Source organism: Enterobacter genomosp. O (genome assembly GCF_001022965.1).
Taxonomy (GTDB): domain Bacteria; phylum Pseudomonadota; class Gammaproteobacteria; order Enterobacterales; family Enterobacteriaceae; genus Enterobacter; species Enterobacter cloacae_L.
On sequence record NZ_LECZ01000023.1, the window covers coordinates 1 to 227,607 of the forward strand.

The following is a 227,607-nucleotide window of genomic DNA, read 5'->3' on the forward strand; positions in this document are numbered from 1 at the left end:
CTCAGAAGTGAAACGCCGTAGCGCCGATGGTAGTGTGGGGTCTCCCCATGTGAGAGTAGGGAACTGCCAGGCATCAATTAGAAGAACCCCGTACCGTAAGGTGCGGGGTTTTTTGCTTTGCACGCCAGAAAACATGCCGGATGACGGCTTCGCCTTATCCGGCCTACAAAACCTGTAGGCCCGGTAAGCGCAGCGCCACCGGGCATGGCAGACCACACGATCCCGCGGTAAAGAGAAACAAGAATACTAAAGAAGGGATTTATAAATGCGGAAAAGCAAAAACCCAGCCATAGGCTGGGTTCTTTAAATAGTGGTGCCCGGACTCGGAATCGAACCAAGGACACGGGGATTTTCAATCCCCTGCTCTACCGACTGAGCTATCCGGGCAACGGAGCGCATTAAACCGCAATCACGCCCGATCGTCAACATTATTTCGGGAAAAGCTGTTCAACTGCTTAAGTTTGCGGCAATCTGTCCGCTTTCGCCGCGAAAATGCACAAATCTTCCAGACAGTACCTGTGTGATACGGCAATGCTGAGAGTAAGAGGAGGGCAGTATGAAGAATGACTGGCTTGAGCTGCGTCAGCATGCAGATACGGGTATTGAGACGATTAAAGCGCATTTCGAAGGGCATGCCTATGATCCACACTGGCACGATAGCTATCTGGTAGGGATAACCCTCTCCGGCACGCAGCAGTTTCACTGCCGTCGTGAGCGTCATCGTAGCCAGCCGGGTGATGCGTTTTTGCTTGAGCCCGGAGAGATCCACGACGGCGATGCGCCTGTAGAGGGCGGCTTTACCTATCTGACCTTCTATCTGGATGAGCACTGGCTCACCCGTGCGCTACAGGGGCTGTACGAATCTACTCCCGGGCATTATTCACTCCACTTTGCCCAAACGCTGACGCGTGAGCCGCAGCTGGTGCGCGCTATCGGTGAGACATTCTCTACTTTGCATAATGATGAGATGAAAATCCTTCAGCAGAGCACAATGGACAATCTGCTCTCCCGCATCACCGCCCATTGCCACTGGCATAAGAAGCTCCCGACTCAGTTACAAAGCGCTGCTGTGGCACATCGTGCACGCGACTACCTTTATGCCCATATCGGCGAGAATGTGGGGCTGTCAGACCTTGCGCGCGAGACGGGCACGGATCGCTTTACCCTGACGCGCTGTTTTAAGCGCGAGTTCAACCTGGCGCCACATGCATGGCTTATTCAGCTGCGTCTGGCAAAGGCCCGACAACTGCTGGCGCGCGGCGAGCTGCCCGTTGATGTGGCTGCGGCAGTGGGTTTTGCCGATCAAAGCCACCTGGGGCGTTGGTTTCAGCGGGCGTACCGTATCTCTCCGGCACACTACCGACGGTTGTGCACAAACCTTCCAGACGTTTCCAAAAAATAACGGCACATTCATGGCTCTAATAAAAAGGAGCCACCTGTGAGTTTGATACCCTTTCTGTTGTTCGCTTTTGTCGCCTCCATTACGCCGGGACCAACCAATATTCTGGTGCTGACGAACAGCCAGTACTTTGGCGTAAAAAATACCGTACCTGCTATTCTGGGCGGGTGTATCGCGGCCAGTGCGATCGTGCTGGTATCAGGTGCGGGCGCAGGGGAAGTGCTGCGTCAGTATCCTTTGATACGCCAGATAATGAGCTGGGCGGGCGTGCTGTGGCTAAGCTGGATGAGCTGGCAGCTGTTTAGCGCCCCGGCCGCCACTCTTTCCTCTCAAAGTCCTGTCCGGTTCACCGCTCTGGCGGCGGCGCTACTGCAGATCGTGAATCCGAAAACCTGGATGATGGCGCTGGCGGTCGTCAGCCTGTTTGCCCCGGCGGGCGACCATGCCTTGCGGGATATTGCGCTAATGGCGCTATGGTTTCTGCTGATCTCAATAGCCTGTTTGATGTGCTGGGCGTGGCTGGGTAAAGCGGTGAATCGAATTTTTCGCACCACCGTGGCGATGGTGCGATTTCAGCGTCTGATGGCGCTGTGTCTGCTCGTCTCCGCCTGGGCGGGCATGCTGGCCTAGGTCAGTGCTCCGCCCATACGGCACTGGGCAAAGCGCAGAATATCTTCCGCCAGGCGGTGCGCCGTATCCACATCGGCCTGGCTACGGTTCACCAGCATGCGGCTCAGGCAGCCCTCCAGCACCAGCTCCATCTGTTTAGCTACCATTGCCGGGTCATCCACTTCAAGCCGCGTCAGCAGCTCGTGGGTGAAGTCATGCGCCGCACGTTTTTGCTGATCCGCCAACTGGTGGATTGGATGTCCTGGATCCGGGAAGTATGTGCAGGCGGCGATGAACAGACAGCCCGGGTAGCGGTTGTTGCTGACGCATTCCGTCAGGGCGGTATAGCGCGCCAGCAGCTTTTGTTCCACGGTCAGTTCTTCATTCAGCATCAGCTGCCTGCGCCAGACGTCAACCTGCTGGCTGAGGTAGCGCAGGGCATCATAAAGCAGCGCCTCTTTATCTGGCCAGAAGCGCTTAAGTTCATCCAGGGGGTAATCGATACGGTCGGCTACCATCTCAAGCGTGGTGCTGGCTATCCCTTGAATCTCAAGTAATTGCAGGGCTTGTCCCAGTACGTCTTCGCGTTGCACGGTTATCTCCTCCGCTATTCCCAACGGTTTGTCCCGTCTAAAGTGTTGTTTACGGTTGGCGATTGCGCAAATGCGCGCTGAATGCCGCTGCATCCATAAACCCGGTTACACGCTGTTCTGGCTGCTCTTCACCCCGTTCATTAAAGAACAAAATGGTGGGCAGACCGAGAACGTTAAGCTGTTTCAGCAGGGCCTTATCCTGCGCATTGTTGGCGGTGACGTTCGCCTGAAGAAGCACCGTCTCTTTGAGTGCACGTTGCACCTGCGGATCGCTAAAGGTGTATTTTTCAAACTCTTTGCAGGCGACACACCAGTCGGCATAGAGATCTAGCATCACCGGTTTGCCTTTCGCCTCCGCCAGGGCACTGTTGAGTTCTTCCACGTTCTTTATCTGAGTGAAGTTCAGATGCGCCTGCGTCTGACCCACGGGTGAACCAAACGCCCAGTCCTGCAGCGGGCGTACGCTCACCAGCGCGGCGGCGAGCATGATCATTTGCACCAGACGCATCCACGGCCGTTTCGCTCCCAGACTGGTGATAAATGCCCAGCTGAAGAACGCTACACCGAGCATGGCCCACAGGCGCATACCCCAGACGTCCCCGAGGATACGCTCAAGGAGGAAGACCGGCAGCGCGAGGATGACAAAGCCAAACGCGGTTTTTACCGTCTCCATCCACGGGCCGCTCTTCGGCAGCAGGCGGTTGCCAAATACCGTCACCAGAATCAGCGGCAGACCCATGCCCAGCGCATAGAGATAAAGCGTGCCGCCCCCAAGCCACATGTTGCCGCTCTGGGCGATATAGAGCAGGATGGCGCTCAGCGGGGCGGTGGTGCAAGGGGAGCAAATTAATCCGGCGATGGCCCCCATCACAAATACGCCGCCTGCCGAACCACCCTGCTGGCGGTTACTCATCAGCGTTAAGCGAGTTTGCAGCGCAGACGATAGCTGCAGGGTAAACAGGCCAAACATCGACAGCGCCAGCAGGATGAAGACAATCGACAAGCCAATAAGCACGTAAGGATGCTGAAGCGCAGCCTGGAACTGTAGCCCGGCTGCGGCAACCACAAGGCCTAGGGCAGTGTAGGTCAACGCCATACCCTGCACGTAAATAAAGGCTAACAGCAGGGCGCGTGCGGTGGAAAGCCGTTGCTTACCTCCCAGCACGATACCAGAGATGAGCGGATACATCGGCAGCACGCACGGGGTAAAGGCAATGCCAATGCCAATCAGTAAGGCCCAGAGCGCTGAGAATGGCAGGTCTGACCCGGCTTCGCCTTCTCCCCTCACCCTGGCCCTCTCTCCAGAGGGGAGAGGGGAAACGGCAGCCGCTGCTTTCACTTCGCTGAGCGGAACAACCTTCGTTTCCGGCGGATAGCAGAATCCCGCGTCCGCGCATCCCTGATAGGTCACCGTCAGCGTCGCGCCTTTATTCGCCTGATTCACCGTGACGGGCACGCTTAAGCGCTGGCGGTAGATTTCACTCTTGCCGTAGAACTCGTCCTTATGCCACTCGCCTGCGGGCAGCTGTAATGCCCCCACGTTTGCCTGGGCAGGGGTAATGCTCACCTGCTTGCGATAAAGGTAGTAGCCCTCTTTCACCTGCCAGGTGAGGGTAAGGTCGTGCTGGTTTTGCTGAAAATCGAAAACAAACGCCTGGTCGGCAGGGATGAAGTTCGAACGGCCGGGCGCGTCAAACAACCCGGCAAATACCGATGTGCTGCACAGCAGCAGGATCAGCGTAAGGAAGCGTTGAGCCATGAGAGATAATCGTTATCGCCATGAACCACTGGCAGAACCAGCAGCTCCGGGGTTTGGTAAGGATGATGAGATTTGAGGCAGTCGAGGAGTGCCTGCTGATTCGCCAGATTGGTTTTGAGCAACATTTGCACTTCGTACTCTTGCTCCAGCTTGCCTTCCCAGTAATAAAGAGAGGTGGCACCGGGGAGGAGCGTCACGCAGGCGGCCAGTTTTTCAGCCAGCACTTTGGCGGCGAGATCCTGGGCAGAGGCTTCATCAGGGGCGGTACACAGTACGACAACAGCATCAGGCGTGTTCACAAGTCGACCTCCTCATCACGAAAGGCTTCACTATATCACGCAAGACAACAGGTCATTAATGAAACGGGCCGCAGAGCGGCCCGATTTTAACTATTTTTACAACCCTTAACGGTTTACAGCACCACGCCGCCAATGATAAAGCCGAGGATCACGCACAGTGAAATGGCGACCACGCCCGGGATCAGGAACGCATGGTTAAACACGTATTTACCGATGCGGGTTGAGCCGGTGTCATCCATCTCTACCGCTGCCAGCAGGGTTGGATAGGTAGGCAGCACGAACAGGGCAGAGACGGCAGCAAACGAGGCGATGGCGGTTAACGGCGTTACGCCCAGCATCAGTGCCGCAGGCATCAGCGCTTTGGTGGTCGCCGCCTGGGAGTAAAGCAGGGTCGCAGCGAAGAATAGCACGACCGCCAGCAGCCACGGGTAGTTGTGCAGCAGGTCGCCGGCGACGGTCTGGATGTCGCTAATGTGCGCTTTTACGAAGGTATCACCAAGCCACGCCACGCCGAGTACGCACACGCAGGCGCTCATGCCGGATTTGAAGGTGCTGGCGTTCAGCACTTCACTGGTGTCAATTTTACAGGTGATGCTAATCAGCGTCGCGATAGTCAGCATAAACACGACAATCGCTTCGTTACGCGGCAGTACCGGGTTCTGGATCAGACCGACGGTATCGCTGATCGCGGTCGCGTAGAACATGACGGCGACGATACCAATCAGGAACAGCAGCACGGAGCGTTTCGCGTGTGGCTTCAGTTCGAAGACCTGGCTACCGCGCAGGCTCACTTCACCCTTGGCAAGGCGTTCCTGATAGACCGGATCGTCTTTCAGCTCGGCACCGAGGAAGTTACACAGCACGGCGGTAATCATCACCGCAATCAGCGTGACCGGAATACAGATCGCCAGCAGCGTCAGGTAGCTCACGCCCATTGGCTCAAGGATACCGGCGAAGAACACCACTGCTGCGGAAATCGGCGAGGCGGTAATCGCAATCTGAGACGCCACCACCGCGATAGAGAGCGGACGAGACGGACGAATACCCTGTTCTTTCGCCACTTCCGTAATCACCGGCAGCGTGGAGAACGCGGTGTGACCCGTACCGGCGAGAATGGTCATAAACCAGGTGACCAGCGGGGCAAGGAAGGTAATGTATTTTGGATGGCGGCGCAGCATACGCTCCGCCAGGCTTACCAGATAGTCCATACCGCCTGCCACCTGCATGGCGGCGATAGCGGCAATAACTGCCATGATGATTTCAATAACGTCAAACGGGATTGCGCCGGGTTTAATCTGAAAGATAAGGGTAAGAACGAGCACCCCGAGACCGCCGGCAAAACCGATGCCGATACCCCCGAGTCTTGCTCCCAAATAAATCGCCAACAAGACGATGACGAGTTCTGCTCCAAACATAAGGACCTGCCTTGCTTATTAACAAGTTGATATTGAATTGTTGTATTTCGGTAACACCTAAAAAGAAAAAAGGCACGTCACAAGTGACGTGCCTTAAGAAGCCTAGCCTGAACGGTTACTGTTCGCTTTCATCGGTATATCGTTTCGCTTTATATGCCGGGTGCATCAGGTTCTGGGCCGAGAAGATATCGTCCAGCTCGGCTTCGGTCAACAGCCCGCGCTCCAGCACCACTTCACGTACGCTCTTACCGGTTTCGGCACAAATCTTACCGACGATGTCACCGTTGTGGTGACCGATGAACGGGTTGAGGTAGGTGACGATCCCGATGGAGTTATAGACATAACCCTCACAGACTTCTTTGTTTGCTGTGATGCCGTTAATGCATTTTTCCAGCAGGTTGTAGCAGGCGTTAGTCAGGATGTGGATGGATTCAAACATGGCCTGGCCAATCACTGGCTCCATCACGTTCAGCTGCAGCTGACCCGCTTCAGAGGCCATGGTCACGGTCGTATCGTTACCGATGACTTTGAAACAAACCTGATTCACCACTTCTGGCACCACCGGGTTCACTTTAGCCGGCATGATGGATGAACCGGCCTGCAGCTCTGGCAGGTTGATTTCATTCAGGCCAGCGCGCGGGCCGGAAGAGAGCAGGCGCAGGTCGTTACAGATTTTGGACAGTTTCACCGCCAGACGTTTCAGGGCGCTGTGTACCATGACGTAGGCACCGCAGTCTGAGGTGGCTTCAATCAGGTCTTCTGCAGGCACAACCGGCAGGTTAGAGACTTCAGCCAGCTTCTGTACCGCCAGCTGCTGATAGCCGTCCGGGGTGTTCAGGCGTGTACCGATGGCGGTTGCGCCCAGGTTCACTTCCAGCAGCAGCTCGGAGGTGCGCAGCAGGTTTTTGGTTTCTTCGTTCAGCAGCACGTTAAACGCGTGGAATTCCTGGCCGAGGGTCATTGGCACCGCGTCCTGCAACTGGGTACGGCCCATTTTCAGGATATCCTGGAACTCAACCGCTTTACGCTGGAAGCCATCGCCCAGCTGGTTGATCGCGTCCACCAGCTTCACCACAGAGGCGTACACCGCGATACGGAAGCCGGTAGGGTAGGCGTCGTTGGTGGACTGGCATTTGTTCACGTGGTCGTTCGGGTTCAGGTACTGGTATTCACCTTTCTGGTGACCCATCAGCTCCAGGCCGATGTTTGCCAGTACTTCGTTGGTATTCATGTTGACGGAGGTACCCGCGCCGCCCTGATAGACGTCAACCGGGAACTGATCCATGCATTTGCCGTTGTTCAGCACTTCATCGCAGGCTGCGATAATCGCATTTGCCGCGCTTTTAGGAATGGTTTGCAGCTCTTTGTTGGCCAGTGCTGCGGCTTTCTTCACCATCACCATGCCACGGACAAACTCAGGGATGTCGCTGATTTTGCTGTTGCTGATGTAGAAGTTTTCAATCGCTCTCAGAGTGTGGACACCGTAGTAGGCATCCGCTGGAACTTCCCTGGTACCCAACAAGTCTTCTTCGATACGAATGTTGTTTAACATGTGAACCTTCTTTTCAAGCTGCCGATGGATTGTACTAAACACACAGTATTTATGTGGTTTTGAATATTTTCTGGCCGACGATTATTCCCTCAATCAGCCAGATGCCCGAGATCATATGCTGATGATAGCGAATTGCCGTAAGCTGGATCACTTATTATCGACCCGATTCCATGATAATTATTAATCTGTGAAATGAGTCACCGCTTTAATATTTCCAAAAAAAATATCCGTGCAAACTGATTGAATTTTCGCTAACCGTCACCATCTCATACAAACGCGCGTCGCGAACACATTCAGACAGGGGCCCGAGGGCACCTGCCACACAGGAGATGCCAGTGCGCTGGATACCGTTTATTGCTTTCTTTCTCTATGTTTACATCGAGATTTCCATTTTCATTCAGGTTGCCCACGTGCTGGGCGTCCTGCTGACGCTGATTCTGGTGATTTTCACCTCCGTCATCGGCATGTCGCTGGTGCGTAATCAGGGTTTCAAAAATTTCCTGATAATGCAGCAGAAGATGGCTGCAGGCGAAAGTCCGGCAGCAGAGATGATCAAAAGCGTCTCGCTGATTATCGCAGGGCTGCTGCTGATTTTGCCGGGCTTTTTCACCGACTTCCTCGGCCTTCTGCTTCTTCTGCCGCCGGTGCAAAAACACCTGACCATGAAGCTGCTGCCGCATCTGCGCTTTAGCCGTATGCCGGGCGGTGGTTTTAGTACCGGGCCAGGCGATACGTTTGAAGGGGAGTATCAGCGTAAGGATGAACAGCACGACCGGTTAGATCATAAAGACGATCGGTGATGTTATTGCCCGGTGGCGCTTCGCTTACCGGGCCTACGGATTCTGCTGTTTCGGTAAAAACAGCCACAGCCCTGCCAGCATGACAATAGCGTACAGACTCTTCCCTCCCACCATCGCCAGCAGCAGCAGGCAAAGCACGCCCCCAACGACCGCCAGGGCTTTATAGCGACCTTTCAGCAGACGGCAGCCCGCGAGCATACACAGCAGATAGATCATGATGAAAATGCCGTTGGCGTAGACGATCAGCGCATCCAGATTGATCTTCAGCGCGTGAATACACAGCGTACTCAGCACGCAGCAGCCCAGTACGGCATTCAGGGCGTTCAAGGGGAGCTGACGTTTAGACAGGCGCGCAAGGCGGCTCTCGGGCCTATAGCGCGCCTGAGACCACACCAGACGGGCAAAGCTCTGGATATAAATATTCAGACTGGCAAAGCAGGCCAGATAGCCGATGACGCAGGCAACCCATAGCGCTTTCACTCCAAACAGCTGCACCACAATGCCGGGGAGCGAAGCGGCGGCCGCTTTATCCGCGGCGAAGGCGTTGAAGTGTAACACCAGCACGGTACATGCCCAGTAAACCGTACCTGCCAGCAGCAGGCCAATCATCAGCGCGCGCGGGAAATCGCGTTCAGGCTGCTTAAATTCCGAGGCCAGATGAGCAAAGGCTTCCAGGCCCACAAAACACCAGAACATGACGGAGAGCGCGGCGAAAAGCTGTGAATGGTCGACGTCTGTTACCGCCGGGAAGGGAATGTCTTTCAGCGTGATATCACCCGCCCACCAGATGACGGCAATCAGGGCAATAATCAATACCGCAACCAGCGTTTGCAGATTCGCGCTCGAGCTGGCGCCGCGAGAGCCTACCCACCAGACGATAGCCAGCGTACCCAGTTCGGCCAGCAGCAACTGCTCGTCATGCCAGCCAAACAGTGCCTGACCAAAGCCGGTCGCAATATGCAGCGCCGCAGGGAGGCCAACCGGAATAACGGAGAGAAACAGCCAGCCGGTCACACGCTCCAGCCGCGGGCCAAAGGCCAGCCCGACAAAATGCGCCACGCCGCCCGCGCTGGGGAAATGCCGTCCCAGGATGGCAAACACAATGGCTATCGGGAAAACCAGCACAATCAGCACCGGCCACGCCCACAGGCTGTTATTTCCTGCCACCAGTGCCGCCAGTGCGGGTACGGCAAACACGCCCGTCCCTAACAAGGAGGTTGAGAGCAGGCCAACGCCTTGCGCCAGCCCCAACTCCTGCTTGAGTCCACTCATTGACATCGCCCTGCCACTACCAAAAGAGAGGCGATGGTAACACTTTCGCAAATTTTTTTTTCAACTCCCCCTTGAAGGGGTAAAAAGCTATCCCCATCTCTCAGGGCACTAGTCGGAAAACCGCTTGCGGGCCGGCGTCATCCATAACTGATAATGACTTTCTCAAAGGAGAGCTATCAATGAGTATTCGTCCGTTACATGATCGTGTGATCGTCAAACGTAAAGAAGTTGAAACCAAGTCTGCTGGCGGCATCGTTCTGACCGGTTCTGCAGCAGCCAAATCAACGCGTGGCGAAATCATCGCTGTCGGTAAGGGCCGCATCCTGGAAAACGGAACTGTGCAGCCACTGGACGTTAAAGTTGGTGACATCGTAATTTTCAACGATGGCTACGGCGTGAAATCCGAGAAGATCGACAATGAAGAAGTGTTGATCATGTCCGAGAGCGACATTCTGGCAATTGTTGAAGCGTAATTTACGCACGAGAATTTGAGGAAATAAGAACATGGCAGCTAAAGACGTAAAATTCGGTAACGACGCTCGTGTAAAAATGCTCCGCGGCGTAAACGTACTGGCAGATGCAGTTAAAGTGACCCTGGGCCCGAAAGGCCGTAACGTAGTGCTGGATAAATCCTTCGGCGCGCCAACCATCACCAAAGATGGTGTTTCTGTAGCACGTGAAATCGAGCTGGAAGACAAGTTCGAAAACATGGGTGCGCAGATGGTGAAAGAAGTTGCCTCTAAAGCGAACGACGCTGCAGGCGACGGTACCACCACCGCGACCGTACTGGCGCAGGCGATCATCACCGAAGGTCTGAAAGCCGTTGCTGCGGGCATGAACCCAATGGATCTGAAACGTGGTATCGACAAAGCTGTCACTGCCGCTGTTGAAGAACTGAAAGCGCTGTCCGTACCGTGCTCTGACTCTAAAGCGATTGCTCAGGTTGGTACTATCTCCGCTAACTCCGACGAAACCGTAGGTAAACTGATCGCGGAAGCGATGGACAAAGTCGGTAAAGAAGGCGTGATCACCGTTGAAGACGGTACCGGTCTGGAAGACGAACTCGACGTGGTTGAAGGTATGCAGTTCGACCGCGGTTACCTGTCCCCATACTTCATCAACAAGCCAGAAACTGGCGCTGTTGAGCTGGAAAGCCCGTTCATTCTGCTGGCTGACAAGAAAATCTCCAACATCCGCGAAATGCTGCCAGTTCTGGAAGCCGTTGCAAAAGCAGGCAAACCGCTGGTTATCATCGCTGAAGACGTTGAAGGCGAAGCGCTGGCAACGCTGGTGGTTAACACCATGCGCGGCATTGTGAAAGTGGCTGCGGTTAAAGCACCTGGCTTCGGCGATCGCCGTAAAGCGATGCTGCAGGATATCGCTACCCTGACTGGCGGTACCGTGATCTCTGAAGAGATCGGTATGGAGCTGGAAAAAGCGACCCTGGAAGACCTGGGCCAGGCGAAACGCGTTGTGATCAACAAAGACACCACCACCATCATCGATGGCGTGGGTGAAGAAGCTGCTATTCAGGGCCGCGTTGGTCAGATCCGTAAGCAGATCGAAGAAGCAACTTCTGATTACGACCGTGAAAAACTGCAGGAGCGCGTAGCGAAACTGGCAGGCGGCGTTGCGGTAATCAAAGTTGGTGCTGCGACTGAAGTTGAAATGAAAGAGAAAAAAGCACGCGTTGACGATGCGCTGCACGCGACCCGTGCTGCGGTAGAAGAAGGCGTGGTTGCTGGTGGTGGTGTTGCGCTGGTGCGTGTTGCCGCTAAACTGGCTGGCCTGACCGCGCAGAACGAAGATCAGAACGTGGGTATCAAAGTTGCGCTGCGCGCAATGGAAGCACCTCTGCGTCAGATCGTATCCAACGCCGGTGAAGAGCCATCTGTTGTGACCAACAACGTGAAAGCGGGCGAAGGTAACTACGGTTACAACGCGGCAACGGAAGAATACGGCAACATGATCGACTTCGGTATCCTGGACCCAACTAAAGTGACCCGTTCTGCTCTGCAGTACGCGGCATCTGTAGCTGGCCTGATGATCACTACCGAGTGCATGGTAACCGACCTGCCTAAAGGCGATGCTCCTGACTTAGGTGCTGCTGGCATGGGCGGCATGGGTGGTATGGGCGGCATGATGTAATCGTGCGCTTTACCGCTTAGAATGTGAAAAACCCCCGGGCAGAAATGCTCGGGGGTTTTTCTTTTGGTCATCTTTTAGGTATAAGATTTACACACGGACAACTACTGTCCAGCTTATTGAAAACGAGGAATAACATGCGCGTAAAAGTCTGTGCAGGGATCGTAGGAGCAGCATTGCTGCTGGCGGGTTGTAGCTCCAGCAATGAGCTGTCGGCAGCGGGCCAGGGTGTTCGCTTTGTGGAAGATAAGCCGGGCAGCGAATGCCAGCTGTTAGGCACGGCCTCCGGTGAGCAAAGTAACTGGATGTCGGGTCAGCATGGCGAAGAAGGTGGCTCTATGCGCGGTGCGGCGAATGCCCTGCGTAACCAGGCTGCGGCAATGGGCGGTAACGTAATTTACGGCGTGAGCAGCCCAACGCAGGGAATGCTGTCCAGCTTCGTGCCGACCGCCAGCCAGATGAACGGCCAGGTCTATAAGTGCCCGAACTGAGTTAATTTGCTGATGGCGCTGCGCCCGGACCCCGTAGGGCAGGTAAGCGTAGCGCCACCTGCCTTCTAGCACTGCCGCAGCTGCAAATCCAGCGGCGTCTTGCTCGGCTCACCGCCAATCTCACGTGCCAGCTTCGGCACCATATAGCCTGAAACCAGCGTTAACAGTTCGCGCACGATCTGCCGGGCTTCTTCATCCGTCACCATGAAATGGGCCGCGCCCTGAACGCGATCCAGCACGTGCAGGTAATAGGGCATCACGCCCGCATCAAACAGCGCATTGCTCAGGTCAGCCAGCACGCGGGCGCTATCGTTTACGCCACGCAGCAGCACGCTCTGGTTCAGCAGCGTCACGCCCGCGTTACGCAAACGCGCCATCGCCGCGCGAAAATCATCGCCAATTTCGTTCGCGTGGTTAATGTGGTTCACCAGCAGCACCTGCAGTCGAGACTGCTCCAGGCGCGATACCAGGCCGTCAGTGATACGCGCCGGAATGACAATCGGTAAACGGCTGTGAATGCGCAGACGCTTAATGTGCGGGATGGCTTCAAGCTGAGTCAGCAGCCAGTCCAGCTCGTGATCTTTCGCCATCAGCGGGTCGCCGCCGGAAAAAATGATCTCATCCAGCTCCGGATGGGCGACGATATAGTCCAGCGCGACCTGCCAGTTGCGTTTATTGCCCTGGTTTTCGGCATACGGGAAGTGCCGACGGAAGCAATAACGACAATTTACCGCACAACCGCCTTTTACCAGCAGCAGGGCACGGTTGAGATACTTGTGCAGTAAACCCGGCACCACGCTGTTCTGCTCTTCAAGAGGATCGGTGCTATATCCCGGCGCAGTAATGAACTCATCCTGCGAAGTAAGCATTTGTTTTAATAAAGGATCGTCAGGATTTCCTTTCTCCATTCTGGCAACAAACGCGCGGGGAACACGCAGGGCAAAGAGGCGCTTCGCCTCCCGGCCTGCAAGCAACTCTGGGTGCTGATCGAGGTCTAAAAGACGCAGCAATTCATCAGGACTGGTGATTACATCGGCAAGTTGCGATAACCAATCTTCTCTGGACGGGGTGTTTAGGGTTACAATATGCGCCATTTTGTGGCTTAGCTACCAGTTAACAAATTTAGAGGGCCTTATGGCAACGTACTATAGCAACGATTTTCGTGCTGGTCTTAAAATCATGATGGACGGCGAACCGTACGCGGTTGAAGCCAGCGAATTCGTTAAACCAGGTAAAGGCCAGGCATTCGCACGCGTTAAGCTGCGCCGCCTGCTGACCGGTACCCGTGTTGAGAAAACCTTCAAGTCTACTGACTCCGCTGAAGGCGCTGATGTTGTTGATATGAACCTGACCTATCTGTACAACGACGGCGAGTTCTATCATTTCATGAACAACTCCACTTTCGAACAGCTGTCTGCTGATGAGAAAGCGGTAGGTGACAGCGCTAAATGGCTGCTGGATCAGGCCGAGTGCATCGTGACCCTGTGGAACGGCCAGCCTATCGCTGTGACCCCACCAAACTTCGTAGAGCTGGAAATCGTGGAAACCGACCCAGGTCTGAAAGGTGACACCGCAGGTACTGGCGGTAAGCCAGCCAAACTGTCCACCGGTGCAGTGGTTAAAGTTCCGCTGTTCGTACAGACTGGCGAAGTGATCAAAGTGGATACCCGCTCCGGCGAATACGTATCACGCGTGAAGTAATAGTCAGGGCGCAGCGCCCGCTGCGCCTGATTTTTGCAGGCAGGGATGATGAAACGTACCGTTAAAATTCTGCTTCTGTTAGCGCTCTCCAGCGCAATGCTTTCCGGGTGTAACACCGCGCGCGGCGTAGGTGAAGATATCCAGGATCTCGGCCATATCATTTCTCACGCTGCCAGCTAACACCGTCTAATTTTCCTAAAAATGCTTCCTTTTCCGTCAAACGACGGGATCTTGTCTATTCTTAAGTTGCTATACACAAAACAACTTTGGCTATAAAAGGAAGATATTATGGTTAAGAAAACAATTGCAGCGATCTTTTCTGTTCTCGTACTTTCCACAGTGTTGACTGCATGTAATACCACCCGCGGCGTAGGGGAAGATATCTCCGACGGTGGTAATGCTATTTCTGGTGCAGCAACGAAAGCCCAGAACTAAAAGTATGGACGGTACGGCACGACACTTTCACCGTACCGTCAATTCTCGACTTCCTGCAGGGATAAAAACGGGGAGAAACGCGTATCCATATGCAGTTTCATGCGGATATTGCGCTTATAGGTATAGACCGTTTTTCCGTTGATACTCAGGTAAGCGGCAATCTTCTGATTGCTCGCGCCATCCATCCACAATGTCAGCACTTTCTCTTCCTGTCGGGTCAGCAACGGGGCGGCCACCGTTGGCCTGTCAGCGCCTGTGCGCGAGAGCAACGCGTCGTTGATCGCCGTGGCCACTTCTTCAAGAGTGGCGTTTTTCAGTAACGACGACCAAACCGGGAACTGCCCGAGCCAGTCTGTCAGGCCGCTGTCCTCTCCCGACTGCAATAAAATAAACGGCAATCGTTCACTGGCGTTAAGCAAGGAAGAGAGCTGCTGAAAATGGTGGATATCCTGCCTGAAGCCGTACAGGTCAGCGATAACCAGCGTGGGTTTCCATTGCAGAATATGCTCTCTGGCAAGGAACAGATTATTCAGCCCGGTCACAACGTAGTGTCCCGGGAACAAACCGGAATGATTGAGCCATGCTTCAAACCCCGTTCGGGTGAAGTGACAACGGTCAATCAAAAGAATTTTGAACATATTTTATTCGCAGTCGGCTAGTGGTTTGGCTTCCTGCCATCAGAAAGCACATCATCATAGAGAAGTCGGATGAGTGCTAAATGCCGGAACTACGCGCCTTACTGCGGCTATTTCTTGCCTTAACGTGTTCAGCAGAAAGGGATTGAAAAAAAATCGCACGTTAACCACAATATAGGGCGTAATCTCTGCCTTACGGGACGACCCGTAAGCGTTTCTTTCACCGGGGACGGCCCCAACTTGTATTAAGTTAAGGAGCCTGAAATGTCCTGGATCGTTCTTTTTATTGCCGGCCTGCTCGAAGTAGTTTGGGCGATTGGTCTCAAATACACCCACGGCTTTACCCGCCTGACCCCCAGCGTCATTACCGTCACCGCGATGATAGTGAGTATTGTTCTGTTGTCATGGGCGATGCGATCTCTGCCTGTCGGAACGGCTTATGCCGTCTGGACGGGCATTGGTGCGGTGGGGGCTGCCATCACGGGCATTCTGCTGCTGGGAGAGTCCGCGAGTCTGGCGCGTATCGCCAGCCTCGCGCTGATTGTGGCCGGAATCATTGGGCTGAAGCTCAGCACCCACTAATGGGGTTGTTCTATCCAGATGAGTTTTGACACATCAAACCCTTGCCGGGTCGCGACGTCCAGCATCTGCTGTTTCATCTCTGACGAAATAGTTGGCGTGCGGGAGAGTATCCACAGGTAGTCGCGATCCGGCCCGCAGACCAGCGCGTGACGGTACTCTCTGTCGAGTGCGATCACGTTATAGCCGCCATAAAACGGGCCAAAGAAAGAGACTTTGAGCGCGGCCCGTCGCGGGTCGCCGGTGAAGTAGGCCTTCCCAACCGACTGTTGCCACATCTCCCTGTCGGGATTATATCCCCGGTTGATCACCTGAATACCACCATCATCCATCGGGCTGTAATGTGCAGTGACCTTCTCTAAGCCCTGCTCAAACCGGTGGTCGAGGCGCGCGATTTCATACCATGTTCCGAGGAAGCGTTGTGCATCGAAAGGCGTGACGACGGTAACGCCAGGTGGTGGGGTAGGGGAACTGCAGGCAACCACTAAAAACGCGGCTGTCACCGCGGCGATAACAGGCAGAATGCGCATAGGAGTTTCCTTACTGTTTTTTGTTAAGTGTAGATGACGGCAAGGAAAATGTGGGGAACGTGCGGTGTGTTTCGCCGGGTGGTCACACGGTGGATTTTGTAGGCCGGGTAAGGCGAAGCCGCCACCCGGCAATGTTTACTACAGAGCGCTCAAAATACGGTATGCCGCCTCAACTCGCGCCGGGTTCGGATAGCTTTTATTCGCGAGCATCACAATACCGATCTGCTTTTCAGGAATAAATGCTACGTAGCTGCCAAACCCGCCAGTAGAGCCTGTTTTGTGGACCCAGGACGATTTGACCGGGGGAACCGGTGGATTCACCTCTGCCACGGGCAACGGCGCCAGCGCCACCTTATTGTCGCTGCCCCCGACTACCGTTTTGGCATCGACCGGCCAGTTAAGCATTTCCCAGCCTAACCCTTGATACATGGCACCTACGCGCCAGTAGCGAGACTGCGCCAGGGCAATGCCTTGCTTGAGGGAGGTATCCTGAAGGGAGTCGGGGGCCATGTTGACCAGCACCCAGCTTGCCATATCCTTCACGTTGGTTTTTACGCCATAGGCTTCAGCGTCCAGCATCCCCGGCGACACGCGTACCGCGTTACCGTCACGGTATCCCCAGGCGTAATACGCCTCTTCCGCTTTCGGAACGTTAATCCACGTATGGTCCAGTTTGAGCGGCTTGAAGACCCGCTTCGTCATGGCCTCTTCAAAGCTCATGCCAGAGGGTTTCACCGCGAGGGCGCCAAAAAGACCGATGCTGGCGTTCGCATAAAGACGCGTAGTGCCCGGCTTCCACTGCGGCTGCCAGTGTTGATAAAAGCGCAGCAGAGAGGCGTTATCAGTGACCTCATCCGGTACCTGCAGCGGCAGACCGCCTGCGGTATAGGTTGCCAGGTCCAGCATGCGAATTCCCTGCCACTGCTTACCCGTCAGCTCAGGCCAGTACTTTGTCACCGGATCGCCAAGCGATATCTCACCGCGAGCAATAGCATCGCCACCCAGCACGCCGGTGAAGGTTTTACTTATAGAGCCCAGCTCGAACAAGGTTTGCGGGGTGACGGGTTTGTTTGCCGCGACATCAGCCTTACCGAAGGTAAAGTAGTGCGGCTGACCCTGATAAATCACCGCCACCGCCATACCCGGTATGGCCTGCGCTTTCATCAGAGGCGTAACGGTACGTTCAACCACCTCAGCCAGCTCTTTTTCTGACATTGACGCAGCAAATACTGAGCAGGAGGCGCTGAGCAGCAGGGCGCAGCTAAGGGATTTTTTCATCATCAGTTATCTTCCGTAATAGCGGTTCAAGGGAGCGTCCGGGCCCGTCAGACAGCAGTAGTCTGTGGGATTTGACTGTGGCTGACAAACGGTTAAATTTAGCATTAGCTGTTAATTTTTCTAACGGATGAGACCATGACGCGAAGCTATCTCCCGCTTAATTCGCTTCGAGCCTTTGAAGCCGCCGCAAGGCATCTCAGCTTTACGCATGCGGCCATTGAGCTGAACGTGACCCACTCTGCCATTAGCCAGCATGTTAAAACGCTGGAGCAGCACCTTAACTGTCAGCTCTTCGTACGCGTTTCGCGCGGGTTAATGTTGACCACCGAGGGTGAAAATTTACTGCCGGTGCTGAACGACTCGTTCGACCGTATTGCCGGAATGCTGGATCGCTTTGCCAGCCATCGCGCTCAGGAGAAGCTAAAAATAGGTGTGGTGGGCACTTTCGCAACGGGGATATTATTTTCGCAGCTGGATGATTTTCGCCGCTGCTATCCGCATATTGATCTTCAGCTTTCCACCCATAACAATCGCGTCGACCCGGCTGCCGAAGGGCTCGATTACACCATTCGCTACGGCGGCGGCGCGTGGCATGGAACCGATGCTGAATTTCTTTGCCCTGCGCCGCTGGCTCCGCTCTGTAGACCCGACATTGCCTCCAGTCTAAAAAGCCCGGCAGATATCCTGAAGTTTACCCTGCTGCGCTCCTATCGACGCGACGAGTGGACCGCGTGGATGCAGGCCGCGGGTGAACATCCACCCTCACCGACGCACCGGGTGATGGTATTTGATTCGTCCGTAACCATGCTGGAAGCCGCCCAGGCGGGAGTGGGGATTGCCATCGCTCCTGTGGATATGTTTACCCACCTGCTTAGCAGCGAGCGCATCGTGCAGCCGTTTGCAACGCAGATTGACCTCGGCAGCTACTGGCTGACAAGACTGCAGTCACGAGCAGAAACGCCCGCAATGCGCGAGTTTGCTCAATGGCTGGTGGGGAAGATGCAAAAATAAAAGGCCCGCCGGATGGCGGGCCAGAGGCGTCAGATGGTGACCACGGCAATCAGCGTGACCACGGTCAGGATGGTCGCCAGACCGTAGAATACCCATTTACCGCTCGGTACATGGATTTTCAGGTCATGCATCGCATGGTGGATACGGTGCAGGCCACACCACAGCGGCAGGACGATCATCAGGAAGATGAACACGCGACCAATAAAGCTGCTCGCGAATGCCAGTACGCGTTCATAGCTCAGCGCATCGCCCGGGAATAGCCCCAGCGGCAGCATAATGCCGACCAGCAGGATGATGACGGGAGCGATGATGGCGCTCCACATGCCGCCAGCGCCAAACAGACCCCAGAAGACCGGCTCGTCAGAACGTTTTGGATTTGGATTGATCACAGGTGTCTCCTTACCAGAACAGTGCGACAAACAGAATGACCACGGTGACGAGAATGGTTACGGCCCAGAGCCCTTTAATGACCGGCTCAGGTCCCATTTTCTCGCCTTTTACAATGATGTTCGCCGCTTTTGGCGCCAGTTCAAACCAGGTTTTGGTATGTAGCAGCGCCGCCGCGAGCACGATCAGGTTCAGCACAACAATAATCGGGTTTTGCAGGAAGCCAACAAAGCTCGCCCAGGTTTCCGGACCGTGCTTGAGGGCAAAGACACCGTACATCAGCTCAAGGCTGAACCAGACCGCCGGTACCGCCGTGCCTTCACGCAGCATGTAGAAGCGATAAAACGGCAGGTTTTTCCACCAGGTGGACGGCACTGGCCGCACATAGGCTTTGCGTTTAGTCGTCATCATGCACTCCTTAGCGTGGTTTCAGGGTAGCGATAAGAAAGTCTTTCGAACTTTCCACTTTACCCTGCTGAATGGCGGCGGCCGGGTCGACATGCTTCGGACAGACTTCGGAGCAGTAACCCACAAATGTACAGCTCCAGACACCGTTCTGGCTGTTAAGCTGCGCCATACGTTCTTTTTTACCGTGGTCGCGGCTGTCTTCGTTATAGCGGTGCGCCAGGGTAATGGCGGCCGGGCCGATGAACTCCGGGTTCAGGCCAAACTGTGGACAGGCGGCGTAGCAAAGACCGCAGTTGATGCAGCCTGAGAACTGATGGTATTTCGCCATCTGGGCCGGGGTCTGGGTGTTAGGCCCCTGATCCGGCGTGCGCGGGTTGCCGATGATGTAGGGCTTAATGGCTTCCAGGCTTTCGATAAAGTGGGTCATATCGACCACCAGATCGCGTTCAATCGGGAAGTTGCCGAGTGCTTCAACCTTGATGCCTTTGGTGTACTCGCGCAGGAAGGTCTTACAGGCCAGCTTCGGCACTTTGTTAACCATCATGCCGCAGGAGCCGCAGATCGCCATGCGGCAGGACCAGCGGTAGCTCAGGTCCGGCGCCAGGTTGTCTTTAATATAGCCGAGCGCATCCAGCAGGGAGGTTTGCTCGTCATAAGGCACTTCATAGAAAGCGCTATGCGGTGCGGCGTCCACCTCCGGGTTGTAGCGCACCACTTCAACTTTCAGTTTTTGCATCTCAGCCATTCGCCTTCTCCTTCTTCTCGGCGGCTTCTGCTTCTGCACCGTACACGCGTTTAGCCGGTGGCAGCGTGGTGATTTTCACGTCGCTGTAGTCCAGACGCGTGGTGCCATCCGCATCGCGCCAGGCGAGAGTGTGTTTCAGGAAATTGACGTCGTCACGTTCGGTACAGCCTTCGTCAAGACGCTGGTGGGCCCCGCGCGACTCTTTACGCGCCAGCGCGGAGTGCGCCATACATTCCGCCACGTTCAGGCCGTGACCCAGCTCGATGGTATAGAGCAGGTCGGTATTGAAGACGCTGGAGGTATCGGTGATGCGTACGCGCTTGAAGCGCTCCTGCAGCTCCGCCAGCTTATCGACGGTTTTCTGCATCAGCTCAGGAGTACGATAGATACCGCAGCCTTCTTCCATCGACAGGCCCATCTCGTCGCGGATCTTAGACCAGTTCTCGTTACCTTCCTGGTTCACCAGATCTTTCAGGCGTTTTTCAACGTCTGCGACCTGCGCATCCAGCGCGGCACCGTTGGCTTCGCCTGCTGTAGCCGCACGCTCCATCGCGCGCTCGCCCGCCATGCGGCCAAAGACGACCAGCTCAGCCAGCGAGTTAGACCCGAGACGGTTGGCGCCGTGCAGACCCACGGAGGAACACTCGCCCACGGCAAACAGACCTTTGATGCGGGTTTCACACTGCTGGTCGGTTTCGATCCCGCCCATGGTGTAGTGGGCCGTTGGGCGTACCGGAATCGGCTCTTTCACCGGATCGACGCCGACGTAAGCTTTTGCCAGCTCGCAGATGAACGGTAGGCGTTCCAGCAGTTTCTTCTCGCCGAGGTGGCGCAGGTCAAGATAGACCACGTCGCCGCGCGGCGTGGAGATGGTGTTGCCTTTGCGCCACTCGTGCCAGAAGGCCTGGGACACTTTGTCGCGCGGGCCGAGTTCCATGTATTTGTTTTTCGGCTCGCCGAGCGGCGTTTCCGGACCCATACCGTAATCCTGCAGATAGCGGTAGCCGTTTTTGTTGACCAGAATACCGCCTTCACCGCGGCAGCCTTCCGTCATCAGAATGCCGGAACCCGGCAGGCCGGTTGGGTGATACTGCACAAACTCCATATCGCGCAGCGGTACGCCGTGGCTGAGCGCCATGCCCATGCCGTCACCGGTGACGATGCCGCCGTTGGTGTTATAACGATAAACGCGACCCGCACCGCCCGTTGCCATGACCACCGCATTGGCGCGGATCTGGACGAGCGTACCTTCCATCATGTTCATCGCCACCAGGCCGCGCGCATGCCCGTCATCAACCAGAATGTCGAGGACGAAATGCTCATCAAAGCGCTGAATTTGTGGGAACTGAAGGGAGGTCTGGAAGAGGGTGTGCAGCATGTGGAAGCCGGTCTTATCGGCGGCGAACCAGGTACGTTCGATCTTCATTCCGCCGAAGCGGCGAACGTTGACGCTGCCGTCCGGACGGCGGCTCCACGGACAACCCCACTGCTCAAGCTGGGTCATCTCCGTTGGACAATGGTGCACAAAGTAGTCAACGACATCCTGTTCGCAAAGCCAGTCGCCCCCTGCAACCGTGTCGTGGAAATGGTATTCAAAGCTGTCATGATCCTGCGCAACGGCGGCGGACCCTCCTTCTGCTGCCACCGTGTGGCTGCGCATTGGGTAGACTTTTGAAATCAATGCGATTTTAGCGTTGGGATTAGCCTGCGCTGCAGCAATCGCAGCACGTAATCCAGCCCCGCCAGCGCCTATTACGGCAAGATCGGCCTGAAAAGTTTGCACGACATTCCTCCAGATTTTTGTTATTTCGCAACGCGACAAACTAAAGGTAGTTCACCCGTCCAAAAGGACGATTGCGAAAGCGTTTCCACTGCTCCTTTATGGGTAAAACAGTATAACCGTGTAGATGACAGGGAAATTTGACGTGTTCGATTTTTTTGCTGTTCTGTCCGGCGATTTATCATGGAGATTGATGAATTACGTCACGTCATTGCTCACTTAAATGAAATGCGCTTTTTTACTGCGCAAAATTTGTCTCCGTCACTGCTAACGAGTAGACTTCGTGCCCTTGTATGAAATCGGAGAACAACTCATGAGCGAAACGGCCACCTGGCAGCCGAGCGCATCCATCCCAAATCTGTTAAAACGCGCAGCAATTATGGCGGAGATCCGCCGTTTCTTTGCCGACCGCGGAGTCCTGGAGGTGGAAACGCCGTGCATGAGTCAGGCAACGGTAACGGATATTCATCTGGTCCCGTTTGAAACCCGTTTTGTTGGCCCTGGCCACTCTCAGGGTATGAATTTGTATCTGATGACCAGCCCGGAATATCACATGAAACGCCTGCTGGCGGCGGGATGTGGTCCGGTGTATCAGCTGTGCCGCAGCTTCCGCAATGAAGAGATGGGCCGTCACCACAATCCGGAATTCACCATGCTGGAGTGGTACCGCCCGCATTATGATATGTACCGCCTGATGAATGAGGTGGACGATTTACTGCAGCAGGTCCTCGAGTGCCCGGAAGCGGAAACGCTCTCCTATCAGCAGGTTTTCCAGCGCTATCTGGAAATCGATCCGTTATCTGCGGACAAGCCTCAGCTGCGCGAAGTGGCGGCAAAGCTGGATCTGAGCAACGTGGCAGATACCGAAGAAGATCGCGACACGCTGCTGCAGCTGCTGTTCACCTTTGGCGTTGAACCGCAGATTGGCAAAGACCGTCCGACGTTTGTCTATCACTTCCCGGCAAGCCAGGCCTCACTGGCGCAGATCAGCACTGAAGACCACCGCGTGGCAGAGCGTTTTGAGGTCTATTACAAAGGCATTGAGCTGGCGAATGGGTTCCACGAACTGACTGACGCCCGCGAGCAGCAGCAGCGGTTCGAGCAGGATAACCGTAAGCGCGCCGCGCGCGGCCTTCCGCAGCAGCCTATTGATACCAACCTGCTTGAAGCCTTAAAAGCGGGTCTGCCGGATTGCTCCGGCGTAGCGCTGGGTGTGGATCGTCTGGTGATGCTGGCCCTGGGCGCAGAACAGCTGGGCGATGTGATTGCGTTTACCGTAGATCGCGCCTGACGGCAGTTAACCCTCTCCCGTGGGAGAGGGTTGCCCCGCTTATCTTACAAACTCCCCGCCGGGCGCGTACGCGCCGCTGACGTCAACGTTCTTCCCGTTTTACGCCCGTCCAGGCTTTCCAGACGCATCTGGAACGGTGGGAACGGCATATCAATACCGTGCTCGCGGAAGCCCGCCAGAATCAGCTGGTGGATCTCATGACGCAGCGGCATACGGTGCCCCATTTCGGCGGCGTAAATACGCAGTTCGAAAATCTGGATCCCCTGCTGCAAATCGACCAGGAACACTTCCGGTGCCGGGTTATCGATCACCAGCGAGCAGCGCTCTGCGGCGGTGTAGAGGATCTGGGTAACCTCTTCGCTGCTGGCGTCCGACGGCGCCGGTACCGTCAGCACCACGCGGGTAACGGAGTCGGACAGCGACCAGTTGATGAACTGCTCGGTAATAAACGCCTTGTTCGGCACGATGATCTCTTTGCGATCCCAGTCGCTGATCGTTGTCGCGCGGGTGTTGATCTTCGTGATGCTGCCGGTCAGATCGCGGATCGTTACGGTATCGCCAATACGGATCGGTTTTTCGAACAGAATGATCAGGCCCGAGATGAAGTTGGCGAAAATCTCCTGTAAGCCAAAACCTAACCCGACACCAAGTGCCGCCACCAGCCACTGCAGTTTCGACCACTCAATACCGATCATCGAGAAGCCAACCAGCCCGCCGAACAGCATGATCAGGTATTTGGTAATGGTCGTAATCGCATATCCTGTCCCCGGGGTTAAATCCAGATGCTGCAGCAGCGCCAGCTCCAGCAGCGCCGGGAAGTTGCGCACCAGCTGCGTGGTGATGATCAACACCAGAATGGCAATCAGCACCGCCCCTAAGGTAATCGGCTCCAGGCTTTCAACCCCCTGCACCGTGGACGTCACGTCCCACAGTGAGATGTTCTCCAGGAAGCCAAATGCGGAATGGATCTCCGACCACAGGAAGATGACCGACAGGAGGGCAATCAGCATCAGGATGGAGCGAACCAGACGCAGTGACTGGGTACTGATGGCATCCAGATCCAGTTCGACCTCGTCCGCTTCCGTCGTGCCTTCCGTACTGTTGACATGGTTTGGCTCCTCCTCACCCCGCGCACGCTGGGCGAGGATCTCTGCCCGGCGATGCTTGGCACGGTCAAACGCCAGTCGGCGCCGCTGAATCAACATCCAGCGGCGGATCACGTGGTACACCACCAGAAGCAGGAACCAGATTGCCACTGAGGTTTCCAGTCGCGCCAGCAGCGCCTGCGCGGTTGCCAGGTAACCCACCGCGGCTGCCAGCATCGCAATCAACGGCGCGCTAAGCAGCAGGTTCCAGAGCAGCCGGTTGAACATGTTGTCGCCGCTACCGGATTTATCAAGATAAAGAGGTATACCGGCGCGCTTGAGGCTGAGCGTGACGATGGCCAGCGCCCCGCAAATCAGCATAAAGCAGAGGCGGCCCAGCGAGCCTGAGAACTCCCGGTCGTTGAGATTATCGAACATGATCAGCGCCATAATCAGCGGCACAATCAGTCCGATGCTCATCAGGTAGTAACGCATGGCGCGCGCAACGCGGTTACGCGGCCAGCCAAAGTGGGCGATAAACAGGCCATTGGGCCGCGCGAACGTGGCGCAGATCATCACCACCCACAGCAGAGGAACGGTGGCGGTAACGCCATCGCCAATCGCTACCGCAAGCGGATAGGGCCAGGCTTCCCGCAGGCCATAGCCCAGCGTCATCCACAGCACGGGCAGCGGGGAGGCAACAAGAATCGACCAGAATACGGTACGCAACGTCAGCCAGAAGTGATCCTGAGTGACTTTCCCTACTCGGGAGCTGGAGCGTTCCAGGAAACGGGTGAAATGTCTGCGCGAGTAAATGCTACAGCCCACCAGAATCAATGCTCCCAGCAGTGGGAAAATGGTCTCTTTGCTGGTGAGCATCATCACGCTGGCCTGTCCCAGCTGGCTGACGGTGTCCAGCGAAATCAGGCGGCGCAGGTCCTGGACAATATCAATCGGCCACGAGAAGGTCATCGGACGCACGTCGGACGTCCAGAAGAGATAACGGTGCGTTGCCTCGTTCACCTCTTTCAGCGCATCTTCCAGCTGGCTGTTAGAGACCTTCAGCTTGGTCAGCTCCAGAATCAACGTATCTCCGCCCTGCAGCAGAGAGTTCAGCAGTTCACGCTGGGTGCGCAGCTGGGCTTCCAGAATGCGGTTTTGCTCACTGGTCAGGGGCTGTCCGTCAGCCTGACGGATCTGGCGGATTTGCGGCTGTTTGTTGAGAAGATCTTCAAAGTGCAGGCGCTGAACGCGCAGCTGGGCCATCTCGGTATCGAGCTGTTGCGGCTTCGGCATTTCCGGCAGACGGGCGACCTGCGCGCGTAACGCCTCACCCAGCAGGTTTGATGACCCAAGCCACTGGGACTGTTCGCGCAGGGTATTGAGCGCCTGACGAACCTGAAGGGTTTGATTGGTGGCCTGACGCTGCTGCGAGGCAACCAGGTCCATACGCTGCGCCTGCTGATTCAGGGCGGCAGAAAGCTCGCGGTTGACCTTAAACTGTTGAACGATGCCGGCAGGCAGATTATCGCTGTTTTCCGCCAGCAGTTCGGTACTTTCCAGGGCACGCTCCGCTTCACGCTGGCGCTGGCTGTTGAGCTGGTTGCGCAGGGCCTGAAGATACGCGTCCAGCTGCTCGCTCTGCTTCTGAGCGAGTTCAGAGCGCATCCGCGACAGCTCCTGACGGTTATTGGCGGAGAGCTGCGCCAGCTCAAGCTCATCGACGAGGGCCTTCAGGCGAGCAGATTCTGCCTGCAGGCCCAGATTTTGTGCCTGAGCCTGTGGCGTATTGCCGCTTTGCGTGCCAACGCGACGCTCAACTTCATTAAGCTGGCGGCGAGCGTCGGTTTGCTGTTGCGGAAGCTGGCTGAGGGAGTCGGCAATTTCACGCGCTCGCTCCTGCTCCTGCTGGGCAAGACGGCTCTTTTCCAGAAGCTGGCTGCTGACCTGCAGGATCTCCTGGTTTAGGGCGTCGGAGGTCATGCCCGCGGGCACGTCGCGCGGTTCATCTCGCAAATTATTGAGCTGCGCGCGCAGCGTCTGTGAGAGTTTGGGGAAGTTGTCGATAACCTGCTGATATTGCTGAGCGCGCTCAAGAGAGCCTTTGCGCTCTTCAAGCGCGTTCAGCGCGGACTGGAGTGACTCAACGGTCTCTGGCTGAGCGGGTTTTGCCGCTTTTGCCTGCTCCAGTTCCTGGGTTATCTGTTTGGCGTCGGGGGCTGTCGCTGCGTACGCCCCCATGCTGAGGCACCAGGCCATCAGTAGAACGATAATCGGGCGCACGTCAGCGATCCTTCTGTTGTTAGCCTTCGTCTTTCTTGTCGTCAACCAGCGGGCTGGCGTCGTGCTCGGCGATAATCTCTTCCTGCGGCAGCGGCGCCGGTTCTGCATCCGGCGTCACGAAGGTTTCGGTAGAGATTGCCAGAGGCTGGCCCAGCTTAGTGACTGACAGACTTTCGAGCTGTTCAGCCAGCTTCACTTTGCCCGGAGCAAACAGGTTGATCACGGTTGAGCCCAGCTTAAAGCGACCCATTTCCTGACCTTTCAGCAGGGCGACAGAGCCTTCCGCTTCACCGGCAGGCCAAGTCCAGCGCTTGATCACACCTTCGCGAGGCGGGGTGATGGTGCCAGCCCAGACGGTTTCGATGCTACCTACAATGGTCGCACCCACCAGAATCTGCACCATTGGGCCAAATTCAGTATCAAACAGGCAAATAACACGCTCGTTACGGGCAAACAGGTTCGGAACGTTCTGCGCGGTCAGGTGGTTGACGGAGAACAGGTCGCCCGGGACGTAGATCATCTCGCGCAGGATACCGTTACACGGCATGTGCACGCGGTGGTAGTCGCGCGGTGACAGATAGGTGGTGGCAAACGTACCGTTACGGAACAGATCCGCCATCAGGTAGTTACCCGCCAGCAGCGCTTCCAGGCTGTAGTTATGGCCTTTCGCCTGCAGGATTTTGTCGTCTTCGATATCACCCAGTTGGCTAATTACGCCGTCTGCTGGCATCACCAGGACGTTAGGGTCGGTGTTTACCGGGCGCACTTCGTCACGCAGTGGGCGCACGAAAAATTCGTTAAAGGTGCGGTAGCTGGCGGTATCCGGCTTCTGCGCCTCTTTCATATCGACCTTGTAATATTTTACGAAAAGGTCGATGACCAGTTTGGTCAGCCAGCCTGCTCGTTTGCTCGCGCCCCAGCCCGCCAGGCGAGTGAGCCACAGTTTTGGCAGAATGTATTGAAGCGAAAGTTTAAATGCGTTTAACAAGGTAGCCTCCAGGCCATTGTTTTGTCGTTCCTGATCCGGCGTGAAGCCGCCGGAACCTGAAAAAAGGGGACGATTTTAGCGATGCTTAGCTTAGTTGTCAGTTATCAGAATCAGAAAAGTTTTTACGCGTTTTTACGTCTTCCATGCTCTCAAGAATACGGTGGTAGTTCTCAAAGCGAGTTTCCGCAATTTCACCGTTCTCAACCGCTTCACGGATAGCGCAGCCCGGGTCGTTATCGTGTTTACAGTCGCGGTATTTGCAAGCGCCTAAATAGTCATGGAATTCGACAAACCCGTTGAAGATTTGTTCCGGCTCGAGATGCCACAAGCCGAACTCACGCACGCCAGGGGAGTCGATCACGTCGCCGCCGTGTGGGAAGTGATACAGACGCGAGGCGGTGGTGGTGTGCTGGCCAAGGCCCGAGACATTGGACACATCGTTAGTCAGGATCTCTTGCTGGAGGCCGAGCAGATTATTCAGCAGGCTTGATTTACCCACGCCGGACTGGCCCGCAAAGATACTGATACGGTCGGTCAGTGCCTCTTCTAACGGCTTAAGGCCATCTTTAGTGTGGCTGGAGACCATCAGCACGCGATAACCAATCTTGCGGTAGATGTCCATCTGCTCATTCACGAAGGCCATGCCATCGTCATCCAGCAGATCGATTTTATTCAGCACGATGATCGGTTCAACCTGCAGCGTTTCACACGCGACGAGATAACGGTCGATAATATTGAGCGAGAGCTCGGGCAAAATCGCCGAAACGATAACGATCTGGTTAATATTGGCGGCAATAGGCTTAACCCCGTCGTAGAAATCTGGACGGGTGAGCACCGACGTGCGTTCATGCACGGCTTCAACGATACCCTTTACCGTTACGCCTTCGGCGGCTTCTTTACCCGGACGCCAGACCACGCGATCGCCGGTAACAAGTGAACGGATGGTGCGGCGGATATTACAACGGTGAATATCCCCGTCGGCGGATTCGACATCGGCATGCATACCAAAGCGGCTAATTACGACGCCTTCCGTCGCTTCGCCAAACAGGTTGTCGTCATAATCCGGCTTCTCCGAAGTGGTTTTAAGACGGCGCTGGTGATTGGCGTTTACGCGGCGCTGCTGCCCTTTGGAGAGTTTATTTTTACTCAATCGCGCTGGCTCCTGGTCGCCCATGATGGGCAAAACCTCTATGATACACTCTAATTAATACTAGTTAACCTGCTACTGCTGGTTATGCGAGAAGGGTGGAAAATAACATGAGCGCGGATGAAAACAACCTGATTTGGATCGATCTTGAAATGACCGGGCTGGATCCCGAGCGCGATCGCATTATTGAAATTGCAACGCTGGTCACCGATGCCAACCTGAATATCCTGGCGGAAGGACCAACAATTGCGGTGCATCAGTCAGACGATCAGCTTGCGCTGATGGATGAGTGGAACGTGCGTACCCACACCGGCAGTGGCCTGGTGGAGCGCGTGAAGGCAAGCACCATGGGTGACCGCGAGGCGGAACTGGCGACGCTTGAGTTCCTGAAACAGTGGGTTCCGGCAGGCAAATCCCCTATCTGCGGCAATAGCATCGGCCAGGATCGCCGTTTCCTGTTTAAGTATATGCCGGAGCTGGAGTCTTACTTCCATTATCGTTATCTGGATGTCAGCACCCTGAAAGAGCTGGCGCGCCGCTGGAAACCTGAAATCCTGGACGGCTTTAAAAAACAGGGGACGCACCAGGCAATGGACGATATCCGTGAGTCCGTGGCGGAGCTTTCGTACTACCGCGAAAACTTTATTAAGCTGTGATTTTGCGACCAGGTGCCTTGCGTGAGCGTAAGTTTGACGCTAAATTGTGCAGCTTGCCGATTAAATAAGCACTTGAACTGAATTTCGAAAAAATCGCTTTAAGGGGGGTTGCAGCTAAACGGATTTCTCGTATAATGCGCCTCCCGTAACGACAGAGAATTACACGTTACGACAGCAACAAAAGCAGTGCAGATTTGCGGGAATAGCTCAGTTGGTAGAGCACGACCTTGCCAAGGTCGGGGTCGCGAGTTCGAGTCTCGTTTCCCGCTCCAAATTCTTCTTCATCTCTAAAATATCCACAGCGAAATGAGTCGTTGGGGACGTTTTCTATTGCATCTGAAATACTCTTGTAAACAGAGTTATCCACAGAAACTGCGCTTTAGCGGAACCGGACCAAAACTTAGCAGGGTGAATAGTATCTTTGTATTTCCTTGTATTTTAAGTATAAATTTTCATTTCAAAATGTTATCGAGATCACTTGATCTCTTCTCAAGCCCAGATAGCGCTTGAGTTTGTAATTTTATTCACAGGCTGTGAATAGTTCAGGCATCCCGCGTAAGCCCTTTCTCTATCACTCTCACCAAACGCTGTTTCTTCGGTAGCTGCACCTCGACCACGCAGGCATTACGCTTCTCGATTTGCTGCGCAATCGCCCATTCTATATGTTCGTCAAGAAGTGGGTGCTCACCTCTGCGGCTTTCAAGCGCCCGGATATTTGCTTCATCCCACGGAGCATTCCCCAGCGCGACGGCAACATTACGTAGCCAGCGCAGATGACCGATGCGGCGAATGGCCGAACCTTCCGTCACTTTCAGGAACCAGGCTTCGGTCCAGGCGAACAGTTCAATGAGCTGCGGCGCATGCAGCGCCTTACGCGGGCTGAAATCCTCTTCATCCGTGAGCTGCGAATAGCGGTTCCACGGGCAAATGAGCTGGCAATCGTCACAGCCGTAGATCCGGTTTCCGATAAGCGGTCGAAATTCTTCAGGGATCGCCCCTTCCAGTTCGATGGTGAGGTAAGAGATACAGCGCCGCGCATCGACGGTATAAGGCTCGACGATGGCACCCGTCGGACAGATGGTCATGCAGGCCACGCAGCGCCCACAGCCTTCCTCTACCGGGCCGTCTACCGGCAGCGGTAAATCAATCAGCAGTTCACCCAGGAAGAAGAACGATCCGGCGTCGCGGCTAAGGATAAGTGAGTGCTTACCTGTCCAGCCAAGCCCGGCTTTTTCAGCGATCGGGCGCTCAAGAATGGGCGCAGAGTCGACAAAGGGTCTAAAATTCAGCGAAACACAGTGCTGCTGAATAGTTTCCCCGAGTTTTTTTAAGCGGTTACGCAAGAGCTTATGGTAATCACGCCCCAGGGCGTACCGGCTGACGTAACCCAGAGAGGGGTTTTTTAGCGTGCGCGCAAAGGCCGCGTTGGTGGGCAGGTAGTTCATGCGCACGCTGATGACGCGTAACGTGCCCGGCAAAAGCTCGTGTGGACGGGCGCGCATCATGCCATGACGCGCCATCCATTCCATTTCGCCGTGGTATTGTTTATCCAGCCAGTCCTGCAGTTTCGGCTCGCTGGCGGAGAGGTCGGTATCAGTGATGCCCACTTTCTGGAAGCCGAGTTCAGCACCCCACTGTTTAATTTTTAGCGCTAACTGATTGAGATCGAGGGGCTGTGACATGACGGACCATACGGTGAAGAAAAACCCCGCAAGTATACCACATTCCATCTGGCATGCGGACGCGCTCCGGCATGCCGAAAAAGAGGCTGCGGACAGTCTCGGCATCACCCTTTATGAACTGATGCAGCGTGCAGGAGAGGCGGCGTTTAACGTTGCCCGCGGCGCGTACCCGCAGGCCGCTCACTGGCTGGTTTTATGCGGGCACGGCAATAACGGCGGAGACGGCTACGTCGTTGCCCGTCTTGCGGTTGCAGCAGGTCTGCGCGTTACGTTGCTGGCTCTTGAGAGTGATAAGCCGCTGCCGGAGGAGGCCAGCGCGGCGCGAGACGCATGGCTGAATGCAGGCGGTGTGATTCACGCGGCTGATATTGTCTGGCCAGAGGATGTTGATCTGATTGTTGATGGCCTGCTCGGCACCGGCCTGCGCAGCGCGCCTCGCGAGAACATTGCCGCGCTCATTGCACGCGCTAACAGGCATTCCGCGCCGGTGGTCGCGCTGGATATTCCGTCGGGCCTGGTAGCACAAACGGGGGCGACGCCGGGGGCGGTGATTCAGGCTGCGCATACGGTGACCTTCATCGCCCTGAAGCCGGGTTTACTGACCGGCAAAGCGCGGGATGTGGTCGGCGCGTTGCACCACGCTGCGCTGGGGCTGGAGAGCTGGCTGGCCGGGCAGGAAACGCACCTCGCGCGGTTTGATGCGTCTCAGCTTGCCGAATGGCTTCCGCCCCGACGTCCGACGTCCCATAAAGGCGATCACGGCAAGCTGGTGATTGTTGGCGGAGACCACGGCACGGCGGGCGCTATTCGCATGGCCGGCGAAGCGGCATTGCGAAGCGGGGCCGGTTTAGTGCGAGTACTCACTCGCACTGAGAATATTGCGCCCATAATCACAGCCCGACCGGAACTGATGGTCCATGAGCTTACGCTCCAGTCCCTTGAGGAAAGCCTTGAATGGGCGGATGTGGTCGTCATTGGACCTGGACTAGGGCAGCAGGCGTGGGGTAAACAGGCCCTGCAAAAGGTCGAGAATTTTCGTAAACCGATGCTGTGGGATGCCGACGCGCTGAACCTTCTGGCAATCAATCCGGATAAGCGTCACAATCGCATTCTGACGCCACACCCCGGCGAAGCCGCGCGGCTGCTTAACTGCAGCGTGGCAGAAATTGAAAGCGATCGCTTACTTTCTGCTCAGCGTCTGGTAAAACGTTACGGAGGTGTTGCTGTTTTGAAAGGGGCAGGAACCGTTGTCGCCAGCGATGAGGCACAGGGCATTATTGATGCCGGAAATGCGGGCATGGCGAGTGGCGGAATGGGCGACGTGCTTTCCGGTATCATTGGCGCGTTGCTTGGACAGAAACTTCCCCTTTATGATGCAGCCTGTGCGGGCTGCGTGGCCCACGGCGCCGCGGCAGATACATTGGCTGCGCGTTACGGTACACGCGGTATGCTGGCCACCGATCTCTTTTGCACGCTGCGGCGTGTTGTTAACCCGGATGTGATTGACGTAGAAAATGACTAATCGAGCGATTCTTTTACCTGATGAACAAGCCACTTTAGAACTCGGCAAGCGCGTGGCGCAGGCCTGTCAGGGGGCAACCGTCATTTATCTGTATGGTGATTTAGGTGCGGGTAAAACCACCTTCAGCCGGGGTTTTTTGCAGGCGTTAGGGCATAACGGGAATGTGAAAAGCCCAACCTACACGCTGGTAGAACCGTACACCCTTGAAAATCTTATGGTGTACCACTTCGATTTATACCGCCTTGCGGATCCTGAGGAGCTGGAATTTATGGGGATCCGTGATTATTTTGCCAATGATGCCATCTGCCTGGTGGAGTGGCCGCAACAAGGTGCGGGTGTGTTGCCTGACCCGGATGTCGAAATTCACTTAGATTACCAGGCACAAGGGCGTGAGGCACGCATCAGTGCAGTTTCCTCATCAGGCAGTTCCTTACTGGCCCGTCTGGCCGGTTAAGCGTAGGGATGACGGGATGATAAATCGCGTTAAAGGTTGGTTATTGGCTGCCACGGTGCTGCTGTGCGCGCAGGCCGGGGCCGCAAACCTCTCAGATATTCAGGTATCAAACGGCGAAAGCCAGGCCCGGATCACGTTCAGCTTTATGGGCGATCCTGAATATTCATTCTCACAGCCAGACAGCCACAGCGTGGCCCTGGATATCAAACAGACAGGCGTGATCCAGGGGTTGCCGCTGCGCTTCAGCGGCAACAACCTGGTGAAAAGTATTCGTTCGGGCACGCCGCAGGATAGCCAGTCGTTACGCCTGGTGGTCGATCTGACCGAAAAGGGCAAAACGAAGGCGGTGAAGCAGCAAAACGGGGCGAACTATACGGTGGTCTTTACGATTAATGCCGACGCGCCGCCACCGTCTCCACCGCCGCCGGTCGTCGCGAAGCGCGTGGAAGAACCGGTGTATACGCCGCGTCCTTCTGAACCTGCGCGTAATCCGTTTAAATCGCAGAACGATCGCATTACGGCGGCAACCAGCAGCAATACGGTGACGCGTCCGGCGGCCAGTGCGCGACGCGCGACGGTGAGCGGTGACAAGGTGATTATCGCTATTGATGCGGGTCACGGCGGGGAAGACCCGGGGGCGATTGGTCCGGGCGGCACGCGGGAGAAAAACGTCACAATCGCGGTGGCCCGCAAGCTCAGGGCGCTGTTAAACGACGATCCGATGTTTAAAGGCGTGTTAACCCGCGACGGGGATTACTTTATCTCCGTAATGGGACGCTCTGACGTGGCGCGTAAGCAAAACGCAAACTTCCTGGTCTCCATTCATGCGGATGCCGCACCGAATCGTAGTGCGACCGGCGCCTCGGTTTGGGTGCTGTCGAACCGTCGCGCCAACAGCGAAATGGCAAACTGGCTTGAAGAGCATGAGAAACAGTCTGAACTGCTGGGCGGTGCGGGTGATGTGCTGGCTAATAGCCAGTCTGACCCGTATCTCAGCCAGGCGGTGCTGGATTTACAGTTCGGTCATTCCCAGCGCGTCGGGTATGATGTCGCCACTAACGTACTGAATCAGCTGCAGGGCATTGGGGCATTGCACAAGCGCCGTCCGGAGCATGCGAGCCTGGGAGTTCTGCGTTCGCCGGATATTCCATCGATCCTCGTGGAAACGGGCTTTATCAGCAATAACAATGAAGAGCGTTTGTTGGGCAGCGACAGCTATCAGCAACAAATTGCCGAAGCGATTTATAACGGCTTGCGTAAATATTTTGAGGCGCATCCTCTGCAGTCTGCGCCTCAGGGCGGAGCAGCCCAGACGGCCAGTGCCGCGCTGCCGGGCGAGATGACAGCGACAAACTAAGGAGAATTCATGCCGATTCAGGTTCTACCGCCGCAGCTTGCGAACCAAATCGCCGCCGGCGAGGTGGTGGAACGCCCTGCGTCGGTGGTGAAGGAGCTGGTGGAAAACAGCCTTGATGCGGGCGCGACCCGCATCGATATTGATATCGAACGCGGCGGCGCGAAGCTTATTCGCATTCGCGACAACGGGTGCGGTATTAAAAAAGACGAGCTGGCGCTGGCGCTGGCCCGCCACGCCACCAGCAAAATTGCCTCTCTGGATGACCTGGAAGCGATCCTTAGCCTCGGTTTTCGCGGTGAAGCGCTGGCCAGTATCAGCTCGGTTTCGCGCTTAACGCTGACCTCCCGTACCGCTGAACAGCAGGAAGCCTGGCAGGCTTACGCCGAAGGGCGCGATATGGATGTGACGGTCAAACCCGCCGCGCATCCTGTCGGTACGACGCTGGAAGTTCTGGATTTGTTCTACAACACTCCCGCCCGACGCAAGTTTATGCGTACCGAAAAAACCGAATTCGGCCATATCGACGAGATCATACGTCGCATCGCGCTGGCGCGTTTCGATGTCACCATTAACCTCAGCCACAACGGTAAGGTGATGCGCCAGTATCGCGCGGTGGCAGAAGGCGGGCAGAAAGAACGCCGTTTGGGGGCCATCTGCGGTACGCCGTTCCTGGAACAGGCGCTGGCCATTGAGTGGCAGCATGGCGATCTGGCGCTGCGCGGGTGGGTAGCAGACCCGAACGCCAGCAGCGCGGCGTTCGCGGAGATTCAGTATTGCTACGTGAACGGACGCATGATGCGCGACCGTCTTATTAACCACGCCATTCGCCAGGCCTGCGAAGACAAGCTCGGGGCCGATCAGCAACCCGCTTTCGTGCTGTATCTGGAGATCGACCCGCATCAGGTGGATGTGAACGTTCATCCCGCCAAGCACGAAGTGCGGTTCCACCAGTCGCGGCTGGTGCATGATTTTATCTATCAGGGCGTGCTGAGCGTGCTGCAACAGCGGGTTGAACCCACGTTGCCGCTGGAAAACGCAGAGCCTGCGCCGCGCCCGTTCCCGGAAAACCGCGTCGCTGCGGGCCGTAACCATTTTGCTGAGCCTGCTGCCGCGCGTGAGCCGGAAGCCCCGCGTTTCTCCTCGGCAGGGGCCGCACCGCGCCCGACGGGAGCGAACTACCCGAATGCTCAGCCTGGCTATCAAAAGCAGCAGGGGACGTTGTATCGCAAACTGCTGGAAACGCCGGCAGTGGAACGTAAAGAGCCCATCCCTGTATCGCCGCCGTCGCTGGAAGGTCACAGCCAGAGTTTTGGCCGGGTACTGACGATTATCGCACCGGATATGGCATTGCTTGAACGTGACGGCAAATTGATGCTTCTGGCACTGCCGGTCGCTGAACGCTGGCTCAAACAGGTGCAGCTTACGCCGGGTGCAAATGCGGCCTGTGCGCAGCCGCTGCTGATCCCGGTTCGTCTGAAGGTATCCCCTGAAGAAACAAGGGTATTGCAGCGCGCCGAGCCGCAGCTGGCGCAAATGGGTATAGAAATGGTGCTTGAACCACAACATGTGACAATTCGTGCAGTGCCTTTACCCTTACGCCAACAAAATTTACAAAACTTGATTCCTGAACTGATAGGCTACTTGGCGCAGCAAACGTCGTTTGATGCAGCTAACACCGCGCAGTGGATCGCCCGCCACCTGGCAAGCGAACACGCGCCGTGGAGTATGGCACAGGCTATTAGCGTGCTGGCGGAGGTGGAACGCCTCTGCCCGCATCTGGTGAAGACGCCGCCGGGTGGTTTATTACAACCTGTTGATTTACAAACGGCGATGAACGCCCTGAAACATGATTGACGTAAGTAAGGCGAGCCTGCCTAAGGCAATTTTTTTAATGGGCCCAACGGCCTCCGGCAAAACGGCGCTAGCCATTGAGTTGCGTAAAGTTTTGCCTGTAGAGTTGATTAGCGTCGACTCCGCCCTCATCTACCGAGGGATGGACATCGGCACGGCGAAGCCTGACGCAGAAGAGCTGCGCGCGGCACCGCACCGTTTGCTGGATATTCTCGACCCGGCTCAGGCCTACTCCGCAGCGGATTTCCGCCGGGATGCCTTAGCCGAGATGGCCGAGATAACGGCGGCGGGACGTATACCGCTGTTGGTTGGCGGAACCATGCTCTATTTCAAGGCGTTGCTGGAGGGGCTTTCTCCTCTGCCATCAGCGGACCCGGAAGTAAGAGCAAAAATTGAGCAGCAGGCGGCAGAGCAGGGTTGGGACGTTTTGCATAAGCAACTGGCGGAGATTGACCCGGTTGCGGCAGCGCGAATCCATCCAAATGATCCGCAAAGGCTTTCCCGGGCACTGGAAGTTTTTTTCATTTCGGGTAAAACTTTAACGGAACTGACGCAAACGTCAGGAGACGCTCTGCCGTATCAGGTGCATCAGTTCGCCATCGCCCCGGCGAGCCGTGAACTGCTCCATCAGCGAATTGAGCAGCGTTTTCATCAGATGTTAGCTTCAGATTTTGAAGCAGAAGTGCGGGCGCTATTTGCCCGTGGAGATTTGCATACGGACATGCCTTCCATTCGTTGTGTGGGATATCGCCAGATGTGGTCGTATCTTGAAGGTGAGATTTCATACGATGAAATGGTTTATCGAGGTGTTTGCGCCACGAGACAGTTAGCGAAGCGCCAGATCACCTGGTTGCGCGGTTGGGAGGGGGTTCACTGGTTAGACAGTGAAAAACCACAACAGGCGTTAAACGAAGTGATTGAGGTTATTGGTGATATCGCTCACTGAATGTGTACAATTGAGTCGTATCGTGCGCAATTTTTCAGAATCGCAAGGTTCTAAGTACAAAACAAGCATATAAGGAAAAGATAGAATGGCTAAGGGGCAATCTTTACAAGATCCGTTCCTGAACGCATTGCGTCGGGAACGTGTTCCAGTTTCTATTTATTTGGTGAATGGTATTAAGCTGCAAGGTCAGATTGAGTCTTTCGATCAGTTTGTGATCCTGTTGAAAAACACGGTCAGCCAGATGGTTTACAAGCACGCTATTTCTACTGTTGTTCCGTCTCGTCCGGTCTCTCATCACAGCAATAACGCTGGCGGCGGCACTGGTAGTAACTACCATCATGGCAGCAACGCGCAGGGCTCTTCAACGCCAGCGCAGGACAGCGAAGACACCGAGTAAGGTTTCGCGCTGTTATCCACACGGGGAGCCAGCGATCCTGCGTTCCCCGCTGATCTTTTTTGAGGATTTTACGCTTGTTTGACCGTTATGATGCCGGTGAGCAGGCGGTGCTGGTACACATCTATTTTTCGCAAGACAAAGATATGGAAGACCTCCAGGAGTTTGAATCTCTGGTCTCTTCCGCCGGTGTCGAAGCAATGCAGGTGATTACCGGTAGCCGTAAAGCGCCGCACCCAAAGTATTTTGTTGGTGAAGGTAAAGCAGTTGAAATTGCGGATGCCGTAAAAGCAACCGGCGCGTCAGTCGTGCTGTTTGACCATGCGCTGTCTCCGGCTCAGGAACGTAACCTGGAACGTCTTTGCGAATGCCGTGTTATCGATCGCACGGGTTTGATTTTAGATATTTTTGCTCAGCGTGCACGTACCCACGAAGGTAAGCTGCAGGTTGAGCTGGCGCAGTTGCGCCATCTGGCGACGCGGCTTGTGCGTGGCTGGACCCACCTTGAAAGACAGAAAGGCGGGATTGGTTTGCGCGGTCCGGGTGAGACCCAGCTCGAAACCGACCGTCGTTTGCTGCGTGGCCGTATTACCCAGATCCTCTCACGTCTGGAACGCGTTGAGAAACAGCGTGAGCAAGGGCGCCGTGCGCGCTCAAAAGCCGACATCCCGACGGTGTCGCTGGTGGGGTATACCAACGCCGGTAAGTCCACCCTGTTTAACCAGATTACTGAGGCCCAGGTGTATGCCGCAGACCAGCTGTTTGCGACCCTGGACCCAACGCTGCGTCGTATCGACGTTGCCGACGTCGGCGAGACGGTGCTGGCGGATACCGTAGGGTTTATCCGCCATCTGCCGCACGACCTGGTCGCGGCGTTTAAAGCGACCCTGCAGGAGACGCGACAGGCGACCCTGCTGGTACACGTGATTGACGCTGCAGACGTCCGCGTGCAGGAGAACATCGACGCGGTAAACGTGGTGCTCGAAGAGATCGACGCCCACGAGATCCCAACTCTGTTGGTGATGAACAAGATCGATATGCTGGAAGATTTCGAGCCGCGTATCGACCGAGATGAAGAGAACAAACCGATTCGGGTCTGGCTTTCTGCCCAGTCCGGTATTGGTGTGCCACTGCTTTTCCAGGCTTTGACAGAACGTCTTTCCGGTGAGGTAGCTCAGCACACGCTGCGATTGCCGCCACAGGAAGGCAGGCTGCGCAGCCGGTTTTATCAGCTTCAGGCGATAGAAAAAGAGTGGATGGAGGATGACGGCAGCGTGGGGATGCAGGTGCGTATGCCGATCGTTGACTGGCGTCGCCTCTGTAAACAAGAACCTGCGCTGGTCGACTATATCGTCTGATCAGAAAGGGGATGCCTGAATAATTCGCCCTTGCATAACAAATATGGAGCATATACATGGCGTGGAATCAGCCCGGTAATAACGGACAGGACCGCGACCCGTGGGGAAGCAGCAATAATCAAGGCGGCAACTCTGGGGGAAATGGCAACAAAGGTGGTCGCGAGCAGGGGCCGCCGGATCTGGATGATATCTTCCGCAAGCTAAGCAAGAAGCTTGGTGGTCTTGGCGGAGGTAAAGGCTCTGGCTCAGGTGGAAATTCCACCCAGGGGCCGCGCCCGCAAATGGGTGGCCGCGTGGTGGGCATTGTTGCCGCTGCTGTGGTAATCATCTGGGCTGCTACCGGGTTCTACACCATTAAAGAAGCGGAACGCGGCGTCGTTACGCGTTTTGGTAAGTTCAGCCATCTGGTTGAGCCGGGTCTGAACTGGAAGCCGACCTTCATTGACGACGTGACTGCGGTAAACGTGGAATCTGTCCGTGAACTGGCGGCATCGGGTGTGATGCTGACGTCTGATGAGAACGTCGTGCGCGTTGAGATGAACGTGCAGTACCGCGTTACCGATCCTGAACGTTATCTGTTTAGCGTGACCAGCGCCGATGACAGTCTGCGCCAGGCGACCGATAGCGCCCTGCGCGGGGTGATCGGTAAATACACCATGGACCGTATTCTGACCGAGGGTCGTACCGTTATTCGTAGCGATACCCAGCGTGAGCTGGAAGAGACCATTCGTCCGTACAACATGGGTATCACTCTGCTGGACGTTAACTTCCAGGCCGCTCGTCCGCCGGAAGAGGTGAAGGCCGCGTTTGATGACGCGATTGCTGCCCGTGAAAACGAACAGCAGTACATCCGTGAAGCGGAAGCGTACACCAACGAAGTTCAGCCGCGTGCTAACGGTCAGGCGCAGCGTATTCTTGAAGAAGCGCGCGCGTACAAGACCCAGACCATCCTGGAAGCCCAGGGTGAAGTGGCGCGTTTCGCGAAAATCCTGCCGGAATATAAAGCGGCTCCGGAAATTACCCGCGAGCGTCTCTATATCGAGACCATGGAAAAAGTGCTGAGCCACACCCGCAAAGTGTTGGTTAACGACAGCAAAGGCGGAAACCTGATGGTCCTGCCGCTGGATCAGATGCTGAAGGGCGGTTCTGCACCAGCTGCGAAAGACACCAGCGGTGCGAATAACCTGCTTCGTCTGCCACCAGCCTCTTCAGGCAGCGCCAGCGCGAACACAACGCCTTCTTCGAACGATGGTGACATAATGGACCAACGCCGTGCTAACGCGCAGCGTAACGACTACCAGCGTCAGGGGGAATAAGGATGCGTAAGTCAGTTATTGCGATCATCATCATCGTATTGGTCGTGCTTTACACCTCTATCTTCGTTGTGAAAGAGGGTGAACGTGGGATTAAGTTCCAGTTCAGCAGCGTCGTGCGTGATGGTGACAAACGCCCGGTGATTTACGAACCGGGTCTGCACTTCAAGGTGCCGTTCATTCAGTCGGTGAAAACGCTTGATGCGCGTATCCAGACGATGGATAACCAGGCCGACCGTTTCGTGACCAAAGAGAAGAAAGACCTGATCGTTGATTCCTATATCAAATGGCGCATCAGTGATTTCAGCCGTTACTTCCTGGCGACAGGCGGCGGCGACGTTTCTCAGGCGGAAGTGCTGTTGAAACGTAAGTTCTCTGACCGTCTGCGCTCTGAGATTGGTCGTCTGGATGTGAAAGACATCGTGACCGACTCCCGCGGTCGTCTGACGCTGGAAGTGCGTGATGCGCTGAACTCCGGTACAGCGGGCACCGAAGACGAAGTCTCAACCCCGGCTGCAGATGATGCGATTGCCAAAGCGGCAGAACGCGTTCAGGCTGAAACCAACGGCAAAGTGCCGGTGATCAACCCGAACAGTATGGCTGCGCTGGGTATCGAAGTGGTTGACGTGCGTATCAAGCAGATCAACCTGCCGGTGGAAGTGTCCGAGGCGATTTACAACCGTATGCGCGCCGAGCGTGAAGCGGTTGCCCGTCGTCACCGTTCACAGGGTCAGGAAGAGGCTGAGAAGCTGCGTGCCGCAGCGGACTACGAAGTCACCAAGACGCTGGCAGAATCTGAGCGTCAGGGCCGTATTCTGCGCGGTGAGGGTGATGCGGAAGCCGCGAAGCTGTTCGCTGATGCCTTCAGCCAGGATCCCGACTTCTACGCCTTTATCCGTAGCCTGCGCGCCTATGAGAATAGCTTCCAGAGCAACCAGGATGTGATGGTGCTCAGCCCGGACAGCGATTTCTTCCGTTATATGAAGACGCCGACTAACGCAACGCGATAAACTCAGGCTCGTTTGAGTATTCAAACCACCGCTCCCAACGGAGCGGTGGTTTTCTTTTATAAGGATTAAGAATGAATTCAACGATCTGGCTGGCACTGGCGCTCGTTTTAGTCCTGGAAGGACTGGGGCCGATGCTTTATCCGCGCGCGTGGCGTCGTATGATCGCGACGATGAGCCAACTTCCGGATAATATTTTGCGTCGTTTTGGCGGCGGTCTTGTGGTTGCTGGCATCGTTATCTACTACATGTTGAGGAAAACGATTGGCTGATCAAAAAGTGGTCGGATTTGGCGTGCTTTAAGGTCAAAAAGTGCTGTATATCTGAAAAAGCGATGGTAGAATCCATTTTTAAGCAAACGGTGATTTTGAAAAAAATGGGTAACAACGTCGTCGTACTGGGCACCCAATGGGGTGACGAAGGTAAAGGGAAGATTGTTGATCTTCTGACTGAACGGGCTAAATATGTTGTACGCTACCAGGGCGGTCACAACGCAGGCCATACTCTCGTAATCAACGGTGAAAAAACCGTCCTCCATCTGATTCCATCAGGCATTCTTCGCGAAAACGTCACCAGCATCATCGGTAACGGCGTTGTGCTGTCTCCAGCTGCGCTGATGAAAGAGATGAAAGGTCTGGAAGACCGTGGTATCCCTGTTCGTGAGCGTCTGCTGCTCTCTGAAGCCTGCCCGCTGATCCTGGATTATCACGTGGCGCTGGACGTTGCGCGTGAAAAAGCACGCGGCGCGAAAGCGATCGGTACCACCGGTCGTGGTATCGGCCCGGCTTATGAAGATAAAGTTGCACGTCGCGGTCTGCGCGTGGGTGACCTCTTCGACAAAGCAACTTTTGCTGAAAAACTGAAAGAAGTGATGGAATATCACAACTTCCAGCTGGTGAATTTCTACAAAGCTGACGCTGTTGACTACCAGAAAGTGCTGGATGACGTCATGGCGATTGCAGACATTCTGACCGGTATGGTTGTTGATGTATCCGATCTGCTGGACCAGGCGCGCAAGCGTGGCGATTTCGTCATGTTTGAAGGTGCGCAGGGTACGCTGCTGGACATCGACCACGGTACCTATCCGTACGTAACCTCTTCTAACACCACCGCAGGTGGCGTGGCGACCGGCTCTGGCCTGGGTCCACGTTATGTGAACTACGTTCTGGGCATCATCAAAGCGTACTCCACTCGCGTGGGTGCGGGTCCATTCCCGACCGAGCTGTTTGATGAAACCGGCGAGTTCCTGTGCAAGCAGGGTAACGAGTTTGGCGCGACCACCGGTCGTCGTCGTCGTACCGGCTGGCTGGATGCGGTTGCCGTGCGTCGTGCAGTGCAGATCAACTCCCTGTCTGGCTTCTGCCTGACCAAGCTGGACGTACTGGACGGCCTGAAAGAAGTGAAAATCTGCGTAGGCTACCGTATGCCAGATGGCCGCGAAGTGACCACCACTCCGCTGGCAGCTGACGACTGGGAAGGCATCGAGCCAATCTACGAAACCATGCCGGGCTGGTCTGAGACCACCTTCGGTGTGAAAGAGCGTAGCGGCCTGCCTCAGGCGGCGCTGGATTACATCAAGCGCATTGAAGAATTGACCGAAGTGCCGATCGACATTATCTCAACCGGCCCGGATCGTACTGAAACGATGATCCTGCGCGACCCGTTCGACGCATAATCTTCGTGAATGCTGGCCTGCGGGGTGACCCGCAGGCCGGATAAGCGTAGCGCCATCCGGCGACCGCTCCTGGATCTCCGCTTTTTCGCCCCGTCTGTCAAATAAATTAGCCGCCAACTATCTGGCTGGTTTATCATCATTAATGAATATCTCTGCGGTTTGTCCGCGATTTCCCTTTTTCCTGAGGTTGATGTGCAGTTAACAAGTTTCACCGATTACGGCTTACGTGCGCTGATCTACATGGCGTCGTTACCCGATGGGAAAATGACCAGTATCTCTGAAGTGACAGAGGTCTACGGCGTATCCCGTAATCATATGGTCAAAATAATCAATCAACTTAGCCGTGCCGGATACGTTGCTGCCGTCCGCGGGAAGAATGGTGGGATCCGTCTCGGTAAACCGGCACAGAGTATTCGTGTTGGCGATGTGGTACGTGAACTGGAGCCATTATCTCTGGTGAACTGCAGCAGCGAGTTCTGCCACATTACGCCCGCTTGTCGCCTGAAACAGGCGCTTTCTAAGGCCGTGCAAAGTTTTCTCATGGAGCTGGATAACTACACGCTGGCCGATTTGGTTGAAGAGAATCAACCGCTTTATAAATTATTGCTGGTGGAATGAAGAAAATTTCCACCGGAGCTGACAACGGAGGAACCGACATGTCACACGATCCTTTCCAGGAACGCGAAGCCGAAAAATACGCGAATCCTATCCCCAGCCGCGAGTTCATCATTGAACACTTAACAAAACGCGAAAAACCCGCCAATCGTGAAGAACTTGCCGTTGAATTAAACATTGAAGGTGAAGAGCAAATTGAAGCCCTTCGCCGCCGCCTGCGCGCGATGGAGCGCGACGGGCAGCTGGTCTTTACCCGCCGCCAGTGCTACGCGCTGCCAGAACGCCTCGATCTGCTGAAAGGGACCGTTATTGGTCACCGCGATGGGTTCGGCTTCCTGCGCGTTGAAGGGCGTAAAGACGATCTGTATCTCTCATCTGAACAGATGAAAATGTGCATCCACGGTGACCAGATCCTGGCACAGCCGCTGGGCGCCGACCGTAAAGGTCGCCGCGAAGCGCGCGTCGTGCGCGTTCTGGTGCCAAAAACCAGCCAGATTGTTGGCCGCTACTTTACCGACGCGGGCGTAGGCTTCGTGGTCCCGGACGACAGCCGTCTGAGCTTCGACATCCTGATCCCACCTGAAGAGGTAATGGGTGCCCGCATGGGCTTTGTGGTGGTGGTGGAACTCACCCAGCGCCCAACCCGTCGCACCAAAGCGGTAGGTAAAATCGTCGAAGTACTGGGCGATAATATGGGCACCACGATGGCCGTTGATATGGCGCTGCGTACCCATGAAATTCCGTACGTCTGGCCGAAAGCGGTTGAAGAGCAGATCGAAAGCCTGCGTGAAGAAGTCCCGGAAGAGTCCAAAGTGGGCCGCGTGGATCTCCGCTCCCTGCCGCTGGTCACTATCGATGGTGAAGACGCCCGCGACTTCGATGACGCCGTCTACTGCGAGAAAAAACGCGGCGGCGGCTGGCGTCTGTGGGTGGCTATTGCGGACGTAAGCTACTATGTCCGTCCGCATACCCCGCTGGATAACGAAGCGCGCAGCCGTGGCACCTCAGTCTACTTCCCGTCGCAGGTTGTCCCGATGCTGCCGGAAGTGCTGTCTAACGGCCTGTGCTCCCTGAACCCGCAGGTTGACCGTCTCTGCATGGTTTGTGAGATGACCATCTCCACCAAAGGGCGCTTAACGGGCTACAAGTTCTACGAAGCGGTAATGAGCTCGCATGCGCGTCTGACCTATACCAAGGTCTGGCATATGCTGCAGGGCGACCAGGAGCTTCGCGAGCAGTATGCACCGCTGGTTAAACATATTGAAGAGCTGCATAACCTCTACAAAACGCTGGACCAGGCGCGCGAAGAGCGCGGCGGGATCTCGTTTGAGAGTGAAGAGGCGAAATTTATCTTCAACGCTGAGCGCCGCATTGAGCGTATCGAACAGACCCAGCGTAACGATGCGCACAAGCTGATCGAAGAGTGTATGATCCTGGCGAATATCTCGGCGGCACGCTTCGTCGAAAAAGCCAAAGAACCGGCGCTGTTCCGTATTCACGATAAGCCGACCACGGAAGCCATTACGTCGTTCCGCTCCGTGCTGGCCGAACTCGGTCTGGAGCTGCCGGGCGGCAACAAGCCAGAGCCGCGCGATTACGCCGAGCTGCTGGAGTCCATTAGCGATCGTCCGGATGCAGAAATGCTGCAGACGATGCTGCTGCGCTCTATGAAGCAGGCGATTTACGATCCGGAAAACCGTGGTCACTTCGGCCTGGCGCTGCAGTCTTATGCCCACTTCACGTCGCCGATCCGTCGTTACCCTGACCTCTCTTTGCACCGCGCGATCAAGTATCTGCTGGCGCAGGAGCAGGGCCATAAAGGGAATACCACCGAAACCGGTGGCTACCACTATTCGATGGAAGAGATGCTGCAGCTGGGTCAGCACTGCTCCATGGCCGAGCGTCGTGCCGATGAAGCCACTCGTGACGTTGCGGACTGGCTGAAGTGTGACTTTATGCTGGATCAGGTAGGCAACGTTTTCAAAGGCGTGATTGCCAGCGTGACCGGCTTTGGTTTCTTCGTACGGCTGGACGAGCTGTTTATCGACGGTCTGGTGCACGTCTCCAGCCTGGATAACGACTATTATCGCTTCGACCAGGTCGGCCAGCGCCTGATTGGCGAGTCTGGCGGTCAGACCTATCGTCTGGGCGACCGTGTGGAAGTGAAGGTTGAGGCCGTGAATATGGACGACCGTAAAATCGACTTCAGCCTGATCTCCAGCGAGCGCGCGCCGCGTAACGTCGGCAAAACCGAGCGTGAGAAAGCGAAAAAAGGCGGTAACGGTAAACCGGGCGGCGGTAAACGTCGTCAGGCGGGGAAGAAGGTAAACTTCGAACCGGACAGCGCGTTCCGCGGCGAGAAGAAACAGAAGCCGAAGGCGGCGAAGAAAGAAGCTCGCTCAGCGAAAAAGCCTTCCGCTAAGACCCAGAAAATCGCTGCCGCCACCAAAGCGAAGCGCGCGGCCAAGAAAAAGCAGGCGAAGTAATTTTCCCCTCACCCTGACCCTCTCCCCAGTGGGGAGAGGGGTAATATTTATTACGAGAACCATCAATGAGTGAAATGATTTACGGCATCCACGCGGTGCAGGCCCTGCTGGAGCGCGCACCGGAGCGTTTTCAGGAAGTGTTTATTCTGAAAGGGCGTGAAGACAAACGTCTGATGCCGCTGATCCACGCGCTGGAAGCGCAGGGCGTGGTGATCCAGCTGGCAAACCGCCAGTTCCTGGATGAGAAAAGTGAAGGCGCGGTTCACCAGGGGATTATCGCCCGCGTGAAGCCGGGCCGTCAGTATCAGGAAAACGATCTGCCGGATCTGATTGCCGAGCTGGAGAATCCGTTCTTCCTGATCCTCGATGGCGTTACCGATCCGCACAACCTCGGTGCCTGCCTGCGCAGCGCGGATGCGGCGGGCGTGCATGCGGTGATCGTGCCGAAAGATCGTTCTGCACAGCTGAATGCGACGGCGAAGAAAGTGGCCTGCGGCGCGGCGGAAAACGTTCCGCTGATCCGCGTGACCAACCTGGCGCGCACCATGCGTCTGCTGCAGGAAGAGAACATCTGGATCGTCGGTACCGCCGGTGAAGCGGATCATACCCTGTATCAGAGCAAAATGACCGGCCGCCTGGCGCTGGTAATGGGTGCGGAAGGTGAAGGTATGCGTCGCCTGACGCGCGAGCACTGCGATGAGCTGATCAGCATTCCGATGGCGGGCAGCGTGTCGTCCCTGAACGTTTCCGTTGCGACAGGTATCTGCCTGTTTGAAGCGGTGCGTCAGCGCGGAGAATAAACAGCAAGGCCGTCCGGTGGACGGCCTTTTGTGTTTTCGCCCTCTCCCGGTGGGAGAGGGCCGGGGTGAGGGCACCAGACGGTGACAACCTCACTCCTCTAACGACCGCAGATGGTCATCCTTCCTCAGCGTCAACAGCGCGGCAATACTCACTACCGCCGTCGCCATCACGTAATACCCCGGAATATCCAGGTTTCCCGTTTCTTTAATCAGACCGGTGATAATCAGCCCCGCACACCCCGAGAAAATCGCGTTCGACAGGGAATAGGCCAGCCCAAGGCCGGTATAGCGCACGCGCGTCGGGAACATCTCCGAAAGCATCGCGGGCCCCGGACCTGCCAGCATTCCCACCAGACCGCCTGCAATCAATACCACGACCGCTTTCACCGCCAGCGTGCTGGACTCCGCCTGCAAAATTTTCAGCAGCGGCAGGGCGAGGAGCAGCAGCAGTACGGTGGCGATAATCATCACCGTACGGCGGCCAATCCTGTCGCTCAGGATCCCTGACGGGATAATCGTCAGCGCAAAACCGATATTCGATATCACCGCTATCAGCAGCGCCTGGTTAAACCCGGTGTGCAGCGCCGACTGCAGATAGGTCGGCATAATGACCAGATAGGTATACCCCGCCGCGGACCAGACCATTACGCGGCCAATCCCCATCATGATGGCTTTGACCGTGGCGACGGTATCCGCCTGAGCGACGAGCGGTTTTTCCTGCTGCTGCACAAAGCTTGGCGTCTCTTCCATGCTGACACGCAGCCACAGCGCAACGACGCCCATAGGCAGCGCCAGGAAGAACGGAATGCGCCAGCCCCAGTCATGCAATACCTCAGGCGTGAGGAGGGCGGAGAGTAGCGCCACGATGCCTGCGCCCGCTAACAAGCCCAGCGCCACGGTAAAGGACTGCCACGCGCCGTAGAGCCCGCGCTTGCCGCGTGGGGCAAACTCCGTCATCAGCGAGACCGCACCGCCGTACTCGCCGCCCGCGAACAACCCCTGCAGGATGCGTAGCAGCGTGATAATCAGCGGCGCTGCGATACCGATGCTGGCGTAGACCGGCACAAGACCAATGGCGGCAGTAGCGAGCGTCATCAGCACCAGCACAATAATCAGCGTCGGTTTTCGGCCGATTCGGTCACCGATGCGGCCAAACACCACCGCACCCAGCGGACGGAAGAAGAAAGCGATGGCAAATGAGGCGTAGGTAAGGATCAGGCTGGTGAGCCCCGCTTCCCCTTCAAGCTGGAAGAAATTCTTCGCAATGACGGTCGCCAGAAAACCGTAGACCGCAAACTCATACCACTCAATAAAGTTACCAATGGAGCCTGCAATTAATGCTCGTTTGTGCGCATCCGGTTGCATAACTTTCCTCACTGAAAGGGGGAGAGAATAAATTATTCAATAAAGCAGAAGGGATGAAATAGTTTATTCTTATGTTCTGTGAGCCATTTCACGAATGATATCAGCGGGATCGCCACGGTGTGACGTCACTCCCATGCAGCGTTAACGGGGTCTGTCCATACTTACCTTCATTGCCACTGAAGGAGGGAGACAGCATGCACTGGCAAACACATACCGTTTTCAATCAACCCGCACCGCTCTCTAACAGTAACCTTTTTCTCTCGGATTGCGCCCTGCGCGACGCGGTGACGCGTGAAGGAGCTGAGTGGGATATCGAACTTCTCGCCAGCATTGGCCAGCAGCTTGGTACGGCAGAATCACTGGAGCTGGGCCGGCTGGCTAACGTTAATCCGCCGGAGCTACTACGCTATGACGCCACCGGAGAGCGGCTGGATGACGTCCGCTTTCACCCGGCCTGGCACTTGCTGATGCAGGGTCTGTGTGCCAACCGCGTACATAACCTGGCATGGGAAGAGGAGGCGCGGAAAGGCGCGTTTGTCGCCCGGGCCGCGCGCTTTGTCCTGCATGCTCAGGTTGAGGCGGGCACGCTTTGTCCCGTCACCATGACGTTCGCCGCGACGCCGCTGCTGCAGCAGGCGCTCCCAAAAACCTTTCACGACTGGCTGACGCCGCTACTTAGCGATCGCTACGATCCTCATCTCGCCCCCGGCGCGCAAAAGCGCGGCCTGCTGATCGGCATGGGGATGACGGAGAAGCAGGGCGGCTCGGATGTACTCAGCAACACCACCAAAGCGGAGAAATGCAGCGACGGCAGCTACCGGCTGGTGGGGCACAAATGGTTTTTCTCCGTCCCGCAAAGCGATGCGCACCTGGTGCTGGCCCAGGCGAAAGGCGGGTTGTCCTGCTTTTTTGTGCCGCGCTTTTTGCCCGACGGACAGCGTAACGCCGTGCGGCTGGAGCGCCTTAAGGACAAGCTCGGGAACCGCTCCAACGCCAGCAGCGAGGCGGAGTTTCTTGATGCCTCCGGCTGGCTACTGGGGGAAGAGGGCGAAGGGGTTCGGCAGATACTCAAAATGGGCGGGCTGACGCGCTTCGACTGCGCGCTGGGCAGCCACGGGCTGATGCGACGGGCGCTCTCGGTGGCGCTGTACCATGCCCATCAGCGTCAAACCTTCGGCAAAAACCTCATCGATCAGCCGTTAATGCGCGAGGTATTAAGCCGGATGGCGCTGGTGCTGGAGGGACACACGGCGCTGCTGTTCCGCCTGGCTCGCGCCTGGGATAAACGCACCGATCCGCAAGAGGCTGCCTGGGCGCGGCTGTTTACCCCGGCCGCGAAATTTTGCGTGTGTAAAGCGGGTATTCCGTTTGTGGCTGAAGCGATGGAGGTGCTGGGAGGAATCGGGTACTGCGAGGAGAGTGAACTTCCCCGCCTGTACCGCGAGATGCCGGTGAACAGCATCTGGGAAGGATCGGGCAATATCATGTGCCTGGACGTGCTGCGCGTGCTGGCGAAGCAGCCAGGTATTCACGACCTGCTTGCCGATGAGTTTGCGCAGGTAAAAGGGCAGGACAGACACTTCGACCGCAGCTGGCGGCAGCTTCAGCAAAAGCTGCGTAAGCCGCAGGAGGCGCAGGGCAGGGAAATTGCTCAACAGCTCTTTTTACTGGGCGCCGGCAGCCAAATGCTGCGGCACGCATCGCCCCCGGTGGCGCAGGCGTGGTGCCGCATGATGCTGGACACCCGGGGCGGTACGCTGATGAGCGAGCAGGTACAAAGTGACCTGCTGCTGCGCGCCACGGGCAGGGTTGGCTAGCTTTTAAGCTGGAACAGACTCACCAGCTGGGTCAGGTGTGAACCCTTCTCGCGCAGCGTTTGTGCGGTTTGCTCGCTGCGTGAGATGCGATCGGCATTGATATGCGACGCTTCGCCAATATGGGTCATGGCGAGATTCACCTGGCCTATGCCTGCGGATTGCTCGCGTGACGCATGGTTAATCTCGGTGACCAGCTGGCTGATGTTATCGATATGAATGATGATGTCATCCATCGCCAGGCGCGTCTGTTCAGACAGCGCATGGCCCTCACTCACTTTCCTGAGCGTATCGCCAATCAGCTGTTCAATCTCCTTCACCGCGTTAGCGCTGCGCCCCGCCAGGGCACGAACTTCCTGCGCGACAACGGCAAACCCTTTTCCATGCTCGCCCGCGCGGGCCGCTTCCACTGCCGCATTCAGCGCCAGAATATTCGTCTGGAAAGCGATGGACTCGATCACGCGAGTGATGTCTTCGATGCGTTTTGACGCTTCGCGAATGTCGTCCATGGTCGACACCGCGTGGGTGACCGTTTCACCGCCCTGATGGACCGCGAGCGAGGTTTCACCCACCAGCTGCTGGGTTTGCTCCATGTTGGCGGCATTTTGCTGCACGGTCGCGGCCAGTTGCTCCATGCTGGCGGAGGTCTCTTCCACGCTGCTGGCCTGCTTGTTGATCTGCTCTGAAATCTCGCCTGTATCGGAGGCCAGCGCGTTAGTGCCCAAATGGATCTCGCCCGCGGCTTCGCGAACCTGCAGCACAATTTTTTGCAGGCCGCCGCCGATGCCGTTGATGGCATCGATCAGCTGGCCGACCTCGTCCTGGCGCGTCACGGGCAGGCTGGAACGGAGATCGCCTGCGGCGTATTGCCGGGCAAGATGGATAACATTACGCAGCGGTCGGGTCAGCACGCGGCGAATAAGGACCACGAACAGGCCAGCAAAGAGGATGGATAAGACCACGCCGGCCAGCAGGAAACGATCGCGCATGGCGGTGACGCTTGAGAGCAGCACCGATTTATCCACTTCACCCACGATAGTCCAGTTCCAGCCAGGAAGCGGGGTATAAGCCATCTTCAGCGTGCGACCGTCGTCGCTTGTGCGTTCGAGCGTGCCGGGCTTATCATCCAGAAGCTGCTGCTGCGTCGCGCCGTCCCACTTCGGCAGTTGTCCTTCTTCAGTGGCGTGGAACAGGTATTGCCCGCGCGTTTTACCGCTGCTGCGATCCAGCACAAAGAAGTGACCGCTTTCGCCCAAGCGGCGGTTGAGGATTTTTTCGCGCATCACGTTCCAGGAGTGAGTAATGTCCACCCCGACAAAGACAATCGCAATGACCTGTCCTTCGGCGTTTTTCACGGGCTGGTACTGGGTGATGTAGCGTTTGCCAAACAGCAGCGCCAGGCCACGGTAGACTTCACCTTTGTTGACGGCGGCAAAGGCCGGGCTGGAGGTATCCAGAACGGTGCCCATTGCCCGTTCGCCATTCTCTTTGCGAAGAGACGTGGCCACGCGAACAAAGTCGTTACCGCTGCGTACAAACAGCGTCGAAATGGCTCCCGTGCGGTTCAGAAAATCGTCAGACAGGGTGTTGTTTTCATGCAGCCCGGTTTCGCCACCTTTCAGAAGTGGAACGCTGAGCCCGTTAATCGTCTGGGGTTGGGAATTATCAATATTCAGCGGCTGCGGTAAAAAGGTGGTAAATAGCCGGGTATAACTCTCAACCTCTTCACTCAGGCTGGTGTTAAACATCTGCACCATGTCGACCATGCCGGTGGACTGATTATGCAGGTCTTCTACCGCAAGGGCCTCCAGTTGCTGGCTGGCTTTTTGGCTGAGCAGAAAAGTGAAAAGCAGAAATAGCGTGGCGACACTGACGCCCGTCAGCAGCGATAGCTTCGTCCCCAGTCCTGCACGGCGAAAAACGTTGATCATAAATTGCTCATCATTGAAAAGGTATGGTTCTTCAACGGCAGAGCGGAGATTACGTTTACTTAATTAATGTAACAAAATGTTATTTTATTGTTCTTGTTTGGTTTTCTATAAGATAAAAAATTTGCAAAAACGAAAAGCCACTAAAAATAAGTGGCTTTTATCAGGAGGGATATTACACGTAGAGAATGGCCTGTACCCGCCAGTGGTCGATATGGTTATCTTCCTGCATCTGGATGATGCGATACCATGAAGCACCCTGCTCATCGGCCTTTAATGCCACGACACGTTCAACGTCCTGCGGGCTCCCCGAGATATTATTCACGGAGATCTGGCCAATTTCATTCAGGCCAGTCACACAGTCAGCACTGGCGAATTCTGCTGACTGAGCGGTGGTGCTCACAAGGCCTGCAGAGAGCAACAGTGAGGTCAAAGCAAGAGTTCGTTTCATCGTCAGCTCCATTTCACATATCTCCGGTATCCGCCGGGCAATCCTTCGCGAATAAACTCCTTTCCATTGACGCGGGCATGGAGTTTATTGTGGACAGGAAAATGTCTATGGACGCAAAGCAGTGTAAATGTCGTTCAAATGAAAACCATTATTTACGGTACAAAATAGCCTGCGAGTACCACTGTCCCGTTATGATGGTTTCATCGATCATAATGATGACGTAATAATCTGCTTTGGCGGCGACGGCCTGTGCTTTTATTGCCGCTTCTGCGTCATCCGGAGAACCGCGAACCAGCGCGGAGACGGTGCCCATTCGTTGTAATCCTTCCGTCTGATTACGACGAATCTCCTGTGGATGATCGGCGACCGGTGGAGCGGGTTGCGGCGTTCCCTGCAGTGCGCTACAGCCACTAAGCAGAAACACCAGCAATAAAGCAGCAAACCTGCGCATAACCATATCTCGTTTCCTGATAGCCATAGTGTAGTTGTCTGTGAATTTAGTTTTGGGGGAATGTTCCCGAAGTGTTATCTGGGACGTATATTTCGAATGAAAATGGCGTGAAAGCGTAACCCAGTTCTCAACATTATGAATCATACATTCGCACAGGGTCGACAATGATTGAAATTGAAATACGCCACCTCGGCGACCATGAAATTTTACACGCGATGCCCGCGGGCAAACGTGATAAACCGCTGCCTGTTGTCGTTTTTTATCATGGGTTTACGTCATCTAAGCTGGTCTACAGTTATTTTGCAGTGGCGCTGGCGCAGGCGGGTTTTCGGGTAGTGATGCCGGATGCTCCCGACCACGGCGCACGCTTTACGGGCAATGAACAGGCGCGGCTTGGGCGGTTCTGGCACATTCTGTACGGTAGTCTGACCGAGTTTGCCGGGTTGCGCGATGCGCTTTATGAGGCCGGGCTAGTGGCCGATAACCGGCTGGCCGTCGCCGGGGCGTCGATGGGCGGTATGACCGCGCTGGGGATTATGACGCATCATCCTGAAGTGAGGTCCGTCGCCTGTCTGATGGGCTCGGGCTATTTTACGTCGCTGGCGAAGACGCTTTTTCCTCCTCAGGATTTAACGGAAATGACGGCGTTGCTGGCAGAGTGGGAAGTGGCCCGGGCATTGCCGCGCCTGGCCGATCGCCCGCTGCTGCTGTGGCACGGTGATGCAGATGATGTGGTCCCGCCCGACGGAACTTTCCGCCTTCAGCAGGCGCTGCAGCACGAGGGGCTGGATGGCAACCTGACCTGCCTGTGGGAAGCGGGCGTCCGCCACCGCATCACCCCAACGGCGCTGGACGCCACGGTGGCGTTTTTTCGCAAGCACCTCTAAACGCGCAGGATTTTCATGCCCTGATCTTCCAGCTTCTGGAGGATTTCAGGGTTGGCACCTTTGCCGGTGATCACCATATCGATCTGTTCGGCACGGCTGAATAACATCCCTGCGCGCTCGCCCACTTTGCTGCTGTCGACCAGTACAACGAGCTTGCCCACGACGTTGAGCATGTTTTGTTCCGCCATCGCGGTGAGCATATCGGTTTTATAGAGGCCATCTGCGGTAAGGCCTTTGCCGCTGGTAAACATCCAGTGCCCGGCATAGAGGCTGTTTTCACTGTCCTGCGGGCTGAGCGTAATGGACTGGCTTTTGTTGTACTGGCCGCCCATGATCACGACGCTCTCATGCTCCTGATCGATAAGATAGTTGGCGAGCGGTAGGTAGTTGGTGATGATTTGCACCGGCTTGCCGCACATTTCGCGGCCCAGTAGAAACGCCGTGGAGCCGCAGTTGATGACGACGCTCTCACCGGGATTCACCAGCTGGGAGGCCGCTCGGGCAATGCGCACCTTTTCATCGTGATTTTGCGCCTGATGAATATTCATCGGTGTCCAGCGGGGGCGCTGCTGGCTGATTGCTTCCGCCCCGTTGCGAACCTTTTTCAGTTTGCCGCTTTCATCCAGCTTGTTGATATCCCGCCGCGCTGTTGCCGGGGAGATCCCTAAACGTTCGATCACTTTCTCGACGGTGATAAACCCTGTTTGCGCCAGGAGTTCCAGGAGAATTTGATGCCGTTGCGCTTCCGTCATGAGCTATTCCGATAAGAATTGATTTGAAAAGATGATATTTGAAATAGCGTGAAATTACTAAAAGAAATATGACATCGCCAGACATCCGTCTGGCGATGTGGTTGCACAATCAGAGGAAGGACTTGAACGGCAGATCTGGCTCAATGGTGAAGCAATCATCGAAACCACGTGGATAGTGATATTCGAAATTGTCTTTATCCAGCGGCCAGGTGAACTTGCCGCCGACCTGCCAGATAAACGGCTTGAAGCCGTACTTCAGGCGATCTTTTTTCATCTCCCACAGCACGCGGATTTCCTGCGGGTCGGCCTGGAAGTTTGACCAGATATCGTGGTGGAACGGGATCACCACTTTGGTGTTCAATGCTTCCGCCATGCGCAGCATATCGGCGCTGGTCATCTTGTCAGTAATGCCGCGCGGGTTCTCGCCGTAGGAGCCCAACGCTACGTCAATCTGATGCTCGTTGCCGTGCTTCGCGTAGTAGTTGGAGTAGTGAGAGTCACCGCTGTGGTACAGGGAACCGCCAGGGGTTTTAAACAGGTAGTTCACCGCACGCTCATCCATACCGTCCGGCAATACGCCAGCGGCTTTCTGGTCGGCTGGCAGGGTGATTAATGCCGTACGGTCAAAGGCATCCAGCGCGTGAATTTCAATATCCTTGATTTTCACCACGTCGCCAGGCTTCATCACGATGCAGCGCTCTTTCGGCACACCCCAGCCAATCCAGAGATCCACGCAGGTCTGTGGCCCGATAAACGGCACATCCTCAGCGCAGTTTTGCATGACCGCTGCCGCCACGTTCACGTCGATATGATCGTTGTGATCGTGAGTGGAGAGAACGGCATCGATCTGACGAATAGCAAATGGATCAAGCACAAAAGGCGTCGTTCGCAGGTTTGGCTGCAGTTTTTCTACGCCTGCCATGCGCTGCATCTGATGGCCTTTTTTCATCAGCGGGTTGCCGTGGCTCTGTTTGCCCGTGCCGCACCAGAAATCGACGCAGATATTCGCGCCACCCTCAGATTTCAGCCAGATGCCGGTGCAGCCCAGCCACCACATGGCAAAGGTACCAGGAGCAACCTTTTCTTGCTCGATCTCTTCATTCAGCCAGCTACCCCATTCCGGGAAGGTGCTCAGAATCCATGATTCACGGGTGATGGTGTTTACTTTACTCATCGTTTTGGCTCCTGGTTTAATCAAAAGTAATCATTTGGTGATTTGCTGTGATTAATGCTGGCACCATTTGATGCGCTTTGCAATGGCTAAAATGCGGAATTTTATCTGTTCGACTTCACGGATTATCCGCTATCCCCTTGTTAGATCATTGTGTATTAAAGATTAATTGTATGAATAATAAGGAGTAATTCATTTTTATCATGCGGTAGTGAAAATCATTACTAACACCATGGAAATAAATTGCGTGATACGTCACAAATAATCAAATCCAATCTTGTGGTGATTATTTGTGATTAATAGAGTGGTGGCACCAACCACACAGGGATTGCCCCTCGTGTTCTCATTTCTGGAGAGAGTTATGGAGATCCTCTACAACGTCTTTACCGTGTTCTTCAATCAGGTAATGACTAACGCCCCGCTGTTGCTGGGGATTGTGACGTGCCTGGGCTATATCCTGCTGCGCAAAAGCGTGAGCGTGATTATCAAAGGCACGATTAAGACCATCATCGGTTTCATGCTATTACAGGCGGGGTCAGGCATCCTGACCAGCACGTTCAAGCCGGTCGTGGCCAAAATGTCGGAAGTGTATGGCATCAACGGTGCCATCTCTGACACCTACGCCTCAATGATGGCCACCATCGATCGCATGGGAGATGCCTATAGCTGGGTGGGTTACGCGGTTCTGCTCGCCCTGGCGCTGAACATCATCTACGTTCTACTGCGCCGCATTACCGGTATTCGCACCATCATGCTGACGGGACACATCATGTTCCAGCAGGCGGGGCTTATCGCGGTTTCTCTCTATATCTTCGGCTACCCCATGTGGACCACGATTATCTGCACCGCGGTGCTGGTATCGCTCTACTGGGGAATCACCTCCAACATGATGTACAAGCCAACGCAGGAAGTGACCGACGGCTGCGGCTTCTCCATCGGCCACCAGCAGCAGTTCGCCTCCTGGATTGCCTACAAAGTCGCACCGTATCTGGGTAAAAAAGAAGAGAGCGTTGAAGACCTTAAGCTGCCCGGCTGGCTGAATATCTTCCACGACAACATCGTTTCAACCGCCATTGTGATGACCATTTTCTTCGGTGCCATCCTGCTCTCCTTCGGTATTGACGTGGTGCAGGCGATGGCGGGGAAAACCCACTGGACGGTTTATATCCTGCAGACCGGTTTCTCCTTCGCGGTGGCGATTTTCATTATTACTCAGGGCGTGCGCATGTTCGTTGCCGAGCTGTCAGAAGCTTTCAACGGCATCTCCCAGCGCCTGATTCCCGGCGCGGTTCTGGCCATCGACTGTGCCGCAATCTACAGCTTCGCGCCAAACGCGGTGGTCTGGGGCTTTATGTGGGGCACCATCGGCCAACTGATTGCAGTGGGCATTCTGGTGGGCTGCGGCTCGTCCATTCTGATCATTCCTGGCTTTATCCCGATGTTCTTCTCCAACGCCACCATCGGCGTCTTCGCGAACCATTTTGGCGGTTGGCGCGCGGCGCTCAAGATTTGCCTGGTGATGGGCATGGTTGAAATCTTCGGGTGTGTGTGGGCGGTCAAGCTCACCGGTATGAGCGCCTGGATGGGCATGGCGGACTGGTCAATTCTGGCACCACCGATGATGCAGGGCTTCGCCTCCGTCGGACTGATCTTTATGGCCGTCATCATCCTGATTGCTCTGGCTTATATGTTCTTCGCGGGCCGCACGCTGCGCGCTGAAGAAGATGCGGAAAAACAAACAGCAGAAGTTTCTGCTCATTAAGGAGTTTCGATTATGACCGTACGTATCCTGGCTGTCTGTGGCAATGGGCAAGGTAGCTCCATGATCATGAAGATGAAAGTGGACCAGTTTTTAACCCAGTCAAACATCGATCACACGGTGAACAGCTGCGCAGTGGGTGAATATAAAAGCGAGCTGAACGGCGCGGACATCATCATTGCCTCTACCCATATCGCCGGTGAAATCACCGTGACGGGCAATAAATATGTCGTGGGGGTACGCAACATGCTGTCGCCTGCGGATTTCGGTCCCAAGCTGCTGGAAGTGATCAAAGAACACTTCCCACAAGACGTGAAGTAAGGACGCCATATGAAACTACGTGATTCGCTGGCAGAGAATAACTCCATCCTTTTACAGGCTGAGGCCAGCACCTGGCAGGAAGCGGTAAAGCTGAGCGTGGATTTACTGGTCAAGGCTGACGTGGTCGAGCCGCGTTACTACCAGGCCATTCTTGATGGCGTCGCGCAGCACGGTCCTTACTTTGTCATTGCTCCGGGCTTGGCCATGCCGCATGGCCGCCCGGAAGAGGGCGTGAAGAAAACCGGCTTTGCGCTGGTGACGCTGAAAACGCCGCTGGTGTTTAACCACGAAGATAACGACCCGGTCGATATCCTGATCACCATGGCGGCCGTTGATGCCAACACCCACCAGGAGGTGGGCATCATGCAGATCGTCAATCTGTTTGATGATGAAGCCAATTTTGACCGTTTACGCGCCTGCCGCACCGAGCAGGAAGTGCTGGATTTAATTGATACCGCTACTGCGGCGGCAGTCTAAGAGGAATTGAAAATGTCATTACCTATGTTGCAGGTTGCGCTCGATAATCAGACGTTGTCTCACGCCTACGAAACGACTCGCCTGATTGCGGAAGAAGTCGACATCATCGAAGTGGGCACCATTCTGTGCGTCGGCGAGGGCGTTCGCGCCGTTCGTGACCTGAAGGCCCTCTACCCACATAAAATCGTGCTGGCGGATGCTAAAATTGCTGACGCAGGCAAAATTCTCTCTCGCATGTGCTTCGAAGCCAACGCCGACTGGGTCACCGTGATCTGCTGTGCAGATATCAACACCGCGAAAGGCGCACTGGACGTGGCGAAAGAGTTCAACGGCGACGTGCAAATTGAGCTGACCGGCTTCTGGACCTGGGAGCAGGCGCAGGAGTGGCGTGACGCAGGTATCCAGCAGGTGGTTTATCACCGCAGCCGTGATGCGCAGGCGGCTGGCGTGGCATGGGGTGACGCGGATATCAGCGCGATTAAGCGTCTGGCGGATATGGGCTTTAAGGTAACCGTCACCGGCGGCCTGGCGCTGGAAGATCTGCCACTGTTTAAAGGCATTCCAATCCATGTCTTTATTGCCGGTCGTAGCATTCGTGATGCGGCGTCTCCGGTGGAAGCGGCGCGTCAGTTCAAACGCTCTATCGCTCAGCTTTGGGGCTAAGGGGCGGGTATGTTGTCAAAACAGGTCCCGCTTGGCATCTATGAAAAGGCACTCCCTGCGGGGGAGTGCTGGCTGGAGCGGCTGCAGCTGGCAAAAGAACTGGGTTTCGATTTTGTCGAAATGTCAGTGGATGAGACGGACGAGCGCCTCTCTCGCCTCGACTGGAGCCGGGAGCAACGTCTGGCGCTGGTGAGCGCTATCGCTGAAACGGGCGTGCGAGTGCCCTCCATGTGCCTCAGCGCCCATCGCCGTTTTCCTCTTGGGAGTGAAGATGATGCCGTGCGTGCGCAGGGGCTGGAGATTATGCGTAAAGCCATTCGCTTTGCCCAGGATGTCGGTATCCGCGTGATTCAGCTGGCGGGTTATGACGTCTACTATCAGGAAGCCAATGATGAAACGCGTCGGCGCTTCCGTGACGGCCTGAAAGAGAGCGTTGAGATGGCAAGCCGCGCGCAGGTGACGCTGGCGATGGAGATCATGGACTACCCGTTGATGAACTCCATCAGTAAGGCGCTGGGCTACGCGCACTATCTCAATAATCCATGGTTCCAGCTTTATCCCGATATCGGCAACCTTTCCGCATGGGATAACGACGTGCAGATGGAACTGCAGGCGGGCGTCGGGCATATCGTGGCGGTTCACGTCAAAGACACCCGCCCTGGCGTTTTCAAAAATGTTCCGTTCGGCACCGGGGTGGTGGATTTCGAACGGTGCTTCCAGACGCTCAAGCAGACAGGGTATTGCGGACCTTACCTGATTGAGATGTGGAGTGAAACGTCGGACGACCCGGCCGCGGAAGTGGCAAACGCGCGGGACTGGGTGCGTGAGCGCATGGCACGGGCGGGGTTGCTGGAGGCTGAACATGCTTAAGCTCAAGCAGCAGGTCTTTGAGGCCAACATGGATCTTCCTCGTTATGGCCTGGTGACATTTACCTGGGGTAACGTCAGCGCTATCGATCGCGAGCAGGGCCTCATCGTCATTAAGCCCAGCGGTGTGGCGTATGACACCATGAAAGCAGACGATATGGTGGTGGTGGATCTGGAAGGTAACGTTGTCGAGGGTAAATGGCGGCCTTCGTCGGATACCGCGACTCACCTGGCGATGTATCGGCGTTATCCGTCGCTTGGTGGGGTCGTGCATACCCACTCAACCCATGCTACGGCCTGGGCGCAGGCTGGGCTGGCTATTCCGGCGCTGGGTACGACCCATGCGGACTACTTCTTCGGCGACATCCCCTGCACGCGCGCGTTAACGCAGGATGAAGTGGAAGGTGAATACGAGCTCAACACCGGGAAGGTGATTATCGAAACGCTGGGAGAGAAGGAGCCGCTGCATACGCCGGGTATTGTGGTCTATCAGCACGGTCCGTTCTGCTGGGGAAAAGATGCCCACGACGCCGTCCATAATGCGGTCGTCATGGAGGAAGTGGCGCGAATGGCGTGGATTGCTCGCGGCATCAACCCACAGCTTCAGGGTATTGACGATTACCTGATGAACAAGCATTTCATGCGCAAGCACGGCCCGAATGCCTACTACGGGCAGAAGTGAGTAAGTGCTCTGGAATACCGAAAAACAGTTGTAACCGGTGGTATTCCGGAGCCATTCATAAAAAAAAGCCCCCGGGCAGGGGGCAACGTAAACTATGGCTATGTTCTCGTTGTTGGCTTTCCTGGTGCTAGCGTTAAAGCGTTATCGGTAAATATCTGCACTGGCGTGCATGTTGCCGTTGCTGCCGGGCTCACGGGTTAACATCACGTGGTAATAGGTTGCGCCCTGCGCATCGGTTTCTTCGTTTAGTGCCTGATCTGCTTCACTTTCCGTGGCGAAATTATGATTGATGTAAATGACGCCCAAGCTTTGCACATCATCCATGTTTCTGGCCTGCCGGCCGTCTATTTTGATGGCTGCCATCGCGTTTGCACTGAGCAAAAGCGCCGCCATTACGGCTAATGCGATTTTTTTCATGATATGCGCTCCACGACTGCGTGCTGTGAGAGGGGGATGCTCCTTCTTGAATTCAGGTGGTCTCTGATTAAAGTGTAACCACTCCTCCGGCGAGGATGCGTGACCATTTCTGATGCAGTTGTTCAAAAAAACAACGCTTCCTGATGCGATTAATTTTAAATCACCCACTTAGACCCGCTTCGCGCTTTGTGCGAATTATTTGCGCAATCAGCTTGAGTTTCCTGGGGCGCGCAAGTATTATGACGCGTCAATTTTTCAGCCGACCTTTAACACGTTCCTTGCCTCCCCGGGCCTCGGCTGACCCAGACAGGAGGCTGAATAATCCGTAAGGAGCAATTCGATGCGTCATTACGAAATCGTTTTTATGGTCCATCCTGACCAGAGCGAACAGGTTCCGGGTATGATCGAGCGTTACTCTGCTGCCATCACTGGTGCAGAAGGTACGATCCACCGTCTGGAAGACTGGGGCCGCCGTCAGCTGGCTTACCCGATCAACAAACTGCACAAAGCACACTACGTTCTGATGAACGTTGAAGCTCCGCAGGAAGTGATCGATGAGCTGGAAACTACCTTCCGCTTCAACGATGCCGTTATCCGCAGCATGGTTATGCGTACCAAAAACGCAGTTACCGAAGCATCTCCGATGGTTAAAGCGAAAGACGAGCGCCGTGAGCGTCGCGATGATTTCGCAAACGAAACCGCAGATGATTCTGATGCTGGGGATTCTGAAGAGTAATTTCTGATGACCAACCGTCTGGCGTTGTCCGGCATCGTATGCAGGGCTCCCCTTCGAAAGGTCAGTCCATCAGGAATTCCGCATTGCCAGTTCGTGCTTGAGCATCGTTCTGTGCAAGAGGAAGCCGGTTTTCACCGGCAGGCGTGGTGCCAAATGCCCGTTATTATTAGCGGACACGAAAACCAGGCCATTACTCACAGTTTAACGGTCGGTAGCGCAGTAATCGTTCAGGGGTTCATTTCTTGCCACAAGGCAAAGAACGGCCTGAGCAAAATGGTTCTGCATGCCGAGCAGATTGATTTGATAGATTCTGGAGACTAGCCATATGGCACGTTATTTCCGTCGTCGCAAGTTCTGCCGTTTCACCGCGGAAGGCGTTCAAGAGATCGACTATAAAGATATCGCAACGCTGAAAAACTACATCACCGAAAGCGGTAAGATTGTCCCAAGCCGTATCACCGGTACTCGTGCAAAATACCAGCGTCAGCTGGCTCGCGCTATCAAACGCGCTCGCTACCTGTCCCTGCTGCCGTACACTGATCGTCATCAGTAATCGGGCACGGTCCATTAATACGACTTTAAGAGGATAAGGTAATGCAAGTTATTCTGCTTGATAAAGTAGCAAACCTGGGCAGCCTGGGTGATCAGGTAAACGTTAAAGCGGGCTACGCTCGTAACTTCCTGGTTCCACAGGGTAAAGCTGTTCCAGCTACCAAGAAAAACGTAGAGTTTTTCGAAGCACGTCGCGCTGAACTGGAAGCCAAACTGGCTGACGTTCTGGCGGCTGCTAATGCTCGCGCTGAGTCAATCAACGCACTGGGCACTGTTACCATCGCTTCCAAAGCTGGCGACGAAGGTAAACTGTTCGGTTCCATCGGTACCCGCGATATCGCTGATGCAGTTTCTGCAGCAGGCGTTAAAGTGGCTAAGAGCGAAGTTCGTCTGCCGAACGGCGTTCTGCGTACCACTGGTGAGCACGAAGTTGACTTCCAGGTTCACAGCGAAGTGTTCGCTAAACTGGTTGTTAACGTAGTAGCTGAGTAATTTTTTACTCTGCTCACGTCGAAGCGCCGGCCTTGTGCCGGCGTTTTGCTTTTCTGGGGGGCCACAATTCATCATTTCTTCTTGTATGGTAGCTATTCCTGTCGCATTCTCTGATAATAAATTGAAACGCAATTTTATTTATGAGATTTGTCATGGATACCGCTCTGCCCACGCCTGTCTTTGCTCGCCGAAATGTGGCCTATGCCTGCGCCACGCTCTGCTGTCTGCTCTGGGGTAGCTCCTACCCGGCCATTAAAAGTGGTTATGAGCTTTTCCAGATCGCAACCGATGATATTCCATCGAAAGTGGTGTTTGCCGGATACCGTTTCCTGTTTGCCGGTGTGTTGCTGCTGCTGTTTGCATTGGCCCAGCGAAAACCGATTGGCAGGCTTACGCCCACGCAGTTTGGCCAGCTCACCATCCTCGGCCTGACCCAGACGACTATTCAGTACACTTTCTTCTATATAGGCCTGGCCTACACGACGGGAGTGAATGGTTCAATCATGAACGCCACTGGAACCTTCTTCAGCGTGCTGTTGGCGCACTTTATCTACCACAACGACAAACTCAGCTATAACAAAACGCTGGGCTGTATTCTCGGGTTTTCCGGGGTGATGTTGGTGAACTTCCACAGCGGGTTAAGCGATTTCCAGTTTGTCTGGAATGGTGACGGGTTTGTGGTGCTGGCTGCTTTTATTCTCTCCGCTGCCACGCTTTACGGAAAACGCATCTCCCAGACCGTCGACCCCACGGTTATGACGGGCTGGCAGCTGGCTATCGGTGGACTGGTGTTGGTGGGGGGCGGATATGCGACAGGCGGAACGTTGGAAGTGCACAGTATGAAGGCCATCGCCGTGCTGGGGTATCTGACGCTGCTCTCATCCGTAGCCTTTGCGCTGTGGAGCGTGCTGCTGAAAGTAAACCGCGTCAGTATGATTGCGCCGTTTAACTTCGTTGTGCCGGTGGCAGGCACAGTATTATCCGCCATTTTCCTCGGGGAAAATATTCTGGATATCAAATATGCGATTGCGCTGGTATTGGTCTGTTCGGGGATCTGGTGGGTGAATAAGCGGAGTGCCTGAGAAAAGTGTGCCGGGTGGCGGCTACGCTACCCGGCCTACAGAACTAGCGTGCGCGAATAAAACTGCCGTCGGTCTGACGGGTAAACAGCACCTGTTGACCATTGCCTGTATCAATCGTTAAGCCGGTCACCACACCGCTGGCATTCTGGCGAATCTGCACCATCTGACCATTCTGCAAGTTACTGAGCGGCTTACCCGCGCCTTCCACTTTCGCCATAGCATATACGTCGGTCGGCGGCAGGTTATGGTCGCGGAACAGCTGTGCCAGGGTTTTGCCCGGCTCTACGCGATAGGAACGCCACTGTTGCTCAATGCCGGTGGGCTGCTGCGTCTGTGGCTCAGCGGTGGCCTGCTCCTGCGGCTGTTCTTCCTGAACGGGCTCTGGCTCAACAGGCGCGACCTGACCCGGATCGTTAGACGGGGCGACGAGCTGCGTCTGCATCGGCTGTGCGTCAGGCTGCGGCCGCGTTTGCGACTGAATGTCCAGCTGAGCGTTGCGGGTGACGGGCGCGGTATCAACATCATCGCCCCCGGAAGGAAGCAGGAAGCCCACGATCACCATCAGCGCGCCAATGATGATCCCTCTGCGATGCAAAGGAGGCAGCGGATCCATGATGCGAAAATTGTCCGGCGCCTGCCAGATTTTCGCCAGGGTAGGTTTCAGTTCAAATCGCCCGGGCATGGCACTCCTCCTGCTCCGCGTATTTTTTATCCTGTGCTCCGAAGTATAGTTTGCTAACTGCCTGAACGGCGTAGTAAACCCGACATCCGTGACATCAGTTCGGGATTAATCCTGGTTATCTCTATTGTTTCTGTTTCGTCGCGGTTTGTCACCTTAACTTCAGACAAAGTTTTACCCATAAGGGCATGGCTGATATGCTGCCCGCTACTTTAAATGTGATGGAAGGAAAACCCATGACCACCCCGACTTTTGACACTATCGAAGCGCAGGCAAGTTACGGTATCGGCTTGCAGGTAGGACAGCAGCTGAGCGAATCCGGCCTGGAAGGTCTGTTACCAGAAGCGCTGGTGGCGGGTATCGCTGACGCGCTGGAAGGCAAACAGCCTGCCGTTCCGGTCGACGTTGTGCACCGCGCGCTGCGTGAAATCCACGAACGTGCTGACGCCGTGCGTCGTGCGCGCTTTGAAGAGATGGCAGCCGAAGGCGTGAAATATCTGGAAGAGAACCGTGAGCGTGAAGGCGTGAACAGCACCGAGTCCGGCCTGCAGTTCCGCGTGATCAACCAGGGCGACGGCGCAATCCCGGCGCGTACCGATCACGTTCGCGTACACTATACCGGCAAGCTTATCGACGGTACCGTCTTCGACAGCTCCGTGGCACGCGGCGAGCCGGCTGAATTCCCGGTGAATGGCGTTATCGCGGGTTGGATCGAAGCGCTGACCCTGATGCCAGTGGGTTCCAAATGGGAACTGACTATCCCACATAACCTGGCATACGGCGAACGTGGCGCTGGCGCGTCCATCCCGCCATTCAGCACCCTGGTGTTTGAAGTCGAACTGCTGGAAATTCTGTAATCGACTTTTCTTATTTCCTCTTCCCGGTTGGGGAGAGGAAAATAGTGTTAAAACCTATAGTTACGATGTAATCAACATTTTATCTTGCAAACGAAACCGTTGCGTGTATTTTTGTGAGCTGTTTCGCGCTGTATGAGTGATATGACACTCACTTTCAACATATTGTTAACATAATATCTAAATCATAGTATTCATCCCGCCGATTCTTACCTAATATCGATTAGCCCTTACAAGGGAACGTCATCCTTTGACGTATTTAAAGGCCAGAAGAGCCTTAACAACACAGACAGGCATAAACAGGAAAATATCACATGGTAGATCAGGTCAAAGTCGTCGCCGACGAAGAGGCGTCGTCTGAACAGTCGCTACGGCGCAATCTCACAAACCGCCATATTCAGCTCATCGCCATTGGGGGTGCCATCGGTACCGGGCTGTTTATGGGGTCAGGCAAAACCATTAGTCTGGCCGGGCCGTCAATCATATTCGTTTATATGATTATCGGCTTTATGCTGTTCTTCGTGATGCGTGCAATGGGTGAATTGCTGCTCTCGAATCTCGAATACAAATCCTTCAGCGACTTTGCTTCAGACCTGCTCGGGCCATGGGCGGGCTATTTTACCGGCTGGACCTACTGGTTCTGCTGGGTCGTGACCGGTATGGCGGATGTCGTGGCGATTACGGCTTACGCGCAGTTCTGGTTCCCGGGGCTGTCGGACTGGGTGGCTTCGCTGGCGGTCATTGTTCTGCTGCTGAGCCTGAACCTTGCCACCGTTAAAATGTTCGGTGAGATGGAGTTCTGGTTCGCGATGATTAAAATCGTGGCGATTGTCGGGCTCATCGTTGTGGGTCTGGTGATGGTTCTTACTCACTTCCAGTCGCCAACGGGCGTTCAGGCCTCGTTTACTCATCTGTGGAATGACGGTGGCTGGTTCCCGAAAGGCATCAGCGGCTTCTTTGCCGGCTTCCAGATTGCGGTGTTTGCTTTCGTGGGGATTGAGCTGGTGGGAACCACGGCAGCAGAGACCAAAGATCCCGAGAAGTCTCTCCCGCGCGCTATTAACTCCATTCCGGTTCGTATCATCATGTTCTACGTCTTCGCACTGGTCATCATTATGTCCGTGACGCCGTGGAGTTCCGTGGTGCCAACCAAGAGCCCGTTCGTTGAACTGTTCGTGCTGGTAGGCCTGCCTGCCGCCGCGAGCCTGATTAACTTCGTGGTGCTGACCTCTGCGGCTTCATCTGCCAACAGCGGTGTGTTCTCAACCAGCCGTATGCTGTTTGGTCTGGCGCAGGAAGGCGTGGCGCCGAGCGCGTTCGCGAAGCTGTCTAAGCGTGCCGTACCGGCGAAAGGTTTGACCTTCTCCTGCATGTGCCTGCTGGGCGGCGTGGTAATGCTCTACGTGAACCCAAGCGTGATTGGCGCGTTTACCATGATTACCACGGTCTCTGCGATCCTGTTTATGTTCGTCTGGACCATCATCCTGTGTTCATATCTGGTGTATCGCAAGCAGCGCCCACACCTGCATGAAAAATCGATCTACAAGATGCCGCTGGGTAAGCTTATGTGCTGGGTGTGCATGGCGTTCTTCGTATTCGTGCTGGTTCTGCTGACGCTGGAAGATGATACCCGTCAGGCATTGATCGTCACGCCGCTGTGGTTTATCGCGCTGGGGCTGGGCTGGGTGTTTATCGGTAAGAAACGTATGGCAGGCGTAAGGTAAAAGCAAAACGGCAACTTCGGTTGCCGTTTTTAGTTTTTGCACCCTCTCCCCGTGGGAGAGGGCCGGGGTGAGGGCATCAGGCTATTCCCCGGCTAATGCCCGCGGGAACAGAACGTTGTTCTCAAGACTGATGTGTTCCATCAGGTCGTCAATCGTTTCGTTAATGCCGTTGTACATCGCTTTCCACGTTGTGCACGCTTCTGGCGGCGGCGTGACGTTGTTGGTGGTGTGTTTGATCACTTCCAGCAGCTCGCCGGCGTCATCATGTTCGCTTTCCATCACGCTGATTGGCCCCATTGCCTGGCTACCCATTCCCTGTTTGATCATCGGGAAGAGGATCTGCTCTTCTTTCATCATGTGGCTGGAAAGCTCTTCGTGCAGCATCGTCAGGTATTTCGCCAGACCGCGCGGTACGGAAGGTTTGTCGGCGTGCACGCGCTCCACTTTGGTTGCCTGCAGGATCAGCTCCGGCAGCTGTTCACGGTGGCGGTCATGGTAACGCACGATGATATGGTCAATGATTTCCGCGAGCGGGGCGGTTCGCCAGTCTTTATCGACAGGTTGTTGGGCCAGCTCCGCCAGCTCTGCTTCAATCACCTCAACGTCCAGCTCCTTGCGGGAAGCCGCACGTGCCAGAGTTTGCTTACCGCCGCAGCAGTAATCCATATCGTATTTACGGAACAGCGCAGAAGCGCGAGGAATGGAGAGCGCCAGCTCGCCGAGGGGTTGGTCGCGAAAGGCCATATCAGTTACCTCGTCATCAATAATATAAGTTGCATATTAAATGCATCTTTAAGGCGACGCTATACCCCTTTAGAGGGAAGGGTAAAAATGAGATGCAGATCACAAAAAAATAGCCTTTTTAACTCCCTGAATGGGCTCAGGAAAATGGTTTAGAAACTTTTTAAAGGTGTAGAAACAGTAAACAACCCGCCGCGCCTGCCGATATATCCACGTCAGACAAACCTGCATATAACAAAGGCTACGCATGTTTAAACGTATAAAAGTCATTACCCTTCTTATTTCGGTGCTGCTTGTGCTCGGCATCATGCAAGTGATTTCCGCCGGTATCTTTATCAACGCGCTGAATAACGATAAAGACAACTTCACCGTGTCGCAGCTCTCCAGCAAGAACGTGGCGGAGTTTACCGATGCGTGGATCAGTCTGAACCAGGCGCGCGTCACCCTGAACCGCGGGATGCTGCGTCTGCAAAGCAGCATGGCCTCTCAAATTAACGGCGGCCAGCTGAACGAGCTGGTGACCACGGCGAAAAACCTGCTGGCTGAAGCCCAGGTTCATTACGATAAATATTATGCGTTGCCAAATACCCCAGGGCTGGATGAGAACCTGGCTAACCGGCTCGAAGAGCAGTACCGCATATACTCTTCCACGCTGACGCAAATGAACGTTCTGCTGGGCCAGGGCAATCTGGAAGATATGTTCAAGCAGAATGCCGAACAAAAGCAAAACGCGATGCAGACGGTTTATCGTGAATGGCGTGAAGCCCAGGCCGCGCTCACGGATAAAGGCATTCAGGATAATGAAAGTGATTACAAGCACATCCTGTGGATCCTCTCTGCGGTCATGCTGCTGGTGGTTGTGGTGATTATCTCCAGCTGGATTGCCATGCGCCGCGTGCTGCTGCTGCCTCTGGAAGAGGTGATTAACCATATCCGCGCCATTGCGGCAGGGGATTTAACCCAGCCGATTCAGGCAGACGGTAAAAATGAAATGGCGATCCTGGCGCGCAACGTGCAGGAAATGCAAACCTCGCTGGCGAACACCGTGGGCGTGGTGCGGGAAGGTGCAGATACCATTTATACCGGTGCAGGTGAAATTTCTGCCGGCAGTAACGATCTCTCTTCCCGTACCGAGCAGCAGGCCGCTTCTCTGGAAGAGACGGCTGCCAGCATGGAACAGCTGACGGCAACGGTGAAGCAGAACGCCGATAACGCGCGTCAGGCTTCGCGTCTGGCGCTGGATGCCTCCTCAACCGCGAAGAAGGGCGGAAATGTGGTCGAAGGCGTAGTGCGCACGATGGATGAAATCGCCACCAGTTCCAGCAAAATCGCGCAAATTACTAACGTGATCGACGGGATTGCCTTCCAGACTAACATCCTGGCGCTGAACGCGGCGGTGGAAGCGGCGCGTGCAGGCGAACAGGGCCGTGGCTTTGCGGTCGTGGCCGGTGAAGTGCGTACCCTTGCCCAGCGCAGCGCCCAGGCGGCGAAAGAGATCAAAGCGCTGATCGATGACTCCGGCGAGCGCGTAAACGCGGGTTCGCAGCTGGTTAACGAAGCCGGCGCCACGATGGCAGAGATCGTGAATGCGGTTACCCGCGTTACCGACATCATGGGTGAGATTGCCTCGGCCTCTGACGAGCAGAGCCGCGGTATCGATCAGGTAGGTCAGGCGGTGGCCGAGATGGACCGCGTGACCCAGCAGAACGCCTCGCTGGTTGAAGAGTCTGCGGCCGCGGCGGCGGCGCTGGAAGATCAGGCTGCACGCCTGAACGAAGCGGTGGCGGTGTTTAAAATCACCCGCAACCAGGCGGTGAAGGCGGCTCCGGTGAAAACCTATGTGCCTAAAGCGCAGCCCGTAGCGGCTGCGTCTGAAGCGAACTGGGAAACGTTTTAACATCATGCCGGGTGGCGCTGACGCTTACCCGGCCTACAATACCGCTCCTCGTAGGCCGGGTAAGGCGTAGCCGCCACCCGGCAAAAATCACAGCTCCGACGCCGGAATGACCCTCGGTTTTTCCGGCTTCGCCCTTACCGCCATCACCACCCCTACCACCAGCAACGCAATCCCGCAGGCCGTTAACAGCGGCGGCACGCTCTGGCGCATCAGGAAGGTATAAAGCAGCCCGGCCAGGGTTTCGAAGACAATCAGCGGCCCTAAGATCACCGTTGGCAGCTTCTGGCTGGCAATGTTCCAGCACAGCGCGCCCACCCATGAACACAGCACCGCAATCGCCACCATCAGGCCAATAAACACCCACGGTCTTGGCCCGAAGGGCTGGGCGAAGTCGGGCTGTTGATGGCCTAACCAGATGCACGCCCCGACATACCCCACCAGTGAGACGGGTAGCGTGACCAGCGCCTGCGCCGTCGCCCACATCATCGGATGCTTGTCCGGGTTCTCCCGCAGCCAGCGCGCATTGCGCAGGGCATACCAGGCCCAACAGGCCACGGAAATGAACGCCAGCAAAATGCCAGAACCGTAACGCCACAGGTCAAAATCCACCAGCCCATGACGCAGCTCGGCGATATTGACGCATACCAGACCCACGGCGGTGCAGATCAGCGCTGGCGTCATTTTTGACCACGCCAGTTTGCCGTCGCGGTGGCTGTAGAGCAGGTTCGCAAAGACGGGGATAACGACCGGCAGCGTGCCGATAATCATGGTGGATACCGGCGCGCCGGTGCGCTGAATGGCGCTGGCGAGGCAAACGTAGTAGATAAGATTGCCCATCATGGTCAGCGCCAGCGCGGTGCTCCAGTCCCGACGGCTGAGCTGGCGCAGGCGCGCGCGTCCCAGCCACGCCAGGGGCAGGGCAATCAGCCCCAGCGCCAGGTAACGTCCGGTCGACTGCAGTATTGCCGGATACTCGGGCACGATCAGCGGGCCGACAAAAATCAGTCCCCACATCATCCCGGCCAGCAGGGCATACAACACACCACTAATCATTTTTCCATCCACATTGATTCACGTTGCGCTCAGTCTAAGCGGGGGAAAGGGGCGCGTATTGTATGAGATTGCGCATTAGCGCCGGGTGACCTGCTTCTGGTAGCGCACGGGCGTAATGCCGTAGCGGCGGGTAAACGCGCGGGTTAAATGCGACTGGTCGGTCAGCCCGGTCGCGGCAGCGACCTCGGCTGCGGGCATGCCGTGCGTGAGAAACGCTTTGGCGCGCCACAGGCGGATGGCCATTAGCATCTGATGCGGCGTCACGTGAAAATGGGCTTTGAACTGGCGCTGGAAATGGTACGGGCTCAGCGAGACGACGCTTGCCAGCTCGTCCAGCGTCAGGGCGTGCATATAGTTATCGTGCAGATACTCGCGTACCCGTTCGAACCGATGCGCACCTTCGTTAACGACCGGCGCGTGGCGGGCTAACGGCTGGAAGGTCTCAATCAGATCCAGCAGCAGCCCTTTTTGCGCCAGCGGATCGTCCGTGTGCCACAAACCATAAATGAGCCTGCCGATTTGCTGCGAGCGCAGCGGGTCATAACGGGTTACATCGCTAAACCACCAGTGCCGGAGGCCGGTGACCTCTTCCAGCAGGTCGGGCTCGATATAAACCATCCGGTAGCGCCAGCCGTCTTCGGTGGCGGACTCGCCGGTATGGATCTCGTCCGGGTTCATGGTCACGACGGATTTTTCAGGCGCGAGATGCTGGGTGCCGCGATAGTGAAAGCGTTCGGCACCGGTTTCAATGGTGCCGATACCGAACGCTTCGTGAGTGTGAGGCTCAAAGGCATAGCGGGAAATATGCGCGTGATAGAGCTCGATGCCCGGCACCTGCGCCAGATGGCGAAAGCGCGCGCTGTCTCTCTCATCAATGAACTGTTCCGGTACGCCTTGCACGGTGAGCCTCCTCGTGGGTCATCTCTTCATTATCAAAGATGACCCGAGGGGATGCCACAAAAAATAACCAATCCGTAACAATTACAGGATGGCTTTGACGCTCTCCGCCAGCGTTGTGGTCGGGCGGCCGATCAGCTTGCTCAGGGTGCGGCTGTCATCGAACAGGCCGCCTTTCGAGGCGCCCACGTCGGAGTCCGCCAGCATATCCGCCAGCCCGGCAGGCAGGCCAACGCCCTTCAGCGCGGCGGCAAAATCGGCTTCGCTCAGGTTCTGATACGCCACCGGCTTACCGCTCTGCTTGCTCAGTTCAGCCGCCAGTTCGCTCAGCGTCCACGCGCTGTCGCCCGCCAGCTCATACACCTTACCTGCGTGACCTTCCTCAGATACGACTTTGGCTGCAGCCGCTGCGTAATCTGCACGGGTCGCAGAAGCAATTTTGCCTTCGCCAGCTGCACCAATAAAGACGCCATGCTCCAGCGCAGGCGGCGCGCTCGCCAGATAGTTTTCGGTGTACCAGCCGTTGCGCAGCAGGGCATATGGCACGCCTGACTCTGCCAGCGCTTTTTCGGTCTGGACGTGTTCAACGTGAAGACCGAGCGGCGATTTGTCCGCATGCAGCAGGCTGGTGTAGGCGATAAATTTCACGCCAGCGGCTTTGGCGGCGTTAATGACGTTCTGGTGCTGGATCGCGCGCTGGCCGACTTCGCTGGACGAGATCAGCAGCAGTTTATCCACGCCGTTCAGCGCGGCGGTGAAGGCGGCTTCGTCCGTATAGTCAGCCTGACGAACCACAATACCCTGCTGGCTTAAGGCTTGAGCTTTCGCCGGGTTACGTACGATGGCTACAATCTGGCTGGCCGGTACGGTTTTCAACAGCTGTTCGATAACGAGATGGCCAAGCTGGCCGGTAGCGCCGGTAATTGCGATCATGATGAATCTCCTTCGTGTTTGTCTGGTGTTGTGGCACACTAGCACCATAGCTAACTTTTAGTAAGTACGTACAAAAAGGTAAGTATGAAAACAACGATTCCGACGCTCAGCGAACAAATGCGCGATGGCAATCTCTTCGCGGAACAATGTCCTTCGCGGGAGGTGCTTAAACACGTGACCAGCCGCTGGGGAGTACTGATTCTGCTGGCCCTGCGCGAGGGAACGCACCGCTTTAGCGATCTGCGCCGTAAAATGGGCGGAGTAAGCGAAAAGATGCTGTCCCAGTCACTCCAGGCGCTGGAGCTCGACGGGTTTGTCGATCGCGTGTCGTATCCAGTTGTGCCGCCGCACGTAGAGTATAGCCTGACGCCGTTGGGTATTGAGGTCAGCGAGAAAGTCGCCGCGCTGGCGGACTGGATTGAGGTAAATACGCCGAAGGTGATGGCGAATCGGGACGATCGTGCGGCGTAAAAGCCGGGAATGTGCGGTCTGATGCCCTCACCCTGACCCTCTCCCACAGGGAGAGGGAATAAACACTAAAAACGGCAACGTGCGTTGCCGTTTTGCTTTTACCTGCTCAAATCCACCTGATAAATCGCGAACCCGATATCATCCGTCGCCACCTTTTTCATCGGATACTGCGCCTTGTCCTTAATGAACGCGGCAGCTTTATCGGACGGCGAGGTTTCAAAGCGGATATCCAGTTTCGTATCGCTGTGGATCGGTGCCAGACGCCAGTTGTTATCCACTGCCGGGTGAATTTCCCCCGCCTTTTTCGATTCGGCGCTGATCCATGCCGCCAGCACCGAGCGGTTTTCGTCCGGTGAGGCGAAGGCGATGTGGCTATCTCCCGTACCGGCAAACTTACCGCCGTAGGCGCGATAGTTATTGGTCACGACCAGGAAGGTGGCGCTCGGGTCGATCGCCTTGCCGTTGAAGGTCAGGTTTTTGATGCGCTCCGCCTGCGGGTTAACTGCCTGACACTCGCCGTCATATTTCGCCGGCTGGGTGACGTCAATCTGGTAATTCACGCCGTCGATCACGTCGAAGTTGTAGGTACGGAAACCGTCCCAGTTAATCAGCGACTGCGGCTTACTGCTGTGCGGGTCAATCTGGTTAAACTGCCCGGCGGAGCACTCCAGCCACTCTTTCACCTCCTGGCCGGTCGCTTTTACCACCACCAGCGTGTTCGGGTAGAGGTAGAGATCGGCGGCGTTACGGAAGGTCAGCTGGCCCTTTTCGACTTCCACATAGCTTGCCGGGTCATTCTTACGCCCGCCCACTTTGAATGGTGCAGCGGCGGAGAGCACCGGCAATTTTGCCAGATCCGGATCGCCCTGAACAAAGTGTTCGGCATAGGCTTTCTGCGCCATGTTGACCACCTGGACGGTCGGATCGTCCTGAACCAGCGCCAGGAAGCTGTACATGTTGTCGGCGGATTTGCCGATCGGTTTGCTGACGAAGTCGCGCGTGGCGTCGTGATCGTGCTTCAGCACCTCGACCAGTTTTTTATCTTCCGCCGCCAGTGATTTTTTAGCCGCAGCGTCGTAAATCGGGCGCGCTTCGGCTTTTGACTGCGTGACCTTCCAGCTGCCGCCGTCGTTATTCAGCACCAGATCCACCACGCCAAGATGGTCGCCCCACATGCCTGGCATCACCGACGGCACGCCGTTGAGCGTCCCTTTATCGATATCCGCCCCTTTGATGCCGGCAAAATCTTTGCCCGGGAAGACCGCGTGAGCATGGCCGAAGAGGATCGCGTCAACGCCCGGAACTTCACTCAGGTAGTAAACGGAGTTTTCGGCCATGGCCTGATACGGATCGGCAGAGAGGCCGGAATGGGCGACGACGACCACCAGATCCGCCCCTTTCTCACGCATTTCCGGCACGTATTTACGCGCCGTCTCGGTAATGTCGTTAACGGTGACTTTGCCGCTGAGGTTCGCCTTATCCCACGTCATAATTTGCGGCGGCACAAAACCGATGTAGCCGATTTTCAGCGTCTGCTTTTTACCGTCCTGGTCGACTACCTCTGTTTCTTTAATCAGGTAAGGCGTAAACAGCGGCTTTTGGGTCTTAACGTCGATGATATTGGCGTTAACGTACGGGAATTTGGCCCCTGCCAGCGCGTCATGCAGGTATTTCAGGCCGTAGTTGAATTCGTGGTTGCCGAGGTTGCCGACGGCATAGTCCAGCGTGTTCATCGCTTTATAGACAGGATGGATCTCGCCTTTTTTCAGCCCCTTCGCCGCCATGTAATCGCCGAGCGGGCTGCCCTGAATGAGATCGCCGTTATCGACCAGCACGCTATTTTTCACCTCACCGCGCGCGGCGTTAATCAAACTTGCCGTGCGTACCAGTCCGAATTTTTCCGTCGGGGTATCTTTGTAGTAATCGAAGTCCATCATGTTGCTGTGAAGATCGGTCGTTTCCAGAATACGCAGATCGACCGTCGCCGCCTGTACGCTCGCTGCAATCAGCGTCGCCAGGAGCGTTGCGCTAAACTTAATCATCAGAGGAGTCCTTTTTTCGATCCATGCCACAAAAGAGTATGTATCTATAGCGTGTTGCTTACAGAAATGTGAATCCTGACAGAAAAAAGTGACCTGAAACCGGAATTGCTTCACAGATAGCGGAATTGTTCACATTACGATATAACTAAAACAAAGAGTTAACCTCACTGCGTTAACAAAGAGGTGGAAAATGCTAGATAAAATTTGTCAGCTCGCACGGGATGCGGGAGATGCCATCATGCAGGTGTATGACGGTAATAAACCGATGGAGGTTGTCAGCAAAGCCGACGACTCTCCGGTCACGGCGGCAGATATCGCGGCGCATAAGGTGATCCTGCAAGGGTTACAGGCCTTAACGCCGGACATTCCCGTTTTGTCTGAAGAAGCGCCGCAAAGCTGGGACGAGCGCCAGCACTGGCAGCGCTACTGGCTGGTCGACCCGCTGGACGGGACAAAAGAGTTCATCAAGCGCAACGGTGAGTTCACCGTCAACATTGCCCTGATTGAGAAAGGCAAAGCGGTGCTGGGCGTGGTATACGCGCCGGTAATGAAGGTGATGTACAGCGCCGCAGAAGGGAAGGCCTGGAAGGAAGAGTGCGGCGTGCGCAAGCAGATCCAGGTGCGCGATGCGCGTCCACCGCTGGTGGTGATTAGCCGCTCGCACAGCGACAGCGAGCTGCAGGAGTATCTGCAACAGCTGGGTGAACACCAGACCACCTCGATTGGCTCATCGCTGAAGTTCTGCCTGGTGGCGGAAGGACAGGCGCAGCTGTACCCCCGCTTTGGGCCAACCAACGTCTGGGATACCGCGGCAGGTCATGCGGTTGCCGCGGCCGCCGGAGCGCACGTTCATGACTGGCAGGGCAAGCCGCTGGACTATACCCCGCGCGAATCGTTCCTCAACCCCGGCTTCCGCGTCTCTATTTATTGAGCCAACAGCTTATGCAGCAGGTCGACAACCTGCTGCACCTCTTCCTGAGTCAATGACCCGTCTTTGACCCACTGCACGCGGCCCTCTTTATCGAGCACAACAATCGCAGAACTCTCTTCCTCCAGCTGCCAGGCCTTACGGGTTACGCCGTTGCTGTCGACGATAAACTGCGACCACGGGTAGAGCTTTTTATTGCTCTCAAGGCTTGAGCGCACAAACATCCCGGAGCCTGGAATGGCATCGTCAGTGTTAACAATGGTGGTCGTCTGGTAGCGGTCATGGGGGAATTTTGCGGACTTGATCGCTTCCACCAGGTTGGCATTTTTCTCTTTTGCGGATGTACGACCGGCAATATGTTGTACAACTCTCACTTTGCCTGCGAGCTGCGCGCTATTCCAGGGTTTGTAGCTAAACTTATCATTGTCGAGAATCAATTCTCCCCGGTCAGCAATGCCGACTGGCGGTACACGTTGTCCTTTTTCAATGTTGTGAGCGGAAGCCCACAGAGGCAGCAGCAGGCAAGCTGCTGCAAGGATATTACGTAGGGTCATGGCGTTTCCTTATTGTTTGCAGGTGATCCGACCACTTGGTCATACGCTTTAATGATAAGTGCGATCAATGTGGTTTTCCCGCAATCCGGATGCCAGTTTGCGGGCGAACGCACATATCCATGAAAAAACGACGGCTTATACTGCCCTCAGTGACGGTTTGCAAAGATTATTCTGAATAATTGTAATCAAACGGTAAATAAACTTATGCATACTGGGTAACAACGTAGTTCTGGTCTATAGTCATTGGGCATTAAAATTTGCGCTCAGGACAGTCGGGCCGATTGTGGCACCGCAAGAGCGTATGATTCGCAGGAGATACAAGAATGAAAATTTTCCAACGCTACAACCCGCTTCAGGTGGCGAAGTACGTGAAGATCCTGTTCCGTGGACGGTTGTATATCAAGGATGTTGGCGCTTTTGAGTTTGATAAGGGCAAGATCCTTGTCCCAAAAGTGAAGGACAAACAGCATCTGTCTGTGATGTCCGAAGTCAACCGTCAGGTTATGCGTCTGCAAACTGAGATGGCTTAACCAACGTGCTATGCAGTAGAAGTAGATAAAAAGACGGCTCCCAATGGGAGCCGTTGATGTTTGTGGGGGGCAGGAACCTTACGCCGACACCTTCTCTTCCGCATCCGGCAGCTTCGGCACCAGTACGGTCGGTTTGTTGTCGATTCGCGTCACCAGCAGCTGGTCGATGCGGTAGTTATCAATATCCACCACCTCAAACTTGTAGCCGGAGAACTTCACCGAGTCGGTACGTTTCGGGATTTTACGCAGCATAAACATCATAAAGCCGCCGATGGTCTCGTAATTACCGGACTGCGGGAACTCGTCGATATCCAGCACGCGCATCACGTCTTCAATCGGTGTACCGCCGTCGATCAGCCATGAGTTTTCGTCACGCTGAACAATCTGTTCTTCCAGCCCCTGGCCAACGAGGTCGCCCATCAGCGTGGTCATTACGTCGTTGAGGGTGATAATACCCACCACCAGCGCGTATTCGTTCATGATAACCGCGAAGTCTTCCCCGGCGGTTTTGAAACTTTCCAGCGCTTCTGAGAGCGTCAGGGTGTCCGGCACGATCAGGGTGTTGCGGATCTGTACGCCGCTGTTGAGCGCCAGGCTCTGGTTCGCCAGCACGCGGTTCAGCAGGTCTTTGGAGTCGACGTAACCGATGATGTGGTCGATATCCTCATTACAGACCAGGAACTTAGAGTGCGGATGCTCCGCCACTTTAGTCTTCAGGCTCTGCTCGTCTTCGTGTAAATCGAACCAGATAATGTTTTCACGGCCCGTCATTGAAGAGGGCACGGTACGGGATTCCAGTTCGAATACGTTCTCAATCAGCTCGTGCTCCTGCTTACGCAGCACCCCGGCCAGCGCGCCGGCTTCCACGACCGCATAAATGTCGTCAGAGGTGATGTCATCTTTACGCACCATCGGCAGCTTAAAGATGCGGAAAATGACGTTCGCCAGGCCGTTGAAGAACCACACCAGCGGACGGAACACGTACAGACAGAAGCGCATCGGGTTGATGATACGCAAAGCCACGGCTTCTGGCGCAATCATACCGATGCGTTTCGGGGTCAGGTCAGCAAAGAGGATGAACAGCCCGGTTACCAGCGAGAAGGAGAGGATAAAGCTCAGCTGTTCGGCCAGTTCAACGGACATGTACTTTACAAAGAGGCTATAAAACGCCGGAGAAAACGCCGCATCGCCCACGATACCGCCGAGAATGGCGACCGCGTTGAGGCCGATCTGCACCACGGTGAAGAACATACCGGGGTTTTCCTGCATTTTCAGGATGCGGGTGGCATTGATGTTGCCTTCGTCTGCAAGCAGCTTCAGTTTGATTTTACGGGATGCGGCCAGCGAGATCTCAGATATCGAGAAAAATGCACTGACGGCAATAAGACAAAGTATTACTAAAATACTGTTTAACATAGTTTATCCGGCTTATCGCCAGATCCTCAGAAGGGGAGTTGATACCATTTGTGTGAAGACACATTGAACGTCAGCTCGTAGCGTTGAGCCGATTATTTCAGCGGTAGTATAGCGTAAAGAGATGTAAATCTGCCAGAGGTCACATTTTTGGCATAAAACAGACCGGACAGCGCGATGCTGTCCGGTAAGAGGGGTTATTTCGCGGCGGATAAACGGGCGTTTCCTTCTGCCCGTCGGGTTGCATCGCCTCCCCATACCTGGTCGTACTCATAGCCTGTGAGCTGTTTGATCACCACGCGGGTCCTGGCGTCGCAGTCACGATAGTCTCCGCCCAGCTTGCGGCGCGCGATCTCCTTAAGGAGCAGCTTATGCGTCTCGCGGGTGAGCCTGAACTTGTAGGTCGTGAAGAAGCTTACCGCCAGCAGGGCGGCCGTCGCGAAAATCATCAGGCCTATAATCGCCCCCAGCGCGCTTTCAGGCTGCGCGCCGCTGCCCTTCACGAAGCCGGACTCCTGCAGCACCAGGCCAATAATCATGATGGCAATCGCCACGGTGCTTTTGCGGGTCAGGACCATCACGCCGGCAAAAATGCCTTCGCGGCGCTGCTGGGTCACCATCTCGTCAATATCCGGAATGAAGCTGTAGATGTTCCACGGTATGTAATAAAGGCCAGAGCGGGCGGCGCCGAGCAGGATAAAGACCGCCGAGAACAGCAGCGTCGGTACCTGCGTTTTGGTCAGGTAAACCGTAAACAGGAAGGCCAGTACCAGGAAAATACAGCCGTAGGAGAGACGCAGGGCGGCAGACGGCGTCATGTTCAGACGGTTCAACTGCAGCATAAATCCATACGTGCCGGGCACCGAGGCAAAAGCCGCAATGCTCAGCCAGCCCGACACCGCTGCCGCATCCTGGCTCAGGCAATAAACGACATAATAGGTAAAGACCGACCCGAATACGTCCATCGCCGTAAACGAAAAGATATAAATAATAATGTGCAGGCGGAACGCGCGAATACGGAAGGAGGAGAAGAGATCCAGCACCAGATATTTCAGGTGATTGAGGATCCCGCTGCTGCGGTGATTCTCTACTTTAAACGTGGACTCCTGCTGTACATCCTTCGCTTCCCAGGTGGTGTACCAGGTAATAAATACCGCAATGCAGAAGATGCAGGAAAAGATCAGCCCGGTGAAGGTGTAGGTAAAGGGATTATCTTTACCGGTGAACTGCATAATGACGCCGGGAACGGAAACCGCAAGAAAACCGCCCAGCTGGGAGCAGATCATGCGCACGCCGGAGAGGCGGCTACGCTCTTCGTAGCGGTTGGTCATCTCAGCCGCCAGGGTCTCCCAGGGCACCAGCACCATCGCCGACAGCAATTCAATGGAGAGGTAAGTGCCCAGGTAATACCAGTACCCCATATCGGTCATCCACAGCAGGGCATATAAAAACATTAACGGGGAACTGAGTAATAAAAAGAAGCGGCGACGGCCAAATTTACGCCCGAGCCAGGTATCGCCGAAATTATCGGTGATATACCCCATAATCGGGCTTAACAGCGCATCGATAACGCGGGCAATGGCAAATATAGATCCCGCTTCAATAACCGAGAGCCCGCAGTAGGTGGTATAAAAAAATAACAGCCAGGTGCCGATAATGGCGAAAGCGCCTCCGCCAAAAAGATCGGTTATGCCGTAGCCAAGCGCCACGCCATAACCCACTCTACGTTCAGTTGGTTTGACCATAATAATATCCAGTGTAGGGTAGCTATAAACCCATATTTGGGTCGTTTTTTTATTTACTGCTGGAATACAAATTACGTTCTAATTATTGATATCTATCCATTGTCTTAATTGAGATGAGCGGTAAATAGCCTCCACAAGGGTGAGTGATTTTCCGGCTTCACGGATGTCGGTGTAACCCGCGTTTCCCGGGTGGGTGATAGCGTGATAAAAACGGCGGATCGCCTGCTCGTGTCCCAGGCCCCAGTAGCTTTTGACCGAGCCGTCAGGGGAGTCGTCGGTCGCTAGCCTTACGCGCTCGCCCGGCGTCACGCGCCAGAGCACGTTGTCATTCAGCAGCAGCGAGCCCCGCTCGCAGTGGATCTCTATCAGGAGCGGGGAGTCGGTGGTGTTGCAGTTGCTGGCGTAAAACAGACCGCGCGCGCCGTTGGCAAAATGCAGCGTCGCCATCGCGCTGTCTTCTCCTTCGGTCACGTCCGCCAGCTCACCGCTATCGACCACGCCTTTCACGAGCGTTGCGCCGCCGGCGAACCACTGCATCAGGTCGAGGGTATGAATGGCCTGGTTGATCAGCAGGCTGCCGCCTTCCGTTGCCAGCCGCCCGCGCCACGGGCTTTCGGTGTAGTACGCGCCCGCGCGCGACCACGTCAGCACTGCCTTGATGCTGAGCATTTTTCCCAGTTCACCATCGTCCAGCGTCTGGCGAATGCGCAGGCTGGTGGGGTTGAGCCGGTTCTGATAGCACACGCCGAGCAGACCCGGCGCCCGTTCAGCGGCGCGGGTGATATCCACGAGTTCGCTGCTGTTCATGCCCACCGGTTTTTCGCAGAAAACATGCTTCCCGGCGGCGAGAGCCGCCAGGATCATGCTTTTATGCTCGAAATGCGGCGTGCAGATATGGACCACATCGATGGCGTCATCCAGCAGCATTTCCCGGTAATCCTGATAAAAGCGGCACTGGTAGCCCATTGCCAGCTTCAGCCCTTTGACGCTGTCGATATCTACCAGCGCGCGCAGGGCAACGTTGGGGAGCTGGCGCAGCGCGTTCACATGACAACCGTGAATCGCCCCTGCGCCAATTAACGCCGTGTTCAGGATCGTCATCGTCGCCTCCCGTTATTCCGTCGCGTTGGCCAGCATCTGAGCCTTCACGCAGAGCTCCGCCGCCCTGAAGGCGTGGGCCTGGGTCATGGCGTTTTCAGTACGATGCAAACAGTCGAGGATCAGTTCGCCAAAGAACGGGAACCCCACCTGTCCGGCGACCGGATAGCGGAACTCTCCCTCTTTATTGACGAGATACACCACGTCCTGCTCGCCGCGGGTGAGATCGACATATTTGCGGATCTCGATATAGCCTTCGGTGCCGAGCAGCGTCAGGCGGCCATCGCCCCAGGTAGAGAGTCCGTCAGGGGTAAACCAGTCGCAGCGGAAATAGCCGCTGGCGCCGTTTTCCCCTTTCAGCGTGGCATCGCCAAAATCTTCAAAGGCGGGGTACTGCGGGTGTTTAACGTTGCGCACCTGGCTTGCCACCACGGTGGCGTCGCTGTTGCCGGTGTAAAAAAGGAACTGCTCAATCTGGTGGCTGCCGATATCGCACAGAATGCCACCGAAATAGCGTCGATCGTAGAACCAGTCCGGGCGGCCGGTCCCTTCCCGGTGCGGGCCAGTCCCCAGCGTTTGTACGACGCGCCCAATGGCCCCTTGCTGCACCAGCTGTCCGGCAAAGACCGCGCTCTCAACGTGCAGGCGCTCGCTGTAGTACACGGCGTATTTCCGGCCCGTTTTTTCCACCATGGCTTTGGCATCTTCCAGCTGCTCAAGGGTGGTGAGCGGCGCTTTATCCGTGAAGTAGTCCTTGCTGGCGGCCATCGCCTTCAGCCCCAGCGCGCAGCGCTCGGAGGGAATGGCGGCGCCAGCCACCAGCCGCACCTCGTCGTCGGCGAGTATCACGTCCAGGGATTCTGCAACCCTGGCCTGCGGATACTGCTGGATGAATTTGTCCACTTTTGCCGGGTCAGGGTCGTACACCCATTTGAGCGTGGCGCCAGCTTCAATCAGGCCGTTACTCATGCCGTAGATATGGCCGTGGTCTAGCGCGGCCGCGGCAAAGACAAATTCGCCTTCCTTCACGACCGGCTGTGGCTTACCGACCGGCGCGTAGTTCATACCGTCATTTTTGTTCATTGTGTCACTCCTTCATCCAGATCTTTGCCAAGGGGAATCGCACCGACTTCGCTGAAGTTGGCAACGCTTGCGGATTTTTCATAAAAACGGGGGGCGAGTGCGTTCGTCCCGCCGGTGCGGTAAAACGGGTCATCGCGCTGAATCGGCAGCGAGACCACGCTGCGGGTAATGGCGGATTTATAAATCGCGGTAATCAGCTCCAGGGAGCGTTTGCCCTGCAGGCCGTCCACTAACGGCGCCGCGTCGTGCTCGATGGCATACAGCAGGTCGTTAATCTGCCCGGTGTGCAGCGTCCACTCGAGCTTCGGCGTCTCCTGAAAAACGGCGTTGAGCTGCGCTTCCCGCTGCAGATCCCGATCCTCCTGCGGGAAGCCGTTATCGGCGCTGACGCTGGCAACGGCCTGCCACGGGGCGGAGATGCGCGCCTTGTCACCCTGGATAATGATTTTCTGATCTTCCCCGTGGTGTACGACCGAGGCAGTCAGTTGGGTGAGCGCGCCGCTGGGGTATTTAAATATCGCGGCGCTGAGATCTTCGACTTCAGCGTTGTCGTGCGCCACGTTAGTCATCATGGCCACCACCTCGGACGGGAAGCCCAGCATCCACTGAATGGCGTCGATGTGATGAACCGCGTGGTTAAGCGTGCAGCCGCCGCCCTCTTTTTCCCAGGTACCGCGCCACCACAGGTCGTAGTAGCAGTGTCCGCGCCACCAGAACGAATCCACCTGGGCATGGCAGACCTTGCCAGCCAGACCCGAATCCAGCGCCGCTTTTAAGCGCCAGAAGGCGTCGGTAAAGCGGTTTTGGGCAATGATGGCGAGCGTTTTGCCGCTGGCTTTCTGTGCGGCGAGCATGGCGTCGCACTCCTCCAGCGAGGCGGCCATCGGCTTTTCGCACAGCACATGGCGGCCGGCATTGAGGGCATCAATGCTTATCTCTGCATGGACGTAAGGCGGCGTGCAGACGTCGACGATGTCGATATCCGGCTCTGACGCCAGCATCTGCTGGTGGCTTTCATACACTCGCGCGTCCGTCAGGCCGTAGCGCGTTTTTTTCTCGTGAGCTTTTTCCGGGTAGATATCCACCAGCGCGACGATCCGGCAGCGCTGGCCAAACTGCAAATAGCCCTGAATATGGTTATGCGAGATATTCCCTGTTCCCACGATAGCGACATTTAACATCGTTTCTTCTCCGGAGTTACCAGGTGCCGGAGGCATCCAGCGTGACGCTGGCTGTCTCTTTAGCCACTGAGGTGCTGATGCGCTGCTGAAGCAGGCGCAGATACTGTTTCTCGTTGAGCGGGAGTTCGACCCAGTCGTCGGTCCAGGTGGAGAGGTGCATGGCGTTGGAGAGCGTCAGCCCGTTGATCCCTTCCAGGCCCGGTGCAATGAGCGGCTCGCCGCGCAGGATGGCGGCACAGAAATTGGCGGTAATGACGTGGTGTTCGCTGCACTCCGGGGCGACGGGAAGCGTGACCTCCCAGCATTCGGGTTCACCAAAACCGTTTTGCCAGCGGGCGTTAAAATCGGTTTCGGACTCACGCAGCCGCCAGTAGCGCAGTTTCCCCTCTTCGACGACCACCTTGCCGCGATCGCCGACGATTTCCAGCCGGTTGGTGCCCGGCGTTTCCGCCACGGTCGTGATAAACACGCCCGTCGCGCCGCTGGCGTACTCGGCATAGGCGGTGACCTCGTCCTCCACTTCGATATCGCGATGTTTGCCGAACTGGCAAAACGCGCGCAGGCGAACCGGCATGCCGACCAGCCACTGCCAGAGATCGAGCTGATGCGGATCCTGGTTGAGCAGTACGCCGCCGCCTTCTCCTTTCCAGGTGGCGCGCCAGCCGCCGGAGTTGTAGTAGCTCTGCGAGCGATACCAGTTGGTGATGATCCAGTTGGAGCGGCGGATCTCGCCCAGCTCGCCGCTGTCGATCAGATCTTTCACCTTCTGGTAGAGCGGGTTCGGGCGCTGGTTGTACATGATGCCGAACACCACGTCGCACGCCTGGGCGCAGGCGTTCATCTCCTGAACCTGGGCGGTATACACGCCCGCCGGTTTTTCACACAGAGTGTGGATGCCGTGGCGCATTGCCAGCATCGACAGGCGCGGGTGGTCGTAGTGGGGAGTCGCGACAATCACCGCGTCGATAAGCCCGCTCTGGAGCATCTCCTGCGCGTCGCTGAAAAGGGGGAGGGTGCCGACCAGCTGGCGAATGGCCGGGTGTTTTTCCAGTGCATTATCGCAAACCGCCGCCAGGCAGGCGTCACTGACCGTACCCGCCAGTAAATAACGCGCGTGGACCGTACCGATATTACCTATTCCAATAATGCCAAAACGTACCTTCTCCATGTCACACCTTAATTTCAGTTGAAATGAGTGATGACCGGAAAATAGGAAAGGGGAGCGGCAGCGACAATGTGTTTTTGTGAGAATACTCGCAGGGTGGTTAAGTAATCTCCAGGCTTCTTGAAATTTGGTTTTAAAATCAATGTGCTGTTTCTGCAAATATTTGCAAAAACTGATTGAGAGCGAGGTCACACTATGTCGGGAAGGTTAAAAATGGAGGAGATCGCGGCGCTCACGGGCTATTCCGTCAGCACCGTTTCGCGGGTCCTGAGCGGCAAGTCGTACACCAGCGAGAAAGCCCGAGAAGCGATTGTGCGTACCGCGAGGAAGCTGGGCGTGCTTGAGTCGATGGCAAGCGGGCGGCTGCTGATTAACGGCATCGCGGTCTTTGCCCCGGAAAGAACCTTTCAGGGACGTGGGGACATTTTTTATCTGGAAGTGACCAAAGGTATTGCTGAAGCCTGCGCGCCGCACAACGTGTGGGTCAGCTGCTGTGGATTAGAAGAACAGCACGCCGATGTGAAATTATTTATGGAAAAGGCCAGTCATAAGAATATCAACGCGATAATCATTATTGGAACTGATGATTCCACCATATTTAAACTGGCGAGCACGCTGAATAAGCCCTGCGTGTTGATTAACTCCGTTGACCGGGATCGGGTGCTGGATTCCGTGTCGCCCGACCACCGGGCGATTGGTTTCACCGCCATGCAGTACCTTTTTGAGCAGGGGCATCGCCGGGTCCTCACGCTCACCTGCCTGCGCCGGGATACGCTCTACGCGCGTCTGGACGGCATCAAGGAGGCATACCGCCATTTTCACGTTGCCTTTGATCCCCAGCGCGATCTATTAGTGACAGAGTGGTTTACGGCAGACGAGGCCGAGCGGGCGCTGGACGCGTGGCTGATGAGTCATGACAGATCCCAGTGGCCGGAGGTGATTTTCCCGAACAGCACCAGCATGACGGAAGGCGTGGTCAGGGCGTTAACGCGCCACGGGCTGCGCATTCCGGAAGACATTTCGCTCATCACGACCGATTTTGCCTGGAATTTAGCGCACCGTCTGGAAAGACCGATCACGGGCGTTACGGTGCCCTGCCGCGAGCTGGGGATTGAGGCCGTTCACCTGCTGCAAACGCGGCTCAACCGACCGCAGGCACCGGTCTTTAACCTGCTGCTGCAGGGCAAAGTGATGGACTACGGCTCGGTCAGTAACGCCACGCGCCACGCGGCTCGCGTGGCGCTGGATCAGTAATTACGCCAGCTGCGGCGGCAGGCAAACGCCGATGCCCCCGATACCGCAGTAGCCATAGGGGTTTTTATGCAGATACTGCTGGTGATCGTCCTCGGCATAGTAGAACGGTTTCGCCGTCGCAATTTCCGTGGTCACCTCGCGCGTATCGCCAGCTTCACGCATGGCCTGCTGGAAACGCTCAAGGCTGGCGCGCGCGGCGGCGTCCTGCTCCGGCGTGAGCGGATAAATAGCCGAGCGGTACTGGGTGCCGTGGTCGTTGCCCTGACGCATGCCCTGCGCCGGGTCATGATTTTCCCAGAAGACCTGCAGGAGCTGCTCGTAGCTAATCACCGCAGGGTCATAAACCACGCGAACCGCTTCCGCATGGCCGGTTTCCCCGGAGCAGACTTCGCGGTAGGTTGGATTAGGCGTGTAACCGCCCGTGTAGCCGGCCGCCGTGCTGTAAACGCCGGGCAGCTGCCAGAAGAGGCGTTCAACGCCCCAGAAGCAGCCCATCGCGAACAGGGCGATTTCCATTCCTTCTGGAACGTTGGTCATTGAATGGTTATTGACGGCGTGTAAGGTCGCCACAGGCATAGGGGTGTTGCGTCCCGGTAATGCATCGGCTTGTGAAACCAGATGCTTTTTGTCGAATAAACTCACGATGGGGCCTCCCGGGGTGCGATGTTTCAGTTAAGGTTGTCACGAAGCGTTTAATTGAACACAATAAATGCGCTGAATGAGTCTAGATTTAATCATAAGAAATATTTGGGTGTTACACCCATTTTCAACCCGTGATTTGGGTTTTGGCCAACAGGCCGTATTTTGCCGCGGAGCGGCACTTCATTTGCTTCCAGGGTGGAAACAGGGATATTCAGGAGAAAACGTGACAAAAATCCGCCAGTTATGTTTAGTCAGTGTATTGCTGACAAGCGGGATTGCCAGCGCGGCGAATGTCCGTTTGCAGGTTGAGGGGTTATCCGGGGCGCTACAAAAAAACGTGCGTGCGCAGCTATCGACCATCCAGAGCGATGAGGTGACGCCGGACCGGCGTTTTCGCGCGCGCGTGGATGACGCCATCCGGGAAGGGCTGAAAGCGCTGGGTTATTACGAACCCACCATTGATTTTGACCTCCGTCCGCCGCCAAAGAAGGGGCGCCAGGTGCTTATTGCTCGCGTCTCGCCGGGCGAGCCGGTATTGATTGGCGGCACCAACGTGGTGCTGCGCGGCGGTGCGCGCACGGACAGGGATTACCTCGATCTGCTGAGTACGCGTCCAAAAATTGGCACCGTGCTGAATCACGGCGATTACGATCATTTTAAAAAATCCTTAACCAGCGTCGCGCTGCGTAAAGGCTACTTCGACAGCCAGTTCAACAAAAGCCAGCTTGGGGTGTCGCTGGAACGACGTCAGGCCTTCTGGGACATCGACTACGACAGCGGGGAGCGCTACCGCTTTGGTGACGTGACGTTCGAAGGGTCGCAAATTCGTGAAGAGTACCTGCAAAACCTCGTTCCCTTCAAAAAAGGGGATTACTACCAGTCGAGCGACCTGGGAGAACTGAACCGCCGCCTCTCCGCCACCGGCTGGTTTAACTCCGTGATTGTCGCACCGGAATTTGATAAGTCTCGCAAAACCAAGGTGTTGCCGCTGCATGGCGTTGTCTCGCCGCGCACCGAGAACACCATTGAGACCGGTGTGGGCTATTCGACGGACGTTGGCCCACGCGTGAAAACCTCGTGGAAAAAGCCGTGGATGAACTCCTACGGCCACAGCCTGACCACCAGCCTGAGCCTCTCAGCGCCCGAGCAGCAGCTGGATTTCAGCTACAAAATGCCGCTGCTGAAAAATCCGCTTGAGCAGTATTACCTTCTGCAGGGCGGCTTTAAGCGCACCGATTTGAACGATACCGAGCAGGACACGACGACGTTGGCAGTCTCCCGCTACTGGGAGCTCTCCAGCGGCTGGCAGCGTGCTATTAACCTGCGCTGGAGCCTCGACCACTTTACCCAGGCCAACGTCACCAACACCACCATGCTGCTTTATCCGGGCGTGATGATCAGCCGCACCCGCTCGCGCGGGGGCCTGATGCCGACCTGGGGCGACTCACAGCGCTACTCAATCGATTATTCCAACACCGCCTGGGGCTCCGACGTGGACTTCTCCGTCTTTCAGGCGCAAAACGTCTGGATCCGCACGCTGTACGACAAACACCGCTTTGTGATGCGCGGTAATCTCGGCTGGATTGAGACGGGAGACTTCGAGCGCGTTCCGCCGGATCTGCGCTTCTTCGCCGGGGGCGACCGCAGCATTCGCGGGTATAAGTACAAATCGATCTCACCGGAAAACGAAAAAGGCCAGCTGACCGGGGCGTCAAAACTGGCGACCGGCTCGCTGGAGTACCAGTACAACGTCAGCGGCAAGTGGTGGGGCGCCATGTTTGTTGACGGCGGTGAAGCGGTGAACGATATCCGCCGCAGCGATTTCAAAACCGGCGCGGGCGTAGGCGTGCGCTGGCAGTCACCCGTTGGGCCCATCAAGCTCGATTTCGCCGTTCCGGTGGGCGACAAAGAAGAACACGGATTACAGTTTTACATCGGTCTGGGGCCTGAATTATGAGTTTATGGAAGAAGATAAGCCTCGGGGTGCTGATTTTTATCGTGCTGCTGCTCGGTACGGTGGCGTTTCTGGTGGGAACGACGACCGGGCTGCATCTGCTGTTTAACGCCGCGAACCGCTGGGTGCCCGGGCTGGAAATCGGCCAGGTGACGGGCGGCTGGCGCGACCTGCGCCTGAAAAACATCCGCTATGAGCAGCCGGGCGTGGCGGTGAACGCCGGGGAATTCCACCTGGCGGTGAAGCTGGACTGCCTGCGCGACAGCAAGCTCTGCGTTAACGATCTGTCGCTAAAAGATGTCAACGTGGCGATAGATTCGAAAAAAATGCCGAAGTCTGCGCCGGTGGAGGAAGAGGACAGCGGCCCGCTGAATCTCTCCACCCCGTACCCGATCGCGCTTTATCGGGTAGCGCTGGATAACGTCAATATCAAAATCGACGACACCACCGTGTCGGTGATGGATTTCACCTCCGGCCTGCGCTGGCAGGAGAAAAACCTGACCCTGACGCCTACGTCGCTACAGGGTTTACTGATTGCGCTGCCGAAAGTGGCGGACGTGGCGCAGGAAGAGATCGTCGAACCGAAGATCCAGAACCCGCAGCCGGAAGAAAAGCCGCTGGGCGAAACGCTGAAAGATCTCTTCTCGAAGCCTGTCCTGCCGGAGATGACCGACGTTCACCTGCCGCTGAACCTCAACATTGAGGAATTCAAAGGCGAGCAGCTGCGCCTGACCGGCGATACCGACCTGACCGTCTACACCATGCTGCTGAAGGTCAGCAGCATCGACGGCAATATGAAGCTCGACGCGCTGGATATCGACACCAACCAGGGCTCGGTTAACGCGTCAGGGAATGCCCTGCTGCGCGACAGCTGGCCGGTTGATATCACGCTGAACAGCGCGCTCAACATCGATCCGCTGAAAGGCGAAAAGGTGAAGGTCAAAGTGGGCGGGGCGCTGCGCGATAAGCTGGACGTCGGCGTGAATCTCTCCGGCCCGGTGGACATGGTGCTGCGTGCGCAAACCCAGCTGGCGGAAGCCGGGCTGCCGCTTAATCTTGAGGTTGTCAGCAAGCAGCTTTACTGGCCGTTCACCGGCGAAAAGCAGTTCCAGGCCGATGACCTGAAGCTGAAGCTGAGCGGCAAGATGACCGACTACACGCTCTCGTTCCGCACCGCGGTGAAGGGGCAGGGCGTGCCGCCTGCAACCATCACGCTGGATGCGAAGGGCAACGAACAGCAGGTAAACCTCGACAAGCTGACCGTCGCGGCGCTGGAAGGTAAAACCGAGCTGACCGCGCTGCTCGACTGGCAGCAGGCGATCAGCTGGCGCGGCGAGCTTAAGCTGACGGGCATTAACACCGCCAAAGAGGTGCCGGACTGGCCGTCAAAACTGGATGGCCTGATCAAAACCCGCGGCAGCCTGTACGGCGGCACGTGGCAAATGGACGTGCCGGAAATCAAGCTCACCGGTAACGTGAAGCAGAACAAGGTTAACGTTGAAGGCTCGGTCAAAGGCAACAGCTACCTGCAGTGGGTAATTCCGGGACTGCACGTGGCGCTGGGTCGCAACACGGCGGATATCAAAGGCGAGCTGGGGGTGAAAGATCTCAATCTGGATGCCACCATCGACGCGCCGAGCCTGGATAACGCCCTGCCGGGCCTTGGCGGCACGGCGAAAGGGTTAGTGAAAGTGCGCGGCACGGTCGACGCGCCGCAGCTGCTGGCGGATATCACCGCCAATAACCTGCGCTGGCAGGAGCTGAGCGTTGCCCGCGTCCGCGTGGAAGGGGATGTGAAATCCACCGATCAGATCGGCGGTAACCTGAACCTGCGCGTGGAGCGCATTTCTCAGCCGGACGTCAACATTAACCTGCTCACCCTGGACGCCAAAGGGAACGAGAAGCAGCACGACCTCCAGCTGCGCGTGCAGGGCGAGCCGGTCTCCGGCCAGCTTCACCTGACCGGCAGCTTCGACCGCAAGGAAGAGCGCTGGAAGGGGACGCTGGACAACACCCGCTTCAACACGCCGGTTGGGCCGCTGGCGCTGTCACGCTCCATCGCGCTGGACTACCGCAACGCCGAGCAGAAGATCAGCATTGGACCACACTGCTGGACCAACCCGAATGCGGAACTGTGCGTGCCGCAGACCATCGATGCGGGAGCGGAAGGGCGCGCGCAGATCAACCTCAATCGCTTCGATCTGGCGATGCTGAAGCCGTTTATGCCGGATACCACGCAGGCCAGCGGCGTCTTCAGCGGGAAGGCCGATGTCGCCTGGGATACCACGAAAGAGGGGCTGCCGCAGGGCAGCGTTACGCTTTCCGGGCGTAACGTGAAGGTGACGCAGGAGGTCAACGATGCGCCGCTGCCGGTGGCATTCGACACCCTGAACCTGAGCGCGGACCTGCATAACAACCGCGCGGAGCTGGGGTGGCTTATCCGTCTGACCAACAACGGTCAGTTGGACGGGCAGGTACAGATTACCGACCCGCAGGGACGGCGTAATCTGGGCGGCAACGTCAACATCCGCAACTTCAACCTGGCGATGGTGAACCCGATTTTCGCCCGCGGAGAAAAAGCAGAGGGCATGCTCAACGCCAACCTGCGCCTGGCCGGCAACGCGCAAAGCCCGCAGCTTTTCGGTCAGTTGCGGCTCAGCGGCGTAGATATTGACGGCAACTTTATGCCGTTTGATATGCAGCCCAGCCAGATCGCGATGAACTTCAACGGCATGAGCTCGACGCTGAGCGGCTCGGTATTAACGCAACAGGGACAAATCAACCTGAGCGGCGACGCGGACTGGAGCCAGCTCGATAACTGGCGTGCCCGTATTGCCGCGAAAGGCAGTAGGGTGCGCATCACCGTACCGCCAATGGTGCGCCTGGACGTCTCGCCAGATGTGGTCTTTGAAGCCACGCCAAGCCTCTTTACGCTTGACGGACGCGTTGACGTGCCGTGGGCGCGCATCGTGGTCCACGACGTGCCGGAAAGTGCGGTTGGCGTCTCAAGCGATGAAGTTATGCTCAATGAAAATCTGAAACCTGTCGAACAGAAGAGCGCAGGCATACCGATTAATAGTAACCTTATCGTGCACGTGGGGAATAACGTGCGGCTGGATGCGTTTGGGCTGAAGGCGCGGCTCACGGGCGACCTGAAAGTGGCACAGGATAAACAAGGGCTTGGCCTGAACGGGCAAATCAATATTCCTGAAGGGCGTTTCCACGCCTATGGTCAGGATCTGATTGTCCGCAAAGGCGAGCTGCTGTTCTCTGGTCCACCGGATCAGCCTCTGCTGAACATCGAAGCGATTCGTAACCCGGAAGCGACGGAAAACGACGTTATCGCGGGCGTCCGCGTCACCGGCTCCGCCGACGAACCGAAGGCGGAGATCTTCTCTGACCCGGCGATGTCGCAGCAGGAAGCCCTCTCTTATCTGCTGCGAGGACAAGGTCTGGACAGCGGTCAGAGCGACAGTGCGGCGATGACCTCGATGTTAGTGGGTCTGGGGGTTGCACAAAGTGGGCAGGTTGTGGGTAAAATCGGCGAGACGTTCGGCGTAAGCAATCTGGCGCTGGACACCCAGGGCGTGGGTGACTCCTCGCAGGTGGTGGTCAGCGGCTATGTACTGCCGGGTCTGCAGGTAAAATATGGTGTGGGGATCTTTGACTCACTGGCAACACTCACGTTACGCTATCGCCTGATGCCTAAGCTATATCTGGAAGCAGTGTCCGGCATAGACCAGGCACTTGATCTGCTCTATCAGTTTGAGTTTTAGCAATGCGAATATTTGTCTACGGCAGTTTAAGAACCAGGCAAGGCAACAGTCACTGGATGACCAATGCCCTGCTGCTGGGGAATTACAATATCGAGAACTACCAGTTGTACAGCCTGGGCCACTATCCAGGCGCGGTTCCCGGGGAGGGAACGGTACAGGGTGAGGTTTATCGTATTGATAACGCGACGCTTGCCGAACTTGATGCCTTGCGCACCAGGGGCGGTGAATACGCGCGCCAGTTGATCCAGACGCCGTACGGAAGTGCGTGGATGTACGTCTACCAGCGTCCGGTCGAAGGGTTAACGCGGATTGTAAGCGGTAACTGGTTAGACAGAGACCAGTACTGAAAAAAACAACGCCACCGTGAGGTGGCGTTGTTTTTTTTGTTCCTTCAACTCTCTTCTGTATCCCGGCGCCGGGTTAAAAACAGAGGAATGAACAGCATGATGTAGGGGGCAATAAGCCATAACAAACACAGGGCGCGTGAACGGCCATAGTAGTTTATGCACCGCGTATTGCTTGAAATGACGGGCAGGAAAAACAGTAAAAACAGCAGGATCGCATAATCGCTTCGATAAGGGATCCATAAGTAAAACAAAAACCAGGCAAGCTGGAATGTCATGATGCAGAGATACTGCCATTTGCTGTCTTTGCCGTAACAGTCAAACGCCTTTATGTAGCCCATTTTTATGCTTTGAAGAAAGAAACTTAGCATGTATAACGCTCACGATCGCGACGGTCAGGAGTGTGCTCGTCAGCAACGCCCCTAAAAAATAGCTGTGGGTGATATCAGTAGCACCCGAGCTTAAAGTATGTAATTTACTATATCCTCTATCTACTGCAACAAAAAGCGTATATAGCCCGATGTTAATACAGAACTGAAGCAGACAAGAAGTGACAATATTCCCCGGGATTCTTTTTAATAGAGTGAGTAACGCATAAATAATACTTGCTGATAGAGCGAAGTAAAGCCCGTTAAATAAACTAGATAGTAAGGAGCTGCTTATTTCGCTGAATATTAAATTATCGCTTCCATAGTACCATGAAAGATATTCAACATACGTACTTCTGCCAAAGATAAAGGAGGCAATAATAAGGACGAATAGGCTCGTGATATGGTTTTTCTTACTCATAACTTTGCTCCCTTAGACAGCAGCTCCTTCATCGTTTTACTGGCTTCTAGCTGATCTTTGATTATGGCAAGGTCACGAGTATTGTGGTTATATTTTGCAATAGCGGTTGGCGTACCTTTACCACCATTGTCCATAAAGAAGACAATATCCTTACGACCATAAAGAAGAACTTGTGGGATGGGATCTCGCCCATAACTCACCGCCTGCGGCAGGGAGTGGATAGACTCTGTCGTGAGGAACCGAGGAATATTTTCATGCTCAATATTACCTAAAGGTGTTGTGGCAACAAGAGAGCCAATAAAATCGGTCGTATACACTAACGCATCTGTATCTTTGGTCGTTACTTTTGAACCCGTAATATATTTTATCTGTTGCCAAAGAGTAATATCTTTAGGGATAACCTTAACGCCATCCATAAACATATCTTGCTTGCGTTTTAACTGAATGACAGTACGGTGCACCTGTGTCAAAGAGGGGCTGATTTCCCCAATAGAAGGCATAAGACCATCGCGAGAGTAAAGCCGTTCAATGATAAAATAAATCCCTGTTGGGCGGGCAACATCAATGTTAATGGATGACATAAGAATCCTATAATGAATGGGGATTAATGTTCATCATGACAGTATGTTGTGAACAGCCAGCCTATTCAACCACTCCCACCATAAATGATAGGGTGTCTTTTCGGTTTTTAATGTCCAAATCAAAAAGAATGGGATTTTTCTTAAATAACCCGTTTGTGCCGATTTTAACCAAAGAAATAAAAAAGCCCCGACCTGCGGGGCTTTATCGATCGGCAGTAAGAATTACTTCTTAGCAGCGCGTTCAAAAGAGGCGATGATTTCTGCTTTCGCCGCTTCTGCGTTGTCCCAGCCGTCAACTTTAACCCACTTGCCTTTTTCGAGGTCTTTGTAGTGCTCGAAGAAGTGAGTGATCTGCGCTTTCAGCAGCTCTGGCAGGTCGTTCACATCTTTGATGTGATCGTATTCTTTGCTCAGCTTGGTGTGCGGTACCGCAACCAGCTTCGCATCTTCACCGGATTCGTCGGTCATTTTCAGCACGCCAACTGGACGGCAGCGAATGACGGAGCCTGGCTCCAGTGGGTATGGCGTTGGGACCAGCACGTCAACCGGGTCACCGTCCAGAGACAGGGTGTGGTTGATGTAACCGTAGTTGCACGGATAGAACATCGCGGTAGACATGAAACGGTCTACGAACAGGGCGCCGCTCTCTTTGTCCACTTCGTATTTGATCGGATCTGCGTTAGCCGGGATTTCGATAACTACGTAGATGTCTTCTGGCAGTTCTTTACCCGCTGGGACGTTGAGTAAGCTCATGTCGGTGTCCTTTAAAATGGATGGTAAACAAGTGGCAGGTATTATAGCCAACTCGCGCTGAATGTCTCCGCCTGTTTTCGCCTTCTCTCCACGTTGTTACCACTTTTCAGACCGATTCCATGACAGGAAAATCCATAAACTCAGCCGCATTTTTCATGAAGAAATGAAAGCGATTACAAACTTGTGATTAACGTTTTATTCACTTTTCTGAAGTGTGATGTAACGCAATTCGTTACATATTTCATCGGCTATAGTCATTCCGCAGAACATCTTTTAACCAACAATAACTCACCCTACGAGGACGTTCATATGTGGAAGCGCTTACTCCTGGTCACAGCAGTTTCGGCAGCCATGTCGTCTATGGCGATGGCCGCCCCCTTAACCGTAGGTTTTTCGCAAGTCGGCTCTGAATCTGGCTGGCGAGCGGCGGAAACCAACGTGGCGAAAAGCGAGGCCCAGAAACGCGGCATCACCCTGAAAATCGCCGATGGTCAGCAAAAACAAGAGAACCAGATCAAAGCCGTACGCTCCTTTATCGCTCAGGGCGTGGATGCCATCTTTATTGCGCCCGTCGTGGCGACCGGCTGGGAGCCTGTCCTGAAGGAAGCGAAAGACGCCGAAATCCCGGTCTTCCTGCTCGATCGTTCCATTGATGTCAAAGACAAATCTCTCTATATGACCACCGTGACGGCCAACAACGTGCTTGAAGGACAGTTGATTGGTGACTGGCTGGTGAAACAGGTCGACGGCAAGCCGTGTAACGTGGTTGAGCTGCAGGGAACCGTCGGGGCGAGCGTGGCCATCGACCGTAAGAAGGGGTTTGCTGAGGCCATTGCGAAAGCGCCAAACATCAAGATTATCCGCTCTCAGTCCGGCGACTTTACCCGCAGCAAAGGTAAAGAGGTCATGGAGAGCTTCATCAAGGCTGAAAACAACGGCAAAAACATCTGCATGGTTTACGCCCATAACGATGACATGGTGATCGGTGCGATACAGGCGATTAAAGAAGCGGGCCTGAAGCCGGGCAAAGATATCCTTACCGGCTCTATCGACGGCGTGCCGGACATCTACAAAGCGATGATCGACGGCGAAGCCAACGCCAGCGTGGAGCTCACGCCAAACATGGCCGGCCCGGCATTCGATGCGCTGGAAAAATTCAAGAAAGACGGCACGATGCCTGAGAAGGTGACGGTCACCAAGTCCACGCTCTACCTGCCGGATACGGCGAAAGAAGAGTTAGAGAAGAAGAAAAATATGGGCTACTGATCCAGTGAAATTGCCGGGTGGCGCTGCGCTTACCCGGCCTACGATACGCTCTTTTGTAGGCCGGATAAGCGTAGCGCCATCCGGCTTGATGCAGGGGGAAAACCATGACCACTGAACAACACCAGGAAATCCTCCGCACAGAGGGCTTGAGTAAATTCTTCCCCGGCGTAAAAGCGCTGGATAACGTTGATTTCAGCCTGCGGCGCGGTGAGATTATGGCGCTGTTGGGCGAGAACGGTGCGGGCAAATCGACGCTGATTAAATCCCTGACCGGCGTTTATCACGCCGATCGCGGCACCATCTGGCTGGAAGGCAACGCCATTTCGCCAAAAAATACCGCCCATGCTCAGGAGCTGGGGATCGGGACTGTGTACCAGGAAGTGAACCTGCTGCCCAATATGTCGGTGGCGGATAACCTGTTTATTGGCCGCGAGCCACGGCGTTTTGGCCTGCTGCGCCGCAAAGAGATGGAGGCGCGGGCGACAGCGCTGATGGAATCTTACGGCTTCTCTCTTGACGTTCGCGAGCCGCTGAACCGCTTTTCCGTCGCCATGCAGCAGATTGTCGCGATTTGCCGCGCGATCGATCTCTCCGCAAAGGTGCTGATCCTCGACGAGCCCACCGCCAGCCTCGATACCCAGGAAGTGGAGATGCTCTTTACCCTGATGCGCCAGCTGCGCGATCGGGGCGTTAGCCTGATTTTCGTCACCCACTTCCTCGATCAGGTGTATGAGGTGAGCGATCGCATTACGGTGCTGCGCAACGGCAGCTTTGTCGGCTGCCGCGAAACCCGCGAGCTGCCGCAGATCGAGCTGGTGAAAATGATGCTGGGCCGTGAACTCGACACCAACGCCCTTCAGCGCGCAGGCCGCACGCTGCTGAGCGATAAACCGGTCGCGGCCTTCAGCGATTATGGCAAAAAAGGGGTGATCTCGCCGTTTAACCTGGAAGTCCGCCCGGGCGAAATTGTCGGTCTGGCGGGCCTGTTAGGATCGGGACGCACCGAAACCGCCGAGGTGATCTTCGGGATCAAACCTGCGGACAGCGGCAGCGCGCTGATCAAGGGCAAACCGCAAACTCTGCGATCGCCGCATCAGGCCTCCTGCCTGGGCGTCGGCTTCTGCCCGGAAGACCGGAAAACGGATGGCATCATTGCCGCGGCCTCGGTGCGGGAAAACATTATTCTCGCCCTGCAGGCCCAGCGCGGCTGGCTGCGGCCGATCCCACGCAAAGAGCAAAACGCCATTGCCGAGCGCTTTATCCGCCAGCTCGGCATCCGCACCCCGAGCGCGGAACAGCCCATTGAATTTCTCTCCGGCGGTAACCAGCAGAAAGTGCTGCTGTCACGCTGGCTGCTGACCAAACCCCAGTTCCTGATCCTCGACGAACCGACGCGCGGCATTGATGTAGGCGCGCACGCCGAAATTATCCGCCTTATCGAAACGCTGTGTGCGGACGGGCTGGCGCTGCTGGTCATTTCGTCCGAGCTGGAAGAGCTGGTGGGGTATGCCGATCGCGTCATTATCATGCGCGATCGCAAACAGGTGGCAGAGATCCCGCTGGATAAGCTGTCCGTTCCGGCGATCATGAATGCCATCGCGGCATAAGGAGTGAATCGTGATGCCCCGTTCGCTTTCGCAAACCGGTGAGACAAAGCGCCGCTTCAGCTGGCCAACCGGCACGCCGCAAATCGCGGCGCTGCTGGTGGTACTGCTGATTGATAGCCTGGTCGCGCCGCATTTCTTCCAGATTATTGTTCAGGATGGCCGCCTGTTTGGCAGCCCGATAGACATTTTAAACCGTGCCGCACCCGTGGCGCTGCTGGCCATCGGGATGACGCTGGTCATTGCCACCGGCGGAATTGACCTCTCCGTCGGTGCGGTGATGGCCATCGCCGGGGCCACGGCAGCCTCAATGACCGTGGCCGGGCATAGCCTGGCGGTCGTTCTGCTGGCGGCGTTAGGCACCGGCGTGCTGGCAGGATTATGGAACGGCATTCTGGTGGCGGTGCTGAAAATTCAGCCCTTTGTCGCCACCCTGATTTTAATGGTGGCCGGACGCGGCGTGGCGCAGCTTATTACCTCCGGTCAGATCGTCACCTTTAATTCCCCGAGCCTCGCGTGGCTCGGTAGCGGCAACCTTCTGTTCTTCCCGACGCCGGTCATTATTGCCCTGGTGACGTTAGTGGTGTTCTGGCTCTTCACCCGCAAAACGGCGCTGGGGATGTTCATTGAAGCCGTCGGGATCAATATTCGTGCGGCACGCAACGCCGGGGTCAACACGCGTCTGATGGTCATGCTGACCTACGTGCTGAGCGGCGTGTGCGCCGCCATCGCCGGGGTCATCGTCGCGGCGGATATCCGCGGGGCCGACGCCAACAACGCGGGACTCTGGCTGGAGCTGGATGCGATCCTCGCGGTGGTGATCGGCGGCGGGTCGCTGATGGGCGGGCGCTTTAACCTGCTGCTCTCGGTGATTGGCGCGCTGATCATTCAGGGAATGAACACCGGGATCCTGCTCTCCGGTTTTCAGCCGGAACTCAATCAGGTGGTGAAAGCCGTGGTCGTGCTCTGCGTGCTGATCGTCCAGTCACCGCGCTTTGTCAGCATCATTAAGGGGATCCGTGGCCATGATAAAACGTAATTTACCGTTAATGATCACCCTGGGCGTGTTTGTGCTGGGGTATCTCTACTGCCTGACCCAGTTCCCGGGGTTTGCCTCGACGCGCGTGATTTGCAATATCCTGACCGATAACGCCTTTTTAGGCATTATTGCCGTCGGCATGACCTTCGTGATCCTCTCCGGCGGGATCGATCTCTCCGTCGGCTCTGTGATCGCGTTTACGGGCGTGTTCCTCGCGAAAGCGATCGGCTTCTGGGGGCTCTCTCCGCTGGTGGCGTTTCCGCTGGTGCTGGCGATGGGCTGCGCGTTTGGCGCCTTTATGGGGTTGCTGATTGACGCGATGAAAATCCCGGCGTTTATCATTACCCTCGCGGGCATGTTCTTCCTGCGCGGGGTGAGCTATCTGGTGTCGGAGGAGTCGATTCCGATTAACCACCCCATCTACGATACGCTCTCCAGCCTGGCGTGGAAAATCCCCGGCGGCGGCCGCCTGAGCGCGATGGGGCTGCTGATGCTGGGCGTGGTGGTCATTGGCATCTTCCTTGCCCACCGTACCCGGTTTGGCAACCAGGTTTACGCCATTGGCGGCAACGCCACGTCGGCCAACCTGATGGGGATCTCCACCCGCAGCACCACCATCCGCATCTATATGCTTTCGACCGGGCTGGCGACGCTGGCGGGTATCGTCTTCTCGGTGTATACCCAGGCCGGTTACGCGCTGGCGGGCGTTGGCGTTGAACTGGATGCCATTGCTTCTGTGGTCATCGGCGGCACGCTGCTCAGCGGCGGGGTGGGTACGGTGCTGGGGACGCTGTTCGGCGTGGCGATCCAGGGGCTGATACAGACCTATATCAACTTTGACGGCACGCTCAGCTCGTGGTGGACGAAGATCGCCATCGGCATTTTGCTGTTTATTTTTATCGCCCTGCAGCGCGGCCTGACGGTGCTCTGGGAGAACCGCCAGAGCTCGCCTGTTACCCGCGTAAACACATCAGTAACAGAGCCATAACACGCTGAAATTGCTTAAAGTCTAAACATTTTCCGGTAGCGGCCGATACTCTTCTTTTACGCCAAGAAATATCTCGCTACCGGAAATAACATCATGCTGAAAACGCTATCGATTCGTACCGGCTTGCTCTCTTTACTGGCCGTTATGACCCTTCTGCTGCTGATTGTCAGCGGCATTGGTATTTATGCTCTCACACAGAGTTCTTCTTCACTCCAGCGCATCAACCACCTTCAGGGTGAGCAGATGGTGCAGCTTAATTCGGGCTATACGCTGATCCTGCGCGCGCGCAACGAGGCGGGTCAGGCCGTCCGGATGATGGAAATCGGCATGCTGGACGATGCAGCCAAATCGGTAAAAAACATCAATCAGGAAGTGGCCCAGGCCCAGAAAACGCTCAAAGGCGTGATCGACGGCGGCGTGGCCGACAGGCAGGGGCAGCAGCTTCTCGATAAAGTCGCGGCCAGCCTGGCGACGTATAACCAGCAGGGGATCAACCCGATGCTGAAAACCCTGAATGAACAGAGCGCGGACAGTTATTACGATCTGCTGGAGAACGCGCTGATCCCGGTGGCGAAGCAGTTTGATAACGATATGCAGGCGTTTCAGAAATGGAGCGAAGCGCGGGGTCAGGCGGAAGTGAGTGCCGTGCAGGCGAGTAAAACCCGCGTGCTGATCCTGATTATCGTTGCGGCGCTGCTGACGGCAGGCATTATCGTGTTGGCCTGGCTGGTGCTGCGCCACATGCTGCTCAAGCCGCTCTCGGCGTCGATCGCTCAACTGGAGAACGTGGCGGCGGGCGATTTAACCCATTCCCTGAATGCGCCAGCGAGCCAGGAATTTAACCGTCTCAACGCGGCGATAGAGGAGATGCGCCAGTCGCTGATGAACTCGGTTCTGCGGGTGCGTGATGCCAGCTCGCAAATTGACACCGGCAGCCGCGAGCTGACGGCGGGGAACCGGGATCTCGCCGAGCGTACGGAATCCACCGCCACCTCGCTGGAGCAGACGGCGGCCAGCATGGAACAGATCACCGCTACGGTGAAACTCAACGCCGATAACGCCGAGCAGGCGCACCAGCTGGCGAAGTCAGTGTCCGACACGGCCGATCACGGCAGCGAAATGGTCTGCTACGTGATTGAAAAAATGCGTGACATCTCCGGCAGCTCGGCGCGCATCGCCGACATCCTGAGCGTGATTGACGGCATTGCCTTCCAGACCAATATTCTGGCGCTGAACGCCTCCGTGGAAGCGGCGCGCGCGGGAGAGCAGGGGCGCGGGTTTGCCGTCGTCGCCGGCGAAGTGCGAAATCTTGCCAGCCGCAGCGCCGACGCGGCGAAAGAGATCCGATCGCTTATCAGCGATTCGCAGACCCACGTTAACGAGGGCAGCGAGCTGGCCCAGCAGGCTGGCGAAACGATGGATGAGATCGCCACAGAAGTGCTGCGCATGACCAAACTGATGCGCGAGATTGCGACCGCGTCCCAGGAGCAGAGCCGCGGTATTGAGCAGGTGAATATTGCGGTGAACCAGATGGACGAAACCGCGCAGCAGAATGCGGCGCTGGTGCAGCAATCCTCCGCCGCGACCCGCTCCCTTGAAGAGCAGTCGCGTCAGCTGATAGAAGCCATGTCATCATTCAAAGTGACGTCTCAGACCGCGGCATAATATTTCCCAGCCCCGGAACGTTCTGTGCCGGGGCTTTATTCCTCGCGGAATTAACTGCCGCAATATTATCGTGAATATCGCCCATTAATATTTCCAGTGAGCTGGTTAAGGCTAACGCTTTTTCAGTCGGCTCAAGATATAAACCCTTGCGGAAAAATAACGGCTCATCAAACAGCTGATTAAAGCGCTTCAGGGCCAGACTCACCGCCGGGCGAGACATATCGAGGCGCACAGAGGCTTTTGCCATGCTGCCGCAGCGGACGATTTCAATAAATACAGGGATAAGATTTAAATCAATACCGGTAGTAGCACGAGAATAATTTTTCATTGCGGTTCTGCTCCAGGAAATATCTGTCAAACTGTTATGGAAATAATGCAGGAGCAGTGGTGAATATTAAAGCGTGTTTTTTATAAACACTTATACGGTAAAATATATAAATGACCAGGGGAGCCAGAACGGCTCCCCTGAAGAAAGGTACTACGCGTCCGGGTACTCACGGATAAAACGTTCTACGTCTTCAACCATATGGTTGTTGCCGACGAAGAATGAACGACGCTGGTGAAGGCTTTCCGGCACGATATCCAGAATACGCTCTTTACCGTCGCTCGCCTTGCCGCCCGCCTGCTCGGCGAGGAACGCCATCGGGTTGCATTCGTACAGCAGGCGCAGCTTTCCGTCCGGGTGGCTTGCGGTGCTTGGATAGAGGTAGATACCGCCTTTCAGCAGGTTACGGTGGAAATCCGCGACCAGAGAGCCAATATAGCGGGACGTGTAAGGGCGCTGCGTCGCTTTATCTTCTTCCTGGCAGAATTTGATGTACTTCTTCACGCCGTTCGGGAAGCGGATGTAGTTGCCTTCGTTGATGGAGTAGGTGTTGCCCTTCTCCGGGAAGCGCATGCGTTCCTGGCTCAGACAGAAAACGCCCAGTGAAGGATCGTACGTAAAGGCGTGAACCCCGCACCCGGTGGTGTACACCAGCATGGTGGAGGAGCCATATACGACGTAACCAGCAGCCACCTGATTAATGCCCGGCTGCAGGAAATCTTCTTCTGTCACCGGCGTGCCAACAGGCGTGACGCGGCGGTAGATGGAGAAAATGGTACCGACAGAAACGTTAACGTCGATGTTTGAGGAGCCGTCGAGCGGATCCATCAGCACAACGTATTTCGCGTGTTCACACCCTTCGAAAACAACAATTTCATCTTCTTCTTCGGAGGCGATACCCGCAACGATGTCGCGCGCGCGCAGTGCAGCTTTCAGTTTTTCATTTGCGAACAGATCGAGTTTCTGCTGAACCTCGCCCTGAACGTTCTCGGCACCGCTGGCACCCAGGATATCGACCAGACCGGCCTTGTTGATATCACGGTGGATGATCTTAGCGCCCAGCTTTATTGCCGACAGCAAAGCAGTGAGTTCACCGGTAGCATGAGAGAACTCGTGCTGCTTTTCGACAATAAATTCACCTAACGTTTTCATAACACTTTCCCTGCATCTTTGTGAGTAGAGCGATTTATGTTCACTAAAACGACTAAAGCCCAACAATCTTAACAAACATTCAAATAGTAGCGCAGAGGTGAATCGCGCCAGCAGGATACGGATTTTCCTGAAATGCGTTTCACACCCGCTGACATGTGAGTAAAATGTGCGCCACATTGAAGAAGGATAGTGACGTATGCGCATTCATATATTGGGGATTTGTGGCACTTTCATGGGCGGACTGGCAATGCTGGCGCGCTCGCTGGGCCACGAAGTGACAGGTTCGGACGCCAATGTGTATCCGCCAATGAGCACGCTTCTGGAAAAGCAGGGCATCTCTTTAATTCAGGGCTACGATGCCAGCCAGCTGGATCCCGAGCCGGATCTGGTGATCATTGGCAACGCCATGACCCGCGGCAATCCGTGCGTCGAGGCGGTACTGGAACGCAATATTCCGTTCATGTCCGGCCCGCAGTGGCTGCATGATTTCGTGCTGCGCGACCGCTGGGTGATTGCCGTAGCCGGCACGCACGGCAAAACGACCACCGCCGGGATGGCCACCTGGATCCTCGAAGCCTGCGGCTACAAGCCGGGCTTTGTGATCGGCGGCGTACCGGGCAACTTTGACGTTTCTGCCCGCCTGGGAGACAGCCCGTTCTTCGTGATCGAAGCCGACGAGTATGACTGCGCGTTCTTCGACAAACGCTCCAAATTCGTCCATTACTGCCCGCGGACGCTGATCCTCAACAACCTTGAGTTCGACCATGCGGATATCTTTGACGATCTGAAAGCCATTCAGAAGCAGTTCCACCACCTGGTGCGCATTGTGCCGGGCCAGGGACGCATCATCCTGCCGGAAAACGACATCAACCTGAAACAGACCCTGGCAATGGGCTGCTGGAGCGAGCAGGAGCTGGTGGGCGAGCAGGGCCACTGGCAGGCGAAGAAGCTCAACGCCGATGCCTCCGAGTGGGAAGTGCTGCTCGACGGTGAAAAAGTGGGTGAGGTGAAGTGGGGCCTGGTGGGCGAACACAACATGCACAACGGGCTGATGGCCATTGCTGCCGCACGCCACGTGGGCGTTCTGCCTGCGGATGCAGCGAATGCGCTGGGCTCGTTTATCAATGCCCGTCGCCGCCTGGAGCTGCGCGGTGAAGCCCACGGCGTCACGGTGTACGACGATTTCGCGCACCACCCAACGGCGATTCTGGCGACGCTTGCGGCTCTGCGCGGCAAAGTCGGCGGTACCGCGCGCATTCTGGCGGTGCTGGAACCGCGCTCGAACACCATGAAGATGGGCATCTGCAAAGACGATCTCGCGCCGTCATTAGGACGCGCCGACGAGGTCTTCCTGCTGCAGCCGCAGCATATTCCGTGGCAGGTGGCGGAAGTGGCCGATGCCTGCATTCAGCCTGCGCACTGGAGTGCGGATGTGGATGTGCTCGCGGATATGGTCGTGAAAGCGGCCCAGCCCGGTGACCATATTCTGGTCATGAGCAACGGCGGTTTCGGTGGGATCCATCAGAAGCTGCTGGACGGTCTGGCGAAGAAAGCGGAAGCGGCCGCCGACGCGTAAAAAAAAGCCCGGTGGCGCTGACGCTTACCGGGCTTACTTTCCCGTGTTTTCTCCCTCGCCCCTCCGGGGAGAGGGCCGGGGTGAGGGGAACAGATTACTCTTCGTTCTCAGACAGCTCGCGCAGATACTGGAAAATCAGGCGCGCAGACTTCGGCGGCTTATTCCCTTCTTTCTCTTTCTTCGCGTTGCGGATCAAGGAACGCAGCTGCTGGCGGTCGGCATCCGGCCACAGGTTCAGCACTTCCGGTACGGCATCATCACCCTGTTCAATCAGGCGATCGCGGATCTGCTCAAGCTTATGGAAAAACGCCACCTGCTGGTTGTGACGGTTTTTCAGCTTGTCCAGCGCCTGGCGGATCGGATCGACGTCGCGCTGACGCAGCATTTTCCCGATAAGCTGAAGCTGGCGACGACGGCCTTCTTTTTTGATTTTCTGTGCCAGTTCAATGGCATCACGCAGATCCTGGTCGAGCGGGATCTTATCCAGCGCGTTTTTACCCAGTTCTACCATTTCCGCGCCAAGCTGTTTTAACTCTTCGGCGTCACGTTTAATTTCACTTTTACTGACCCAGATGATCTCATCATCTTCGTCTTCGATGTCATCACCGGGAACGTCGTCGAGCCAGTCTTCGGGCTGCTTAGTCATGTCAGGCTCCTTAAAAAAAGAGGCTAATGTTACCAGTTAAGACGCGCACTGAAAAACGGTTCTCTGTTAGACTTCAGATAACTCTCTCTTACAGTATGGCATTTGCGATGAAAGTAACCTCACAAGTTGAAGCGCAGCGTAAGATTCTGGAAGAAGCCGTCTCCACCGCGCTGATGCTTGCTTCAGAAAAATCAGATGGCGCCGAAGTGGCGGTCAGCAAAACCACCGGCATTAGCGTGAGTACCCGCTATGGCGAAGTGGAGAATGTTGAATTCAACAGCGATGGCGCGCTGGGGATCACGGTCTATCACCAGAATCGCAAAGGCAGTGCGTCATCCACCGATCTCAGTCCAGATGCCATCGCCCGTACGGTGCAGGCGGCGCTGGATATTGCCCGTTACACCTCGCCGGATCCTTACGCAGGCGTGGCGGATAAAGATCTGCTGGCGTTTGACGCGCCGGATCTCGATCTGTTCCACCCGGCGGAGGTCACGCCGGATGAAGCCATTGAGCTGGCCGCGCGTGCCGAGCAGGCGTCTTTGCAGGCTGACAAGCGCATCACCAATACCGAAGGCGGCAGCTTTAACAGCCACTACGGCATCAAAGTGTTCGGCAACAGCCACGGCATGCTGCAGGGCTACTGCTCCACCCGCCACTCGCTCTCCAGCTGCGTCATCGCTGAAGAGAACGGCGACATGGAGCGTGACTACGCCTACACCATTGGCCGCGCGCTGGGGGATTTACAGTCTCCGGAGTGGGTGGGTAAAGAGTGCGCCGAGCGCACGCTGTCTCGCCTGTCGCCGCGTAAACTCTCCACCATGAAAGCCCCGGTCATTTTTGCTAATGAAGTGGCAACCGGCCTGTTTGGTCATCTGGTGGGCGCTATCGCGGGCGGCTCGGTGTACCGTAAATCGACCTTCCTGCTCGACTCGCTGGGCAAGCAGATCCTGCCGGAATGGCTGACCATCGAAGAGCATCCGCATCTGCTGAAAGGGCTGGCCTCCACGCCGTTCGACAGCGAAGGCGTGCGCACCGAGCGTCGCGATATCATCAAAGACGGCGTGCTGACCCAGTGGCTGTTGACCAACTACTCCGCGCGCAAGCTGGGGCTGAAAAGCACCGGTCACGCGGGCGGAATCCATAACTGGCGGATTGCCGGCCAGGGCCTCAACTTTGAGCAGATGCTGAAAGAGATGGGTACCGGTCTGGTGGTGACCGAGCTGATGGGGCAGGGCGTAAGCGGCATTACCGGCGACTACTCTCGCGGTGCGGCGGGCTTCTGGGTGGAAAACGGCGAAATCCAGTATCCGGTGAGCGAAATTACGATTGCGGGTAACCTGAAGGACATGTGGCGCAACATCGTTACGGTCGGTAACGATATTGAAACACGTAGCAATATACAGTGTGGTTCAGTTCTTCTGCCCGAAATGAAAATTGCGGGTCAATAAAGATAGCGTTTTGTTAATAATAAAAAAGGAAGTGAGCAATGCGTAAACACCTGTTAGCGATCGTCGCAGCTTCAACGCTGGTTCTTGGCTCTTCTGCGTTTGCTGCCGATCTTGAAGACGACATGGGCATCCTCGGTCAAAACCTGAAGGTGGTGCAGAAAACGGACAATGCGGCTGAAATGAAAGACGCACTGACCAAAATGCGTGAAGCGGCGCTGGACGCGCAAAAAGCGACGCCGCCAAAGCTGGAAAGCAAAGCGGCAGACAGTGCAGAGATGAAAGACTACCGCCACGGCTTTGACGTGCTGGTCGGCCAGATCGACGGCGCGCTGAAGCTTGCCAACGAAGGTAAAGTGAAAGAAGCCCAGGCGGCGGCCGAGCAGTTTGTGACTACGCGCAACACGTATCATAAAAAGTATCGTTAATTGGGTGCCTGAGCTGTACGTCCTTTCTCCGTATGCGGGGGCGCGCATTACGCGCCCCCGCATCTTTGCTCCCTACCGGTCGGAGCGACACTCCATTCGCGCTGTCACTTCAAGCGAGCCGTTTCGAAAACGGATCTCGCACAGTGTTTTCCTCGTCACCAGCGTTAAGATGATTATCGTCAAAGAAATAATCATCAAAACCCCGATACTTGGGTTTCTGCGTTTCATGGATGCCTCCTTGCTTTAAAGCGGGCGAGGTAGCAAACATCACGTGGCTAGACGTGTCGTTTACAGCCCCGTCCTGATTTACATTCAGGTAGGGGCTTTCCACTTTCCGTCCCATGCCTGAGACGGTCAGTCTCAAGCACCCGTCGCCACTCTAGCGAATCCCCATAAGAAAACCTTATCCACATCACATTTCTACGAGCCCGCTCGGAAACTTTTCCACTCTGCTTGCCTGTTTATTGCCGCTTAATAGCGTGACATTCATCACGCAAATACAGCGATTTATCCAGATTCAGCGCATTTATGTGGCACAGATCACTGCTGCGGCTCGCCTTTCCACTTCGAAGTGGAAAACAACTCGCTACAAACAATTCCCCCCCAACGTTAGTTTTATTCCAGAGCCATTAACGGGGTAAGACCAGTGATTAACGGAGCGGTAATGAACGACGTTGGGGAACAGGCAGTGCAAACAGAGCAGCTCGCGAACACTATGCTGCAGCAGGTTTATGCCCTGCTGGCCCGGCACGACATCATCCCCAATGCAGTACAGGAACAGATGCTGACCTCCCACGTTCGCGCAATGGCGCACCGGTCCGTGACCGGCGAGCCGCTGCCGGAGGTTGAAGCGGAACTGTTCGACGAAATTTCACCGGATTCAATGCGGCTGGCACGTGAAGTGGTAGCGCAGTTTGGCAACCTTCCTGATGAAGAGGCCTGGCTGCTCTCCGTTCACTTTGAAGTCGCGAAAGACAACCTTTAAGGAGCAACACATGGAACAGATTACAGTCGTGATTGGCGATCGCCTGGGTAAAGGTCAGAAAGTGGCTGCGGGTGTGGAAAAAGCAGGTGGACGCGCGGTTGTCGTACCGGGTATGGCAGCCGATATGAAGCTCGGCGACATGATGAAAGCGGAAAACGCCACCTTTGGCATCTCCTTCTGCGGCAGCGGCGGCGCGGGTGCTATCACCGCGCAAACCAAATATGGCTACAAAGCCAAATACGGCATGCGTTCCGTGGAAGAGGGCGTGACCGCCATCAACGAAGGCTGCAACGTGCTGGGCTTTGGCTTTATGGATAAAGAAGAGCTGGGCGAGCGTCTGGTACAGGCGTGGCAGAAGAAATACGGCGCATAAGCATGAAAGAACAGTTCACAACCACGGTGAGAGTGAAGGGCAAAGGCGACGCCAAAGCGCGCGCTTTTGCCGACGCGCTCAACCACGTTCAGGCCGCGGTGATGAAAGCCTCACCGCATATCTTACTGCGTATTGAGCCACAGGATGTGCAGGTCGTTCAGGCGCAAGAAGCGGTGCGAAAAGAAGCCTTTCTGTTCTTCTTTTTGCGCCGGGAAAGACGCACCTACAGCGTGGAGCTGGATGTGACCGTCAACGTGACCGCTATCAATCTTGACCAGGTGGATTTCGTCACGCAACGCTGATTATTCATAAAAGGGCAGACTGATGTTCTTAATTATATTAATAAAATCGCTCATCATCGGCGGCCTGGTAGGCGTCGGTGTCGGGGCCGGGGCTGCACGCATGTTTCATGCGCCTACCACTCAGGGTATGGGCGCGTTTCGTACGTTGGGGGAACTGAACTCCTGCGAAGGGGACCCGGCGTCTCACTTCTCCTTTGGGTTAGGTTTCTTCTTTAACGCCTGGGCCTCTTCCGTGGCCGCAGGGGCTTTCACACAGGACGTTGACCACCGCATCATCCCGAACTGGGGTGCTGCTGCACTGATGATCAAAAACCGTAACGTCGGCGAAACGCTGCACGACCCGCGCAAAATGGCGATTGCCTGCGGCCTGATCGGCATGATTGTCGTGACCTTCCTTAACCTTACCGCCTCCTCCGTACCGGCTGCGCTTCAGGTCACCGCCGTGAAGGTGCTGGTGCCGGCGGCAAACCTGCTGGTCAACACCGTGATGCCAGTTATCTTCTGGCTGGCGGCCATCGACGCGGGTAAAAAATCGGGCTTCTGGGCGACCATTTTCGGCGGCGCAGCGCAGCTGATTATGGGCAACGCCGTACCGGGTCTGGTGCTGGGGATCCTGATCGGTAAAGGCGTGGAAGAGAGCGGCTGGAACCACGTCACTAAGGTGATGATGGCGGCTATCGTCCTGCTGTTCGTGCTGAGCGGCTTCTTCCGCGGCTTCGACATGAAGATGATCGAATCCTTCCATCTGACCGTGCCGAACTGGCTCGACATGATCCACAACTCGCTCAGCGGTAAATAACAGGAGCCTCTAAATGGAACAGAATAAAGGTTTTTGGTATGCCGACTGGTCGTTCCCGATCTTCGTTGGCCTGCTCTCCTCCGGCGTGTTTGCCGGGACGCACATGTACTACCTCTACGGCATCGGCGCGTTTAACGAAGTGGCCTTCGTGGCGATGCTGAAAGCGGGGATTGATACCGGGGTCTACGGCGCGGTCGCGGCGTTCGGCGCAAGCTTCCTGTTCGCCCGCATTATCGAAGGCTCGCTGGTCGGTATCCTGGATATCGGCGGGGCGATCCAGACCGGCGTCGGTCTTGGCGTTCCGGCGCTGCTGCTGGGCGCGGGGATCATGTTCCCGGTGACCAACTTCATTGCCGCCCTGATTACCGGCCTGGTGATTGGCCTGGCGATTGGCTACGTCATTATCCTGGCGCGTAAGTTCACCATCAATCAGAGCAACTCCACCTACGGTGCAGATGTGATGATGGGCGCGGGTAACGCCTCCGGCCGCTTCCTCGGGCCGTTGATTATCCTCAGCGCCATGACCGCCTCCATTCCGATTGGCGTCGGTTCTCTGCTGGGCGCACTGCTGTTCTACATCTGGCAGAAGCCGATTACCGGCGGTGCCATTCTCGGTGCCATGCTGTTGGGCTGGCTGTTCCCGGTCGCCCTTTAATACCCGCGGGCGCTCAGGCGCCCGCCTTATCAGGAGATCCTCATGTTTGATTTACTCCTGCGCCGCGCGCGCCTTGCCGACGATACTCTGACCGATATCGCCATCCAGGACGGGAAGATTGCGGCGCTGGGCGACATTGACGCTCCCGCCAGCAAAACGGTTGAGCTGAACGGCAACGTATTCGTTAGCGCAGGCTGGATTGACTCCCACGTCCACTGCTACCCGAACTCCCCGATTTACCACGACGAACCGGACAGCGTCGGCATCGCCACCGGCGTTACCTCCGTAGTGGATGCAGGCAGCACCGGTGCCGACGACGTAGACGATTTCTATGAAATCACCCGTGAAGCGACAACCGACGTCTTTGCCCTGCTGAACATCTCCCGCGTGGGGCTGATTGCCCAGAACGAGCTGGCCAACATGGCGAATATCGACGCCGACGCGGTCAAACAGGCGGTTAAACGTCACCCCGATTTTATCGTTGGCCTGAAAGCGCGCATGAGCAGCAGCGTGGTCGGTGAAAACGGCATCACGCCGCTGGAGCGCGCCAAAGCCATTCAGAAAGAGAACGGCGACCTGCCGCTGATGGTGCACATCGGCAACAACCCGCCGAACCTCGATGAAATTGCCGAGCTGCTGAGCTCGGGCGACATCATCACCCACTGCTATAACGGCAAGCCCAACCGCATTCTGACGCCCTCCGGCGAGCTGCGCGCCTCCATTACGTCTGCGCTGAAGCGCGGCGTGCGTCTGGACGTCGGCCACGGCACCGCGAGCTTCAGCTTTGAGGTGGCGAAACGCGCCATCGCGATGGGCATTCTGCCGCACACCATCAGCTCGGATATCTACTGCCGCAACCGCATTAACGGCCCGGTGGGCTCGCTGGCGAGCGTGATGTCGAAGTTTCTCGCCATCGGCATGTCATTGCCGCAGGTGATTGACTGCGTAACCGCGAACGCCGCCGATGGGCTGCGCCTGACGCGCAAAGGCCGCATTCAGCCGGGCCTCGACGCTGACCTGACGCTGTTTACGGTTAAACGCCAGCCGACGCTGCTGACGGATGCCGAAAACGACAGCCTGCAGGCTGAACATATTCTGGTGCCGCTTGCCGCGATCCGCGCGGGCAAGGGCTACATGACCGAACAAGGGAGCACGGAACATGCCTTCGATTTATGAGAAGTACAACTTAAAGCAGGTTATCAACACCTCTGGCCGCATGACGGCGCTGGGTGTCTCCACGCCGCGCCCGGAAGTGGTTCAGGCGGCGATGGACGGCATGAATCACTATTTTGAGATGAAGGATCTGGTCAACAAAACCGGGGAATACATCGCGAAGCTGCTGGACGTGGAAGGGGCAACGGTGGTCTCGTGCGCGTCGGCGGGCATTGCCCAGTCCGTGGCGGCGATGCTGGTGAAAGACAGCGACTGGCTGCTGGAAAACCTGCACGTCACGCCGGTTGAGAACAACGAGATCGTCCTGCCGAAAGGCCACAACGTTAACTTCGGCGCGCCGGTGGGCACCATGGTGGCGCTGGGCGGCGGTAAGCTGGTGGAAGCGGGCTACGCCAACGAATGCTCCGCCGATCAGCTGGCGGCGGCGATCACCCCACGCACCGCGGCGATCCTCTACATTAAATCTCACCACTGCGTGCAGAAAAGCATGCTCAGCGTTGAGCAGGCGGCAGTGGTCGCGCGTAAGCACGATCTCCCGCTGATCGTCGACGCGGCAGCGGAAGAAGATCTGCATACCTACTACCGATCCGGCGCCGATCTGGTGATCTACAGCGGCGCGAAGGCAATTGAAGGGCCAACCAGCGGGCTGGTGATCGGCAGGACCCAGTACGTCGAGTGGGTGAAGCGCCAGACGGCGGGCATAGGCCGCGCGATGAAGGTGGGTAAAGAGGGCATTCTTGGCCTGACCTGCGCCATCGAACATTACCTGACGGCGACCAAAGAGAGCGGTGCAGAGATGGTGGCGAAGATGACGCCGTTTATCGACGCGCTTAATACCCTGAACGGCGTCACCGCGCGCGTGGTCTGGGACAGCGCCGGACGCGACATCGCGCGCACCGAGATTAAGTTTGATGAAGCTACTACCGGCGTTGGCACCGGCGAGCTGGTGAACGCGCTCAAGCAGGGCGAATACGCCATTTATTTCCGCGGCTACAAGGCCAACGAAGGGATTATCGAAGCGGACGTGCGCAGCGTAAACGCAGACCAGCTGAACATCGTGTACCGCCGCATTAGCGAAGTGTTAGGACAGGAGAAAAAAGCATGAAACTGACCCCCAATTTTTACCGTGACCGCGTCTGTCTGAACGTGCTGGCAGGCTCCAAAGCCAACGCCAGCGCCATTTACGAGGCGGCGGAAGGTCATGTGCTGGTGGGCGTGCTCTCCAAAAATTACCCGGACGTGGACAGCGCCGTCGCCGATATGCGTGAATACGCCGCCCTGATTGATAACGCGCTCTCTGTGGGCCTGGGCGCGGGCGACCCGAACCAGTCGGCGATGGTGAGCGAAATCTCCCGCCAGGTGCAGCCCCAGCACGTTAACCAGGTCTTTACCGGCGTCGCCACCAGCCGCGCGCTGCTGGGGCAAAACGACTCCGTGGTCAACGGTCTGGTCTCTCCGACCGGCACCGTCGGCATGGTGAAAATCTCCACCGGCCCGCTGAGCAGCGCGGCACCGGACGGCATCGTGCCGGTTGAAACCGCGATTGCCCTGCTGAAAGATTTCGGCGGCAGTTCCATCAAATACTTCCCGATGGGCGGCCTCAAGTGCCGTGACGAGTATAAAGCGGTGGCGGAAGCCTGCGCCCGTCACGACTTCTGGCTGGAACCGACCGGAGGTATCGATCTGGAAAACTTTGAGGAGATCCTGCAGATCGCCCTGGACGCGGGGGTGAGCAAAATCATCCCGCATATCTACAGCTCGATTATCGACAAAGCCAGCGGCGACACGCGGCCAGAAGACGTGCGTACGCTGCTGGCGATGACGAAGAAGCTGGTGAAGTAAACCTGCCCCTCACCCTAACCCTCTCCCACAGGGAGAGGGAACCTTTACCCCCTCTCCCTGTGGGAGAGGGCCGGGGTGAGGGGAAACACACCGCACTCACCTGAAGGAGCCACCATGCACACCCGTAACCTGCTTGTTGCTTCACTCTCTTTACTTGCTACCGCCGCAGTCGCCCAGACGCAGTACGCCTGGGTGGGCACCTACAACCCCAACGGTGAAGGGCTGTACCGCTTTACCGTTGACCCACAAAGCGGCGCGCTCGGCAATAAAACGCTGGTGAGCAAGCTGCCGAACGCCGCGCAGCTGGCCGTCTCGCACGACGGCAAAACGCTCTACCTGGCAAGCGAGGTGGAGCAGGGCGTGGTGCAGGCGCTGCGGGTGGGGGATAACGGTGAGCTGAGCGAGCTAAACCAGGCGGCCTCCGGCGGCGCGGGGCCGGTGTATCTATCGCTGACGCCGAACGGACAGCACCTGCTGGTGGCCAACTACGTCAGCGGCTCGATCGCGGTGCTGCCTGTCAAGGCAGACGGCAGCCTGGGTGACGCCACGGACAAGCACCAGGATCAGGGTCAGCCGGGTGCGGCAAAACCGGAAGCCGCTGCGGAGGGCAGCTTCGCCATCAGCGATCACAACGGCCCCCACGCGCACATGATCGCCGCCGATCCGAGCGGCAAGTACGTATTTTCTACCGATCTGGGGCTGGATCGTATCTACCAGTACCGCTTTGACGATCGAACCGGCAAGCTGACGCCGAACGATCCGCCGTTTATCAGCGCCTCCTCAAAAGGAGCCGGGCCGCGCCACTTTGTCTTTACGCCGAAGGGCGATGCCCTGTGGCTGATTAACGAAGAGGCGTCTACGCTCACCCACTATGCGGTGGGGGCAAACGGCACCCTGAAAGAGGGCAAAACGGTTTCCGCCCTGCCAACGGGTTACAAAGGCACCAGCTTTGCTGCCGGGCTGGCGTTAAGCGCCGACGGAAAGCAGCTGTATGTGGCTAACCGTTTGCATAACAGCATCGGGCACTTTACCGTAACAGCGGAGGGCACGCTGACGCATCAGGACGATGTGTGGACGCGCGGTGATTACCCGCGCACCCTGACGCTCGACAAACAGGGGCGCTGGCTGTACGTCATGAACCAGCGGAGCGACAACATTACCCGTTTCCGCGTCGGTCAGGACGGCAAGCTAAGCTTTGAGCCAGATTATACCCCGGTCGGAAGCCCATCCCAGATGGTCATTTCACCTTAAGCCGTAAGAGGACAACGACGTGCGATTCCCGAACCAACGTTTAGCGCAACTTTTCGATCTGTTGCAAAACGAGACGCTGCCGCAGGACGAGCTGGCGCAGCGGCTGTCGGTCTCCACGCGAACCGTCCGTGCGGATATCACCGCCCTTAACGCGCTGCTGGCAAGCCACGGCGCGCAGTTCATCCTGAGCCGGGGCAACGGCTACCAGCTCAAAATTGAGGATGCCGAGCGCTATCAGCAGCTGCAGGCCTCTCACCCGCGCGCGCTGCGTATCCCGCGGACCGGGCCGGAGCGCGTGCATTATCTGGTGGTGCGTTTTCTCACCTCGGCGTTTTCCCTCAAGCTTGAGGATCTGGCGGACGAATGGTTCGTCAGCCGCGCCACGCTGCAAAGCGACATGGCGGAGGTGCGCGAGTGGTTCCACCGCTATAACCTGACGCTGGAAACCCGTCCGCGTCACGGGATGAAGCTGTTTGGCAGCGAGATGTCGACCCGCGCGTGCCTGACCGATCTGCTCTGGGAACTGGCGCAGCAGGACAGCCTGAACCCGCTGGTGACGGACGTGGCGCTGAATGCGGGCGTGGCGGAGCAGATGGTGCCCGTGCTGCACGACGCGCTGACGCGTCATCACATTCGCCTGACCGATGAAGGCGAGCTGTTCCTGCGCCTGTACTGCGCGGTGTCGGTGCGCCGCATCAGCGAAGGTTACCCGCTGCCGGAGTTCCATGCCGAAGACGTGGAAGAGAACGTGCGCGAGGCGGCGAAGGATATCGCCGTGACTATCCAGCAGCTGGCGGGCAAAGCGCTTTCACCCTCGGAGGAGAGCTGGCTGTGCGTCCACATCGCCGCGCGGCAGATTCAGGAGATCGCGCCCAGCGCCATTAACGCCGATGATGACGAAGCGCTGGTCAACTACATCCTGCGCTACATCAACACCCACTATAACTACAACCTGCTCAGCGACGAACAGCTACACGCGGATCTGCTCACGCACATCAAAACCATGATCACCCGCGTGCGGTATCAAATCATGATCCCGAACCCGCTGCTGGATAACATCAAGCAGCACTACCCGATGGCGTGGGACATGACGCTGGCGGCGGTGTCGAGCTGGGGCAAATACACGCCGTACGTGATCAGCGAAAACGAGATTGGCTTCCTGGTGCTGCACATCGGCGTTGGGCTTGAGCGCCACTACAACATCGGCTACCAGCGCCAGCCGCGCGTGCTGCTGGTGTGCGACGCCGGTAACGCCATGGTGCGCATGATTGAGGCGGTGCTGCAGCGCAAATACCCGCAAATTGAGATGACGCGCACCCTCACCCTGCGCGAGTACGAGCTGACCGAATCCATCAGCGAAGACTTTGTTATTTCCACCGCCCGCATCAGCGAAAAGTCGAAACCGGTGGTAACGATCGCCCCGTTCCCGACCGACTATCAGTTAGAGCAGATCGGCAAGCTGGTGCTGGTGGACCGCACCCGCCCGTGGATGCTGGATAAATACTTCGACGCGGCCCATTTCCGCATTATTGACACGCCCGTCGACCAGCAAACGCTGTTCCGCGAGCTGTGCGAACAGCTTGAAGAAGAAGGCTTTGTCGGTGAGGCGTTTCTGGATTCCGTCGTCGAGCGTGAAGCCATCGTCAGCACCATGCTCGGCGACGGCATCGCGCTGCCGCACTCCCTCGGCCTGCTGGCGCAAAAAACGGTGGTCTACACCGTGCTCGCCCCGCACGGCGTCCAGTGGGGCGACGAAACCGCGCACGTCATCTTCCTGCTCGCCATCAGCAAAAGCGAATACGAAGAGGCGATGGCGATTTACGATATTTTCGTCACCTTCCTGCGCGAACGCGCGATGTCACGGCTCTGTAGCTGCGGAGATTTTGCCGAATTTAAGGCGGTGGCGATGGAGAGTTTGAGCCGGTTTTGAGGTAAGGGCGGACGGATAGTATCCGCCTTTGTTTAACGCAGATGATGCACAACCTGGTTGCTGCTGCCGCGCCAGATTAGCGCCGGGTCTTTTAAATCCTGCACGAACTTGCCGTCGACCAGCACGTTAATCAGATCCACCACTTCCATTTGCTGCGCGTTCAGCTCATCCAGCCTATAGCCCGTCCAGACCCAGATGTCTTTTCCCGCACATTCGCGGCGAATGCGTTTTACCAGCTTCAGGATATCCGGCACGTTTTGCGGATGCAGCGGATCGCCGCCGGAGAGCGAAATCCCCTGACGCTTGATGCGCGTGTCGTTGAGGTCGTTGACGATCCGGTCTTCCATCTCGGCGGTAAACGGCATGCCGGAGTTCAGACGCCAGGTGCTTTTGTTGTAGCAGCCGGGGCATTCGTGCACGCAGCCTGAAACAAACAGGGTGCAGCGGGTGCCGGGGCCGTTAACGATGTCGACGGGGTAGTACTGGTGATATCGCATAGAAAATGTCCAGAGAATGTGTGCGCGCTGATGCCCTCACCCCGGCCCTCTCCCACAGGGAGAGGGGGAAGAGTTCCCTCTCCCTTGAGGGAGAGGGGTAGGGTGAGGGGGAGAACCCGGCGAAGAACTTAACCGATCTGCCCATTCCCTAAATGCTTCACGCGGCGCTTCACCTCTTCCTGCTTGCCGGCGTTAAACGGACGCGCATCCGGGCTGCCGAGATAGCCGCACACGCGGCGGGTGACGGAGACGCGAGCCGCGTCGTGGTTGCCGCATTTCGGGCAGGTAAAGCCTTTGCTGGTGCACTCAAACTCACCGGTAAATCCGCACTCGTAGCACTCGTCGATTGGCGTGTTGGTTCCGTAATACGGCACGTGCTGGTAGCTGTAATCCCACACGTCCTCCAGCGCCTTCAGGTTGTGCTGAATGTTCGGGTACTCGCCGTAGCAGATGAAGCCGCCGCTGGCGATCGGCGGATACGCCGCTTCAAAGTCGATCTTGTCGTACGGGTTCACCTTTTTCTCCACGTCGAGGTGGAAACTGTTGGTGTAGTAACCTTTGTCAGTTACGCCTTCCACAATCCCGAACTCGGCAGTGTCCAGACGGCAGAAGCGATCGCACAGGTTTTCGCTCGGGGTGCTGTACAGGCTAAAGCCGTAGCCGGTTTCCTCTTTCCACTGGTCTACCGCGTCGCGCAGGCGCTGAACGATGGCGATGCCTTTCTCACGCAGCGCGGCGCTGTCGTACATGTGCGTGTCGCCGGCCAGCGCGTTGATGGTTTCGTGAATGCCGATATAGCCCAGCGAAATCGACGCGCGACCGTTTTTGAAGATTTCGGACACGTCATCGTCCGCCTTCAGGCGCACGCCGCAGGCTCCTTCCATATAGAGGATGGGCGCGACGCGGGCTTTAACCCCTTCGAGACGCGCGATGCGGGTCATCAGGGCCTTACGCGCCAGCTGCAGGCGCTCGTCCAGCAGCGTCCAGAAGGCGTCTTCGTTACCTTTTGCTTCCAGCGCGATGCGCGGCAGGTTCAGGCTGATAACGCCCAGGTTGTTACGTCCGTCGTGGATCTGCTCGCCGTTTTCGTCTTCGTACACGCCGAGGAAGCTGCGGCAGCCCATTGGCGTTTTAAACGAACCGGTGACCTTCACCACCTGGTCGTAGTTCAGGATGTCCGGATACATGCGCTTGCTCGCGCACTCCAGCGCCAGCTGTTTGATGTCGTAGTTCGGATCGCCAAACTTGTGGTTCAGGCCGTCGCGGATGGCGAACACCAGTTTCGGGAACACGGCGGTTTTGCGGTTTTTGCCGAGCCCGGAAATGCGGTTACGCAGAATGGACTGCTGGATCAGACGCGATTCCCAGCTGGTGCCCAGACCGAAGCCGAAGGTCACAAACGGCGTCTGGCCGTTGGCGGTGTGCAGGGTGTTTACCTCATACTCCAGCGACTGAAACGCGTCGTAGCACTCTTTCTCGGTGCGGGAATGGGCATAGCCGTCCGCGTCCGGGATCTGCCACTCTTCGGCGGTTTTACGGTGCTTGTTGAAGCTGGCCGTCACGAACGGGGCCAGCACTTCATCAATGCGGTTAATGGTGGTGCCGCCATAAATGTGGCTAGCGACCTGAGCGATGATCTGCGCCGTTACCGCGGTGGCCGTGGAGATGGACTTAGGCGGTTCAATCTCGGCGTTACCCATTTTAAAACCGTGGGTCAGCATGCCCTTCAGGTCGATCAGCATGCAGTTGAACATCGGGAAGAACGGCGAGTAGTCGAGATCGTGGTAGTGGATCTCGCCGCGCTCGTGTGCCGACACCACGTCGCGCGGCAGCAGATGCTGACGGGCATAGTGTTTGGCGACGATACCGGCCAGCAGGTCGCGCTGGGTAGGGATGACCTTGCTGTCTTTGTTGGCGTTTTCATTGAGCAGCGCAGAGTTGGTCTGCTCTACCAGGCCACGGATCTCCTGGTTCAGACGGCCGCGCTTCTCGCGCTGCACGTCACGATCGTGGCGGTATTCAATGTAGGCGCGCGCCAGCTGCTTGTACGGGCCCGCCATCAGCTGGTTCTCAACCGCGGTCTGGATCTCGTTGATATCGACCTGGCTGCGTTCATTCATCTGGCTGCTAACGATTTCTGCGACGGTGGCGCAGTAATCTGCGTCATCGACTCCCGCTGCTTTAGCTGCACGCAGAATGGCTTCCTGGATGCGCTCTGATTTAAACGGCACTTTACAGCCATCACGTTTCATCACATGCGGTGTCATGATCACTCCATTTTTTAAAAACAGGTTATCCACAGAGGCGGAGAAGTATTCAAAGGCTGTATTGTCAGCCAGGTGAGAGACTTCCCTCGTTCCCGACCCTTGTTATCCACAATTCCGGAGAGCTGAGTCGCCGTCTTGTTGTTGGAATAGTAGACGATTAATACAAGATGTTGGGTCGGCGTGCATTTTAAGTGCTACATATAGTGATTTGCATCAAACATGTTTGCGATTTATTTGATTCAGAACAAAGTAAAAAGACGAGAGTACAAACGGCGGGCGCTGTAGCGATTGTAAATCCGGGAAGGAAAAATCTGATTAATTATTCAACAAAAACAGTAAAGTAAGCCGGGCGCAACGGGTGCGCCCGGTAAAGCTATTACGCCTGTAGCCACCAGACGGCTTCAAACGGACGCAGCGTCGTTTTCTGCGGCGACGGATAGTTGCTCATTACCGTCTGCCACTCGCCGCGCAGGAGGTCATTCGTCCATTCATGAGGCTTATCGCTCAGGTTCGCCATCACTATCAGCGTCTGCCCCTGCCACCGGCGGCGGTAGCACCACAGGGAAGGATGTTCCGGCAGTAAATCCTCATAGTCACCCCATGTCAGCACCGGCAGGGTTTTGCGCAGGCTAATCAGCGACTGGTAGGTATAAAACACCGAGTCCGGATCGTCGAGCGCCGCGCGGACGTTTACGGTTTCGTAGTTATCGCAGACGCCAATCCACGGCTCTCCTTCGGTAAACCCGGCGTTGTGCGTGGCGTCCCACTGCATCGGCGTGCGGCTGTTGTCGCGAGACTTACTCGCCAGAATCTCCAGCAGTTCATCCGGTTCGCGGCCGTTGGCCCGCAGTTCGGCGAACATGTTCAGGCTTTCCACGTCGCGGTAATCGGTGATGCGGCTGAAGTGCGGGTTGGTCATGCCAATCTCCTCACCCTGATAAACGTACGGCGTGCCCTGCATCCCGTGCAGCACCATGCCCAGCATCTTCGCCGCCTGAACGCGGTACTCCCCTTCGTCACCAAAGCGCGAGACGATGCGCGGCTGGTCGTGGTTACACCAGAACAGCGCGTTCCAGGCTTTGTTGTGCATGCCCTGCTGCCAGTGGCGGAAGAGGGCTTTCAGCGCCACAAAGTCCGGCTTCGCCTTCGTCCATTTCTCGCCGCCGGGGTAATCCACCTTCAGGTGGTGGAAGTTAAAGGTCATCGACAGCTCGCGCCCGTCGAGAGAGGCATACTGCTGGCAGTTTTCCAGCGAGGTGGAGGACATCTCACCTACGGTCATCAGGTTGCGCGGGATAAAGACGTCGCGGCTCATCTCCTGCAGGTATTCATGGACGCGCGGCCCGTCGGTGTAGAAGCGGCGGCCGTCTCCGATGTTGTCGTCAGGGAAATCCTGGTCTTTTGAAATCAGGTTAATCACGTCCAGACGCAAGCCGTCCACGCCGCGATCGGCCCAGAACTCGCACACTTTTTTCAGCTCGGCGCGCACGGCCGGGTTTTCCCAGTTGAGGTCCGCCTGCTCCGGCGCAAACAGGTGCAGGTAATACTGTTCGCTCTCGGCGTGCCAGCGCCAGGCGTTGCCGCCAAACTTGGAGCGCCAGTTGTTGGGAAGCTGCTCCGGCGTGCCGTCGCGCCAGATGTAGAACTGGCGGTACGGGCTCGCTTTGTTCAGCGACTCGCGGAACCAGGCGTGCTGCGTGGAGGTGTGGTTAAACACCATATCCAGCACGATGCGAATGCCGCGCGCGTGCGCTTCGGCAACCAGCTCGTCGAAGTCATCCAGGGTGCCGTAGGCCGGGTCGATGGCGATGTAATTCGCCACGTCGTAGCCGTTATCCACCTGCGGGGAGATATAAAATGGCGTCAGCCAGATGGCGTCAATGCCGAGGGTTTTCAGGTAGTCCAGACGCTGCGTCACGCCGCGCAGATCGCCGGTGCCGCTGCCGGTGGTGTCCTGGAAACTTTTTGGGTAAATCTGATAGATGACGCCGTTCTGCCACCAGTGAGGAAGAGTATTCATAGTGCGTTCCTGCAAATGCGAAGGGGCGCAACTGCGCCCCGAAAGAAGACGTTAAACAATCTGCAGCGTGCCCTGACGGAACTTACGCTGGTAAACCACGGTGGTGAGCGCCATTGGGACGATAATCGCTACCGCCATCGCCAGCGCAAACACCTGCCAGAACGCGGGCTGGATGGAGAGGATGCCCGGCAGCCCGCCGACGCCAATCCCGTTTGCCATCACGCCGTTCAGGCCGCACAGCAGGCCCGCCAGACCGGAGCCGATCATCGCGCAGAGCATCGGGAAGCGGTATTTCAGGTTGATGCCGTACATGGCCGGTTCGGTGACGCCGAGGTAAGCGGAGATAGCTGCCGGAACGGAGATCTCACGCTCGTTATGCTTACGGCTGACGATGATGATGCCGGTCACCGCCGATGCCTGCGCAATGTTAGACAGCGCGATAATCGGCCAGACCGGCGTGCCGCCGAGGCTCTGGATCATCTGCATATCAATCGCCAGCGTGGTCTGGTGAACGCCGGTGATCACCAGCGGGGCGTACAGGAAGCCAAACAGCGCGGCACCGATTGGCGCGAAGCTGCCGGTCATCAGGTGACGCACCGCGAAGGCCACGCCGTCGCCGATCATGCGGCCAAACGGACCGATAAAGGCGTGCGCCAGGAACACCGCCAGGATCAGCGAGCAGACCGGCACCACCACCAGATAGAGGTAATCCGGCACGATGCGCTTCAGGCGCGTTTCAATAAAGCCCAGCGCCAGACCCGCCAGAAGTGCCGGAATCACCTGCGCCTGATAGCCCACCTTAGCGATGGTAAACAGCCCGAAGTTCCACACCTCCGGCACCTGCTGACCAAGTAAGTAAGCGTTCATTAACTGTGGAGAGACCAGCGTGACGCCCAGCACGATACCCAGAATCGGCGTGCCGCCCATTTTGCGTACCGCGGACCAGCAGATCCCGACTGGCAGGTAGAAGAAGATCGCTTCGCCAATCAGCCACAGGAAGTCATAGATGCTTTGCAGCGCGGGGTACATCTGCGCCAGGGTTTTGCCGTCGCTCATCGGCACATCGCCGATGACGTTACGGAAGCCTAAAATTAAGCCCCCGCTGATCAGCGCCGGCAGCAGCGGGAAGAAGATCTCCGCGAAGTGGGAGATCAGCTGCTCGTGCCATTTCATATTCTGGCGCGCGGCCTTCTTCGCCTGCTCTTTATCGGCGGAAGAGTGCCCGGTTGTCGCCAGCAGAGCCTGATAGTAATCGCCCACTTCGGTACCGATAACGACCTGGAACTGACCGGCGTTGGTGAAGCAGCCTTTTACCATGGAAAGTTCTTCAATCGCCTTCGGATTGGCTTTGGCCGGGTCGTTCAGCACGAAGCGCAGGCGGGTAATGCAATGGCTGACGGTGGCGATGTTCTCGCGGCCGCCGACCAGGACGATCAGCCGATCGATATCTGCTTGTTTGACTTTACTCATCATGAAACCTCATGACAGATGGGAAGGGTGTAATGACCTGAGCGCAAGCCTACTCCTTCAGCGTGACGGCGAAAATGGGAACGTTCCCGAAATCGGGCGAAGATCACAATAAACCGTTGAGTGGGGGTTAAGAGAGGTGGGCGGGAATAACGATCTGACGCGGCTCAGCGCGCCCGTTTATCTGCTCGATCAGCTGCGCGGCGGCCTGCCTGCCGGACTCAGCGTAGCCCGGATCGACGGTGATAATTTCCGGGTGCAGGAACTTCATCAGCGGCGTGCTGCCGACGCTCGCCACCTGCAGGTTATCGATGCGCTGCTCCTGGATATATTTGCTCGCGCCCAGCGCCAGGGTATCCGTGGCGCACACCAGCGCGGTGGTCTGCGGTGTCAGAACGCTGGCGACCTGCTCGTAGCCCTGCTTCATGCCCAGCCCCGGCAGGGAGGCCACGGCGGAGAGGTTGTGCTGTTTGCAAAATGCCAGATAGGCTTCGTGGCGGCGCTTGCCGGTGGTGACGTCCGCGTGGGGAACGCCGAGGAAGCTGATGTGGCGATGGCCCTGGTCATACAGGCGCTGCATCAGGGTCACGATGGCGCCTTCATCGTCATAGCAGACGGACGCGAAACCGTGGGCATCGCGCGCCAGCAGCACCAGCGACGGCTGCCAGGGTTTCAGCATTTCGTCTTTGATGCCGGTAAAGCCAAACAGCACCACGCCGTCAATGTTGCGCCGCTTGAGCATACCCAGATGCTCTTCAACCAGCTGCACAGAGAACTGGCTCTCCATCATGATCGGATCATAGCCCTGCTCGTAGAAGGCGGGCAGCATGGTCTGGACGGCGAGATTTTCGGAGAGCGAATCCAGACGCGAGACAATGATCGCGACCACTTTGTCGCTCTGTCCGCGCATGGCGCGTGCGGAGCGGGAAGGGGAAAAGCCGTGCTGGTTCATGACCGCCTCGACGCGTTCGCGGGTGCGTTCGCTGACGCCGCTTTCGTTGTTCAGCACGCGTGAGACGGTCGATTTCCCCACGCCGCTTAAACGCGCGATGTCTTTAATCGTTAGGCGGTTCTGCATGCTGTATTCCCTGTAACAACGACAATGTAGTGAATTGAGCCTAATGCTATAGCGCGATTTCGCTATGGGCAAAGTCTGGTTTACGTTCGGTTTATTTGCAGGGGGGTATAATACCGCCCGAATCGCCACAAAGGGTACGCTTAAATCCTTATACTGCGCGGCGAACCCCTGATTTTTACTTACCGGAGGCTTTATGGATCCCGATCCCACACCTCTCCTGAACGGGAGAATGCGTTCTTTCCGGTAAGCCAGCCTGTTGCTGACTCACCGGTGATGTGAGGCAGCAACGTCATAAACGTTCCTGCTTGAAAAATTGAGTGCCTCTCAGGTACGGCCTTGCCACGCCTGAAGGAAATGCTGCGTCCGCGCTTGCGGATGCGGAGGAATGACTATGGTTAAAAATATCACCCGGCAGCTGCAGGCGCTGCTGAGCCGCCACCTGCCACACCGTCTTGTTCAGCGCGATCCGCTGCCCAATGGCAAAAACATGGCGGGCGCCGCGATCCCCGCGTCCCTGACCGAGCGCTGCCTGAACGTGGCGGCGATGGATGAAAACGAAGTCTGGCGCGCGTTCGGCGGGCACCCGGAAGGGCTGAACGCTTCAGAAGTGGAAAAAATCCGCGCCGTGCATGGCGATAACCAGATCCCGGCGCAAAAGCCGTCTCCGTGGTGGGTGCATCTCTGGCTCTGCTACCGCAACCCGTTCAACCTGCTGCTGACCGTGCTCGGCCTCATCTCCTACGCGACGGAAGATCTGTTTGCCGCAGGGGTGATTGCCCTGATGGTGGGCATTTCCACGCTGCTGAACTTTATTCAGGAGGCCCGCTCCACCAAAGCGGCGGATGCCCTGAAGGCGATGGTCAGCAACACCGCGACCGTCTCGCGCGTGATCAACGATCTCGGTGAAAACGCGTGGGTCGAACTGCCCATAGACCAGCTGGTGCCGGGCGATCTGGTGAAGCTGGCGGCGGGAGATATGATCCCGGCGGATTTACGCATCATTCAGGCACGCGATCTGTTCGTGGCCCAGGCCTCTCTCACCGGGGAATCCCTGCCGGTTGAAAAGGTGGCGCGCAGCCGCGACCCGCAGCAGATGAACCCGCTCGAGTGCGATACCCTGTGCTTTATGGGCACTACGGTGGTCAGCGGCACGGCGCAGGCGATTGTCACCGCCACCGGGGGCAACACCTGGTTTGGCCAGCTTGCGGGACGCGTCAGCGAGCAGGAGAGCGAACCTAATGCCTTCCAGAAAGGGATTGGCCGCGTCAGCATGCTGCTGATCCGCTTTATGATGGTGATGACGCCAATCGTGCTGCTGATCAACGGCTACACCAAAGGCGACTGGTGGGAAGCGGCGCTGTTTGCGCTCTCCGTGGCCGTCGGCTTAACGCCGGAAATGCTGCCGATGATCGTCACCTCCACGCTGGCGCGCGGGGCGGTGAAGCTTTCTAAGCAGAAAGTGATCGTCAAACACCTCGACGCTATTCAAAACTTTGGCGCGATGGACATCCTGTGCACCGATAAAACCGGCACGCTGACGCAGGACAAAATCGTGCTGGAGAACCACACCGACATTTCCGGCAAAACCAGCGAGCGCGTGCTGCACAGCGCGTGGCTGAACAGCCATTACCAGACCGGGCTGAAAAACCTGCTCGACGTTGCGGTGCTGGAAGGGGTGGATGAAGAGTCCGCCCGCACGCTCTCCGGCCGCTGGCAGAAGGTGGATGAGATCCCGTTCGACTTCGAGCGCCGCCGCATGTCGGTGGTGGTGAGCGAGCAGCAGGACGTCCACCAGCTGATCTGCAAAGGGGCGCTGCAGGAGATCCTGAACGTGTCGACGCAGGTGCGCTATAACGGCGACATCGTGCCGCTGGACGACACCATGCTGCGCCGCATTAAGCGCGTCACCGATAACCTGAACCGTCAGGGGCTGCGCGTGGTGGCGGTGGCGAGTAAATTCCTCCCCGCGCGGGAAGGCGACTATCAGCGTATCGACGAATCCGATCTGATCCTCGAGGGTTACATCGCCTTCCTCGATCCGCCGAAAGAGACCACCGCGCCGGCGCTGAAGGCGCTGAAGGCGAGCGGCATCACGGTGAAAATCCTCACCGGCGACAGCGAACTGGTAGCGGCCAAAGTGTGCCATGAAGTGGGGCTGGACGCGGGCGACGCGGTGGTGGGGAGCGACATTGAGCACCTCTCCGATGACGAGCTGGCTAAGCTTGCCCAGCGCACCACGCTGTTTGCCCGCCTGACGCCGATGCACAAAGAGCGCATTGTCACCCTGCTCAAGCGCGAAGGGCACGTGGTGGGCTTTATGGGCGATGGCATCAACGATGCGCCCGCGCTGCGTGCGGCGGACATTGGTATCTCCGTGGACGGTGCGGTGGATATCGCCCGCGAAGCGGCGGATATCATCCTGCTGGAAAAGAGCCTGATGGTGCTGGAGGAGGGCGTAATCGAAGGACGTCGCACCTTCGCCAACATGCTCAAGTACATCAAGATGACCGCCAGCTCTAACTTCGGTAACGTCTTCAGCGTGCTGGTGGCGAGCGCGTTCCTGCCGTTCCTGCCGATGCTGCCGCTGCATCTGCTGATCCAGAACCTGATGTACGACGTGTCTCAGGTGGCGATCCCGTTTGATAACGTGGACGACGAGCAGATCCAGAAGCCGCAGCACTGGAACCCGGCGGATCTCGGTCGTTTCATGCTGTTCTTCGGGCCGATCAGCTCCATCTTCGACATCCTGACCTTCTGCCTGATGTGGTTTGTGTTCCACGCCAACACCCCGGAACATCAGACCCTGTTCCAGTCCGGCTGGTTCGTGGTGGGGCTGCTGTCGCAGACGCTGATTGTGCACATGATCCGCACCCGCCGCATTCCGTTCATCCAGAGCCGTGCCGCGTGGCCGCTGATTGTGATGACGGGGATTGTGATGGCGCTCGGCATCGCGCTGCCGTTCTCACCGCTTGCGAGCTACCTGCAGCTGCAGGCGCTGCCGCTGAGCTACTTCCCGTGGCTGGTGGCGATCCTCGCCGGTTATATGGTGCTGACTCAGATGGTGAAAGGGTTTTATGCTCGTCGGTATGGGTGGCAGTGAGTTATGTTTGCCGGGTGGCGGCTTCGCCTTACCCGGCCTACTCCCGAAACGTAGGCCCGGTAAGCGCAGCGCCACCGGGCAATAGCTTTCCTCTCAAACTCAACAACTTGTGATCTCCGTCGGCGCATTCGCTTGACGACAAATTAAGCGCATGTTACCAGAATGTTTTGCCTTTTTTGGCCCGTCAGATAAGGAACATTCATGTTACGGTACAGTCTCTTAACCGCCGGGCTGATGCTCGGCGCGTCGGCGTTTGCCGCTCCGGCAGGCGATCTCCCCTTAATGCCCTGGCCTGCGAAGGTCGAACGCCCGACGACCCAGGGCGCACTGGTGCTGAGCAACAACGTTTCCGTAAGCGTCAGCGGCGACGATCTGGGTGACGCGGTCAACCGCCTGCGTCAGCGCATCGCCCTGCAGACCGGCTGGACGCTGCAGCCGCAGGCTGAAAAGCCAGACAAACCGACCATCCGCATTGCTATCGCCAAAAAGGTGAAGCCGCAGCCGCTGCCGGACAGCGACGAAAGCTATAGGCTGACGGTGGACGCCAACGGGGTGAATATCTCCGCCAACACCCGCTTCGGCGCGCTGCGCGCCATGGAAACCCTGCTCCAGCTCATTCAGAACGGCGCGGAAAACAGCTCCCTGCCGTGGGTGTCTATTGAGGATTCCCCGCGCTTCCCGTGGCGCGGGCTGCTGCTGGACTCGGCGCGTCACTTTATCCCGCTCCCGGACATCAAGCGCCAGATTGACGGCATGGCCGCCGCCAAGCTGAACGTGCTGCACTGGCATCTGACTGACGATCAGGGCTGGCGCTTCAGCTCGACGCGCTATCCAAAGCTGACCCAGCTTGCCAGCGACGGGCTGTTCTACACGCCGGAACAGATGCGCGAGGTCGTGCGTTACGCTACCGAGCGCGGCATCCGCGTGGTGCCGGAGATTGACATGCCGGGCCACGCCTCGGCCATCGCCGTGGCCTACCCGGAGCTGATGAGCGCGCCGGGGCCGTATCAGATGGAGCGCCACTGGGGCGTGCTGAAGCCGGTGCTGGATCCGACAAAAGACGCAACCTACGCCTTCGCCGACGCTATAGTCAGCGAACTGGCGGCGATCTTCCCCGATCCGTATCTGCATATCGGCGGCGATGAGGTCGACGATAGCCAGTGGAAAGCGAACCCGGCCATTCAGCAATTTATGCGCGATAAGAAGCTTGCCGACAGCCACGCGCTGCAGGCTTACTTCAACCGCAGGCTGGAAACGATCCTTGAAAAGCATCACCGCCAGATGGTCGGCTGGGATGAGATCTACCATCCCGCCCTCCCGAAAAGCATTCTGATCCAGTCCTGGCAGGGGCAGGATGCGCTGGGGCAGGTGGCGCAGAACGGCTACAAGGGCATTCTGTCGACCGGCTTCTACCTCGACCAGCCCCAGTCCACCGCCTATCACTACCGCAACGAGATTGTCCCGCAGGGGCTGAACGGCGTGGACGTCATAGCGGACACCGACAGCGCCCAGAGCTGGGCCTTCTCCATGCCGCGCCTGAAGGGCAAGCCGGTTGAGGGGAGCTTCACGCTGGTGAAAGGGGATGCCGGCTGGCGCGGGTTTATTGATTTTGCAGGCAAATCTCGCCGCGCGGTGCAGGATATTGAATGGCGTGACGACAATCAGGTCACGTTTACCGTCGACACCTGGATGGGCGAAACGCGCCCGGTGGTTTCGGTGAATAACGATACCCTCACCGGCTACTTCCTTGTGGGGAACGTCCGCTATCCGATTAGCGGCACGCGTCTGGACGAGGCCCCTAAAGGCACCCCGCCGGTGGTGCCGGATACCGCGAATCAGGCCAACCTCCTCGGCGGAGAAGCCGCGCTGTGGGCGGAAAACGTGGTGGCACCGGTGCTGGATATCCGCCTGTGGCCGCGCGCTTTCGCGGTGGCGGAGCGCCTGTGGTCCGCGCAGGACGTCAACGACGTCGACAACATGTACACCCGCCTGCAGGCGATGGACAGCTGGTCGACGGTGTCGGTCGGGCTGCAGCAGCATACCCAGCAGCAGGTGCAGTTCACGCGCCTCGCCGGCAATGCCGATACGCTGCCGCTGCAAATCCTCGCGCAGGCGGTTGAGCCCGCGCAGTATTACACCCGCCAGCACCTCAAGTTCCAGGCGGGAAATTATCATCAGTTTGAGCCGCTCAACCGCTTCGCGGATGCGCTGAACGCCGAAAGCGCCACCGTGCGGCAGATGAACAAATGGGCCGACCGTCTGGTGAGCGACGCGGAAGACACAGAAAGCGCCGAGGCGCTGCGCCACGTGTTCAACCGCTGGCAAAGCAACACCAGCGATGCGCTGGCGTTAAGCGAAAACAGCTATCAGCTGAAGGCGATCAAGCCGGTGATTCAGGAGGTCGATAAGCTTTCGTCAATTGGCCTGCGGCTCACCGATCTGGTGGCGCGTCAGGGCACGCTGGACGATAAAGAGATCGCGTCGATTCAGAGCGAGCTGGATAACGCGGCGAAGGTGCAGGACGAGGTGGTGATTGCGGCGGTGTACCCGCTGGAGACGCTGCTTAGGGCGACGCGGAATCAGTAGACCCCCTCACCCTAACCCTCTCCCAAAGGGAGAGGGAATTTATACACCCTCTCCCTTTGGGAGAGGGCCGGGGTGAGGGAACCAGACCACTCAGTTCTTCAACACCCACGCCTCTTTCCAGTGTGAACCTGTGCCCGGCTCATACTGGGTCGCGTATTGGCTCCACTGCATGCAATAGCCGCTGTACGGGAAAGGCTTGCATTCGTAGGTCTTACCGTCTTTTGGCTGCAGCACCACGGTGCCTGCCTTGTACGACGCGATATTGTCCGGGAAGATATAATCATGCGCACCGGTGTTATCCGCCGCCGCGTCGCCTTCCAGCATCAGGTTCAACACATCCTGCGCAAACAGCGTGCCGTCTTTGTTGGTCGCGTAGTATTTCAGCATGTGATGGCCAGCCTCAACGTCGTTTAGAGTCATGGTGACATTCTGATTCACGTTGTTCATCTCCTGCTTCAGATACCCTTTTTCCGCGCCGTGATGGTTCATGACGTGGGCTTCGAAATCGACGTTACCGTGGGTATTCACGTGGAAGGTCACGGTGGCGCTACCCTGTTCGATTTTGCTGTACTGCAGGCCGGAGACGGCAATCGTCTCGTTAACCTCCGCTTTCTGCTCCTCATAGGAGATCGCAACGGATTTCAGCGTGCTGCCGTCTTTCACGTAGACGCTGTTCGCGCCGTGAACCGGGCTAATCTCGCCGCCTTCATCCTTCACGCCGACGCGGACGTCCTGGTGCGCGGCGTTAATTTTCTGCGCCAGATCGTAAGACCACTGGTTGGCATCACCCTGGGCAGCGGTGGCGATCGTCATGTCTGTGCGCATGGACGTGACTTCACCGTTAGCGTCGAAGAAGCGGGCAATGACCTTATCGCCCGCGTTCAGGTTATTACCGGCAATCTGCCCGCTCAGGGTTTTGCTCCATTCGGAAACCACGCCCGGGTTTTCATCCGGCGTAACGTTGCCGCCGTTCCCAAAATCAACGTCAATGGCCTGGTAGAAACTGTTTGAGGTATCCGCAATTTCCCAGACGCCATAAATAACCTGGTAACCCGTACGTGCCGGCACATTACAGGTCATGGCTTTACGCATCTCTGGCGCCTGACCATTGCCATTCACGGTACAGAACGGGGTTAATTCAAACTGATCGCGGGTCAGGGGCTTATTCGGATCCCAGTTTTGTTTTGTGATGTAGTAACGCCAGTTGGTGGTTTTGTGTGGGGCGGTGTGGTACCAGACGAATTCATGTGCGCCGGCGGTCATCGGCGTTTTCGTCCAGGCATTCATACTCTGTTTATCCAGCTGAGAGTAATTAGCGATCCCCGCGCTGGCGAGCTGGCCGTCCGGCGGTAGCGCCCCCGTCGGGAAGCCGGAGGTTTTCTCCACGCTCTGCGGTTCATACTGTACGGAACCGCAATCAATATTTTGACCGAGCTTACACATATAAGCGCGGCTGGCAGGTGATTCAATATAACCGTGCGCCAAAGCGGAGGATGCAACGGCCATCGTCGCCACCGCCAGCGCTATTTTTGAAAGTTTCATTGTTAGTCCATTAATAATAAATATGCAGCCCGATGTTATTAATGGCGGGTAGGGGACGTCATGCTGTGGTGAGAGGAAAAATAGCCAAAAAAAAAGGACGGCCGAAGCCGCCCATTATTTATTGAAATAAATTAGCGACGTACGGCAATCGCTTCAATTTCAATTTTCACGTCTTTTGGCAGACGTGCCACTTCCACGCAGGAGCGCGCCGGGAAGGTGGCATTGTGCTCGGTGAAGAACGCTTCGTAGGTGGCGTTAACGGTGGCGAAATCGTTCAGATCTTTCACGAAAACGGTGGTTTTCACGATATCGCCCACTTTCAGGCCTGCGGATTCCACGATAGCCTGCACGTTTTCCAGCGACTGACGCGCCTGTGCCGCCACGTCTGCTGGCACTTCACCAGTTTTCGGGTTCACCGGGATCTGACCTGAAGTGATGATCATGCTGCCCAGATCAACGCCCTGAACGTAGGGGCCGATAGCCGCAGGTGCATTTTCCGTCGCGAGTACTTTGCTCATGTTTTCTCCAGAATTACAGCGTTAAGAATGTTCCCGGCCATTATAACAGCCGGGATTTCATTACCAACCTCAATTAGTTGGCCAGCACCACATAATGAGAAAACTCTTTTTCGCAGTATTTGCATTTGAGTGCGATGTCATCGGCGCGTTTTTTCACTGCAAAGCTGGAAGACACCGGCTCAGCGTGGCTGATGCAGTTGCTGTTCGGGCAGACCAGCACGCTCTCAATGCGCTCCGGCAGGCTCGGACGGGATTTGCCGACCACTTCATACTCGTCGATGCGGTTGACGGTGGCGTCCGGCGCGTACAGCGACAGCTGGTTGACCTGCTCGTCGGTCAGGAAGGTGTTCTCAATTTTGATCAGATCCTTGCGGCCCATCTCGCCGGACGGCAGGTTCAGGCCGATGGTGATGCGCTGGTCGGTTTCGGTCAGTTTGAACAGCGTCAGCAGCTTAAAGCCCACCTGCGCAGGGATGTGGTCAATCACGGTGCCACGCTTGATGGCTTCAACCTGGAGTTTGTTATCGTGTGTCATGGTCGTCTCCCCTTACAGAGCTAAGTCGCGATTCAGAACCAGTGCCAGTAACGCCTGGCGGGCGAAGATGCCGTTCCCGGCCTGCTGGAAGTACCAGGCGTGCGGCGTTTTATCCACGTCTGTGGCGATCTCATCGATGCGCGGCAGCGGGTGCAGGACCTTCATGTTGTCGCGCGCGCCCTCGAGGTCGCTGGCGCGCAGCACGAACTGTGCCTTCACGTTGGCGTATTCGGACGGGTCCAGGCGCTCTTTCTGCACGCGGGTCATGTACAGAATATCCACGTTGCCCACGACCTCTTCGATGCTGGCGTGCAGGCTCCACTGAATGCCTTTCTCGTCCAGCATGTCGAGAATGTACTGCGGCATCGCCAGCGCGTCCGGGGCGATGAAGAAGAAGCGGTTGCCGTTAAATTTCGCCAGCGCCTGGGTCAGGGAATGGACGGTGCGGCCATATTTCAGGTCACCGACCATGGCAATGTTCAGGTTCTCGAGCGTGCCCTGGGTTTCCTGAATGGTGAACAGATCCAACAGGGTCTGGGTCGGGTGCTGGTTGGCACCGTCACCGGCGTTCAGCACCGGAATGCCGCCGGAAAACTCGGTTGCCAGACGCGCCGCGCCCTCCTGCGGGTGGCGCATCACAATCGCGTCGACGTAGGTGCTGATGACTGAAATGGTATCCGCCAGGGTTTCGCCTTTTTTACCCAGCGACGTGTTGCTGCTGTCCGAGAAGCCCACCACGCTCGCACCCAGGCGGTGCATGGAGGTTTCAAAGGAGAGGCGCGTGCGGGTCGAGGCTTCGAAGAAGCAGCTCGCAATCACCTTGTGCTTCAGCAGCTCCGGTTGCGGATTGGCCTTCAGTTTTGCCGCGGTTTCCAGAACCAGTTCCAGCTCTTCGCGGCTGAGGTCGTTTATGGAAATGATGTGTTTTTGATAAAGCGGATTCATGTTTATCTCCTGACGCCGGGCAAAAAAAAGCCCCTCAAATGAGGGGCTCTGGGAATAGGTTTAGCAACGGGAAGAAAAACGGCAGGCCAGCGTCTGATTTCAGACGCGGTAAGACGTTATGTCGTACACGCTTGACCATGCTTCCTCCCGGCAAATTGTCGGGCATTATACGCAGCTCGCTTTTCGGATCAAGCGATTTAATGCACGCTTTACTCAATGCAAACGGTTCTTTATGAATATTAATTCGTTCTGAGTAAATAATTAATTTGCTTATGCACCAGCGCGGTACGCTTCACCACCCGGGGAGCGACCCAGACGATACTGCTGCCGGCCACCACGCCTAAAATTTCCGGAAGCTGGTGATAATCCAGAATACGCGCCACCGCGCGGCCATATCCGGCGACGGTATGCACAAGGATAAACTCGCTATTATGCTCGACGCTCACCACCATTTCCGAAACGGTGCGCGCGGCGTCGGGGGCAGGGCGCAGCTGAGGATTCAACGAATAAATCTTTAGCCCTTTGGCATTTCGAATTTTTATGACTCCGAGCAACTTTAGCAGACGCGAAACGGTCGACTGGCTGATGCTGTCAAACCCTCTCTCCTGCAGGTCGCGGCGGATCTCTTCCTGCGAAAGATACCCCTTTTCGGCGACCAGACGCTTGCACACCGTGAGCTGCAGTTGTTCTTTGGGAGAGTACTCTTCGTAATCCATCATGTGTCCCATATCAGTTCCCGAAATAACCGGTGACACCGCACCGATCCGTAGGCCGGATAAGCGCAGCGCCATCCGGCAAATTACAACAACGCCCCCAGGCTTAACGCCACCATAATCACCACCGTCAGGATCGCCAGCAGCGGCGCAACCCATTTCAGGTAGCGCACGTAAGGCACGCGAGCGATAGCCAGACCGCCCATCACGACGGCGGAGGTCGGTGTGACGAGGTTAACGATACCGGAGGCCGACTGGTAAGCCGTCACTACCAGGTCGCGGTTGACGTTAGCGAAATCGGCAAGCGGTGCCATGATCGGCATCGTCAGAACGGCCAGGCCGGATGAAGAAGGCACAAGAAACGACAGCACGACCTCCAGCCAGTACATCACGTTGATAAACGCCACCGTGGACAACCCGCTGACCAGCCCTTCCGCGCTGTGCAAAATGGTGTGGGTAATCATGCCCTTATCCATGATGACTACGATACCGCGCGCGATGCCGATAATCAGCGCGACGCCCAGCAAATCTCGCGCGCCGTTGATAAAGGTTGAGGTCAGCTCCTCTTCGCTCATGCGGGCGATAAGCCCCACGATGATGGCGCTGGCGAGAAACACCGCCGAGATTTCCGCCATCCACCAGCCCAGCACTGCCACCCCGTAAATCATCACCGCGAAGGCGAGGGCGAAAATCACGAGGATGATTTTGCGCACCGGGGTAAATTCCAGCGTCTGCTCGCCCCTGCTGCCGAGGAAGTGGGCGCGGTTCTCCTCCTGCTTATCCGCCACGATCGACAGCGACGGATCCTGACGCACCTTACGGGCATAACGCATCACCCACGCCACGCAGATGATCCAGCCGATGACCAGCAGCGCCACGCGCAGGGCGATACCGTTGGTGAAGGGGATCCCGGCGGCGTTGGCGGCGATCACCGTGGCGAACGGGTTAATGGTGGAGCCGAGGGTGCCGATCCCCGCGCCAAGCAGCACGGTGGAGGCGGCGACAACCGGATCGAAGCGGGCGGCCAGCATTACCGGCACCAGCAGGGTGTAGAACGGCAGAGACTCTTCGGCCATACCGTAAATCGTGCCGCCTGCGGCAAACAGCGCCATCAGGATCGGGATCATCCACTCCTCGCGTCCGCGTAACCGGGTGGTGACGCGCTCGATCCCGGCGTCAATCGCCCCGGTTTTGGTGACGATCCCGAGAAATCCTCCGATGATCAGAATAAACAGCGCCACATCGATCGCCCCGGCCTGGCCGGAAACCGGATCGTACAGCCCGGCGATGGGTGCCATTAGCACCGAAACGATCCCCTGCGGATGCGCCGCCACGTGTGCGTAGGTGCCGGCAACCGGCACTTCCTTGCCGAGCGCCTCGTTCATCGCCATCTGGTACTGACCGGCCGGGACTATCCAGCTCAGCGCCGCAACCACGGCAATCAGAAAGAAGAGGATGGTGTAAGCGGAGGGAAACTTGAACTTGCCCATGATGTTCTCCTTAACCCGGCGCACCCCGCGGCGCGCCGGGCGGTGATTAGTCGCCGAGTGTCGCCACCATGACCGCTTTAATGGTGTGCATGCGGTTCTCTGCTTCGTCGAAGACGATGGAGTTCGGCGATTCGAAGACCTCTTCCGTCACCTCCAGCCCCTTCAGGCCGTAGGCCATCTCGATCTCGCGGCCCACTTTGGTGTGCTCGTTGTGGAACGCCGGCAGGCAGTGCATAAACTTGACGTTCGGGTTGCCGGTGGCTTTCATGACGTCCGCATTGATTTGATACGGCTTCATCAGGCTGACGCGCTCGGCCCAGGCCTCCTTCGGCTCGCCCATGGAGACCCACACGTCGGTGTAGAGGAAATCGGTCCCTTGCACGCCTTCTTCCACGTCGTCGGTGAGGGTGATGCGCGCGCCCGTCTCTTTGGCGATGGTGCGGCACTGCTCAACCAGCCCGGCTTCCGGCCAGAAGGATTTCGGCGCGACGAGGCGGATGTCCATTCCCATCTTGGCCGCGCCGACCATCAGCGAGTTGCCCATGTTGTTACGCGCGTCGCCGAGATAGGCAAAGCTCAGCTCCGGCAGGGTTTTGCCCGGCGAGTGCTCCAGCATGGTCATCAGGTCGGCGAGGATTTGCGTCGGGTGGAACTCGTCGGTCAGGCCGTTCCACACCGGCACGCCCGCGTACTCGCCCAGCTCTTCGACGATGGCCTGGCCGTAGCCGCGGTATTCGATGCCGTCATACATGCGGCCCAGCACGCGGGCGGTGTCTTTCATCGACTCTTTATGGCCGATCTGCGAGCCGCTTGGGCCGAGGTAGGTCACCTGCGCGCCCTGGTCAAACGCGCCCACTTCAAAGGCGCAGCGGGTGCGGGTAGAGGTTTTTTCAAAAATCAGGGCGATGTTTTTCCCGACCAGGGTTTGCTTCTCGCGCCCGGCTTTTTTGGCGGCCTTCAGCTCGATGGCGAGGTCGATCAGGTACTGGATCTCTGCCGGAGTGTAGTCCAGCAGTTTCAGGAAGTTGCGGTTTTTCAGGTTGATGGTCATGTGGGAAATCCTTTTTAAATCGTTAGCTGTCTGATGCCCTCACCCCGGCCCTCTCCCAAGGGGAGAGGGGGCTTACATTCCCTCTCCCTCCGGGAGAGGGTTAGGGTGAGGGGAAACGGGTGCTCAATTACGAATCAACGTGCCTTTCTCGCCCGCCAGGATCTCCGCGCCGTCGGCCAGCGCGCCGATCCCGGCTATCCCATTGCAGGCCTCAACGAACTCGCGGCAGGCGGCGACCTTCGGCCCCATAGAACCGGCGTCGAATTGCATGCCTCTGAGCAGCTCCGGCGTGACCTGCGCCAGCGGGCGCTGGGTCGGTTTGCCCCAGTCGAGGTACACCGCGTCGGCATCGGTCAAAATCAGCAGGGCATCGGCCTCAATCTGCCTCGCCAGCAGGGCAGCGGAGAGGTCTTTGTCGATCACCGCCTCAATGCCGCGATAGCCATTGGCGTTTTCCACCACCGGCACGCCGCCGCCGCCGTTGCAGATCACCAGGTGGTCGCGCTGAATAAGCGCCGTGATGGCGTCACTCTCAACGATCCGCTTCGGCTGCGGAGAGGGCACCACGCGGCGGACGTAGCTGCCGTCGGCCTTGAACACCCAGCCTTTTTCCGCGGCCAGCGCTTTTGCCTGGGCTTCGCTGTACACCGGGCCGATGTACTTGGTCGGGTTGCGGAAGGCCGGGTCGGCGGCGTCCACCTCCACCTGCGTGAGCAGGACGCTCACCTCGCGCTGCGGCAGATTGTTTTTCAGCGCCTGCTGGAGCATGTAGCCGATCATCCCCTGGCTTTCGGCGCCGAGAACGTCCAGCGGGTAGGGCGTCACTTTGTCGTAGGCGCTGTTCTGCAGCGCCAGCAGCCCGACCTGCGGCCCGTTGCCGTGCACCAGTACCACGCGCCACTGTTCCGTCAGCCCGGCGATGGTGCGGGCGGCCTGCTCGATGTTCTGACGCTGGATCTCCGCTTCCAGCGGTTCGCCGCGCTTGAGCAGCGCGTTGCCGCCCAGGGCCACAACCAGAGTGGGTTTTCGTTCCATGATGGCTCCTTTAAATTCCGTCGCGTTCCAGCGGGCAGCTCATGCAGCGCGCGCCGCCGCGCCCGCGTCCCAGTTCGTCGCCCGGGATGGGCAGCACGGTGATACCCGCCTTGTCGTACTTCTCGTTGGTCCAAACGTTGCGCTCGTAGCCAATCACCACGCCCGGGCGGATGGTCAGCACGTTGTTGGCGTCGTTCCACTGCTCGCGTTCGGCCTCAAAGGCGTCGCCGCCGGTGGTGATCAGGCGCACCTGGCTAATGCCGAGCGCCTTCTCGATGGCGTGCAGCAGGTCGGTTTCCTGGGTGCGCAGTAGGCCGCCGCGTCCGTCCGGGGTGAGCGTCCAGCACTGGGCGTCTTTGCGCACCACTTCCGGGTAGACGGAGAAGGTGTCCACGTCGATGTGGGTCATGACGGTGTCGAGGTGCATGCAGGAGCGGTGTTTTGGCAATTCAACGGCGATCACGCGCTCGGCCTGGCGGTGTTTGAACAGGCTGTTGGCGAGAAACTCCACGCCCTGCGGCGTCGTGCGTTCGGACATGCCGATCAGCACCGCGCCGCGGCCAATCACTAATACGTCGCCGCCTTCTAAGGTGGCGTGGTCGTAATTAATATTCTCGTCGCCGAAATACTTAATAAAATCGCCGTCGGCAAACGCCGGGTGCCAGCGATATATTGCCCGCAGGTTATTCGTTTCACGCTGACGGGCCGGTTTGGCCATCGGGTTAATGGACACGCCGTTATAAATCCAGCAGGAGGTATCGCGGGTAAATAAATGATTCGGCAGCGGCTTCATAATAAAATCATTCGCCGTGTGGGTATCGACTACCATATTTTTAATGGCTGCCGGAATTTCACCGTAGGTTAATCCGCCGCTTAATCTGCGCGCCAGTTCGCGGTGCGGCATATCCGCCAGCCAGCCGCGGACGTCCCCGGCAAAGGTGGGGCCGAGGCGGTAGTCGGAGATTTGCGTATCCAGAAGCCAGGCCTTCGCCTCTGCAATATCAAGGGTTTGTGTCAGAAGGTCGGTCAACAGCAGGACTTCCACACCCTGCTCGCGCAGCGTGTTTGCGAAAATGTCATGCTCCTCACCCGCCCGTTCAACCGAGAGCACGTCGTCAAATAGCAGCTCCTGACAGTTTGACGGCGTTAAACGTTTAAGACTTAAATTTGGACGGTGCAGCATAACGCTACGCAATTGACCAATTTCAGAACCGACGTAATGCTTTTCCATAATTATTCCTTTAACTGTTTTTCAGAATAAAAAGGGCATGCGCCATGTGATGTGTTTAATTTCATGGCGGCTAAGCTCAATTGATTTCGTGATTCATACTAGGCAGTTAAATAATCCGTAATGTGATATTGCTCACGCGAAAACGGATATTAAGGGGTTTGTTTTCATTTGCATGATTCGCATCAGATAATGATTAATTGGTTATTTTGATAAGGTGAATAGCTAAGCAGGATCCGCTGGCATTATTTGAGGTTGTTATTTTTTTGTAGAATTTCACGCTTTGAAATACTTGGTTATGTGATTGATTTTAAATAAATAAAAAGTTAAGAGAGAATGGCTATGCAGTATTGCTACTTAATTATTTTTGGCTTAAGGAAAATCAATAAATAGTTATGGGATTTAATCGCAAATTATCAAAGTGATAAAGTGTGAGGCAGCAGCGAGTTTTATTGTTATGGCCTGGCGATCAGTGGGTTAGCGCGCGGGAGAAATAATAAGGAAATGAAGATATGCATAATGACTGCATAAATGCCTGCGCTGGCTTAACAGCAAATTAACACCATCCCCGATAAACATGCGCTGGCGCAAAACCCCTTGAGAAAGCGGTGGTATGGCAGTGAGAATTCTCGTATAAAAGATGAAAATGAAACGTTGTTTTATATCGAGGGTTTTCTCATGATTATCGGCAACATCCACCATCTGCAGTCCTGGCTGCCAGACGAACTGCGTCAGGCCATTGAGCACGTTAAGGCCCACGTCACCGACGCCACGCCGCTCGGGAAACACGACATCAACGGCAACAGCCTGTTTTATCTGGTATCGGAAGACATGACCCAGCCGTTCGCCGAGCGCCGCGCCGAGTTCCACGCGCGCTATCTGGACATCCAGATTGTGCTCAAAGGGCAGGAAGGGATGACGTTCAGTACGTTGCCGCACGGCGCGCCGGACACCGACTGGCTGGCGGACAAAGACATCGCGTTCCTGCCGGAAGGCGAGCAGGAGAAAACCGTGGTGCTGAGCGAAGGGGATTTCGTGGTGTTCTGGCCGGGCGAGGTGCATAAGCCGCTGTGCGCGGTGGGAGCGCCTGCTAAGGTCAGGAAAGTGGTGGTTAAGATGTTGGTAGAGTAACCCTTACCCCTCACCCTAACCCTCTCCCCACAGGGGAGAGGGGACTGCACCGAGCCATCTTTTCCCCCTCGCCCCTGTGGGGAGAGGGCCGGGGTGAGGGCACCAGACCGCACCCACGCATAATGTGATCCAGCTTAAATTTCCCACACTCCCTCAACCCTTCCCATTTACCTGCGCTTTTTCTGCGTCATAGTATGATCGTTAAATTAATGAACGCTGTTCTATAATGTAGAACAAAATGATTCAACAAGGAGATCTCATGCCGCAGTCCGCGTTGTTCACGGGAATCATTCCCCCTGTCTCCACCATTTTTACCGCCGACGGCCAGCTCGATAAGCAGGGCACCGCCGCGCTGATCGACGATCTGATCGCGGCAGGCGTCGACGGCCTGTTCTTCCTGGGCAGCGGCGGCGAGTTCTCCCAGCTCAGCGGCGAAGAGCGTAAAACCATTGCCCGCTTTGCTATCGATCACGTCGATCGTCGCGTGCCGGTGCTGATCGGCACTGGCGGCACCAACGCCCGGGAAACCATTGAGCTAAGCCAGCACGCGCAGCAGGCGGGCGCGGACGGCATCGTGGTGATCAACCCCTACTACTGGAAAGTGTCGGAAGCGAACCTGATCCGCTATTTCGAGCAGGTGGCCGACAGCGTCACGCTGCCGGTGATGCTCTATAACTTCCCGGCGCTGACCGGGCAGGATCTGACCCCGGCGCTGGTGAAAACCCTGGCCGACTCGCGCAGCAATATTATCGGCATCAAAGACACCATCGACTCCGTCGCCCACCTGCGCAGCATGATCCACACCGTGAAAGCCGCCCATCCGCACTTCACCGTACTGTGCGGCTACGACGATCATCTGTTTAATACCCTGCTGCTCGGCGGCGACGGGGCGATCTCGGCGAGCGGCAACTTTGCCCCACAGGTGTCGGTGAATCTTCTGAAAGCCTGGCGGGATAAAGACGTGGCGAAAGCGGCTGAGTATCATCAGACCTTACTGCAAATACCGCAGATGTATCAGCTGGATACGCCGTTTGTGAACGTCATTAAAGAGGCGATAGTGCTCTGCGGCCGCCCGATTTCCACGCACGTGCTGCCGCCCGCCTCTGCGCTGGATGAGCCGCGCAAGGCGCAGCTGAAAACTCTGCTGCAACAGCTCAAGCTCTGCTGAGCCGGACGATAACCATGACCATCGAGAAAATTTTCACCCCGCAGGACGACGCGTTTTATGCGGTGATCACCCACGCGGCGGGGCCGCAGGGCGCGCTGCCGCTGACCCCGCAGATGCTGATGGAATCTCCCAGCGGCAACCTGTTCGGCATGACGCAGAACGCCGGGATGGGCTGGGATGCCAACAAGCTCACCGGCAAAGAGGTGCTGATTATCGGCACTCAGGGCGGGATCCGCGCCGGGGACGGACGCCCGGTTGCGCTGGGCTACCACACCGGGCACTGGGAGATTGGCATGCAGATGCAGGCGGCGGCGAAGGAGATCACCCGCAACGGCGGGATCCCGTTTGCGGCCTTCGTCAGCGATCCGTGCGACGGACGTTCGCAGGGCACGCACGGCATGTTTGATTCCCTGCCGTACCGCAACGACGCGGCGATCGTGTTTCGTCGCCTGATCCGCTCCCTGCCGACGCGCCGGGCGGTCATTGGCGTGGCGACCTGCGATAAAGGGCTGCCTGCCACCATGATTGCGTTGGCCGCGATGCACGACCTGCCGACCATTTTGGTGCCGGGCGGGGCGACGCTGCCGCCGACCGTGGGCGAAGACGCGGGCAAGGTGCAGACCATCGGCGCGCGCTTCGCCAACCACGAACTCTCATTGCAGGAGGCCGCCGAGCTGGGCTGTCGCGCCTGCGCGTCGCCGGGCGGCGGGTGTCAGTTCCTCGGCACGGCGGGCACCTCGCAGGTGGTCGCGGAAGCGCTGGGTCTGGCGTTGCCGCACTCCGCGCTGGCGCCGTCCGGACAGGCGGTGTGGCTGGAGATCGCCCGCCAGTCGGCGCGGGCGGTGAGCGAGCTGGATAATCGCGGCATCACCACGCGCGATATCCTCACCGACAAAGCCATCGAAAACGCGATGGTGATCCACGCGGCGTTCGGCGGCTCCACCAATTTACTGCTGCACATTCCGGCCATCGCCCACGCGGCGGGCTGCACTATTCCGGACGTTGAACACTGGACGCGCGTCAACCGCAGGGTGCCGCGCCTGGTAAGCGTGCTACCCAACGGCCCGGACTATCACCCGACCGTGCGCGCCTTCCTCGCGGGCGGCGTGCCGGAGGTGATGCTCCACCTGCGCGATCTCGGCCTGCTGCATCTTGATGCGATGACCGTGACCGGCCAGACGGTGGGCGAGAACCTCGACTGGTGGCAGGCCTCCGAGCGCCGGGCGCGCTTCCGCCAGTGCCTGCGCGAGCAGGACGGCGTGGATCCGGATGACGTGATCCTGCCGCCCGGGAAGGCAAAAGCCAAAGGGCTGACCTCGACGGTCTGCTTCTCGACGGGCAACATCGCGCCGGAAGGGTCGGTGATCAAGGCCACGGCGATCGACCCGTCGGTGGTGGATAACGATGGCGTCTACCGCCACACCGGCCGGGTGCGGGTGTTTGTCTCGGAAGCGCAGGCGATTAAGGCCATCAAGCGGGAAGAGATTAAGCAGGGCGATATCATGGTGGTGATCGGCGGCGGGCCGTCCGGCACCGGCATGGAAGAGACCTACCAGCTCACCTCCGCGCTGAAGCATATCTCGTGGGGCAAAACGGTATCGTTAATTACCGATGCGCGCTTCTCCGGAGTGTCGACGGGCGCCTGCTTCGGCCACGTGTCGCCGGAGGCGCTGGCGGGCGGGCCGATTGGCAAGCTGCGCGATAACGACATCATCGAGATAGCGGTGGACCGCCTAACGTTAACAGGTAGCGTGAACTTCATCGGCACGGCGGACAACCCGCTGACGCCGGAAGAGGGGGCGCGCGAGCTGGCAGTACGGCAGGCACACCCGGACCTGCACCCCCACGACTTTTTGCCGGACGACACCCGGCTGTGGGCGGCGCTGCAGTCGGTGAGCGGCGGCACCTGGAAAGGCTGTATTTATGACACCGATAAAATCATTGAGGTAATTAACGCCGGTAAAAAAGCGCTCGGCATTTAATTATTTTCTGAGAGAAAACAGTCTGCGGGAAATATTCCGCGGGCGGTTTTTGTGTGTCTGTAATTTTCTATTTTAAACAATAAGTTGCGATATATCGTTGGCGTCACAAAAGCAAAATAACGTAATTCGGAAATAAGATATGACCATTGCTGGTTAATTGAACAGCTCATTACACTCCATTAACACGATGTTGTAATTCAGCACACTACATAAGGGTGTAATTCTGATGACGCAATTAACCATGAAAGACAAAATTGGCTACGGACTGGGTGACACCGCCTGCGGCTTCGTCTGGCAGGCCACGATGTTCCTGCTGGCCTACTTCTACACCGACGTCTTCGGCCTGTCGGCGGGGATTATGGGCACGCTGTTTTTGGTCTCCCGCGTGCTCGACGCCGTGACCGACCCGCTGATGGGGCTGCTGGTAGACCGCACCCGCACGCGTCACGGCCAGTTCCGCCCGTTCCTGCTGTGGGGCGCCATCCCGTTCGGCATCGTCTGCGTGCTGACCTTCTACACGCCGGACTTCTCCGCGCAGGGCAAAATCATCTACGCCTGCGTGACCTACATTCTCCTTACCCTGGTCTACACCTTCGTTAACGTGCCGTACTGCGCCATGCCGGGCGTCATTACCGCCGACCCGAAAGAGCGTCACGCCCTGCAGTCCTGGCGCTTCTTCCTGGCGGCGGCGGGCTCGCTCGCTATTAGCGGCATCGCGCTGCCGCTGGTCAGCATCATCGGCAAAGGGAACGAGCAGGTGGGCTATTTCGGCGCCATGTGCGTGCTCGGGTTGAGCGGCGTGGTGCTGCTCTACGTCTGCTTCTTTACCACCAAAGAGCGCTACACCTTTGAGGTGCAGCCGGGCTCGTCGGTGGCGAAAGACCTTAAGCTGCTGCTGGGCAACAGCCAGTGGCGCATCATGTGCGCGTTCAAGATGATGGCGACCTGCTCCAACGTGGTGCGCGGCGGGGCGACGCTCTACTTCGTGAAATACGTGATGGATCATCCGGAGATGGCGACCCAGTTCTTACTTTACGGCAGCCTCGCCACCATGTTCGGCTCGCTCTGCTCCTCCCGCCTGCTTGGGCGCTTCGACCGCGTCACCGCCTTCAAGTGGATCATCGTCGCCTACTCGCTGATCAGCCTGCTGATTTTCGTCACCCCGGCGGAGCATATCGCGCTGATTTTCGCCCTCAACATCCTGTTCCTGTTCGTCTTTAACACCACCACGCCGCTGCAGTGGCTGATGGCCTCTGACGTGGTGGACTACGAGGAGAGCCGCAGCGGACGTCGCCTCGACGGCCTGGTGTTCTCCACCTACCTGTTCAGCCTGAAGATTGGCCTGGCGATTGGCGGGGCGGTGGTGGGCTGGATCCTGGCGTACGTGAACTACTCCGCCAGCAGCAGCGTGCAGCCGGTCGAGGTGCTTACCACCATCAAAATTCTGTTCTGCGTGGTGCCGGTGGTGCTCTACGCGGGCATGTTCATCATGCTGTCGTTCTACAAGCTCACCGACGCCCGCGTGGAGGCCATCAGCCAGCAGCTGATCAAGCACCGCGCGGCGCAGGGCGAGGCCGTTCCCGACGCCGCGACAGCCGCATCCCATTAACCGGAGGCACTATGGAAATCACTAACCCGATACTCACCGGCTTCAACCCGGACCCGTCCCTGTGCCGTCAGGGCGAGGACTACTACATCGCCACCTCGACCTTCGAGTGGTTCCCCGGCGTGCGCATCTACCACTCCCGCGACCTGAAAAACTGGTCGCTGGTCAGCACGCCGCTGGACCGCGTGTCGATGCTGGACATGAAGGGCAACCCGGACTCCGGCGGCATCTGGGCGCCGTGCCTGAGCTATGCCGACGGCAAATTCTGGCTGCTTTACACCGACGTGAAGATTGTCGACTCGCCGTGGAAAAACGGCCGCAACTTCCTCGTTACCGCGCCGTCCATCGAGGGGCCGTGGAGCGAGCCGATCCCGATGGGCAACGGCGGGTTTGACCCGTCCCTGTTCCACGACGACGATGGCCGCAAGTACTACCTCTACCGCCCGTGGGGGCCGCGGCACCACAGCAACCCGCACAACACCATCGTGTTGCAGGAGTTTGACCCGCAGACCGGCACGCTCTCGCCGGAGCGCAAAACGCTGTTTACCGGCACGCCGCTCTGCTACACCGAGGGCGCGCACCTCTATCGCCACGCGGGATGGTACTGCCTGATGGTCGCCGAGGGCGGCACCAGTTACGAGCACGCCGTCGTGGTGCTGCGTTCCAAAAATATCGACGGGCCGTACGAGCTGCACCCGGACGTGACGATGATGACCAGTTGGCACCTGCCGGAGAACCCGCTGCAGAAGAGCGGGCACGGCTCGCTGCTGCAGACCCACACTGGAGAGTGGTACATGGCCTACCTCACCAGCCGCCCGCTGCGCCTGCCCGGCGTGCCGCTGCTGGCCTCCGGCGGGCGCGGCTACTGCCCGCTGGGCCGCGAGACCGGTATCGCCCGCATTGAGTGGCGCGACGGCTGGCCGTACGTGGAAGGCGGCAAGCACGCGCAGCTGACCGTGAAAGGCCCGCAGGTGGTGGAACAGCCCGCTACCGCTCAGAACGGCTGGCGGGACGATTTCGACGCCAGTTCGCTTGACCCGGAGCTGCAGACCCTGCGCATTCCGTTCGACGACACCCTCGGCTCGCTCACCGCGCGCCCCGGCTATTTACGGCTCTACGGCAACGACTCGCTCAACTCGACCTTTACCCAGTCGACCGTGGCGCGCCGCTGGCAGCACTTCGCTTTCCGCTCAGAAACGCGGATGCAGTTCTCGCCGGTCCACTTCCAGCAGAGCGCAGGGCTGACCTGCTACTACAACAGCAAAAACTGGAGCTACTGCTTTGTGGACTACGAGGAGGGGAAGGGGAGAACCATCAAAGTTATCCAGCTCGACCACAACGTGCCGTCGTGGCCGCTGCACGAGCAGCCGATTCTGGTGCCGGAGAGTGCGGAGAGCGTCTGGCTGCGGGTGGACGTGGATACGCTGATCTACCGCTACAGCTACTCGTTCGACGGCGAGACGTGGCACGCCGTGCCGGTAACGTATGAGGCATGGAAACTGTCGGACGACTACATCGGCGGGCGCGGCTTCTTCACCGGCGCGTTTGTGGGGCTGCACTGCGAGGACATCAGCGGCGACGGCTGCCACGCGGACTTCGACTACTTCACCTACGAGCCGGCCTGACGGCTCAGGCCGGGTAGCCCAGCGCGCGTGAAAGCTGGAGCCCAGCCTGCTGAAGCTGCTCGCGGAAGTTAGCCAGCTCAGCGTCGTCCACGCGCGAGGTCAGCGTCGACAGGCTCAGGGCTGCAATGACGCGGGACTCGTGGTTCCACACCGGCACCGCCACGCAGCGCACGCCCTGCTCGTTCTCTTCGCTATCCAGGGCATAGCCCTGCTCGCGGGTCTGCGTCAGGGCGGCCATTAGCTCTTCACGAGAGGCGAGGGTGGAAGGGGTATAGGTGGTATACTGATAGCCCTCCAGCAGGGCGTTCAGCTCGGCCTCGCCCAGCCAGGCAATCAACACCTTGCCGATGGCGGTGGCGTGAACCGGCAGGCGGCGGCCGATGCGCGAATAGGCGATGGCGGCCAGCTTGCCTTCAATCTTCTCGATATAGACCCCTTCACGCCCGTCCAGGATCCCCAGATGGGTGGTCTGCCCGGTCCGCTGGGACAGCTCCGTCAGCCAGCCTTTCGCCTTCTGACGAATATCGATGGAGCCCACGACGAAATGACCGCGCTCGACCAGCTTCATGCCGAGGCGATACTTGCCGTTCTCCGGGTTCTGATCGATATAGCCGTGAAGCTGCAGGGTTTTCAGCAGCGAGTGGAGGGTACTCTTGCTCAGCCCCATCAGTTTGCTGATGTCGGTGATCTTAAGCTCGGTGGCCTGCTCGTTGAACAGGTCGAGGATCTGCAACGCACGTTCAACAGACTGAATAATCGGCATAATGCTGGCATGTCCACGCTGGAATTAAGGCGAAAACGTACCTTTTTCGGGGTGAAAAATCAATGAAATGGAGCCGGTTTGCTCCCTCTCCCCGTGGGAGAGGGCCGGGGTTGAGGGCATCAGGCCGCATCGCCGCCTGATTCGCCCGGCGGCGCTGCGCTTGCACGGGCCTACGGGCTGGGTTTTCCCCCTCTCCCCGTGGGAGAGGGCCGGGGTGAGGGCACCAACGCGCAGAGGACTCAACCCCCAAGCGTCGCCACCATCACCGCCTTAATCGTATGCATCCGGTTTTCCGCCTGGTCAAACACAATGCTCGCCGCCGACTCAAACACCTCGTCCGTCACTTCCATCCCGCCGTGCAGATCGAACTCCTTCGCCATCTGCTTGCCGAGCGTGGTCTGGTCGTCATGGAACGCGGGCAGACAGTGCAGGAACTTCACGTTCGGGTTGCCGGTGAGCGCCATCATCTGCGCGTTCACCTGATACCCGCGCAGCAGCGCAATTCGCTCCGCCCACTTCTCTTTGGCTTCGCCCATCGACACCCACACGTCGGTATAGATAAAGTCCGCACCCTTCACGCCCGCCGCCACGTCTTCCGTCAGGGTGATTTTGCCGCCGTGCTTCTCCGCCAGCGCGCTGCACTCTGCCACCAGGCTCTCTTCCGGCCAGCAGGCCTTCGGGGCTACCAGACGCAGATCCAGCCCGGTCAGCGCTGCCGCTTCCAGCATTGAGTTGCCCATGTTGTTGCGCGCGTCGCCCGCGTAGACCAGCGTCATCTCGTTAAACGCCTTGCCGGGCAGGTGCTCCTGCATGGTCAGCAGATCCGCCAGCAGCTGGGTCGGGTGGAACTCGTTGGTCAGCCCGTTCCACACCGGCACGCCCGCGTACTGCGCCAGCGTCTCGACCACTTCCTGGCCGTGACCGCGATACTGAATGCCGTCGTACATCCGCCCGAGCACGCGCGCGGTGTCCTTAATTGACTCTTTATGCCCAATCTGGCTGCCGCTCGGCCCTAAATAGGTCACGCGCGCGCCTTGGTCAAATGCGGCAACTTCGAAAGAGCATCGTGTACGGGTTGAGTCTTTTTCGAAGATGAGCGCGATGTTTTTACCGGTAAGCTTCTGTACTTCCTTGCCATTTTTTTTATCGGCTTTGAGCTGTGCGGCAAGGGTCAGCAGAGAAGTGAACTGTGCAGGGGTAAAGTCGAGCAATTTCAGAAAGTGTTTCTTATACAGATCAGACATTTTATCCTCACATGGCGAACGCCACTTATTGAATTAAAATTCACTTTATATGTGTAATTATTCATTTGCAACCCCGTTTCACAAATCTTTCCAACAAAGGTGGAGGCAAACCCGTCCGTGTGTGAAAATAGAAGTATCTGCCGCACTTTAAAGAGGATTGAGCCATGGCAAACCCGGAACACCTGGAAGAGCAACGCGAAGAGACGCGCCTGATTATTGAAGAACTGCTGGAAGACGGTAGCGATCCGGACGCGCTGTACACCATCGAGCACCATTTCTCTGCGGATGATTTCGACGCGCTGGAAAAACTGGCGGTAGAGGCCTTCAAGCTGGGCTACGAAGTGACCGAGCCGGAAGAGCTGGAAGTGGAAGAGGGCGACACCGTCATCTGCTGCGACATCCTGAGCGAAGGCGCGCTGAAGGCGGAGCTTATCGACGCGCAGGTAGAACAGCTGATGAACCTGGCCGAGAAGTTTGAAGTGGAGTACGACGGCTGGGGAACCTACTTCGAAGATCCGAATGGTGAAGACGGCGAAGAAGGCGACGACGAAGATTTCGTCGACGAAGACGACGACGGCGTGCGTCACTAAGCGTTTCAGGCGGTGGCGCGCGCCACCGCTTTTTCAAGGCAGAACCATGGATTACCCGCAGATACTCGCCCCCGTACTCAACTTCCTCCAGTGCCCGACCCCGCAAGCATGGATTGATAAAGCCCGCGACCCGGCGAACCTGCCGCTGCTGCTCACCGACCACATGGTGTGCGAGCTCAAGGCCGCCCAGACCGCGCTGCTGCTGGTGCGTAAATACGTCGCCGACGAAAGCGGTGCCGACGCGCTGCTCGACTGGCTCAAACCCTACGAACAGTTCACCTTCCGCGACGGCCCGGAGCCGGACTTCATCGCCCTGCACAGGCAGATTGGCAAAAGCGTGATGCCCAAAACCGACGACCCGTGGGGCCAGGCGCTCATCGACAGCATGGTTATGCTGATTAAAGAGGAGCTGCACCACTTCTGGCAGGTGCGTGAGGCGATGCTGGTCCGCGACATTCCGTACGTCAAAATCACCGCCAGCCGCTACGCCAAAGGGATGCTGAAGGAAGTGCGCACCCACGAACCGCTGACGCTGATCGACAAGCTCATCTGCGGCGCCTACATCGAAGCCCGCTCCTGCGAACGCTTCGCCGCGCTGGCCCCGTTCCTCGACGACGACCTGCAGAAGTTCTATCTCTCACTGCTGCGCTCGGAAGCGCGCCACTATCAGGACTACCTGACGCTGGCCCGGCAGGTGAGCGACGACGATATCTCACCGCGCATAAAGCTTTTTGGCGAAATTGAAGCCACACTTATCTCGACACCGGACAACGAGTTTCGCTTCCACAGCGGCGTGCCGGTGTAAACCGGCATAACTCAAGGATAAGGATGCGAGATGAATAAAACGTGGACCCGTATTGTGATTGTCGTCATTGCGGCTGCCGCCGTGGCGTTCTGGGTGTTTTTCGACAGGCAGCGCGCCCCGGAACGGCAGATGGATAACGCCCTCAACGCGATGCCCGCCTGGCAGGTGATTAAGGAGCAGGAGCCCGCGCTGCATCAGCGCATCCTCGACCAGATGGCCGCCCTGCAAAAAGCGGGCGAGCCGGAGCAGCAGATTATCGACACCATCCAGCCGCAGATCCTGCATCTGCAGATGTCGCGCCTGCAAAACGCCCCGGACGCCAACGTGGTGAACTACATGACCATCAACATGGAGCAGACCGCCGCCATCCAGAAGGTGAGCGACGACGCCTGCTTCCGCTTCCTCTACCCGATGGTGAAGGGCGGCATCAATCCGATGCGCATGCTGGATAAAGACCTGATGGCGCGGCGCATGCAGGCTGACGCCGACATGATGCGCGCGGCCTACGGCAAAAACCGCCACACCGTGACTCCGGCCGAACGCGAGGCGGCTGTCGAGGACGTGCGACCGATTATGAAGGCACTTGCCGATAAGTACGGCGAGGACATCCAGCTGCTGCAGACGCCGGAGAAGGCGGTGGGCAAAGAGAAGCTCTCCTGCGACATGGTGCAGGAGATGTGGGCCAAGGTGCTGGCGCTGCCGGAGCAGAAGGCGGCGAGGGTGATTCGGCTGGCAGTGTCTGAGCTGGACTGACGGTAGCGCTGGTTTTTTGGGCACTTAGCGCGGGTTTAGCGCGTCGTCGCTTGCATGGCGGCGCGCGACAGGTATAATCCACAACGTTTCCGCATCCCCTTCAGTGCCGAAGTGGCGAAATCGGTAGACGCAGTTGATTCAAAATCAACCGTAGAAATACGTGCCGGTTCGAGTCCGGCCTTCGGCACCAAAATCATGTAAATGGACCTCAACTGAGGTCTTTTTTTATGTCTGGAATCCGCGACACACAAGGCTTTCCACGATTTTCTCCTCAACTGAAGTCAACCTAACTCAACCCACATCAACAAGCTCGTGAGTATACTAATGAGTATATTTGCCGATTCGATATTGCTTGTATACTCACGAAATACCAATGGAAGGAGGACCATTATGGCCCTAACGGATACTAAAGTTCGTTCTGCGAAACCTGAGGAGAAAGAGTATTCACTTGTTGACGGTGACGGCATGTTCTTACTTGTAAAACCTAACGGTTCCAAGTATTGGCGATTTCGTTTCCGTTTTGGCGGTAAACAGCATTTAATGGCGTTCGGTGTCTATCCTGAAATTTCACTGGCGGATGCCAGGAAGAAAAGGGAAGAGGCCAGAAGGTTGGTAGCTGCTGGTATCGATCCTCGTGAGCATAAACGTGCTGTGAAAGAAGAACAGGCGAAAGAAATTATTACTTTCGAGAAGGTTGCCAGAGAGTGGCTCACTACCAATCAGAAATGGTCGGAAGATCATGCTAATCGCGTAAAAAGGAGCCTTGAGGACAATATCTTCCCGGCAATTGGTACTCGCAATATTGCTGAACTGGGTACCCGCGATCTGTTAATTCCCATCAAAGCCGTAGAGACATCTGGACGTCTTGAGGTGGCTTCCCGTCTTCAACAGCGCACCACGGCCATCATGCGTTATGCAGTGCAAAGCGGGTTAATTGATTACAACCCGGCACAAGAGATGGCTGGGGCGGTCGCTTCCAGAAATCGACAACATCGTCCGGCGCTGGAATTAAAGCGCATCCCTGAGTTACTTGAGAAAATAGACAGCTATACCGGCAGGCCGCTAACCCGTTGGGCGACAGAACTCACTCTGCTTATCTTTATTCGATCCAGTGAGCTGCGTTTTGCTCGCTGGTCAGAGATCGATTTTGAAACGTCAATGTGGACCATTCCGCCTGAGCGAGAGCCTATTCCCGGCGTGAAACATTCTCAGCGAGGATCAAAGATGCGTACACCTCATCTGGTGCCGCTTTCAAAGCAGGCACTGGCGATCCTGAAGCAGATAAAACAGTTTTGTGGTGATAAGCATGAGCTGATTTTTATTGGCGATCATGATCCGCGTAAGCCTATGAGTGAGAACACGGTGAACAGTGCATTGCGGGTGATGGGCTATGACACCAAAGTTGAGGTTTGCGGTCACGGTTTCCGCACAATGGCCTGTAGTTCGTTAATTGAGTCAGGGCTATGGTCGAAGGATGCGGTGGAGCGGCAAATGAGCCATATGGAACGCAATTCGGTGAGGGCGGCGTATATCCATAAAGCGGAACATCTGGATGAGCGTAAGTTGATGCTGCAATGGTGGGCTGATTTTCTGGATGCGAATCGGAAGAGAGCGATTACGCCGTTTGACTATGCGAAGAACAATCGAGGTAATGGCGCATGAGTTGTTTATCATACATGTAAAATTAAAACCACTTGTCCTGCCTTATAGGGGAGACTGGTTGGCTATTTTTTCTAGAAGTAATGTAGATAACAGAGGACCGGGACTATCATTTTGATAGTCCCGGTCAAGATAAATATAATCATAATGTTTTTTCAGTTGTTTATTGAATAATCTTTAAAAGCTCCTGATAATTTTATGATACTTAATTGAAATCAGTAAAGAAGAATAGTTAAAATATAACTTCACGCTGTTCGATTAAATCAAAAACATTATTCGTAGTGTAATGCTCCCATCTTTTATTATATACCTCTTCCGATAAAATAGAGACATCATCTGTTCCTTCTCCTTCATCTAAACCATGCATGAAACAAACTCCAGCAAGATTGGAAAGAACGTATCTGTTATGCAGTCGTTCATTACTTTCGCGTGCACTCAAAGACTTAAAATTTACAGCTAATGAAAAATTCTCTGGGAAGATAAAGTTTTCACGGTTCAATTTATCAGCCAAATAATTTACCGTTGGGGAATTTTCTTTACTCCCATCGAATACAACATCTATATTTAAGCTTTTTTTATAAGAATTATTAGCGCTAACCCTAAGCAATGAAATAAATACATTCCACCATCTTTGTTTGTCACTAAAGTATGGGTCAACAATAATAATATGCTCTGATGTTTTTAACAAACATGAGATTATAGATGTCATATCCGCTGCAACTCTAGCAACAATTTTCTGTCGAGAATAATTTAATCCGAAGAAATCATCTATATTAGTTACATTAAGGTTATCATAAGGAGTAGAACTCACTATATGATCAAATTGTTCAATTCGATTTACAGAGGAAATGTTATCTAACCATGACACTTCACCAACATAATCATAAACCCTACTAACCTTGTTTTGATTTAAAAAAATAATAAGGTCTTCTAATCGTTTTTTTTGAAGTTCACTATGATTAGCATTTAATAACTCTAGCAATTGTCTTTTGTTTCTCTTCAGTTTTGGTAATTCACTATAGAGAAAGTTACCGCCCGTAGAAAACCCTTTGATGAAGTCACGATAATTTCTCCGATCAATTGCGATCTCAAACAAAGCTTCTGGTGAAATTGCGCATTCGTAGAACATTAAAAAAGCTCTCCTCTTCTTTCTTCGAAGAAACCTTTGGGCCATTTTTGTTTAAAGTCACCATCATCAGTAATGTCTATTTTCCTAGTAACAGTCGAACCATTGTTATCCTCGAAAACGATCACTGATATAAAATCAGGTTTTACTGGGTAATTTGATTCAGGTAACTCTTTGTCCGTTGTTTGTCTAATTCTTTTTAAAATTCGAAGCAAAATATGCTCACTATGCGTCTCGACTAAAAACATAGGTCTTTTAACATCAGAGGGATAGTGGGTAAACAGATCACCTACAGCGAGTTGCAAAGCGGGATGAATGTGTAGTTCAGGTTGCTCTACGGCAATTAATCCATCCTGAACTATATTGGCAGCAATAATAAGAGGTGCTATCTGAGTTAATCCGACACCGACTTGATTTGGAAATAACATTTGGGTTGAATCTATTTTACAGAAGAGAATATTATCTTTTAGACCTAAGAGTTGAGGGGCAATTGTTCTTCCACTAAATATATTATAATTAGTGTTTAGTTTATCTCTATTGGAAAACCAATCACTTACTTTGTCAATCAAATCATTATCATTTTGTTGAGATAAACATAGCTTATCCCATGCTGATGTGCCATCAAACCATCCACCTTGTTCTGGATAAGGATTTGGTGTAAATGCAGAATCTGGTATAATTCTTAACGGTCCAATAGAGACGCTGGCCTTTAAATAATCATTTAATTTATCTAACGGAGAAGTAAAAACTTGCGTTAGTACTCTGGTAATTATATCTCGATTAAAATACTCAACTGGCTCGGATATGTCAAATATTTTCAAATTTGTATCAACAATTCTTCCCAGCTGAGGTAACGCACCAATTTCCGTCTTTAAAAGAATAGGGAATATTGGTTTTTCTTTATCATCTTCAAATATATAATTAGCAAATTTCACTCGGTCTGTTGCACCACTTTTATTACGATCTAAACCAGGAATTAAGTCATTTAAAGACATTTCAAACTCACTGACGGTCGTGTCTAATTCTTCCTTGCCAATAGCTTCAAGCCATAAATGATGATCAATAGGAAGAAGCAACGGATGCGTAAAGTTCAATCTCTTTACTAAAGATGATTTAGCATATTCATCATTGCTCAGTTCTCCAATAAACTCATCATTTATAAAAACAGCATAGCTCTTTATATATGCCGCCCTGCGCAATGTTGACCATGCAATTTTAAACTCAACGTAAACCTTTTCGGTTTCATCAGCAATATCTCTCATTTTTATAAAATCAATATCGAAAGTATCGCCAAGTTCTTCTAAATATGTTTTATATTCTACACCTATTGTTTGTTCAGGCTCGAAACCGATACCTAGTGTAATTACTTTTTCTAAATCCCCATTATGAACAAGAGATTTAAATCCATCTATGCGCCTTTTCCCCATGGCCTCTAAAGAGATAGGATCGCATTGTTCACGGTCTAAAATTTGCTGAAGATAAAATAATGCGATTAAAATTGTTGTTTTGCCAGCACTGTTTGGTCCTAATAGTAATGTTACAGGCGCAAAATCAATTTCTTGCCGTTCTCTAAAAGATCTGAAGTTTTCAAGTACAAGTTTAGTTAATTTCATAATGAACCTCACATGAAATATCTATTCGATAGGTTTGATGCTAACTGTTGAAGTTGCATCACACTTCTGTAAGAGATGGTTAATCCTTTTTTTATTCTTTTATAAATTATCTCATACTCATCTAGGAGATGCTTAGGTGGGATTAATATCTCTATATTCTGAAACTCCTGCGCATTGATATTAGCCATACCAACAATACTTTTACACATATTCATCAATGTGATTTTGCCATGGATGGAATTAAGATACCCTGAAATATAGTAGTTATTTCCGATAGAATTTGGTCTAACGCGGATTAAATACCCAGCAAATGCCATCGGTCTGTCTTCTCCATACACAGCTGTTTTACCAACAAGTTCCTTACTGTTAGTACGATTGAAAAGGAGATCGCCTTTTTTAACCAAAAATTTATCCATTTCTTTTACGCTGAGATCAAGGTATTTTAATTCTGTAAAATCCCACCCACCTTGATATGTTATATTACCCATCCGCAAAACAGGGTATTCACCAGAATCAACAGAAGCTTTTGCTGAAGTTCCATAATTAACTGAATCAACCAGATCGCGGATCGTGCCTTTAGGAAAACAGTGTATGTTGTGTGCAGGAGTTCCAAACATCGCCAGAAAAGTAGCACGCAAAAAATCATCAGCCATCTTGATTGCTTTTTTACGTTTTTTTTGTATTTTTCTTACTTTATCAAAAATTGCTACAATTTCTTTTTGCTTTATTAAGGGCGGCACACTTATTTGCAAATCGGCTAATTGTTTTAAATAAATGCCTTTTTGGGCAACGCCTCTTGCTCCCGCAGTAAGAACATCTAACATTGATTGTAATGTATACATTAAAAAACGAGGCGTAATCACATCCATCTTAGGTTTTAATACTGCCACACTTCTTTGTAAGGTAAATTTAGCAATATCATCTGGAACAACAGCTACACGGCCGATAGTTCCCACAATCGTCAGTAAAACGTCACCCTCAGAAATTTCCGTTCTCTTATTCTCTTTTTCAAACATCTCTTTCGAAAGATATCTTGGATTATCGAAATTAATCTCGTCATCAAAAATATTCTTTGAACTTAACATCAGATAATCACTATGAGGAATACCCTCAGGAGGATTATGACTACCATCAGTAATTTTTAAGCATAACTCACTTAATTTATAGATCTCCCGGCTCATAGCATCCCCTCCAGCTCATCCAGATCTGCCAGAATCTCTTTTTCCAGATCTTTTAATCGTTTCAGTATCACCTTTGGATCTTCATACTCCTCCGCCTGATACACCACCTCTTTGTAACGATTGATGGAGAGATCGTATTTCTGCGCAGCGATATCCGCTTTCGGCACCACAAACGCCGCCTGTGTGCGATCCTTAAAGTCAACATCAGCATCAATCCCTTCCGGGCTCTGCTGTTTCAGCAACGAAGCAAACTTCTCACCCATAAAGTTATCTACCGGCAAACCACGCAAAGCACGGTAATGCTTCCAGCTTGCCAGCAGATGCGGTAAATCGTTGTCTTTTATCGGATTACGCTTGTCATCCAGGCTGTAGCCATCATTTTGCAGATTGTAGAACCAGACCTCATCCGTCTGACCACCTTTGGTAAAGATCAGGATCGCCGTCGCCACGCCAGCGTAAGGTTTGAATACGCCGGAAGGCAGGTTAATCACCGCTTCCAGTTGGTTATCTTCCACCAGCGTTTTACGCAGCGACTGATGCGCCTTGCTGGAGCCAAACAACACCCCCTGCGGCACGATAGTGGCGCTGCGACCGCCCACTTTCAGCATTTGCAGAATCCGCGCCAGGAACAGCAGTTCGGTTTTTTTGGTTTTCACCATTGCCGACAGCGTGGAGTCGATATCTTCCTCGTCCAGTGAACCGGTAAACGGCGGGTTCGCCAGAATCAGGTTGAAAGCGTTTTTACTGGCCAGCGGGAAGTTGGCGCTGAAACTCTGGCTCATGGTGTCCTGATAGTGGATATCCGGCTCTTCTACGCCGTGCATAATCAGGTTCATGGCGGCGATACGCAGCATGGTGGTATCGAAGTCGTAACCGTGGAACATGTTGTTATCCACATGATAACGCCACGGCGTCAGCAGATCGCCGGTAAAGATTTTTTGTTCTTCCAGTTCACCGCGTTCGTTGGTGCCAATCTCGGTATGAATCGACTCCAGAGAGCTATATTTCTCCAGCAGGTATTCATAACTGGTTGCCAGAAAACCACCTGTACCACAGGCCGGATCGCAGATCGTTTCACCACGCGCCGGGTTCGGCTCCATCATTTCAACCATTGTGCGGATAATGTGGCGCGGCGTGCGGAACTGACCGTTGATCCCGGCGGTGGTCAGCTTGCTTAACAGGTACTCGTAGAGATCGCCTTTAGTGTCGCCACGATCCAGCGGCAGATTTTTGATCACCTCCACGGCTTTGGTCAGCAGTGACGGTTTAACAATCTCCAGACGAGCATCTTTCATAAAGTTGCCCAGCAGCGTCACTTTAGTATCTTCAGCCTGCCCAAGCTGGCGGAAATGTTGGAATACGCCATCGCGCACCACTTCCATCATCTCATCCGAGCCAAGGTTGCTATAGTGACTGAAACGGAACTCCTGCTGTTCTGGCGCAAAGCGCGGTTTAAAATCAATACCCGCGATTTGTTTACGCTTCTCGTCTCGTTGTTCCTGGGTATCCAGCATCTTGGAGTACATCAGGTAAGTGATTTGTTCGATTACGGTCAGCGGGTTAGTGATGCCACCTACCCAGAAATCTTCCCACAACCCGTCGATTTTACTTTTTAAGTCACCGGTGATCATTGTTAACGTCTATACCCTGTTATAAATACAAAAGCCCCGCTGCCGGGGCTTGTCATGTGTGTATTATACCGTCGCTGCGTCGGTCACAACACCCAACTCTTCGACTATCTTTTGCAACCGGGCGATCTGCTCTATGTCGGGGAAAACGCCAGTAACACCTTCGTTGTGGATGTGCGTAAATGGCTGTTCAAAGAGCTGCCGCATTTCAATGGTGCCGTAATCGCGGATGTGGTTTTTCAATAATGACAGGAAGCGCAGTTGTTGGCTGGTCAGGCTGTTGTCAGCGGCGAACTGGGCAAAGCGTACTTCCACCGCGTCGCTATCCATCCCGATGATAGTACGTAAAAGTTTATCAAGGCTGGCGGTTGCCTGCGGGTAGAACTCTTTTAGCGCCCGGATATCAACGTTGGGGTTTTGGATCAGCACCAGTTTTGCCAACTCATCCAGTTCACCTTGTGTTACCGGCTCGCCGTTGCGGATTTTTTTCAGCACCTGATTTTGCTGGAACAGCGGCTCCAGCGCCCCCTGAACCTGTTGACGATAAAGTTTGAAATCAATCGAGCGGATGTTAGTTTTGCGGGTTTCCGTCTGGATCAGGTTCGCATCTTCGGTAATATCCACCTGTATAGAACCAAATTTCGGCGTCGCGTCTTTTTCCATCAGGTGCATGATGCCGCGCAGATGAATGCGGATATCTTCCAGTTCTTCCAGACTGGCCTGCTTCCACCAGCCCAAATCACGAAGCTGATTAATCCGCTGTCCCTGCTGTTGCACCTGCGCCAGATGCGGCGGCAGACGTTCCACTTTCTCAACGATGACCGGCCAGAGCACATCCAGCTCTTCCGGGTTGGTATAACGGGCTGTTTGCGCCGCCAGAATATCCATATCGAAGCGCATAGCATCGCTTTGCCCGCGCACGTCCAGCCACTGCATCAGCGGGGCCAGGACAGATAGCAGATCCTGCTGTGTTTTCGGGGAAAGCTGGCGCAGCACTTTTTCATCGCGGTACTGCGCTTTTTGCTGCCACTTTTCCTGTACGGCAATCGACTTTTCATCCAGCGCATTGATCTGCTCGCGGAGCTGGTGAGCGACTAAATCCACCGCCTGTTTGTCGAACTTACGCTGCGCAACAGCCCCCAGCATAACCCACGCTTCGAAGCGTTTTTGCGCCAGCGATTTTGTCGCTGTCACTTCGGCTTCTTCGGTATGCAGCTCGTGATACTCAAAATTGCCCCAGTGATCGAAGATGCGGAATTTCTGTTTATCCAGCGGTTTGCCGTTTTCATCGTAGCCGTAGAGCCCCGAACAGAGGCGCGTACCACGGCCAATCATCTGCCAGAACTTCACTTTCGATTTGACTGGTTTGGCAAAGACCAGATTCACAATTTCCGGAACATCAATACCGGTATCAAGCATGTCAACAGAGATAGCGATGGTCAGCTCTTTGTTGGTGCTTTCATCCAGCCCTTTAAAATCGTCAATCAGTTGCTCGGCGCGAGGATCGTAGTTGTCGATGACCTGGCAGAAGCGTCCGGCAAACTGCGGGTACATGTCGTCGAACAATTCATTCAACAGCAGCGCGTGTTTGTGGTTACGGGCGAAAATGATGGTTTTACCTGGCAGTTGGCCGTCCCGATCTTTCAGACCATTTTCCATCAGGTTACGCAGGATATAGCGGTTGGTGTCTTTGTTATAAATTGCCTCATCCAGCGCCTTGCCATCAAATTCCAGCGTATTAGGATCGATACCCTGTTCTTCAAGTTCACGGATTTGTGCGTCGCTTAATTTCTCCCGTTTGATGCCTTCGCGAAGGAATTCTGTGGTGTGCGTGACAACCTCATAGGGAACCAGATTGTTATCGGCGATGGCATCTTCCAGGCTGTAGTTGGCGGTAGGGATACGTCCTTCACAACCAAACAGGCCGAAAGTGGTTTTACTCACCATGTCGATTGGCGTGGCTGTCAGGCCAATCTGGAGGGCATCAAAATACTTAAACAGATCGCCGTAGACGTTGTAGATAGAACGATGGGATTCGTCGGCAATGATCAGATCGAAATAACCAACATCAAAATGATCCATGATTTTCATCATGCCGGGATAGGTGGCGATATAGATCCTGGCGTTCTGCCTGTCTGCTTTTTTGGATTTACCGACCACATACAGCGGCTCATTGGTGAACTGATTAAAGGCATTCGCCGCCTGTTTACGTAGCTCTTTGCGGTCGCAAAGAAACAGGACACGTTTTACCCAGCGGGCATCAATCATCAGTTTGCTTAGTGCAATTGCCACGCGGGTTTTACCTGTACCGGTAGCCTGTACAATTAACGATTGTCGATACTTATTGGTAAACCGGTCGCTGACGCGGGCGATGGTTTCAAGCTGATACAAACGTCCGGCAACGGCCTTACCTTCGTTATCTTTAACGTGCGGGACACTATTCAGCGGCAGACGGGTTTCACGTTGCTGAATAAGATATTGCAGGCTTTCCTTGCTGTAGAAGCCAAATACCCGACGCGGAGGATAACCATGAGTTTTATGGTCGTCCCACAGCCAGATATCGTAGCCGTTGGTGTAGAAGATGACCGGACGCTGACCATATTCTTTTTCCAACCAGTCGGCATACAGTCGGGCCTGAATTCGTCCTTGCTCGGCATTGACGCTGGTTTTTTTTGCTTCTACCACCGCCAGCGGTTTGTATGCCGCATCCCATAAGACATAGTCCGCATAGCCGTCACCAGTTGCGGTAGGCTGTTCTTTAACTGGGTGTTCCTGTGTAACCTGATCTGTATTTTTAAGTACTTCGCCTACATTCCAGTCAGCAGCAAGCAGGCGGGAGTCAATCAGGCGGCGGCGGGTTTCCGCTTCATCAATAGAGAGGATGTCGGCAACATGCTGGTTGCGAGCTCTGGCTTCATTCAGGCGCTGGGTGAGGTGTTCGGCCTTTTCCTGCTCTTGCTGTAGTGCGCGTTGTAACGCTAGTTCACGCTCACGGCTTTCATCTTGAGCTCTGATTGCATCTTCCAGACGTTTTTCATCTGCACGACCTGAAGATTGTGCTAACGGAGGAAGAGAAAATTTGGGGCAGTTGTCAACATTACCGTGGGCGTAGCGAACATACAGCCAGATCCCTAATAAATACGCTTCCTTAAGCAGCCAGTAGGTATCTTTGGCTTTGATACGTCCACCGTGCGCGGCGCGGTTGCCGTGGATACGCAGCGCATCCATTTTCATAATGATGGCTTCCGGCATCATGCTGGTAAACACATCGGCGTTCATTAAATCGTACAGATTCGCCTTGATGCCTTCAGGTAGCCGTTCCTGACGATATAACCAACGCACCATCAATTCGGTGTAGTTGCGCAGCTTAACCAGACAGCTTTCCGGGTCGGTGTGAACATAGCGTTCTGCCATACATGCGAGTTCTGCCAGTTCCGGCCACTGGCTGCGCAACATTTCAAAATTGAGAGACTGCTCCATCAATCATCGCCTTATGTTGTGGATACAACAGCATTTCTGGAAAGAATATCACACTAATCTTATCGACGAAGTGAGTCGGATGGCATAAGGGGCTATGAATTGGCTGCCGTTACAACTTTAAAGAGATCAAGTATCTAATAATCACAGTCAATAGCGTGATTTTTTTATACCGTGAGCACAGAATAGCCCTAATTACAGTAACGGTTCAGGAGCATTTCACCTTTATGACTACTCTCGTTTTTTCATACTCCCATGCAGATGAAGCCCTACGCAATGAGCTTGAGAAGCATCTTTCCCCCCTGAAGCGCATGGGCAAGATCAGCACATGGCACGATCGCCGCATCGTTCCAGGGCAAGAGTTCGAGAACCAAATAGACCACTACTTTTCGCAGGCAGATATCATCCTGTTGTTAATTAGCAGTGATTTCATCGCTTCTGATTATTGCTATCAGGTAGAAATGACCAACGCTCTGGAGCGGCATAAACGGGGCGAGGCGGTGGTCATTCCGGTGATCTTAAGAGAATGTGCCTGGCATCAGCTACCTTTCGGCAGCATTATGGCGGCGACCGTTGATGGTAAACCCATAACCAAGTTTGCCAGCCATGATGAAGGCTACGTTCAGGTCGTCAACGCAGTCTCCCGCGCCATTGCTAATATGGAAGCGAAGAAACCACAGCAGAGCGCTTATGTTTCTTCTCCGACGTCAGTAAACCCAATGCTTCAGGCAACGGATAACGTTTTTACACCACGCTCCAGCAATCTTTCGCTGCCAAAGCGTTTTACCGACCTTGATAAGGATCGTGCCTGCCGTGATGGTTTTGAATATGTCGCCCGTTACTTTGAAGGATCGCTGAGTGAACTCAAAAAACGCCATGCCGGGTTAGAGGTCGATTTTCACCAGCGTGATGCAGACGCCTTCACTTGTGCGGTCTACATGGGCGGGAGCAAAGTCGGTCAATGCGCAATCTGGCGTAATATTGGGCGCAATATGGGTATGGGTGATATCGGTTATAGCCAAGATGGCGTAATTGGTAATTCATACAATGAAATCTTAACCGTTGACAACAACGGTCAGATCCTCGGTTTCCGCCCATCAATGGGAGTCTATAGTGCTGGCTACTCAAGGGATACCTTGCTCACTAACGAAGGTATGGCTGAGCATCTATGGGATATGTTTTTTGAGCCCGTAAAACAGCGGGCACGTTAGCAGAGCCGGGGTGTTATTCCATGGTTCGTAACGCCCCTTTGAGCATTTACTGTTTAAAAATGACCATTTTTTTTATGATTATCTTCAAGCGCGTAAATCCATTCACCACATCGTGGACATATCTTGTCACCATGCCAGCAGGTATCGCACCAGCAACATCGCCATTGCCGTATAGTCGTGTTCTTAGGACGAAGACGATTTTCCGTGGCGATTCATTGCTAAGTGAAAACTAAGTTTACATAGGAAGTTATCAACCTCAGGCTTGATTGCCAATTTCTATCTTGAAATCACTTATAGTCATTAAAACTAATATCAAGTTTAATTTTCTGAAGTTAATTCGTTGTGGTTGATGTGGTTTTATTACATACTGATTATATGGCAATTAATTATTAAGGTGCAATACATGTTATATTACGATGTACGCGCAATCAAAAAATTGGCAGATGATGCTGAAAGTTTTTATGAATTCTATAAAGAATGGATTGGTAAAGTTGAAGTTAAACACGCTCTAAGTCTTCTTAAAATTTCATCTCTTTATTACAATCGCTTTTCCGAACAGTCTGAAGAAGATTATATTCTTTATTTTGGCCGATGCATTTATCAACTTTTAGTACGCTTTCCTGTTCATCGCGATCTTATTTTAAAGACCGAAAATGAGTGTCGTACCATTCATTTGGCATATAATAATTTCTTCCGAAGAATTAGAGTGATGGAAAAACGGTATTATAAAATTTTAGGAGGTGAGTACAAGCTTAATGCATTTTTAATTTTCTCTGAAATAAGTATGGGTATTATATGTTCTTTGCTTAAAAATGTTCCCAGTGAACGACTAGATAATATATTCCCCGTAGTGATAAGAATTGATGGTTTGCCTCTATCGGAAAATATTACACCTCAGGATATGAAATCAGTTAGCATGATTTTTGACCAAATATCTAGTTATACCGGCAATATTTTTAGAGAATTGCGAAATCTAAATATTCTGGATCTTGAGCACGATTGTTCTGAGCAAGCGGTTAAAAAAACTGGAAGTTGGCTTAAAGAGTGGGATGATTTTGACTCTCTAAATCGTATCAGTGACCTTTTCCGGTTTTGTAATGCAGAGTTTAGCTACTCAGAGTTAAATAACACATCTTTAATTGTTGATGAACATTGTGCATATAAAGCTTATGAGATAGCTCGTTCGCGATTCTCTATGCGTGGAACCAGCCTCTATTATGAAATTCAGCAACTCCTGACTGAAAATCCTAATTTTGTTGAACAGATGAAACCCTTTGTTCCAGAATGGGTAAACAAAAGAGATTTTTTCTCAATCGCTTATTTTAGTGAAATGGAAAATATGTCCCCGGGGGATCTATATATTGAGTATGGAGGTGTTAATGTTTATTCATGGATTCATGCATACGAAATGTTAATAGAATTAGCAAAAGAGGAAATGGATAATCGTTTTAAAAAAACAGTTCCGGGAGGACTAAAGCTTAAAGATTGGGTTATAAGTCATACACGTGATGAATGGGTTCGATTTTTTGTTAACGGAGGACTTTCCTGGACAATAGCGGCATTAGTCACCGATTATTTTACATTTGATGATAAAGCACTCGATATAAACGATTGTCCGTTACTTTCTTGTGGCGATAGCCTTTTTTTGATGCCTTCAATTGTTTCTATGAGTTGTGCTACTCGCTCCTTACTTTCTTTATTCAGCGCTAAAAATATAACAAGCCAGGATAAAGGTAAAAGCCATGAGCGGCAGTTTATTCAACGGCTTAAAAATGCAGGGATTTGTGCTGAGCAACTTTCATTACGAAAAGATTATGAATGCGACTGTGCAATGTTGATTGATGACCATTTGTTTTTTATTGAATTGAAGTCTAACGGACATCCGATACATTTCAATCGTTATTACCAGACGCTAGTAAATATTAGTGGAGATAGTTCTGAACTTCATGCTAAATCTTCCTGGATAAAGCAAGTAACACGCTATGCTGATTTCTATTCAAATCAATTAAATTTGGTTCGCGATGCCCTGAAATTACCAAAAAAATGGAAACCAAATGGTATACATAAAATGATTATAACAACTTCAGTCTTTGGTGATATTTACCATCAAAAAGATTGTTATGTTATTGATAAAACTTCATTTTACAGTTTTATTGAGCGACTTTCGAGTACAACGATTGAGTTAAGGAATGGTATGAAAACAATGATAAAACCCGAAAGTGCTCATCTTTATCATGGTGAGATCACTATAGATAAGATGATGGCTTTTTTAAATACATTACCTTCTATTTCTATCAAGCGTCGAAGAGTTCAACAGCTTACATATCATGTGCAATGCGGTACATTGAAACTAACTTACCCCTTTTTTGATATATGGCCTGCTCTTGAGGAAGTATTAGATGAAAATGGCAGCGAAGCCATCGTAATGTTATAGCAATGTGGGGCTTCTATAAACTTTGTAGCACTTTAGTATAACTAAAGTATAAAATAGAGTCCCCTTCTATAGTTTTATAGGATGAGTATAAGTAGTCTTGTGATTAATCTTTATTGTTAAAAGTATATTTCAATCCGCCTACATGCTAGTGGAACAATGGCGCGTGAACGTTCCGGACTGTTGGACTTCAACATCTATCCCATCCACGATCTTTTCCTAAATACTTCCAGGAAATGTGGCTAAATGCTCTGTTGAACCGGTGAGTTTTTGCTCAGATGTGCCTGGTCTTCCCGCACATCACATCTTAAATTCCACAAACCCTATGGCAGTTGTCTGGACGGTCAAAAAAATCGTCTATAACATAGCCAGTTAGACTACATATGGAGATGTAAGCATGAGCACCAGAAGAGATATTAAGGATGGGGCACTCTTTGACGTTCTCGACAGAGGAATCGTCTACACCGAGGCGTTGGGCTGGCTTGATATGGGACATGCCCGTGGCAACGACGTGGCAACGCTCAAACGTCAATTCTTTGAAGGAGAGCGTAGCGGTAAGCCATCTTATTCCGTCATGTATCGGCAAGATATGGGCGTCTTAAAATTCAAATCACGGCTCGGCGTCGGGAAGTTCTCTCATTGGGAAATTAAGCGTGGCCGGAGTACCGAAGACATTAACAGAATCATGCTGGCGATGATGATGAACACCGCATCTAGATTTTAAGGCCTGCAAAGCCTGCGATCATTCTCGTGGTATACGGACAGCGGCTTTAGCGGTGAGGATTTGGTCTCCGATCTGTTCGGGTTCTATCGGGCAATCATTCCTGGCCGGTACGGCTACCGTCTTAAACCCGTGAGCTATGAATCAGCCGTTCGCCGCTGGGATTACTACGGCGCTATCGGTTCCCATAAAAACCATGGCTTTCGCCCGATTCTCTTTCCTGATCCTGAGGATCAGTGTGTGCGGCACCAGCCGTATACGGTCAATCTTCCGCATTTTATGACGTGGCTTCGTCCGTGGGACGATTTCGCATCCGGAGTGGTGAAGGTCATTACAAACGATGGGACATCGCTCTCATTCATGGGAGCTAAACTATGACAATCCTTTTAAAAGTCCTGAAGTGGTGTGCACTCTCGGTTGCCACCGTCTTTATCCTAGGATGGCTGTTTGTCTGGCTCGTGGCATCGGGTTCGGATGAAACGACGGTTTACACCGAAAATGACTTTTTCCACTACCACACGCTGACTGACAAGGATATTGAAAACGCCCCACGTATCACGGACGACTACTATTTCGAGGCGCATCCCGGCGATGGTTATGCTCCTTCGAATAGCATCTTTTTTAAAGGGGCTACCGGTGCGGCACCCTTGCGCGCGTATCTCGAAACGCTGGGATACACAAAGGAAAAGCGTCGCCTGGGGGATAAGGAAATCTGGTCAAAACCCGAGCAGGTAAAAGGGGACATTTTCTATCTGTACTTTAACGCCGCTACGGGTGAAGTTGAGCTTACCAAGGTGATGAATTACTGAGTTAACTTACTCCGTGTCGATTAGCACCGCCTGATGATCAAGCGGCGGTTTTTCGTAATATCCCATTCAGCCATGTCTCATGCCTGTCCGGGCGGTTATCCTGAGTCGCCCACAGCGAAGCTATCTCCATCCCCGTAATCGCCTTCAGCAACGCCCGCAATCCCTCTTCATCCAGGTCCGTAAACCGTCTTTCACCCTGCACCCGCTCACCGTTGCCATACTTAAAGGACACATACCAGACACCGCCAGGCTTAAGCGCATCCGCAATCTTCTGCATCACCGCGGGCAGCTCAGAAGAGGGGATATGTAACAAAGAGGCGCAGCACCAGATCCCATCGTAATGCGCTTTACAGTCGATCTCTGAAAATGTCATCAACTGCACGGGTAACCCGGTATGTTGCCTTGCCAGTTCCACCATCGCGGAAGAAGCATCAAAAGCATCCACAAGATAGCCCCTCTCATGAAATGCTTTTGCGTCCCGGCCAGAACCGCAGCCCGCATCCAGAACCCGGGCACCGTGAGGCAGATGTTGGGTGAAGGCCTCATATAGCGGAGTCATATCGACATTGACCGTGCCATCGAAGAAATCCTGTGCGTGATTCTGATAGTAGTGAAGTGTCATTAAAACGTTGCCTCGCCTTCCGCGTTGGGTTTCCAGGTATGGATAAGTTTGTCCAGCGCAGCCTGCCAGTTACGCTGAAGAAAGCTTCTCCGTGCTTCAGGACGCTGCCCTGTCTGTTGAACAATCGTCTCATGTAACGGCAGTTTGCTCTGAATAAAATACTCATTGCGGGTGTGTAACCGCTGCAGGAGCCTGAGGTCGGGAATGCGTGCAGATTTGCCTTCGACGCCACGGTTACAGCAACGACAGGCCAGCACTAAGTTCCATACACCGTTAATATTGCTCACTTCATGGCGAGCAGCCCAGGGAATAAAGTGATCAACGTCCGCCAGCTCTGCGTCTCCCGGTACCAGGCTGATGGGTTTGAAGCAGTAAAAACACCGTCCTTTCTGGTAACCATTCAGGCTGTCGCGACAGCTGGTGATGTCTACGCGACGCGCGTTCACCCTTGTGAACAGCAACTGATTATCTTCGTCGAACTCCACGCCCACAAGATTACGAGAAATCCCCATCGACCAGGCCTGTTCCACCAGGTTCCAGCGGGCATTAGTTTCAAAGGCGAGGTTTTTATACTGCAGGCGTTCGCCCAGTAAAAAGAAGTTATCCGTCAGGCGGATCCCACTGTGGGTTTTGCGCTCATCAAGGAAAAAACGTTTATCGATCTCGCCCTGGTTCACGTAATGAAAGGCATCAATCACATTGTTAAAGCCAAGGCGCACCGTCGCTTCAATGAGTTGGGCATGGGTGATTTCACCTCTGTTAAACTTCAGGCAGGTTTCCAGAAATTGACTGCTGCGGGAGGTGATCTGTTTTGGCGCATGCTTCAGGTGCTCGCAAAGATAGCGGCTGAACGGCACGGCAAGCTGGTCGAGCGTAATCAAATCGCTGCCCGTCTTATCCACTTCATACAACGCTGACGCCAGCGCAAATTTGTAAGATGCGACGTTCCTTCCAAAGAGGATCACACCACGCCAGTAGTTCTCAAGCGTCGGATCGGCCTGATAAAATTCCATCGATGAAGTCCTGTTACGGTTGGCTGGGCAGGGCGTTACTAAAGCCTGTAACAGGATCACATAACAAAATCAGGGTGATGTAAATCGTTAATCTATAGGTTTGATGAATTTTTGTGGGATCTGAGAAGAAGGGCTGGATGCGACGGATTTGTCGTTAAAGGCAATTTAGCGAAAGAATAGATTTCTGGATGAGGCAAATAGAAATTATTTTCAAACCTGCGATTTCCAGTATCACACCAAATCCTATTTCCTGAATCCCCCTCGTATTTCCCAAATTTACCCATCGCAAAACCGCTGTATTTATATTCAGCTCTGTATAATAGGCAGCAGTAATTACGCCAGTCGGAAAAACGCCTCTTCATGGGAATGTCCTCATGTGGCTTATGAAGACATTACTAACATCAGGGAGCAGTTCACTCTGCCAGCGGTTCGGTCACGCCCCTGAGGGCACATGGTCAACTTGATAAACCTAGCTTCCTGACACACCTCTGATGTTACCGCCTAACGGCCTTACACGTTGTCTTACCACCAACGGGCTATTGTCTGAAAATCAGAGGTCTCCTGGAAGAAAACCTTCTTATGTCCGATTGCGTAGGAGTACGATAAGCCAATAAATCCTTATAGATAAAATGGTTATCTATGGCTCTACATGGAAAGTTCGTAATTAATGATGCGTACTACTCCCCCTTATCGTTTCCGGGTATAGGCACGTTTTTAGCTTTCTCTGGTAATGGTGCTTACCGTAATCGTGGGGCATGTGGAATGATCCCCAAAGAGGGGCCAGTACCAGCGGGTAAATACTGGATTGTTGACCGCCCTCAAGGTGGACTTAAGTCACAGCTAAACACAGCGGGAAGAGACATTTATAATCACTTCGCCAATGGTGCAACATTCAAACATTCTGAATGGTTCGCATTATGGCGTGATGATTGGGGGATCGACGATTACACATGGATTGAGAGCGTTCAGCGTGGCAATTTCCGTTTGCATCCAGGCGTACTATCAGAAGGTTGTATCACTCTCCCACATGATTCTGATTTTGCCATGTTGCGTAATGCTCTGTTGAGAAGCCAAAGAATAGATGTTCCTTGCATGAGGAAGCTACAGGCATACGGCACAATTGAGGTGATCTCCAATGGCAAAACATGCCCTTAGTTTATTCCTCAAGATAGTGCTGTTCGCTGTTGTTGTGCTGATCGTTGCTGAAATGGTTCCGTATGATGGATTAGTTAATTCTATTATGGGGCTTTTTGATTTCCAGAGCGCCGACAAGTTTACCCGCTTCATTTTGGGTGAACCTGATTTAGAAGTTTGGGAGTCGTTAGACGACTATTTTAGCATCTTAATCAATACATTAATCAGCGTACCTGCCATGAGCGCCATTACCACGGCGTACAGTGGCGCGACACACAAAGTTAGTCCAGCAGGCATCCCCAGAGAGTGGTTCAGTTCCACATTGCGACGGTTAGCTAAAATCTTCGGGTTTACCTTCCTGTTTTGGGCATTGTTTCGCTTGCTGCCTTATCAGTCTTTATTCCCGGATCAAACGTATTCAAATTTCACAATGGCGGCGATTGTGGGCTTTCAGTTGCTCTTAACGATTGTTTGCTACTGGTTCATCACGAAGAAAATCACAACTAAAAGGAGTTTGTAAAATGCCTATTCCGGCTTACATGTGGCTTAAGGACGATGGCGGCGCAGACATTAAAGGAGCTGTAGACGTTCAGGATAGCTCAGTCGTTCTCCGAACTTGATAATAAAACGACGCATTGCCAGCCCGCAGATCGGCGAATGGTTGCTCTGAGGGCCATGCGGGCGCTCACCTTATATTCTGATAGTCATCGCTGCGTAATTTCCCTGACCCAACCTTTTTCCTGAATCTCCCTCGCAAATTCCAAATTTACCCCACGCCAAACCGCTGTATTTATATTCAGCTCTGTATAATGAGCACCAGAAATTACGCCGAACGGCAAAGGAAGTATCAACGAGAATTTAACGAGGAATTCGCGATATGAAGGTGCTGCAACACCCCCATACCGCTAACCACAAACAACTTACAAGGAGTTGAAAATGGCTGCGACGAATTTTAAGCCAGAGTTTACTGTTTGCAAAACAGAATCAGACACTTTCACCAGCATAATTGAAAACCGCGAGCTGGTACGCAAAAACAGCGCCCGCCGTCTGCACGGCAACCAGCCCAACGCGGCGCCCGTCCATCCTCGCGCGGAAACGCCGCAGGACAGAGCCGCCTGCTGCGAACTGTACGCACGCATAGACATGAAATATCTTCTTCTGGGCGGAGACTGGTTAACCCGCGCGGGCTTTATCAACGGCATGCCGGTAAAAATCCGCGCCATGAAAGACTGCCTTGTGATTACGCCACAGCATACAAGAGAATTGTGGGGATGCCTGGAAGGGATGAGTGTGGTGAATATAAATAAGCAGAAAGTCGCGCAGTGGCTGAAGACGTTTCCGGGAGCGCTAAATGATGCAGGTGATATCCCGGTAGTTAAGCGCAATATAGGGCAGGCAAAATAATAACGCAGTGGAACACCCTTGATCCTGAATCGAGGGTGTTTAAATTAGTGGAAGGCGTAGTCTATTTTTTCAATAATATAATTGAACTGAATGTTATAGCTGTGTTTTGATCATTGTGATTATATTAGAAGGTTTTACAGAAGTATGCTGGAGATCTCAATTTAGTTATTGTCCAGCATTTATGATTCTTACTGGAGCAACTCAATGGAATGAACTATGGACACAACAGAAGAACTAAATGAAACGTATTTTTATGCTGGCAGAACCAATCTTACCGCGGCAGGACTTTTCTTTATGATTTACTGTGAGTCAATTGCCGATCATTTTGGTATTGACGATGTGGCAGGAATTGCTGCGTTATACAGTGGTGCTAATAATCAAACGACTAGAAAGAAACCCGCGGGAGCTACGGAAGGAACGTCCCGAGCCTCGAAAGCCATGAGGAACTATTTCAAACAGGCGAAATTTCCTTATGGCATTAAGCTGCCTACCTGGGTTGGTGGGTATACTCCGTGGACAGTAAAGTGTCGAATGGTATCGAAAGTGAGCGCGTTTGTTGGCAGGACAATACCGTTAATAGGCATAGTGATATTAGTCGCTGATGTATCACTAATCACCTATGCTGCAATACGTGATTATAATCGAATTGCGCGGGGCAGCGACAAACTATGGTAGAGAATATTGAGCAGCGCATCTACGCCTTAGCCAGACGCTATAACGGCGTTTATCTGATGAATAACGAAGCAAAGCAGAAATTACTGAATGCAAAAACTGATTTGGACACTGACATGCAGCTTGATGTCACTGAAGCAGAAGATTTGATGGAAGAATTTTTTAAAGAATTTGATGTTGATAGAGGTAATTTTAACATAAACACCTACTACCCTGATGAGCCTTTTTCATGGAATCCATTCAAAAAATTCCCGGTGGTGATGGTTCCAGATTTCACTATTGGAATGCTTATCGAATCCGCAAAAGCGGGCAAATGGTTATACGACTAAAACGCAAGGAGCAATAGAATGGCCGTACCTGTACATCTCTTTTTAACCAATGACGGCGGCACAATGATTTGTGGTTCTTGTGACGTTGCACAAAGGGAGGGAAGTATTGAGCTAAGAGGATTACAACATAACCTCAGCCTGCCAACCGACTCGGCAACGGGAAAGGTCACTGGCACTCGCCAACATTCGCCGTTTCAGTTTACCAAGGAATTGGATAGCTCTTCGCCCTATCTGTTCAAAGCGGCAGCAACGGGTCAGACCCTTAAAACGGCTGAATTCAGGTTTTACCATATTAACTATTCCGGGCAGGAGGAGGAGTATTACCGAATCACGCTCGAGAACGTTAAGGTCATTTCTGTGAGTCCAGTAATGTACGACACCCGAGGCTGTCCGGGGACGGGGCATATGGAGGAAGTGGCGTTTAATTATGAGAAGATTACCCATTTGTACAAGGACGGTAACTTGTTAGCGCACGACGCGTGGAACGAACGTCCAACATCGGGTTCCGCTGCTTGATTCTATGTTGAACTTGCCCGCCAGCGTTTCGTTTGTGCGGGCAGGGAATATCATTCTTTATTCCTTTTCGTAAATGATGGCCGAAACATCATAAAAATAACCCACGCGAACATTCCAATAATCTTCATAGGCCAGGGTTCAAACACATCCAGACACACAATTGCGCCAATAACTAATAGCGGACCTTCTATCAGTTCAGCTATCCCCCCTAAAATATGTAACTTATGAGGCAGTGCCCGATTAAGTAATGTCGCAATAAGTTGTGCACTTCCTAATATGATTGTTATTGCGATTGTACGGTCCTCCCAGTTATCAAAACTAACCAAAGAAATGAGGCATGTAGCCAGTACATAACCACAGAATAATATATTCAGCATGTAAATAATAAACTTGCCCATAGCATTTGCCGAGACGGTTAAAAAAATAAAGAGTCTATGAATATATCGCTCTTAACAGAATGACAAACAACAATGGCTAATAATGCATTTCAGAATTTATTGCGCCTCGCTGATTTCCGTAATAATCAAGTTAGCGGCTTCATGCCAATTCCACGCACTCCACCGCTAAATCTAACTTAACTAAACACCGGCACCCCCAGCCCAACCTTCACCTCCCTCAACGTCTCCTGCGTCACCCCCTGCGCCCGTTCGGTCCCGCGCTTCAGCATCGCCATCAACTCGCCCCTGTCACGCATATACATCGCCCTCCGCTCCCGCATCGGCGCAATCAGCTCCTGCAAACACCCCTCCAGCTCGTTCTTGCAAATCCGGTCCCCAAGCCCGCCCGCCTGATAGTGCGCCTTCATCGCCGCAACCTTCTCCTTGTCCGGGTGAAACGCGTCGAGGTAGGTAAACACCACGTTCCCCTCAATCTGCCCCGGGTCGCTCACCTTCAGGTGGTTCGGGTCGGTGTACATAGCGCTGACCGCACGGTGAATCGTCTCTTCGCTGGCCGAAAGGTGCAGCGTGTTGCCCAGCGATTTCGACATCTTGGCGCTGCCGTCGATGCCGGGCAGGCGGCTGGTGTCGCTCAGCATCGCTTTACAGTGGCGCAGCACCGGGGCGGGCAGCAGGCTGTTCATCTTGTGCACAATCTCGTTGGTCTGCTCAATCATCGGCAGCTGGTCGTCGCCGACGGGCACGCACTCGGCCTTAAACGCGGTGATGTCCGCCGCCTGGCTGATGGGGTAGGCCATAAACCCGACCGGCAGCGAGCGGGCAAAGCCCTTCTGCGCAATCTCGTTTTTCACCGTCGGGTTACGCTCCACGCGGGCGACGGTGACGATGTTCATATACAGCATCGTCAGCTCGGCGAGGGCGGGCAGGGCGGACTGCAGGCAGATAGTGGTCAGGTTCGGGTCAATGCCTGCGGCGAGGTAGTCAGCCAGCACTTCGGGGATGTTGTCGCGGATCTTCTGCGGGTTGCTGCCGTTGTCGGTCAGCCCCTGCAGGTCGGCAATCAGCACAAACTGGTTGTGCGTTTGCTGCAGCGCCACGCGCTGGCGCAGCGATCCGACGAAGTGGCCGAGGTGCAGCGGGCCGGTTGGACGGTCGCCGGTGAGGATGGTGGGTGCGTTCATAAAGACTCCTTAACGTTGTAATGCCGAAAGGGGTCTTAGAAATGTGAAAGCCGCCTTTCGGCGGCTATCTGAAAATGGGAAAACTACTCCGTGCCGCCTTTAAGAAGGCAGCCACCAGCGGTTTACGGTGAGCACGGCGTGGTTTATGTTCATGCTTTTACCGTATCACGTCCGGCGCGAAAAACAAAAGGGCACGTCATGCTGCAATCTCTCAACCATCTGACCCTCGCGGTCAGCGACCTGCAAAAAAGCGTCACCTTCTGGCACGAGCTGCTGGGGCTTGCGCTGCACGCCCGCTGGAATACCGGGGCCTATCTCACCTGCGGCGACCTGTGGGTCTGCCTCTCGTACGACGAGGCGCGCAGGAACGTGCCGCCGCAGGTGAGCGACTACACCCACTACGCGTTTACCGTGGCGGAAGAGGATTTTGAACCGTTCTCGCACAGGCTAGAGCAGGCGGGCGTCACCGTCTGGAAGCAGAACAAAAGCGAGGGGGCGTCGTTCTATTTTCTCGACCCGGACGGGCACAAGCTGGAGCTGCACGTGGGCAGCCTCGCCGCGCGGCTGGCGGCGTGTCGCGAGAAGCCCTACGCGGGCATGGTGTTTACCTCAGACGAGGCTTGAGGCGCGCACCTTCAGCCTGCCCGCCAGCGTCACGTGCGTGGCGGCATCTTCCTGATTGCACAGGTACTCCACCGCCAGCCGTCCCAGCTCGCTGTAGGGCAGCTGGATACTGGTCAGCGCCGGGGTGAGCTGCTCGGAAATCTTCTGGTCGTCGTAGCCCGCCAGCAGCATGTCCTGCGGGATGCGCACGCCGTTCACCGCCAGCGCCTGATAGCAGCCAATCGCCAGCCAGTCGCTGGCGCAGAAGATGGCGTCCGGGCGCTCGGCCAGTTCCAGCAGGGAGGTGGTGGCGGTAAAGGATTCGCTGAACTGCCAGTTGGTCTGGCGCACCAGATTATCGTCGCACGCCAGTCCGGCCTGCTGCAGCGCCGCCTGGTAGCCCGCCAGACGCTGGCGCGAGGCCTCCATCCAGCTCTCCCCGGTGATGTGGGCGATGCGCGTGGCCCCGCAGGCGATAAGGTGTTTAGTCACCTGGAAGGCATTGGCGTAGTCGTCCGGGATGAACGACGGCAGCAGCGGCGAGCCGGGGTCGCGCTGGTTGAGCAGCACCAGCGGAATGCGGGTGCAGTCCTGGAAGGCCGTCATGTCCACCAGCGTGGTGACCGGAGACGCGAGAATAATCCCGATGCAGTTGCGCTTCTCCAGCTGGCGGATGATGTTCAGCGCCAGCTCGATATCGTCGCCGTAGTCGTAGACGGTGAGTAGGGTTTCGTTGCGCCACGCGGCTTCCCGCGCCTGGCTGATGGCATCGATAAACGGGTCGAAGCTCTGCATGGAGCTGACCAGCAGGGCGATCTCTTCCTGGTTGCGCGGGGCGTGAACGGCGGGGAGGCGGTCGTAGCCGAGCTCGGTAGCGACGCCAATCACCCGCTGGCGGGTGTCGTCGCTGAGCTTGATGTTGCGGGACTGGTTAAGCACCAGCGATACCGTCGCCTGCGACACGCCCGCCGCCCGCGCAATATCGTTCATCGTCACTTTCGTTTTTCGCTTCATCCGTCCTCTCCCTTTCGCGACTTCGCATCATACCCTAACCGCACGCTTTAGCGCCGTCGATCACGTTTCTCATTCATCGAAGCGTGAACTTTGTGAGGGGCATCGCTTTTCTAAACGCCGCAATTTGCGCATTTATCCTGCAACTAATATTTATTAGCTAAATATTATCAGTAAGAGGACGCGTAATGAAAGAGCAGTGGAGCAGGGAGCAGGCACAGGCGTGGTATCAGCAGAAAGGCTGGCTGTGCGGGTTTAACTATCTGCCGTCGACGGCGGTGAACTGGACCGATATCTGGCAGGCAGAGACCTTCGATGCCGCCACCATCGAGCGCGAGCTGGGCTGGGCGGCGGAGGCGGGCTACAACACCCTGCGCATCAACCTGCCGTTTATCGTCTGGGAGCACGACCGCGACGGCCTGATGGCGCGCATCGACCGCTTTTTGACAATTGCCGACGGCCGCGGCTTCAGCACCATGCTGACCCTGATGGACGACTGCGGCTTCTCCGGCGACGAGCCGTATCTCGGCCCGCAAAAGCCGCCGGTGCCGGGCAAGCACAACAGCCAGGCGGCGGCGAGCCCGGGGCGCGACAAGGTGTGCGATCCCGACTGCTGGCCGCAGATTGAGTGCTATATCCGCGACGTTGTTCGCCAGTTCCGCGACGATAGGCGCGTGCTGCTGTGGGATCTCTATAACGAGCCGGGCAACCGCGGCATTTTCGCGACGGGCACGCAGGAGGTGCAGTACGACGCGAAGCTGGAGACCTGCGCCCACGCGCTAATGAAGCTCGCATTCCAGTGGGTGCGCGAAGAAGACCCGACCCAGCCGCTCACCGTCTGCGCGTGGCGCCTGCCGCCGGAAGAGGAGGGCGAGACGTTCTTCCAGCACCCGCTGGACCAGACCGCGCTGGCGCTCTCGGACGTGGTGAGCTTCCACGCCTACACCCACACGGGGCGCATGACGGCGATTATCCAGCAGCTGCAACAGCTTGGTCGCCCGCTGTTCTGCACCGAATGGCTGGCGCGCCACGTGGGCAGCACCATCGAAGAGCAGCTCCCGCTGATGTACGCGGCGAAGGTCGCGCCGTACCAGTGGGGGCTGGTGCGCGGTAAAACCCAGACGTGGCTGCCGTGGCCGGTAGTGATGAAGGAGTCCACGGACTACTGCCGCCTCTGGTTCCACGACGTGTTCGAGGAGAACGGCATTCCGTTCTCGCGCCGTGAAATCGCCCTGATGCAGCAGCTGCGCAAGATCGCCCCGCAGGCACAAGGCTAATAATATCGACCCGGCGGCCGACCGCCGGGCAACCAGGCAGGCATATATCAATGGCAACGACAATGAAAATACCGTCTCGCGAGCTGTGGTCTTATTTTGGTTATGGATTAGGTCAGTGTTTTAGCTTTGGTTTAGTGGGTTCGTTTATTAACTATTTTTACACCGACGTGCTGGGGATCTCGGCGCTGGCGGCGAGCACCATCTTCCTGATTGCCCGCGCGTGGGACGCGGTTCACGATCCGCTGTTTGCCAGCATCATGGACACCATTAACAGCCGGTTCGGCAAGTTTCGCCACTTTTTGCTGATCGCCCCACTGCTGATTACCGGCGTCACGCTGCTGTCGTTCTATAAAATCGAAGCGGACATGACCACCAAAATCCTCTACGCCGGGGTGACGTATATCCTGTGGGGGACGCTGTACGCCATCTCCGATATCCCGTTCTGGTCGATGTCGTCGGTGATGACCAACGACTCCGCCCAGCGCACCCGCGCGGTGACGGCGGCGATGCTCGGGGTAAACGCGGGGATTGCCTGCGCCAATATCTTCTTCCCGAAGCTGGCGGCGTTCTTCGCCCAGTACAGCAACGATAAAGGCTACTTTATGGCGGCGCTGGTGATGATGCTGGTGGGCCTGCCGCTGATGCTCAACGGCTTTATGCAGATCAAAGAGCGCGTGCCGCCGAGCCCGGAAAAGGTGACCATCCGCGACACCTTCCACAACCTGCGCCAGAACAAGCCGCTGTTTATCGTCCTGCTGTCGTTCTTCTTCTGCGTGTTCCATAACGTGGCGGGCGGTCTCTATATCTACTTCTTTATCAATAATCTGGGCGACGGCAGCCTGCAGATGGCGATTGGCGTGATGGGAATTGTGGCGGCGGTGCTGTGCCTGGTCGCGCCAATGCTGACGCGCCGGATGCAAAAGCGGAAGCTGTTTATGATCCTCTGCGGGCTGGACGTAGCGGTGCGCGTGGTGATGTGGTTTGTCGGGTATCAGCAGGTGACGATGCTGTTCATTCTGCTCGGCCTGAGCACGCTGTTCGTGATGATGACCAACATCCTCACCTCGTCGATGATTGCCGACACCATCGAGTACGCGGAGTACCACACCCACAAGCGCTGCGCGGCGATCACCTTCTCCGGGCAGACCTTTACCGGCAAGATGTCGGTGGCGGTGGGCGGCGGGCTAATCGGCGTGTTCCTGACGATGATCGGCTACGTGCCGCAGGCGCAAATTCAGAGCGAAGGCGTGCTGTCGGGGCTGTTCTTCGGGATTTGCCTGCTGCCGGCGATTGGGTCGCTGATCCGCATCGTGTTTATGTCGCGCTTTACCTTTACCGAGGAGAAGCATGCGGAGATTTGTCGGCTGCTGGCGGAGCGGAATGCGTCTGCGAAAGCGCCGGGTGGCGGCTGCGCCTTACCCGGCCTACAGAAAATTACAGCGACTTCACAAACGCCAGCAGATCTTCGTTGAGCTGGTCCTGGTGGGTCAGCGCGAAGCCGTGCGGCGCGTTGTCGTACACCTTCAGCGTGGCGTTTTTGATCATCTCCGCCGCCAGCTTGCCGGTGCTTTCAAACGGCACGATCTGGTCGTTGCTGCCGTGGATCACCAGCGTCGGCACGTCGATTTTCGCCATATCCGGGCGGAAGTCGGTTTCGCCGAACGCGGTCACGCAGTCGATGGTGCCCTTCAAAGACGCCAGCAGGGCGATGTTCAGCGTCTGGGTGAGGGCACCGGCAGAGACGGTCTGCCCGGCGTTGATGCCGTAGAACGGCGTCGCGAAGTCGCTGATGAACTGGGCGCGATCTTTACGCAGCCCGTCGCGAATGCCGTCGAACACGCTCTGATCCACACCCTGCGGGAAGGAGTCGGATTTGCCGAAGATCGGCGTCACCGCGCCCAGCAGCGCCAGACCGGCGACGCGCGCGCTGCCGTAGTTGTTGATGTAGCGGGTTACGTCGCCGCCGCCCATGGAGAAGCCCACCAGCGTCACGTCCTGCAGGTCAAGGGTGGTGATCAGGTCGTTGATGTCGGACGCAAAGGTGTCGTAGTCGTAGCCGTTCCACGGCTGATCCGAGCGGCCAAATCCGCGACGGTCAAAGGCGATGGCGCGGAAGCCGCGCTCGGCCAGGTAGTTCAGCTGGCTGTCCCACATGTCGCCATCCAGCGGCCAGCCGTGGCTGAAGAGAACCGGTTTGCCCGCGCCGCCGTCTTTGTAGTAAATCTGCGTGCCGTCTTTTGCCTTAAACGTTGCCATAGTGTGTTCCTGTGCAGGTGATGATTATGGTTATACCGGCGCGACCAGGTAGCGTATTGCCGGTGATGTTGTGCCCTGATGAAAAGCCAGAACGCGGCTCTGCAGCAGGAGGTCATTCATGGTGTGGCGCTCCTGCTGGCGCAGATGCTCAATCCAGGAGCCCATCAGGAAGGTCTCAATAAACAGGCCGGGGCGCTCGATATCTTCGTATACCGCCCAGCTCATCGCCCCGGCGCGGCGGCGCACCCGGCGCAGCTCGTGGACCGCCTCGAGGAAGGCCTTGGTGTTGTTCGGGTCGATGATGTACTCGTGCGACACCAGCACCGGGCCGCGCTCGTTCGGCAGGTCAATCTCCACGCCGTCCAGCGGCTGGCCGCTCAGGTCGAGGTTCAGGTCCGGATCTTTGCCCAGCTTCCAGCGGAACACCGTCGCGCTCGCCAGCACCATCCCCAGCGTGGCGACCACCAGCGAGGTCGGGGTGCCGAACCGGGAAGCGATCTGCCCCCAGATGGCGCTGCCCGTGGTCATCGAGCCAAAGAACACCGTCAGGTAAACCGCCAGCGCGCGGGCCTTCACCCAGCGGGCGGCGCTGCGCTGCGCGCCGAGGTTCAGCGTTGAAAGCACCGCAATCCACGCGAAGCCGGTGAAAAATTCAAACAGGTTGAGCAGCCAGAAGTGGCGTACGAACGCCAGCGCCAGCATGGTGAGAGCAAAGGTCAGGCTGGCGGCCACCATCAGGCGGTCGGCGTTCAGCCGCTGGCGCAGGCGCGGCAGCAGGATGGCCCCGGCAATCGCCCCCAGGCCAATGCACGCCAGCATCACGCCGTAGCCCGCCGGGCCTAAGCCCAGCTCGCGGCGCGCCACCAGCGGCAGCAGGGCCCAGCCCGCGCTGCCGAAAACGAAGAAGGCCACGGTGCGCACCAGCACGTTGCGCAGCACCGGTGCGGCGTGCACGTAGCGAATGCCGGAGCGCACCGCCGAGAAGAAGTGCTCCGGCGGCAGACGCTGTATGGACGGGGCCGGACGCCAGCGCCACAGCACCCACGCCACGCCGACCACGGAGAGCGCGTTCAGGGCAAACACCATCCACGGCCCGGCGAACGAAAGCAGAAAACCGCCCAGCGCGGGGCCAATCGCCCGGCTGATGTTCACCCCGAGCGAGTTCAGCGCTACGGCGGCGCCCAGCTCCGGCTTGCTCACCAGATCGGGCACCACGGCCTGGAACGGCGGCGAGCTCATCGCCGCGCCCACGCTCAGCAGAAACGTCGCCGCCAGCAGAACGGTGGGGGTGACGTGTCCTGTGAAGGAGAGCACCGTCAGCCCGGCGGCGGCGATGAACACCCACAGCTGGGAGAAGAGCAGGTATTTACGTCGGTCGACGATGTCCGCCATCACCCCGGACGGCAGGGCGAAGAGGAACATCGGCAGGCTGCTGGCCGCCTGCACCAGCGCGATATCCAGCGGATCGGCGCTCAGGGTCAGCATGCTCCAGTTGATGCCGACGTCGCTCATCCATGAGCCGACGTTAGAGACCACCGTGGCGATCCACAGCATGCGGAATACCGGCTGGCTCAGCGGCTGCCAGGGTGAAACCGTCGGTGCGGGCGTCGTCTCGACGTGTGCGTCGCGAACGTCGTTAACCTGGGTCATGCGAACCTCTCCGTTGCCTTACGCTGCAGCCGCCACTGGCCCGGCCCGGTGAGGGCAAGGGTGGTGAAGATAATCAGCAGCAGCCAGCCAAACTGCCCTTCGGCAATCGACCAGTTCGGGTGGACCGCCAGCATCGCCACCAGCAGCACGGCGATAATCGGCAGGCACGCCAGGCGGGTGTACACGCCCGCAATGATAAACAGCGGGCAGATCGCCTCGGCGACAATCGCCGGGATCAGGCTCGCCCAGGGCCCGAAGCCGAACGGATCCTCAATGCGCGTCAGCTCTTCGCTGAAGTGCAGCACTTTCGGCAGGCCGTGCACGTACAGCAGCAGCAGGCTGCCGGTCAGGCGCAGGAAGAACAGCCCCAGGTCGACCCGGGGCGGGGCAATCGTATTTTTCATCAGAATGCAAAGCAGCTGCAGCCCAGCGCCCCCCAGAAAGCGTTATCGTCGGACACCGGCATCTCTGAGGTGCGGGCGAAATCATGCTGGTGGCTGTGAACCCCGCACGGGCCGCTGCAGTGGTGAACCACACTCAAGCCGACGCGGGCGGCCTGCGGCGGCGCGCTGCGGTAGTGGCCCGGCACCTTGACCACCGGGGACCACTCGGGCAGGACCGGAATGGCCGGCGGCGCGAGCGGCCCAAAGCTGCCTGCGGCGTAGACGATGTCGCCGTTCACCACCGTCAGGACGGACTCGATGCCCTTGATCTCCTCTTCCGGCACGCGGAAGTAGTCTTTGCTCAGCACCGCCAGGTCGGCAAGCTGGCCGACCTTGATCTGCCCCTTCTGGTTCTGCTCGCTGGAGAACCACGCGCTGCCCTGGGTCCAGAGCATCAGGGCGGTATCGCGATCCAGACGGGCGCTGTGATCGTACATCTGCATCCCGCCGACGGTGCGGCCGGAGACCAGCCAGTAGAGCGCGGTCCACGGGTTGTAGCTCGCCACGCGGGTGGCGTCCGTCCCTAAGCCTACCGGCACGCCGGTCTCGAGCATTTTCGCCACCGGCGGCGTGTGTCGGGTGGCTTCGATGCCGTAGCGCTCGGCGAAGTATTCCCCCTGGAAGGCCATGCGGTGCTGGACGGCAATGCCGCCGCCCAGCTCTTTGATGCGGTCGATGTTGGCCTGGGTGACGGTTTCCGCATGGTCGAAGAACCAGTGCAGGCCGTTGAACGGAATGTCGCGGTTCACCTTCTCGAAGACGTCCAGCATGCGGCTGATGGATTCGTTATAGGTGGCGTGCAGGCGGAACGGCCAGCGGTGCTCCACCAGGTGGCGCACCACGCGCTCCAGCTCGTCCTCCATGCCCGGCGCGAGGTCCGGGCGCGGCTCGAGGAAGTCTTCAAAATCGGCGGCGGAGAAGACCAGCATCTCGCCCGCGCCGTTGTGGCGGAAGAAGTCGCTGCCCTGGCCCGGCGTGAGCATGTCGGTCCATTTTTCAAAGTCTTCCAGCTCGTGGCCCGGACGCTGGGTAAACAGGTTGTAGGCGATGCGGATGGTCATCTGCTTTTTCTCATGCAGCTCGGCAATCACCTCGTAATCTTCCGGGTAGTTCTGGAAGCCGCCGCCCGCGTCGATGGCGCTGGTCAGGCCCAGGCGGTTCAGCTCGCGCATGAACTGACGCGTGGAGTTGACCTGCTGCTCCAGCGGCATCTTCGGCCCCTTGGCCAGCGTGGCGTAGAGGATCATGGCGTTCGGACGGGCAATCAGCATCCCGGTCGGGTTGCCGTTGGCATCGCGCTGGATCTCCCCGCCCGGCGGGTTTGGCGTGTCTTTGGTGTAGCCGACCACCTTCAGCGCGGCGCGGTTGAGCAGGGCGCGGTCGTACAGGTGCAGGATGAAGACCGGGGTGTCCGGCGCGGCGTCGTTAATTTCGTCGAGGGTCGGCATGCGGCGCTCGGCAAACTGGAACTCGGTCCAGCCGCCCACCACGCGCACCCACTGGGGCGACGGCGTGCGCAGGGCCTGCTCTTTCAGCATCCGCAGGGCGTCGGCCAGGGACGGCACGCCTTCCCAGCGCAGCTCGAGGTTGTAATTCAGCCCGCCGCGGATCAGGTGCAGGTGCGAGTCGTTCAGGCCGGGGATGGCGGTGTGGCCTTTTAAGTCCACCACCTTAGTGCCGTCGCAGTGGTGTTGCATCACCTCGGCGACGGTACCCACTTCCAGAAATTTTCCGTCGCGCACGGCAACGGCTTCCGCGACGGGGTTTTCGCGATCGACGGTGTGAAACTGGCCGTTAACCAGAATGAGATCGGCTTTACCGAGGGTAACCATAACTGCTCCTGACTGAGAGGGGAATGGTCAGGATTATGGGAACCGGTTTCGGCAAAGATCCAGTTATACAATAGGATAGGTATACCAAAGTATAACTATACCTAAGGTTAACTATACGAAGAGATAATTACGCGCAGGGACGGAAAACCGCAGGATGAGGGTGATTTTATCGTCGCGGCGCTCGCGGCGATTTCACCCTTAACCACTGGAAAATGCTATGACCTCTTCAAAGCTCGAAGTGTTAACCCCTGCGAACTGTCAGATTATTTTCATCGACCACCAGCCACAGATGGCGTTTGGCGTGCAGTCTATTGACCGCCAGGTGCTGAAAAACAACACCGTGGCGCTGGCGAAAGCGGCCAAAGTGTTCAACATCCCGACCATCATCACCACCGTAGAGACCGAAAGCTTCTCCGGTAATACCTACCCGGAGCTGCTGGACGTGTTCCCGGGCCAGGACATTCTGGAGCGTACCTCCATGAACTCCTGGGACGACCAGAAGGTGCGCGACGCGCTGAAGGCCAACGGCAAGAAGAAGGTGGTGGTTGCCGGCCTGTGGACTGAAGTGTGCAACAACAGCTTCGCCCTGTGCGCGATGCTGGAAGGCGACTACGAAATTTATATGGTGGCGGACGCGTCCGGCGGCACCTCCAAAGAAGCTCACGACTACGCGATGCAGCGTATGATCCAGGCGGGCGTGATCCCGGTGACCTGGCAGCAGGTGATGCTGGAGTGGCAGCGCGACTGGGCGCGTAAAGAGACCTACACCGCGGTGATGGATATCGTGCGCGAGCACTCCGGCGCGTACGGCATGGGCGTGGATTACGCCTACACCATGGTGCACAAAGCGCCGTCTCGCCAGAAGAGCGAGCACCGCACCTTAGCGCCGGTTCCGGCTCGCTAAGTTCCGCTGGCGGGCTGGTCCCTCATCCGGCTCGCCGCTGCCTCTTTCTCTGGAGTTCACAATGAGTACTGGGCTGATATCCCTTGCCGCTGGCGTATTGATTGGCCTGATGTATGCCGTACTGAAGGTGCGCTCCCCCGCGCCGCCCGCGCTGGCGCTGATTGGCCTGCTGGGGATGCTGGCGGGTGAACAGGCGACGCGCCATCTGTTATCCCGCGACGGCGCGCCGCCGCCTCAGGTGACCGTTTCGCAGGCGACATCGCAGACGGGGGCGTCCTCATGAAAGCGTGGATAATTTCGCTGGTGTGCGGCGTGGCTGCTGGGGTAATTTACGCCCTGCTCGACGTCCATTCCCCGGCGCCGCCGGTTGTCGCCCTGCTTGGCCTGTTTGGCATGCTGGTGGGCGAACAGCTCATCCCGGTGGGACGGCGTTTACTGAGTCGCGAACCGCTTACCCTCGCCTGGTTTCGTCACGAATGCGTGCCGAAAATCAGCGGCACGGCGCCCCCTGCGCCCGCGAAGGACGATCGCGACGTTTAATGATTTGTGAGAGGAAAGACAGCATGACGCTGCCGTGGCGCATTGCCATCATTGATGACGAACGTTCCGTCCGCAGCGGGCTGAGTAATCTCCTGGAGTCGGAAGGCTATTCCACCGATACGTTTGATTCGGCAGAGGTATTTCTCAGCCATCCGCTCGCCCTGTCCGGCGCGGCGCTGGTGATCGCCGATATCAAGCTGCGGGGCATGAGCGGCCTTGAGCTGTTTGACAAGCTGCGGCTGCTGGCCGTACCGCCGCCGCCCGTGCTCTTTATCTCCGGTCATGCTGATGAAAATATGCAGCGGTACGCTCTTAGCCAGGGCGCCGCTGCATTTTTGCGTAAGCCCATTAACATCGATATTCTGCTGGATCATATTCAGCGGGAGCTGGCCCGCCGACAATAAGGATCGCGGATGAACGAACACGAGCAGCCTGCATTCTGGCCCGCCCAGGGGAATCTTCATCAGGGGCGGGTTTTTGTCCTTAAAGAGGATGTGATTTTTACCGTGCTGGCGCAGGAGGGCGGAATCGCCTGGATGCACGCGCGACATCCTCATTCCGGCGGCTCGTTCATTATCGCCACCGCGGTCAGCGATGAAGAGGAAGAGCGGGCCACCCGGCTGCTCAAAAACGAGTTTGCGCTGCGCGATATGCTGCAGGACAGCTGGGCCATTCGCGCCGTCGCGTCCACCCAGTACCGGGGGCGCTTCGCGCTGGTGTACGCCCCGTTTTCCTTTGAGCTGCTGGCGCGACGCGCGGGCAGGGCGATCTCGGGGATCGCGCGCTTTATCGAGCTGGCGATCCAGATCTGCGCCCCCCTGCGCCAGATGCACCTGCAAAACCTGATCCACGGCGATATCAAGCCCGGCAGCATTTTTGTTCAGCACGATGCCACCTGCCGCCTGGGCAGCTTTGGCCTCTCCTGTACTCTCTCCGATGCTTTCTCCCAGACCCGGCTTGCCGTGTCGGGCGGTACGCCCGCCTGGATGTCGCCGGAGCACACCTCCCGCACCCAGCGCCCCGTTGATAACCGCAGCGATCTCTACAGCCTCGGCATGGTGCTGTATGAACTTCTGACCGGCCGCCTGCCGTTTGAGCTGGGGGAGGACGACCAGACCAACTGGGCGCATTACCACATTGCCTCTGAGCCGCTGGCGCCGGACGCGATACGCCCGGACGTGCCGGGGATGCTGTCGACCATCATCCTGAAGCTGCTGGAAAAGCACCCCGATAACCGCTACCAGACGGTCGACGGGCTGATTGCCGACCTCCGCCGCTGCCAGGCAACGCTGACCTGCGAGGGCGAGATCGTCGCCTTCACCCCCGGCCAGCAGGACCGCACCCCGGCGATCCATCTGGCGGATTCCCTGTTCGCAACCCATCCGCAGGCGAACGACGTTATTGCCGCGTTTGAGCGGGTAGGGCAGAACCGCGTGCCGGAGCTGGTGACGATCGGCGGGCCGTCGGGGATCGGCAAATCCTCAATTATCGCGACGGCGCTCAAAACGCTGCAGCAGCGCACGGTGCTGCTGGCGGTGGGCAAAGTCGATCAGTTTTCGCCGTCGCTGCCCTACGGCGTATTAAGCTCCGCGTTCCGCACCCTAACGCTGCACCTGCTGGGGCTGCCCGCAGACGAGGTGGCGAAGTGGAAAATCCGCCTCTCGCGCGCCCTGGAGGGGTATGAGGAGCTTGCCGTCAGCCTGGTGCCCGAGCTGGGCCTGCTGCTTGAGAGCAAGCCGCGCTTCTCGGCGGATACGTTTTCCATTGATGCCCGGGCGCGCTTCAGCCATATGGTGCTGGCGCTGGTGAAGACCTTTGCCTCGCAGGGCTGCCCGCTGGTGCTGGTGCTCGACGATCTCCAGTGGAGCGACCCCGCCAGCCTGCATACGCTGAACTATCTGCTGAAGAACTGCGGCGCGGTTCCGCTGCTGGTGGTGGTGGCCCATCGCGATATCGGTTCGTTATCCGACCCGACACTGCAACAGCCGCTGGCGAGCCTGCCGGAGGCGGCACAGCACGCGAGCGAGATTGTCCCGCAGGCGCTGTCCGTCAAAGCCGTGGCGCGCTGGCTGGCGACGGTGTTTCGCACCCGCAGCGCGGCGACGGCCGACCTCGCCACGCTGATCCACGAGAAGACCGGCGGCAACCCGCTCTTCGTGCACGAGTTTTTCCGCCGCATCGTTGATGACGGCCTGGTGGTGCATAACAAATATCAGGACAAGTGGCACTACGATCTGCAGGCGATCCGCGCCAGGCATTACACCGAAAACGTCGTCACCCTGGTGCTGGAGCAGCTCGAAGAGCTGCCCGACGAGACGCGCCGCCTGCTGGGCAGCATCGCCTGCCTCGGCGGCACGGGCGAGATGGAGATGATGTGCCGCGTGGTTGGCCTGTCGATGGCGGAAATGCGCTATGCGCTGCACCCGGCGGTGATGGCCCAGCTCATCGTGCTGACGGAAAAAAAGTACGCCTTCACCCACGACAGGGTACAGGAGGCCGCCTTTGCGCTGCTGGACCGGCATGAGAAAAGCCACATTCACCTGACCACCGCCAGCCTGCTGGCCGACGCCGCGCGGCAGGCGGCGGGAAACGAGCTGCTGTTCCGCGCCGTTCACCACGTCACGGCCGCGCTGGACAGCATTCAGCCCGCCCCGCAGCGCCAGAGGTTCCGCGAGCTGAGCCTGCTGGCCGCGCGACGCGCGAAGCGCTCGGGGGATTACCCTTCGGCGCTCGGCTATATCCAGACCGCCAGAGCGCTGGGCAACGCCGGGACGGTGTCAGACTTTATGCTCGATATCGAAGAGGCGGGCTGTGAGTTTGCGCTGGGGCACCTGGAGCGCACCCGCGAGCTGTGTGACGCCATCCTCGGCTGCCCCGGCGGGTTGACCGAAAAGGCGCTGGCGGCCAACCTGCTGGTGGAGGTGTACATTCGCCAGTCGGACAGCCGTCTGGCGCTGGAGGCGGCGCTCTGCTGGCTGGGGGTGTTTGGCATCCAGATTGGCCGCTATCCGCAAGACGCCGACTGCGACGAGGCCTGGGAACGCTTCTGCAACCGCGCGAATGACGCGCCGCAACATCTGTTTGGCCCGCTCTCGCGAATGGACAACCCGGAAACCGAAGCGGTGATGAACCTGCTATATAGCGCCAGCATTTGCGCCAGCTTCATCTGCCCGCGCCTGCATTTCTTACTGCTCTGCCGCATGATGCACCTGACCCTCGACCACGGCATTACCGGGGCGTCCACCACGGCGATGGCCTGGTTTGGCGTGCTGATGGGCCACCGCTACGCCGAGTACCGCCTCGGGTTCCAGTACGGCACCCTGGCCCGCGAGCTGGTCAATCGCCACGGCTACGATGCGTTCGAAGCCAAAACCCTGCTGCCGCTCGACCAGCTCAGCGTCTGGACCCAGCCTTTATCGTTTACCATCGAGTGCGCGAAGGCCTGCTTTAGCGCGGCGGTCACCCACGGCGACATGACGATGGCCTGCTTTGCGGCCTGCCACCAGGTGATTAACTTCCTCTCGCGGGGCGACCACCTGGACGGGGTGCTGACCAGCATCGATCGCGGCCTGGCGTTCGTGCGTAAAACCCACTTCCAGGACGTGGAAACCATTTTGATGGTCCAGCGCGGCTACGTTGAGTTCCTGCGCACGCCGGTCATCGGCACCTGGAGCGCGTCGCAGGTATTGCCGGAGGCGCTGCTTCCCGCGTCGCCGGAGCAGGCGCCGGAGAAGAACGCCACCATGCTGTTCTGGTACTGGCTGTATCGCGGCATGGCGCACTTTACCTGCGGGGAGTATGCCGACGCGCAGGCGGATCTCGAGATGGCGGGCTGGTACGCATGGTCTGCGCCGGGGCACATCCATCTGCTGGACTACCATCTTTACAGCGCTCTGGCGCTGTCGCGTCAGCTGACGCCGGAGACCTTCTCGGCGAACCACCGCCGCAGCATTCACGCCCACTACGACAAAATTGCCCTCTGGGCGCGCATTAATCCCGGCACGTTCGCGGATAAAGAGGCGCTGATCTACGCCGAAATCGTGCGTCTGGACGGGATGAACAGCATCGCGCTGGAGCAGTATGAGAAGGCGGTCCGGCTCTCCCGCGAGGGCGGATTTAACCCGATCAACGCCCTGGCCCACGAGCTGGCGGGGCGCTTTTCGCTGGCCTGCGGCTACCCGACCGCCTCGGACGCGCACTTCCGCGGGGCCATTGCCGCCTGGGGACGCGCGGGCGCGCAGGCCAAAATCCGCCAGCTGGAGCAGGATTTCCCGCACCTGCTGGCCTCGGGGCAGGCCAGCGCTTACGACACGGTGGCCTTCGCCCAGAACGAGACCATCCGCGATCTGCAAAGCGTCATCAAAGCCTCCCGCGCGCTGTCGGAAGAGATTAACCTTGAGCGCTTGATCGAAAACCTGATGACCATTCTGCTCGAACGCGCCGGGGCGCAGCGCGGCCTGCTGCTGCGCGTGAGCGAGAGCCTCATCCCGGAGATCGAGGCCAGCGCCTGGACCAGCACGGAAGGCGTGCGGGTGCGGATCCTGAAAGACGTGCCGACGGCGACCGACCTGCCGCTGTCGGTGCTGGCGGCGGTGATCCGCACCGGGCAGGAGATCCGCACCGGCAGGCCGGAGGAGTTCCATCCCTTCAGCCAGGATCCCTATCTGGTGACCTCCGGGGCGGCCGTGATGTGCGTCCCGATGTTCAAACAGGCGCGGCTGGTGGGGGTGCTGTACCTGGAAAACCGCCTGATGCCGGAGGTCTTCACCGCCGAGCACTCGCGCGTGGTGAGCCTGCTGGGCGCGCAGGCCGCGGTCTCCCTGGAGACGGCGCGGCTGTACGCTGAACTGCTGGCGGAGAACATCCAGCGCCGGCGGGTGGAAAAAGAGCTGCGCGCCAGCCAGACCTCGCTGATGCTGGGCGAGCAGATCAGCCACACCGGCAGCTGGCGCTGGGAGCTGGAGCAGGATCTGATGTTTGTCTCGGACGAGTACGCCCGTATTCTCGGCCTGCCCGAACGGCAAAAGACCATCTCCATGGCGGAGTTTTTGACCTTCGTTCATGAGGACGATTACGCCCGCATCAGCGCTATCGTTACACAGAGCGTGCGCGACGGGCTCTCCATGCGGGCGGAGTTTCGCGTTAAGCGTACCGACGGCTCAACGCGCTACATCCTCGGGATTGGCGATCCGGTGGGCGTGGGCAGCGAGGTGAACGAGTATTACGGCATCATCACCGACATCACCAGCCAGCGCGCCGCGGAGGATGCCATGCGGGTGGCGCAGGCGGATCTGGCGCGGGTGTCCCGCGCCACCACCGTCGGACAGCTGACCTCCTCCATCGCCCACGAGATTAACCAGCCGCTGATGTCGATCGTCTCGAACGCCGGGGCGAGCCTGCGCTGGCTCAGCCGCGAGCCGGCCCGGCTGGACAAGGTCCGCGAAGGGCTGGATGAGATCGCCGCGGAAGGCGCGCGGGCGGGGGAGATCATTCGCAGCATCCAGTCCCTGACGCGCAAGCAGGATCCCACCTTCTCGCGCATCGATCTGCACGACCTGATCCACCACATCATCACGCTCTCGCGCAGCGAGCTGGAGCTGCGACATATAAGCGTTGATTATCTGTTGAAGGCGCAGGAGAGCTTTATCACCGGCGATAGCGTGCAGATCCAGCAGGTGCTGCTCAACCTGGTGATGAACGCCGTCGAGGCGATGGCCGAGGTGACGGATCGCCCCTGCGCCATTACCCTCAGCACCAGCAACGCGGACGGTAAAGTGATCGTCGAGATCGCCGATACCGGCAGCGGCATTGAGCCCGAGCGTCTGGAGCAGATCTTTGACTCGTTCTATTCCACCAAAGCGCAGGGGATGGGGATGGGGCTGACCATCAGCGCCAGCATCATTGAGCGCCACTGCGGGAAGCTGAGCGCGCGCCGCCGGGAGCCGTACGGCACGGTGTTTTCCTTTGCGCTGCCGCTGGCGACACGGGAAGGGTAGAGGTTACTCCGCAGGCTGGCTATTGGTCAGGCGCTCAACGGCCCTGACCAGCTCCGCCACGGAGCGCACCTGCATTTTCTCCATCACGCGGCGGCGGTGCACCTTAACCGTGATCTCGCTGACGCCAAGCTCGGCGGCAATCTGCTTGTTCAGCATGCCGCTTATCGCCAGCGTCAGCACCTCGTGTTCGCGCGGCGTGAGGGACATATGCCGCTGCTTCAGGGCGTAGTGCTCTTTATTGCGCACGGCGTTGTGTTCCGCCAGCCGAAGGGCGGATTCGATGGCGTCGATCAGCGCGCCGGATTCAACGGGCTTGGTGAGAAATTCGTAAGCGCCGCCCTTGATGGCGCGCACCGACATCGGGATGGTGCCGTGGCCGGTAAGGAAAATAATCGGGATCTCGCGCCCGCTGTCTTTGAGCGCGTCAGCCACCTCAAAGCCCGAGATGGCGGGCAGTTGCATGTCGAGGATCACGCACGACGGCAGCTCCTCAAACCGGTGTTGAAGAAACGCTTCTGCCGATGAAAAGCCGATGGCGCTTAAGTCTGCCGATTCCAGCAGCCCGATTACGGACTGCCTGACTGCGTCATCGTCATCTACCACATACACAATGTGTTCCATTCACCGCCCCGGTGCTGATTGACATGTCGAGGATGTAAACAGCCCCGACGGCTACGTAAGGGACTGTTTATACTGACTTTCATCTTAACACATTAAATATCATTATCATTTAACAATATGATAACCGTATGAAGATGAAGTATAGCGAGCCGTGGCGGGGCGGTTAAGGAACGAAACGCTGATTTTATGCACCGACAAGCTCAATGCGGTTGCCGTCCGGGTCCGCAATTACCGCTTCATAGAAGCCGTCCCCGGTCATGCGCGGTGCGCTGAGCAGCGTGCCGTTTGCCCGCGCCCGCTCTGCCATGCTGTCCACCTGCGCCCTGCTGCCGACGTTAATGGCGATATGCGCCCAGCCGATAAACTCCGGGTGCGACGGCGCGCCGGGCAGGTCCGGCAGCGTCATCAGCTCAATGGTCGGCCCGTCATCCAGCGTAATAAAATGGGATTCAAACCCCGGGCGGTTTTGACTGACGTAGCGTTCGTTACTGCGGCCATTAAAAACCGTTTCCCAGAACTGAACCTGTGCCTCGAGGCTGCGGGTCCAGAGTGCGACATGTGCAATATTCATAATAACCCTCGTTGTGTGAAGTGCGCGGTTGTGCAACATTATGCGCATTGATACTCGATTAGACTTTATCAGGGACTTCTTATGCTCGATTATGCTGCTTTTCCGGAACAACGACAAGCGCGGATCCGCCAGATCCTTCAGGAGAGCGGAAGGGTGGTCTGTACCGAGCTGGCGAGCCAGATGAACGTGTCCGAGCACACCATTCGCCGGGATTTACATGAGCTTAGCAAAGAGGGGATCTGTAAAAAGGTCTACGGCGGCGCGGTGCTTCAGCTGCCGGATGCGGGGAATTTTTTTAGCCGCGAACAGAAAATAAGTGCAGAAAAGAACACAATCGCGCAGAAAGCAGCAGCGCTGGTGAAGCCTGGCGGCTGTATTTTTATCGACGCGGGCACGACCAACCTGGCGGTGGCGAAGGCCCTTCCGGCGGATCTCCGCGTTACGGTGGTGACCAACTCCCCGGCGATTGCCGCGGAGCTGCTGCATCATCCGCTGTGCGAGGTGATCGTCACCGGCGGGCAGGTCCAGCGAACCTCCGGCGGCGCGGTGGACGCCACGGCGGCAAGCCAGATCCAGGGCATTATCTTCGACCAGGCGTTTATCGGCGGCTGCGCGATGGACCCGGAGATGGGGCTTACCGGGTTTGATTTCGCCGACTGCGCGTTCAAAAAAGTCGCGATCGCCCAGAGTAACCAGACCATCGTGGCCCTGACCGCCGACAAGCTGCCCGGCGTGGCGCGCTATGCGGTGGCGAAGAGCCGCGACATTGACGTGCTGGTGGTGGAAGAGGGGATGGAAAAGGGCGTTCTTGACGCGTTTGCGGCGCAGGACGTTCGCATTGTGTGCGCCTGAGGACTTTCACGGGTAAAACAGGCTACACTCTGGTTTTGAGCGCTAAATGCTGAGGACATAACAATGCACTACACACTGAAAGAAAGTGACAAGGATAAGGCGGAAGGGTCAAACGGCACGGGCGCGCTGCAGCAAAAACTGCTGGAGTCCCGTTCGATTGTGATCTCCGGCGAGATTAACCAGGAGCTGGCGCAGAAGGTGATCACCCAGATGATCCTGCTGCAAAGCGTCAGCAACGATCCGATCAAGCTGTACATCAACAGCCAGGGCGGCCACGTGGAAGCGGGTGATACCATCCACGACTTTATCAAGTTCATCCGCCCGGAAGTGCATGTTATCGGCACCGGCTGGGTGGCGAGCGCCGGGATCACCATCTTCCTGGCGGCGAAGAAAGAGCACCGCTACTCGCTGCCAAATACCCGCTTTATGATCCACCAGCCGCTGGGCGGCGTGCGCGGTCAGGCGACGGATATTGAGATCGAAGCGCGCGAGATCATCCGCATGCTGGATCGCGTGAACAAGCTGATTGCTGACGCGACCGGCCAGCCGCTGGAAAAAGTGAAAAAAGACACCGACCGCAACTTCTGGATGTCTCCGGCAGAAGCGCTGGACTACGGCATCGTGGGTAAACTGATTACCCATTATGACGAGCTGAAGCTGGATTAAGTTTTCGCCGCGTATGTGTCGGGTGGCGGCTTCGCCTTACCCGACCTACGCGCCCTGGTTTGACCCATGACAAGTTCCCCCTCTGCCTTCTTGCCTATAATCGCGCCTGTTTCCCCTCTCACTGGTGCTATCCATGGCGTATCAACTGAACCTGAACTGGCCGGAATTTCTTGAGAAATACTGGCAAAAAAAACCCGTTGTGCTGAAAAATGCCTTCCCGAATTTTGTCGACCCGATAACCCCGGACGAGCTGGCAGGCCTGGCGATGGAGCCGGAAGTCGATAGCCGCCTGGTGAGCCATTTCAACGGCAAGTGGCAGGCCAGCAATGGTCCGTTTGAGCACTTTGACGATCTGGGCGAAACCGGCTGGTCGCTGCTGGCGCAGGCAGTAAACCACTGGCATATGCCCGCGGCGGAGCTGATGCGTCCGTTCCGCGTCCTGCCGGACTGGCGTCTGGATGACCTGATGATCTCCTTCTCCGTGCCGGGCGGCGGCGTGGGTCCGCATATCGATCAGTATGATGTGTTCATCATTCAGGGGATGGGCAGCCGCCGCTGGCGCGTGGGCGACAGGCTGCCGATGCGTCAGTTCTGCCCGCATCCGGCGCTGCTGCATGTCGATCCGTTCGAGCCAATCATCGACGAAGATCTGGCCCCGGGCGATATCCTCTACATCCCGCCTGGATTCCCGCACGACGGCTTTACCCATGAGACGGCGCTTAACTACTCCGTTGGCTTCCGCGGGCCAAACGGCCGCGATCTGATCAGCAGCTTCGCCGATTACGCGCTGGAAAACGATCTGGGCGGCGAGCACTACAGCGATCCGGATCTGACCTGTCGCGAGCACCCTGGCCGCGTGGAGCAGTACGAGCTCGAACGCCTTCGTCAGATAATGATCGACATGATTAGCAAACCAGATGATTTCACGAAGTGGTTCGGCAGCTTTGTCTCCACGCCGCGCCACGAGCTGGATATCGCCGCCGCCGAGCCGCCGTATGCGCCGGAAGAGGTGCTGGACGCGCTGCAGGGCGGCGAAACGCTGTCTCGCCTGAGCGGCCTGCGCGTGCTGAACGTCAACGGCAGCTTCTTTATCAACAGCGAGCTGCTGGAAACGGTAGACGCGAAGGCGGCGGATGCGCTGTGCCGCTACACCGAACTCGGCCAGGCCGAGCTGGGCGATGCGCTGAACAACCCGACGTTTGTTGAAGAGCTTACCGGGCTGATTAACCAGGGGTACTGGTACTTCGACGAGTAGTGCTGCATGGTTTTCTCCCTCTCCCTGTGGGAGAGGGCCGGGGTGAGGGCATCAGGCCGCACTAGCCCTCCTCCATCGCAATCACAATCGCTTCACCCATCTTCTTCAACGCCTCGCGATTTTTGTCCGTCGGTGGCAGCGCCACGTTGATCCGCAGGCAGTTGCGGTACTTCCCGGAGGCAGAAAACAGCGACCCGGCCGCGGCCTGAATCTTCAGCCGACACAGCTGCTTGCTGACGCACACCATGTCGACCTTCTCCGGTAGCTCAATCCACAGCAGGAAGCTTCCCTGCGGGCGCGTGACGCAAATCTCTGCCGGAAAATACTGCCGCACCCAGCAGGTGTAGGTTTCCATATTCTGCTGATAAATCTGGCGCATGCGGCGCACGTGGCGATGGTAATGGCCGTCGCGGATAAACGCCGCCACCGCCATCTGCGTGCCCGGGACGTTAAACCCGCCCGCGGCGTATTTCATGTGCATCACCCGGTCGTAATAGCGCCCCGGCACAATCCAGCCGACGCGCAGGCCCGGCGCCACGGTTTTGGTAAACGAGCTGCAGAGGATCACACGGCCGTCGATATCCATCGAATGAATGGTGCGCGGGCGCGGGTACTCCGCCGCCAGCTCGCCGTAAATGTCATCCTCCACGATCACGATATCGTGCCGCTGGGCGAGGGCTAAGACCTGCTTTTTCCGCGCTTCGGGCATGATAAACCCGAGCGGGTTGTTGCAGTTGGGCACCAGGATCACCGCTTTGATCGGCCACTGCTCCAGCGCCAGCTCGAGCGCCTCGATGCTGATCCCGGTTTCAGGATCGGTGGGAATTTCAATCGCCTTGATGTCGAAGCCGCGCAGCATCTGCATGGTGCCGTGAAACGACGGCGACTCCACCGCCACGATATCCCCCGGTTTGCACACCGACAGCAGGGCAATCGACAGCGCGCCGTGGCAGCCGTTGGTGATGACAATCTCGTTTGCCGCGACGGTCGAGCCGCCGTCCAGCATCAGGCGGGCGATCTGCTCGCGCAGCTCCAGCCGTCCGTCAAGCACGTCATAGCTCAGCATCTCGCCCGGATTATGCTGCGCAATGCGGCTCATCTCGCGCCACAGCGGCTTCAGGCTCGGCTGGTTAATATCCGGCGAGCCGCCGCCAAAGGAGATCATCTCTTTGTCGGCGCGGGCGTCCAGCAGCATCATCACCTCATCCCACTGGGTCACGTCCACGGGGCGCTGCACCGGGCGGGTCATGGCCGGGACGGGCGGCTGGGTCTTACGCTGCGAAACAAAATAGCCGGAGCGCGGTTGAGGGGTGATCAGCTGGAGATTTTCGAGGATCTGGTAGGCCTGCTGTATGGTGCTGATACTCACGCCGTGCTCCTGGCTCAGCGTGCGTACCGACGGCAGACGTTCGCCGCTGCGATACAGCCCTTGTTCGATACGTTCCGCCAGAAGGTTGGCCAGATGTTGGTAGCGCGTCATGCTGTATCCTTTGTTTTCACCATACAGATTGTTAAACCAGTACAGATTGATGGGTAAACCGCCATGCAGATACCGTTTTAGCGGATCTGTATGGTAAACAAAAGCAGTTTTTGAATCTGTATTGTACAGGCCGTTTTCCGTGATGATAACCCCACTGACACAGCGAGGAGAGCATCATGGAATTCTACGAGAATCGTTCAAAACGTCCGTTTATCGCGTTTGTCTGGGTAGCGAAAACGCTGCGTAACTGGTATCGCATCAACCGTACCCGCCGCATTCTGAGCCAGATGAGCGACGAGCAGCTTAAGGACGTTGGGTTGTCGCGGTATGATGTATGAGCCGCGTCATCGCCCGGTGGCGCTACGCTTACCGGGCCTACGGGATCGAGTAGGCCGGGTAAGGCGAAGCCGCCACCCGGCGATTTTCAGCTCAACAGCGCAAGCGTCTGCCGTTTCGGCCTTTCCAGCAAATCCAGCGCCTCCTGATACGACCGCACGTTGTTATAGCCCATCACCAGCCCGTAGCGCTTCCCGGACCCGCGATACCACTCCGACAGCGCATTGACCTGCAGCTGCTGTTCCTGCCAGCAGCGCGCCACCTCCCGGTCGCCGCTTCCTTTGGTGAGAAACGCCACGATATGCATCCCGCCGTCGTTCTGCTCGGTGAAAAACAGATCGCCATACACCTCCTGCAGGGCGGCAATCATCCAGTCGCGGCGGGTCTGATACAGGGCGCGCATCTTCTTCAGGTGACGAAAGAAATGCCCTTCGTTGAGAAACGCGGTGAGGATCTTTTGCGTCAGCACCGGCTGGCCGCTGGTGGTGATGTCCGCACAGTCGGTAAAGGCCCCAACGGTGCTGGCGGGCATGACCACGTAGCCCATGCGCAGCGACGGCATAATGGTTTTACTGAAGGTGCCCATAAAAATCACCCGGTCGTGCGTGTCGAGGCTTTTCAGCGACGGTAGCACCTTGCGGGTGTAGTGAAATTCCCCGTCGTAATCGTCTTCGATGATCCACGCCGCGTTCTGGCTTGCCCAGTCGAGCAGCTGCTGCTTGCGCGGCAGGGAGAGCGTGACCGCCAGCGGGCTCTGGTGCGACGGGGTCACGATGGCGAAACGGGCGTCGCGATGGTGACGGAGCAGGTATTCCGTGTCGATGCCGCTGCGATCGACCGGCACGGTGTGCAGGCGTGGCACGATCCGCTTGAGCAGCTGCTGGCCCATAAAATAGCCCGGATCTTCAAACACCACCTTGTCGCTGCGGCTGGCAAGCGTGTCGAGGATCAGCCGCAGGCTGCCGCTGTAGCCGCTGGTGATCAGCACCTGCTCGGCGGTGCAGGAGAGCCCGCGCGAAATGTTGAGATAACTGGCGATGGCCTGGCGCAGCGGATACCAGCCCAGCACCGGCGGGTTGAGCATCTCCTCCTGGCGCATGGAACGCGTCGCCTGGCCCGCCAGCAGCAGCCATTTTTTATACGGAAAGCTGTCGAGGGCAGGGATGCCGGGACGCAGAAACCCAGCTCGTTCCCGCTGGCTGATGAGCGATGCCGGAAGCGTGCCGGTGGGCTGTTCCGCAGGGGCAGCCTTGTCCGGCAACAGTAAATCCGGGTTCACCCGCGTGCCGCGCGCGCCCTGGCTCACCAGATACCCTTCCCCCGTCAGGATGGCATACGCCGTTTCGACGGTTTTACGCGCCACCTTCAGCTCTTCGGCCAGCACGCGGATGGCAGGGACCTTATCGCCCGGCTTCAGCACGCCGCGCGTGATGTTGTCGCGATAGCGGGAATAAATCTCGTGATAGCCCGGCTTCATGTCCTACCTCATTTCACGCTTTTTGTATCTTTTTACTATGTCATGAACGGCGTAGATTTGCCTCATCGCATGACACATACAGTGTAAATCAGAGGAAAAACCATGAGCACTCGCGTCAACCACCATAAAGCTACACCTGCCCTCGCTAACGCGCTGTCTGCCCTGAGCATGGAGGTGGCGAAAACCTCCATCGACCCGGCGCTGAAGCACCTGATCGACATTCGCGTATCGCAGCTGAACGGCTGCACCTTCTGCCTGGATATGCACTCGAAAGAGGCCAAAATCGCCGGCGAGCGCGAGCTGCGTCTGTACCATCTGGCGGCCTGGCGCGAGTCCCCGCTGTTCAGCGCCCGAGAGAAAGCCGCGCTGGCGTTCACCGAAGCGCTGACCCAAATCGGCGTTCACGGCGTGAGCGATGCGCTCTACCGCAGCGTGGCGGAATATTTCTCCGACGTGGAAATTTCGGAGCTGAACTTCGCCATCGTGGCGATCAACGCCTGGAACCGTCTGGGGATCACCTCCCGCATGGAGCCCGGCTCGCTGGATGCGGCTTACGGGCTAAACAAGGCTAACCTGGAATAATCCCGCGCTCGCGGATCATCGCCACCAGCGCCCGTAGCCCTGGCGGAACGTGGCGATGGCCGGGGTAATACAGGCGCAGCCCGGCAAAGGGCTGCGCCCACTCGTCTAAGACGCTCACCAGTTCTCCCCGCTCAAGCTCTTCCCGGATATACAGTTCCGGCAAAAATCCCACCCCTAATCCCGCTTTCACGGCGCGGATCGAGGCAAAAAGATCGGACGTCGCAAAGCGCGGCGGCACGGCAAGCGCGTACGTTTCACCCCGACGGGCCAGCTCCCAGCGGTAGATCCCGCCGTGGGCCATGCGCATGCCGATCCCCTGATGCTGGAGAAGATCGTCCGGCGTTTCGGGTATACCGTGACGGGCGAAATAGTCCGGCGTGGCGGTAACAAGCTGGCGGATCTCGCCGGTCAGCGGCACGGCGATCATGTCCTGCGGGACGGACTCTTCAAGGCGGATCCCTGCGTCATAGCCTTCGGCGACGATGTCGATCATCCTCGCTTCGCTTACCGTTTCCACGCGCATTTTCGGGTAGCGGATCATGAAGTCGATCAGCAGCTGGTCCAGAAACAGCGCGCCGATATGGTTCGGCACGTTGAGGCGCAGCGTGCCGGCGGGTTCCCCGGTGTCGCTGTGGATCTCCTCCCCGGCGAGACGGATCTCCTGCAGCGCCGGGCCAATTCGCGCCACGTAGCGCTGCCCGGCGTCGGTGAGGGCCACGCTGCGGGTGGTGCGGTTGAAAAGGCGCGTCTCAAGGCGGCTCTCCAGCCCGGCGATGGCGTTGCTGACCGCCGTGGCGGACATCCCAAGCTCCTGCGCCGCGCCGCGAAAGCTGCCGCGCCGCACCACCGCCATCACCACTTCCAGCTCTGTCAGACCTGAACGATGCATAGATTATCCTGAAAATCGAAACAACCCTTGCAGCATAGCGTGGATTATCGCAACGGAGAAGCCGTGCCAGACTGTGCTCACACAGCCTGAGGAGGTTTATATGCACACCATCGAACAGATCTTTATTAACGGCGAATTTGTTACCCCGCACGGCACCGAGTGGTTTGATTTGTACAACCCTGCGACGGCGCGGGTCATCGGCAAGGTTCGTCTGGCCGATGAGGTCGACGCAGAGCGCGCCATTGCGGCGGCAAAAGCGGCGTTTCCGGCGTGGTCGCAGACCACAAAGCAGGAACGCATCGCAGCGCTAAAACGTATGCACGCCGCCGTGGCCGCTCGCCACGACGATCTACTGGAAGCGGTCATTGAAGAGTACGGTGCGCCGGCCTCGCGCTCGGCGTGGATGGCCAGATACCCGGCGGAGGTGATTGCCCAAGCCATCGAGGCGCTGGAGGCGTTTGAGTTTGTCACCCCCACAGGTGCCGCAACGGTGCAGATGACGCCGCTTGGCGTGGCCGGGCTGATTACGCCGTGGAACAGCGATGCGGGGTTTATCTGCGGCAAGCTGGCGGCCGCGCTCGCGGCGGGCTGTACGGCGGTGATCAAACCGAGCGAAATGAGCGCTCTGCAAACGCAGATCGTCACCGAAGCGCTGCGCGACGCTGAACTGCCGCCGGGCGTGTTTAATATCGTCACCGGGCGCGGCGAGACGGTGGGCGAAACAATTAGTCGTCACCCGGACGTCGCGAAGATTTCGTTTACCGGTTCGACGAATACCGGCAAGGCGATCCTGCGCAACGCGGCGGAAAGCTTTAAGCGCGTGACGCTGGAGCTAGGCGGTAAATCGCCGACGATCCTGCTGGATGATGTGGATCTGACTCAGGCGATCCCGCTGGCGATCCAGGCCGGGTTTATGAACAGCGGGCAGGCGTGCGTAGCCGGGACGCGCATTCTGGTGCCCCGGTCGCGCCAGGCAGAAATTGAAGCCGCGCTGGCGCTGGCCGTGGCGGCGGTAAAATCCGGCGACCCGCGCGATAGCGCGACAGAGGTTGGCCCGATGGTCAGCGAGAAGCAGTGGCAGCGGGTGCAGGGGTATATCCGCAAAGGGATCGAAGAGGGGGCGCGCCTGCTGGCGGGAGGAGAAGGACGACCAGAAGGCACGCGGGACGGCTGGTTCGTGCGCCCGACGCTGTTTGCCGACGTGAACAACCGGATGACCATTGCCCGCGACGAGATCTTCGGCCCGGTGCTGTGCGTCATCCCGTATCAGGACGAGGCGGAGGCGATCGCCATCGCCAATGACACAGAATACGGACTGAGCGCGATGGTGCTGGGCGGCGATGCGGACCGTGCGCGACGCGTGGCGCAGCAGATTGTCTCCGGCCGCGTGCTGGTGAACACCCTGGCCCATGAACCGAAAGCGCCGTTCGGTGGCTTCAAACACTCCGGCGTGGGGCGTGAGATGGGGGAGTGGGGGATCCGGGCATTTATGGAGCCGAGGTCGGTTCTGGGTTAAACCCTGCCCGGTGGCACAACGCTTCGCTCCTTACCGAAGCATCGTGCTTTTTCCTCCTGCATTCTCTCCTCACCCTCACAACGGAGAGACACCCATGATTGCAGTCCTTTTTGAAGCCAAAGCGGAGCCTCATCATCAGGCGCGCTACCTGCAACTTGCCGCCGAACTCAAGCCTTTGCTGGCGGACATCGACGGCTTTATTGATATCGAACGTTTTCAGAGCCTGACCACCGACGGAAAAATTCTCTCGCTCTCCTGGTGGCGTGACGAAGAGGCTGTCCGCCGCTGGAAGCAGAACGCGTTTCACCGGGCGGCGCAGGCCGAAGGGCGCGAGTCGATTTTCGCGTACTACCGCATTCGCGTGGCGCAGGTGGTGCGGGAATATACTTCTGAAACCGGAGGGCATAGCGATGTATGACGTTCATGTGGTTTTTAGCGATATCCCCGGTGAACTGGCGCGCTTTGGACAGCTGCTGGGACGCAGCGGCGTGGGGCTGGAAGGCGGGGGCGTATTTGGCACGCATGCCCACTTCCTGGTGGAAGAGGGGGAAAAAGCCCGTCGCGTGCTGACCGATGGCGGGTTCAACGTGCAGGCCGTACGCAAGCCGGTCATCAGAAAACTCAAGCAGGAGCGTCCCGGCGAGCTGGGTGAAATTGCGGCGGCGCTGGCCGCAAAGGGCGTGTCAATCCTGACCCAATATAGCGACCATGCGAATCACCTTATTCTGCTTACGGATGATGATAAGCTGGCCGCAGAGATCACCAGACCCTGGGCGACGAATGTTAAAGACGAGCTTACCCCCTGATAACAGCGCGGCGCTGGAGCAGGCCGTTGCCGCGGTGGCGGCGGCAATGGCCGATCCGTCACGAGTGAAAATGCTCTGTGCCCTGATGGACGGGCGGGCGTGGACGGCTACCGAACTGAGCGCTGCGGCAGAGGTGGCGCCGTCGACCGCCAGCGGACATCTCGCCCGGCTGCTTGAAGGGCAACTGATAACCTGCCTGTCGCAAGGGCGGCATCGCTATTATCGTCTTGCCGGACACGACGTGGCGGCGCTGGTCGAGCAGATGATGGGGCTCTCCTGGAGCCGCATTGCGCCGCCGGAAACCTCCGCGCCAAAATCCCTGCGTGAAGCCAGGACCTGCTACGACCATCTTGCCGGAACGGTGGCAGTGCAGCTCTATGAGTTCATGCAGGCGGAAGGCTGGCTTGAGGCAGACGGTTCCGCGCTGACGCTGTATGGCCGCGAGCAGTTCCTGATGCTCGACATTCCGCTAAGTTCTCATCCCCGTCGCAAGGCCTGCTGCGCCTGCCTGGACTGGAGCGAGCGGCGGTTTCATCTTGGCGGTGAGGCGGGCGCGGCGCTGTTGATTTATCTGGAAAGTAAAGGCTGGATCCAGCGGGTGGCGGGGTACCGGGAGGTGGTGGTGACGGCTTCAGGAAGGGCTGCCGTCAGGAAGCATTTTAGTCGCTAAAGCCTCTGGGTGAGGGGTTCTCCACAAGATAACGCGTGCACGGACGACTCCCTCTCCTCTTAGGGGAGAGGGTTGGGGTGAGGGGAACATACGGCTGAGGTGGTATTTCCGTTCACTTCACGTCCCCTGCTACTCTGTGACGGCCACATCGGTGAACGTGCCAGGGTGGCTCAGTCGCCACCACCCTGGCGACCCGGGCTCCCGGCGGTAAATCGCCGCTTCGCGGTGCCCTCGGCTTATTCCTTCCGGCTTATCGGGGACGGGCGGAGGTAACGTCCCTGTAAAGCCCGCTCTCTCGGCGCATCCCTGCGCCTCGCCCCGGCCTTACGGAAACGCCTCGGCGATTTACAGCCGGACCAGGGCATCGCTGTAAGCCATTAATTTTTGTGAAGCAACATTCATCGCTTTCGGTTAAAAAATTACTGGGGATTCCTCACCCCCACAGGGAGAGGGAGATATCCTTTCGCAATTCCTGCTCTTTCGCCTCATGTTTCTTGATACTTACCCTGATAACTATTATCGTGACCGCGTGTGACGAGAGGTTTCCCCATGAGTGAAGAAGAACTGTTCTGCCGCAGGCCGATGGGCATGCGGATGGCGATGATCGTGCGCCAGTGGCGCGCCGTTATTGACGACGCCATTCTCGATACCGGGTTAACCCAGTCGAGCTGGACGGTGATGATGCAGCTGCATCAGCTCGGGGATAACGTCTCGGTGAGTGAGCTGGCGGAGGTGCAGGGCATTGAACTGCCGCCGCTGATGCGCACCCTGACACAGCTGGAAAAACAGGGTTACCTGCTGCGCACCGTATCGCCTTATGACAAGCGCATCCGGCTTCTGACGCTGACGCCTGAGGGAAAAGCTGTACTCAAAAGGCTCACCCAGGTCATTGAGACGCTTCAGACGCGCGTATCGCAAAATATCGCGCCGGAACATCTCGACGTTTTCAGCGCCACCCTGAATCAAATCGCCTGCAATTTGCGGACAATCCGCGAAGATGATAACAAGACCGAAAAATAATGACTCCTGAACAAAAGTTTGCCCGCTGGGTAAGGGTGAGTATTGCCTCTTTCCTGCTGATGTTTGTCTACTTTGTCGTCGCCGATATCTGGATCCCGCTGACGCCGGACTCCACCGTGATGCGCGTGGTAACGCCGGTTTCTCCGCGCGTTTCCGGCTATGTGGCGGCCGTGCATGTTCACAACAACAGCCAGGTGAAGCGGGGCGATCTGCTGTTTGAGCTCGATGACACGCCGTTTCGCAATAAAGTGGAAGCGGCGCAAATCGCGCTCGAGCAGGCTCGCCTTTCCAACGAACAGCTGGACGCGCAGATCGCCGCCGCGCAGGCTAGCCTGAAAACCGCGGTGCTGACCGCGCGTAACGACAAAGTGACCTTCGATCGCTACCAGAAGCTGAGCACGCTACAGAACGTCTCGCAGTCGGATCTGGATAAGGTCCGCACCACCTGGCAGAGCAGCGAGCAGTCCGTCAGCTCGATTCAGGCGAACATCCAGAACCTGCGCATTCAGCGCGGCGAGCGGGACGAGCACCGCAACGTGACGCTGCAAAAATACCGTAACGCGCTGGACGAAGCGGAGCTGAACCTCGGCTGGACGAAGGTCTACGCCCAGGCGGACGGCACGGTCAGCAACCTGCAGCTAAGCCCAGGTTTTTACGCCACCTCCGGCTCGGCCGCGCTGGCGCTGGTGAATAACCAGACCGATATCGTGGCCGATTTTCGTGAAAAAAGCCTGCGCCATACCCACCAGGGCACCGATGCCGCCGTGGTGTTTGACGCCTTCCCGGGGCACGTTTTCCGCGCCCACGTGACCAGCAGCGACGCGGGGATCCTCGCCGGTCAGGAGGCCGTTAACGGCCAGCTTTCCGAGCCGGAAACATCTAACCGCTGGGTACGTGACGCCCAGCGGATGCGCATTCACGTGACGCTGGACGAGCCGCTGCCGAAGCATCTGCCGACCGGCGCCCGCGCGACCGTGCAGCTCTACAATAGCGAAGGGCCGTTTGCGCGCTTCTTCTCCGGGATGCAAATCCACCTGGTGAGCCTGCTTCACTATGTCTATTAGCACCCTGGCGCGGGTGTTTACCCCGCACGGCAACATCGTCTATACGGCAAACGACTTTCGCCAGACCCTGCGCATCGTCTTTGCCGGGATGATTGCGCTCAGCATCTCCAGCTTTTACAACACCAGCTACGGCGTGTTTTTTGTTGTCTACCCGATCATGCTGCTGTCGCTGGTCCCGGTGTTTAACCGCCACGTGGCGAAGCAGTTTATCTTCAGCGCATCGCTCAACTGCGTGGAAATGGTGATTATTATCGGCTATCTGTCGCAATGGCCGGTCATCATGACGCTGGTGGTGTTTGCCCTATACGTGATGCGCTTTCGCTTTATGAGCAAGGGGCCGCTGTTTCTGTTCGGTTCAATGGGCGTGGTGTGCCAGAGCGTGATGCTCAATTTTATGAGCTACCCCACCACCAACTGGCACACGCTGCTGTTTTCCAACATCGAAGCGAGCGTGATGGCGGTGTGCCTGAGCGCGCTGATGAACTATCTGCTGCCGGACGTCGAGCCGCGCAGGCCGCCGCCGCTGATTGAGAAAGACGACGCCCGCGTGCGCCACGAGTCGTTGCTCTCCGGCACCGTCGCAACGCTGATTTTCGTTGTGTTTCAGATGAGCGATTTAAGCGATTCGCTTTCGGCGCTGATGGCGGGGATTTTAATCCTGTTCCCGATGCACTATCGCGGCGCGGTGATGAGCTCCATCTGGCGCGTGGTCGGCGTGGTGCTGGGCTGTCTCTATATTCTGGTCGTCCAGCTTATCCTCTACGACCACAGCAGCCATATGCTGCTGATGATGCCGCTGATCGGCCTCGGGCTGGCGTTTGGCGCGCGCCTGCACGTGATGGAGAAGGTCGGTGCCGGCGTGGGATTCTCCAGCATTACCACCATCGGCATTATGTTCGGGCAGAACATGCATCCGGACAGCGACCTGGTGTTCAGCGATCTTTATCGCATCACCTCCGTCACCTTTTCGCTGGTGGCGACGCTGACGATGGTCTTTCTGGTGCATTTGATCCTGAACCGCTTCGAGGCGACGCGCTACATCATCGCGCCACCTAAAGCAGATTAATGCCCCAGCACGGCGGGGAGTTGTGAAAGTAAAAACAGGATCAGGCCAATCGTCCCGCCTACCAGCGTGCCGTTGACGCGGATAAACTGCAGATCCTTGCCGATGTTCAGCTCAATCTGCCGGGACATGTCTTTGGCATCCCAGCTTTTGACCGTGTCGCTGATGTGGCGAGTAAGAAACGTCGCGAAATCCGGCGCGAGGCGGTGCGCGGCCTGTTCCAGATGCTCGTTCAGCGACGCCCGCAGGCTGGCGTCGTGCGTGAGCGTTTCGCCAAACCACAGCCCGGCGTTGGCGATGCGCTGCTTCACGCGCGAGTCTTCACTCTGCATATCCGCCTTTAGCCACTGGCGCAGGTCGGCCCACATCTCTCCCAGATAACGGTTAAACGCCTCGTCGTTTTTCAGGTAGTGTTTGATGTTGTCGGCTTTTGCCGCCATTTCCGGATCGTTTTTCAGGTTGTCGATAAGCTTCAGCGTGGCGCGGTCGAACGCCTGGCGGATCTGGTGCGTGCGGTCGTGGCTGATGTCGTCCAGCAGGGTGTTCACCGCGTTCGACACCATCTCCGCGCTTTGATCGCCCAGCCACTCGGTGGGCAGCACCATCGCTTTGCGCGGGTGCTCGGTCTTCAGCCAGTGGACAATCTGATCGGCAATAAAGTCCCGCGTGCTTTCCCGCTGAATCAGGGTGATCAGGCGGTTGATGATGGCGTCCAGCAGCACCTGGTGGCGGTTGTTTTTGGTCATGCTCTCCAGCATCACGGCGCTGGTTTCGGTGAAGTCGACCTTGTCGATGGCCTTATGCACCGCGCGTTTGAGCAGGCGCTGGATGCGCCCGTCGTCGGTCAATTCGAGAAAACCGCTCATCACCTGCATCAGATGCAGCCCGACGCGCTGGGCGTTATCAGGCTTGCTGAACCAGGCTCCTATCATCTGTGCGGGCTCATAGCGGCGGATCAACGCCACCAGCGACTGGGTATCCAGAAACTTCTCCTGCACGAACTGGCCGAGATTGTCGCCGATTCGGTCCTTATTGCGCGGGATGATCGCCGTATGGCGCGAAATAAACGGAATGGGCACCCGGCGGAACAGCGCGACCACGGCAAACCAGTCTGCCAGCGCGCCGACCATCGCCGCCTCGGCAATGGCTTTCACGCCGCGCACCCAAAAGGTCTGCGGCAGGAACAGGGTGGTGATAAACGCCGCGGCGGCAACCAGCAGCAGCGCCAGCGCCAGCAGCTTGGCACGTTTGAGTTCAGCTATTTTTTCCATGGGTTAAGGATAGAGGCAAGTGAACCAAAAGTGCAAAGAGGGTGCAAAGGGAGGATAAAGCTACACTGAGCGAGTTAGCATTTATCATCTAAAAATAAATGGGTCAAAGATGTTCATTTTAAAAAGCATGGGCCTATTGAGCTCGTTCTGCTTTGTTATAAAAAATTATCTGGCATTACCGTGATGGAGCTATGATTTATTCAGATGATTGGCATTCTTGTTTGGATGATAATTAATTGACTCTGGGGACTATTAATCTTTCAAGGAACTGATTGGGAATGCAGGAAAATAATGAATTTTTTTGATGTTACATCTCACTTTAAGTCCAATTTTATCTATTGGACGTACTATATCTTGATTAAAATAGAAAATGGTTGAAACTATATATTTAATGAAGTATTCTGGCATAATATAGATATTCTAGGTTGTTCCGATTTTTATACCATTTGCTGGTTTGTTTTTATGATGGTTAAAAATAAGATCATAGAAATTATTCATATTTGAAAGAAAATAAATCAAAAGGTCTTCTATGCGTGATTATTCATTATCGAATGAGAAAAAATATTTCTTAGAGGCAATTGAAAATAAAATCCGTCCCTATGTGAACGTCTCAGATTTTCGTGAATTGTTTCTTTCTTTGCTTCTATACAAAGCGCTTTCAGATAAAAGCTTAACTAACAATGAGGGGTTTAAATATAAAATAGAACCTTTATATCAATTGTCAGTCTTGGTTTGCTCTGACGATTTTAACAGTTCAAACCAATTGACTAATAAATTGATCAATATATTTTATCATATCGAAAATGAATATCCTGAATTAAAAAACTGTTTCATGAATGCTTGTAGGGTAATTGAACAAAATAAAATAGTTGATTTAAAACAGTTGCTGTGGGATTTGAACAGTGTAGGACCAATTAGTGAATGGCTCTCTGTCGATTTCGCTACTTTTGTTTTTGAGTTTATTGCAGAGCGTGTGATGCAGTCCATGCCTGAATATATTACGCCAAATTGTGTATGTAATCTTATAACATCTATTGCGCTTCACTATGAAAATAATCCTGTCAATGTTTGTGATTTTGCATGCGGTACTGGAGGTTTATTACTTGAGATTTACAGAAAGACTTTTGTTATCGACGAGGTTTGTGGAAATGATCTTATAAAATCGACGCTTGATTCTTTTAAAATAAGAATATTATTAAGTGGGTTAGAGCCTTCTAGATTTTTATTAACTAACGATGATGTGTTAAAATTTAATGAAAGTAATAAAAAGTTTGATATTATGCTTTCCGTTCCACCATTTAACGTACGATGGGAGCCAGAGAAATATATAGATTTTACTTCATTAAATTTGAAATTTTCAAGTCGATCTGCTGATCTTGCCTTTGTTTTGCGCGGGTATGAATCATTATCTTCTGATGGAGTGATGGTTATTGCTTTGACTCATGGGGCATTACACCGCGGGGGAAGAGATAAAGAATTGAGAAAAATATTACTTGAAGAATTCAATTGTATTGACATTGTTATAGGCTTGCCTGCGAACTTATTCTATGGAACAAACATTCAAACTTGCTTGTTAGTTATCAGCAAAAAAAGAGAAAAAAACGATCCCATACTATTCATCGATGCTAGTAATAAGTTTTCCAGAATAAAAAATAAAAATATTATGACGGAGGAAAATATTTCCTCCATTCTGGATGTAATTTCGCACCCGCGAGATATTAAATTTTTTAGTAGAATATCAAATGTTGAGTCAATAAAAGAATGTGATTATAATTTAACTTTCTCTAATTATATTGAAGAATTTAATGAGCAGGTATTAAGCAATGTTGGAGATTCGTTCACAAAATATCATGGTGTAATTTCAAGCTTTAGAAAGAAATTTATTGATAAAAATATAGTGTATAGAGGTATGACAAATGCTAAATGGGAATTAAAACCATCCATTGGGCGACTAGATATTGACGATCCCATAAGAGAAAGCACTGAAAGGCGTATATTTGAACAATTTAAGCAGCAAGCATTACCTTACCTTGATTTTACTCCAAGGAATGAATGGGAGTGGTTAGCCTTAGCTCAACATCATGGGTTACCGACAAGGTTACTTGACTGGACTACTAATCCGTTAATAGCTTTATATTTCTCTGTTGAAGATGATGCTAGCGATAGTGACTCGGTGGTGTGGTTGTATATTGACGATGCAAGGTCTGTGGTAATGGATTCTTTTAGCGAACAATCAGATGCATATAATTCTGATCCTCTAAAAATACCCGCTGACCGTGATGCTTTAATTTTTGAACCGGCGCATCTGAATAAAAGAATTATTGCCCAGAATGGACTTTTTACCGTTCATTCTACTCCTACCAAGCCGTTTTATCCTGAGAAGATTTATAAAGTGATTATACCTGCCAGGGTAAGAAAAAAATTAAAGGAGCAATTATACTATTATGGAATTCATGAAGGTGCCGTTTATCCTGGCTTAGATGGATTAAGTCGCAAAATTAAATGGGTGAATTCATTTAAATAAAATTTATATTAGTCATCTCATATAAAGTTGAGATGACTAACTTATAAAATGTTAAGTAATAAAAAGTGTTTTTTTATTCTCCGTCTGCCCTGGCACGCCCCTATAGATATCGTCGTTTGCCACCGGAGGGAACTTATGTTTATGCAGTAGCAGGATGGGATCCACATTCAGTTTGGCTTTAATATCAGCAAGTTTACCTCAGTCTGGATACTTTGATGTGTTTTCAATGACAGCTTTCATCTCTTTTTCCAGCACTAGTACCTTATCGTCTTCATAGGTAAAGTGATACTTGTCTGGTATATGCGCCAGGATGTCATAAAATATTTTCTCTTCAATATCACTCCCATAGATAACCATAATATGGTAGATAATACCGGCCATTTCCTGAAGTTGAGCATCGGTTGGAAAAAGTTGCGTGATGATTTTGTATTTTCTCACCCTGGTCCCTAATAGCTTCGACACTTATTTTGTAAGGCAATGATGGCATTCAGGTTTGCTGCATGCGTTAATCATTGTGTGATAACAACCGCCACAACACCCACCCACCAAACCCCATCAGCACCACTCCGGCCGTGCGCTCAACCAGCCAGAGCGAACGGCTGAGTTTCTGCTGAATAACCGGCAAACCTGTCAGCGATACCACCGCCAGATCCCACACCAGTACCACCATCACCATCCAGATGCCGCAGGTGGTTTGCTGAAGCAGCGTGACGTCTGGTCCCAGTAGCGCCGTCATGAGTGCCAGATAAAAAAGCGCATTCTTCGGGTTTAACAGTGCGGAGCCGAGACCCAGCAGGATCTGCTTACGTAAAGAGGGGTATTCCCGGTGGGTTTCGTTAAGCATAAACGTCTGTGGGCGGCTGCGTACTAGGTGCGCGCCAATCCACAGCAGGTACAGCGCGCCGGAGAATTCAATCAACGTGAATAGCCACGTAAACTGGCGCAGCGCGCTCCAGCCAATAATCACCAGCAGGATATACAACCCGTTGCCTGCGGCGATGCCGAGGCACAGCCCGGCGCTGCCGCGCAGTCGGTAGCGCGCGGCGTAGCCCACCAGCAGGAAGAAATCCGGGCCCGGGCTTAGCAGGGCAACAAAATGCGCCAGTGCCAGGGCGAGAAAAGCGGAAGGGAATAACAGTTCCATAGCGACCTCAGTTAACAATCTGAGGTCAGAGTACGGCGCTGCAGAGCCTATTTATTGTCTGATATTGATCGGCCCGTGGCGTACTGGCGCGGCGTGGCGGCGGTATAGCTGACGAAGGTCTTATGAAAATGGCTCTGGTCGGCAAAGCCGCTCTGGTAGCTGACGTCGGCAATATCATCCCCGGCGCGCAGCCGCGCTTTGGCGTACTCCACGCGGGAGATGTTGAGGAAGCTGCCCGGCGTCAGGCCGGTGTCCTGCCTGAAGGTGCGGATCAGCGTCTCCTTGCGCAGCGAGAAGCGTTGGGCAAGCTCGTCGAGGGAAGGCGGGCTGGTGAGTTCGGAAAGAAATGCCTCCTGAACCTGCTGGCTGGTTGAGCGAAGCGTGTCTGCGTTATCCGCGCAGCGGGGAAGGGCAGAAAGCAGCGCCTCCACGGACGCTGGAGACATTGTCTTAACGACGTCCAGGTAATGGGCAAACAGGCCAGGGCTACGAATCACCTGTAGCGCCAGAGGAAGGTCTGCGTCGATATAGAGCATATGGTAGCTGCGCGGCTTTCCGGCGACGGGGTTGCAGCTGTGCGGCGCACAGGACGGGATCACGATGAGGTCCCCGGGGTTAAGGATGTACTCTCTGTCGTGACAGATGCAGCAGGTCTGGCCCTCCACAATCGCACCGATGGAGAGCTGAGGGTGACTATGGCGTTTGTACGCCTGCGTACTTTGCCATGTGCTGCGCAGCTCAAGGCCTGAGGCGCGGTGAAAAGTCTGGCGGATGTGTCGGGTATCGGTCATTGGCGCTCCTTCTGGAGCTTTTTTATACCACGGCCGCGAACCATCGGTCAGCGCTTCATTAAGAACCTTCCGGATATACCCAACTTTACGTCCAGAGCCAGTCATGTTGACTACCCTTAATACCCTAAGCGGTAAAACAAGGAGATTCGACATGGCTTATCAGACAGTAAATCCTGCCACCAACCAGCTCATCAAAGAATACCCCTCACATACCGACGCGGATATCGAAGCGGCGCTGAAGGCGGCCGATGCGCTCTACCATTCAGAATGGGCGAAAGGCGACATCAGCCAGCGCCTGCCGGTGCTGCATAAGCTTGCCGACCTGATCGACGAGCGCACCGAGGAGCTGGCGAAAATCGCCAGCCAGGAGATGGGTAAACTCATCGAACAGAGCCGCGGCGAGGTGAAGCTGTGCGCGCAGATCGCCCGCTACTATGCGGACAACGCGAAGCAGTTTCTGGCCCCGGTGAAGTACCCATCTGAACTTGGGGAAGCGTGGGTGGAGCATCACCCCATCGGCGTGCTGATGGCCGTTGAGCCGTGGAACTTCCCGTATTACCAGCTGATGCGCGTTCTGGCGCCGAACCTGGCGGCGGGTAACCCCGTGCTGGCGAAGCATGCCAGCATCGTGCCGCACTGCGCCGAGGCCTTTGCCCATCTGGTGCGCGAGGCGGGGGCACCGGAAGGGGCGTGGACTAACCTGTTTATCTCGTCCGATCAGGTGGCGAACATTATCGCCGACGATCGCGTACAGGGTGCCGCGCTGACCGGTTCCGAAAAAGCCGGCAGCGTCGTGGCCGCGCAGGCGGCGAAGCACATCAAGAAATCGACCCTTGAGCTGGGCGGTAACGACGTCTTCGTGGTGCTGGATGATGCCGACCTTGAGAAGGCCGTGAAAATTGGCGTTAACGCGCGGCTCAACAACGCCGGACAGGTCTGTACCGCGGCGAAGCGCTTTATCCTGCACGAGAAAATTGCAGATGCCTTCCTGAGCAAATTCACCGAGGCGTTTAAGCAGGTGAAGATTGGCGACCCGCTGGATGAAAACACCACGCTGGGGCCGCTGTCCTCTAAAGATGCGCTGGAAACGCTGACCAAACAGGTTAACGAGGCGGTGAAAAACGGCGCGACGCTGCACTATGGCGGCAAGCCGGTGCAGCGCGACGGGAGCTTCTTCGAGCCGACGATCCTGACGAATATCTCGCGCGATAACCCGGCGTACTTCGAGGAGTTCTTCGGTCCGGTGGCGCAGATGTACGTGGTGAAAAACGACGACGAGGCGGTTGCCCTGGCGAACGATTCCCACTACGGCCTGGGCGGCGCGGTGTTCAGCCAGGATATCGAACGCGCGAAGAAAATGGCGTCGCGGATCGAGACCGGGATGGTGTACATCAACTGGCTCACCGATACCGCGCCAGAGCTGCCGTTCGGCGGCGTGAAGCGCTCCGGTTACGGACGCGAGCTGTCGGATCTGGGGATCAAAGAGTTTGTGAACCAGAAGCTGGTGGTGGTGCGTAAGTAAGAGGTAAAAAAAAAAACCTGCCGGCCGGCAGGTTTTTTTAAGAGGTTATTGCACTTCGATCTTGTCCCAGCCGCTTTTAAACATGCAGCTGTCGACTAACGTACCGCGGCGATATTCATTCGCGTCTTCAACCGTGTAGCTCGTGGAAGTGTCCTTTTTCTTTTTCGATTTGTCCGTTTTTTCCGAGCTCGAACCGGTCACGACGTTATCCGGAGGCAGATCGATCAGCGCCTGCGCTTCGCATTCCGTGAGCTTTTTATTCATTTCCGCGTCGCTGACGCCCGGCTTCACCCATTTGTACTGGACGCAGCCGGTGAGCATCAGCGTGAGGCTCAGAACGCAAAGCGCGGTAATGCGGTGTTTCATCAGAAGGTGACTCCACCGCCTACATATGCGCCGTCAATCAGCGTGTGGCCAGGACGGCCGTCTTTGCCATCAACGCTCACGTGGCGGTAACCCACTTTCAGGGTCACTGGCGTAACTGGCGTCCAGCTTACGCCGCCGTTGGCTTCGACGTAGTTTTTCACGCTGTTGTTCAGGCCTTCTGGAGCAACATAACCTTCACCATACACGTGGATGCTGTCGGTCAGCGCAACGTTTACGCCGCCACCAATCGGGAAGGCCACGCCGTTATCGCCTTTTTTCGGGCCGAGGTAGATTGCCTTCGCGCCCGCATTCAGCATTACCGGGCCCACTTCCAGGTTGTAGCCTGCGCCAACGCCGCCGGTCTGGGTACCGTCATCGGTGTTTTTGAGCCAGTTACTTTCAAGATAAATACCGGATGAGGATTTACCCATTTCCAGATTAAGGTTGGTAAAGTTTTTACCCTGCTCAACGGTGCCGCCCATTGCCAGTGCGGAACCCGATACGGCAGCCAGGGCAGAAAGAAGAAGGATATTCAGTTTTTTCATGTTTTATGCCTCGTCATTAAATTAATCTGGGCGCACCTTAACAAGTGATGTTTATGACTGCAAATGTGACGGGTATCGCGCTTTTATGCTGGGCTTGTTAATTGTTTTATTTTTAAATGTTGCGGTGATGTTTTGTTGCAAAGGCGTCAACCGGTAATTTTTTCGTCGTTTAGAAAGGGTTTAGTTTTTTGACTAAACATAAACTGAACGAGGCGGGAATAGTGATTTGACTTGAATTAATTGGGTTTCTAATAATTTCCAAAAATGTTTCAGGTGACACACAAAACAACAAAGTCTTACATTTTGGGCGATAAATATACGTTCAATCACCCATTCGGTTGTCCCTTTCATGTCATTTTTCTGACACGTTTATTCTTTACGTTGTTGGCTTCACTAACTGGATGCTAACAATATGAAAAGAAAAATTATTCCTGTGCTTATCGGTTGTGCGCTCTCTTTCTCTGGCCTGGCGGCACAGCCTACGGCTGAACGCTATGTCGTCAGCTTCCCCGAAGGCTCGCACGTGAGCTACAGCGGCGCATTTGCCGATGCGTTCCCGCATGGACTCCCTGTCGGCATTGGCTCTGGCCTGCTGTTTACGGGCAAGCAGGGCGATGCTCTGACCTTTGCAACCGTGACCGATCGCGGTCCGAACGCGGATGCGCCAAAAAGCGGGAAAAACGAAGCCAAAATTTTTGTCACGCCGGATTTCGCGCCGCTGCTGATGACCATTCGCGTCCAGAACGGCAAAGCAGAGGCCACTGACGCCCGCCCGCTGCATGACGATAAAGGCGAAATTAACGGTTTGCCGCTGCAAAGCGGCGTAATTGGCTCCACCAATGAAGTGGCATTCAGCGACACGTTAAAGACGCTGAAGGGTGACAACCGCGGGCTGGACACGGAAGGCATCACGCCGGACGGTAAAGGCGGGTACTGGCTGTGCGATGAGTATGGCCCGTTCCTGATTAACGTCGACAGCAAAGGCAAGATCCTGGCTATCCACGGGCCGCAGGCGGCAGAAGGGGAGAAATCCATCGCGGGTGGTCTGCCAAACATCATCAAATGGCGCCAGCCGAACCGGGGCTTTGAAGGCCTGACCCGTATGCCTGACGGGCGTATTATCGCCGCCGTACAAAGTACGCTGGATATCGACGGCAAGAGCAAAAAACAGGCGCTGTTTACGCGTCTGGTGAGCTTCGACCCGGCGACCGGGAAAACCGCGATGTACGGTTATCCCATCGACAGCGCGGCCTACGACAAAAATAGCGACGCCAAAATTGGTGACATTGTGGCGCTCGATGACCAGCACATCCTCCTGATTGAGCAGGGAAGTGATAAAAACGACGGGATGCGCAACCTTATCTACAAGGTGGATCTCAGCAAGGCGAGCGACCTGACCGCCTTCGACAAGCCGGGCGAATACCCGGAGTTTGATGATGAGAAAACCCTGGCGCAGCGCGGTATTATCCTTGCGGCTAAAACTCAGGTTGTCGATTTGCGCGCCCTTGGCTGGCAGCAGGAAAAGGCCGAAGGGCTGGCGCTGATCGACAGCAAAACGCTTGCGGTGGCGAACGATAACGACTTTGGCGTGAAGATGGCGATGCAAAATCCGGTCGAGGGCAAGAAGCTCAAGGATTACCGGGTGAACGCGGAAGGCAAGCTGACGCTGGATGATAAACCGGTTGAAACCACGCTTAGCGTGAAGCCGCTGAAGAAGCCGGAATCTGACAGCGAGCTGTGGATTGTGACGCTGCCGGAGGCGGTGAAATAAGTTTCCCGCTCACCCCACAGGCTGAGGAATCTCCAGTAATTTTTTTACTGAAAGCGACGAGTGTCGTTTCAGGAAAATGAAGGGCTTATAGCGACGACCTGGTCCGGCTGTAAATCGCTGAGGCGTTTCCTGCAGGCCGGGGCGAGGCGCAGGGATGCGCCGAGAGGGCGGGCTTTACAGGGATGTTACCTCCGCCCGTCCCCGATAAGCCGGAAGGAATAAGCCGAAGGTACCGCGAAGCGGCGATTTACCGCCGGGAGCCCGGGTTGCCAGGGTGGTGGCGACTGAGCCACCCTGGCACGTTCACAGGTCATGCCGTTACAGAGTAGCAAGGAACATAAAGTGAACGGAATAACCTCCACAGCCGTATGTTCCCCCTCACCCCAGCCCTCTCCCTCAAGGGAGAGGGGGCCGTCTGTGCAGGCAATATAATGCATAACGGTTATTTCTTCAGCCCCGCAAACGCCGCCCGAATCTCCTCTTCCGGCAGCTGGATGCCAATAAACACCATCACGCTGTGCGGCGGTTCATCGCTCCACGGCCTGTCCCAGTCGGCGCTGTACAGGCGCTGTACGCCCTGGAACAGCAGGCGGTTCGGTTCGCCGTCAATCCACAGCATCCCCTTGTAGCGCAGCAGCCTGTCGGCAAACGACAGCAGCAGGTTCTCCATGACGCGGGACACCTCGCTGATGTCCACCGGGTAGTCCAGCTCCACCACAATCGACGCCACGTCGTTTTGCTTATCGCCCATAAAGTGGAAGCGCGGTTTCGCGGTGACGTTCTCTTCCAGCATAAAGCCGTTGGTGTTGAACAGCTGAGACAGATCGATATCGCCGTGCGTCACCGTGTAAACCGGCGCGCGGGAGTTGATGCGCGCCAGGCGCTCGCGCAGTTTTTCGCTGTCACCCGCCACGTCGGTTTTGGTCAGCAGGATGCGGTCGGCGTAGCCCACCTGAGACTGGGCGATGGTGAACTGGTTCATCTGGTCGTCGGCGTGGACCGCATCGACCAGGGCAATAACGCCGTCCAGCAGGTAGCGCTGGCAAAGAATCTCGTGCGAGAAAAAGGTCTGAATAATCGGCCCCGGGTCGGCCATGCCGGTGCACTCGATCACCAGACGGTCGAAGTCGATTTCACCGCGATCGCGGCTGTCGAGCAGGTCCAGCAGGGCGTCTTCCAGCTCGTTAGAGCGGGTACAGCAGATGCAGCCGTTGGTCAGGGTTTTGATCTGGGTGGCGCGATCGCCAATCAGCTGGTCGTCAACGGAGACCTCGCCGAACTCGTTTTCGATGACGGCGATTTTGAAGCCGTGCTGCTCGTTCAGGATGTGGCGCAGCAGGGTGGTTTTACCGGCGCCGAGGAAACCGGTCAGCAGGGTAACGGCAATCGGGGTCATGGTCTCTCCTTTAGCAGCAGCGGACGCCGCCTTCTCCACTTCCGCCGTAGCGCGCTTCCTGGCGCTCGCGGAAGAATTCGGTGTAGGTCATGTACGGCTTATCCGGATGGTTGGTCTTCATATGCTCAACGTAGTTGTCATAGTCCGGAATGCCAATCAGCATTTTTGCCGCCTGACCGAGGTATTTTTTTGCTTCGCCTAAGTTACCAAACATAATGCATCCTGATAAGGAAAAGCCCGGTGGCGCTGCGCTTACCGGGCCTACGAGTACATTGTAGGGCGGGTCAGCGTAGCGCCACCCGCCATTTTTTTAGTGGTGTGAAGAGGTCTTCACGCCGCCTTCCGGCACCGGCACGTACGGGGTTTCTTTATCCGTACGACCGTCGGCGTTACGCACCTTCAGCCAGGTTTTGATGCCGTAGAAGATGATGCTGTACACCACCACCAGGAACAGAATGCTCAGACCCGCGTTGGTGTAGTTGTTCACCACGATATGGTTCATGTTGGCAATCTGCTGCGCGGTCAGATCCGCGCCGCCTGCGGCAATCTTCTCTTTGTACTGGTTAGCCATGAAGAAGAAGCCTTCCAGCTGCGGGTTGGCGCTGAACAGCTTCAGGCCAAGCGCCCAGGTGGTGCAGAGCAGCAGCCACAGCGCAGGAACAACCGTTACCCAGATGTATTTGGTGCGCTTCATCTTCACCAGCACAACGGTGCCGAGCACCAGCGCCACGGCGGCCAGCATCTGGTTAGAGATACCGAACAGCGGCCACAGGCTCTTCACGCCGCCGAGCGGGTCGACAACGCCCTGATACAGCAGGTAGCCCCACAGGCCTACGCAGCCCGCAGTACCGAGAATACCGGCGACCAGAGAGTCGGTTTTCTTCAGGAACGGCACGAAGTTACCGAGCAGGTCCTGCAGCATGAAGCGGCCCGCACGGGTACCCGCGTCCAGCGCGGTCAGGATGAACAGCGCTTCGAACAGAATACCGAAGTGGTACCAGAAGCCCATGTCCGCCCACGGCAGCACCTTGTGGAACACGTGTGCGATACCTACCGCCAGCGTCGGTGCGCCACCGGCGCGGTTCAGCACGGACGGTTCGCCGATGTCTTTCGCGGTTTGCATAATCTGCTCAGGCGAAATCACGAAGCCCCAGGAGCTGACGGTCGCCGCCGCGTGTGCGCTCGCGTCTTTCAGCTGCGCCATAATCAGCGCCGCGTTGTCACCGCCCATCTCGTGCAGGTTTGGCATGGTAATGCCGAGGCCAGCAGGCGGGGTGTTCATCGCGAAGTACAGACCCGGTTCGATGATGGACGCAGCAACCAGCGCCATGATCGCCACGAAGGACTCCATCAGCATGGCACCGTAGCCGATCAGACGCGCGTCTTTCTCGTTCGCCAGCAGCTTAGGCGTGGTACCGGAGGCAATCAGGGCGTGGAAGCCAGAGACCGCACCGCAGGCGATGGTGATGAACAGGAACGGGAACAGGGCGCCCTTCCACAGCGGGCCGGTGCCGTCGATGTACTGCGTTACCGCAGGCATTTTCAGGTCCGGGTTAATCACCAGGATGCCGATTGCCAGACCGACGATCACGCCGATTTTCAGGAAGGTCGCCAGGTAGTCACGCGGCGCCAGAATCAGCCAGACCGGCAGCAGCGCGGAGATAAACGCGTAACCGATCAGCGCGAAGGTGATGGTGGTGTCCTTGAAGGTCAGCGCCGGTCCCCAGTACGGGTCGTGCGCAATCACGCCGCCGAAGTAGATGGAGGCCACCAGCAGCACGATACCAATCACCGACACTTCACCCACGCGTCCCGGACGCAGGAATCGCATGTAGATACCCATGAACAGCGCAATCGGCACGGTAGAGCAGACGGTGAAGACGCCCCACGGGCTTTCGGCCAGCGCTTTCACCACGATCAGCGCCAGCACCGCGAGGATGATGATCATGATCAGGAAGCAGCCGAACAGGGCGATAGTACCCGGCACGCGGCCCATCTCTTCTTTGACCATCTCACCCAGAGACGCGCCGTTACGGCGAGAAGAGATAAACAGCACCATAAAGTCCTGCACCGCACCCGCCAGCACCACGCCGGCGAGCAGCCACAGGGTGCCCGGCAGGTAGCCCATTTGTGCGGCCAGCACCGGGCCGACCAGCGGACCTGCGCCGGCGATAGCGGCAAAGTGGTGACCAAACAGCACGTAGCGGTTAGTTGGCACGTAGTTCAGGCCGTCATTGTTAATGACCGCCGGCGTGGCGCGCGTCGGGTCGAGCTTCATGACCTTCTGCGCGATGTACAAGCTGTAGTAGCGATAAGCCACAAGATAGACGGAAACGGACGCGACCACGATCCACAGGGCGCTTACGTGTTCGCCCCGGCGTAATGCGACAACCGCCAGACAAAAAGCGCCGAGGATCCCGAGTAAGGCCCAGGGCACGTGCTTCAGTAGTTTTTTAGTATCCATAGTAAGACCTGGTTTTTTATGTAAAGAAAAAAGGGTCAGGGTTCGTTGTGAGGAGGTATTGATTAATGCTGGAGCGATCGTGCCAGATCTACGCGCGTGTAAAGGAAGGTAAATGAATGAGTGGTTGAAAGTACCGGGTGAGCGGTCAAAGGGGGCGACGAGCGGTTACGGCTCGCCGCCGGTGGACGAAATTATGTGATTGAGATCACTTGATTATTCGGATTGCGTTCCACGGCCAGATAGCCCTCCAGCGTCCTGATGAGTTTCTCCTTCAGCCAGCTCGGCTCCAGGATCTGGATATTCGGCAGCCAATAGAACAGCAGCGGCAGGATCTGGTTCTCGTGTGCCGCCTGGCAGCGCAGCGTGACGCCGTCCTGCTGCTCCTCCAGCAGCTCCTGTTCCGGCAGAAGATCGCGGCGCAGGAAGTAATGTGAAATATTATCTTTGATGAATATTTTCACCGCGAAAGTATCTTCCGACACCCAGGGGTCGAGGCTTTTTTCCAGCAGCTCAAGGACATTTTCTTCCGGGGTGAATGTCGTTTTCTGAATATCAAACCAGCTAATCTGGCTCAGCGAGAAGGATTTCAGGCGGCTATTTTCGGTGGCTTGTAAATACCATATATTTTTTTTGTTAATGAGTTTATAGGGATTAATCAGGCGGGTTTTACCCTTATAAACTATCTGGCAAACATTATGGTTTTTAATCGATTTCTCGATTTTCGTTAAATGACGGCGAATATCGCGCTGTACCGTGTGTTCGGCTTCATTAGCAAGAATGAGAATATGGTTTTCGTCAACGCGCGCTTCCAGCTTTTGCCAGAATTCCGTATTTCTGTCCGGGAAAAAACTATCAGCATTCAGGAAGTTAGCAAGGGTGTGATGTAAGCCTTGCCCGCCGGGCGATTGTGCAGAATGGATCAGCCGATATAGCCCGTTACCGGTATGTTCAACAATGGGAGAAAGGGCATTTAAATCCCGATAAACGGTACGCTCGGTAATTTTAAATTTTTCCATTAGCGCACTGCGATTGACCACACCGTTTAAATGTAGCTCAAGGAGAATATCGACCAGACGTTCAGCCGAGCGGCTCCGCGTCGTTTTAGCCATAAGGTCATCCTGTATATTTAGGTATGCGCTGAATGATGCGGGTGCACTGACATACGGCGTCAGTATTCAGGCACAGAAAATTTCTCTTATGGGTATATAACGGCGTGATTTAGCGGAAACCTTAGGAGTTTTTGCAGAAAGCGGCGCTGGCCGGGAAAAAGGCCAGCGCGAGGGGAGGAATTACACGGCGACTTCCGTCTCCAGCATGACCGGGTGGAACCGGCGTTTGAAGTAGATCAGGCCGTGTCCCGCGTCACTCAGGATGATGTTTTTAACTTCAACGAGATAAACAAGATGCGTGCCGATGGTTTGCACCTGGCTAATCTCGCCTTCAAGGCTGGCCAGCGCCCCCTTGAGCACCGGCTGCGCCAGCGGGCCTTTCTGCCAGCAGGAGAGGGCAAAGCGATCCTCCATTGCCATGCCGGTCATCCCGGCGAAGTGGCGAGCCATGATCTCCTGCTCGTGGTTCAGCACGTTAACGCACAGCCTGCCGTTGCCCTGGAATACCGGGTTCATGGCGCTGTTGGCGTTGATGCACACCATCACCGACGGCGGAGTGTCCGTGACCGAACAGACGGCGGTGGCGGTAATGCCGCAGCGGCCCGCTTCGCCCTCGGTGGTCACTACATTAACCGCGGCCGACAGGCTGGCCATGGCGTCGCGAAAACGCAGGCGTTGTTCTGATTGCATGAAAACCTCCCGCTGCATTATTTCAGCAGCTTATCCAGCATGTTGATATCGCTGTTGTTGTGCAGGTGCGGCACCGTCCAGCCGTGTTGGTCGTATTCGGACATGCAGCGGTCGACCATCGCCATCATCTTGTCCATGTTGCCGGAGCTCTGCGCCTGGCGCAGACACTGCAGGCGGATCTCATCCTGGCTGCCGGAGTAGTTGATCTCATACAGCTCGTGACGGCCGCCAAACTCGCTGCCGATGGCATCCCACATCAGCTTCAAAATCTTGATGCGTTCGACGTGATCCATGCCGTTGGAGCCGCGCACGTATTTCGCCAGATACTGGTCGATCTGCGGGTTGTTCAGATCCCGGGCGCTGGACGGGAGGTAGATCAGGCCGGACGTCACGTTACGCTCGATGATGTTCTTGATCTTGGCGTAGGCCATTGGCGCCATCACGCGGTAGGTTTGCAGCGCGGCGTGATCCGGCAGATACGCCCCGTTAACCCACGGGGTGGCTTCGGAACACATGGAGTCGCTCAGGGCCCAGAACATGTTGCGCCACGCCACCACTTCGCCGAGATCCGCCTGCACGCCGCGGAACTCCAGGGTACCGGTGCACTCCAGGGATTTCTTCAGCAGGGCGGTGATGAAGTCGAGTTTGACCGCCAGACGCACGCAGGCCTGCAGCGGGTACATTCGCGCAAAGCCACCCTCCATCGTCCAGCGACGGCAGCGGTCGAAATCGCGGTAGATGAGCACGTTTTCCCACGGGATCAGCACGTGATCCATCACCAGGATCGCATCGTTCTCGTCAAAGCGGCTGGAGAGCGGGTAGTCGTACGGGGATCCGGTTGCGCCTGCCACCATCTCGTAAGAGGCGCGGGAGATCAGCTTCACGCCCTCGGCGTCCATCGGCGCGACGAACATCAGCGCGAAGTCCGGGTTTTCGCCCATCACCTGCGCGGAGCCAAAGCCGATCATGTTGTAGTGGGTCAGCGCCGAGTTGGTGGCCACCACTTTCGCGCCGCTGACGATAATCCCGGCGTCGGTCTCTTTCTCCAGCTTGATGTAGACGTCCTTCACCTCGTCCGCCGGCTTGTGGCGGTCGATCGGCGGGTTAACGATGGCGTGGTTGAAGTACAGGCCGGTTTCCTGAATGCGGGTGTACCAGTTACGGGCGTTCTGCTCGAACTGGCCGTAGAAGGCCGGGTTGGCGCCGAGCGCGCAGCCGAACGCGGCTTTGTAGTCCGGCGTGCGGCCCATCCAGCCGTAGCTCAGGCGCGACCACTCGGCGATGGCGTCGCGCTGCTGGCGCAGGTCGTCGGCGCTTTTCGCCACGCGGAAGAACTTGTGGGTGTAGCCGCCGCTGCCGGTATCGGTGCCCCAGCACAGCGTGTCCTGCATGTCCGGCTTGTGCAGCGCGTCGTACATCTGCGCGATGGAGGCCGCCGCGTTGCGAAACGCCGGATGGGTGGTGACGTCTTTGACGCGCTCGCCGTAGATGTAAATCTCACGACCGTCCTGCAGGCTTTTTAAATACTCTTCACCGGTTAACGGACGTTTGGCATCAGCGCGGAAATCTTCAGGCTTCATAGGGACCTCGTATCGGAATTGTGTTGTTAAATTTATGTTTTGTTTTTGTTGTTTAATTGAAGCCTGAGAGGGGCGGAACGTGAAGGGACGTTTGGGACAACGGCAGGTACTTTTCGCGAGAGATCGCAGAGTGTGATTTCCCTCACCCTAACCCTCTCCCAAAGGGAGAGGGGACGGTTACTCCCTCTCCCTTTGGGAGAGGGCAGGGGTGAGGGGAACAGGGGAAACCGGTACTTTCTGCGCCCGGTACGCGCTCGGCGAGCACCCCACTAAACGGTTAAAAAACCGCGCAAAATAGGCCGGATCCTTAAACCCCAGCTGCCAGGCAATCTCGCTGACCGCGCTGTCGGAGAAGAGCAGCAGCCGCCTGGCCTCGCGCAGCTGCCGGTCGAAGATCAGCCGCTTCGGCGGGCGGTTGGCGAAGCGGCGGCAGATATCGGTCAGCCGGGATTCGGTCAGGTGCAGCTCGCAGGCGTATTCCGGCACCGTCCAGTGCTGGTGGTAGTGGGCATCTATCAGCTGGGTAAAGCGCTGGAACAGCTTCAGCTCGCCGCGCATTCCGCCTGAAGCGTGGTCGTCGAGCTTCGCGTTGCGCAGCAGCAGGGTAAAAACGGCCTGCGCCAGCAGAACCAGGGTATGCTCGCGCCCCGGCAGCTGCTCCGTGGATTCCCGGGCAATCAGCTGCCAGTAGTGCCTGAGCGCCGCCAGCTCGTCCGGCTTATCCGCCAGCGAGAGGCAGATCCCCGGCAGCCCAAACGCCTCCCGCGTGCCGGGGTAGAGCACCTCCAGCAGCGGCCAGATCAGATCCTCGCGCACCGTCAGCACGTGCCCGTCGCTGTCGGATTCGGTGATAAACGCGTGCGGCACCGACGGCGGCGTGAGGACGAACAGCGGGGCCTGCACCGAGTAGCGGTGATCGTCGAGCTGGAGCTCAATCTGCCCGGTATCGAGAAAGTGCATCTGAAAATACTGGTCGTGACGATGCGCCTGCATGTCGCGGCCAAAAAAGGCCGCCATGCGGGCAAACGACTGGTAGTGCACATCGTCGGTGCCCAGACTTTCGTCGTACTCCTTGCTGATATCAATGTTGGCGATAGGGCTCTGGCACATGATCGTTCCTCTGTTGATCCCGCTGCGTCATCGGAATGCGCGTCAGCACCAGCGCGCCGACCACCAGCAGCCCGGCCACAAACCACAGCCCCGAGCTGAAGCTGCCGGTGGCGTCGCGCAGGATCCCAATCAGCAATGGGCTGACGGCTGAACCCACGTTGCCAATGGCGTTGATTACCGCCAGCGCCACGGCGCGTGACTGCAGGCTAATAACCCGATCCGGCGTGGTCCAGAATATCGCCATGGCGGTAAACGATCCGGTTGATGCCATGATGATGCCAAGCAGCTGGATCAGGCTGTGATCGGTGGCCGAGGCCAGCATCCATCCCGCCGCGGCGAACAGGTACGGCAGGATGGTGTGCTTTTTTCGCTCTTTCAGCCTGTCGGAGCGGCGGCTCCACCAGATCATCCCGAGGATGGTACAAAACTGCGGGATCGCCGCCAGCAGGCCGATGACGATGTTGCTGCTCCCCGTGTTGAAGCTTTGCAGGATCTGCGGCGTCCAGATGTTGATCGCGCTCAGCGTGTTGGTCAGGCAGAAGTAGGCCAGCGTGTAGAGCAGCACCGCCGGGGTCAGCACTTCGCGCAGCGTGGATTTCGGCGTGACGGGCCGGGCAATCGCGACCTCCTGCTCGCGGGCGATCATCGTTTTCAGCGCCTGCTTTTCGTCATCGTCCAGCCAGGTGGCCTGGTCCGGCGTGTCGTTGAGGTAAAACCAGGTCACCACGCCGAGCACCACCGACGGCAGCCCCTCCAGCAGGAACAGCCACTGCCAGCCCTTCAGGTTCCACAGCCCGTCCATTGCCAGGATGTAGCCGGAGAGGATCGAGCCGAGCATCATGGTCACCGGCATGGCAATCATAAACAGCGCGTTGGCGCGGGCGCGGTGATACGCCGGGAACCACCAGGTGAGGTAGACCAGGATCCCCGGCAGGAAGCCGGCTTCGGCAATCCCCACCAGCATGCGTAACACATAGAGCGTGTGCGGGCTGGTGGCGAACATGGTGCAGGTAGAGGCAACGCCCCACACCACCATGATCCCGGCTATCCAGCGGCGCGCGCCGATCTTCGCCAGCATGATGTTGCTCGGGATCCCGCACAGCACGTAGGTGACGTAAAACAGCGTCGCGGCCAGGCCAAACATGGTGGAGGTGAGGCCCAGATCTTTGCCCATCGTCAGCCCGGCAAAGCCGATATTGATGCGATCGAGAAATGAAAAGACAAATAGGATAAAGAGAAAGACGATCAGACGCCGGAACAGTTTGTTAATGACGCGTTGTTCAACAGCTTTATTATCATGGGTTTGCAGGGTAGAGGTCGTCATGGTGCGCTCCAGATCTTACGTTTAGTAGACGGATTTATTGTTATTAACTGACGTAACCGGTTTTTCGATAAAGCGTGCCGCCAGCGCTTCCGCGCCGCGGGCGAGCAGGGTGGTGTCGACGCCGACGGCGACAAACAGCGCGCCGAGGTCGAGATAGCGTTTTGCCAGCGCCTCGTTGGCCATCAGAATGCCGGGGGCTTTACCGGCGGCACGTATCTGCGCGATCGCCTGCTCAATGGCTGCCTGGACTTCCGGGTGCTGCGGATTGCCGGCAAAGCCCATGTCGGCGCTCAGATCAGCCGGGCCGATAAACACGCCGTCGACGCCGTCCACGTCCAGGATCTGCGGCAGATTTTTCAGCGCCTCGCGGGTTTCGATCTGCACCAGCACGCACATGGCGTCGTTAGCGCGTTGCAGGTAATCCGGAATGCGGTTCCAGCGCGAGGCGCGGGCGAGGGCGCTGCCGACGCCGCGAATGCCCGCGGGCGGGTAGCGGGTAGAATGCACCGCCAGACGGGCTTCTTCGGCGTTTTGCACCATCGGCACCAGCAGGGTTTGTGCCCCCACGTCCAGCAGCTGTTTGATCTGCACCGGATCGTTCCACGACGGGCGGACCACCGGCTGGCTGGGATAAGGGGCGATGGCCTGCAGCTGGGTTAAGACGGTCTGCACGCTGTTCGGCGCGTGCTCGCCGTCGATCAGCAGCCAGTCGAAGCCTGCTCCGGCCAGCAGCTCCGCGCTGTAGCTGCTGGTCAGCCCCAGCCATAAGCCAATTTGCGGGCGGCCTGCCTGCAGCGCCGCTTTGAATGCGTTTTGCATGGTCCTCTCCTACACAAATCGGCAGCTGATGGAGCCCATGCTGCCGTAGTCGACGTGGAAGGTGTCGCCTCTGCTGGCGGGCACCGGGCGGGTAAACGAGCCGCCGAGGATGATCTGGCCGGGTTCAAGCTGCACGTCGTAAGGGGCGAGCTTGTTCGCCAGCCACGCCACGCCGTTGGCCGGGTGGTTAAGCACGCCCGCGGCGACGCCGGTCTCTTCGATGACGCCGTTGCGGTAGAGCAGGGCGGAGATCCAGCGCAGATCCAGCTCGTCGGGCTTAATCGGGCGGCCGCCGAGGATCACCCCCGCGTTAGCGGCGTTATCGGAAATGGTGTCGAAGACCTTGCGCGGGCGCTGGGTCTCCGGGTCAACGTTGTGGCAGCGGGCGTCGATCAGCTCCAGCGCGGGTATCACGTAATCCGTGGCGTTGTAGACGTCGAAAAGGGTGCAGTTCGGGCCGCGCAGCGGTTTTGCCAGCACGAAGGCCAGCTCCACCTCGATGCGCGGGACGATAAACCGATCGACGGGGATGTCGCTGCCGTCGTGGAAGAACATGTCGTCCAGCAGCGCGCCGTAGTCCGGCTCGCTGATCTGCGAGCTGGCCTGCATCGCTTTGGAGGTCAGGCCGATCTTATGGCCCTTCAGCACGCGGCCTTCGGCGATCTTCAGGCTGACCCATTCGCGCTGAATGGCGTAGGCGTCGTCGAGGGTGATCGTCGGGTAGTCGAGGGAGATCTGGCGGATCTGCTCCCGGGACTGCTCCGCCTGATGCAGGCGATGGGCGATCAGGGTATGGGTGTGTTTATCGAGCATGGCGATATCCTGTTTTATGTTTTTTTCTCCCTCTCCCTGTGGGAGAGGGGACAGACCGTGCGGTATTACTTAAACAACGCGTGCACGTTGTCCTGTTCTGTGTTTTTTTCGCCCTCTCCCTGTGGGAGAGGGCCGGGGTGAGGGCATCGGGCCACAGAGGTATCCCCTCACCCTAACCCTCTCCCAAAGGGAGAGGGGACAGACCGTGCGGTATTACTTAAACAACGCATGCACGTTGTCCTGTTCTGTGTTTTTTTCTCCCTCTCCCTGTGGGAGAGGGCCGGGGTGAGGGCATCGGGCCGCAGAGGTATCCCCTCACCCTAACCCTCTCCCCAAAGGGAAGAGGGGATCGATCGAGCGTGTTACTTAAACAACGCGTGCACGTTGTTTTGTTTGTAATTGAGCGTTGGGTGCAGCTCATCGAGCTCAAACGACAGCGCCAGATAGCGGCTCGCCATCAGCTCCGCGAAGTGCGTTTTGATCAGCGCAAACAGCATTTCACCGACCTCTTCCCGGCTCTCCAGGCTGCGCCCGGCACCAATCTTCAGCGTCATATGCACAAAGGCGTAATCGTGCCTGCCGTCGGCCATCTGCCAGGTATCCAGCCAGTGGGCGCGGCTGCGGATGCCGCCGAGGGGGAAGATGCCCGTGGCGGCCAGCGCCTCGTTCACTTTGGCGAACAGCCCCGGCAGGTCGGCCTCTTCGCGGATGTTGTCGGTACATTCAGCAATAAAGTGCGGCATGGTGGCTCCTTAGGCGGGCAGCGGGAAAACGGCGTTAACCTGGCCGGTGCCGGAGCTGGCGAACAGCTCGGTGAGGAACTCCACCTTGCCGTCGTATTTGTCCCAGCCGAGCATCCCCAGCAGCATCACCGTGTCGTGCATGTTGCCTTCGCCGTAGCAGTAGTCGGCGTACTCCGGCAGCATGCTGCAAAACTCCTTAAACTGGCCCTCGCGCCACAGCTTCACCACGCGTTCGTCCATCTGGCGGTCGAACTCGCGGGTGTAGCTGTTCATCCCTTCCTCCGCGCGCTGGTCGTCGATAAAGCGGTGCGACAGCGAGCCGCTGGCGAGCACCGCCACGGTGCCGTCGTATTTTTCGATGGCGCTGACGATCGCCTCGCCCAGCCGGCGGCTGTCGGCAAAGTCGTGAACCGTGCAGAACGCCGAGATGGAGAGCACCTTGAAGTGCTTATCCGCGTTCATGTAGCGCATCGGCACCAGCGTGCCGTACTCCAGCTTCAGGCTCGGGATGTTGTGCGCTTTGGCGCGCACGCCGAGCTTCACCGCCTCGTCGGCAATCAGCTGGCCCAGCTCCGGGTTGCCGTCGTAGTCGTAGGTCATGTCGCGGATAAAGTGCGGCAGCTCGTTGCTGGTGTAGACGCCTGAAAAATGGTCCGCACAGTTGATGTGGTACGCGCTGTTCACCAGCCAGTGGGTGTCGAACACGATGATGGTGTCCACGCCCAGCTCGCGGCAGCGCTTGCTGATTTCTTTATGCCCGTCGATGGCGCCCTGTCGGCAGCCGTGGTTTTTCCCCGGCAGCTCGGAGAGATACATCGACGGCACGTGGGTGATTTTCGCCGCTAACGCTAATTTACCCATGGTCAGATCCCCCACTTAGGAATCGGATGGTCGCCCATCGAGATGCAGACGTTCTTCATCTCCGCGAACACTTCGAAGCTGTACTCGCCGCCCTCGCGCCCGGTGCCGGAGGCCTTCACCCCGCCAAACGGCTGGCGCAGGTCGCGCACGTTCTGGGTGTTGACGAACACCATGCCGGCTTCGATATTGCGCGCCAGGCGCAGCACCTTGCTGACGTCCTGGGTCCAGATGTATGACGCCAGGCCGTACTCCACGTCATTCGCCAGGCGCAGGCCTTCCGCTTCGTCCTTAAACGGCAGCAGGCAGGCCACCGGCCCGAAGATCTCCTCCTGCGCCACGCGCATGCGGTTGTCGACGTCCGCCAGCACGGTCGGGCGCAGGAAGTTGCCGCCCTT

213 protein-coding genes, 3 tRNA genes and 4 pseudogenes (1 of these 220 only partly in view) are annotated in these 227,607 nt (G+C 56.3%); 116 read left to right on the forward strand and 104 right to left on the reverse strand.

Annotation, left to right across the window (positions count from 1 at the left end; all coding sequences use genetic code 11):
* Positions 1-311 precede the first annotated feature (311 nt).
* Positions 312-387: transfer RNA gene (locus ABR39_RS05365), tRNA-Phe, on the reverse strand.
* A gap of 169 nt (positions 388-556) precedes the next feature.
* On the opposite strand from ABR39_RS05365, the gene ABR39_RS05370 reads away from it, so the two are divergent.
* Positions 557-1,402, forward strand: coding sequence for an AraC family transcriptional regulator (locus tag ABR39_RS05370; RefSeq protein ID WP_047346096.1), 846 nt, complete (start codon positions 557-559; stop codon positions 1,400-1,402).
* 36 nt (positions 1,403-1,438) lie between these two features.
* Complete coding sequence (locus ABR39_RS05375; RefSeq protein WP_047346097.1) at positions 1,439-2,029, forward strand: LysE family translocator; 591 nt, start codon at positions 1,439-1,441, stop codon at positions 2,027-2,029.
* Here the strand turns inward: ABR39_RS05375 and ABR39_RS05380 are convergent.
* From ABR39_RS05380 to aspA, 5 genes are all read right to left on the reverse strand, one after another.
* Positions 2,026-2,601, reverse strand: coding sequence for a transcriptional regulator (locus ABR39_RS05380; protein ID WP_047346098.1), 576 nt, complete (start codon positions 2,599-2,601; stop codon positions 2,026-2,028). The genes ABR39_RS05375 and ABR39_RS05380 overlap by 4 nt on opposite strands.
* A gap of 49 nt (positions 2,602-2,650) precedes the next feature.
* Positions 2,651-4,360, reverse strand: coding sequence for a protein-disulfide reductase DsbD (locus tag ABR39_RS05385; RefSeq protein WP_047346099.1), 1,710 nt, complete (start codon positions 4,358-4,360; stop codon positions 2,651-2,653).
* The gene (cutA, locus tag ABR39_RS05390) at positions 4,336-4,659 is read right to left on the reverse strand and encodes a divalent cation tolerance protein CutA (RefSeq protein WP_014168278.1); all 324 of its coding nucleotides are present in this window, start codon (positions 4,657-4,659) and stop codon (positions 4,336-4,338) included. The genes ABR39_RS05385 and cutA overlap by 25 nt, the downstream gene beginning before the upstream one ends.
* Before the next feature lie 113 nt (positions 4,660-4,772).
* Positions 4,773-6,074: an anaerobic C4-dicarboxylate transporter gene (locus ABR39_RS05395; protein WP_024907357.1), complete on the reverse strand. Its 1,302-nt coding sequence runs from the start codon at positions 6,072-6,074 to the stop codon at positions 4,773-4,775.
* A 115-nt stretch (positions 6,075-6,189) separates the two neighbouring features.
* Positions 6,190-7,626, reverse strand: a complete 1,437-nt coding sequence (aspA, locus tag ABR39_RS05400; RefSeq protein ID WP_003855923.1) for an aspartate ammonia-lyase — start codon at positions 7,624-7,626, stop codon at positions 6,190-6,192.
* A 335-nt stretch (positions 7,627-7,961) separates the two neighbouring features.
* On the opposite strand from aspA, the gene ABR39_RS05405 reads away from it, so the two are divergent.
* Positions 7,962-8,426 carry an FxsA family protein gene (locus ABR39_RS05405; protein ID WP_025758222.1) on the forward strand — a complete coding sequence of 155 codons (465 nt, stop codon included), beginning with the start codon at positions 7,962-7,964 and terminating at the stop codon, positions 8,424-8,426.
* Between the two features lie 33 nt (positions 8,427-8,459).
* On the opposite strand, the gene yjeH is transcribed toward ABR39_RS05405, so the two are convergent.
* The gene (yjeH, locus tag ABR39_RS05410) at positions 8,460-9,698 is read right to left on the reverse strand and encodes an L-methionine/branched-chain amino acid transporter (RefSeq protein WP_047346100.1); all 1,239 of its coding nucleotides are present in this window, start codon (positions 9,696-9,698) and stop codon (positions 8,460-8,462) included.
* Positions 9,699-9,877: 179 nt separating this feature from the next.
* On the opposite strand from yjeH, the gene ABR39_RS05415 reads away from it, so the two are divergent.
* The 3 genes from ABR39_RS05415 to ABR39_RS05425 all read left to right on the forward strand — a co-directional run bounded on the left by ABR39_RS05415 (position 9,878) and on the right by ABR39_RS05425 (position 12,334).
* Positions 9,878-10,171, forward strand: coding sequence for a co-chaperone GroES (locus tag ABR39_RS05415; protein WP_003855929.1), 294 nt, complete (start codon positions 9,878-9,880; stop codon positions 10,169-10,171).
* 31 nt (positions 10,172-10,202) lie between these two features.
* Complete coding sequence (groL, locus tag ABR39_RS05420; RefSeq protein WP_029742112.1) at positions 10,203-11,846, forward strand: chaperonin GroEL; 1,644 nt, start codon at positions 10,203-10,205, stop codon at positions 11,844-11,846.
* A 134-nt stretch (positions 11,847-11,980) separates the two neighbouring features.
* Positions 11,981-12,334: a DUF4156 domain-containing protein gene (locus ABR39_RS05425; protein ID WP_047346101.1), complete on the forward strand. Its 354-nt coding sequence runs from the start codon at positions 11,981-11,983 to the stop codon at positions 12,332-12,334.
* Between the two features lie 65 nt (positions 12,335-12,399).
* On the opposite strand, the gene epmB is transcribed toward ABR39_RS05425, so the two are convergent.
* Positions 12,400-13,428, reverse strand: a complete 1,029-nt coding sequence (epmB, locus tag ABR39_RS05430; RefSeq protein WP_047346102.1) for an EF-P beta-lysylation protein EpmB — start codon at positions 13,426-13,428, stop codon at positions 12,400-12,402.
* 40 nt (positions 13,429-13,468) lie between these two features.
* Here epmB and efp point away from each other — a divergent pair, with 40 nt between their 5' ends.
* The 3 genes from efp to ecnB all read left to right on the forward strand — a co-directional run bounded on the left by efp (position 13,469) and on the right by ecnB (position 14,470).
* On the forward strand, positions 13,469-14,035 hold the full coding sequence (gene efp / locus ABR39_RS05435) for an elongation factor P (RefSeq protein WP_010427766.1): 567 nt from the start codon (positions 13,469-13,471) through the stop codon (positions 14,033-14,035).
* Between the two features lie 48 nt (positions 14,036-14,083).
* Entirely contained in the window at positions 14,084-14,215 is a 132-nt protein-coding gene (locus tag ABR39_RS05440) for an entericidin A/B family lipoprotein (protein ID WP_047346103.1), read from the forward strand.
* A 108-nt stretch (positions 14,216-14,323) separates the two neighbouring features.
* Positions 14,324-14,470 (forward strand): lipoprotein toxin entericidin B, encoded by a 147-nt coding sequence (gene ecnB / locus ABR39_RS05445; protein WP_047346104.1) that lies wholly within the window; start codon positions 14,324-14,326, stop codon positions 14,468-14,470.
* Between the two features lie 38 nt (positions 14,471-14,508).
* Here ecnB and ABR39_RS05450 read toward each other — a convergent pair whose 3' ends face one another.
* Entirely contained in the window at positions 14,509-15,108 is a 600-nt protein-coding gene (locus ABR39_RS05450) for a helix-turn-helix transcriptional regulator (RefSeq protein WP_047346105.1), read from the reverse strand.
* Between the two features lie 261 nt (positions 15,109-15,369).
* Between ABR39_RS05450 and sugE the strand changes: the two genes are divergently transcribed.
* The gene (gene sugE, locus ABR39_RS05455) at positions 15,370-15,687 is read left to right on the forward strand and encodes a quaternary ammonium compound efflux SMR transporter SugE (RefSeq protein WP_047346106.1); all 318 of its coding nucleotides are present in this window, start codon (positions 15,370-15,372) and stop codon (positions 15,685-15,687) included.
* On the opposite strand, the gene ABR39_RS05460 is transcribed toward sugE, so the two are convergent.
* Positions 15,684-16,214 carry a lipocalin family protein gene (locus tag ABR39_RS05460; RefSeq protein ID WP_047346107.1) on the reverse strand — a complete coding sequence of 177 codons (531 nt, stop codon included), beginning with the start codon at positions 16,212-16,214 and terminating at the stop codon, positions 15,684-15,686. The genes sugE and ABR39_RS05460 overlap by 4 nt on opposite strands.
* 138 nt (positions 16,215-16,352) lie before the next feature.
* A complete protein-coding gene (gene blaACT, locus ABR39_RS05465; protein ID WP_047346108.1) occupies positions 16,353-17,495 on the reverse strand; it encodes an ACT family cephalosporin-hydrolyzing class C beta-lactamase in 1,143 nt (380 codons plus the stop codon).
* Between the two features lie 132 nt (positions 17,496-17,627).
* Here blaACT and ampR point away from each other — a divergent pair, with 132 nt between their 5' ends.
* Positions 17,628-18,503 (forward strand): LysR family transcriptional regulator AmpR, encoded by an 876-nt coding sequence (gene ampR, locus ABR39_RS05470; RefSeq protein WP_047346109.1) that lies wholly within the window; start codon positions 17,628-17,630, stop codon positions 18,501-18,503.
* A gap of 29 nt (positions 18,504-18,532) precedes the next feature.
* Here ampR and frdD read toward each other — a convergent pair whose 3' ends face one another.
* From frdD to frdA, 4 genes are read right to left on the reverse strand one after another with little or no spacing between them, the layout of a single operon-like run.
* Complete coding sequence (frdD, locus tag ABR39_RS05475) at positions 18,533-18,892, reverse strand: fumarate reductase subunit FrdD (RefSeq protein WP_000609653.1); 360 nt, start codon at positions 18,890-18,892, stop codon at positions 18,533-18,535.
* A 10-nt stretch (positions 18,893-18,902) separates the two neighbouring features.
* Positions 18,903-19,298 (reverse strand): fumarate reductase subunit FrdC, encoded by a 396-nt coding sequence (gene frdC, locus ABR39_RS05480; RefSeq protein ID WP_028016425.1) that lies wholly within the window; start codon positions 19,296-19,298, stop codon positions 18,903-18,905.
* 10 nt (positions 19,299-19,308) lie between these two features.
* The gene (locus ABR39_RS05485; protein WP_047346110.1) at positions 19,309-20,043 is read right to left on the reverse strand and encodes a succinate dehydrogenase/fumarate reductase iron-sulfur subunit; all 735 of its coding nucleotides are present in this window, start codon (positions 20,041-20,043) and stop codon (positions 19,309-19,311) included.
* Positions 20,036-21,826: a fumarate reductase (quinol) flavoprotein subunit gene (gene frdA, locus ABR39_RS05490; protein WP_045909546.1), complete on the reverse strand. Its 1,791-nt coding sequence runs from the start codon at positions 21,824-21,826 to the stop codon at positions 20,036-20,038. Before frdA ends, ABR39_RS05485 begins: the two co-directional genes overlap by 8 nt.
* 310 nt (positions 21,827-22,136) lie before the next feature.
* Here frdA and epmA point away from each other — a divergent pair, with 310 nt between their 5' ends.
* Positions 22,137-23,114 carry an elongation factor P--(R)-beta-lysine ligase gene (gene epmA / locus ABR39_RS05495; RefSeq protein WP_047346111.1) on the forward strand — a complete coding sequence of 326 codons (978 nt, stop codon included), beginning with the start codon at positions 22,137-22,139 and terminating at the stop codon, positions 23,112-23,114.
* Between the two features lie 44 nt (positions 23,115-23,158).
* On the opposite strand, the gene mscM is transcribed toward epmA, so the two are convergent.
* The 3 genes from mscM to rsgA all read right to left on the reverse strand — a co-directional run bounded on the left by mscM (position 23,159) and on the right by rsgA (position 28,620).
* Positions 23,159-26,482, reverse strand: coding sequence for a miniconductance mechanosensitive channel MscM (gene mscM, locus ABR39_RS05500; protein WP_047346112.1), 3,324 nt, complete (start codon positions 26,480-26,482; stop codon positions 23,159-23,161).
* A 19-nt stretch (positions 26,483-26,501) separates the two neighbouring features.
* Entirely contained in the window at positions 26,502-27,470 is a 969-nt protein-coding gene (gene asd / locus ABR39_RS05505) for an archaetidylserine decarboxylase (protein WP_047346113.1), read from the reverse strand.
* Between the two features lie 97 nt (positions 27,471-27,567).
* The gene (gene rsgA / locus ABR39_RS05510; RefSeq protein ID WP_010427739.1) at positions 27,568-28,620 is read right to left on the reverse strand and encodes a small ribosomal subunit biogenesis GTPase RsgA; all 1,053 of its coding nucleotides are present in this window, start codon (positions 28,618-28,620) and stop codon (positions 27,568-27,570) included.
* Positions 28,621-28,727: 107 nt separating this feature from the next.
* Between rsgA and orn the strand changes: the two genes are divergently transcribed.
* Both orn and ABR39_RS05520 read left to right on the forward strand, forming a co-directional pair.
* Positions 28,728-29,273: an oligoribonuclease gene (gene orn, locus ABR39_RS05515; protein WP_008502926.1), complete on the forward strand. Its 546-nt coding sequence runs from the start codon at positions 28,728-28,730 to the stop codon at positions 29,271-29,273.
* A gap of 196 nt (positions 29,274-29,469) precedes the next feature.
* Positions 29,470-29,545, forward strand: a tRNA-Gly gene (locus tag ABR39_RS05520).
* Between the two features lie 270 nt (positions 29,546-29,815).
* On the opposite strand, the gene queG is transcribed toward ABR39_RS05520, so the two are convergent.
* Positions 29,816-30,955 carry a tRNA epoxyqueuosine(34) reductase QueG gene (gene queG / locus ABR39_RS05525; RefSeq protein WP_047346115.1) on the reverse strand — a complete coding sequence of 380 codons (1,140 nt, stop codon included), beginning with the start codon at positions 30,953-30,955 and terminating at the stop codon, positions 29,816-29,818.
* On the opposite strand from queG, the gene nnr reads away from it, so the two are divergent.
* The 14 genes from nnr to rlmB all read left to right on the forward strand — a co-directional run bounded on the left by nnr (position 30,954) and on the right by rlmB (position 46,733).
* Complete coding sequence (gene nnr / locus ABR39_RS05530; protein WP_047346116.1) at positions 30,954-32,477, forward strand: bifunctional ADP-dependent NAD(P)H-hydrate dehydratase/NAD(P)H-hydrate epimerase; 1,524 nt, start codon at positions 30,954-30,956, stop codon at positions 32,475-32,477. The two genes, queG and nnr, sit on opposite strands and share 2 nt — an antisense overlap.
* On the forward strand, positions 32,470-32,931 hold the full coding sequence (gene tsaE, locus ABR39_RS05535) for a tRNA (adenosine(37)-N6)-threonylcarbamoyltransferase complex ATPase subunit type 1 TsaE (RefSeq protein ID WP_047346117.1): 462 nt from the start codon (positions 32,470-32,472) through the stop codon (positions 32,929-32,931). The genes nnr and tsaE overlap by 8 nt, the downstream gene beginning before the upstream one ends.
* A 16-nt stretch (positions 32,932-32,947) precedes the next feature.
* Positions 32,948-34,288, forward strand: coding sequence for an N-acetylmuramoyl-L-alanine amidase AmiB (gene amiB / locus ABR39_RS05540; protein WP_047346118.1), 1,341 nt, complete (start codon positions 32,948-32,950; stop codon positions 34,286-34,288).
* 9 nt (positions 34,289-34,297) lie between these two features.
* Entirely contained in the window at positions 34,298-36,142 is a 1,845-nt protein-coding gene (mutL, locus tag ABR39_RS05545; RefSeq protein ID WP_047346119.1) for a DNA mismatch repair endonuclease MutL, read from the forward strand.
* A complete protein-coding gene (gene miaA / locus ABR39_RS05550) occupies positions 36,135-37,085 on the forward strand; it encodes a tRNA (adenosine(37)-N6)-dimethylallyltransferase MiaA (protein WP_047346120.1) in 951 nt (316 codons plus the stop codon). The genes mutL and miaA overlap by 8 nt, the downstream gene beginning before the upstream one ends.
* Before the next feature lie 85 nt (positions 37,086-37,170).
* Positions 37,171-37,482, forward strand: coding sequence for an RNA chaperone Hfq (gene hfq / locus ABR39_RS05555; RefSeq protein ID WP_047346121.1), 312 nt, complete (start codon positions 37,171-37,173; stop codon positions 37,480-37,482).
* Between the two features lie 74 nt (positions 37,483-37,556).
* Positions 37,557-38,837 carry a ribosome rescue GTPase HflX gene (gene hflX / locus ABR39_RS05560; RefSeq protein WP_047346122.1) on the forward strand — a complete coding sequence of 427 codons (1,281 nt, stop codon included), beginning with the start codon at positions 37,557-37,559 and terminating at the stop codon, positions 38,835-38,837.
* A gap of 56 nt (positions 38,838-38,893) precedes the next feature.
* Positions 38,894-40,153, forward strand: coding sequence for an FtsH protease activity modulator HflK (gene hflK / locus ABR39_RS05565; protein ID WP_047346123.1), 1,260 nt, complete (start codon positions 38,894-38,896; stop codon positions 40,151-40,153).
* A gap of 2 nt (positions 40,154-40,155) precedes the next feature.
* A complete protein-coding gene (gene hflC / locus ABR39_RS05570; protein WP_047346124.1) occupies positions 40,156-41,160 on the forward strand; it encodes a protease modulator HflC in 1,005 nt (334 codons plus the stop codon).
* Positions 41,161-41,231: 71 nt separating this feature from the next.
* Positions 41,232-41,429, forward strand: coding sequence for a DUF2065 domain-containing protein (locus tag ABR39_RS05575; protein WP_003855996.1), 198 nt, complete (start codon positions 41,232-41,234; stop codon positions 41,427-41,429).
* A gap of 104 nt (positions 41,430-41,533) precedes the next feature.
* On the forward strand, positions 41,534-42,832 hold the full coding sequence (locus tag ABR39_RS05580) for an adenylosuccinate synthase (protein WP_047346433.1): 1,299 nt from the start codon (positions 41,534-41,536) through the stop codon (positions 42,830-42,832).
* Between the two features lie 192 nt (positions 42,833-43,024).
* Positions 43,025-43,450, forward strand: coding sequence for a nitric oxide-sensing transcriptional repressor NsrR (nsrR, locus tag ABR39_RS05585; RefSeq protein WP_010427492.1), 426 nt, complete (start codon positions 43,025-43,027; stop codon positions 43,448-43,450).
* Between the two features lie 38 nt (positions 43,451-43,488).
* Entirely contained in the window at positions 43,489-45,933 is a 2,445-nt protein-coding gene (gene rnr, locus ABR39_RS05590; protein WP_047346125.1) for a ribonuclease R, read from the forward strand.
* A gap of 65 nt (positions 45,934-45,998) precedes the next feature.
* On the forward strand, positions 45,999-46,733 hold the full coding sequence (gene rlmB, locus ABR39_RS05595) for a 23S rRNA (guanosine(2251)-2'-O)-methyltransferase RlmB (RefSeq protein WP_028015258.1): 735 nt from the start codon (positions 45,999-46,001) through the stop codon (positions 46,731-46,733).
* A 90-nt stretch (positions 46,734-46,823) separates the two neighbouring features.
* Here the strand turns inward: rlmB and ABR39_RS05600 are convergent, their stop codons facing one another.
* The gene (locus ABR39_RS05600; protein ID WP_047346126.1) at positions 46,824-48,098 is read right to left on the reverse strand and encodes an MFS transporter; all 1,275 of its coding nucleotides are present in this window, start codon (positions 48,096-48,098) and stop codon (positions 46,824-46,826) included.
* Between the two features lie 194 nt (positions 48,099-48,292).
* On the opposite strand from ABR39_RS05600, the gene ABR39_RS05605 reads away from it, so the two are divergent.
* Positions 48,293-49,915: an isovaleryl-CoA dehydrogenase gene (locus ABR39_RS05605; protein WP_047346127.1), complete on the forward strand. Its 1,623-nt coding sequence runs from the start codon at positions 48,293-48,295 to the stop codon at positions 49,913-49,915.
* On the opposite strand, the gene ABR39_RS05610 is transcribed toward ABR39_RS05605, so the two are convergent.
* The 3 genes from ABR39_RS05610 to bsmA form a co-directional block, all read right to left on the reverse strand.
* Positions 49,912-51,843, reverse strand: coding sequence for a methyl-accepting chemotaxis protein (locus tag ABR39_RS05610; RefSeq protein ID WP_047346128.1), 1,932 nt, complete (start codon positions 51,841-51,843; stop codon positions 49,912-49,914). The genes ABR39_RS05605 and ABR39_RS05610 overlap by 4 nt on opposite strands.
* A gap of 172 nt (positions 51,844-52,015) precedes the next feature.
* Positions 52,016-52,303 (reverse strand): DUF1471 family protease activator YjfN, encoded by a 288-nt coding sequence (gene yjfN / locus ABR39_RS05615; RefSeq protein WP_021240708.1) that lies wholly within the window; start codon positions 52,301-52,303, stop codon positions 52,016-52,018.
* Positions 52,304-52,439: 136 nt separating this feature from the next.
* Entirely contained in the window at positions 52,440-52,769 is a 330-nt protein-coding gene (gene bsmA, locus ABR39_RS05620) for a biofilm peroxide resistance protein BsmA (protein ID WP_048339024.1), read from the reverse strand.
* Positions 52,770-52,906: 137 nt separating this feature from the next.
* Here bsmA and yjfP point away from each other — a divergent pair, with 137 nt between their 5' ends.
* The gene (gene yjfP, locus ABR39_RS05625) at positions 52,907-53,629 is read left to right on the forward strand and encodes an esterase (RefSeq protein ID WP_047346130.1); all 723 of its coding nucleotides are present in this window, start codon (positions 52,907-52,909) and stop codon (positions 53,627-53,629) included.
* Here yjfP and ulaR read toward each other — a convergent pair.
* Complete coding sequence (gene ulaR, locus ABR39_RS05630; protein WP_047346131.1) at positions 53,626-54,381, reverse strand: HTH-type transcriptional regulator UlaR; 756 nt, start codon at positions 54,379-54,381, stop codon at positions 53,626-53,628. The two genes, yjfP and ulaR, sit on opposite strands and share 4 nt — an antisense overlap.
* 109 nt (positions 54,382-54,490) lie before the next feature.
* The gene (ulaG, locus tag ABR39_RS05635) at positions 54,491-55,555 is read right to left on the reverse strand and encodes an L-ascorbate 6-phosphate lactonase (RefSeq protein ID WP_047346132.1); all 1,065 of its coding nucleotides are present in this window, start codon (positions 55,553-55,555) and stop codon (positions 54,491-54,493) included.
* Positions 55,556-55,913: 358 nt separating this feature from the next.
* Here ulaG and ulaA point away from each other — a divergent pair, with 358 nt between their 5' ends.
* From ulaA to ABR39_RS05665, 6 genes are read left to right on the forward strand one after another with little or no spacing between them, the layout of a single operon-like run.
* Entirely contained in the window at positions 55,914-57,314 is a 1,401-nt protein-coding gene (ulaA, locus tag ABR39_RS05640; RefSeq protein ID WP_047346133.1) for a PTS ascorbate transporter subunit IIC, read from the forward strand.
* A 12-nt stretch (positions 57,315-57,326) separates the two neighbouring features.
* Positions 57,327-57,632, forward strand: a complete 306-nt coding sequence (gene ulaB / locus ABR39_RS05645) for a PTS ascorbate transporter subunit IIB (RefSeq protein WP_000218355.1) — start codon at positions 57,327-57,329, stop codon at positions 57,630-57,632.
* Positions 57,633-57,641: 9 nt separating this feature from the next.
* Positions 57,642-58,109 carry a PTS ascorbate transporter subunit IIA gene (gene ulaC / locus ABR39_RS05650; protein ID WP_047346134.1) on the forward strand — a complete coding sequence of 156 codons (468 nt, stop codon included), beginning with the start codon at positions 57,642-57,644 and terminating at the stop codon, positions 58,107-58,109.
* Between the two features lie 12 nt (positions 58,110-58,121).
* Complete coding sequence (ulaD, locus tag ABR39_RS05655; protein WP_023345304.1) at positions 58,122-58,772, forward strand: 3-keto-L-gulonate-6-phosphate decarboxylase UlaD; 651 nt, start codon at positions 58,122-58,124, stop codon at positions 58,770-58,772.
* A 9-nt stretch (positions 58,773-58,781) separates the two neighbouring features.
* The gene (locus tag ABR39_RS05660) at positions 58,782-59,642 is read left to right on the forward strand and encodes an L-ribulose-5-phosphate 3-epimerase (protein WP_047346135.1); all 861 of its coding nucleotides are present in this window, start codon (positions 58,782-58,784) and stop codon (positions 59,640-59,642) included.
* Positions 59,635-60,321, forward strand: coding sequence for an L-ribulose-5-phosphate 4-epimerase (locus ABR39_RS05665; RefSeq protein ID WP_047346136.1), 687 nt, complete (start codon positions 59,635-59,637; stop codon positions 60,319-60,321). The genes ABR39_RS05660 and ABR39_RS05665 overlap by 8 nt, the downstream gene beginning before the upstream one ends.
* Positions 60,322-60,462: 141 nt before the next feature.
* Here the strand turns inward: ABR39_RS05665 and yjfY are convergent, their stop codons facing one another.
* A complete protein-coding gene (yjfY, locus tag ABR39_RS05670; RefSeq protein WP_047346137.1) occupies positions 60,463-60,738 on the reverse strand; it encodes a DUF1471 family protein YjfY in 276 nt (91 codons plus the stop codon).
* Between the two features lie 340 nt (positions 60,739-61,078).
* Between yjfY and rpsF the strand changes: the two genes are divergently transcribed.
* The 5 genes from rpsF to ABR39_RS05695 all read left to right on the forward strand — a co-directional run bounded on the left by rpsF (position 61,079) and on the right by ABR39_RS05695 (position 63,600).
* A complete protein-coding gene (rpsF, locus tag ABR39_RS05675; protein WP_014068637.1) occupies positions 61,079-61,474 on the forward strand; it encodes a 30S ribosomal protein S6 in 396 nt (131 codons plus the stop codon).
* Positions 61,475-61,480: 6 nt separating this feature from the next.
* Positions 61,481-61,795: a primosomal replication protein N gene (gene priB, locus ABR39_RS05680; RefSeq protein WP_008502895.1), complete on the forward strand. Its 315-nt coding sequence runs from the start codon at positions 61,481-61,483 to the stop codon at positions 61,793-61,795.
* A 4-nt stretch (positions 61,796-61,799) separates the two neighbouring features.
* Entirely contained in the window at positions 61,800-62,027 is a 228-nt protein-coding gene (gene rpsR, locus ABR39_RS05685; protein WP_000135199.1) for a 30S ribosomal protein S18, read from the forward strand.
* Between the two features lie 41 nt (positions 62,028-62,068).
* The gene (gene rplI / locus ABR39_RS05690; protein WP_047346138.1) at positions 62,069-62,518 is read left to right on the forward strand and encodes a 50S ribosomal protein L9; all 450 of its coding nucleotides are present in this window, start codon (positions 62,069-62,071) and stop codon (positions 62,516-62,518) included.
* Between the two features lie 152 nt (positions 62,519-62,670).
* Positions 62,671-63,600: a DMT family transporter gene (locus ABR39_RS05695; protein ID WP_047346139.1), complete on the forward strand. Its 930-nt coding sequence runs from the start codon at positions 62,671-62,673 to the stop codon at positions 63,598-63,600.
* A gap of 43 nt (positions 63,601-63,643) precedes the next feature.
* Here the strand turns inward: ABR39_RS05695 and ABR39_RS05700 are convergent, their stop codons facing one another.
* Positions 63,644-64,282, reverse strand: coding sequence for an OapA family protein (locus ABR39_RS05700; RefSeq protein WP_047346140.1), 639 nt, complete (start codon positions 64,280-64,282; stop codon positions 63,644-63,646).
* Positions 64,283-64,515: 233 nt separating this feature from the next.
* Between ABR39_RS05700 and fklB the strand changes: the two genes are divergently transcribed.
* Together fklB and cycA are read left to right on the forward strand one after the other, a co-directional pair.
* Positions 64,516-65,136, forward strand: coding sequence for an FKBP-type peptidyl-prolyl cis-trans isomerase (gene fklB, locus ABR39_RS05705; RefSeq protein WP_008502892.1), 621 nt, complete (start codon positions 64,516-64,518; stop codon positions 65,134-65,136).
* Between the two features lie 311 nt (positions 65,137-65,447).
* Positions 65,448-66,857, forward strand: a complete 1,410-nt coding sequence (gene cycA, locus ABR39_RS05710) for a D-serine/D-alanine/glycine transporter (RefSeq protein ID WP_024907315.1) — start codon at positions 65,448-65,450, stop codon at positions 66,855-66,857.
* A gap of 81 nt (positions 66,858-66,938) precedes the next feature.
* On the opposite strand, the gene ytfE is transcribed toward cycA, so the two are convergent.
* Complete coding sequence (gene ytfE, locus ABR39_RS05715) at positions 66,939-67,601, reverse strand: iron-sulfur cluster repair protein YtfE (RefSeq protein WP_047346141.1); 663 nt, start codon at positions 67,599-67,601, stop codon at positions 66,939-66,941.
* A 244-nt stretch (positions 67,602-67,845) separates the two neighbouring features.
* Between ytfE and ABR39_RS05720 the strand changes: the two genes are divergently transcribed.
* Positions 67,846-69,495 (forward strand): methyl-accepting chemotaxis protein, encoded by a 1,650-nt coding sequence (locus ABR39_RS05720; RefSeq protein ID WP_047346142.1) that lies wholly within the window; start codon positions 67,846-67,848, stop codon positions 69,493-69,495.
* Positions 69,496-69,582: 87 nt separating this feature from the next.
* On the opposite strand, the gene ABR39_RS05725 is transcribed toward ABR39_RS05720, so the two are convergent.
* From ABR39_RS05725 to ABR39_RS05735, 3 genes are all read right to left on the reverse strand, one after another.
* The gene (locus tag ABR39_RS05725; RefSeq protein WP_047346143.1) at positions 69,583-70,548 is read right to left on the reverse strand and encodes a DMT family transporter; all 966 of its coding nucleotides are present in this window, start codon (positions 70,546-70,548) and stop codon (positions 69,583-69,585) included.
* 75 nt (positions 70,549-70,623) lie between these two features.
* Positions 70,624-71,448 carry an AraC family transcriptional regulator gene (locus tag ABR39_RS05730; RefSeq protein WP_047346144.1) on the reverse strand — a complete coding sequence of 275 codons (825 nt, stop codon included), beginning with the start codon at positions 71,446-71,448 and terminating at the stop codon, positions 70,624-70,626.
* Between the two features lie 81 nt (positions 71,449-71,529).
* On the reverse strand, positions 71,530-72,378 hold the full coding sequence (locus tag ABR39_RS05735; RefSeq protein ID WP_047346145.1) for an SDR family oxidoreductase: 849 nt from the start codon (positions 72,376-72,378) through the stop codon (positions 71,530-71,532).
* Between the two features lie 84 nt (positions 72,379-72,462).
* On the opposite strand from ABR39_RS05735, the gene ABR39_RS05740 reads away from it, so the two are divergent.
* Positions 72,463-72,849, forward strand: a complete 387-nt coding sequence (locus tag ABR39_RS05740) for a winged helix-turn-helix transcriptional regulator (protein ID WP_047346146.1) — start codon at positions 72,463-72,465, stop codon at positions 72,847-72,849.
* Positions 72,850-72,947: 98 nt separating this feature from the next.
* Here ABR39_RS05740 and ABR39_RS05745 read toward each other — a convergent pair whose 3' ends face one another.
* Entirely contained in the window at positions 72,948-74,891 is a 1,944-nt protein-coding gene (locus tag ABR39_RS05745; RefSeq protein WP_047346147.1) for a bifunctional 2',3'-cyclic-nucleotide 2'-phosphodiesterase/3'-nucleotidase, read from the reverse strand.
* Positions 74,892-75,081: 190 nt separating this feature from the next.
* Here ABR39_RS05745 and cysQ point away from each other — a divergent pair, with 190 nt between their 5' ends.
* Positions 75,082-75,822: a 3'(2'),5'-bisphosphate nucleotidase CysQ gene (gene cysQ / locus ABR39_RS05750; RefSeq protein WP_047346148.1), complete on the forward strand. Its 741-nt coding sequence runs from the start codon at positions 75,082-75,084 to the stop codon at positions 75,820-75,822.
* Here the strand turns inward: cysQ and ABR39_RS05755 are convergent.
* Positions 75,816-76,373, reverse strand: coding sequence for a YtfJ family protein (locus ABR39_RS05755; RefSeq protein ID WP_047346149.1), 558 nt, complete (start codon positions 76,371-76,373; stop codon positions 75,816-75,818). The two genes, cysQ and ABR39_RS05755, sit on opposite strands and share 7 nt — an antisense overlap.
* 323 nt (positions 76,374-76,696) lie before the next feature.
* Here ABR39_RS05755 and ABR39_RS05760 point away from each other — a divergent pair, with 323 nt between their 5' ends.
* The gene (locus ABR39_RS05760; protein WP_008501430.1) at positions 76,697-76,903 is read left to right on the forward strand and encodes a DUF1107 domain-containing protein; all 207 of its coding nucleotides are present in this window, start codon (positions 76,697-76,699) and stop codon (positions 76,901-76,903) included.
* A 78-nt stretch (positions 76,904-76,981) separates the two neighbouring features.
* On the opposite strand, the gene ABR39_RS05765 is transcribed toward ABR39_RS05760, so the two are convergent.
* The 6 genes from ABR39_RS05765 to ABR39_RS05790 form a co-directional block, all read right to left on the reverse strand.
* Positions 76,982-78,319 (reverse strand): hemolysin family protein, encoded by a 1,338-nt coding sequence (locus tag ABR39_RS05765; protein ID WP_047346150.1) that lies wholly within the window; start codon positions 78,317-78,319, stop codon positions 76,982-76,984.
* Between the two features lie 194 nt (positions 78,320-78,513).
* Complete coding sequence (locus tag ABR39_RS05770; RefSeq protein ID WP_047346151.1) at positions 78,514-80,061, reverse strand: MFS transporter; 1,548 nt, start codon at positions 80,059-80,061, stop codon at positions 78,514-78,516.
* Positions 80,062-80,139: 78 nt separating this feature from the next.
* Positions 80,140-81,162 carry a Gfo/Idh/MocA family protein gene (locus ABR39_RS05775; protein ID WP_047346152.1) on the reverse strand — a complete coding sequence of 341 codons (1,023 nt, stop codon included), beginning with the start codon at positions 81,160-81,162 and terminating at the stop codon, positions 80,140-80,142.
* 12 nt (positions 81,163-81,174) lie between these two features.
* Complete coding sequence (locus tag ABR39_RS05780) at positions 81,175-82,242, reverse strand: Gfo/Idh/MocA family protein (protein ID WP_047346153.1); 1,068 nt, start codon at positions 82,240-82,242, stop codon at positions 81,175-81,177.
* The gene (locus tag ABR39_RS05785; RefSeq protein WP_047346154.1) at positions 82,239-83,423 is read right to left on the reverse strand and encodes a Gfo/Idh/MocA family protein; all 1,185 of its coding nucleotides are present in this window, start codon (positions 83,421-83,423) and stop codon (positions 82,239-82,241) included. The genes ABR39_RS05780 and ABR39_RS05785 overlap by 4 nt, the downstream gene beginning before the upstream one ends.
* Positions 83,424-83,439: 16 nt before the next feature.
* On the reverse strand, positions 83,440-84,591 hold the full coding sequence (locus tag ABR39_RS05790) for a Gfo/Idh/MocA family protein (RefSeq protein ID WP_047346155.1): 1,152 nt from the start codon (positions 84,589-84,591) through the stop codon (positions 83,440-83,442).
* Positions 84,592-84,783: 192 nt separating this feature from the next.
* Between ABR39_RS05790 and ABR39_RS05795 the strand changes: the two genes are divergently transcribed.
* Positions 84,784-85,842 carry a LacI family DNA-binding transcriptional regulator gene (locus ABR39_RS05795; RefSeq protein WP_047346156.1) on the forward strand — a complete coding sequence of 353 codons (1,059 nt, stop codon included), beginning with the start codon at positions 84,784-84,786 and terminating at the stop codon, positions 85,840-85,842.
* Here the strand turns inward: ABR39_RS05795 and msrA are convergent, their stop codons facing one another.
* The gene (gene msrA, locus ABR39_RS05800) at positions 85,843-86,484 is read right to left on the reverse strand and encodes a peptide-methionine (S)-S-oxide reductase MsrA (protein WP_045355646.1); all 642 of its coding nucleotides are present in this window, start codon (positions 86,482-86,484) and stop codon (positions 85,843-85,845) included. It abuts the gene before it with no gap.
* A gap of 223 nt (positions 86,485-86,707) precedes the next feature.
* On the opposite strand from msrA, the gene tamA reads away from it, so the two are divergent.
* The 3 genes from tamA to ABR39_RS05815 are packed head-to-tail and all read left to right on the forward strand — an operon-like array spanning position 86,708 to position 92,561.
* Positions 86,708-88,441, forward strand: coding sequence for an autotransporter assembly complex protein TamA (tamA, locus tag ABR39_RS05805; RefSeq protein WP_047346157.1), 1,734 nt, complete (start codon positions 86,708-86,710; stop codon positions 88,439-88,441).
* The gene (gene tamB / locus ABR39_RS05810; RefSeq protein WP_047346158.1) at positions 88,438-92,214 is read left to right on the forward strand and encodes an autotransporter assembly complex protein TamB; all 3,777 of its coding nucleotides are present in this window, start codon (positions 88,438-88,440) and stop codon (positions 92,212-92,214) included. Before tamA ends, tamB begins: the two co-directional genes overlap by 4 nt.
* 2 nt (positions 92,215-92,216) lie before the next feature.
* The gene (locus ABR39_RS05815) at positions 92,217-92,561 is read left to right on the forward strand and encodes a gamma-glutamylcyclotransferase family protein (protein WP_024907288.1); all 345 of its coding nucleotides are present in this window, start codon (positions 92,217-92,219) and stop codon (positions 92,559-92,561) included.
* Here the strand turns inward: ABR39_RS05815 and ABR39_RS05820 are convergent.
* From ABR39_RS05820 to ppa, 4 genes are all read right to left on the reverse strand, one after another.
* Positions 92,541-92,855 carry a hypothetical protein gene (locus tag ABR39_RS05820; protein WP_165587275.1) on the reverse strand — a complete coding sequence of 105 codons (315 nt, stop codon included), beginning with the start codon at positions 92,853-92,855 and terminating at the stop codon, positions 92,541-92,543. The two genes, ABR39_RS05815 and ABR39_RS05820, sit on opposite strands and share 21 nt — an antisense overlap.
* Positions 92,856-92,876: 21 nt before the next feature.
* Positions 92,877-93,347, reverse strand: coding sequence for a hypothetical protein (locus ABR39_RS05825; RefSeq protein ID WP_047346160.1), 471 nt, complete (start codon positions 93,345-93,347; stop codon positions 92,877-92,879).
* Entirely contained in the window at positions 93,344-93,928 is a 585-nt protein-coding gene (locus ABR39_RS05830) for a hypothetical protein (protein ID WP_047346161.1), read from the reverse strand. The genes ABR39_RS05825 and ABR39_RS05830 overlap by 4 nt, the downstream gene beginning before the upstream one ends.
* A 222-nt stretch (positions 93,929-94,150) precedes the next feature.
* The gene (gene ppa / locus ABR39_RS05835; RefSeq protein WP_010427397.1) at positions 94,151-94,681 is read right to left on the reverse strand and encodes an inorganic diphosphatase; all 531 of its coding nucleotides are present in this window, start codon (positions 94,679-94,681) and stop codon (positions 94,151-94,153) included.
* Positions 94,682-94,990: 309 nt separating this feature from the next.
* Here ppa and ytfQ point away from each other — a divergent pair, with 309 nt between their 5' ends.
* From ytfQ to ABR39_RS05860, 5 genes are all read left to right on the forward strand, one after another.
* The gene (gene ytfQ, locus ABR39_RS05840) at positions 94,991-95,947 is read left to right on the forward strand and encodes a galactofuranose ABC transporter substrate-binding protein YtfQ (RefSeq protein ID WP_014882271.1); all 957 of its coding nucleotides are present in this window, start codon (positions 94,991-94,993) and stop codon (positions 95,945-95,947) included.
* A gap of 104 nt (positions 95,948-96,051) precedes the next feature.
* Positions 96,052-97,554, forward strand: a complete 1,503-nt coding sequence (ytfR, locus tag ABR39_RS05845; protein ID WP_047346162.1) for a galactofuranose ABC transporter, ATP-binding protein YtfR — start codon at positions 96,052-96,054, stop codon at positions 97,552-97,554.
* 10 nt (positions 97,555-97,564) lie between these two features.
* Positions 97,565-98,590 carry a galactofuranose ABC transporter, ATP-binding protein YtfT gene (gene ytfT / locus ABR39_RS05850; RefSeq protein ID WP_165587276.1) on the forward strand — a complete coding sequence of 342 codons (1,026 nt, stop codon included), beginning with the start codon at positions 97,565-97,567 and terminating at the stop codon, positions 98,588-98,590.
* The gene (gene yjfF / locus ABR39_RS05855) at positions 98,577-99,578 is read left to right on the forward strand and encodes a galactofuranose ABC transporter, permease protein YjfF (protein WP_047346164.1); all 1,002 of its coding nucleotides are present in this window, start codon (positions 98,577-98,579) and stop codon (positions 99,576-99,578) included. The genes ytfT and yjfF overlap by 14 nt, the downstream gene beginning before the upstream one ends.
* A gap of 93 nt (positions 99,579-99,671) precedes the next feature.
* On the forward strand, positions 99,672-101,243 hold the full coding sequence (locus tag ABR39_RS05860; protein ID WP_047346165.1) for a methyl-accepting chemotaxis protein: 1,572 nt from the start codon (positions 99,672-99,674) through the stop codon (positions 101,241-101,243).
* Here the strand turns inward: ABR39_RS05860 and ABR39_RS05865 are convergent.
* Complete coding sequence (locus tag ABR39_RS05865; protein WP_047346166.1) at positions 101,215-101,571, reverse strand: helix-turn-helix domain-containing protein; 357 nt, start codon at positions 101,569-101,571, stop codon at positions 101,215-101,217. The two genes, ABR39_RS05860 and ABR39_RS05865, sit on opposite strands and share 29 nt — an antisense overlap.
* Positions 101,572-101,721: 150 nt before the next feature.
* Positions 101,722-102,720 (reverse strand): class 1 fructose-bisphosphatase, encoded by a 999-nt coding sequence (fbp, locus tag ABR39_RS05870; RefSeq protein WP_023310178.1) that lies wholly within the window; start codon positions 102,718-102,720, stop codon positions 101,722-101,724.
* 196 nt (positions 102,721-102,916) lie between these two features.
* Between fbp and mpl the strand changes: the two genes are divergently transcribed.
* The gene (gene mpl, locus ABR39_RS05875; RefSeq protein ID WP_047346167.1) at positions 102,917-104,296 is read left to right on the forward strand and encodes a UDP-N-acetylmuramate:L-alanyl-gamma-D-glutamyl-meso-diaminopimelate ligase; all 1,380 of its coding nucleotides are present in this window, start codon (positions 102,917-102,919) and stop codon (positions 104,294-104,296) included.
* Positions 104,297-104,390: 94 nt separating this feature from the next.
* On the opposite strand, the gene yjgA is transcribed toward mpl, so the two are convergent.
* Complete coding sequence (gene yjgA, locus ABR39_RS05880; protein WP_023334300.1) at positions 104,391-104,942, reverse strand: ribosome biogenesis factor YjgA; 552 nt, start codon at positions 104,940-104,942, stop codon at positions 104,391-104,393.
* A gap of 95 nt (positions 104,943-105,037) precedes the next feature.
* Here yjgA and pmbA point away from each other — a divergent pair, with 95 nt between their 5' ends.
* Both pmbA and cybC read left to right on the forward strand, forming a co-directional pair.
* A complete protein-coding gene (pmbA, locus tag ABR39_RS05885; protein ID WP_047346168.1) occupies positions 105,038-106,390 on the forward strand; it encodes a metalloprotease PmbA in 1,353 nt (450 codons plus the stop codon).
* Between the two features lie 38 nt (positions 106,391-106,428).
* Positions 106,429-106,815, forward strand: a complete 387-nt coding sequence (gene cybC, locus ABR39_RS05890) for a cytochrome b562 (protein WP_008501412.1) — start codon at positions 106,429-106,431, stop codon at positions 106,813-106,815.
* Between the two features lie 72 nt (positions 106,816-106,887).
* Here the strand turns inward: cybC and ABR39_RS24700 are convergent, their stop codons facing one another.
* Positions 106,888-107,043: a Hok/Gef family protein gene (locus tag ABR39_RS24700; RefSeq protein WP_059311894.1), complete on the reverse strand. Its 156-nt coding sequence runs from the start codon at positions 107,041-107,043 to the stop codon at positions 106,888-106,890.
* A gap of 418 nt (positions 107,044-107,461) precedes the next feature.
* On the opposite strand from ABR39_RS24700, the gene ABR39_RS05900 reads away from it, so the two are divergent.
* The 10 genes from ABR39_RS05900 (at position 107,462) to ABR39_RS05945 (ending at position 116,125) form a co-directional block, all read left to right on the forward strand.
* Positions 107,462-107,800, forward strand: a complete 339-nt coding sequence (locus tag ABR39_RS05900; protein WP_088208733.1) for a glycine dehydrogenase — start codon at positions 107,462-107,464, stop codon at positions 107,798-107,800.
* 10 nt (positions 107,801-107,810) lie between these two features.
* Positions 107,811-108,173: an SFCGS family glycine-rich protein gene (locus ABR39_RS05905; RefSeq protein ID WP_010427372.1), complete on the forward strand. Its 363-nt coding sequence runs from the start codon at positions 107,811-107,813 to the stop codon at positions 108,171-108,173.
* A 2-nt stretch (positions 108,174-108,175) separates the two neighbouring features.
* The gene (locus ABR39_RS05910; RefSeq protein WP_006810338.1) at positions 108,176-108,475 is read left to right on the forward strand and encodes a DUF4312 family protein; all 300 of its coding nucleotides are present in this window, start codon (positions 108,176-108,178) and stop codon (positions 108,473-108,475) included.
* A gap of 22 nt (positions 108,476-108,497) precedes the next feature.
* Entirely contained in the window at positions 108,498-109,274 is a 777-nt protein-coding gene (locus ABR39_RS05915; protein WP_024907277.1) for a DUF4311 domain-containing protein, read from the forward strand.
* Between the two features lie 13 nt (positions 109,275-109,287).
* A complete protein-coding gene (locus ABR39_RS05920; RefSeq protein WP_014068673.1) occupies positions 109,288-109,929 on the forward strand; it encodes a DUF4310 family protein in 642 nt (213 codons plus the stop codon).
* A 42-nt stretch (positions 109,930-109,971) separates the two neighbouring features.
* Positions 109,972-111,105 (forward strand): amidohydrolase/deacetylase family metallohydrolase, encoded by a 1,134-nt coding sequence (locus ABR39_RS05925; RefSeq protein ID WP_047346170.1) that lies wholly within the window; start codon positions 109,972-109,974, stop codon positions 111,103-111,105.
* Positions 111,089-112,207: a DgaE family pyridoxal phosphate-dependent ammonia lyase gene (locus ABR39_RS05930; RefSeq protein WP_047346171.1), complete on the forward strand. Its 1,119-nt coding sequence runs from the start codon at positions 111,089-111,091 to the stop codon at positions 112,205-112,207. The genes ABR39_RS05925 and ABR39_RS05930 overlap by 17 nt, the downstream gene beginning before the upstream one ends.
* Positions 112,204-112,944, forward strand: coding sequence for a 2-dehydro-3-deoxy-phosphogluconate aldolase (gene dagF / locus ABR39_RS05935; protein ID WP_047346172.1), 741 nt, complete (start codon positions 112,204-112,206; stop codon positions 112,942-112,944). The genes ABR39_RS05930 and dagF overlap by 4 nt, the downstream gene beginning before the upstream one ends.
* 114 nt (positions 112,945-113,058) lie before the next feature.
* Entirely contained in the window at positions 113,059-114,195 is a 1,137-nt protein-coding gene (locus tag ABR39_RS05940) for a lactonase family protein (RefSeq protein WP_047346173.1), read from the forward strand.
* Between the two features lie 19 nt (positions 114,196-114,214).
* Complete coding sequence (locus ABR39_RS05945; RefSeq protein WP_047346174.1) at positions 114,215-116,125, forward strand: BglG family transcription antiterminator; 1,911 nt, start codon at positions 114,215-114,217, stop codon at positions 116,123-116,125.
* Positions 116,126-116,157: 32 nt separating this feature from the next.
* Here the strand turns inward: ABR39_RS05945 and nrdG are convergent, their stop codons facing one another.
* The 5 genes from nrdG to treR all read right to left on the reverse strand — a co-directional run bounded on the left by nrdG (position 116,158) and on the right by treR (position 123,454).
* Positions 116,158-116,622 (reverse strand): anaerobic ribonucleoside-triphosphate reductase-activating protein, encoded by a 465-nt coding sequence (gene nrdG, locus ABR39_RS05950; protein WP_047346175.1) that lies wholly within the window; start codon positions 116,620-116,622, stop codon positions 116,158-116,160.
* 128 nt (positions 116,623-116,750) lie between these two features.
* On the reverse strand, positions 116,751-118,889 hold the full coding sequence (nrdD, locus tag ABR39_RS05955; RefSeq protein WP_047346176.1) for an anaerobic ribonucleoside-triphosphate reductase: 2,139 nt from the start codon (positions 118,887-118,889) through the stop codon (positions 116,751-116,753).
* A gap of 376 nt (positions 118,890-119,265) precedes the next feature.
* The gene (gene treC, locus ABR39_RS05960; RefSeq protein ID WP_047346177.1) at positions 119,266-120,909 is read right to left on the reverse strand and encodes an alpha,alpha-phosphotrehalase; all 1,644 of its coding nucleotides are present in this window, start codon (positions 120,907-120,909) and stop codon (positions 119,266-119,268) included.
* A gap of 51 nt (positions 120,910-120,960) precedes the next feature.
* The gene (treB, locus tag ABR39_RS05965) at positions 120,961-122,379 is read right to left on the reverse strand and encodes a PTS trehalose transporter subunit IIBC (RefSeq protein ID WP_047346434.1); all 1,419 of its coding nucleotides are present in this window, start codon (positions 122,377-122,379) and stop codon (positions 120,961-120,963) included.
* Positions 122,380-122,506: 127 nt separating this feature from the next.
* Positions 122,507-123,454 (reverse strand): trehalose operon repressor TreR, encoded by a 948-nt coding sequence (gene treR, locus ABR39_RS05970; protein ID WP_047346178.1) that lies wholly within the window; start codon positions 123,452-123,454, stop codon positions 122,507-122,509.
* 391 nt (positions 123,455-123,845) lie between these two features.
* On the opposite strand from treR, the gene mgtA reads away from it, so the two are divergent.
* Complete coding sequence (gene mgtA / locus ABR39_RS05975) at positions 123,846-126,554, forward strand: magnesium-translocating P-type ATPase (RefSeq protein WP_047346179.1); 2,709 nt, start codon at positions 123,846-123,848, stop codon at positions 126,552-126,554.
* A gap of 201 nt (positions 126,555-126,755) precedes the next feature.
* Complete coding sequence (locus tag ABR39_RS05980) at positions 126,756-129,140, forward strand: beta-N-acetylhexosaminidase (RefSeq protein WP_047346180.1); 2,385 nt, start codon at positions 126,756-126,758, stop codon at positions 129,138-129,140.
* Positions 129,141-129,230: 90 nt separating this feature from the next.
* Here the strand turns inward: ABR39_RS05980 and gbpA are convergent, their stop codons facing one another.
* From gbpA to ABR39_RS24705, 5 genes are all read right to left on the reverse strand, one after another.
* Positions 129,231-130,682: an N-acetylglucosamine-binding protein GbpA gene (gbpA, locus tag ABR39_RS05985; protein ID WP_047346181.1), complete on the reverse strand. Its 1,452-nt coding sequence runs from the start codon at positions 130,680-130,682 to the stop codon at positions 129,231-129,233.
* Between the two features lie 131 nt (positions 130,683-130,813).
* Complete coding sequence (gene ridA, locus ABR39_RS05990; RefSeq protein WP_003863373.1) at positions 130,814-131,200, reverse strand: 2-iminobutanoate/2-iminopropanoate deaminase; 387 nt, start codon at positions 131,198-131,200, stop codon at positions 130,814-130,816.
* 73 nt (positions 131,201-131,273) lie between these two features.
* A complete protein-coding gene (gene pyrI / locus ABR39_RS05995) occupies positions 131,274-131,735 on the reverse strand; it encodes an aspartate carbamoyltransferase regulatory subunit (protein ID WP_028016502.1) in 462 nt (153 codons plus the stop codon).
* A gap of 12 nt (positions 131,736-131,747) precedes the next feature.
* Complete coding sequence (gene pyrB / locus ABR39_RS06000) at positions 131,748-132,680, reverse strand: aspartate carbamoyltransferase (RefSeq protein WP_047346182.1); 933 nt, start codon at positions 132,678-132,680, stop codon at positions 131,748-131,750.
* Positions 132,681-132,714: 34 nt separating this feature from the next.
* Positions 132,715-132,819 (reverse strand): pyrBI operon leader peptide, encoded by a 105-nt coding sequence (locus ABR39_RS24705; RefSeq protein ID WP_022646880.1) that lies wholly within the window; start codon positions 132,817-132,819, stop codon positions 132,715-132,717.
* Here ABR39_RS24705 and ABR39_RS25560 point away from each other — a divergent pair.
* A pseudogene (locus ABR39_RS25560) lies at positions 132,799-132,916 on the forward strand (hypothetical protein). The gene ABR39_RS24705 and the pseudogene ABR39_RS25560 sit on opposite strands and share 21 nt — an antisense overlap.
* 3 nt (positions 132,917-132,919) lie before the next feature.
* Here ABR39_RS25560 and ABR39_RS06005 read toward each other — a convergent pair.
* From ABR39_RS06005 to arcA, 5 genes are all read right to left on the reverse strand, one after another.
* Positions 132,920-133,399: an arginine repressor gene (locus tag ABR39_RS06005; RefSeq protein ID WP_047346435.1), complete on the reverse strand. Its 480-nt coding sequence runs from the start codon at positions 133,397-133,399 to the stop codon at positions 132,920-132,922.
* Between the two features lie 80 nt (positions 133,400-133,479).
* Complete coding sequence (locus ABR39_RS06010) at positions 133,480-134,883, reverse strand: YfcC family protein (protein WP_047346183.1); 1,404 nt, start codon at positions 134,881-134,883, stop codon at positions 133,480-133,482.
* Between the two features lie 46 nt (positions 134,884-134,929).
* The gene (gene argF / locus ABR39_RS06015) at positions 134,930-135,934 is read right to left on the reverse strand and encodes an ornithine carbamoyltransferase (RefSeq protein WP_047346184.1); all 1,005 of its coding nucleotides are present in this window, start codon (positions 135,932-135,934) and stop codon (positions 134,930-134,932) included.
* A gap of 123 nt (positions 135,935-136,057) precedes the next feature.
* A complete protein-coding gene (gene arcC / locus ABR39_RS06020; protein ID WP_047346185.1) occupies positions 136,058-136,969 on the reverse strand; it encodes a carbamate kinase in 912 nt (303 codons plus the stop codon).
* Between the two features lie 10 nt (positions 136,970-136,979).
* Complete coding sequence (arcA, locus tag ABR39_RS06025; protein WP_042717403.1) at positions 136,980-138,200, reverse strand: arginine deiminase; 1,221 nt, start codon at positions 138,198-138,200, stop codon at positions 136,980-136,982.
* A 675-nt stretch (positions 138,201-138,875) separates the two neighbouring features.
* Between arcA and ABR39_RS06030 the strand changes: the two genes are divergently transcribed.
* The 5 genes from ABR39_RS06030 to ABR39_RS06050 all read left to right on the forward strand — a co-directional run bounded on the left by ABR39_RS06030 (position 138,876) and on the right by ABR39_RS06050 (position 145,709).
* Complete coding sequence (locus tag ABR39_RS06030) at positions 138,876-139,328, forward strand: YhcH/YjgK/YiaL family protein (RefSeq protein WP_047346186.1); 453 nt, start codon at positions 138,876-138,878, stop codon at positions 139,326-139,328.
* A gap of 259 nt (positions 139,329-139,587) precedes the next feature.
* Positions 139,588-140,496 carry a 2-keto-3-deoxygluconate aldolase gene (gene yagE / locus ABR39_RS06035; protein ID WP_047346187.1) on the forward strand — a complete coding sequence of 303 codons (909 nt, stop codon included), beginning with the start codon at positions 139,588-139,590 and terminating at the stop codon, positions 140,494-140,496.
* Positions 140,497-140,510: 14 nt separating this feature from the next.
* Positions 140,511-142,478, forward strand: coding sequence for a xylonate dehydratase YagF (gene yagF, locus ABR39_RS06040; RefSeq protein ID WP_047346188.1), 1,968 nt, complete (start codon positions 140,511-140,513; stop codon positions 142,476-142,478).
* A gap of 226 nt (positions 142,479-142,704) precedes the next feature.
* Positions 142,705-144,087 carry an MFS transporter gene (locus ABR39_RS06045; protein ID WP_023334324.1) on the forward strand — a complete coding sequence of 461 codons (1,383 nt, stop codon included), beginning with the start codon at positions 142,705-142,707 and terminating at the stop codon, positions 144,085-144,087.
* 11 nt (positions 144,088-144,098) lie between these two features.
* Positions 144,099-145,709 carry a glycoside hydrolase family 43 protein gene (locus ABR39_RS06050; protein WP_047346189.1) on the forward strand — a complete coding sequence of 537 codons (1,611 nt, stop codon included), beginning with the start codon at positions 144,099-144,101 and terminating at the stop codon, positions 145,707-145,709.
* Positions 145,710-145,713: 4 nt separating this feature from the next.
* On the opposite strand, the gene xynR is transcribed toward ABR39_RS06050, so the two are convergent.
* The 3 genes from xynR to argL form a co-directional block, all read right to left on the reverse strand.
* Positions 145,714-146,472 carry a DNA-binding transcriptional repressor XynR gene (gene xynR, locus ABR39_RS06055; RefSeq protein WP_047346190.1) on the reverse strand — a complete coding sequence of 253 codons (759 nt, stop codon included), beginning with the start codon at positions 146,470-146,472 and terminating at the stop codon, positions 145,714-145,716.
* Between the two features lie 239 nt (positions 146,473-146,711).
* Positions 146,712-147,716, reverse strand: coding sequence for an ornithine carbamoyltransferase (argF, locus tag ABR39_RS06060; protein WP_014830469.1), 1,005 nt, complete (start codon positions 147,714-147,716; stop codon positions 146,712-146,714).
* Positions 147,686-147,781, reverse strand: coding sequence for a putative translational regulatory protein ArgL (gene argL / locus ABR39_RS26180; RefSeq protein WP_214442935.1), 96 nt, complete (start codon positions 147,779-147,781; stop codon positions 147,686-147,688). The genes argF (ABR39_RS06060) and argL overlap by 31 nt, the downstream gene beginning before the upstream one ends.
* A gap of 99 nt (positions 147,782-147,880) precedes the next feature.
* Here argL and rraB point away from each other — a divergent pair, with 99 nt between their 5' ends.
* From rraB to ABR39_RS06085, 5 genes are all read left to right on the forward strand, one after another.
* Entirely contained in the window at positions 147,881-148,306 is a 426-nt protein-coding gene (rraB, locus tag ABR39_RS06065; protein WP_039261087.1) for a ribonuclease E inhibitor RraB, read from the forward strand.
* 46 nt (positions 148,307-148,352) lie between these two features.
* Complete coding sequence (gene miaE / locus ABR39_RS06070) at positions 148,353-149,111, forward strand: tRNA isopentenyl-2-thiomethyl-A-37 hydroxylase MiaE (RefSeq protein WP_047346191.1); 759 nt, start codon at positions 148,353-148,355, stop codon at positions 149,109-149,111.
* Between the two features lie 30 nt (positions 149,112-149,141).
* Complete coding sequence (locus ABR39_RS06075) at positions 149,142-149,864, forward strand: hypothetical protein (RefSeq protein WP_047346192.1); 723 nt, start codon at positions 149,142-149,144, stop codon at positions 149,862-149,864.
* Positions 149,865-149,969: 105 nt separating this feature from the next.
* Positions 149,970-150,054: transfer RNA gene (locus ABR39_RS06080), tRNA-Leu, on the forward strand.
* A 200-nt stretch (positions 150,055-150,254) separates the two neighbouring features.
* Positions 150,255-151,526, forward strand: a complete 1,272-nt coding sequence (locus ABR39_RS06085; protein WP_047346193.1) for a tyrosine-type recombinase/integrase — start codon at positions 150,255-150,257, stop codon at positions 151,524-151,526.
* Positions 151,527-151,755: 229 nt separating this feature from the next.
* Here the strand turns inward: ABR39_RS06085 and ABR39_RS06090 are convergent, their stop codons facing one another.
* From ABR39_RS06090 to ABR39_RS06110, 5 genes are all read right to left on the reverse strand, one after another.
* Positions 151,756-152,652 carry a hypothetical protein gene (locus ABR39_RS06090; protein WP_047346194.1) on the reverse strand — a complete coding sequence of 299 codons (897 nt, stop codon included), beginning with the start codon at positions 152,650-152,652 and terminating at the stop codon, positions 151,756-151,758.
* Positions 152,652-154,262 (reverse strand): AAA family ATPase, encoded by a 1,611-nt coding sequence (locus tag ABR39_RS06095; RefSeq protein WP_047346195.1) that lies wholly within the window; start codon positions 154,260-154,262, stop codon positions 152,652-152,654. Before ABR39_RS06095 ends, ABR39_RS06090 begins: the two co-directional genes overlap by 1 nt.
* 8 nt (positions 154,263-154,270) lie before the next feature.
* Positions 154,271-155,443: a restriction endonuclease subunit S gene (locus ABR39_RS06100; RefSeq protein WP_072059219.1), complete on the reverse strand. Its 1,173-nt coding sequence runs from the start codon at positions 155,441-155,443 to the stop codon at positions 154,271-154,273.
* Entirely contained in the window at positions 155,440-157,074 is a 1,635-nt protein-coding gene (locus ABR39_RS06105; RefSeq protein WP_047346196.1) for a type I restriction-modification system subunit M, read from the reverse strand. Before ABR39_RS06105 ends, ABR39_RS06100 begins: the two co-directional genes overlap by 4 nt.
* A 63-nt stretch (positions 157,075-157,137) precedes the next feature.
* Complete coding sequence (locus ABR39_RS06110) at positions 157,138-160,551, reverse strand: DEAD/DEAH box helicase family protein (protein ID WP_047346197.1); 3,414 nt, start codon at positions 160,549-160,551, stop codon at positions 157,138-157,140.
* A gap of 224 nt (positions 160,552-160,775) precedes the next feature.
* Here ABR39_RS06110 and ABR39_RS06115 point away from each other — a divergent pair, with 224 nt between their 5' ends.
* The gene (locus ABR39_RS06115) at positions 160,776-161,759 is read left to right on the forward strand and encodes a toll/interleukin-1 receptor domain-containing protein (protein WP_047346198.1); all 984 of its coding nucleotides are present in this window, start codon (positions 160,776-160,778) and stop codon (positions 161,757-161,759) included.
* A 53-nt stretch (positions 161,760-161,812) separates the two neighbouring features.
* Here the strand turns inward: ABR39_RS06115 and ABR39_RS25565 are convergent, their stop codons facing one another.
* The gene (locus ABR39_RS25565) at positions 161,813-161,971 is read right to left on the reverse strand and encodes a putative zinc ribbon protein (protein ID WP_123156774.1); all 159 of its coding nucleotides are present in this window, start codon (positions 161,969-161,971) and stop codon (positions 161,813-161,815) included.
* A gap of 191 nt (positions 161,972-162,162) precedes the next feature.
* Here ABR39_RS25565 and ABR39_RS06120 point away from each other — a divergent pair, with 191 nt between their 5' ends.
* The 3 genes and pseudogenes from ABR39_RS06120 to ABR39_RS06130 all read left to right on the forward strand — a co-directional run bounded on the left by ABR39_RS06120 (position 162,163) and on the right by ABR39_RS06130 (position 165,720).
* Complete coding sequence (locus ABR39_RS06120) at positions 162,163-164,193, forward strand: hypothetical protein (RefSeq protein ID WP_052952187.1); 2,031 nt, start codon at positions 162,163-162,165, stop codon at positions 164,191-164,193.
* A 394-nt stretch (positions 164,194-164,587) separates the two neighbouring features.
* Positions 164,588-165,289: pseudogene (locus tag ABR39_RS06125) on the forward strand (hypothetical protein).
* Positions 165,286-165,720, forward strand: a complete 435-nt coding sequence (locus ABR39_RS06130; protein WP_047346199.1) for a hypothetical protein — start codon at positions 165,286-165,288, stop codon at positions 165,718-165,720. Before ABR39_RS06125 ends, ABR39_RS06130 begins: the two are co-directional and overlap by 4 nt.
* A 37-nt stretch (positions 165,721-165,757) precedes the next feature.
* Here ABR39_RS06130 and ABR39_RS06135 read toward each other — a convergent pair whose 3' ends face one another.
* A complete protein-coding gene (locus ABR39_RS06135; protein ID WP_047346200.1) occupies positions 165,758-166,342 on the reverse strand; it encodes a class I SAM-dependent methyltransferase in 585 nt (194 codons plus the stop codon).
* Positions 166,342-167,355 carry an HNH endonuclease domain-containing protein gene (locus ABR39_RS06140; protein ID WP_047346201.1) on the reverse strand — a complete coding sequence of 338 codons (1,014 nt, stop codon included), beginning with the start codon at positions 167,353-167,355 and terminating at the stop codon, positions 166,342-166,344. Before ABR39_RS06140 ends, ABR39_RS06135 begins: the two co-directional genes overlap by 1 nt.
* Before the next feature lie 639 nt (positions 167,356-167,994).
* On the opposite strand from ABR39_RS06140, the gene ABR39_RS24715 reads away from it, so the two are divergent.
* From ABR39_RS24715 to ABR39_RS06165, 7 genes and pseudogenes are all read left to right on the forward strand, one after another.
* Positions 167,995-168,510: a DUF2778 domain-containing protein gene (locus ABR39_RS24715; RefSeq protein ID WP_072034158.1), complete on the forward strand. Its 516-nt coding sequence runs from the start codon at positions 167,995-167,997 to the stop codon at positions 168,508-168,510.
* Positions 168,491-169,009, forward strand: a complete 519-nt coding sequence (locus tag ABR39_RS06145; protein WP_047346202.1) for a hypothetical protein — start codon at positions 168,491-168,493, stop codon at positions 169,007-169,009. The genes ABR39_RS24715 and ABR39_RS06145 overlap by 20 nt, the downstream gene beginning before the upstream one ends.
* 1 nt (position 169,010) lies before the next feature.
* Positions 169,011-169,085: pseudogene (locus tag ABR39_RS26080) on the forward strand (type VI secretion system tube protein Hcp); the annotation flags it as partial.
* Between the two features lie 340 nt (positions 169,086-169,425).
* Positions 169,426-169,893, forward strand: coding sequence for a SymE family type I addiction module toxin (locus ABR39_RS25355; RefSeq protein WP_082132630.1), 468 nt, complete (start codon positions 169,426-169,428; stop codon positions 169,891-169,893).
* A 216-nt stretch (positions 169,894-170,109) separates the two neighbouring features.
* Entirely contained in the window at positions 170,110-170,568 is a 459-nt protein-coding gene (locus ABR39_RS06155; protein ID WP_045345955.1) for an STM2901 family protein, read from the forward strand.
* Positions 170,562-170,894 carry a DUF1493 family protein gene (locus ABR39_RS06160; RefSeq protein ID WP_047346203.1) on the forward strand — a complete coding sequence of 111 codons (333 nt, stop codon included), beginning with the start codon at positions 170,562-170,564 and terminating at the stop codon, positions 170,892-170,894. The genes ABR39_RS06155 and ABR39_RS06160 overlap by 7 nt, the downstream gene beginning before the upstream one ends.
* A gap of 18 nt (positions 170,895-170,912) precedes the next feature.
* A complete protein-coding gene (locus ABR39_RS06165; protein ID WP_023315311.1) occupies positions 170,913-171,410 on the forward strand; it encodes an Hcp family type VI secretion system effector in 498 nt (165 codons plus the stop codon).
* A 574-nt stretch (positions 171,411-171,984) separates the two neighbouring features.
* Here the strand turns inward: ABR39_RS06165 and trpS are convergent.
* The gene (gene trpS / locus ABR39_RS06175) at positions 171,985-172,989 is read right to left on the reverse strand and encodes a tryptophan--tRNA ligase (RefSeq protein ID WP_047346205.1); all 1,005 of its coding nucleotides are present in this window, start codon (positions 172,987-172,989) and stop codon (positions 171,985-171,987) included.
* Between the two features lie 198 nt (positions 172,990-173,187).
* On the opposite strand from trpS, the gene fosA reads away from it, so the two are divergent.
* The gene (fosA, locus tag ABR39_RS06180) at positions 173,188-173,613 is read left to right on the forward strand and encodes a FosA/FosA2 family fosfomycin resistance glutathione transferase (protein WP_047346206.1); all 426 of its coding nucleotides are present in this window, start codon (positions 173,188-173,190) and stop codon (positions 173,611-173,613) included.
* Here fosA and ABR39_RS06185 read toward each other — a convergent pair.
* Positions 173,599-174,606, reverse strand: a complete 1,008-nt coding sequence (locus tag ABR39_RS06185) for a LacI family DNA-binding transcriptional regulator (RefSeq protein ID WP_047346207.1) — start codon at positions 174,604-174,606, stop codon at positions 173,599-173,601. The genes fosA and ABR39_RS06185 overlap by 15 nt on opposite strands.
* A 185-nt stretch (positions 174,607-174,791) precedes the next feature.
* Between ABR39_RS06185 and ABR39_RS06190 the strand changes: the two genes are divergently transcribed.
* Together ABR39_RS06190 and ABR39_RS06195 are read left to right on the forward strand one after the other, a co-directional pair.
* Positions 174,792-175,880 (forward strand): cellulase family glycosylhydrolase, encoded by a 1,089-nt coding sequence (locus ABR39_RS06190; RefSeq protein WP_047346208.1) that lies wholly within the window; start codon positions 174,792-174,794, stop codon positions 175,878-175,880.
* A gap of 50 nt (positions 175,881-175,930) precedes the next feature.
* Positions 175,931-177,352: an MFS transporter gene (locus tag ABR39_RS06195; RefSeq protein ID WP_047346209.1), complete on the forward strand. Its 1,422-nt coding sequence runs from the start codon at positions 175,931-175,933 to the stop codon at positions 177,350-177,352.
* Here ABR39_RS06195 and ABR39_RS06200 read toward each other — a convergent pair.
* The 4 genes from ABR39_RS06200 to ABR39_RS06215 are packed head-to-tail and all read right to left on the reverse strand — an operon-like array spanning position 177,315 to position 182,061.
* On the reverse strand, positions 177,315-178,136 hold the full coding sequence (locus ABR39_RS06200; protein WP_033144516.1) for an alpha/beta fold hydrolase: 822 nt from the start codon (positions 178,134-178,136) through the stop codon (positions 177,315-177,317). The two genes, ABR39_RS06195 and ABR39_RS06200, sit on opposite strands and share 38 nt — an antisense overlap.
* Before the next feature lie 30 nt (positions 178,137-178,166).
* Complete coding sequence (locus tag ABR39_RS06205; protein ID WP_047346210.1) at positions 178,167-179,786, reverse strand: MFS transporter; 1,620 nt, start codon at positions 179,784-179,786, stop codon at positions 178,167-178,169.
* Positions 179,783-180,190 (reverse strand): DoxX family protein, encoded by a 408-nt coding sequence (locus ABR39_RS06210; protein WP_047346211.1) that lies wholly within the window; start codon positions 180,188-180,190, stop codon positions 179,783-179,785. Before ABR39_RS06210 ends, ABR39_RS06205 begins: the two co-directional genes overlap by 4 nt.
* Positions 180,190-182,061 carry an amidohydrolase gene (locus ABR39_RS06215; RefSeq protein ID WP_047346212.1) on the reverse strand — a complete coding sequence of 624 codons (1,872 nt, stop codon included), beginning with the start codon at positions 182,059-182,061 and terminating at the stop codon, positions 180,190-180,192. The genes ABR39_RS06210 and ABR39_RS06215 overlap by 1 nt, the downstream gene beginning before the upstream one ends.
* A gap of 217 nt (positions 182,062-182,278) precedes the next feature.
* On the opposite strand from ABR39_RS06215, the gene ABR39_RS06220 reads away from it, so the two are divergent.
* The 5 genes from ABR39_RS06220 (at position 182,279) to ABR39_RS06240 (ending at position 189,501) form a co-directional block, all read left to right on the forward strand.
* Positions 182,279-182,965, forward strand: coding sequence for a hydrolase (locus tag ABR39_RS06220; protein WP_008501349.1), 687 nt, complete (start codon positions 182,279-182,281; stop codon positions 182,963-182,965).
* A gap of 61 nt (positions 182,966-183,026) precedes the next feature.
* Positions 183,027-183,248 (forward strand): DUF1427 family protein, encoded by a 222-nt coding sequence (locus tag ABR39_RS06225; protein ID WP_047346213.1) that lies wholly within the window; start codon positions 183,027-183,029, stop codon positions 183,246-183,248.
* On the forward strand, positions 183,245-183,505 hold the full coding sequence (locus tag ABR39_RS06230) for a XapX domain-containing protein (RefSeq protein ID WP_023334358.1): 261 nt from the start codon (positions 183,245-183,247) through the stop codon (positions 183,503-183,505). The genes ABR39_RS06225 and ABR39_RS06230 overlap by 4 nt, the downstream gene beginning before the upstream one ends.
* A 23-nt stretch (positions 183,506-183,528) precedes the next feature.
* Positions 183,529-183,909: a response regulator transcription factor gene (locus ABR39_RS06235; RefSeq protein ID WP_047346214.1), complete on the forward strand. Its 381-nt coding sequence runs from the start codon at positions 183,529-183,531 to the stop codon at positions 183,907-183,909.
* Positions 183,910-183,918: 9 nt separating this feature from the next.
* A complete protein-coding gene (locus ABR39_RS06240; RefSeq protein ID WP_047346215.1) occupies positions 183,919-189,501 on the forward strand; it encodes an ATP-binding protein in 5,583 nt (1,860 codons plus the stop codon).
* Positions 189,502-189,504: 3 nt separating this feature from the next.
* On the opposite strand, the gene ABR39_RS06245 is transcribed toward ABR39_RS06240, so the two are convergent.
* Positions 189,505-190,122, reverse strand: coding sequence for a response regulator transcription factor (locus tag ABR39_RS06245; RefSeq protein ID WP_047346216.1), 618 nt, complete (start codon positions 190,120-190,122; stop codon positions 189,505-189,507).
* A 184-nt stretch (positions 190,123-190,306) separates the two neighbouring features.
* Complete coding sequence (locus tag ABR39_RS06250; RefSeq protein WP_047346217.1) at positions 190,307-190,693, reverse strand: VOC family protein; 387 nt, start codon at positions 190,691-190,693, stop codon at positions 190,307-190,309.
* An 81-nt stretch (positions 190,694-190,774) separates the two neighbouring features.
* Between ABR39_RS06250 and ABR39_RS06255 the strand changes: the two genes are divergently transcribed.
* From ABR39_RS06255 to ABR39_RS06265, 3 genes are all read left to right on the forward strand, one after another.
* The gene (locus ABR39_RS06255; protein WP_047346218.1) at positions 190,775-191,545 is read left to right on the forward strand and encodes a DeoR/GlpR family DNA-binding transcription regulator; all 771 of its coding nucleotides are present in this window, start codon (positions 190,775-190,777) and stop codon (positions 191,543-191,545) included.
* A 63-nt stretch (positions 191,546-191,608) separates the two neighbouring features.
* Positions 191,609-192,211 (forward strand): ATP-dependent Clp protease proteolytic subunit, encoded by a 603-nt coding sequence (locus ABR39_RS06260; RefSeq protein WP_047346219.1) that lies wholly within the window; start codon positions 191,609-191,611, stop codon positions 192,209-192,211.
* Positions 192,212-192,344: 133 nt separating this feature from the next.
* The gene (locus tag ABR39_RS06265; RefSeq protein WP_047346220.1) at positions 192,345-193,466 is read left to right on the forward strand and encodes a cupin domain-containing protein; all 1,122 of its coding nucleotides are present in this window, start codon (positions 192,345-192,347) and stop codon (positions 193,464-193,466) included.
* A 61-nt stretch (positions 193,467-193,527) separates the two neighbouring features.
* Here the strand turns inward: ABR39_RS06265 and ABR39_RS06270 are convergent, their stop codons facing one another.
* Complete coding sequence (locus ABR39_RS06270) at positions 193,528-194,946, reverse strand: PLP-dependent aminotransferase family protein (protein WP_047346221.1); 1,419 nt, start codon at positions 194,944-194,946, stop codon at positions 193,528-193,530.
* Positions 194,947-195,122: 176 nt separating this feature from the next.
* Here ABR39_RS06270 and ABR39_RS24105 point away from each other — a divergent pair, with 176 nt between their 5' ends.
* Positions 195,123-195,284 (forward strand): DUF1127 domain-containing protein, encoded by a 162-nt coding sequence (locus tag ABR39_RS24105; RefSeq protein WP_003863073.1) that lies wholly within the window; start codon positions 195,123-195,125, stop codon positions 195,282-195,284.
* Positions 195,285-195,370: 86 nt separating this feature from the next.
* Here ABR39_RS24105 and ABR39_RS06275 read toward each other — a convergent pair whose 3' ends face one another.
* Positions 195,371-196,759: a PLP-dependent aminotransferase family protein gene (locus tag ABR39_RS06275; protein ID WP_047346222.1), complete on the reverse strand. Its 1,389-nt coding sequence runs from the start codon at positions 196,757-196,759 to the stop codon at positions 195,371-195,373.
* 102 nt (positions 196,760-196,861) lie between these two features.
* Here ABR39_RS06275 and ABR39_RS06280 point away from each other — a divergent pair, with 102 nt between their 5' ends.
* A complete protein-coding gene (locus ABR39_RS06280) occupies positions 196,862-197,341 on the forward strand; it encodes a carboxymuconolactone decarboxylase family protein (protein WP_047346223.1) in 480 nt (159 codons plus the stop codon).
* On the opposite strand, the gene ABR39_RS06285 is transcribed toward ABR39_RS06280, so the two are convergent.
* Positions 197,328-198,230 (reverse strand): LysR family transcriptional regulator, encoded by a 903-nt coding sequence (locus ABR39_RS06285; RefSeq protein WP_047346224.1) that lies wholly within the window; start codon positions 198,228-198,230, stop codon positions 197,328-197,330. The two genes, ABR39_RS06280 and ABR39_RS06285, sit on opposite strands and share 14 nt — an antisense overlap.
* A gap of 100 nt (positions 198,231-198,330) precedes the next feature.
* On the opposite strand from ABR39_RS06285, the gene ABR39_RS06290 reads away from it, so the two are divergent.
* From ABR39_RS06290 to ABR39_RS06320, 7 genes are all read left to right on the forward strand, one after another.
* Complete coding sequence (locus ABR39_RS06290; RefSeq protein WP_047346225.1) at positions 198,331-199,746, forward strand: aldehyde dehydrogenase family protein; 1,416 nt, start codon at positions 198,331-198,333, stop codon at positions 199,744-199,746.
* Positions 199,747-199,840: 94 nt separating this feature from the next.
* Entirely contained in the window at positions 199,841-200,164 is a 324-nt protein-coding gene (locus tag ABR39_RS06295; RefSeq protein ID WP_047346226.1) for an antibiotic biosynthesis monooxygenase family protein, read from the forward strand.
* Complete coding sequence (locus ABR39_RS06300; protein ID WP_047346227.1) at positions 200,157-200,552, forward strand: amino acid-binding protein; 396 nt, start codon at positions 200,157-200,159, stop codon at positions 200,550-200,552. The genes ABR39_RS06295 and ABR39_RS06300 overlap by 8 nt, the downstream gene beginning before the upstream one ends.
* Positions 200,527-201,222 (forward strand): ArsR/SmtB family transcription factor, encoded by a 696-nt coding sequence (locus tag ABR39_RS06305; RefSeq protein WP_047346228.1) that lies wholly within the window; start codon positions 200,527-200,529, stop codon positions 201,220-201,222. The genes ABR39_RS06300 and ABR39_RS06305 overlap by 26 nt, the downstream gene beginning before the upstream one ends.
* Positions 201,223-201,771: 549 nt before the next feature.
* The gene (locus tag ABR39_RS06310; RefSeq protein ID WP_047346229.1) at positions 201,772-202,242 is read left to right on the forward strand and encodes a MarR family winged helix-turn-helix transcriptional regulator; all 471 of its coding nucleotides are present in this window, start codon (positions 201,772-201,774) and stop codon (positions 202,240-202,242) included.
* Entirely contained in the window at positions 202,239-203,306 is a 1,068-nt protein-coding gene (locus ABR39_RS06315; RefSeq protein WP_123138629.1) for an HlyD family secretion protein, read from the forward strand. The genes ABR39_RS06310 and ABR39_RS06315 overlap by 4 nt, the downstream gene beginning before the upstream one ends.
* A complete protein-coding gene (locus ABR39_RS06320; protein WP_047346231.1) occupies positions 203,296-204,372 on the forward strand; it encodes a DUF2955 domain-containing protein in 1,077 nt (358 codons plus the stop codon). The genes ABR39_RS06315 and ABR39_RS06320 overlap by 11 nt, the downstream gene beginning before the upstream one ends.
* Here ABR39_RS06320 and ABR39_RS06325 read toward each other — a convergent pair.
* The gene (locus ABR39_RS06325; protein WP_047346232.1) at positions 204,369-205,640 is read right to left on the reverse strand and encodes a DUF445 domain-containing protein; all 1,272 of its coding nucleotides are present in this window, start codon (positions 205,638-205,640) and stop codon (positions 204,369-204,371) included. The two genes, ABR39_RS06320 and ABR39_RS06325, sit on opposite strands and share 4 nt — an antisense overlap.
* A gap of 529 nt (positions 205,641-206,169) precedes the next feature.
* Between ABR39_RS06325 and ABR39_RS24720 the strand changes: the two genes are divergently transcribed.
* Entirely contained in the window at positions 206,170-208,164 is a 1,995-nt protein-coding gene (locus ABR39_RS24720) for an N-6 DNA methylase (protein ID WP_052952188.1), read from the forward strand.
* 51 nt (positions 208,165-208,215) lie between these two features.
* Here ABR39_RS24720 and ABR39_RS25360 read toward each other — a convergent pair.
* The 3 genes and pseudogenes from ABR39_RS25360 to ABR39_RS06345 all read right to left on the reverse strand — a co-directional run.
* Positions 208,216-208,563, reverse strand: a pseudogene (locus ABR39_RS25360) (type I restriction enzyme endonuclease domain-containing protein); the annotation flags it as partial.
* A 106-nt stretch (positions 208,564-208,669) separates the two neighbouring features.
* On the reverse strand, positions 208,670-209,308 hold the full coding sequence (locus ABR39_RS06340) for a LysE family translocator (RefSeq protein WP_047346234.1): 639 nt from the start codon (positions 209,306-209,308) through the stop codon (positions 208,670-208,672).
* Between the two features lie 47 nt (positions 209,309-209,355).
* Positions 209,356-210,099 carry a helix-turn-helix transcriptional regulator gene (locus ABR39_RS06345; protein ID WP_047346235.1) on the reverse strand — a complete coding sequence of 248 codons (744 nt, stop codon included), beginning with the start codon at positions 210,097-210,099 and terminating at the stop codon, positions 209,356-209,358.
* 151 nt (positions 210,100-210,250) lie between these two features.
* On the opposite strand from ABR39_RS06345, the gene ABR39_RS06350 reads away from it, so the two are divergent.
* Entirely contained in the window at positions 210,251-211,621 is a 1,371-nt protein-coding gene (locus tag ABR39_RS06350) for an NAD-dependent succinate-semialdehyde dehydrogenase (RefSeq protein WP_047346236.1), read from the forward strand.
* 45 nt (positions 211,622-211,666) lie between these two features.
* On the opposite strand, the gene ABR39_RS06355 is transcribed toward ABR39_RS06350, so the two are convergent.
* Both ABR39_RS06355 and ABR39_RS06360 read right to left on the reverse strand, forming a co-directional pair.
* Positions 211,667-211,987, reverse strand: a complete 321-nt coding sequence (locus ABR39_RS06355) for a hypothetical protein (RefSeq protein ID WP_047346237.1) — start codon at positions 211,985-211,987, stop codon at positions 211,667-211,669.
* A complete protein-coding gene (locus tag ABR39_RS06360; protein WP_047346238.1) occupies positions 211,987-212,532 on the reverse strand; it encodes a YfaZ family outer membrane protein in 546 nt (181 codons plus the stop codon). The genes ABR39_RS06355 and ABR39_RS06360 overlap by 1 nt, the downstream gene beginning before the upstream one ends.
* Positions 212,533-212,944: 412 nt before the next feature.
* Between ABR39_RS06360 and ABR39_RS06365 the strand changes: the two genes are divergently transcribed.
* On the forward strand, positions 212,945-214,303 hold the full coding sequence (locus ABR39_RS06365; protein WP_047346239.1) for an esterase-like activity of phytase family protein: 1,359 nt from the start codon (positions 212,945-212,947) through the stop codon (positions 214,301-214,303).
* A 442-nt stretch (positions 214,304-214,745) separates the two neighbouring features.
* Here ABR39_RS06365 and yjiA read toward each other — a convergent pair whose 3' ends face one another.
* The 13 genes from yjiA to hpaE all read right to left on the reverse strand — a co-directional run.
* On the reverse strand, positions 214,746-215,699 hold the full coding sequence (yjiA, locus tag ABR39_RS06370; protein WP_047346240.1) for a GTPase: 954 nt from the start codon (positions 215,697-215,699) through the stop codon (positions 214,746-214,748).
* A 10-nt stretch (positions 215,700-215,709) separates the two neighbouring features.
* Positions 215,710-215,913, reverse strand: a complete 204-nt coding sequence (locus ABR39_RS06375; RefSeq protein WP_003856610.1) for a YbdD/YjiX family protein — start codon at positions 215,911-215,913, stop codon at positions 215,710-215,712.
* 96 nt (positions 215,914-216,009) lie between these two features.
* Positions 216,010-218,163: a carbon starvation CstA family protein gene (locus tag ABR39_RS06380; RefSeq protein ID WP_047346241.1), complete on the reverse strand. Its 2,154-nt coding sequence runs from the start codon at positions 218,161-218,163 to the stop codon at positions 216,010-216,012.
* A gap of 191 nt (positions 218,164-218,354) precedes the next feature.
* Entirely contained in the window at positions 218,355-219,272 is a 918-nt protein-coding gene (locus ABR39_RS06385; RefSeq protein ID WP_047346242.1) for a helix-turn-helix transcriptional regulator, read from the reverse strand.
* Between the two features lie 180 nt (positions 219,273-219,452).
* Positions 219,453-219,962: a 4-hydroxyphenylacetate 3-monooxygenase reductase subunit gene (locus ABR39_RS06390; protein WP_047346440.1), complete on the reverse strand. Its 510-nt coding sequence runs from the start codon at positions 219,960-219,962 to the stop codon at positions 219,453-219,455.
* A 17-nt stretch (positions 219,963-219,979) separates the two neighbouring features.
* Positions 219,980-221,542, reverse strand: a complete 1,563-nt coding sequence (gene hpaB, locus ABR39_RS06395; RefSeq protein ID WP_014168483.1) for a 4-hydroxyphenylacetate 3-monooxygenase, oxygenase component — start codon at positions 221,540-221,542, stop codon at positions 219,980-219,982.
* Between the two features lie 177 nt (positions 221,543-221,719).
* Positions 221,720-222,652, reverse strand: a complete 933-nt coding sequence (hpaA, locus tag ABR39_RS06400; RefSeq protein ID WP_047346243.1) for a 4-hydroxyphenylacetate catabolism regulatory protein HpaA — start codon at positions 222,650-222,652, stop codon at positions 221,720-221,722.
* Positions 222,624-223,976, reverse strand: a complete 1,353-nt coding sequence (hpaX, locus tag ABR39_RS06405) for a 4-hydroxyphenylacetate permease (RefSeq protein ID WP_047346244.1) — start codon at positions 223,974-223,976, stop codon at positions 222,624-222,626. Before hpaX ends, hpaA begins: the two co-directional genes overlap by 29 nt.
* Before the next feature lie 21 nt (positions 223,977-223,997).
* Positions 223,998-224,795, reverse strand: a complete 798-nt coding sequence (hpaI, locus tag ABR39_RS06410; protein ID WP_047346245.1) for a 4-hydroxy-2-oxoheptanedioate aldolase — start codon at positions 224,793-224,795, stop codon at positions 223,998-224,000.
* A gap of 9 nt (positions 224,796-224,804) precedes the next feature.
* A complete protein-coding gene (gene hpaH, locus ABR39_RS06415; protein ID WP_047346246.1) occupies positions 224,805-225,608 on the reverse strand; it encodes a 2-oxo-hept-4-ene-1,7-dioate hydratase in 804 nt (267 codons plus the stop codon).
* Positions 225,609-225,970: 362 nt separating this feature from the next.
* Positions 225,971-226,351: a 5-carboxymethyl-2-hydroxymuconate Delta-isomerase gene (locus ABR39_RS06420; RefSeq protein ID WP_047346247.1), complete on the reverse strand. Its 381-nt coding sequence runs from the start codon at positions 226,349-226,351 to the stop codon at positions 225,971-225,973.
* Positions 226,352-226,360: 9 nt separating this feature from the next.
* Positions 226,361-227,212 carry a 3,4-dihydroxyphenylacetate 2,3-dioxygenase gene (gene hpaD / locus ABR39_RS06425; protein ID WP_047346248.1) on the reverse strand — a complete coding sequence of 284 codons (852 nt, stop codon included), beginning with the start codon at positions 227,210-227,212 and terminating at the stop codon, positions 226,361-226,363.
* 2 nt (positions 227,213-227,214) lie between these two features.
* Positions 227,215-227,607, reverse strand: the 3' portion of a protein-coding gene (gene hpaE / locus ABR39_RS06430) for a 5-carboxymethyl-2-hydroxymuconate semialdehyde dehydrogenase (protein WP_047346249.1). Its footprint extends 1,074 nt past the window's final position; only the last 393 of its 1,467 coding nucleotides appear in the window; its start codon lies off the right edge, out of view; it ends in the stop codon at positions 227,215-227,217.

What these genes read in the sequence shown, in the direction of transcription:
- ABR39_RS06190 (WP_047346208.1), top strand. Translation starts at nt 174,792, where the DNA reads ATGAAAGAGCAGTGGAGCAGGGAGCAGGCACAGGCGTGGTATCAGCAG.
- ABR39_RS06255 (WP_047346218.1), top strand. Translation starts at nt 190,775, where the DNA reads ATGCTCGATTATGCTGCTTTTCCGGAACAACGACAAGCGCGGATCCGC.
- ABR39_RS05745 (WP_047346147.1), bottom strand. Translation starts at nt 74,891, where the DNA reads ATGATTAAGTTTAGCGCAACGCTCCTGGCGACGCTGATTGCAGCGAGC.
- rpsF (WP_014068637.1), top strand. Translation starts at nt 61,079, where the DNA reads ATGCGTCATTACGAAATCGTTTTTATGGTCCATCCTGACCAGAGCGAA.
- ABR39_RS06250 (WP_047346217.1), bottom strand. Translation starts at nt 190,693, where the DNA reads ATGAATATTGCACATGTCGCACTCTGGACCCGCAGCCTCGAGGCACAG.
- aspA (WP_003855923.1), bottom strand. Translation starts at nt 7,626, where the DNA reads ATGTTAAACAACATTCGTATCGAAGAAGACTTGTTGGGTACCAGGGAA.
- miaA (WP_047346120.1), top strand. Translation starts at nt 36,135, where the DNA reads ATGATTGACGTAAGTAAGGCGAGCCTGCCTAAGGCAATTTTTTTAATG.
- ridA (WP_003863373.1), bottom strand. Translation starts at nt 131,200, where the DNA reads ATGAGCAAAGTACTCGCGACGGAAAATGCACCTGCGGCTATCGGCCCC.
- rlmB (WP_028015258.1), top strand. Translation starts at nt 45,999, where the DNA reads ATGAGTGAAATGATTTACGGCATCCACGCGGTGCAGGCCCTGCTGGAG.
- tsaE (WP_047346117.1), top strand. Translation starts at nt 32,470, where the DNA reads ATGACTAATCGAGCGATTCTTTTACCTGATGAACAAGCCACTTTAGAA.
- treC (WP_047346177.1), bottom strand. Translation starts at nt 120,909, where the DNA reads ATGAATACTCTTCCTCACTGGTGGCAGAACGGCGTCATCTATCAGATT.
- ABR39_RS06130 (WP_047346199.1), top strand. Translation starts at nt 165,286, where the DNA reads ATGACAATCCTTTTAAAAGTCCTGAAGTGGTGTGCACTCTCGGTTGCC.
- hpaX (WP_047346244.1), bottom strand. Translation starts at nt 223,976, where the DNA reads ATGACGACCTCTACCCTGCAAACCCATGATAATAAAGCTGTTGAACAA.
- ulaD (WP_023345304.1), top strand. Translation starts at nt 58,122, where the DNA reads ATGTCATTACCTATGTTGCAGGTTGCGCTCGATAATCAGACGTTGTCT.
- ABR39_RS05460 (WP_047346107.1), bottom strand. Translation starts at nt 16,214, where the DNA reads ATGCGCATTCTGCCTGTTATCGCCGCGGTGACAGCCGCGTTTTTAGTG.
- gbpA (WP_047346181.1), bottom strand. Translation starts at nt 130,682, where the DNA reads ATGAAACTTTCAAAAATAGCGCTGGCGGTGGCGACGATGGCCGTTGCA.
- xynR (WP_047346190.1), bottom strand. Translation starts at nt 146,472, where the DNA reads ATGCCGATTATTCAGTCTGTTGAACGTGCGTTGCAGATCCTCGACCTG.
- orn (WP_008502926.1), top strand. Translation starts at nt 28,728, where the DNA reads ATGAGCGCGGATGAAAACAACCTGATTTGGATCGATCTTGAAATGACC.
- ABR39_RS06385 (WP_047346242.1), bottom strand. Translation starts at nt 219,272, where the DNA reads ATGGCTAAAACGACGCGGAGCCGCTCGGCTGAACGTCTGGTCGATATT.
- ABR39_RS06295 (WP_047346226.1), top strand. Translation starts at nt 199,841, where the DNA reads ATGATTGCAGTCCTTTTTGAAGCCAAAGCGGAGCCTCATCATCAGGCG.
- amiB (WP_047346118.1), top strand. Translation starts at nt 32,948, where the DNA reads ATGATAAATCGCGTTAAAGGTTGGTTATTGGCTGCCACGGTGCTGCTG.
- tamB (WP_047346158.1), top strand. Translation starts at nt 88,438, where the DNA reads ATGAGTTTATGGAAGAAGATAAGCCTCGGGGTGCTGATTTTTATCGTG.
- ABR39_RS06235 (WP_047346214.1), top strand. Translation starts at nt 183,529, where the DNA reads ATGACGCTGCCGTGGCGCATTGCCATCATTGATGACGAACGTTCCGTC.
- ulaR (WP_047346131.1), bottom strand. Translation starts at nt 54,381, where the DNA reads ATGACGGAAGCGCAACGGCATCAAATTCTCCTGGAACTCCTGGCGCAA.
- ABR39_RS05575 (WP_003855996.1), top strand. Translation starts at nt 41,232, where the DNA reads ATGAATTCAACGATCTGGCTGGCACTGGCGCTCGTTTTAGTCCTGGAA.
- argF (WP_014830469.1), bottom strand. Translation starts at nt 147,716, where the DNA reads ATGTCTGATCTGTATAAGAAACACTTTCTGAAATTGCTCGACTTTACC.
- ABR39_RS06420 (WP_047346247.1), bottom strand. Translation starts at nt 226,351, where the DNA reads ATGCCGCACTTTATTGCTGAATGTACCGACAACATCCGCGAAGAGGCC.
- ABR39_RS06350 (WP_047346236.1), top strand. Translation starts at nt 210,251, where the DNA reads ATGGCTTATCAGACAGTAAATCCTGCCACCAACCAGCTCATCAAAGAA.
- ABR39_RS06290 (WP_047346225.1), top strand. Translation starts at nt 198,331, where the DNA reads ATGCACACCATCGAACAGATCTTTATTAACGGCGAATTTGTTACCCCG.
- ytfQ (WP_014882271.1), top strand. Translation starts at nt 94,991, where the DNA reads ATGTGGAAGCGCTTACTCCTGGTCACAGCAGTTTCGGCAGCCATGTCG.
- hfq (WP_047346121.1), top strand. Translation starts at nt 37,171, where the DNA reads ATGGCTAAGGGGCAATCTTTACAAGATCCGTTCCTGAACGCATTGCGT.
- ABR39_RS05605 (WP_047346127.1), top strand. Translation starts at nt 48,293, where the DNA reads ATGCACTGGCAAACACATACCGTTTTCAATCAACCCGCACCGCTCTCT.
- nrdD (WP_047346176.1), bottom strand. Translation starts at nt 118,889, where the DNA reads ATGACACCGCATGTGATGAAACGTGATGGCTGTAAAGTGCCGTTTAAA.
- ABR39_RS06005 (WP_047346435.1), bottom strand. Translation starts at nt 133,399, where the DNA reads ATGATGGATTACGAAGAGTACTCTCCCAAAGAACAACTGCAGCTCACG.
- ABR39_RS06240 (WP_047346215.1), top strand. Translation starts at nt 183,919, where the DNA reads ATGAACGAACACGAGCAGCCTGCATTCTGGCCCGCCCAGGGGAATCTT.
- ABR39_RS05395 (WP_024907357.1), bottom strand. Translation starts at nt 6,074, where the DNA reads ATGTTTGGAGCAGAACTCGTCATCGTCTTGTTGGCGATTTATTTGGGA.
- nrdG (WP_047346175.1), bottom strand. Translation starts at nt 116,622, where the DNA reads ATGCGATATCACCAGTACTACCCCGTCGACATCGTTAACGGCCCCGGC.
- ABR39_RS06340 (WP_047346234.1), bottom strand. Translation starts at nt 209,308, where the DNA reads ATGGAACTGTTATTCCCTTCCGCTTTTCTCGCCCTGGCACTGGCGCAT.
- yjiA (WP_047346240.1), bottom strand. Translation starts at nt 215,699, where the DNA reads ATGACCCCGATTGCCGTTACCCTGCTGACCGGTTTCCTCGGCGCCGGT.
- efp (WP_010427766.1), top strand. Translation starts at nt 13,469, where the DNA reads ATGGCAACGTACTATAGCAACGATTTTCGTGCTGGTCTTAAAATCATG.
- yjgA (WP_023334300.1), bottom strand. Translation starts at nt 104,942, where the DNA reads ATGACTAAGCAGCCCGAAGACTGGCTCGACGACGTTCCCGGTGATGAC.
- ABR39_RS06045 (WP_023334324.1), top strand. Translation starts at nt 142,705, where the DNA reads ATGACGCAATTAACCATGAAAGACAAAATTGGCTACGGACTGGGTGAC.
- ABR39_RS05665 (WP_047346136.1), top strand. Translation starts at nt 59,635, where the DNA reads ATGCTTAAGCTCAAGCAGCAGGTCTTTGAGGCCAACATGGATCTTCCT.
- bsmA (WP_048339024.1), bottom strand. Translation starts at nt 52,769, where the DNA reads ATGGCTATCAGGAAACGAGATATGGTTATGCGCAGGTTTGCTGCTTTA.
- ABR39_RS05920 (WP_014068673.1), top strand. Translation starts at nt 109,288, where the DNA reads ATGGAACAGAATAAAGGTTTTTGGTATGCCGACTGGTCGTTCCCGATC.
- mutL (WP_047346119.1), top strand. Translation starts at nt 34,298, where the DNA reads ATGCCGATTCAGGTTCTACCGCCGCAGCTTGCGAACCAAATCGCCGCC.
- hpaH (WP_047346246.1), bottom strand. Translation starts at nt 225,608, where the DNA reads ATGCTCGATAAACACACCCATACCCTGATCGCCCATCGCCTGCATCAG.
- ABR39_RS06355 (WP_047346237.1), bottom strand. Translation starts at nt 211,987, where the DNA reads ATGAAACACCGCATTACCGCGCTTTGCGTTCTGAGCCTCACGCTGATG.
- cycA (WP_024907315.1), top strand. Translation starts at nt 65,448, where the DNA reads ATGGTAGATCAGGTCAAAGTCGTCGCCGACGAAGAGGCGTCGTCTGAA.
- ABR39_RS05780 (WP_047346153.1), bottom strand. Translation starts at nt 82,242, where the DNA reads ATGAACAAAAATGACGGTATGAACTACGCGCCGGTCGGTAAGCCACAG.
- ABR39_RS05765 (WP_047346150.1), bottom strand. Translation starts at nt 78,319, where the DNA reads ATGTTAAACAGTATTTTAGTAATACTTTGTCTTATTGCCGTCAGTGCA.
- ABR39_RS05940 (WP_047346173.1), top strand. Translation starts at nt 113,059, where the DNA reads ATGCACACCCGTAACCTGCTTGTTGCTTCACTCTCTTTACTTGCTACC.
- ABR39_RS06105 (WP_047346196.1), bottom strand. Translation starts at nt 157,074, where the DNA reads ATGATCACCGGTGACTTAAAAAGTAAAATCGACGGGTTGTGGGAAGAT.
- hpaB (WP_014168483.1), bottom strand. Translation starts at nt 221,542, where the DNA reads ATGAAGCCTGAAGATTTCCGCGCTGATGCCAAACGTCCGTTAACCGGT.
- ABR39_RS05865 (WP_047346166.1), bottom strand. Translation starts at nt 101,571, where the DNA reads ATGAAAAATTATTCTCGTGCTACTACCGGTATTGATTTAAATCTTATC.
- ytfE (WP_047346141.1), bottom strand. Translation starts at nt 67,601, where the DNA reads ATGGCCTTTCGCGACCAACCCCTCGGCGAGCTGGCGCTCTCCATTCCT.
- ABR39_RS06220 (WP_008501349.1), top strand. Translation starts at nt 182,279, where the DNA reads ATGACCTCTTCAAAGCTCGAAGTGTTAACCCCTGCGAACTGTCAGATT.
- ABR39_RS05785 (WP_047346154.1), bottom strand. Translation starts at nt 83,423, where the DNA reads ATGTTAAATGTCGCTATCGTGGGAACAGGGAATATCTCGCATAACCAT.
- ABR39_RS06225 (WP_047346213.1), top strand. Translation starts at nt 183,027, where the DNA reads ATGAGTACTGGGCTGATATCCCTTGCCGCTGGCGTATTGATTGGCCTG.
- cybC (WP_008501412.1), top strand. Translation starts at nt 106,429, where the DNA reads ATGCGTAAACACCTGTTAGCGATCGTCGCAGCTTCAACGCTGGTTCTT.
- mpl (WP_047346167.1), top strand. Translation starts at nt 102,917, where the DNA reads ATGCGCATTCATATATTGGGGATTTGTGGCACTTTCATGGGCGGACTG.
- yjfN (WP_021240708.1), bottom strand. Translation starts at nt 52,303, where the DNA reads ATGGAGCTGACGATGAAACGAACTCTTGCTTTGACCTCACTGTTGCTC.
- treR (WP_047346178.1), bottom strand. Translation starts at nt 123,454, where the DNA reads ATGCAGAACCGCCTAACGATTAAAGACATCGCGCGTTTAAGCGGCGTG.
- ABR39_RS06090 (WP_047346194.1), bottom strand. Translation starts at nt 152,652, where the DNA reads ATGTTCTACGAATGCGCAATTTCACCAGAAGCTTTGTTTGAGATCGCA.
- ABR39_RS06320 (WP_047346231.1), top strand. Translation starts at nt 203,296, where the DNA reads ATGTCTATTAGCACCCTGGCGCGGGTGTTTACCCCGCACGGCAACATC.
- ABR39_RS05720 (WP_047346142.1), top strand. Translation starts at nt 67,846, where the DNA reads ATGTTTAAACGTATAAAAGTCATTACCCTTCTTATTTCGGTGCTGCTT.
- yjfY (WP_047346137.1), bottom strand. Translation starts at nt 60,738, where the DNA reads ATGAAAAAAATCGCATTAGCCGTAATGGCGGCGCTTTTGCTCAGTGCA.
- fklB (WP_008502892.1), top strand. Translation starts at nt 64,516, where the DNA reads ATGACCACCCCGACTTTTGACACTATCGAAGCGCAGGCAAGTTACGGT.
- ABR39_RS06260 (WP_047346219.1), top strand. Translation starts at nt 191,609, where the DNA reads ATGCACTACACACTGAAAGAAAGTGACAAGGATAAGGCGGAAGGGTCA.
- hflC (WP_047346124.1), top strand. Translation starts at nt 40,156, where the DNA reads ATGCGTAAGTCAGTTATTGCGATCATCATCATCGTATTGGTCGTGCTT.
- ABR39_RS25355 (WP_082132630.1), top strand. Translation starts at nt 169,426, where the DNA reads ATGGCTGCGACGAATTTTAAGCCAGAGTTTACTGTTTGCAAAACAGAA.
- ABR39_RS06230 (WP_023334358.1), top strand. Translation starts at nt 183,245, where the DNA reads ATGAAAGCGTGGATAATTTCGCTGGTGTGCGGCGTGGCTGCTGGGGTA.
- ABR39_RS06195 (WP_047346209.1), top strand. Translation starts at nt 175,931, where the DNA reads ATGGCAACGACAATGAAAATACCGTCTCGCGAGCTGTGGTCTTATTTT.
- pyrI (WP_028016502.1), bottom strand. Translation starts at nt 131,735, where the DNA reads ATGACACACGATAACAAACTCCAGGTTGAAGCCATCAAGCGTGGCACC.
- trpS (WP_047346205.1), bottom strand. Translation starts at nt 172,989, where the DNA reads ATGAACGCACCCACCATCCTCACCGGCGACCGTCCAACCGGCCCGCTG.
- ABR39_RS06145 (WP_047346202.1), top strand. Translation starts at nt 168,491, where the DNA reads ATGGCAAAACATGCCCTTAGTTTATTCCTCAAGATAGTGCTGTTCGCT.
- yjeH (WP_047346100.1), bottom strand. Translation starts at nt 9,698, where the DNA reads ATGAGTGGACTCAAGCAGGAGTTGGGGCTGGCGCAAGGCGTTGGCCTG.
- ABR39_RS06305 (WP_047346228.1), top strand. Translation starts at nt 200,527, where the DNA reads ATGTTAAAGACGAGCTTACCCCCTGATAACAGCGCGGCGCTGGAGCAG.
- groL (WP_029742112.1), top strand. Translation starts at nt 10,203, where the DNA reads ATGGCAGCTAAAGACGTAAAATTCGGTAACGACGCTCGTGTAAAAATG.
- ABR39_RS06200 (WP_033144516.1), bottom strand. Translation starts at nt 178,136, where the DNA reads ATGGCAACGTTTAAGGCAAAAGACGGCACGCAGATTTACTACAAAGAC.
- ABR39_RS06140 (WP_047346201.1), bottom strand. Translation starts at nt 167,355, where the DNA reads ATGGAATTTTATCAGGCCGATCCGACGCTTGAGAACTACTGGCGTGGT.
- ABR39_RS06265 (WP_047346220.1), top strand. Translation starts at nt 192,345, where the DNA reads ATGGCGTATCAACTGAACCTGAACTGGCCGGAATTTCTTGAGAAATAC.
- ABR39_RS05425 (WP_047346101.1), top strand. Translation starts at nt 11,981, where the DNA reads ATGCGCGTAAAAGTCTGTGCAGGGATCGTAGGAGCAGCATTGCTGCTG.
- ABR39_RS05980 (WP_047346180.1), top strand. Translation starts at nt 126,756, where the DNA reads ATGTTACGGTACAGTCTCTTAACCGCCGGGCTGATGCTCGGCGCGTCG.
- rpsR (WP_000135199.1), top strand. Translation starts at nt 61,800, where the DNA reads ATGGCACGTTATTTCCGTCGTCGCAAGTTCTGCCGTTTCACCGCGGAA.
- ABR39_RS05915 (WP_024907277.1), top strand. Translation starts at nt 108,498, where the DNA reads ATGTTCTTAATTATATTAATAAAATCGCTCATCATCGGCGGCCTGGTA.
- ABR39_RS05385 (WP_047346099.1), bottom strand. Translation starts at nt 4,360, where the DNA reads ATGGCTCAACGCTTCCTTACGCTGATCCTGCTGCTGTGCAGCACATCG.
- ABR39_RS05760 (WP_008501430.1), top strand. Translation starts at nt 76,697, where the DNA reads ATGAAAATTTTCCAACGCTACAACCCGCTTCAGGTGGCGAAGTACGTG.
- argL (WP_214442935.1), bottom strand. Translation starts at nt 147,781, where the DNA reads ATGAATAATTACACATATAAAGTGAATTTTAATTCAATAAGTGGCGTT.
- ABR39_RS06100 (WP_072059219.1), bottom strand. Translation starts at nt 155,443, where the DNA reads ATGAGCCGGGAGATCTATAAATTAAGTGAGTTATGCTTAAAAATTACT.
- ABR39_RS06310 (WP_047346229.1), top strand. Translation starts at nt 201,772, where the DNA reads ATGAGTGAAGAAGAACTGTTCTGCCGCAGGCCGATGGGCATGCGGATG.
- argF (WP_047346184.1), bottom strand. Translation starts at nt 135,934, where the DNA reads ATGACCATCAACCTGAAAAACCGCAACTTCCTGAAACTGCTGGACTAC.
- ABR39_RS06210 (WP_047346211.1), bottom strand. Translation starts at nt 180,190, where the DNA reads ATGAAAAATACGATTGCCCCGCCCCGGGTCGACCTGGGGCTGTTCTTC.
- epmB (WP_047346102.1), bottom strand. Translation starts at nt 13,428, where the DNA reads ATGGCGCATATTGTAACCCTAAACACCCCGTCCAGAGAAGATTGGTTA.
- ABR39_RS05925 (WP_047346170.1), top strand. Translation starts at nt 109,972, where the DNA reads ATGTTTGATTTACTCCTGCGCCGCGCGCGCCTTGCCGACGATACTCTG.
- ABR39_RS05910 (WP_006810338.1), top strand. Translation starts at nt 108,176, where the DNA reads ATGAAAGAACAGTTCACAACCACGGTGAGAGTGAAGGGCAAAGGCGAC.
- rplI (WP_047346138.1), top strand. Translation starts at nt 62,069, where the DNA reads ATGCAAGTTATTCTGCTTGATAAAGTAGCAAACCTGGGCAGCCTGGGT.
- epmA (WP_047346111.1), top strand. Translation starts at nt 22,137, where the DNA reads ATGAGCGAAACGGCCACCTGGCAGCCGAGCGCATCCATCCCAAATCTG.
- ABR39_RS06375 (WP_003856610.1), bottom strand. Translation starts at nt 215,913, where the DNA reads ATGTTTGGTAACTTAGGCGAAGCAAAAAAATACCTCGGTCAGGCGGCA.
- priB (WP_008502895.1), top strand. Translation starts at nt 61,481, where the DNA reads ATGACCAACCGTCTGGCGTTGTCCGGCATCGTATGCAGGGCTCCCCTT.
- cysQ (WP_047346148.1), top strand. Translation starts at nt 75,082, where the DNA reads ATGCTAGATAAAATTTGTCAGCTCGCACGGGATGCGGGAGATGCCATC.
- ABR39_RS06205 (WP_047346210.1), bottom strand. Translation starts at nt 179,786, where the DNA reads ATGACCCAGGTTAACGACGTTCGCGACGCACACGTCGAGACGACGCCC.
- frdC (WP_028016425.1), bottom strand. Translation starts at nt 19,298, where the DNA reads ATGACGACTAAACGCAAAGCCTATGTGCGGCCAGTGCCGTCCACCTGG.
- ABR39_RS05660 (WP_047346135.1), top strand. Translation starts at nt 58,782, where the DNA reads ATGTTGTCAAAACAGGTCCCGCTTGGCATCTATGAAAAGGCACTCCCT.
- yagE (WP_047346187.1), top strand. Translation starts at nt 139,588, where the DNA reads ATGCCGCAGTCCGCGTTGTTCACGGGAATCATTCCCCCTGTCTCCACC.
- ABR39_RS05440 (WP_047346103.1), top strand. Translation starts at nt 14,084, where the DNA reads ATGAAACGTACCGTTAAAATTCTGCTTCTGTTAGCGCTCTCCAGCGCA.
- ABR39_RS05600 (WP_047346126.1), bottom strand. Translation starts at nt 48,098, where the DNA reads ATGCAACCGGATGCGCACAAACGAGCATTAATTGCAGGCTCCATTGGT.
- pyrB (WP_047346182.1), bottom strand. Translation starts at nt 132,680, where the DNA reads ATGAATCCGCTTTATCAAAAACACATCATTTCCATAAACGACCTCAGC.
- sugE (WP_047346106.1), top strand. Translation starts at nt 15,370, where the DNA reads ATGTCCTGGATCGTTCTTTTTATTGCCGGCCTGCTCGAAGTAGTTTGG.
- ABR39_RS06110 (WP_047346197.1), bottom strand. Translation starts at nt 160,551, where the DNA reads ATGGAGCAGTCTCTCAATTTTGAAATGTTGCGCAGCCAGTGGCCGGAA.
- ABR39_RS05370 (WP_047346096.1), top strand. Translation starts at nt 557, where the DNA reads ATGAAGAATGACTGGCTTGAGCTGCGTCAGCATGCAGATACGGGTATT.
- ABR39_RS06345 (WP_047346235.1), bottom strand. Translation starts at nt 210,099, where the DNA reads ATGACCGATACCCGACACATCCGCCAGACTTTTCACCGCGCCTCAGGC.
- ABR39_RS05860 (WP_047346165.1), top strand. Translation starts at nt 99,672, where the DNA reads ATGCTGAAAACGCTATCGATTCGTACCGGCTTGCTCTCTTTACTGGCC.
- ABR39_RS05740 (WP_047346146.1), top strand. Translation starts at nt 72,463, where the DNA reads ATGAAAACAACGATTCCGACGCTCAGCGAACAAATGCGCGATGGCAAT.
- ABR39_RS06135 (WP_047346200.1), bottom strand. Translation starts at nt 166,342, where the DNA reads ATGACACTTCACTACTATCAGAATCACGCACAGGATTTCTTCGATGGC.
- ABR39_RS05815 (WP_024907288.1), top strand. Translation starts at nt 92,217, where the DNA reads ATGCGAATATTTGTCTACGGCAGTTTAAGAACCAGGCAAGGCAACAGT.
- pmbA (WP_047346168.1), top strand. Translation starts at nt 105,038, where the DNA reads ATGGCATTTGCGATGAAAGTAACCTCACAAGTTGAAGCGCAGCGTAAG.
- ABR39_RS06280 (WP_047346223.1), top strand. Translation starts at nt 196,862, where the DNA reads ATGAGCACTCGCGTCAACCACCATAAAGCTACACCTGCCCTCGCTAAC.
- ABR39_RS05580 (WP_047346433.1), top strand. Translation starts at nt 41,534, where the DNA reads ATGGGTAACAACGTCGTCGTACTGGGCACCCAATGGGGTGACGAAGGT.
- yjfF (WP_047346164.1), top strand. Translation starts at nt 98,577, where the DNA reads ATGATAAAACGTAATTTACCGTTAATGATCACCCTGGGCGTGTTTGTG.
- hpaI (WP_047346245.1), bottom strand. Translation starts at nt 224,795, where the DNA reads ATGCAAAACGCATTCAAAGCGGCGCTGCAGGCAGGCCGCCCGCAAATT.
- arcA (WP_042717403.1), bottom strand. Translation starts at nt 138,200, where the DNA reads ATGGAAAAGCATTACGTCGGTTCTGAAATTGGTCAATTGCGTAGCGTT.
- rraB (WP_039261087.1), top strand. Translation starts at nt 147,881, where the DNA reads ATGGCAAACCCGGAACACCTGGAAGAGCAACGCGAAGAGACGCGCCTG.
- ampR (WP_047346109.1), top strand. Translation starts at nt 17,628, where the DNA reads ATGACGCGAAGCTATCTCCCGCTTAATTCGCTTCGAGCCTTTGAAGCC.
- ABR39_RS05770 (WP_047346151.1), bottom strand. Translation starts at nt 80,061, where the DNA reads ATGGTCAAACCAACTGAACGTAGAGTGGGTTATGGCGTGGCGCTTGGC.
- nnr (WP_047346116.1), top strand. Translation starts at nt 30,954, where the DNA reads ATGACGGACCATACGGTGAAGAAAAACCCCGCAAGTATACCACATTCC.
- ABR39_RS05755 (WP_047346149.1), bottom strand. Translation starts at nt 76,373, where the DNA reads ATGACCCTACGTAATATCCTTGCAGCAGCTTGCCTGCTGCTGCCTCTG.
- ABR39_RS05820 (WP_165587275.1), bottom strand. Translation starts at nt 92,855, where the DNA reads ATGGCAGTATCTCTGCATCATGACATTCCAGCTTGCCTGGTTTTTGTT.
- ABR39_RS06325 (WP_047346232.1), bottom strand. Translation starts at nt 205,640, where the DNA reads ATGGAAAAAATAGCTGAACTCAAACGTGCCAAGCTGCTGGCGCTGGCG.
- ABR39_RS06245 (WP_047346216.1), bottom strand. Translation starts at nt 190,122, where the DNA reads ATGGAACACATTGTGTATGTGGTAGATGACGATGACGCAGTCAGGCAG.
- ABR39_RS06270 (WP_047346221.1), bottom strand. Translation starts at nt 194,946, where the DNA reads ATGACGCGCTACCAACATCTGGCCAACCTTCTGGCGGAACGTATCGAA.
- queG (WP_047346115.1), bottom strand. Translation starts at nt 30,955, where the DNA reads ATGTCACAGCCCCTCGATCTCAATCAGTTAGCGCTAAAAATTAAACAG.
- ecnB (WP_047346104.1), top strand. Translation starts at nt 14,324, where the DNA reads ATGGTTAAGAAAACAATTGCAGCGATCTTTTCTGTTCTCGTACTTTCC.
- fosA (WP_047346206.1), top strand. Translation starts at nt 173,188, where the DNA reads ATGCTGCAATCTCTCAACCATCTGACCCTCGCGGTCAGCGACCTGCAA.
- ulaG (WP_047346132.1), bottom strand. Translation starts at nt 55,555, where the DNA reads ATGAGTAAAGTAAACACCATCACCCGTGAATCATGGATTCTGAGCACC.
- ABR39_RS05830 (WP_047346161.1), bottom strand. Translation starts at nt 93,928, where the DNA reads ATGTCATCCATTAACATTGATGTTGCCCGCCCAACAGGGATTTATTTT.
- ABR39_RS06160 (WP_047346203.1), top strand. Translation starts at nt 170,562, where the DNA reads ATGGTAGAGAATATTGAGCAGCGCATCTACGCCTTAGCCAGACGCTAT.
- miaE (WP_047346191.1), top strand. Translation starts at nt 148,353, where the DNA reads ATGGATTACCCGCAGATACTCGCCCCCGTACTCAACTTCCTCCAGTGC.
- ABR39_RS06165 (WP_023315311.1), top strand. Translation starts at nt 170,913, where the DNA reads ATGGCCGTACCTGTACATCTCTTTTTAACCAATGACGGCGGCACAATG.
- ABR39_RS05930 (WP_047346171.1), top strand. Translation starts at nt 111,089, where the DNA reads ATGCCTTCGATTTATGAGAAGTACAACTTAAAGCAGGTTATCAACACC.
- ABR39_RS06115 (WP_047346198.1), top strand. Translation starts at nt 160,776, where the DNA reads ATGACTACTCTCGTTTTTTCATACTCCCATGCAGATGAAGCCCTACGC.
- ABR39_RS05700 (WP_047346140.1), bottom strand. Translation starts at nt 64,282, where the DNA reads ATGCCCGGGCGATTTGAACTGAAACCTACCCTGGCGAAAATCTGGCAG.
- rnr (WP_047346125.1), top strand. Translation starts at nt 43,489, where the DNA reads ATGTCACACGATCCTTTCCAGGAACGCGAAGCCGAAAAATACGCGAAT.
- ABR39_RS06390 (WP_047346440.1), bottom strand. Translation starts at nt 219,962, where the DNA reads ATGCAATCAGAACAACGCCTGCGTTTTCGCGACGCCATGGCCAGCCTG.
- ABR39_RS05610 (WP_047346128.1), bottom strand. Translation starts at nt 51,843, where the DNA reads ATGATCAACGTTTTTCGCCGTGCAGGACTGGGGACGAAGCTATCGCTG.
- ABR39_RS05825 (WP_047346160.1), bottom strand. Translation starts at nt 93,347, where the DNA reads ATGAGTAAGAAAAACCATATCACGAGCCTATTCGTCCTTATTATTGCC.
- ABR39_RS06365 (WP_047346239.1), top strand. Translation starts at nt 212,945, where the DNA reads ATGAAAAGAAAAATTATTCCTGTGCTTATCGGTTGTGCGCTCTCTTTC.
- ABR39_RS06300 (WP_047346227.1), top strand. Translation starts at nt 200,157, where the DNA reads ATGTATGACGTTCATGTGGTTTTTAGCGATATCCCCGGTGAACTGGCG.
- ABR39_RS24105 (WP_003863073.1), top strand. Translation starts at nt 195,123, where the DNA reads ATGGAATTCTACGAGAATCGTTCAAAACGTCCGTTTATCGCGTTTGTC.
- ABR39_RS05790 (WP_047346155.1), bottom strand. Translation starts at nt 84,591, where the DNA reads ATGGAGAAGGTACGTTTTGGCATTATTGGAATAGGTAATATCGGTACG.
- hpaD (WP_047346248.1), bottom strand. Translation starts at nt 227,212, where the DNA reads ATGGGTAAATTAGCGTTAGCGGCGAAAATCACCCACGTGCCGTCGATG.
- dagF (WP_047346172.1), top strand. Translation starts at nt 112,204, where the DNA reads ATGAAACTGACCCCCAATTTTTACCGTGACCGCGTCTGTCTGAACGTG.
- arcC (WP_047346185.1), bottom strand. Translation starts at nt 136,969, where the DNA reads ATGGAACGAAAACCCACTCTGGTTGTGGCCCTGGGCGGCAACGCGCTG.
- fbp (WP_023310178.1), bottom strand. Translation starts at nt 102,720, where the DNA reads ATGAAAACGTTAGGTGAATTTATTGTCGAAAAGCAGCACGAGTTCTCT.
- ABR39_RS05450 (WP_047346105.1), bottom strand. Translation starts at nt 15,108, where the DNA reads ATGTTCAAAATTCTTTTGATTGACCGTTGTCACTTCACCCGAACGGGG.
- ABR39_RS05795 (WP_047346156.1), top strand. Translation starts at nt 84,784, where the DNA reads ATGTCGGGAAGGTTAAAAATGGAGGAGATCGCGGCGCTCACGGGCTAT.
- hflK (WP_047346123.1), top strand. Translation starts at nt 38,894, where the DNA reads ATGGCGTGGAATCAGCCCGGTAATAACGGACAGGACCGCGACCCGTGG.
- ABR39_RS24705 (WP_022646880.1), bottom strand. Translation starts at nt 132,819, where the DNA reads ATGGTCAAGCGTGTACGACATAACGTCTTACCGCGTCTGAAATCAGAC.
- ABR39_RS24720 (WP_052952188.1), top strand. Translation starts at nt 206,170, where the DNA reads ATGCGTGATTATTCATTATCGAATGAGAAAAAATATTTCTTAGAGGCA.
- yagF (WP_047346188.1), top strand. Translation starts at nt 140,511, where the DNA reads ATGACCATCGAGAAAATTTTCACCCCGCAGGACGACGCGTTTTATGCG.
- ABR39_RS06085 (WP_047346193.1), top strand. Translation starts at nt 150,255, where the DNA reads ATGGCCCTAACGGATACTAAAGTTCGTTCTGCGAAACCTGAGGAGAAA.
- ppa (WP_010427397.1), bottom strand. Translation starts at nt 94,681, where the DNA reads ATGAGCTTACTCAACGTCCCAGCGGGTAAAGAACTGCCAGAAGACATC.
- ABR39_RS06155 (WP_045345955.1), top strand. Translation starts at nt 170,110, where the DNA reads ATGGACACAACAGAAGAACTAAATGAAACGTATTTTTATGCTGGCAGA.
- ABR39_RS06275 (WP_047346222.1), bottom strand. Translation starts at nt 196,759, where the DNA reads ATGAAGCCGGGCTATCACGAGATTTATTCCCGCTATCGCGACAACATC.
- ulaA (WP_047346133.1), top strand. Translation starts at nt 55,914, where the DNA reads ATGGAGATCCTCTACAACGTCTTTACCGTGTTCTTCAATCAGGTAATG.
- ABR39_RS06010 (WP_047346183.1), bottom strand. Translation starts at nt 134,883, where the DNA reads ATGGGCAAGTTCAAGTTTCCCTCCGCTTACACCATCCTCTTCTTTCTG.
- ABR39_RS24715 (WP_072034158.1), top strand. Translation starts at nt 167,995, where the DNA reads ATGGCTCTACATGGAAAGTTCGTAATTAATGATGCGTACTACTCCCCC.
- ABR39_RS24700 (WP_059311894.1), bottom strand. Translation starts at nt 107,043, where the DNA reads ATGAAACGCAGAAACCCAAGTATCGGGGTTTTGATGATTATTTCTTTG.
- ytfR (WP_047346162.1), top strand. Translation starts at nt 96,052, where the DNA reads ATGACCACTGAACAACACCAGGAAATCCTCCGCACAGAGGGCTTGAGT.
- ABR39_RS06285 (WP_047346224.1), bottom strand. Translation starts at nt 198,230, where the DNA reads ATGCATCGTTCAGGTCTGACAGAGCTGGAAGTGGTGATGGCGGTGGTG.
- mgtA (WP_047346179.1), top strand. Translation starts at nt 123,846, where the DNA reads ATGGTTAAAAATATCACCCGGCAGCTGCAGGCGCTGCTGAGCCGCCAC.
- ulaB (WP_000218355.1), top strand. Translation starts at nt 57,327, where the DNA reads ATGACCGTACGTATCCTGGCTGTCTGTGGCAATGGGCAAGGTAGCTCC.
- treB (WP_047346434.1), bottom strand. Translation starts at nt 122,379, where the DNA reads ATGAGTAAAGTCAAACAAGCAGATATCGATCGGCTGATCGTCCTGGTC.
- ABR39_RS05905 (WP_010427372.1), top strand. Translation starts at nt 107,811, where the DNA reads ATGGAACAGATTACAGTCGTGATTGGCGATCGCCTGGGTAAAGGTCAG.
- ABR39_RS05725 (WP_047346143.1), bottom strand. Translation starts at nt 70,548, where the DNA reads ATGATTAGTGGTGTGTTGTATGCCCTGCTGGCCGGGATGATGTGGGGA.
- ABR39_RS06120 (WP_052952187.1), top strand. Translation starts at nt 162,163, where the DNA reads ATGTTATATTACGATGTACGCGCAATCAAAAAATTGGCAGATGATGCT.
- ABR39_RS05415 (WP_003855929.1), top strand. Translation starts at nt 9,878, where the DNA reads ATGAGTATTCGTCCGTTACATGATCGTGTGATCGTCAAACGTAAAGAA.
- ABR39_RS06215 (WP_047346212.1), bottom strand. Translation starts at nt 182,061, where the DNA reads ATGGTTACCCTCGGTAAAGCCGATCTCATTCTGGTTAACGGCCAGTTT.
- ABR39_RS06095 (WP_047346195.1), bottom strand. Translation starts at nt 154,262, where the DNA reads ATGAAATTAACTAAACTTGTACTTGAAAACTTCAGATCTTTTAGAGAA.
- ABR39_RS06075 (WP_047346192.1), top strand. Translation starts at nt 149,142, where the DNA reads ATGAATAAAACGTGGACCCGTATTGTGATTGTCGTCATTGCGGCTGCC.
- hpaA (WP_047346243.1), bottom strand. Translation starts at nt 222,652, where the DNA reads ATGTGCCAGAGCCCTATCGCCAACATTGATATCAGCAAGGAGTACGAC.
- ABR39_RS05735 (WP_047346145.1), bottom strand. Translation starts at nt 72,378, where the DNA reads ATGATCGCAATTACCGGCGCTACCGGCCAGCTTGGCCATCTCGTTATC.
- ABR39_RS05775 (WP_047346152.1), bottom strand. Translation starts at nt 81,162, where the DNA reads ATGACGATCCTGAACACGGCGTTAATTGGCGCAGGGGCGATTCACGGT.
- ABR39_RS06185 (WP_047346207.1), bottom strand. Translation starts at nt 174,606, where the DNA reads ATGAAGCGAAAAACGAAAGTGACGATGAACGATATTGCGCGGGCGGCG.
- ABR39_RS06050 (WP_047346189.1), top strand. Translation starts at nt 144,099, where the DNA reads ATGGAAATCACTAACCCGATACTCACCGGCTTCAACCCGGACCCGTCC.
- yjfP (WP_047346130.1), top strand. Translation starts at nt 52,907, where the DNA reads ATGATTGAAATTGAAATACGCCACCTCGGCGACCATGAAATTTTACAC.
- ABR39_RS05695 (WP_047346139.1), top strand. Translation starts at nt 62,671, where the DNA reads ATGGATACCGCTCTGCCCACGCCTGTCTTTGCTCGCCGAAATGTGGCC.
- ulaC (WP_047346134.1), top strand. Translation starts at nt 57,642, where the DNA reads ATGAAACTACGTGATTCGCTGGCAGAGAATAACTCCATCCTTTTACAG.
- ABR39_RS06030 (WP_047346186.1), top strand. Translation starts at nt 138,876, where the DNA reads ATGATTATCGGCAACATCCACCATCTGCAGTCCTGGCTGCCAGACGAA.
- blaACT (WP_047346108.1), bottom strand. Translation starts at nt 17,495, where the DNA reads ATGATGAAAAAATCCCTTAGCTGCGCCCTGCTGCTCAGCGCCTCCTGC.
- ABR39_RS05485 (WP_047346110.1), bottom strand. Translation starts at nt 20,043, where the DNA reads ATGGCTGAGATGCAAAAACTGAAAGTTGAAGTGGTGCGCTACAACCCG.
- ABR39_RS06360 (WP_047346238.1), bottom strand. Translation starts at nt 212,532, where the DNA reads ATGAAAAAACTGAATATCCTTCTTCTTTCTGCCCTGGCTGCCGTATCG.
- ABR39_RS06380 (WP_047346241.1), bottom strand. Translation starts at nt 218,163, where the DNA reads ATGGATACTAAAAAACTACTGAAGCACGTGCCCTGGGCCTTACTCGGG.